The 228,902-nt window shown below is 71.2% G+C and carries 223 protein-coding genes and 2 pseudogenes (2 of these 225 cut by a window edge); 134 read left to right on the top strand and 91 right to left on the bottom strand.

Annotated elements, in window-relative coordinates; genetic code table 11:
• On the top strand, positions 1-777 hold the 3' portion of the coding sequence (locus tag OG737_RS19180) for a glycosyltransferase (RefSeq protein ID WP_405921788.1). The gene continues 405 nt to the left of window position 1, outside the view; the window shows 777 of its 1,182 coding nt (coding positions 406-1,182); the start codon falls outside the window, past its left edge; the stop codon is at positions 775-777.
• A gap of 23 nt (positions 778-800) precedes the next feature.
• Positions 801-3,218, top strand: coding sequence for a galactose oxidase-like domain-containing protein (locus OG737_RS19185; RefSeq protein ID WP_405921789.1), 2,418 nt, complete (start codon positions 801-803; stop codon positions 3,216-3,218).
• Here OG737_RS19185 and OG737_RS19190 read toward each other — a convergent pair.
• Entirely contained in the window at positions 3,215-3,721 is a 507-nt protein-coding gene (locus tag OG737_RS19190; protein WP_405921790.1) for a hypothetical protein, read from the bottom strand. The genes OG737_RS19185 and OG737_RS19190 overlap by 4 nt on opposite strands.
• Before the next feature lie 32 nt (positions 3,722-3,753).
• Positions 3,754-4,419 carry a hemolysin III family protein gene (locus OG737_RS19195; protein WP_405678792.1) on the bottom strand — a complete coding sequence of 222 codons (666 nt, stop codon included), beginning with the start codon at positions 4,417-4,419 and terminating at the stop codon, positions 3,754-3,756.
• Positions 4,420-4,639: 220 nt separating this feature from the next.
• On the opposite strand from OG737_RS19195, the gene OG737_RS19200 reads away from it, so the two are divergent.
• Positions 4,640-6,484 carry a phosphoenolpyruvate carboxykinase (GTP) gene (locus tag OG737_RS19200; protein WP_405678790.1) on the top strand — a complete coding sequence of 615 codons (1,845 nt, stop codon included), beginning with the start codon at positions 4,640-4,642 and terminating at the stop codon, positions 6,482-6,484.
• A 110-nt stretch (positions 6,485-6,594) separates the two neighbouring features.
• On the opposite strand, the gene OG737_RS19205 is transcribed toward OG737_RS19200, so the two are convergent.
• Genes OG737_RS19205 through OG737_RS19220 form a run of 4 tightly spaced genes read right to left on the bottom strand, consistent with a single transcriptional unit; the run spans position 6,595 to position 11,129 of the window.
• On the bottom strand, positions 6,595-7,239 hold the full coding sequence (locus OG737_RS19205; protein ID WP_328927352.1) for a hypothetical protein: 645 nt from the start codon (positions 7,237-7,239) through the stop codon (positions 6,595-6,597).
• Complete coding sequence (locus tag OG737_RS19210) at positions 7,226-8,845, bottom strand: substrate-binding and VWA domain-containing protein (RefSeq protein ID WP_328927353.1); 1,620 nt, start codon at positions 8,843-8,845, stop codon at positions 7,226-7,228. The genes OG737_RS19205 and OG737_RS19210 overlap by 14 nt, the downstream gene beginning before the upstream one ends.
• The gene (locus OG737_RS19215) at positions 8,842-10,029 is read right to left on the bottom strand and encodes a toxic anion resistance protein (RefSeq protein WP_328927354.1); all 1,188 of its coding nucleotides are present in this window, start codon (positions 10,027-10,029) and stop codon (positions 8,842-8,844) included. Before OG737_RS19215 ends, OG737_RS19210 begins: the two co-directional genes overlap by 4 nt.
• On the bottom strand, positions 10,026-11,129 hold the full coding sequence (locus tag OG737_RS19220) for a substrate-binding domain-containing protein (RefSeq protein WP_328927355.1): 1,104 nt from the start codon (positions 11,127-11,129) through the stop codon (positions 10,026-10,028). Before OG737_RS19220 ends, OG737_RS19215 begins: the two co-directional genes overlap by 4 nt.
• A 143-nt stretch (positions 11,130-11,272) precedes the next feature.
• Here OG737_RS19220 and OG737_RS19225 point away from each other — a divergent pair, with 143 nt between their 5' ends.
• Positions 11,273-11,680: a hypothetical protein gene (locus OG737_RS19225; protein ID WP_328927356.1), complete on the top strand. Its 408-nt coding sequence runs from the start codon at positions 11,273-11,275 to the stop codon at positions 11,678-11,680.
• A 140-nt stretch (positions 11,681-11,820) separates the two neighbouring features.
• Here OG737_RS19225 and OG737_RS19230 read toward each other — a convergent pair whose 3' ends face one another.
• Positions 11,821-12,219, bottom strand: a complete 399-nt coding sequence (locus OG737_RS19230) for a hypothetical protein (RefSeq protein WP_328927357.1) — start codon at positions 12,217-12,219, stop codon at positions 11,821-11,823.
• 88 nt (positions 12,220-12,307) lie between these two features.
• A complete protein-coding gene (locus OG737_RS19235) occupies positions 12,308-13,519 on the bottom strand; it encodes a pyridoxal phosphate-dependent aminotransferase (RefSeq protein WP_328927358.1) in 1,212 nt (403 codons plus the stop codon).
• A gap of 333 nt (positions 13,520-13,852) precedes the next feature.
• Here OG737_RS19235 and OG737_RS19240 point away from each other — a divergent pair, with 333 nt between their 5' ends.
• The 4 genes from OG737_RS19240 to OG737_RS19255 all read left to right on the top strand — a co-directional run bounded on the left by OG737_RS19240 (position 13,853) and on the right by OG737_RS19255 (position 15,661).
• A complete protein-coding gene (locus OG737_RS19240) occupies positions 13,853-14,002 on the top strand; it encodes a hypothetical protein (RefSeq protein WP_328927359.1) in 150 nt (49 codons plus the stop codon).
• A 13-nt stretch (positions 14,003-14,015) separates the two neighbouring features.
• On the top strand, positions 14,016-14,258 hold the full coding sequence (locus OG737_RS19245) for a hypothetical protein (RefSeq protein WP_328927360.1): 243 nt from the start codon (positions 14,016-14,018) through the stop codon (positions 14,256-14,258).
• Positions 14,259-14,501: 243 nt separating this feature from the next.
• Positions 14,502-14,978 (top strand): macro domain-containing protein, encoded by a 477-nt coding sequence (locus OG737_RS19250; RefSeq protein WP_405678786.1) that lies wholly within the window; start codon positions 14,502-14,504, stop codon positions 14,976-14,978.
• 131 nt (positions 14,979-15,109) lie between these two features.
• The gene (locus OG737_RS19255; RefSeq protein ID WP_328927362.1) at positions 15,110-15,661 is read left to right on the top strand and encodes a GNAT family N-acetyltransferase; all 552 of its coding nucleotides are present in this window, start codon (positions 15,110-15,112) and stop codon (positions 15,659-15,661) included.
• On the opposite strand, the gene OG737_RS19260 is transcribed toward OG737_RS19255, so the two are convergent.
• The 7 genes from OG737_RS19260 to OG737_RS19290 form a co-directional block, all read right to left on the bottom strand.
• Complete coding sequence (locus tag OG737_RS19260) at positions 15,610-16,002, bottom strand: DUF6083 domain-containing protein (protein WP_328927363.1); 393 nt, start codon at positions 16,000-16,002, stop codon at positions 15,610-15,612. The two genes, OG737_RS19255 and OG737_RS19260, sit on opposite strands and share 52 nt — an antisense overlap.
• A 122-nt stretch (positions 16,003-16,124) precedes the next feature.
• The gene (locus OG737_RS19265; protein ID WP_328927364.1) at positions 16,125-16,631 is read right to left on the bottom strand and encodes an FBP domain-containing protein; all 507 of its coding nucleotides are present in this window, start codon (positions 16,629-16,631) and stop codon (positions 16,125-16,127) included.
• Between the two features lie 68 nt (positions 16,632-16,699).
• Positions 16,700-17,152, bottom strand: coding sequence for a nitroreductase/quinone reductase family protein (locus OG737_RS19270; protein WP_328927365.1), 453 nt, complete (start codon positions 17,150-17,152; stop codon positions 16,700-16,702).
• A 202-nt stretch (positions 17,153-17,354) separates the two neighbouring features.
• Positions 17,355-17,540: a hypothetical protein gene (locus OG737_RS19275; protein ID WP_257554480.1), complete on the bottom strand. Its 186-nt coding sequence runs from the start codon at positions 17,538-17,540 to the stop codon at positions 17,355-17,357.
• A 94-nt stretch (positions 17,541-17,634) separates the two neighbouring features.
• Complete coding sequence (locus tag OG737_RS19280; protein WP_405678783.1) at positions 17,635-18,642, bottom strand: YdcF family protein; 1,008 nt, start codon at positions 18,640-18,642, stop codon at positions 17,635-17,637.
• Positions 18,643-18,659: 17 nt separating this feature from the next.
• Positions 18,660-20,252 (bottom strand): amidohydrolase family protein, encoded by a 1,593-nt coding sequence (locus OG737_RS19285; RefSeq protein WP_405678781.1) that lies wholly within the window; start codon positions 20,250-20,252, stop codon positions 18,660-18,662.
• A 9-nt stretch (positions 20,253-20,261) separates the two neighbouring features.
• Positions 20,262-21,548, bottom strand: a complete 1,287-nt coding sequence (locus OG737_RS19290; protein ID WP_405678779.1) for an alanine racemase — start codon at positions 21,546-21,548, stop codon at positions 20,262-20,264.
• Positions 21,549-21,709: 161 nt separating this feature from the next.
• On the opposite strand from OG737_RS19290, the gene OG737_RS19295 reads away from it, so the two are divergent.
• Complete coding sequence (locus tag OG737_RS19295; RefSeq protein WP_405921791.1) at positions 21,710-22,465, top strand: IclR family transcriptional regulator; 756 nt, start codon at positions 21,710-21,712, stop codon at positions 22,463-22,465.
• Positions 22,462-22,872 (top strand): RidA family protein, encoded by a 411-nt coding sequence (locus OG737_RS19300; RefSeq protein ID WP_328927370.1) that lies wholly within the window; start codon positions 22,462-22,464, stop codon positions 22,870-22,872. Before OG737_RS19295 ends, OG737_RS19300 begins: the two co-directional genes overlap by 4 nt.
• A 50-nt stretch (positions 22,873-22,922) precedes the next feature.
• Here the strand turns inward: OG737_RS19300 and OG737_RS19305 are convergent, their stop codons facing one another.
• Positions 22,923-24,257, bottom strand: a complete 1,335-nt coding sequence (locus OG737_RS19305; RefSeq protein ID WP_328927371.1) for a M14 family metallopeptidase — start codon at positions 24,255-24,257, stop codon at positions 22,923-22,925.
• A gap of 127 nt (positions 24,258-24,384) precedes the next feature.
• Positions 24,385-26,079 carry a chitinase gene (locus OG737_RS19310; protein ID WP_405921792.1) on the bottom strand — a complete coding sequence of 565 codons (1,695 nt, stop codon included), beginning with the start codon at positions 26,077-26,079 and terminating at the stop codon, positions 24,385-24,387.
• Between the two features lie 363 nt (positions 26,080-26,442).
• Between OG737_RS19310 and OG737_RS19315 the strand changes: the two genes are divergently transcribed.
• The 19 genes from OG737_RS19315 (at position 26,443) to OG737_RS19405 (ending at position 42,329) form a co-directional block, all read left to right on the top strand.
• Complete coding sequence (locus OG737_RS19315; protein ID WP_328927373.1) at positions 26,443-27,327, top strand: hypothetical protein; 885 nt, start codon at positions 26,443-26,445, stop codon at positions 27,325-27,327.
• A gap of 47 nt (positions 27,328-27,374) precedes the next feature.
• Positions 27,375-28,076 carry a Flp pilus assembly protein CpaB gene (gene cpaB / locus OG737_RS19320; RefSeq protein ID WP_328927374.1) on the top strand — a complete coding sequence of 234 codons (702 nt, stop codon included), beginning with the start codon at positions 27,375-27,377 and terminating at the stop codon, positions 28,074-28,076.
• Between the two features lie 7 nt (positions 28,077-28,083).
• Positions 28,084-29,361: a CpaE family protein gene (locus OG737_RS19325; protein ID WP_405921793.1), complete on the top strand. Its 1,278-nt coding sequence runs from the start codon at positions 28,084-28,086 to the stop codon at positions 29,359-29,361.
• 3 nt (positions 29,362-29,364) lie between these two features.
• A complete protein-coding gene (locus tag OG737_RS19330) occupies positions 29,365-29,730 on the top strand; it encodes a TadE/TadG family type IV pilus assembly protein (protein WP_328927376.1) in 366 nt (121 codons plus the stop codon).
• Between the two features lies 1 nt (position 29,731).
• Complete coding sequence (locus tag OG737_RS19335; RefSeq protein WP_328927377.1) at positions 29,732-30,097, top strand: TadE/TadG family type IV pilus assembly protein; 366 nt, start codon at positions 29,732-29,734, stop codon at positions 30,095-30,097.
• Between the two features lie 2 nt (positions 30,098-30,099).
• Positions 30,100-31,449 (top strand): CpaF family protein, encoded by a 1,350-nt coding sequence (locus OG737_RS19340; protein WP_405921794.1) that lies wholly within the window; start codon positions 30,100-30,102, stop codon positions 31,447-31,449.
• The gene (locus tag OG737_RS19345) at positions 31,446-32,384 is read left to right on the top strand and encodes a type II secretion system F family protein (protein WP_328927379.1); all 939 of its coding nucleotides are present in this window, start codon (positions 31,446-31,448) and stop codon (positions 32,382-32,384) included. The genes OG737_RS19340 and OG737_RS19345 overlap by 4 nt, the downstream gene beginning before the upstream one ends.
• Before the next feature lie 16 nt (positions 32,385-32,400).
• The gene (locus OG737_RS19350; RefSeq protein ID WP_328930399.1) at positions 32,401-33,291 is read left to right on the top strand and encodes a DUF5936 domain-containing protein; all 891 of its coding nucleotides are present in this window, start codon (positions 32,401-32,403) and stop codon (positions 33,289-33,291) included.
• Positions 33,292-33,294: 3 nt separating this feature from the next.
• Positions 33,295-33,987: a response regulator transcription factor gene (locus OG737_RS19355; RefSeq protein WP_328927380.1), complete on the top strand. Its 693-nt coding sequence runs from the start codon at positions 33,295-33,297 to the stop codon at positions 33,985-33,987.
• A gap of 110 nt (positions 33,988-34,097) precedes the next feature.
• Positions 34,098-34,298: a hypothetical protein gene (locus tag OG737_RS19360; protein ID WP_405921795.1), complete on the top strand. Its 201-nt coding sequence runs from the start codon at positions 34,098-34,100 to the stop codon at positions 34,296-34,298.
• 2 nt (positions 34,299-34,300) lie between these two features.
• A complete protein-coding gene (locus tag OG737_RS19365) occupies positions 34,301-34,921 on the top strand; it encodes a pilus assembly protein TadG-related protein (protein ID WP_405921796.1) in 621 nt (206 codons plus the stop codon).
• 249 nt (positions 34,922-35,170) lie between these two features.
• Positions 35,171-35,548, top strand: coding sequence for a hypothetical protein (locus OG737_RS19370; protein ID WP_405921797.1), 378 nt, complete (start codon positions 35,171-35,173; stop codon positions 35,546-35,548).
• A 4-nt stretch (positions 35,549-35,552) separates the two neighbouring features.
• A complete protein-coding gene (locus tag OG737_RS19375) occupies positions 35,553-36,191 on the top strand; it encodes an OmpA family protein (protein ID WP_405921798.1) in 639 nt (212 codons plus the stop codon).
• Between the two features lie 589 nt (positions 36,192-36,780).
• The gene (locus OG737_RS19380) at positions 36,781-37,113 is read left to right on the top strand and encodes a hypothetical protein (protein WP_328926890.1); all 333 of its coding nucleotides are present in this window, start codon (positions 36,781-36,783) and stop codon (positions 37,111-37,113) included.
• A gap of 27 nt (positions 37,114-37,140) precedes the next feature.
• Positions 37,141-37,452, top strand: coding sequence for a pore-forming ESAT-6 family protein (locus OG737_RS19385; protein ID WP_328926889.1), 312 nt, complete (start codon positions 37,141-37,143; stop codon positions 37,450-37,452).
• A 72-nt stretch (positions 37,453-37,524) separates the two neighbouring features.
• Positions 37,525-37,953, top strand: coding sequence for a DUF6507 family protein (locus OG737_RS19390; RefSeq protein WP_328926888.1), 429 nt, complete (start codon positions 37,525-37,527; stop codon positions 37,951-37,953).
• Positions 37,950-40,535, top strand: coding sequence for a hypothetical protein (locus OG737_RS19395; protein WP_405921799.1), 2,586 nt, complete (start codon positions 37,950-37,952; stop codon positions 40,533-40,535). Before OG737_RS19390 ends, OG737_RS19395 begins: the two co-directional genes overlap by 4 nt.
• 14 nt (positions 40,536-40,549) lie before the next feature.
• The gene (locus OG737_RS19400; RefSeq protein ID WP_328930400.1) at positions 40,550-41,194 is read left to right on the top strand and encodes a hypothetical protein; all 645 of its coding nucleotides are present in this window, start codon (positions 40,550-40,552) and stop codon (positions 41,192-41,194) included.
• Between the two features lie 403 nt (positions 41,195-41,597).
• Positions 41,598-42,329: a hypothetical protein gene (locus OG737_RS19405; protein WP_405678755.1), complete on the top strand. Its 732-nt coding sequence runs from the start codon at positions 41,598-41,600 to the stop codon at positions 42,327-42,329.
• Between the two features lie 36 nt (positions 42,330-42,365).
• Here the strand turns inward: OG737_RS19405 and OG737_RS19410 are convergent, their stop codons facing one another.
• Positions 42,366-42,647, bottom strand: coding sequence for a hypothetical protein (locus OG737_RS19410; protein WP_328927387.1), 282 nt, complete (start codon positions 42,645-42,647; stop codon positions 42,366-42,368).
• 126 nt (positions 42,648-42,773) lie between these two features.
• The gene (locus OG737_RS19415; RefSeq protein WP_328927388.1) at positions 42,774-43,319 is read right to left on the bottom strand and encodes a TetR/AcrR family transcriptional regulator; all 546 of its coding nucleotides are present in this window, start codon (positions 43,317-43,319) and stop codon (positions 42,774-42,776) included.
• 117 nt (positions 43,320-43,436) lie between these two features.
• On the opposite strand from OG737_RS19415, the gene OG737_RS19420 reads away from it, so the two are divergent.
• Entirely contained in the window at positions 43,437-43,859 is a 423-nt protein-coding gene (locus OG737_RS19420; RefSeq protein ID WP_405921800.1) for a nuclear transport factor 2 family protein, read from the top strand.
• A 69-nt stretch (positions 43,860-43,928) separates the two neighbouring features.
• On the opposite strand, the gene OG737_RS19425 is transcribed toward OG737_RS19420, so the two are convergent.
• From OG737_RS19425 to OG737_RS19435, 3 genes are all read right to left on the bottom strand, one after another.
• Positions 43,929-46,679, bottom strand: coding sequence for a VWA domain-containing protein (locus OG737_RS19425; protein WP_405921801.1), 2,751 nt, complete (start codon positions 46,677-46,679; stop codon positions 43,929-43,931).
• Between the two features lie 47 nt (positions 46,680-46,726).
• A complete protein-coding gene (locus tag OG737_RS19430; protein WP_328927391.1) occupies positions 46,727-47,497 on the bottom strand; it encodes a hypothetical protein in 771 nt (256 codons plus the stop codon).
• 96 nt (positions 47,498-47,593) lie between these two features.
• On the bottom strand, positions 47,594-48,187 hold the full coding sequence (locus tag OG737_RS19435; protein WP_328927392.1) for a helix-turn-helix domain-containing protein: 594 nt from the start codon (positions 48,185-48,187) through the stop codon (positions 47,594-47,596).
• A 145-nt stretch (positions 48,188-48,332) separates the two neighbouring features.
• Here OG737_RS19435 and OG737_RS19440 point away from each other — a divergent pair, with 145 nt between their 5' ends.
• The 5 genes from OG737_RS19440 to OG737_RS19460 all read left to right on the top strand — a co-directional run bounded on the left by OG737_RS19440 (position 48,333) and on the right by OG737_RS19460 (position 52,640).
• Positions 48,333-49,925: an MDR family MFS transporter gene (locus tag OG737_RS19440; protein WP_405921802.1), complete on the top strand. Its 1,593-nt coding sequence runs from the start codon at positions 48,333-48,335 to the stop codon at positions 49,923-49,925.
• Between the two features lie 270 nt (positions 49,926-50,195).
• Positions 50,196-51,026 (top strand): polysaccharide deacetylase family protein, encoded by an 831-nt coding sequence (locus OG737_RS19445; RefSeq protein WP_328927394.1) that lies wholly within the window; start codon positions 50,196-50,198, stop codon positions 51,024-51,026.
• Between the two features lie 156 nt (positions 51,027-51,182).
• Positions 51,183-51,509: a nuclear transport factor 2 family protein gene (locus OG737_RS19450; RefSeq protein ID WP_328927395.1), complete on the top strand. Its 327-nt coding sequence runs from the start codon at positions 51,183-51,185 to the stop codon at positions 51,507-51,509.
• A gap of 123 nt (positions 51,510-51,632) precedes the next feature.
• On the top strand, positions 51,633-51,896 hold the full coding sequence (locus OG737_RS19455) for a hypothetical protein (protein WP_405678745.1): 264 nt from the start codon (positions 51,633-51,635) through the stop codon (positions 51,894-51,896).
• A gap of 105 nt (positions 51,897-52,001) precedes the next feature.
• The gene (locus OG737_RS19460) at positions 52,002-52,640 is read left to right on the top strand and encodes a hypothetical protein (protein WP_405678743.1); all 639 of its coding nucleotides are present in this window, start codon (positions 52,002-52,004) and stop codon (positions 52,638-52,640) included.
• 227 nt (positions 52,641-52,867) lie between these two features.
• Here the strand turns inward: OG737_RS19460 and OG737_RS19465 are convergent, their stop codons facing one another.
• The 3 genes from OG737_RS19465 to OG737_RS19475 all read right to left on the bottom strand — a co-directional run bounded on the left by OG737_RS19465 (position 52,868) and on the right by OG737_RS19475 (position 55,481).
• Entirely contained in the window at positions 52,868-54,154 is a 1,287-nt protein-coding gene (locus OG737_RS19465; protein WP_328927398.1) for an extracellular solute-binding protein, read from the bottom strand.
• Positions 54,155-54,435: 281 nt separating this feature from the next.
• Positions 54,436-55,053 (bottom strand): SMI1/KNR4 family protein, encoded by a 618-nt coding sequence (locus OG737_RS19470; RefSeq protein ID WP_328927399.1) that lies wholly within the window; start codon positions 55,051-55,053, stop codon positions 54,436-54,438.
• A gap of 59 nt (positions 55,054-55,112) precedes the next feature.
• Entirely contained in the window at positions 55,113-55,481 is a 369-nt protein-coding gene (locus tag OG737_RS19475) for a DUF192 domain-containing protein (protein ID WP_328927400.1), read from the bottom strand.
• Between the two features lie 106 nt (positions 55,482-55,587).
• Here OG737_RS19475 and OG737_RS19480 point away from each other — a divergent pair, with 106 nt between their 5' ends.
• Entirely contained in the window at positions 55,588-56,313 is a 726-nt protein-coding gene (locus OG737_RS19480; protein WP_328927401.1) for an A24 family peptidase, read from the top strand.
• 133 nt (positions 56,314-56,446) lie between these two features.
• On the opposite strand, the gene mgrA is transcribed toward OG737_RS19480, so the two are convergent.
• Complete coding sequence (mgrA, locus tag OG737_RS19485) at positions 56,447-57,484, bottom strand: L-glyceraldehyde 3-phosphate reductase (RefSeq protein WP_328927402.1); 1,038 nt, start codon at positions 57,482-57,484, stop codon at positions 56,447-56,449.
• A gap of 127 nt (positions 57,485-57,611) precedes the next feature.
• Between mgrA and OG737_RS19490 the strand changes: the two genes are divergently transcribed.
• The 5 genes from OG737_RS19490 to OG737_RS19510 all read left to right on the top strand — a co-directional run bounded on the left by OG737_RS19490 (position 57,612) and on the right by OG737_RS19510 (position 63,304).
• The gene (locus OG737_RS19490) at positions 57,612-58,373 is read left to right on the top strand and encodes an isoprenyl transferase (protein ID WP_328927403.1); all 762 of its coding nucleotides are present in this window, start codon (positions 57,612-57,614) and stop codon (positions 58,371-58,373) included.
• Between the two features lie 336 nt (positions 58,374-58,709).
• Complete coding sequence (locus OG737_RS19495) at positions 58,710-60,026, top strand: PhoH family protein (RefSeq protein ID WP_328927404.1); 1,317 nt, start codon at positions 58,710-58,712, stop codon at positions 60,024-60,026.
• Between the two features lie 422 nt (positions 60,027-60,448).
• The gene (locus OG737_RS19500; protein ID WP_328927405.1) at positions 60,449-61,153 is read left to right on the top strand and encodes a transglycosylase SLT domain-containing protein; all 705 of its coding nucleotides are present in this window, start codon (positions 60,449-60,451) and stop codon (positions 61,151-61,153) included.
• A 142-nt stretch (positions 61,154-61,295) separates the two neighbouring features.
• Entirely contained in the window at positions 61,296-62,630 is a 1,335-nt protein-coding gene (locus tag OG737_RS19505) for an AI-2E family transporter (protein WP_328927406.1), read from the top strand.
• Positions 62,627-63,304, top strand: a complete 678-nt coding sequence (locus tag OG737_RS19510) for a hypothetical protein (RefSeq protein WP_405678739.1) — start codon at positions 62,627-62,629, stop codon at positions 63,302-63,304. The genes OG737_RS19505 and OG737_RS19510 overlap by 4 nt, the downstream gene beginning before the upstream one ends.
• A 60-nt stretch (positions 63,305-63,364) precedes the next feature.
• On the opposite strand, the gene OG737_RS19515 is transcribed toward OG737_RS19510, so the two are convergent.
• Both OG737_RS19515 and OG737_RS19520 read right to left on the bottom strand, forming a co-directional pair.
• Complete coding sequence (locus tag OG737_RS19515; protein ID WP_405678737.1) at positions 63,365-63,904, bottom strand: alkyl hydroperoxide reductase; 540 nt, start codon at positions 63,902-63,904, stop codon at positions 63,365-63,367.
• Between the two features lie 3 nt (positions 63,905-63,907).
• Complete coding sequence (locus OG737_RS19520) at positions 63,908-64,462, bottom strand: peroxiredoxin (protein ID WP_328927409.1); 555 nt, start codon at positions 64,460-64,462, stop codon at positions 63,908-63,910.
• A gap of 135 nt (positions 64,463-64,597) precedes the next feature.
• Between OG737_RS19520 and OG737_RS19525 the strand changes: the two genes are divergently transcribed.
• The gene (locus OG737_RS19525) at positions 64,598-65,545 is read left to right on the top strand and encodes a hydrogen peroxide-inducible genes activator (RefSeq protein ID WP_328927410.1); all 948 of its coding nucleotides are present in this window, start codon (positions 64,598-64,600) and stop codon (positions 65,543-65,545) included.
• 33 nt (positions 65,546-65,578) lie between these two features.
• Here OG737_RS19525 and OG737_RS19530 read toward each other — a convergent pair whose 3' ends face one another.
• The 4 genes from OG737_RS19530 to OG737_RS19545 all read right to left on the bottom strand — a co-directional run bounded on the left by OG737_RS19530 (position 65,579) and on the right by OG737_RS19545 (position 67,395).
• Positions 65,579-65,779: a hypothetical protein gene (locus OG737_RS19530; RefSeq protein ID WP_328930568.1), complete on the bottom strand. Its 201-nt coding sequence runs from the start codon at positions 65,777-65,779 to the stop codon at positions 65,579-65,581.
• Positions 65,776-66,060, bottom strand: coding sequence for a serine hydrolase (locus tag OG737_RS19535; protein WP_405678735.1), 285 nt, complete (start codon positions 66,058-66,060; stop codon positions 65,776-65,778). The genes OG737_RS19530 and OG737_RS19535 overlap by 4 nt, the downstream gene beginning before the upstream one ends.
• 184 nt (positions 66,061-66,244) lie before the next feature.
• Entirely contained in the window at positions 66,245-66,481 is a 237-nt protein-coding gene (locus tag OG737_RS19540; RefSeq protein ID WP_328927412.1) for a hypothetical protein, read from the bottom strand.
• Positions 66,478-67,395, bottom strand: coding sequence for an SPFH domain-containing protein (locus OG737_RS19545; protein WP_405921803.1), 918 nt, complete (start codon positions 67,393-67,395; stop codon positions 66,478-66,480). The genes OG737_RS19540 and OG737_RS19545 overlap by 4 nt, the downstream gene beginning before the upstream one ends.
• A gap of 243 nt (positions 67,396-67,638) precedes the next feature.
• Here OG737_RS19545 and OG737_RS19550 point away from each other — a divergent pair, with 243 nt between their 5' ends.
• A complete protein-coding gene (locus tag OG737_RS19550) occupies positions 67,639-69,927 on the top strand; it encodes a transglycosylase domain-containing protein (RefSeq protein WP_405921804.1) in 2,289 nt (762 codons plus the stop codon).
• Between the two features lie 106 nt (positions 69,928-70,033).
• Here OG737_RS19550 and OG737_RS19555 read toward each other — a convergent pair whose 3' ends face one another.
• From OG737_RS19555 to OG737_RS19565, 3 genes are all read right to left on the bottom strand, one after another.
• Positions 70,034-72,355 (bottom strand): SpoIIE family protein phosphatase, encoded by a 2,322-nt coding sequence (locus tag OG737_RS19555; RefSeq protein ID WP_328927415.1) that lies wholly within the window; start codon positions 72,353-72,355, stop codon positions 70,034-70,036.
• Positions 72,356-72,611: 256 nt separating this feature from the next.
• Positions 72,612-73,319: a DUF402 domain-containing protein gene (locus OG737_RS19560; protein ID WP_328927416.1), complete on the bottom strand. Its 708-nt coding sequence runs from the start codon at positions 73,317-73,319 to the stop codon at positions 72,612-72,614.
• A 140-nt stretch (positions 73,320-73,459) separates the two neighbouring features.
• Positions 73,460-74,863: a class II fumarate hydratase gene (locus tag OG737_RS19565; RefSeq protein ID WP_405921805.1), complete on the bottom strand. Its 1,404-nt coding sequence runs from the start codon at positions 74,861-74,863 to the stop codon at positions 73,460-73,462.
• Positions 74,864-74,971: 108 nt separating this feature from the next.
• Between OG737_RS19565 and OG737_RS19570 the strand changes: the two genes are divergently transcribed.
• Entirely contained in the window at positions 74,972-76,525 is a 1,554-nt protein-coding gene (locus tag OG737_RS19570) for a ricin-type beta-trefoil lectin domain protein (protein WP_405921806.1), read from the top strand.
• A gap of 83 nt (positions 76,526-76,608) precedes the next feature.
• Positions 76,609-77,088, top strand: coding sequence for a hypothetical protein (locus tag OG737_RS19575; RefSeq protein WP_405678725.1), 480 nt, complete (start codon positions 76,609-76,611; stop codon positions 77,086-77,088).
• On the opposite strand, the gene OG737_RS19580 is transcribed toward OG737_RS19575, so the two are convergent.
• Positions 77,042-77,815: a glycerophosphodiester phosphodiesterase gene (locus OG737_RS19580; protein WP_405921807.1), complete on the bottom strand. Its 774-nt coding sequence runs from the start codon at positions 77,813-77,815 to the stop codon at positions 77,042-77,044. The two genes, OG737_RS19575 and OG737_RS19580, sit on opposite strands and share 47 nt — an antisense overlap.
• A 99-nt stretch (positions 77,816-77,914) precedes the next feature.
• Here OG737_RS19580 and OG737_RS19585 point away from each other — a divergent pair, with 99 nt between their 5' ends.
• The gene (locus OG737_RS19585) at positions 77,915-78,310 is read left to right on the top strand and encodes a hypothetical protein (protein WP_328927421.1); all 396 of its coding nucleotides are present in this window, start codon (positions 77,915-77,917) and stop codon (positions 78,308-78,310) included.
• A 23-nt stretch (positions 78,311-78,333) separates the two neighbouring features.
• On the opposite strand, the gene OG737_RS19590 is transcribed toward OG737_RS19585, so the two are convergent.
• The 3 genes from OG737_RS19590 to OG737_RS19600 all read right to left on the bottom strand — a co-directional run bounded on the left by OG737_RS19590 (position 78,334) and on the right by OG737_RS19600 (position 80,507).
• A complete protein-coding gene (locus OG737_RS19590) occupies positions 78,334-78,966 on the bottom strand; it encodes a hypothetical protein (protein ID WP_405921808.1) in 633 nt (210 codons plus the stop codon).
• Positions 78,967-79,104: 138 nt separating this feature from the next.
• On the bottom strand, positions 79,105-80,184 hold the full coding sequence (locus tag OG737_RS19595; protein WP_405921809.1) for a methyltransferase domain-containing protein: 1,080 nt from the start codon (positions 80,182-80,184) through the stop codon (positions 79,105-79,107).
• Between the two features lie 176 nt (positions 80,185-80,360).
• A complete protein-coding gene (locus OG737_RS19600) occupies positions 80,361-80,507 on the bottom strand; it encodes a hypothetical protein (RefSeq protein WP_366079675.1) in 147 nt (48 codons plus the stop codon).
• Positions 80,508-81,298: 791 nt separating this feature from the next.
• Here OG737_RS19600 and OG737_RS19605 point away from each other — a divergent pair.
• Genes OG737_RS19605 through OG737_RS19615 form a run of 3 tightly spaced genes read left to right on the top strand, consistent with a single transcriptional unit; the run spans position 81,299 to position 82,903 of the window.
• Complete coding sequence (locus OG737_RS19605; RefSeq protein ID WP_405921810.1) at positions 81,299-81,553, top strand: hypothetical protein; 255 nt, start codon at positions 81,299-81,301, stop codon at positions 81,551-81,553.
• Positions 81,525-82,040, top strand: coding sequence for a DUF6879 family protein (locus OG737_RS19610; protein WP_405921811.1), 516 nt, complete (start codon positions 81,525-81,527; stop codon positions 82,038-82,040). Before OG737_RS19605 ends, OG737_RS19610 begins: the two co-directional genes overlap by 29 nt.
• Before the next feature lie 14 nt (positions 82,041-82,054).
• The gene (locus tag OG737_RS19615; RefSeq protein WP_405921812.1) at positions 82,055-82,903 is read left to right on the top strand and encodes a helix-turn-helix domain-containing protein; all 849 of its coding nucleotides are present in this window, start codon (positions 82,055-82,057) and stop codon (positions 82,901-82,903) included.
• A 92-nt stretch (positions 82,904-82,995) separates the two neighbouring features.
• Here the strand turns inward: OG737_RS19615 and OG737_RS19620 are convergent, their stop codons facing one another.
• Complete coding sequence (locus tag OG737_RS19620) at positions 82,996-84,675, bottom strand: fumarate hydratase (RefSeq protein WP_328927428.1); 1,680 nt, start codon at positions 84,673-84,675, stop codon at positions 82,996-82,998.
• A 148-nt stretch (positions 84,676-84,823) separates the two neighbouring features.
• On the opposite strand from OG737_RS19620, the gene OG737_RS19625 reads away from it, so the two are divergent.
• From OG737_RS19625 to OG737_RS19635, 3 genes are all read left to right on the top strand, one after another.
• A complete protein-coding gene (locus OG737_RS19625; protein WP_405678716.1) occupies positions 84,824-85,492 on the top strand; it encodes a DUF1707 domain-containing protein in 669 nt (222 codons plus the stop codon).
• A gap of 62 nt (positions 85,493-85,554) precedes the next feature.
• On the top strand, positions 85,555-86,154 hold the full coding sequence (locus tag OG737_RS19630) for a TIGR03086 family metal-binding protein (protein WP_405921813.1): 600 nt from the start codon (positions 85,555-85,557) through the stop codon (positions 86,152-86,154).
• Positions 86,155-86,286: 132 nt separating this feature from the next.
• Positions 86,287-86,685: a WhiB family transcriptional regulator gene (locus OG737_RS19635; RefSeq protein WP_388570232.1), complete on the top strand. Its 399-nt coding sequence runs from the start codon at positions 86,287-86,289 to the stop codon at positions 86,683-86,685.
• A gap of 127 nt (positions 86,686-86,812) precedes the next feature.
• On the opposite strand, the gene glpX is transcribed toward OG737_RS19635, so the two are convergent.
• Positions 86,813-87,844, bottom strand: a complete 1,032-nt coding sequence (gene glpX, locus OG737_RS19640) for a class II fructose-bisphosphatase (protein WP_328927431.1) — start codon at positions 87,842-87,844, stop codon at positions 86,813-86,815.
• 225 nt (positions 87,845-88,069) lie between these two features.
• Between glpX and OG737_RS19645 the strand changes: the two genes are divergently transcribed.
• Positions 88,070-88,606 (top strand): DUF4245 domain-containing protein, encoded by a 537-nt coding sequence (locus OG737_RS19645; RefSeq protein WP_405681369.1) that lies wholly within the window; start codon positions 88,070-88,072, stop codon positions 88,604-88,606.
• A gap of 100 nt (positions 88,607-88,706) precedes the next feature.
• Here OG737_RS19645 and OG737_RS19650 read toward each other — a convergent pair whose 3' ends face one another.
• The 4 genes from OG737_RS19650 to OG737_RS19665 form a co-directional block, all read right to left on the bottom strand.
• The gene (locus OG737_RS19650; protein WP_405678711.1) at positions 88,707-89,297 is read right to left on the bottom strand and encodes a malonic semialdehyde reductase; all 591 of its coding nucleotides are present in this window, start codon (positions 89,295-89,297) and stop codon (positions 88,707-88,709) included.
• A gap of 97 nt (positions 89,298-89,394) precedes the next feature.
• Positions 89,395-89,622, bottom strand: a complete 228-nt coding sequence (locus OG737_RS19655) for an exodeoxyribonuclease VII small subunit (RefSeq protein ID WP_328927433.1) — start codon at positions 89,620-89,622, stop codon at positions 89,395-89,397.
• 74 nt (positions 89,623-89,696) lie between these two features.
• Positions 89,697-90,911, bottom strand: a complete 1,215-nt coding sequence (gene xseA, locus OG737_RS19660) for an exodeoxyribonuclease VII large subunit (RefSeq protein ID WP_328927434.1) — start codon at positions 90,909-90,911, stop codon at positions 89,697-89,699.
• 119 nt (positions 90,912-91,030) lie between these two features.
• On the bottom strand, positions 91,031-92,428 hold the full coding sequence (locus OG737_RS19665) for an APC family permease (protein WP_405921814.1): 1,398 nt from the start codon (positions 92,426-92,428) through the stop codon (positions 91,031-91,033).
• A gap of 104 nt (positions 92,429-92,532) precedes the next feature.
• Here OG737_RS19665 and OG737_RS19670 point away from each other — a divergent pair, with 104 nt between their 5' ends.
• On the top strand, positions 92,533-93,528 hold the full coding sequence (locus tag OG737_RS19670) for a 4-hydroxy-3-methylbut-2-enyl diphosphate reductase (protein ID WP_405921815.1): 996 nt from the start codon (positions 92,533-92,535) through the stop codon (positions 93,526-93,528).
• A 21-nt stretch (positions 93,529-93,549) separates the two neighbouring features.
• On the top strand, positions 93,550-94,299 hold the full coding sequence (gene ppgK / locus OG737_RS19675) for a polyphosphate--glucose phosphotransferase (protein ID WP_405921816.1): 750 nt from the start codon (positions 93,550-93,552) through the stop codon (positions 94,297-94,299).
• Positions 94,300-94,316: 17 nt separating this feature from the next.
• On the opposite strand, the gene OG737_RS19680 is transcribed toward ppgK, so the two are convergent.
• On the bottom strand, positions 94,317-94,754 hold the full coding sequence (locus OG737_RS19680; protein ID WP_328927438.1) for a DUF6542 domain-containing protein: 438 nt from the start codon (positions 94,752-94,754) through the stop codon (positions 94,317-94,319).
• 213 nt (positions 94,755-94,967) lie between these two features.
• On the opposite strand from OG737_RS19680, the gene ychF reads away from it, so the two are divergent.
• Positions 94,968-96,056 carry a redox-regulated ATPase YchF gene (ychF, locus tag OG737_RS19685; RefSeq protein WP_328927439.1) on the top strand — a complete coding sequence of 363 codons (1,089 nt, stop codon included), beginning with the start codon at positions 94,968-94,970 and terminating at the stop codon, positions 96,054-96,056.
• Between the two features lie 84 nt (positions 96,057-96,140).
• Here the strand turns inward: ychF and OG737_RS19690 are convergent, their stop codons facing one another.
• Complete coding sequence (locus OG737_RS19690; RefSeq protein ID WP_405921817.1) at positions 96,141-96,404, bottom strand: type II toxin-antitoxin system RelE/ParE family toxin; 264 nt, start codon at positions 96,402-96,404, stop codon at positions 96,141-96,143.
• The gene (locus tag OG737_RS19695) at positions 96,397-96,666 is read right to left on the bottom strand and encodes a type II toxin-antitoxin system Phd/YefM family antitoxin (RefSeq protein WP_328927440.1); all 270 of its coding nucleotides are present in this window, start codon (positions 96,664-96,666) and stop codon (positions 96,397-96,399) included. Before OG737_RS19695 ends, OG737_RS19690 begins: the two co-directional genes overlap by 8 nt.
• Positions 96,667-96,720: 54 nt before the next feature.
• Between OG737_RS19695 and OG737_RS19700 the strand changes: the two are divergent.
• Positions 96,721-97,029: pseudogene (locus tag OG737_RS19700) on the top strand (hypothetical protein); the annotation flags it as partial.
• Positions 97,030-97,926: 897 nt separating this feature from the next.
• Here OG737_RS19700 and OG737_RS19705 read toward each other — a convergent pair.
• Positions 97,927-98,028, bottom strand: a pseudogene (locus OG737_RS19705) (type II toxin-antitoxin system RelE/ParE family toxin); the annotation flags it as partial.
• 220 nt (positions 98,029-98,248) lie between these two features.
• On the opposite strand from OG737_RS19705, the gene OG737_RS19710 reads away from it, so the two are divergent.
• Entirely contained in the window at positions 98,249-99,601 is a 1,353-nt protein-coding gene (locus OG737_RS19710; protein ID WP_405921818.1) for a PQQ-binding-like beta-propeller repeat protein, read from the top strand.
• Between the two features lie 255 nt (positions 99,602-99,856).
• On the opposite strand, the gene OG737_RS19715 is transcribed toward OG737_RS19710, so the two are convergent.
• Complete coding sequence (locus OG737_RS19715; protein WP_328927442.1) at positions 99,857-100,438, bottom strand: Uma2 family endonuclease; 582 nt, start codon at positions 100,436-100,438, stop codon at positions 99,857-99,859.
• 120 nt (positions 100,439-100,558) lie between these two features.
• Entirely contained in the window at positions 100,559-101,590 is a 1,032-nt protein-coding gene (locus tag OG737_RS19720) for an SMP-30/gluconolactonase/LRE family protein (protein ID WP_405921819.1), read from the bottom strand.
• Between the two features lie 79 nt (positions 101,591-101,669).
• Between OG737_RS19720 and OG737_RS19725 the strand changes: the two genes are divergently transcribed.
• The 4 genes from OG737_RS19725 (at position 101,670) to OG737_RS19740 (ending at position 105,445) form a co-directional block, all read left to right on the top strand.
• Positions 101,670-102,107 (top strand): MarR family winged helix-turn-helix transcriptional regulator, encoded by a 438-nt coding sequence (locus tag OG737_RS19725; RefSeq protein ID WP_405921820.1) that lies wholly within the window; start codon positions 101,670-101,672, stop codon positions 102,105-102,107.
• A 144-nt stretch (positions 102,108-102,251) separates the two neighbouring features.
• Positions 102,252-103,352: an alpha/beta hydrolase-fold protein gene (locus OG737_RS19730; protein WP_328927445.1), complete on the top strand. Its 1,101-nt coding sequence runs from the start codon at positions 102,252-102,254 to the stop codon at positions 103,350-103,352.
• A gap of 207 nt (positions 103,353-103,559) precedes the next feature.
• On the top strand, positions 103,560-104,657 hold the full coding sequence (locus OG737_RS19735; RefSeq protein ID WP_328927446.1) for an alpha/beta hydrolase-fold protein: 1,098 nt from the start codon (positions 103,560-103,562) through the stop codon (positions 104,655-104,657).
• Positions 104,658-104,662: 5 nt separating this feature from the next.
• Positions 104,663-105,445, top strand: a complete 783-nt coding sequence (locus OG737_RS19740) for a trypsin-like serine peptidase (protein ID WP_405921821.1) — start codon at positions 104,663-104,665, stop codon at positions 105,443-105,445.
• A 21-nt stretch (positions 105,446-105,466) separates the two neighbouring features.
• Here OG737_RS19740 and OG737_RS19745 read toward each other — a convergent pair whose 3' ends face one another.
• From OG737_RS19745 to OG737_RS19755, 3 genes are all read right to left on the bottom strand, one after another.
• Complete coding sequence (locus tag OG737_RS19745) at positions 105,467-106,402, bottom strand: EamA family transporter (RefSeq protein WP_328927448.1); 936 nt, start codon at positions 106,400-106,402, stop codon at positions 105,467-105,469.
• 35 nt (positions 106,403-106,437) lie between these two features.
• A complete protein-coding gene (locus OG737_RS19750) occupies positions 106,438-107,256 on the bottom strand; it encodes an isocitrate lyase/phosphoenolpyruvate mutase family protein (protein WP_405921822.1) in 819 nt (272 codons plus the stop codon).
• Between the two features lie 124 nt (positions 107,257-107,380).
• On the bottom strand, positions 107,381-108,478 hold the full coding sequence (locus OG737_RS19755; protein ID WP_328927450.1) for a pyridoxal-phosphate dependent enzyme: 1,098 nt from the start codon (positions 108,476-108,478) through the stop codon (positions 107,381-107,383).
• A gap of 229 nt (positions 108,479-108,707) precedes the next feature.
• On the opposite strand from OG737_RS19755, the gene OG737_RS19760 reads away from it, so the two are divergent.
• The 8 genes from OG737_RS19760 (at position 108,708) to OG737_RS19795 (ending at position 118,030) form a co-directional block, all read left to right on the top strand.
• Positions 108,708-110,279 (top strand): S8 family peptidase, encoded by a 1,572-nt coding sequence (locus OG737_RS19760; RefSeq protein WP_405678693.1) that lies wholly within the window; start codon positions 108,708-108,710, stop codon positions 110,277-110,279.
• 127 nt (positions 110,280-110,406) lie between these two features.
• Positions 110,407-111,579, top strand: coding sequence for a DUF4190 domain-containing protein (locus OG737_RS19765; RefSeq protein WP_405921823.1), 1,173 nt, complete (start codon positions 110,407-110,409; stop codon positions 111,577-111,579).
• Positions 111,580-111,716: 137 nt separating this feature from the next.
• Positions 111,717-112,469 (top strand): GntR family transcriptional regulator, encoded by a 753-nt coding sequence (locus OG737_RS19770; protein ID WP_328927453.1) that lies wholly within the window; start codon positions 111,717-111,719, stop codon positions 112,467-112,469.
• 315 nt (positions 112,470-112,784) lie between these two features.
• A complete protein-coding gene (locus OG737_RS19775) occupies positions 112,785-112,970 on the top strand; it encodes an SPOR domain-containing protein (RefSeq protein ID WP_328927454.1) in 186 nt (61 codons plus the stop codon).
• Positions 112,971-112,997: 27 nt separating this feature from the next.
• Positions 112,998-113,423 (top strand): (deoxy)nucleoside triphosphate pyrophosphohydrolase, encoded by a 426-nt coding sequence (locus OG737_RS19780; protein ID WP_328927455.1) that lies wholly within the window; start codon positions 112,998-113,000, stop codon positions 113,421-113,423.
• Positions 113,424-113,562: 139 nt separating this feature from the next.
• Positions 113,563-113,991, top strand: coding sequence for an ATP-binding protein (locus tag OG737_RS19785; RefSeq protein WP_328927456.1), 429 nt, complete (start codon positions 113,563-113,565; stop codon positions 113,989-113,991).
• 158 nt (positions 113,992-114,149) lie between these two features.
• Positions 114,150-116,762, top strand: coding sequence for a SpoIIE family protein phosphatase (locus tag OG737_RS19790; RefSeq protein WP_328930403.1), 2,613 nt, complete (start codon positions 114,150-114,152; stop codon positions 116,760-116,762).
• Positions 116,763-116,803: 41 nt separating this feature from the next.
• Positions 116,804-118,030 carry a hypothetical protein gene (locus tag OG737_RS19795; protein ID WP_405921824.1) on the top strand — a complete coding sequence of 409 codons (1,227 nt, stop codon included), beginning with the start codon at positions 116,804-116,806 and terminating at the stop codon, positions 118,028-118,030.
• Here the strand turns inward: OG737_RS19795 and OG737_RS19800 are convergent.
• The 6 genes from OG737_RS19800 to OG737_RS19825 form a co-directional block, all read right to left on the bottom strand.
• Entirely contained in the window at positions 118,027-118,740 is a 714-nt protein-coding gene (locus OG737_RS19800) for a PspA/IM30 family protein (RefSeq protein WP_328927458.1), read from the bottom strand. The genes OG737_RS19795 and OG737_RS19800 overlap by 4 nt on opposite strands.
• A gap of 48 nt (positions 118,741-118,788) precedes the next feature.
• Positions 118,789-120,837, bottom strand: coding sequence for a TPM domain-containing protein (locus OG737_RS19805; protein ID WP_405922435.1), 2,049 nt, complete (start codon positions 120,835-120,837; stop codon positions 118,789-118,791).
• A gap of 103 nt (positions 120,838-120,940) precedes the next feature.
• Positions 120,941-121,747, bottom strand: coding sequence for a succinate dehydrogenase/fumarate reductase iron-sulfur subunit (locus OG737_RS19810; protein WP_328927459.1), 807 nt, complete (start codon positions 121,745-121,747; stop codon positions 120,941-120,943).
• A gap of 2 nt (positions 121,748-121,749) precedes the next feature.
• A complete protein-coding gene (locus OG737_RS19815) occupies positions 121,750-123,669 on the bottom strand; it encodes a fumarate reductase/succinate dehydrogenase flavoprotein subunit (protein ID WP_328927460.1) in 1,920 nt (639 codons plus the stop codon).
• Position 123,670: 1 nt separating this feature from the next.
• On the bottom strand, positions 123,671-124,495 hold the full coding sequence (locus OG737_RS19820) for a hypothetical protein (RefSeq protein ID WP_328927461.1): 825 nt from the start codon (positions 124,493-124,495) through the stop codon (positions 123,671-123,673).
• Between the two features lie 124 nt (positions 124,496-124,619).
• Positions 124,620-124,841, bottom strand: coding sequence for a hypothetical protein (locus tag OG737_RS19825; RefSeq protein ID WP_405678687.1), 222 nt, complete (start codon positions 124,839-124,841; stop codon positions 124,620-124,622).
• A gap of 310 nt (positions 124,842-125,151) precedes the next feature.
• On the opposite strand from OG737_RS19825, the gene OG737_RS19830 reads away from it, so the two are divergent.
• The 20 genes from OG737_RS19830 (at position 125,152) to OG737_RS19925 (ending at position 149,688) form a co-directional block, all read left to right on the top strand.
• Positions 125,152-127,590 (top strand): ABC transporter family substrate-binding protein, encoded by a 2,439-nt coding sequence (locus tag OG737_RS19830; RefSeq protein ID WP_328930405.1) that lies wholly within the window; start codon positions 125,152-125,154, stop codon positions 127,588-127,590.
• A gap of 361 nt (positions 127,591-127,951) precedes the next feature.
• Positions 127,952-129,856 (top strand): translational GTPase TypA, encoded by a 1,905-nt coding sequence (gene typA / locus OG737_RS19835; protein ID WP_328927463.1) that lies wholly within the window; start codon positions 127,952-127,954, stop codon positions 129,854-129,856.
• Positions 129,857-130,309: 453 nt separating this feature from the next.
• The gene (locus OG737_RS19840; RefSeq protein WP_328927464.1) at positions 130,310-131,944 is read left to right on the top strand and encodes an ABC transporter substrate-binding protein; all 1,635 of its coding nucleotides are present in this window, start codon (positions 130,310-130,312) and stop codon (positions 131,942-131,944) included.
• Positions 131,945-132,118: 174 nt separating this feature from the next.
• Entirely contained in the window at positions 132,119-133,051 is a 933-nt protein-coding gene (locus tag OG737_RS19845; protein WP_328927465.1) for an ABC transporter permease, read from the top strand.
• Positions 133,044-133,988 carry an ABC transporter permease gene (locus tag OG737_RS19850; RefSeq protein WP_328927466.1) on the top strand — a complete coding sequence of 315 codons (945 nt, stop codon included), beginning with the start codon at positions 133,044-133,046 and terminating at the stop codon, positions 133,986-133,988. Before OG737_RS19845 ends, OG737_RS19850 begins: the two co-directional genes overlap by 8 nt.
• A 20-nt stretch (positions 133,989-134,008) precedes the next feature.
• A complete protein-coding gene (locus OG737_RS19855; RefSeq protein WP_405681365.1) occupies positions 134,009-135,055 on the top strand; it encodes an ABC transporter ATP-binding protein in 1,047 nt (348 codons plus the stop codon).
• Positions 135,048-136,100, top strand: coding sequence for a dipeptide ABC transporter ATP-binding protein (locus tag OG737_RS19860; protein WP_328927468.1), 1,053 nt, complete (start codon positions 135,048-135,050; stop codon positions 136,098-136,100). Before OG737_RS19855 ends, OG737_RS19860 begins: the two co-directional genes overlap by 8 nt.
• A 245-nt stretch (positions 136,101-136,345) precedes the next feature.
• Complete coding sequence (locus tag OG737_RS19865) at positions 136,346-137,980, top strand: ABC transporter substrate-binding protein (protein WP_328927469.1); 1,635 nt, start codon at positions 136,346-136,348, stop codon at positions 137,978-137,980.
• Between the two features lie 92 nt (positions 137,981-138,072).
• Positions 138,073-138,996, top strand: coding sequence for an ABC transporter permease (locus OG737_RS19870; RefSeq protein ID WP_328927470.1), 924 nt, complete (start codon positions 138,073-138,075; stop codon positions 138,994-138,996).
• Positions 138,989-140,014, top strand: a complete 1,026-nt coding sequence (locus tag OG737_RS19875; RefSeq protein WP_405678682.1) for an ABC transporter permease — start codon at positions 138,989-138,991, stop codon at positions 140,012-140,014. Before OG737_RS19870 ends, OG737_RS19875 begins: the two co-directional genes overlap by 8 nt.
• 12 nt (positions 140,015-140,026) lie before the next feature.
• Positions 140,027-141,010 carry an ABC transporter ATP-binding protein gene (locus OG737_RS19880; protein WP_405678680.1) on the top strand — a complete coding sequence of 328 codons (984 nt, stop codon included), beginning with the start codon at positions 140,027-140,029 and terminating at the stop codon, positions 141,008-141,010.
• Positions 141,003-142,055, top strand: a complete 1,053-nt coding sequence (locus tag OG737_RS19885) for a dipeptide ABC transporter ATP-binding protein (protein WP_328927473.1) — start codon at positions 141,003-141,005, stop codon at positions 142,053-142,055. Before OG737_RS19880 ends, OG737_RS19885 begins: the two co-directional genes overlap by 8 nt.
• A gap of 354 nt (positions 142,056-142,409) precedes the next feature.
• Positions 142,410-142,604 (top strand): hypothetical protein, encoded by a 195-nt coding sequence (locus tag OG737_RS19890; protein WP_053677094.1) that lies wholly within the window; start codon positions 142,410-142,412, stop codon positions 142,602-142,604.
• 24 nt (positions 142,605-142,628) lie between these two features.
• Positions 142,629-143,525 carry an N-acetyl-1-D-myo-inositol-2-amino-2-deoxy-alpha-D-glucopyranoside deacetylase gene (gene mshB, locus OG737_RS19895; protein WP_405678676.1) on the top strand — a complete coding sequence of 299 codons (897 nt, stop codon included), beginning with the start codon at positions 142,629-142,631 and terminating at the stop codon, positions 143,523-143,525.
• On the top strand, positions 143,522-143,905 hold the full coding sequence (locus tag OG737_RS19900) for a DUF6113 family protein (RefSeq protein ID WP_405678674.1): 384 nt from the start codon (positions 143,522-143,524) through the stop codon (positions 143,903-143,905). Before mshB ends, OG737_RS19900 begins: the two co-directional genes overlap by 4 nt.
• A 358-nt stretch (positions 143,906-144,263) precedes the next feature.
• A complete protein-coding gene (locus OG737_RS19905) occupies positions 144,264-146,099 on the top strand; it encodes a hypothetical protein (RefSeq protein ID WP_405678672.1) in 1,836 nt (611 codons plus the stop codon).
• Positions 146,100-146,230: 131 nt separating this feature from the next.
• Positions 146,231-147,166 (top strand): ABC transporter ATP-binding protein, encoded by a 936-nt coding sequence (locus OG737_RS19910; RefSeq protein WP_405921825.1) that lies wholly within the window; start codon positions 146,231-146,233, stop codon positions 147,164-147,166.
• Entirely contained in the window at positions 147,163-147,903 is a 741-nt protein-coding gene (locus OG737_RS19915; protein WP_328927478.1) for an ABC transporter permease, read from the top strand. Before OG737_RS19910 ends, OG737_RS19915 begins: the two co-directional genes overlap by 4 nt.
• Positions 147,904-147,907: 4 nt before the next feature.
• Positions 147,908-149,074, top strand: a complete 1,167-nt coding sequence (locus OG737_RS19920; RefSeq protein ID WP_328927479.1) for a histidine kinase — start codon at positions 147,908-147,910, stop codon at positions 149,072-149,074.
• The gene (locus tag OG737_RS19925; RefSeq protein WP_328927480.1) at positions 149,071-149,688 is read left to right on the top strand and encodes a response regulator transcription factor; all 618 of its coding nucleotides are present in this window, start codon (positions 149,071-149,073) and stop codon (positions 149,686-149,688) included. Before OG737_RS19920 ends, OG737_RS19925 begins: the two co-directional genes overlap by 4 nt.
• A gap of 125 nt (positions 149,689-149,813) precedes the next feature.
• Here the strand turns inward: OG737_RS19925 and OG737_RS19930 are convergent, their stop codons facing one another.
• Both OG737_RS19930 and OG737_RS19935 read right to left on the bottom strand, forming a co-directional pair.
• Positions 149,814-150,608 carry a tetratricopeptide repeat protein gene (locus OG737_RS19930; protein ID WP_405678667.1) on the bottom strand — a complete coding sequence of 265 codons (795 nt, stop codon included), beginning with the start codon at positions 150,606-150,608 and terminating at the stop codon, positions 149,814-149,816.
• Positions 150,605-151,591, bottom strand: a complete 987-nt coding sequence (locus tag OG737_RS19935; protein ID WP_405678665.1) for a GNAT family N-acetyltransferase — start codon at positions 151,589-151,591, stop codon at positions 150,605-150,607. The genes OG737_RS19930 and OG737_RS19935 overlap by 4 nt, the downstream gene beginning before the upstream one ends.
• A gap of 117 nt (positions 151,592-151,708) precedes the next feature.
• Here OG737_RS19935 and fdxA point away from each other — a divergent pair, with 117 nt between their 5' ends.
• Both fdxA and dapC read left to right on the top strand, forming a co-directional pair.
• Complete coding sequence (gene fdxA, locus OG737_RS19940) at positions 151,709-152,038, top strand: ferredoxin (RefSeq protein ID WP_030868357.1); 330 nt, start codon at positions 151,709-151,711, stop codon at positions 152,036-152,038.
• Between the two features lie 107 nt (positions 152,039-152,145).
• Positions 152,146-153,240: a succinyldiaminopimelate transaminase gene (gene dapC / locus OG737_RS19945; protein WP_328927483.1), complete on the top strand. Its 1,095-nt coding sequence runs from the start codon at positions 152,146-152,148 to the stop codon at positions 153,238-153,240.
• A gap of 70 nt (positions 153,241-153,310) precedes the next feature.
• Here dapC and OG737_RS19950 read toward each other — a convergent pair whose 3' ends face one another.
• Together OG737_RS19950 and OG737_RS19955 are read right to left on the bottom strand one after the other, a co-directional pair.
• Entirely contained in the window at positions 153,311-153,670 is a 360-nt protein-coding gene (locus OG737_RS19950; protein WP_328927484.1) for an ATP-binding protein, read from the bottom strand.
• Between the two features lie 225 nt (positions 153,671-153,895).
• Positions 153,896-154,843, bottom strand: a complete 948-nt coding sequence (locus tag OG737_RS19955) for a hypothetical protein (RefSeq protein WP_405678662.1) — start codon at positions 154,841-154,843, stop codon at positions 153,896-153,898.
• 86 nt (positions 154,844-154,929) lie between these two features.
• On the opposite strand from OG737_RS19955, the gene dapE reads away from it, so the two are divergent.
• Positions 154,930-156,009 (top strand): succinyl-diaminopimelate desuccinylase, encoded by a 1,080-nt coding sequence (dapE, locus tag OG737_RS19960; protein ID WP_328927485.1) that lies wholly within the window; start codon positions 154,930-154,932, stop codon positions 156,007-156,009.
• Positions 156,010-156,073: 64 nt separating this feature from the next.
• A complete protein-coding gene (locus OG737_RS19965; protein ID WP_405678658.1) occupies positions 156,074-156,841 on the top strand; it encodes a TIGR00730 family Rossman fold protein in 768 nt (255 codons plus the stop codon).
• A gap of 94 nt (positions 156,842-156,935) precedes the next feature.
• On the opposite strand, the gene folP is transcribed toward OG737_RS19965, so the two are convergent.
• Positions 156,936-157,796, bottom strand: a complete 861-nt coding sequence (gene folP, locus OG737_RS19970) for a dihydropteroate synthase (RefSeq protein WP_328927487.1) — start codon at positions 157,794-157,796, stop codon at positions 156,936-156,938.
• Between the two features lie 76 nt (positions 157,797-157,872).
• Between folP and OG737_RS19975 the strand changes: the two genes are divergently transcribed.
• Both OG737_RS19975 and OG737_RS19980 read left to right on the top strand, forming a co-directional pair.
• Entirely contained in the window at positions 157,873-158,226 is a 354-nt protein-coding gene (locus tag OG737_RS19975) for a DivIVA domain-containing protein (RefSeq protein ID WP_328927488.1), read from the top strand.
• Entirely contained in the window at positions 158,223-158,798 is a 576-nt protein-coding gene (locus OG737_RS19980) for a DNA-3-methyladenine glycosylase I (RefSeq protein ID WP_328927489.1), read from the top strand. The genes OG737_RS19975 and OG737_RS19980 overlap by 4 nt, the downstream gene beginning before the upstream one ends.
• A gap of 22 nt (positions 158,799-158,820) precedes the next feature.
• Here the strand turns inward: OG737_RS19980 and OG737_RS19985 are convergent, their stop codons facing one another.
• Entirely contained in the window at positions 158,821-159,624 is an 804-nt protein-coding gene (locus OG737_RS19985) for an enoyl-CoA hydratase-related protein (RefSeq protein ID WP_328927490.1), read from the bottom strand.
• Positions 159,625-159,957: 333 nt separating this feature from the next.
• On the opposite strand from OG737_RS19985, the gene OG737_RS19990 reads away from it, so the two are divergent.
• A complete protein-coding gene (locus OG737_RS19990) occupies positions 159,958-160,125 on the top strand; it encodes a DUF3117 domain-containing protein (protein ID WP_003966491.1) in 168 nt (55 codons plus the stop codon).
• A 113-nt stretch (positions 160,126-160,238) separates the two neighbouring features.
• Entirely contained in the window at positions 160,239-160,856 is a 618-nt protein-coding gene (locus tag OG737_RS19995; protein WP_328927491.1) for a hypothetical protein, read from the top strand.
• A gap of 45 nt (positions 160,857-160,901) precedes the next feature.
• On the opposite strand, the gene OG737_RS20000 is transcribed toward OG737_RS19995, so the two are convergent.
• Positions 160,902-161,564 carry a class I SAM-dependent methyltransferase gene (locus OG737_RS20000; protein WP_328927492.1) on the bottom strand — a complete coding sequence of 221 codons (663 nt, stop codon included), beginning with the start codon at positions 161,562-161,564 and terminating at the stop codon, positions 160,902-160,904.
• 179 nt (positions 161,565-161,743) lie between these two features.
• Between OG737_RS20000 and sigE the strand changes: the two genes are divergently transcribed.
• The 5 genes from sigE (at position 161,744) to OG737_RS20025 (ending at position 165,944) form a co-directional block, all read left to right on the top strand.
• On the top strand, positions 161,744-162,520 hold the full coding sequence (gene sigE / locus OG737_RS20005) for an RNA polymerase sigma factor SigE (RefSeq protein WP_328927493.1): 777 nt from the start codon (positions 161,744-161,746) through the stop codon (positions 162,518-162,520).
• Positions 162,517-163,221: a zf-HC2 domain-containing protein gene (locus tag OG737_RS20010; protein WP_405921826.1), complete on the top strand. Its 705-nt coding sequence runs from the start codon at positions 162,517-162,519 to the stop codon at positions 163,219-163,221. The genes sigE and OG737_RS20010 overlap by 4 nt, the downstream gene beginning before the upstream one ends.
• Positions 163,222-163,275: 54 nt before the next feature.
• On the top strand, positions 163,276-164,619 hold the full coding sequence (locus tag OG737_RS20015; protein ID WP_328927495.1) for a trypsin-like peptidase domain-containing protein: 1,344 nt from the start codon (positions 163,276-163,278) through the stop codon (positions 164,617-164,619).
• 57 nt (positions 164,620-164,676) lie between these two features.
• On the top strand, positions 164,677-165,111 hold the full coding sequence (locus OG737_RS20020; RefSeq protein ID WP_328927496.1) for a sec-independent translocase: 435 nt from the start codon (positions 164,677-164,679) through the stop codon (positions 165,109-165,111).
• Between the two features lie 113 nt (positions 165,112-165,224).
• On the top strand, positions 165,225-165,944 hold the full coding sequence (locus OG737_RS20025; protein WP_328927497.1) for a hypothetical protein: 720 nt from the start codon (positions 165,225-165,227) through the stop codon (positions 165,942-165,944).
• Positions 165,945-166,011: 67 nt separating this feature from the next.
• On the opposite strand, the gene OG737_RS20030 is transcribed toward OG737_RS20025, so the two are convergent.
• The 3 genes from OG737_RS20030 to OG737_RS20040 form a co-directional block, all read right to left on the bottom strand.
• On the bottom strand, positions 166,012-167,181 hold the full coding sequence (locus tag OG737_RS20030) for an Mrp/NBP35 family ATP-binding protein (protein ID WP_328927498.1): 1,170 nt from the start codon (positions 167,179-167,181) through the stop codon (positions 166,012-166,014).
• Positions 167,182-167,223: 42 nt separating this feature from the next.
• Positions 167,224-167,730, bottom strand: coding sequence for a DUF1003 domain-containing protein (locus OG737_RS20035; RefSeq protein WP_405681364.1), 507 nt, complete (start codon positions 167,728-167,730; stop codon positions 167,224-167,226).
• Between the two features lie 190 nt (positions 167,731-167,920).
• On the bottom strand, positions 167,921-169,192 hold the full coding sequence (locus OG737_RS20040; protein WP_328927499.1) for a magnesium transporter MgtE N-terminal domain-containing protein: 1,272 nt from the start codon (positions 169,190-169,192) through the stop codon (positions 167,921-167,923).
• A gap of 302 nt (positions 169,193-169,494) precedes the next feature.
• On the opposite strand from OG737_RS20040, the gene OG737_RS20045 reads away from it, so the two are divergent.
• Complete coding sequence (locus OG737_RS20045) at positions 169,495-170,283, top strand: hypothetical protein (protein ID WP_328927500.1); 789 nt, start codon at positions 169,495-169,497, stop codon at positions 170,281-170,283.
• 6 nt (positions 170,284-170,289) lie between these two features.
• On the opposite strand, the gene OG737_RS20050 is transcribed toward OG737_RS20045, so the two are convergent.
• Together OG737_RS20050 and OG737_RS20055 are read right to left on the bottom strand one after the other, a co-directional pair.
• Positions 170,290-170,799 carry a hypothetical protein gene (locus tag OG737_RS20050; RefSeq protein ID WP_328927501.1) on the bottom strand — a complete coding sequence of 170 codons (510 nt, stop codon included), beginning with the start codon at positions 170,797-170,799 and terminating at the stop codon, positions 170,290-170,292.
• Between the two features lie 31 nt (positions 170,800-170,830).
• Positions 170,831-171,946: a magnesium and cobalt transport protein CorA gene (locus OG737_RS20055; protein ID WP_328927502.1), complete on the bottom strand. Its 1,116-nt coding sequence runs from the start codon at positions 171,944-171,946 to the stop codon at positions 170,831-170,833.
• Between the two features lie 375 nt (positions 171,947-172,321).
• Between OG737_RS20055 and OG737_RS20060 the strand changes: the two genes are divergently transcribed.
• From OG737_RS20060 to OG737_RS20075, 4 genes are all read left to right on the top strand, one after another.
• Positions 172,322-172,906, top strand: a complete 585-nt coding sequence (locus tag OG737_RS20060; RefSeq protein WP_328927503.1) for a suppressor of fused domain protein — start codon at positions 172,322-172,324, stop codon at positions 172,904-172,906.
• 58 nt (positions 172,907-172,964) lie between these two features.
• Positions 172,965-173,609, top strand: a complete 645-nt coding sequence (locus tag OG737_RS20065) for a DUF6758 family protein (RefSeq protein WP_328927504.1) — start codon at positions 172,965-172,967, stop codon at positions 173,607-173,609.
• 121 nt (positions 173,610-173,730) lie between these two features.
• Positions 173,731-174,597 (top strand): PHP domain-containing protein, encoded by an 867-nt coding sequence (locus OG737_RS20070; RefSeq protein ID WP_405921827.1) that lies wholly within the window; start codon positions 173,731-173,733, stop codon positions 174,595-174,597.
• 55 nt (positions 174,598-174,652) lie between these two features.
• Positions 174,653-175,258 carry a MarC family protein gene (locus OG737_RS20075; protein WP_328927506.1) on the top strand — a complete coding sequence of 202 codons (606 nt, stop codon included), beginning with the start codon at positions 174,653-174,655 and terminating at the stop codon, positions 175,256-175,258.
• Between the two features lie 78 nt (positions 175,259-175,336).
• On the opposite strand, the gene OG737_RS20080 is transcribed toward OG737_RS20075, so the two are convergent.
• The 3 genes from OG737_RS20080 to OG737_RS20090 all read right to left on the bottom strand — a co-directional run bounded on the left by OG737_RS20080 (position 175,337) and on the right by OG737_RS20090 (position 178,505).
• Positions 175,337-175,489, bottom strand: coding sequence for a hypothetical protein (locus OG737_RS20080; protein WP_215149874.1), 153 nt, complete (start codon positions 175,487-175,489; stop codon positions 175,337-175,339).
• Between the two features lie 112 nt (positions 175,490-175,601).
• Positions 175,602-176,471, bottom strand: coding sequence for an alpha/beta fold hydrolase (locus OG737_RS20085; RefSeq protein WP_405921828.1), 870 nt, complete (start codon positions 176,469-176,471; stop codon positions 175,602-175,604).
• Positions 176,472-176,564: 93 nt separating this feature from the next.
• A complete protein-coding gene (locus OG737_RS20090) occupies positions 176,565-178,505 on the bottom strand; it encodes a DEAD/DEAH box helicase (protein ID WP_405921829.1) in 1,941 nt (646 codons plus the stop codon).
• Between the two features lie 475 nt (positions 178,506-178,980).
• Between OG737_RS20090 and OG737_RS20095 the strand changes: the two genes are divergently transcribed.
• Entirely contained in the window at positions 178,981-179,739 is a 759-nt protein-coding gene (locus OG737_RS20095) for a ferritin-like fold-containing protein (RefSeq protein WP_328927509.1), read from the top strand.
• Positions 179,740-179,970: 231 nt separating this feature from the next.
• Here OG737_RS20095 and OG737_RS20100 read toward each other — a convergent pair whose 3' ends face one another.
• From OG737_RS20100 to OG737_RS20120, 5 genes are all read right to left on the bottom strand, one after another.
• Positions 179,971-181,158, bottom strand: a complete 1,188-nt coding sequence (locus OG737_RS20100; protein WP_328926695.1) for an IS4 family transposase — start codon at positions 181,156-181,158, stop codon at positions 179,971-179,973.
• 171 nt (positions 181,159-181,329) lie between these two features.
• The gene (locus tag OG737_RS20105; protein ID WP_405678642.1) at positions 181,330-181,632 is read right to left on the bottom strand and encodes a hypothetical protein; all 303 of its coding nucleotides are present in this window, start codon (positions 181,630-181,632) and stop codon (positions 181,330-181,332) included.
• A 132-nt stretch (positions 181,633-181,764) separates the two neighbouring features.
• Positions 181,765-181,992, bottom strand: a complete 228-nt coding sequence (locus OG737_RS20110; protein ID WP_328927510.1) for a DUF3107 domain-containing protein — start codon at positions 181,990-181,992, stop codon at positions 181,765-181,767.
• A 117-nt stretch (positions 181,993-182,109) separates the two neighbouring features.
• Positions 182,110-182,748, bottom strand: a complete 639-nt coding sequence (locus OG737_RS20115) for a TetR/AcrR family transcriptional regulator (RefSeq protein WP_266784876.1) — start codon at positions 182,746-182,748, stop codon at positions 182,110-182,112.
• A 126-nt stretch (positions 182,749-182,874) separates the two neighbouring features.
• On the bottom strand, positions 182,875-183,093 hold the full coding sequence (locus OG737_RS20120; RefSeq protein WP_328927511.1) for a hypothetical protein: 219 nt from the start codon (positions 183,091-183,093) through the stop codon (positions 182,875-182,877).
• A 130-nt stretch (positions 183,094-183,223) separates the two neighbouring features.
• On the opposite strand from OG737_RS20120, the gene OG737_RS20125 reads away from it, so the two are divergent.
• The 7 genes from OG737_RS20125 (at position 183,224) to moeZ (ending at position 191,421) form a co-directional block, all read left to right on the top strand.
• Entirely contained in the window at positions 183,224-184,192 is a 969-nt protein-coding gene (locus OG737_RS20125; RefSeq protein WP_405678639.1) for an alpha/beta fold hydrolase, read from the top strand.
• 5 nt (positions 184,193-184,197) lie between these two features.
• A complete protein-coding gene (locus OG737_RS20130; RefSeq protein WP_405678637.1) occupies positions 184,198-185,595 on the top strand; it encodes a DUF3152 domain-containing protein in 1,398 nt (465 codons plus the stop codon).
• 258 nt (positions 185,596-185,853) lie between these two features.
• The gene (gene pelF, locus OG737_RS20135; protein WP_405678635.1) at positions 185,854-187,452 is read left to right on the top strand and encodes a GT4 family glycosyltransferase PelF; all 1,599 of its coding nucleotides are present in this window, start codon (positions 185,854-185,856) and stop codon (positions 187,450-187,452) included.
• Positions 187,449-188,429 carry a hypothetical protein gene (locus OG737_RS20140; RefSeq protein WP_405678632.1) on the top strand — a complete coding sequence of 327 codons (981 nt, stop codon included), beginning with the start codon at positions 187,449-187,451 and terminating at the stop codon, positions 188,427-188,429. Before pelF ends, OG737_RS20140 begins: the two co-directional genes overlap by 4 nt.
• Complete coding sequence (locus tag OG737_RS20145) at positions 188,426-189,436, top strand: NAD-dependent epimerase/dehydratase (RefSeq protein WP_328927516.1); 1,011 nt, start codon at positions 188,426-188,428, stop codon at positions 189,434-189,436. Before OG737_RS20140 ends, OG737_RS20145 begins: the two co-directional genes overlap by 4 nt.
• Positions 189,424-190,179, top strand: coding sequence for a spherulation-specific family 4 protein (locus OG737_RS20150; protein WP_328927517.1), 756 nt, complete (start codon positions 189,424-189,426; stop codon positions 190,177-190,179). The genes OG737_RS20145 and OG737_RS20150 overlap by 13 nt, the downstream gene beginning before the upstream one ends.
• A gap of 63 nt (positions 190,180-190,242) precedes the next feature.
• Complete coding sequence (gene moeZ, locus OG737_RS20155; RefSeq protein ID WP_328927518.1) at positions 190,243-191,421, top strand: adenylyltransferase/sulfurtransferase MoeZ; 1,179 nt, start codon at positions 190,243-190,245, stop codon at positions 191,419-191,421.
• A gap of 90 nt (positions 191,422-191,511) precedes the next feature.
• Here moeZ and OG737_RS20160 read toward each other — a convergent pair whose 3' ends face one another.
• The 6 genes from OG737_RS20160 to OG737_RS20185 form a co-directional block, all read right to left on the bottom strand.
• Complete coding sequence (locus OG737_RS20160; protein ID WP_328927519.1) at positions 191,512-193,119, bottom strand: alpha/beta hydrolase; 1,608 nt, start codon at positions 193,117-193,119, stop codon at positions 191,512-191,514.
• Between the two features lie 196 nt (positions 193,120-193,315).
• Positions 193,316-193,600, bottom strand: coding sequence for a DUF6881 domain-containing protein (locus OG737_RS20165; protein WP_405921830.1), 285 nt, complete (start codon positions 193,598-193,600; stop codon positions 193,316-193,318).
• Between the two features lie 3 nt (positions 193,601-193,603).
• On the bottom strand, positions 193,604-198,208 hold the full coding sequence (locus tag OG737_RS20170; RefSeq protein ID WP_405921831.1) for a putative T7SS-secreted protein: 4,605 nt from the start codon (positions 198,206-198,208) through the stop codon (positions 193,604-193,606).
• On the bottom strand, positions 198,208-198,843 hold the full coding sequence (locus tag OG737_RS20175; RefSeq protein WP_405921832.1) for a hypothetical protein: 636 nt from the start codon (positions 198,841-198,843) through the stop codon (positions 198,208-198,210). The genes OG737_RS20170 and OG737_RS20175 overlap by 1 nt, the downstream gene beginning before the upstream one ends.
• Positions 198,840-199,292 (bottom strand): SseB family protein, encoded by a 453-nt coding sequence (locus OG737_RS20180; protein ID WP_405921833.1) that lies wholly within the window; start codon positions 199,290-199,292, stop codon positions 198,840-198,842. Before OG737_RS20180 ends, OG737_RS20175 begins: the two co-directional genes overlap by 4 nt.
• A gap of 362 nt (positions 199,293-199,654) precedes the next feature.
• Positions 199,655-202,432, bottom strand: coding sequence for a YbhN family protein (locus tag OG737_RS20185; RefSeq protein ID WP_405921834.1), 2,778 nt, complete (start codon positions 202,430-202,432; stop codon positions 199,655-199,657).
• A 110-nt stretch (positions 202,433-202,542) separates the two neighbouring features.
• On the opposite strand from OG737_RS20185, the gene OG737_RS20190 reads away from it, so the two are divergent.
• From OG737_RS20190 to nudC, 5 genes are all read left to right on the top strand, one after another.
• Complete coding sequence (locus OG737_RS20190; protein ID WP_328927521.1) at positions 202,543-202,902, top strand: MGMT family protein; 360 nt, start codon at positions 202,543-202,545, stop codon at positions 202,900-202,902.
• 189 nt (positions 202,903-203,091) lie between these two features.
• Positions 203,092-206,571 (top strand): ATP-dependent helicase, encoded by a 3,480-nt coding sequence (locus OG737_RS20195; protein WP_405678628.1) that lies wholly within the window; start codon positions 203,092-203,094, stop codon positions 206,569-206,571.
• A 131-nt stretch (positions 206,572-206,702) separates the two neighbouring features.
• Complete coding sequence (locus OG737_RS20200; RefSeq protein ID WP_405921835.1) at positions 206,703-210,185, top strand: UvrD-helicase domain-containing protein; 3,483 nt, start codon at positions 206,703-206,705, stop codon at positions 210,183-210,185.
• Positions 210,186-210,194: 9 nt separating this feature from the next.
• A complete protein-coding gene (locus OG737_RS20205; protein ID WP_405678624.1) occupies positions 210,195-211,601 on the top strand; it encodes a dipeptidase in 1,407 nt (468 codons plus the stop codon).
• A 57-nt stretch (positions 211,602-211,658) separates the two neighbouring features.
• Entirely contained in the window at positions 211,659-212,606 is a 948-nt protein-coding gene (gene nudC, locus OG737_RS20210) for an NAD(+) diphosphatase (protein WP_328927525.1), read from the top strand.
• A gap of 83 nt (positions 212,607-212,689) precedes the next feature.
• Here the strand turns inward: nudC and OG737_RS20215 are convergent, their stop codons facing one another.
• A complete protein-coding gene (locus tag OG737_RS20215) occupies positions 212,690-212,950 on the bottom strand; it encodes a mycoredoxin (RefSeq protein ID WP_031151539.1) in 261 nt (86 codons plus the stop codon).
• A 189-nt stretch (positions 212,951-213,139) separates the two neighbouring features.
• Here OG737_RS20215 and OG737_RS20220 point away from each other — a divergent pair, with 189 nt between their 5' ends.
• The 5 genes from OG737_RS20220 (at position 213,140) to OG737_RS20240 (ending at position 217,006) form a co-directional block, all read left to right on the top strand.
• Complete coding sequence (locus OG737_RS20220; RefSeq protein ID WP_405921836.1) at positions 213,140-215,311, top strand: ATP-dependent DNA helicase UvrD2; 2,172 nt, start codon at positions 213,140-213,142, stop codon at positions 215,309-215,311.
• Between the two features lie 179 nt (positions 215,312-215,490).
• A complete protein-coding gene (locus tag OG737_RS20225) occupies positions 215,491-215,805 on the top strand; it encodes a hypothetical protein (protein WP_328930409.1) in 315 nt (104 codons plus the stop codon).
• Between the two features lie 172 nt (positions 215,806-215,977).
• Positions 215,978-216,349 (top strand): WhiB family transcriptional regulator, encoded by a 372-nt coding sequence (locus OG737_RS20230; RefSeq protein WP_328927527.1) that lies wholly within the window; start codon positions 215,978-215,980, stop codon positions 216,347-216,349.
• Positions 216,346-216,675, top strand: coding sequence for a hypothetical protein (locus tag OG737_RS20235; protein ID WP_328927528.1), 330 nt, complete (start codon positions 216,346-216,348; stop codon positions 216,673-216,675). The genes OG737_RS20230 and OG737_RS20235 overlap by 4 nt, the downstream gene beginning before the upstream one ends.
• Before the next feature lie 124 nt (positions 216,676-216,799).
• Complete coding sequence (locus tag OG737_RS20240; protein WP_328927529.1) at positions 216,800-217,006, top strand: hypothetical protein; 207 nt, start codon at positions 216,800-216,802, stop codon at positions 217,004-217,006.
• Positions 217,007-217,034: 28 nt separating this feature from the next.
• Here OG737_RS20240 and OG737_RS20245 read toward each other — a convergent pair whose 3' ends face one another.
• Together OG737_RS20245 and OG737_RS20250 are read right to left on the bottom strand one after the other, a co-directional pair.
• Positions 217,035-218,363, bottom strand: a complete 1,329-nt coding sequence (locus tag OG737_RS20245; protein ID WP_405921837.1) for an ABC1 kinase family protein — start codon at positions 218,361-218,363, stop codon at positions 217,035-217,037.
• Positions 218,364-218,436: 73 nt separating this feature from the next.
• The gene (locus OG737_RS20250) at positions 218,437-219,579 is read right to left on the bottom strand and encodes a ThiF family adenylyltransferase (RefSeq protein WP_405921838.1); all 1,143 of its coding nucleotides are present in this window, start codon (positions 219,577-219,579) and stop codon (positions 218,437-218,439) included.
• Between the two features lie 162 nt (positions 219,580-219,741).
• Between OG737_RS20250 and OG737_RS20255 the strand changes: the two genes are divergently transcribed.
• The 4 genes from OG737_RS20255 (at position 219,742) to OG737_RS20270 (ending at position 223,601) form a co-directional block, all read left to right on the top strand.
• On the top strand, positions 219,742-220,341 hold the full coding sequence (locus tag OG737_RS20255; RefSeq protein WP_405681363.1) for a M48 family metallopeptidase: 600 nt from the start codon (positions 219,742-219,744) through the stop codon (positions 220,339-220,341).
• A gap of 130 nt (positions 220,342-220,471) precedes the next feature.
• Entirely contained in the window at positions 220,472-222,127 is a 1,656-nt protein-coding gene (locus OG737_RS20260) for a TerD family protein (protein ID WP_405921839.1), read from the top strand.
• A gap of 20 nt (positions 222,128-222,147) precedes the next feature.
• On the top strand, positions 222,148-222,828 hold the full coding sequence (locus tag OG737_RS20265) for an AIM24 family protein (protein ID WP_214935289.1): 681 nt from the start codon (positions 222,148-222,150) through the stop codon (positions 222,826-222,828).
• A 17-nt stretch (positions 222,829-222,845) separates the two neighbouring features.
• Positions 222,846-223,601 carry an AIM24 family protein gene (locus tag OG737_RS20270; RefSeq protein WP_405921840.1) on the top strand — a complete coding sequence of 252 codons (756 nt, stop codon included), beginning with the start codon at positions 222,846-222,848 and terminating at the stop codon, positions 223,599-223,601.
• A 111-nt stretch (positions 223,602-223,712) separates the two neighbouring features.
• Here OG737_RS20270 and OG737_RS20275 read toward each other — a convergent pair whose 3' ends face one another.
• Both OG737_RS20275 and OG737_RS20280 read right to left on the bottom strand, forming a co-directional pair.
• Positions 223,713-224,243 (bottom strand): NUDIX hydrolase, encoded by a 531-nt coding sequence (locus tag OG737_RS20275; protein WP_328927535.1) that lies wholly within the window; start codon positions 224,241-224,243, stop codon positions 223,713-223,715.
• Positions 224,240-225,649 carry a zinc-dependent metalloprotease gene (locus tag OG737_RS20280; RefSeq protein WP_405921841.1) on the bottom strand — a complete coding sequence of 470 codons (1,410 nt, stop codon included), beginning with the start codon at positions 225,647-225,649 and terminating at the stop codon, positions 224,240-224,242. The genes OG737_RS20275 and OG737_RS20280 overlap by 4 nt, the downstream gene beginning before the upstream one ends.
• Before the next feature lie 258 nt (positions 225,650-225,907).
• Between OG737_RS20280 and OG737_RS20285 the strand changes: the two genes are divergently transcribed.
• From OG737_RS20285 to OG737_RS20300, 4 genes are all read left to right on the top strand, one after another.
• Positions 225,908-227,017 (top strand): SDR family oxidoreductase, encoded by a 1,110-nt coding sequence (locus OG737_RS20285; protein ID WP_405922436.1) that lies wholly within the window; start codon positions 225,908-225,910, stop codon positions 227,015-227,017.
• Positions 227,018-227,202: 185 nt separating this feature from the next.
• Positions 227,203-227,664, top strand: coding sequence for a molybdenum cofactor biosynthesis protein MoaE (locus OG737_RS20290; protein ID WP_328927537.1), 462 nt, complete (start codon positions 227,203-227,205; stop codon positions 227,662-227,664).
• A gap of 293 nt (positions 227,665-227,957) precedes the next feature.
• The gene (locus OG737_RS20295; RefSeq protein ID WP_328927538.1) at positions 227,958-228,155 is read left to right on the top strand and encodes a hypothetical protein; all 198 of its coding nucleotides are present in this window, start codon (positions 227,958-227,960) and stop codon (positions 228,153-228,155) included.
• 112 nt (positions 228,156-228,267) lie between these two features.
• Positions 228,268-228,902, top strand: partial view of a PDZ domain-containing protein gene (locus tag OG737_RS20300; RefSeq protein WP_328927539.1) — the 5' portion only. 457 nt of this gene lie beyond the right edge of the window; only the first 635 of its 1,092 coding nucleotides appear in the window; its start codon is at positions 228,268-228,270; the stop codon falls past the right edge of the window.

Raw genomic sequence — 228,902 nt, forward strand, 5'->3', positions numbered from 1 at the left:
GGCGCCGACCTCGTCGTCGCCTCCCGCTACATCAGCGGCGGCAGCCGGGCCGGACTCGCCGGCAGCTACCGCATCGCCGTCTCGCGCGGCGCGACCTGGCTCACCAAGGGGCTCTTCCCGCGCGCCCTGCGCGGGATCAGCGACCCGATGAGCGGCTTCTTCGCCATGCGCCGCTCGGTGGTCACCGCGGACGCCCTGAAGCCGCTGGGCTACAAGATCCTGCTGGAGCTGGCGGTGCGCTGCCGGCCGGCGAAGGTCGCCGAAGTGCCCTTCGTCTTCCAGGACCGCTTCTCGGGCGAGTCCAAGTCCACCGCCCGCGAGGGCATGCGCTTCCTCGCCCACCTCGCCTCGCTGCGCTCCGCGACCCCGCTGGCCCGGATGGTCGGCTTCGGCCTGATCGGGCTCTCCGGCTTCGTCCCGAACCTGGCCGCGCTCTGGCTGCTCACGCACGCCGGGATGCACTACCTCCCGGCGGAGATCGTCGCCAACCAGGCCGGGGTGCTGTGGAACTTCGTCCTCATCGAGGTCCTGCTCTTCCGGGACCGCCGCCACCGCCACTGGGCGGACCGGGTGGGCCGCTTCGCGCTGCTCGCCAATGCCGATCTGCTGCTGCGGATCCCGCTGATCGCGGTGTTCGTCGCCAGGCTCGGCATGTCGGTGCTGCCCGCCACCGCCCTCGCGCTGGTCACCACCTTCGTCCTTCGGTACGCGGCCACCGAGGCCCTTGTCTACCTGCCGCGCACCTCGCGCAAGGCGGGGCGCCACACCAGGAGTTGAGCCGCACAGAAGGGAAGCTTTCGATGCGTCTGAAGATCCGGCGGAGGGCGGGGCGGCGGGCCGCCCTGCTGGCCGTCGGGGCGACGACCGCAGGACTGCTGCTCACCGCACCGCAGCAGGCCACGGCCGGCCCGCCCAATCTGCTCACCAATCCAGGTTTCGAGACCGCCGGCGCGCCCGGCGCCGACATGCCGTCCTGCTGGTCCACATCGGGCTGGGGCGACAACGACTTCACCTTCGCCACCGTCGCCGACGCGCACACCGGCACCAAGGCGATGAAGGTCTCGCTCACCCGCCGCGTGAACGGCGACCGCAAGGCGCTGGTCACCGAGAACACCACCTGTGCCCCCACCGTCACGCCGGGCAAGCAGTACGACCTCTCCGCCTGGTACAAGTCGAACACCCCGGACGTCTCGGTGACGGTGTTCCGGCGGGAGGCCGCGACCGGGACCTGGCAGTACTGGACCGACCTGCAGAATCCGCCGGTCAGTGCCGGATGGGCGCGCACGCAGGTCCGTACGCCGGCCGTCCCGCCGGGCACCGACAAGATCGCGTGGGGGCTGTCGGTCTACGGGGTGGGCACGCTCACCACCGACGACTACGCCCTGGAGGAGGTGGGCGCCGTCCCCCCGCAGCCCACCTGTTCGGGCACGGCGGAGGAGTGCGCCAAGGGCAAGTGGGAGGTGATCCCGGCCAAGAACCCGGTGCGCTCGATGCACGCCGTCGTGCTGAAGAACGGCAAGGTGCTGCTGATCGCGGGTTCGGGCAACGACATCGCCCAGTTCAACGCGGGCACCTTCACCTCGGCCGTCTACGACCCGGCGAACGGGTCGTTCAAGACGGTCCCGACGCCGGTGGACATGTTCTGCTCGGGCCATGTGCAGCTGGCCGACGGCCGGGTGCTGGTGATGAGCGGCAACAAGGGCTATCCCTCCGCCGACGGCAAGATCGGCTACCAGGGGCTGAAGGACTCGTACGTCTTCGACCCGGCGACCGAGGCGTACACGAAGACCAACGACATGAACGGCGGGCACTGGTACCCGTCGGCGACGATCCTCGGCAACGGTGACGTGATCTCCTTCGGCGGCCTGAAGGAGGACTCCACGGGCAACGTGACCGCGGAGAAGTTCTCGGCGGCGCAGAACAAGTGGCTGCCGATGAACGAGGTCAACCAGACCTGGTCGTACTGGGGTCTGTACCCGTCGATGATCCTCATGCAGGACGGGCGGCTCTTCTACTCGGGCAGCCACACCTTCGGCAACAACACGTCCGGCAGCGGCTCCTCGGTCTACGACTACAACGCCAACACCGTCACCGACGTGCCCGGGCTGCGCAACAAGGACCAGCGCGACGAGTCGGCGAGCGTGCTGCTGCCCCCGGCGCAGGACCAGCGGGTCCTGACCATCGGCGGCGGCAACAACGAGACGAACCCGGCCGCGAACCGGATCACCGACATCATCGACCTGAAGAAGCCGAGCCCCGTCTACACGGCCGGCCCGGACCTCCCGCAGGGCCTGGTCGACACGGGCGCGGGCAAGCGGCCACAGACCGGCGCCGAGGGCAAGATGTACGTGTCGGCCGTGCTGCTGCCGGACGGCAAGGTGCTGGAGACCGGCGGTGGGCTGCACGACCGGGCCGACCCCGTCTTCGAGGCCTCGTTCTTCGACCCGGTGACCAACACCTACCAGGCGGGACTGGCCGCCGACCCGATCCCGCGGACCTACCACTCGGGGTCGTTCCTGATGCCGGACGGCCGGGTCATGTCGGTCGGCGACAACCCGGGCAACGGCACGTACAACCACAACGTGTCGATCTACACCCCGCCGTACCTCTTCAAGGGCCCGCGCCCGCAGATCACCTCGGTGATCGACACGCAGTGGGTGTACGGGGACACGCAGCGGATCACCGTCGACCGGCCGGTCGCCAAGGCGGAGCTGATCCGTCCGGCGGCGGTCACGCACTCGTCGGACCCGAACCAGCGGTTCGTGGACCTGCCGATGACGGTGAACGGGAACAACATCGATCTGGCCGTCACCAGCAACCCCAACCTGGCGCCGCCCGGCTGGTACATGCTCTTCGCGGTCGACGCGAACGGCGTCCCGTCGATCGCGACCTGGGTCCACCTGGGCGGGGCCCCGGCGCTGGCGGCCGCCGAGGAGCAGCCCGCCGCGCACGAGCACACCTTCGCCGACGAGCTGGGTCCCGCCAAGGACAACCCGGCCAAGCGGGAGTCCGTCCCGGTCGCGCCGAGCGTGGCCGGCTGCGACCGCCACTACGGCACGGTCAACCTGTGCGTACCGACCCGCTTCCCGGCGGAGGTGAAGGAGACGACGAAGGCCCGCTGCGACTGGCTGGCCGCCCACCAGTACCCGCAGCGCATGAAGGTCAACGGCAGCGACCCGCTGCGCCTGGACCCCGACCGCGACGGGTACGCCTGCTAAGCGGCAGTCCGCGCCTCGCCCCGCCGCAGTTCCCCGGCGGTGAGGGCGAGGCCCGCGGTGGCGGCCAGCAGGATCGCGGGGAGGACCAGGAACAGACGCCGCTCACCGGAGGCGACGGACTCGTACTGCTCGCGCGAGACCTCGACGCGCACGCGCGTCAGCGCGCTCGTGTCGAAGACGGAGTACCGGCCGTCCACGATCTGCGGATCCTGCATGTCCCCGGTACCGGACAGCCCGACGAGGACGGCACCGGCGAGGAGCAGCGCCGCGAGCGCCCCCTGCACCGCGCCCGGCAGACAACGGAAGGCGAGCCACTGCAGGCGCCTGGTCGCCCCGGCCCGCATCGAGCGCACCATGGCGGCGACGCCGAGGGAAAGGACGAGCAGGAGTCCGGCGGCCATGAGTCCGCGCGCCCCCGGCAGCGCCGGGGCCGCGGCGGCCAGCAGCAGTACCGCGCTCAGTGCCCCCGCGAGCACGCCGTGTAACTTGAAGGTCCACCCCATGCGGTCACCTTGGCAGGCCCGCGCGGGAACGGCTAGTGAGAATACGCGGCGAGCGAGATGCCGACGTAGTGCGCGACGAAGGCCGCGAGGGTCAGGGAGTGGAAGACCTCGTGGAACCCGAAGAAGCGGGGGGATGGGTTGGGTCGCTTCATTCCGTAGATGACCCCTCCCACGCTGTACAGCAGGCCGCCGACGATCACCAGGACCAGGACGGCGATGCCGCCGGTGTGCATGAAGTCGGGCAGGAAGAAGACCGCGGCCCAGCCCATGGCGATGTAGCACGGGGTGTACAGCCAGCGCGGCGCGCCCACCCAGAAGACGCGGAAGGCGATGCCCGCCGCGGCGGCGAGCCATACCGCCCACAGCAGGGTCCGTCCCGTGGAGGGCGGGAGCAGCAGGACGGTCAGCGGGGTGTAGGTCCCCGCGATGATGAGGAAGATGTTGGCGTGGTCGAGCCGCCGCAGGATGGCCTCGCCGCGCGGTCCCCAGGTGCCGCGGTGGTAGACGGCGCTGACGCCGAAGAGCAGGCAGGCGGTGAGGATGTAGACCCCGCAGGCCACGCGCGCCCGGGTCGAGTCGGTGAAGGCCATCAGCACCAGCCCCGCGACCACCACGGCGGGGAACATTCCAAGGTGCAGCCAGCCGCGCATCAGCGGCTTGGCCTCCGGCTCCGGTGCGGCGGCGGCGTCAGAAGTCATGAGCGACATGCTACCTACGGGTCCGTAGGTTTCCCTTAGTGCTCTTTACGGAAGATTGACGGACGTGGCGATGCTCACGTGAGAGGCCCTCTGGACATATGCGCACATGCACCGGATGATCAGATGAGTGCGGTCGACACCGGATGAGCGGAGCGCGAAGCGTCCGGGTCGCAGCCCCCACGGGGCCTACACCAAACAAACCCCTCAACAAGGAGCAATCGTGGCGCGCGACAACGCGGCTCCCACCAGTTCGACTCTTCCCACCAAGCATGCAGCGCTGATCTCCTGGGTGGACGAGATCGCAGCCCTCACCCAGCCGGACCGCGTCGTCTGGTGCGACGGCTCCGAGGGCGAGTACGAGCGCCTGTGCGAGGAGCTCGTCGCCAAGGGAACGTTCAAGAAGCTCGACGAGACGAAGCGCCCGAACTCCTACTACGCCGCCTCCGACCCCTCCGACGTCGCGCGCGTCGAGGACCGCACCTTCATCTGCTCCGAGAAGGAAGAGGACGCGGGCCCCACGAACCACTGGAAGGCTCCTTCCGAAATGAAGGAGATCTTTGCCGGGCAGGAAGGTATCTTCCGCGGCTCCATGAAGGGCCGGACGATGTACGTCGTCCCGTTCTGCATGGGCCCCCTCGGCTCCGAGCTCTCCGCGATCGGCGTCGAGATCACCGACTCCGCCTACGTCGCGGTCGCCATGCGCACCATGACCCGCATGGGCAAGCCCGTCCTGGACGAGCTCGGCACCGACGGCTTCTTCGTCAAGGCCGTCCACACCCTCGGCGCTCCGCTCGCCGAGGGCGAGGCCGACGTCCCGTGGCCGTGCAACACCACCAAGTACATCTCGCACTTCCCCGAGACCCGCGAGATCTGGTCCTACGGATCCGGCTACGGCGGCAACGCCCTGCTCGGCAAGAAGTGCTACGCCCTGCGCATCGCGTCCGTCATGGCGCGCGACGAGGGCTGGCTGGCCGAGCACATGCTGATCCTCAAGCTCACCCCGCCGCAGGGTGAGGGCGAGGCCGCATCTCCGACGTACCTTGCCGCCGCCTTCCCGTCGGCCTGTGGCAAGACCAACCTGGCCATGCTGGAGCCCACGATCTCCGGCTGGACGGTGGAGACCATCGGCGACGACATCGCCTGGATGCGCTTCGGCGAGGACGGCCGCCTCTACGCGATCAACCCCGAGGCCGGCTTCTTCGGCGTCGCCCCCGGCACCGGCGAGCACACCAACGCCAACGCCATGAAGACGATGTACGCGAACACCGTCTTCACCAACGTCGCGCTCACCGACGACGGCGACGTGTGGTGGGAGGGCATGACCGAAGAGGCGCCCAAGCACCTCATCGACTGGAAGGGCAACGACTGGACTCCGGACTCGGAGACCCCGGCCGCCCACCCCAACGCCCGCTTCGCCGTCCCGGCCTCCCAGTGCCCGACGATCGCCGCCGAGTGGGAGGACCCCAAGGGCGTCCCGATCTCCGCGATCCTCTTCGGCGGCCGCCGCGCCTCCGCCGTGCCGCTGGTCACCGAGTCCTTCGACTGGAACCACGGCGTCTTCATCGGCTCGAACATCGCCTCCGAGAAGACCGCCGCCGCCGAGGGCAAGGTCGGCGAGCTGCGCCGCGACCCCTTCGCCATGCTGCCGTTCTGCGGCTACAACATGGGCGACTACATGGCCCACTGGGTCAAGGTCGCCGCCGACAAGGACCAGGCGAAGCTCCCGAAGATCTACTACGTGAACTGGTTCCGCAAGAACGACGCGGGCAAGTTCGTGTGGCCCGGCTTCGGCGAGAACAGCCGCGTCCTGAAGTGGATCGTCGGCCGCCTCGACGGCACCGCCGAAGGCGTCGAGACCCCCATCGGCATCCTGCCGACCAAGGACTCCCTCGACCTCGACGGCCTGGACCTCCCGGCCGAGGACCTCGACTTCCTCCTCACGGTCGACAAGGAGGTCTGGCGCGAGGAGGCCGCCCTGGTCCCCGAGCACCTGAACACCTACGGCGACCACACCCCCAAGGAGCTGTGGGACCAGTACCACGCGCTCGTGGAGCGCCTGGGCTGAGCCAGGACGCGCCCTGAAGAAGGGCCAATGAACGTGGGAGCCCCCGACCAAGCGGCGCCCACCGCTGTGGGAGCCCCCGACCAAGCGGCGCCCACCGCAGCACCGGCCTGTCAGGAGCGTCCGCGCTCCTCCAGATAGGTCGTGTGCGTCTGCTGACGGCCGGCCTCCACCTCGTGGAGGCCGGCCGTCACGCGTTCCGCCTCGTCGTAGAGGACCGCCAGCTGCCGTTCCAGGTGCCGCTCCGGCGACTCGGCACCCGACGTCATCCGCGTCCACCAGCGCGTCCGGTTGTACGTGTCCACGCACTCCGGGACGTCCAGCCGGATCGCCCGAGACAGCGCGTGCACCCACTCCGGCTCGGCGGCCAGCGCATCGGCCACCCACCCCGGATCGAGCAGGGCCGCGTACAGCTCCATCAGCTCGGCCAGCTTCCCGCCCGCCGCCGGCGGCAGGTCCACCTCGGCCAGGTATTCGCGCAGCCTCCCGAAATCCTCCCGTACGACACCCAGCTGCTCGGCGACGTCCGGGTACTGCGGCGGATCCACCCGCTCCGGCGGGGCGATCAGCGCGCCCGCGCCGTACAGCCCGGCGACCACCACCGGCCAGAACGAGCCGCCCACCCCGGCGAAGCTCAGGCCCAGACCGGCCACCCCGCAGGCGGAGCCGGCCAGGTTCTTCTTCGACTCCAGGTAGTGGAGAAAACCCGTACCGAGCGCCCTGCCGACGGCCGCGCCGGCCGCTCTATTGGTAGCCACGGATCTCCTCGAAGGCTCCGTTCAGCGAACCGTTCCCGTCGGTGGCGTCGAACATCCGCCCGCCGGTCAGTTCGGTGATGTGGGTGAGCTCCTTGCGGTCCGAGTCCCCGAACAGCACCGCGAAGACCGGGGTGTGCTTCTGCCCCTCGGGCAGCGCGGCGTAGAAGGAGTCGAAGTGCCCGGCCCCCACGCCCTCGGTGTTCTCGCCGTCCGTCATGAGCACGATCGAGGTGAACGCGTCCGAACCGCCCTTGCCGAGCTGCTCGTACGCCGCCTCCAGGCTGCTGTAGACCGCCGTACCCCCCTCCGGCTGCAAGGACTTCACGTCGCCCCGGATCGCGTCCAGGGCCGGCCCCGGATTGCCGGGCTCGACCACGTGCGTCCGTACCTTCTTCACCTTGGACCCGAACGGCAGGAGCGTCACCTCCTCGCGGTCCCGGAACCGCTCCCCGGTCCCCGAACTCCCGCTGCCCGTCAGGTCCGTGAGCGCCGCCTTCAGCCGCCCGATGCGGTCGTCGTCGGCCATCGAACCCGAGGTGTCCAGGACGTACACCGTCCGCGAGGGCCGGCGCAGCTCGTTCTCGTACGAGGCCAGCAGCCCGTCGGCGACCGCGAGCGAGCCGGGGAACGGCAGCTCGCGCCGCATCGAAGCGCCCAGCCCGGGGGCCGGCGCCACCTCGGCCGCGACCGGCCGGCGGAAGGTCTTCCCGGTGATCTCCGCTTGCGCCTGTGCCCCGCGCAGGTACTCCGTCAGCGCCCGCCCCGACTCGCGGGCCCCGGCCGGGGCCGAGGTCAGCAGGGTCAGCGGGTAGTGCGCGGTGACCACGCCGTCACGCGGCCGGATCACCGTCAGCGGAGCCTTCGCGTCCCGGTTCATCGAGAGCAGCACCGACTCGTAGTTCACCAGCGCGTCCACGTCCGGGCGCTGGGCGTAGGCGGTGGCGAGCCAGCCGGAGGAGCCCGAGGTCAGCTTCTGCCCGCCGAAGAACTCCTTCAGCCGGGGCGCGGCCGCCTTCACGTCCGCGTCCGTCAGCGCCGCCTGCGCGCCCGACAGGCCCGAGGCCACCGAGACCAGCGCGGAGAAACCGGAGTTTGAGCGCACCGGGTCGGTCATCCCGTACGTCAGCCTGCCGCCCGCGACCGCCTCGTGCACCGCCGACCAGGTGACCTCCTCCGGCTTCCAGCCGAGCCGGGCCAACGATTCCGGCTTCACACCGAGGGCGACGGGCGAGGACATCACCGGGGTCTCGTTGGCGAGCTTCCCGGCGGCCTGCGGACGCAGCCGCAGATAGTCGTTCGAGGACAGCCAGATCGCGTCGTACTTTCCGTCGGCCTTCCCGGAGGCGACCTGCTCGGCGGCGTCGAGGGTCCCGGACCAGGTGAGGTTCACGGTGACCCCGGTGGCCTTCCTGGCCTGCTCCAGCACCGGCTGCATGTCGGCGAGCTCACTGGAGGCCAGCACCCGCAGGGTGCCCTCCTTGTAGGCGGTCGGCTTCGGGTCGCCGGGCCGGTCGGACCCCTCCGAGGTGCAGCCGCTCACCGCGACGAGCGAAGCGAGGGCCAGGCCCGCGACCAGCCGGCCCCGCCGGTACTCGCGCCCGCTCACTGGACACCGCCCTCGAGCACACTCGCGGTGCGCGTGCGCGCGAGATGCGCCGAGGCCGTCCGGAGTTCCCCGGTCAGGGACTCCACGGTCGCGGCCATGTTCTCCGTGGCCTGCACCTTGAAGGTGTCGATCGCGTCGAGCGTCTGGTAGATCTGCGCGAACGCCGTCCGAAGGGTCTCCGCGCCCACCGCCGGATCGGCCGCGATCCGCTGGATCTCGCCGCTCTGCGTGGACAGCATCTGCGCGTTGCCCCGGATCAGCTCCTCGGTGGTGCCGCGCAACGCGTTGACCTGCTCGGTCACCTTGCGCTGGTTGTCGAGGGCCGAGGCCAGCATCACGGCGATCCGCAGCGCGGACACCGTGGTGGTCGCGGCCCGGTCGACGCCCTTGATCAACTCCTCGTTGTTGCGCCGGACCACGTCCATCGCCAGGTAGCCCTGCGCGCACACCGCCAGCTGCGTCAGCAGGTCCTGGTGCTTCTGCCGGACGGGGAAGAGCACGTCCGCGCGCATCGCGTCGGCCTGCTGCGGGTCGGAGCGCTCGGCCTCGGCGATCCGCTGCTCGACGGCGATGTCCAGGGCCTCGGTCAGGACCGCGTACTCCTGGAGCTTGCCCATGGTCTCCCAGAGCCGCGAGCGCTCGGTGTGCAAGGCCGCGTTGTCGCGGCGCAGCTCGTCCTGGCCGCCGCGCAGCGCGCCCACGATCTTGTTGAGGGTGGCCTGCGAGGAGGCGTACTTGGCCACGTGGTCGCGGAACCTGTTGCCGCCCGGCAGCTTCGCGAGCAGCTTGCCGACCCCCTTGGCGGGCGTGTCCCGCGGGTCGAGGTCCTCGACGGTGCGCCGCAGTTCGACGAGGGAGCCGGCCACCCGGGCCTGCGCGTCGCCGCCCCCGTCGGAGCCGAGCGAGCGCACCGCCCGCTCCAGCATCCGGTTGGACTGCTGGGCGGCGGAGCGGATGTCGGCCGAGCCGAGCCCGGCGATCTCGCCGATGCGCTGCGCGAACTCGGGGGAGCGGGTGTCGATCCCGGCGAGCGTGCCGACGTACTCCCCGGCACGGCGGGCCATCTCGTCGCGGACGCCGTCCTGGAGCGGTACGAGGCCGGCCGCCTGCTCCTTGCGGACGGGCGCGACGGGCTCGGGAGCGCTGAGGACGAGCGGGCCGTCCTCGGGAGGTGTAAGTGTCACGGTGTGTCCCCCTGGCCCTTGGCGCGTGCGGCCAGCGCCATCAGGATCTTGACGGTGGGTGTGCCGACCTGGCGGATGCCGGTCAGCCCCGGGTTGAGGTACGCGGCGTGCGGCGCGGTGGCGGCGGTGAACTCGGGCACGCCGTCCTGCGGGCGGAACCCGTGGCGCAGGGCCAGCTCGCGCAGCTTCGGATCGGTCGCGAGGAGGGTGCCGAGCTCCTTGGCCTTGTCGCTGAGCGGCACGAAGGTGTGCGCCGTGTTGACCGTGGTGTCCGGGTAGAGGACCACCATGTCGTCGACGTTCCCGCCACCCTGCTTCTGCAGGAGCAAGGACGCCACCTGGGACTCGTAGACCAGGATGAGCGGTTCGCCGCTGCCGCTGATGAAGGCCCGGAAGGGGTCGTCGGTGCTCGGCTCCAGGGCTCCCTGGACGGAGATCAGCTTGCGCAGCAGCGGGGCGGTGCGGGCGATCCCGGCGTCGTCGGAGACCACGTTGTTGCCGTTCGCCACGTTGGAGGTGGCGGCGAGGAAGAGGGCGCCGGAGTTGGAGGTGGCCGGGTCGGTGGTCTTGATGAACACGGTGCCGGTCAGCTCGGCGTGGGCGGAGGAGCCGGGCAGCTGCTGCCAGGTGCGGTCCTCGGCGGCGGCCTTGAGGAAGGGGCCCATGAGGAGGGTCCCGGTGTTCTTGCCGGTCGTCTTCGCGAGGCCGTTGTCGGCGAGGACCTTGGCGGCGTTGGAACGGGCGATCACGACGAGCGGGGAGTAGAAGGGCTTGGTCTCCTGCGCGCCCTTGACCCCCGCTGCGGCTTCCACCTCCTTGGCGGGTTCACTGCTGCTGGGGAAGGCGAAGTCGAGCTTCTTGAGGTCGAGCTGGTCCATCGCCCAGGAGCCCGAGGTCTCCGTCTTCACTTCGTACTTCTTGGCTGCAAGAGCCTTGACGACGTCCGGGTCGTGGAAGAATTCCGACTTCTCCGAGCCGATGACGCCGTTCACCACGGTCTTCGTTGCCGTGGGGTCTGGGTCGTGCCCCTGGAAGAAGGCGATGAAGAGCACGCCTCCGAGGAGGAGCACACCCAGGACGATTCCTAGGATGCGTCTCACGGGTGCAGAGTGCTCGCGGAAACCCACATTCCGCGACGGGTTGAATGAACGTCAGGTGTCCAGGCGGTCCCACTTCGAAATGCTGTGTGAGCCCGAGGGTGCTGGTGGGAGGGGCGGCCGCCCGGGAGGATCTGGGCATGGGCGTGAGCGCATTGAAGTGGCAGGGCTGGCTGGTCGGCCTGGTGACACTGGCCGGGCTGCTGGTGTTCGCCCCGCTGGGGCTGTACGTGTGGGCGAGCGGCGAGCCGCCCCGCGAGGTGGTGGAGGACGTACGGGCCCGGGTGACCGGGTGTCGAATCGATCCGGCGAGCCGGCGCGTGGCGGCGACGGTGGAGGCGACGGGACAGGGCTCGTACGTGGTCACGGTGGAGTTCCGCGACCGGGAACACGCCGAGCCGGGCGCGCGGGTCGCGCAGGCCCTGGTGAAGATCCCGGGCGTGGCCCCCGGAACGCCGGAACGTGCCGAGGCGGTCGGCCCTGTCTGGCCGGTGGCGACGGTCCCGTGGTGCGGGGTCGCGGGCGTGGCGCTGACGGAGCAGCTGGAGCACTGAGCCAAGCCTGCCGGGCCGCGCAGCGGCACATCCGCATCCGCATCCGGAGGTGTCCCCGCACGGGCCGGGCTCCGTCCGCCGGGCTCCCCGCAGGGGTATGGCGCCCGGTCCGGAGCCTCCGCGGCCCCGGACCGGGGCCGTCAGTGGGCGCCGGCCAGGTCCAGGGACGTCAGGGCGGCGGCGTGGGCGTCCATGCGCTCGGCGGCGAGGATCGCGACGGTGGTGTCGGCGCGGGACGCGGCGACGAGGAGCGCGCGGGCGGCGAGGTCGTGCGCGCGCTGGTGCAGGGCAGCGCCGTCGCCGGCAGGCTCCTGCTGCGGCGCGCGGGCGGGCTGGGCCCCCCGCAGCCGCGCGACCTGTGCCGCGATCCTCGTGGCGTCCTCGGCGAGCCCGAGCTCGTCGGTGACGGCGAGCAGGGCGGCGAGATGCCCGGCGAGCTGGATGTCCAGCGCTTCGCCGCGGCTCCGGTGCGGATAGTCGGTCGTCGGGCTGCCGCCCACGCGGTGGACGACCGACTTGGTGCGGATCGGCTCGTACATGAGGTGGCCTCCTGCGTGGTCAGGAGACCATCCTACATTGGATCCGTTCTAAAGTTGAGCTCAATCCTATTGTCTGACTCGCGTGGCGCTAGGGCTGGCTGTAACCGTCGAGGAAGTTCCCGATCCGCGTCACGGCATCGGCCAGGTCCACGGCGTTCGGCAGGGTCACGATCCGGAAGTGGTCGGGCTCGGGCCAGTTGAAGCCCGTACCGTGCACGACCATGATCTTCTCGGCCCGCAGCAGGTCCAGGACCATCTGCCGGTCGTCCTTGATCTTGTAGACGGACGGGTCGAGCTTGGGGAAGGCGTACAGCGCGCCCTTCGGCTTCACGCAGGTGACACCGGGGATCTGGGTGAGCAGGTCGTACGCGACGTTGCGCTGCTCCAGGATCCGCCCGCCGGGCAGGACCAGGTCCTCGATCGACTGCCGGCCGCCGAGCGCGGTGGCCACGGCGTGCTGCGAGGGCATGTTCGCGCACAGGCGCATGTTCGCGAGGATCGTGAGGCCCTCGATGTACGAGGAGGCGTTCTGCTTCGGGCCGCAGACCGCCATCCAGCCGGCCCGGTAGCCGGCGACGCGGTAGTTCTTCGAGAGCCCGTTGAAGGTCAGCGTCAGCAGGTCCGGCGCGATGGCGGCGGTGTTGGTGTGGGTCACGCCGTCGTAGAGGATCCGGTCGTAGATCTCGTCCGAGCAGACGACCAGGTTGTGGCGGCGGGCGATGTCCGTGAGCCCGCGCAGCATCTCGTCGTCGTAGACGGCGCCGGTCGGGTTGTTCGGGTTGATGATCACGATCGCGCGGGTGCGGTCGGTGATCTTGCGCTCGATGTCGGCGAGGTCCGGCATCCAGTCGGACTGCTCGTCGCACCGGTAGTGCACGGCCGTGCCGCCCGCGAGGCTGACGCAGGCCGTCCACAGCGGGTAGTCCGGCGCGGGGACGAGGACCTCGTCGCCGTCGTCGAGCAGCGCCTGCATCGACATCTGGATCAGCTCGGAGGCGCCGTTGCCGAGGTAGATGTCCTCGACGTCCAGCTCGATGCCCTTGGTCTGGTAGTGCTGCATGACCGCGCGGCGCGCGGAGAGCAGCCCCTTCGCGTCCCCGTACCCGTGGGCGGTGCCCAGGTTGCGGAGCATGTCCTCAAGGATCTCCGGCGGGCACTCGAAGCCGAAGGCCGCGGGGTTGCCGGTGTTGAGCTTGAGGATGCGATGACCTGCTGCTTCGAGCCGCATCGCCTCTTCGAGGACGGGGCCGCGGATCTCGTAGCAGACATTGGCGAGTTTCGTTGACTGGATCACCTGCATAACGGGAGCTTACGGGGCTCCCCGTGAGCCCGCTGGGGCATTTCGGCCGAACATGAAGGTAGATATGTCCCATTTCGCGCGATGGGTGGGTGACGGCGCGCTCCGCCCTTGGAAACGGGGGCCGCGCCGCCGTTCCGGCCTGCGGAATGGGTGAGGCGTGAGCGGGGTCCGAGCGCCGGTGTTGCGCTCGTCACCCCTGGGGGTGATGCCCGGGGGTGAGCCCATGGGCTGAGTGGGTGGGGCTGAGCGGGTGGGGCTGAGTACGCGGGCTGAGTACGCGGGCTGAGTACGCGGGCTCATGCGTCGGGGGGCGGCCGTGGGGAGGCTGGGGGCATGAGTCAGGGCGAGTGGAAGCCGGCGGACCACCGCCTGGGCGCCGACCGGGTCGGCACGGTGATCGCGGCCGTGGCGGGCGGCCTCGTGATCGCGGGGGCGGTCTTCATGGCGTTCCTGCTGGTGCTGCTGGTCGGGTACAGCCGGTGAAGGGTGCGGGGCAGTGGATTTCGTAGTCGGTGACATGGCGATCACCACGGTCGGCACGGACGGTGACGACCGGGCGATCGAGTTCTCCGTGACGCGGCGCGGGGGCGATGCGCAGGAGGCGCACTTCGTGATCCACCGCGACCACGACCAGGGCTGGGAGACCGCCCGCCTCACCGTCGACCCGCGGGTGAGCGGCATCGGCGTCCCCGTGGCCGCGGTGGAGTGGGCGGTGGAGTTCGCCAGGGAGTACCTCTGAGGGGGCGGGGTGTCCGCTGGGCGGGATCAGGGATGCGGTCGGTGGCTTCGGGAGGGCTGCTGCCCTTGAGGGACCGGACCGGCCCGGAAGACGATGGGACGGACGGGAAACCTCCGGTCCTTCTCTGATCCGGTCCAGGGGCAGCAGCCCGCCGTGGTCCCGCCCCGCGTCCCTGATGCCGACCAGCGGACGTCCCGCCCCCCGAAGCCCCCCGTTGTCAGTGGGCTCGCCTACCGTTTCGATATGAGGCCGCTGAGGATCATTGCCGGGGATGCCACGAGTCCGCAGGCCAAGGGGCCCAAGGTCATTGCCCATGTCTGCAATGACCTCGGAGGGTGGGGGAAGGGCTTCGTGCTGGCCGTTTCGAAGCGGTGGCCCGAGCCGGAGGCCGCGTTCCGGGCCTGGCACCGGGGGCGCAGCGGGAACGACTTCGGGCTCGGGGCCGTGCAACTGGTGCGGGTGCAGCCCGACGTGTGGGTAGCCAACATGGTCGGCCAGCGCGGGATACGCACCGGGAGCGGGGGGCCGCCGATCCGGTACGACGCCGTGGAGCGCTGCCTCGCCGCGTTGGCCGACCAGGCCGTCGAGCTGGGGGCGTCCGTCCACATGCCGCGCATCGGCTGCGGGCTGGCCGGCGGGAAGTGGTCCCGTATCGAGCCGCTGATCACCGACGCGTTGTGCGCGCGCGACGTGGAGGTGACCGTCTACGACCACGCGTGACAGTGGTGGACGGACCGCGACCCGCAGAGCAACTCCGCCAGGAACGGCCGCCGCCGTGCCATGCTCGCCGGTGACCGCAAGGACGCCGGTCCGGGCGTTCGTCGCCACAACGACATCGGAGGAAGCGTGCCATGGAGTACCGGTACGCCACCGAGGCCGACGCGCCCGCCATGGCCGAACTCTTCGCCGCCAACCACCATGACGCCCTGACACCGGAGCAGCGCGCCCGGCAGGGCTTCGTGCAGGGCGCGTTCGACGTCGCCACGTTGGGCGCCATGGCCGCGGCCGGGGAGCTGCTCGTCGCGGACGACGAGGGCCGGGTCGCCGGGCTGCTGGCCCTGTCGGTGGCCGAGGACATGCCCGCCCCGCCGCCTGCGGTCGCGGGCCTGCTCCAGGCCCAGGACACGCTGGAGTGGGAGGGCCGCCCGCTGAGCGAGGTGAGCTGGCTGCTCTACGGGCCGGTCGTGGTCGACGCGGGCTACCGGGGTCACGGCGTGGCCCGGGCGCTGTTCACCATGGCCCTGGCGGCGGCATCGGGACGGGCCGACGTGGTGGTGGCCTTCATCGAAGCCGGGAACGCGCCTTCCTGGAAGGCGCACGTGGACGGCTTCGGCATGACCCCGCTCGGCGACTACGTCACCGGTGGGCGCACGTACAGCGCGGTCGCCGCGGCCGCCTCCTGACGGAATCCCGCGCACACGTCGAAGTGGCTGACCCGGCACGTGTCCGAAGGGAGGGAGGCGCCGAGGTTCACGGCCGTGCCGTCGCCCGCGATACGCCAGCGCTTGCCCGCCGGCACGAGGTGGCAGGGGGCCTCGCCGGGCTCGATGAGGATCCACTTGCCCCGGACGGTCCTGTGCCAGTACGCGGCTTCGCCGCAGTGACGGCAGGCGGCGGGGGTGCCCTCGCGGGGATCGGACGGACGTTGCCGGCCGATGGTGACGAGGGCGTCCGCCAGGACGTTCGCGAGGAGGAACGGCCCGGTGTCCCGGCTCCGGTCCTGCTCCTGGGTGTGTGCGTGCAACTGTTCCCCCCTTCCGCTCTGTTGGTAGCGGAAGGAGGGTGGGTCGGGCGACCGGTTCGGTGATCAGTGACCCGAACGGGTCGTGACGGTGTTCGGCGCCGCGCCCCGGGCGTCCCCGGGGCTCAGGCGGACGCCGTGACCCTGGCCGCGAAGGCGTCCAGGTTGTCGGACATGCGCGCGAGGCGCTCGTCCTGGGTGAGGGACTCCTCGTACCGGCCGGCGCGCAGCTTCGGCTGCCGCTTGCCGCGTACGTACAGGGGGCAGGCGAGGTCCGCGCAGACGTAGATGCCGACGGTGTTGCCGTCACGGCCCCGGGCGCCTGCCAGCGGGGCGGCGAGCAGGGTGACCCCGGAGGAGGCGTGGCCGGTCAGGCAGATCTGGCAGAGGCTGGACTTCACCGCGCTGGTGCGGTTCACGGCGGGCACCCGTAGCGAGATGCCCACCGGGCCCTCGGACGTCGGCCGTACGAGATGTGCCCGCAGCGGCGCCCCGGGATCCACCCAGCCGAGGAAGTCCAGGTCCTCCCAGGGTAGTTCGGCGAAGTCGAGGGGCAGCCGCAGCCGCGCCGCCTCACCCTTGGTGCAGTTCACGAAGGATGAGCGGATTTGTTTCTCGGTGAGTGGTTCCACGGGCGTCGACCCTACGTGTGCCCTGACCAGCCCGCACCCCAATAAGCCGGGCACGCAGGAACCATTCCTCAGCGCTGCAGGATGACCAGCGGGATCTCGCGCGGCCAGGCGGCCACCTGGTCGTCCTCGTACGGGGGCCACAGGCCCGTCATCATGTCCCAGTACGTGTCCCGCTCCGTCGGTGTCGCCGTGCGGGCGGTCGCCTTGAAGGCGGCGGCGCCGACCTGGACGCGGGTCTCCGGGTGGGCGGTGAGGTTCTCGTACCAGGCCGGGTGGTCCGCGGCGCCGTAGGCCGAGGCCAGGACGATGAGGCGGGCCGCGTCCCGGTCCTCGCCGTAGATCAGCGGGGTACGGACGGTGCGGCCGGTGGCGCGGTCGACCGTGGTGAGCAGCAGGGTGGGGACCCCGTGCCACAGATGGCCGTCGGCGCCCGCCGTGGTCACGTACGCGCGGACGTGGTCCAGCTGTGGGCCGGGTCTGGGGTCCGTGGGGCGGTCCCAGTCGATGTCGAGAGCGTGCATTCACCAGTCCTTAGGGTTGTGGCCCCCGGACGGCTAACGAGCATTCACCGGCTCTGGATGCGGTCCGGAGCCGCCGTACCCCGCCCCGTACCCCGCCCCGCCCCGGATGCGACCCCGCCCCGGATACGACCCCGCCCCCGGATACGACCCCGGCCCGGGGGGCGACCCCGGGCCGGGGTATCAGCAGCGTGCGTGCGGAGCGCTACGGCAGGTAGCGCTCGATGACCTGCGGGCCCTCCTTCTCGATCAGCTGGCGCGCCTTCTCGACCCGCTCCGGAGTCGGGTCGTGGCCGGTCGCCATCACGAGGTCCTCGGGGTCGTACGGCCGCTCCCCGCCCGTGAAGAGCCGGTCCGACCGTGTCGGCTGCTGGTCCGATTCACTGTCCATCGCGTACCTCCTCCGTACCCCCTGGCCCCCATCCTCCGGCGGCGGCCCCATGAACGCACGTCGGCCGGGACGGCCCGCCCGGAAGGTGCTCCGCTCAGCCGCCGACGGTCGCCAGTGCGCCGGCGGCGACCAGTACGCCGCAGATCCCCAGGTTCACGGCCTTGTGCTCCCAGAACACCGCGACGAACTCGCGGATCGTGGCGGTCGGCCAGAAGTACCGGGCCGTGGGCGAGCCCAGCACCTGCCCGTTGACCCCGGCCTTGCGGGCCATCATCGCGGCCCGGAAGGCGTGGAAGTTGTTGGTGACCACCACGCACCGGTAGCCCGGGTCGTCCGCCAGCATGAGTTCGCGGCTGAACCGCATGTTCTCCTCGGTCGTGCGGGACCGGTCCTCCAGCGTGACGTGCTCCGCCGGCACGCCCTGCGCGATCAGCCAGTCCGCCATCGCGCGGGCCTCGGAGACCTTCTCGTCCGAGCCCTTGCCGCCCGAGACGAGCAGCACCGGCGGGCGGCCGCCCCGGGCCAGCTGGGCCTCGTAGATCTCCTGTCCCTTGCGCAGCCGCGAGGCCAGCAGCGGCGGCACCCGCTCCCCGCCGATCAGGCCGGAGCCGAGCATGACCACGTGGTCGACGTCGCCGCGCACCTTGATCCGCCCGTAGAGGAAGGCGTAGCCGAGGAAGCACAGGAAGACGAAGGAGACGTAGGCGACGACCGCGACGAGGGTCGCCACGATGCCCGCGAGGACCACGGAGCGGGACAGGCCGACGACGAACAGCAGGGCGATCATCGCGAAGATCCCGAGGCCCGCGAGCAGCGACAGCAGGTTGGGCAGGCGGGTGCCTTCCTTGCGGACCATGGTCACGCCGTTGGCGACGAGGAAGACGCCGAGCGCCACCAGGCCGAGCGTGGGCACGGCGAGGACCACCAGCAGGACGGCGGCGGCCAGCCAGCCCGGCAGCGCCTTCACCTGGAGGAGCAGGCCGAAGGAGAGGAGGACGAGGGTCAGGCCGAGGAGTACGGCGTTGCGGAAGCGGCGGCGGTCGTTGCGGGCGCTGAGGCAGAAGGCGAGGAAGAGCAGGGCGGCAAGGACGAGGGGGACCATGCCTTTTATCGTAAATGTCACCCGGAATGCTGAACGGGGCTGCGACGCGCGGACCTTACGGACCGCCCCGCCAGGACCTCGGTGCGCCGCCCGTCCCGCATGACGAAGCGTCCGTCGATCAGGACGTGCGGGATGCCGGTGGGCAGGGCGCGCGGGTTCTCGTACGTGGACCCGGCCGCGACCGTGTCCGGGTCGAAGAGGACCAGGTCGGCGCGGTGACCGACGCGGACCAGGCCCCGGTCGGGCAGGCGCAGGCGGGCCGCGGGGCGGCCGGAGAGGTGTGCGACGCACTCCTCCAGGGAGAGCACGCCGAGTTCGCGGACGTAGTGGCCGAGGTAGTGGGGGAAGGTGCCGTAGGCGCGCGGGTGCGGCTTCGCGCCCTGGAGGATCCCGTCGGAGCCGCCGGTGTGGACGCGGTGGCGCATGATCGCCCGGACGTTCTCCTCGTGGCCGACGTGCTGGAGGATCGTCGGCGCGAGCCGGTCGCCGAGCAGCAGCCGCCGGGCGGTGTCCCAGCCGTCGACGCGCGTGCCGACGTACCGGCCGTACGCGGGATCGGCGACGCCCGAGATCTCGACCGTGGACCAGTCGACGGGCACGCCGTGGCAGCCGTCCGAGCCCTCGGCCTCCAGCGCGTGGCGGATCCGCTCGGCGGTGGCGTCGTCGCGCAGCCGGGCGAGGACGGCCTGCGGGCCGCCCTCGTTCGCCCAACTGGGCAGCAGGGCGACGAGGGTGGTGCAGCCGGGGGTGTACGGGTAGCTGTCCAGGGTGATGTCGCAGCCCTCGGCCAGGGCCGCGTCCAGCAGGGCCAGCAGCTCGGGGGCCCGGCCCCGGTTCTCGCCGAAGTTCATGGTGGCGTGCGCGAGGTGCAGGGCGCAGCCGGCCTCCCGGGCCAGCTCGACCATCTCGGCGTAGGCGGCGAGCGCGCCGTGGCCGTACGAGCGGTGGTGGGGGCAGTAGTAGCCGCCGTACCGCGCCACCACGCGGCACAGCTCGGTCAGTTCGGCGCCGGAGGCGTACATGCCGGGGGTGTAGGTCAGGCCGGAGGACATGCCGACGGCGCCCTGGGCGAGGCCCTCGGCGACCAGCTGCCGCATCCGGTCCAGCTCGGCTGCGGTCGCGGGCCGGTCGTCCCAGCCGAGGGCGTACGCGCGGACCGTGCCCTGGGGGACGAGGTAGGCGGCATTGACGGCGCAGCCCTGCCCGCCGTGGGCCCGGTCCAGGCGGTCGAGGTACTCGCCGACCGTGCGCCAGTCGAAGTCGACTTCGTCCCCGGCGCCGTTCCAGCCCGCGATGGCGGCCCGTACCCCGCCCAGGGTGCGCTCGTCGGCAGGCGCGTACGACAGGCCGTCCTGGCCGAGGACTTCGAGGGTCACTCCCTGGGCGGCCTTCGCGCTGTGGTCCGGGTCGCGGAGCAGCGCGAGGTCGCTGTGGGCGTGCATGTCGACGAAGCCGGGGGCGAGGACCAGCCCGTGCGCGTCGAGGGTCCTGCGGCCCCCGGGGAGCGAGCCGATCCCGGCGATCCGGCCCTCGTGCACGCCGACGTCGGCGGTGTACGAGGGCCCGCCCGTGCCGTCGACGACGCGGGCCCCGCGGATGACCAGGTCCACGGCCGGGGTCTAGAAGAACGTGCGGACGTAGTCGCCGACCGTGCCGTCCGACTCCACCACCGGGATCAGCGGCCACTTCTCGAAGATCGTGCAGGGGTGGGCCATGCCGAGGGAGACCCAGTCGCCGACCTCCAGCGCGGTGGCGTCGGCGTCCGTCTCGATCCAGGCGTGCTGGTCGGACAGCTTGGACACCCGGATGCCGGTCGCGGCGCGCTCGACGCCGTCGCGGGCGCTGCGCACGGTGAGCACTTCGGGCAGGCCCAGGTCGTAGGCGATGTCGCGCTTGCCGGCGTTGACGAAGGCCTGGCCGGGTGTGGGGCGGGAGACCACCTGGGTCCACAGCCGGAAGGCGGGGAGCAGGCCGCCCTCCTCGGGGACGCGGTTGAAGGGGGTCAGGCCCGAGTACCAGCCGTGGTCGTGGGAGACGTACGCGCCGGAGCGCAGCAGCGGCAGCACGGGCAGCGACAGCTCCGGGATCTCCGCGAAGACCTCGGCGACGGCGTCGAACCACTCGCTGCCGCCGGCGCTGACGATGACCTCGTCCAGGCCGGTGCCGGTGAAGTGGCCCCGCTTGTCGAGATCGGCGGCGAGCGCGGTGAGGCGGTGCAGCCAGGCGCGGACGCTGTCGGCGTCGGCGCCGGGCATGGTGGCCTCGTAGCCGGCCACACCGGCCAGGCGCAGGGTGGGGGCCGCGGCGACGGCGTCGGCGACGGCCTGGCATTCGGAGTCGGTACGCAGCCCCGTACGTCCCTCGGCCCCGGCGCCGAGTTCGAGGACGACGTCGACGGTGGCGCCGCGGCCGTGCAGGGCGGCGTCCATGAGCTCGACCCCGCGGACGGAGTCGACGTAGCAGACGAACCGGAAGCCGGGGTCGGCGGCGAGCTCGTCGGCGACCCAGCGCAGGGCGGGCGCGTCCACGAGCTCGTTGGCCAGGAAGATCCGCCGGATGCCGAAGGCCCGGCAGACGCGGGCCTGGTGGGGCATGGCGACGGTGATGCCCCACGCGCCGTGGTCCAGCTGGCGCTGGAAGAGCTGCGGGGCCATGCAGGTCTTGCCGTGCGGCGCGAAGGCGAGGGAGTGGCGGGCGGCGTACGTGCCGAGGGCGGTGAGGTTGTGCTCCAGCGCGTCCGCGTCGAGGGTCAGGACGGGGGTGGTGAAACCGCCGGTGTGCAGGGGGCGGCGCTCGGCGGCCAGTCGGCCGACGGTGAGGCCGGCGGTCTGGGCGTCCGGCGGGAGCCCCTTGAACCGGTGGTCGACCGGTTCGTCGGCGAGGTCCTTGACGGGGTCGCTGGCCATGCGGGTGCCTCCCGGGATTGCATTGCGTGCAACGGTCGTTGCGTATGCCGCTGCATGCTGTCTAACATCCCGGATGACGACGGGTCAACGTGCGCCGGTCCGGGCGGAGCCCGGGGCGCCGGCGGAGCCGGTGTCGCAGCGACCGTACGAGAGGACGAGGGATGAGCCAGTCCGTGGAACGGGCGCTCGCGATCCTGCCGCTGCTCGCCAAGGGTCCTGCCGGGCTCGGGGCGGTCGCCGACGAGCTCGGCGTGCACAAGAGCACCGCACTGCGCCTGCTGCGCACCCTGCACGAGCGCGGGTTCGTGTACCGGCAGCCCGACGGCCGCTACCGGCTCGGCGCACAGCTGTTCGCGCTCGCCGCCGAGGCCGTCGAGAACCTCGACGTCCGGGAGGTCGCGCACCCCCACCTCGTCGAGCTGAACAAGATCACCGGGCACACCGTCCACCTCGCCCTCCTCCAGGACGACGAGGTCGTGTACATCGACAAGGTCGACAGCCGCTACCCGGTCCGCATGTACTCCCGCATCGGCAAGCCCGTGCCCCTCACCGTCGCCGCCGTCGCCAAGCTGCTCCTCGCCGACCTCCCCGAGCCCGAGCGCAGGAGCCTCGCCGGGCGGATCGAGTACCCGCGGTACACCGCCCGCTCCACCCCGGACGCCGCCGCGTTCCTCCGCGAGCTGGACCTCGTACGGGACCAGGGCTGGGCCACCGACCTCGGGGGGCACGAGGAGTCCATCAACTGCCTCGGCGCGCCCGTGTACGGGCCCGCCGGGCGGGTCGCCGCCGCGCTGTCGGTGTCCGCGCCCAGCGTGGTGGTCAGCGCCGACGGACTGCTCGAACTGCTGCCGCTGGTACTCCGTACCACGGACGCCATCAGCCAGGACTACTCGGGAACCCAGGAGGCCACCCCGTGACCGTCAAGACCGCCATCACCCCCGGCACCCACACCACCCCGCCCGCGAAGTTCTCGCACGGCGTGCGCAAGGGGAACGTCCTGCAGGTCGCCGGCCAGGTCGGCTTCCTCCCGCACGTCGACGGGCAGCCGCCCACCCCCGCCGGGCCGACGCTGCGCGAGCAGACCCTCCAGACGCTGGAGAACGTCCGCTCCGTACTGGAGGCCGGCGGCGCGGGCTGGGACGACGTGATGATGATCCGCGTCTACCTGACGGACACCGGCCACTTCGGCGAGATGAACGAGATCTACGACGCCTACTTCGAGGAGCGGGGCCTGAAGGAGGCCCCCGCCGCCCGCACCACCGTGTACGTCGGGCTGCCGGCCGGGCTGCTCATCGAGATCGACGCGCTGGCTGTGCTCGGCTGACATGCCGCAGGGGCGCCCCCCTGGCGGTGGGGCGCCCCGTTCACAGAGGACTACGGGCAGTACTGGGCTTCCTTGCCGATCGAGCGGTACATGCAGTCCGCGTTCTCCAGCAGCTGGAGCACCGCGTCCTTGTTGCGCACCGTCTCGCGGTCGATCACCTCGTCGGGCGGGTAGAAGCCGCCGCCGCCGGAGCTCGCCGGGTACATCTCGAAGGTGTAGGAGAAGATCTTCTGGTTGCCCCACAGCCAGTCGTCGATGGTGCCGTCCGTGATGTACAGGTCGCTCGACTGCTCCGGGGTGTAGCCGTTGCTGGCCGCCATGCTGGTGCCGATCTTCTTGTACACGGCGAGGTCGTCCGCGGTCATGCCGGGCGCGGTGTCGTTGTAGGTCCAGCCGAACGGCCACAGGACCAGCTCGCTGTACGTGTGGAAGTCGATCGCGGCCGTGATCTGCTGCTTGCCGCCGACGACCCGGCTGCGGACGAAGTCCGAGACGACCTTCACCTCGGGGGCCGACTCGGCGGCCGCGCCGCGGTAGGTCTCGGAGCTCTTGCTGCCGCTGGAGCCGCCGCAGCAGCCCCACTTGTAGTTCCAGTTCCGGTTCTCGTCCGTACCGACGTACGAGGAGCCGGAGTTGGGCTGGCGGTTCTTGCGCCAGGAGCGGTAGGAGCCGGTGGCGATGTCGTACTCGCCGCCGTCCGGGTTGAGGTCCGGGATGATCCAGATCTCGCGGCCGTTGACCGCGTTGGTGATCCGGGAGTCGGTGCCGTACTTGGAGCCGAACTCCTTGAGCAGGTACAGGGCCATTTCCACGGTCAGGTGCTCGCGGGCGTGCTGGTGGTGGGTGAAGAGCACCTCGGGCTCGGCCTCGTCGGTGGCGACGTTGTCGCTGATCTTGATCGCGATGAGGTCGCGGCCCTGGTACGACTTCCCGATCACGCGCTTGCTCATGATCCCGGGGTACTGGGCGATGCGCTGGTCGATCTCCGCGTTCGCCTCGGCGTAGTTGTGGTACTTGGAGTCCGCCGAGGGGAAGTCCATGGTGCCCGCCGCGATCCCGGGCAGGGTGCGGTCCGGCGGCCCGGGCAGGGCGGTGAGCCGGTAGCCGAGCGCGCGCAGGTTCTTGGCCTGCATGGTGTCGGCGCTCACCACGACGGTGTGGTCGTCCACTTCGTCGATCGACACGCCCGTGCGGAGCAGCGCGGTGCGGTCGGCGGCCGTGGAGGGGCCGTGGATCCGGTACTGGACGATCGCCTCGTCCTGGGTGGCGGTGGACGGGGTGGGCGGTGGTGATGCCGTCGCGCTCATGCCGTAGGCGGGTGCGCCGAGCGCGAGCGCCAGCAGGGCCGCCGTGACGGCGGCCCTTCGGCGGGTCTGAAGCCGCATGCGTTCTCCTGGGTGGGGAGTGTGGGGGTGCCGTGCGGACGCGCACAGCGTGCTCTCGTGGCATGTTCCGGTCAAGGACCCGCTCTGTCCGCCGAACCGAAACCGGCCACCCCCACACACCTACCGCCTACGGGAGGCCGTGGACCTTCGGACCCACCGCGTTGGACCAAGCGCTACCCGCCTTGGCGTCCCAGTTCGTCGACCAGGTCATCGCGCCGCGCAGCCCCGGGTAGGTCTTCGACGGCTTGAAGGATCCGCAACCCGTGCCCCTGGTCAGGCAGTCCAGGGCGTTGTTCACGACGGTCGGGGAGACGTAGCCGCTGCCCGCCCCGCTCGGCGAGGCCGGGACCCCGATGCCCACCTGGGAGGGGTCGAGGCCGCCCTCCAGCTGGATGCAGGCCAGCGCGGTGAGGAAGTCCACCGAGCCCTGGGAGTAGACCTTGCCGTCGCAGCCGTTCATCGAGCCGCTGTTGTAGTACTGCATGTTGACGACGGTGAGGATGTCCTTGATGTTCAGCGCCGTCCTGAAGTAGCCGCCCTGCGTGGACTGCATGTCGATGGTCTGCGGGGCCATCGTGATGACGAGCGAGGAGCCCGCCTTCGCCGACAGCGCGCGCAGCGCCTGCGTCATGTAGGTCGGGTTCAGGCCGTTCTCCAGGTCGATGTCGATGCCGGAGAAGCCGTACTCCTGCATCAGCGCGTACGCCGAGTTCGCGAGGTTGTTCGCGGAGGCGGAGTCGCCCACGGAGATGGTGCCCCTCTCGCCGCCGATGGAGAGGATGACCGACGTGCCGGCCGCCTTCTTCGCGGCGATGTCCGACTTGAACTGGGCGACGGTGTAGCCGCCGAGGCCGGCCGAGTCGAGGTTGAAGGTGATGGCGCCGGGCGTGGTCGTGGCGTCGGCGAAGGAGACGGCGATGATGTCGTACTGGGCGGAGACGTCGGAGATCTTCTGGACCGTCGCTCCGTTGTTGAAGTTCTGCCAGTAGCCGGTCAGCGCGTGCTTGGGGACGGCCGGGTTCGGGTTCGGACCGCCGCCGCCGGTCGTGGTGCCGGTGACGCTCGCGGACCTGGGGCCCTCGCCCGCCGCGTTGTACGCGCTCACCTGGAACGAGTACGAGGTCGAGGCCGCGAGTCCGGTGATCTGGGCCGAGGTCCCGGACACGGTCCGGACGCGGGTGCCGTCCTGATACACGTAATAGCCGGTGGCCCCGCCGACCGCGTTCCACGAAAGGGTGAGCCCGCTCGCGCTCTGGCCGGAAACGGCGGTCCCGGCGGGAGCGCCGGGGATGCCCGGGCCGGGGTCGGTGCCGCCCCCTCCGTCCGGGCCGAAGACGCTGAACTCGTCCACGACGTACGCCGGCTGGCCGTACCAGCCGTGGGTGTAGACGGTGACCTGGGTGGTGCTGGGGCCGGTGGTGAAGGTGGTGGAGAGCTTCTGCCAGCCCGAGCCCGAGCCGGGGGTCCAGGTCGACACGTCCTGGGTGCCGGTGCCGGTCGCGCCGAGGTACACGTAACTGCCCTGGACCTGCGTGCTCAGCGTGTACGTCGAGTTCGGCTTGACCGTGACGGTCTGGCTGCAGCGGGCGTTGTCCTGGCCCGCCGGGGTGGCTTTGAGGGCGCCGGCTCCGGCGTAGACCGGCGAGGAGACGGAAGCGCCGCTTCCGCCGGAACAGGACCAGTTGGCGAGTCCGGACTCGAAGCCGCCGTTGCGGGCGACGTTGACGTCCGCGGCCTGCGCGGTACCGGTGGCGAGGGCCGTGAGGCCGCCCGCGGCGAGGGTGGCGGCGCCGAGGAGGGCGAGGGAGCGTATGCGGTTCACGTGGGCTCCGGTGGGGGGAGGAATGGGGATGAGGAGAAGGGGGGAGAAGGAGGGGCGCGTGGGGGCGCCCCGGAAAACGGTCCGGCGGAGCCAAGTTGGTCCAGACCAATCCCGGTGTCAAGAGTCTTTGCAATGTGGCTGGAAATGGCCGACGCTCCGATCCCTGTTGTCCGGGTTTCCCGCCACCTGTGACACAGGCTGTCAACACGGGAATTCCCAAGCCCCTGCCCTGCCAGCGGGGACGCGGATATGGTGCTGGGGCAAGGGGGGAAGAGCGTCGATCGTTTGCGGTCGCGCAGTGTGTGCGTGTGTGCGGCGGCTACGCGAACGGCCGTCGCGCACGGGGTGAACGGGGGGATTCGCGTGCCGACCGCCATCGCTGTCACCAGCGCCGATCTCGTACTGCCGGCCCCTGACCGGCACACGCCCGGGGCCGCCGTACTGCACCCGCCCGAGCGGCAGGACCTGGAGGGTGCGCTCGCCGAGACCGGCGCGCTGCTGGAGCGGCACGGCCATCTCGTGGCCGTCGTACCGCCCTGGCTCCCGCGCGCCACCGTCCAGCGGCTGCACACCGTACGGGCCATCCTCGAAACCGACCGGATCGCGCTCCTCGGGATCGATCTGCCGCCCCTGGGCACCGCCCTGTTGGTACGTCAGCTGCGCCAGCTCAGCGTCTGCGACTTCAGCCCCGGAGTCGTCGCCTCCGCGGCACGGCTGCTGTCCCACTACATCTACGCGGGCGCCCTGCTGGGCTCGGTCGCCAAACTCGACCGGGTCCCGGTCGGGCTCAAGGCGCACGCCAGGTCGTGGTCGCCGAGCGCGCAGTTCGCCGTACTCGCCCACCCGACTCCGCACCTGGCGAAGCTGGGGACCGCCGGGGCGCACGGCGGCGGAGGCGCCCTGCCGGCCGGGCCCGAGTTCGCCACCCACCTCACCTTCGCCCGCGGCCAGCTCACCTCCGACTGGGTGGCGGCCGAACTCGCCCCCGCCTGGCAGGTGCAGGGCGTCATGGAGAACCCGCTGCCGGCCGACTCACCCGGCTGGTGGGGCACCCCCAAGCTCGTCGAGTTCGCGGCCGGCATCCCGGACCTGTCCGTCCTCTACCAGCTCGTCGCCTCGGTCCGCCGCGAGGAGTGCCGCTGGTGCGGCCTCGAACTCATCGGCGACCGCTGCGGCTTCTGCGCCGCACCCCTGAGCGCACCGCCCCCGCAGGCCGCGCCCGCGAGCACCGCCCGATCCAGACCCTGACCGACCGACACATCGAACGAACGAAGAACGGCGAGGTACTTCGGCCCATGAACTCACGCCAGCGCCGCGGCGTCATTCTGCTGCTCCTGTCGGTCCTGTGCGCCCTGGGGGCCTTCGCCGGAGTCCTCGTGGTGATCGGCGACGTCAACTCCAAGGTCGGCGCCGAGGTCGCCGCGTACCGGGCCAAGGGCGACATAGCGCCGTACAGCCCGCTCACGGCCGGGCAGTTCGAGGAGGTCAGGATCCCCAAGCGGTGGCTGTCGGAGACCGCCGTCACCGACCTGGGCGCCCTCCGCGACAAGATCGCGCTGACCACCCTGAAGAAGGGCTCGCTGCTCCAGGCGGACATGTTCGTCGACCGGCCGCAGCTGCAGGCCGGCGAGCAGGAGATCGCCATCATGATCGACGCGGCGACGGGCGTGGCCGGCAAGATCACCTCCGGCGCGAAGGTCAACATCATCGCCACCTTCAAGGGCGCCAAGGACACAGACCCCTCGCGGTCGGTGATCATCGTCGCCAACGCCCGGGTCCTGGGCGTCGGCAAGCTCACCGCCCTGGACAAGGACAGCGACCGCAAGGGGCCGGCCGAGGCCGTCCCGATCACCTTCGCCCTGAACACCAAGGACACCCAGCGCGTCGCGTACGCCGAGTCCTTCGCGGAGCACGTACGCCTGGCCCTGGTCGCCCCCGGCACCGACTCGGCGCCCAGCCCGGGCGACCGTACGTACACCCTCGACGGGGACAAGTGAGGCGCGCATGACCACCCGAATCCTCCCCGCGGCCGGCGACCCCGACGCCGCGCGCGTCCTCGTGACCCTGCTCAGCCAGCTCCCGGCCTCGGAGCCGGCCGCACCGGTCCCCGATTCCACGTCCTTGCTGGACACCCTGGCCCGCCTCGCCGCGGAGTCGATCGACGAACTCCCCGAGGTCGTCCTCGTCCACGAGCGGATCGGCCCGGTGCCCGCCCTGGACCTCATCCGGGAGGTGGCCCTGCGCTTCCCGGCGGTCGGCGTCGTCCTGGTCTCCTCGGACGCCGGACCGGCCCTCTTCTCCGCCGCGATGGACTCGGGCGCGCGGGGCCTGATCGGGCTCCCGCTCTCCTACGACGAACTCGCCGCGCGCGTCCAGGCCGCGGCCCAGTGGTCCGTCGGCGTACGCCGCCACCTCGGGCGGGGCGCGGCCGAGGCCTTCCCGGCGGGGCCCGGCGGCCGGGTCGTCACGGTCACCGGGGCCAAGGGGGGCGTGGGCACCACCTTTACCGCCGTCCAGTTCGCGCTGGCCGCGGCCGCCTCGGGGCGGCGTACCGCACTGGTCGACATGGACCTTCAGGCGGGCGACGTCGGCTCGTACCTCGACGTGCAGTTCCGGCGCTCCATCGCCGACCTCGCCGGGATCCAGGACGTCTCGCCGCGGGTCCTCCAGGACGCCGTCTACGACGACCGCACCGGGCTGGCGCTGCTGCTGGCCCCGGCGGACGGCGAACGGGGCGAGGAGGTCGACGAGCGGGCCGCCCGGCACATCATCGGCGCCCTGCGCGGCCGCTACGAACTCGTCGTCATCGACTGCGGAACGCAAGTGACGGGCGCGAACGCCGCCGCGGTGGAGACGGCGGACGTGGCCGTACTGGTCACCACCCCGGACGTGGTCGCGGTGCGGGCCGCCAAGCGGATGGTCCGGATGTGGGAGCGGCTCCAGGTGCGCAAGGCGGAGGACACCGCGATGGTCGTCAACCGCTGGAGCAAGCACACCGAGATCCAGCCCGCCCTGATCGAGAAGATCACCAAGACCCGTGCCACCCGCACCCCGGTCCCGGCGGCCTTCAAGGAACTCCAGGCCGTGGTGGACGCCGGCCGGGTCCAGGACCTGGACAACCGCTCGACGGTGAAGCAGGCCCTGTGGACCCTGGCGGGCGAACTGGGCCTGCTGGCCGCCCCGGAGGCCGCCGCACCGACGGCCGCGCCCGCTCCGGGCGCCTCGCTCGCGGTCCGCGCCTCGGGCCCGGTGGCGCGGCTGCGCCGGGGCCGGGAGGGCTGACGCATGCCGCCGGGGAGACCGAGGGACGAGGGCCAGGTGGCGGTCGAGTTCGTCGGCACGGTGCCGCTGATCCTGCTGCTCGTGGCGGCGGTGTGGGAGTGCGTGCTGATCGGCTACGCGTTCTCCCTGGCGGGCAACGCGGCGGACGAGGCGGCGCGGGCGGGGGCGGTGACGGGGGACGCCGCGTGCGTGGCGGCGGCGGGGAAGCACATCTCGGCGGCGTGGGACATGGCTCCCCCCACATGTCAGAAGCAGGGCGACATCTACAAGGCGAAAGTCTCGCTGAAGATCCCCGTCCTCTTTCCGGGGCTCAACTTCGGCTGGATCGACGGCACGGGCGGCGCGGCGATGGAGAGGGAGACGGAGTGACATGAACGGGCGACGCATGCGCTCCGACCGGGGGCAAGTGGCCATCGAATACATCGGCTTCGTACCGATCCTGCTGTTCGTCGCGCTGTGCGGGATCCAGCTGGGCTGGGTCGCGTACGTCCATGAGCAGGCCGACAACGCGGCCCGTACGGCGGCGCGGGTCGAGGCCCAGCACCGCGGCAGGGGCGAGGCCGCAGGACGGGCCGCCATCCGTGAAGGGCTTGCCGCGGACGTCAAGGTGCCTTCCGGAGGCGACGCGGTGACCGCGACGGTGACCATCAAGATCAATGCCATCGTGCCCGGGCTCGACATCCCGGACGCCGTGGCAACCGCGGTCATGCCCAACGACGATCCGAAGGGCCCCTGACGATGAGCCTGCGTTCCCGGGTCAACACCCCCGACGACCGGCACAGCCCGCGCGAGGACGGCCGGCTGGTCTCCTCGTACCGCGCGAAGCTGCTGGAGGAGATCGACCTCGCCGAGATGTCCGCGCTCGCGCCCGCCGAGCGACGGGCGCGCCTGGAGCGCGTACTCGGCCACATCATCAGCCGCGAAGGGCCGGTGCTCTCCACCGCCGAGCGCGCGCAGCTGATCCGTCGCGTCGTCGACGAGGCCCTCGGGCTCGGTGTGCTCGAACCGCTCCTCGAAGACCCCTCGATCTCCGAGATCATGGTCAACGGCCCCGACCAGATCTTCGTGGAGCGGTCCGGCCGCGTCGAGCAGCTCCCGCTGCGCTTCGCCTCGCACGAACAGCTGATGCAGACCATCGAGCGCATCGTCTCCACCGTCAACCGCCGGGTGGACGAGGCCAATCCGATGGTCGACGCCCGGCTGCCCAGCGGCGAACGCGTCAACGTGATCATCCCGCCGCTCTCCCTGACCGGCGCCACCCTCACGATCCGCCGCTTCCCGCGCGCCTTCACCCTGCACGAGATGATCGCGCTCGGCTCGCTCGACGAGCAGATGCTCCTGCTGCTGTCCGGCCTCGTGGCGGCCAAGATGAACCTGATCGTCTCCGGGGCCACCGGCACCGGCAAGACGACCCTCCTCAACGCCCTCTCCGGCCTGATCCCGGAGGGCGAGCGCATCATCACCATCGAGGACTCGGCCGAACTCCAGCTCCAGCAGGCCCACGTCATCCGCCTGGAGTCCCGCCCGGCGAACGTCGAGGGCAAGGGCCAGATCACCATCCGCGACCTCGTGCGCAACTCCTTGCGCATGCGCCCCGACCGCATCATCGTCGGCGAGGTGCGCGGCGGGGAGACGCTCGACATGCTCCAGGCGATGTCCACCGGTCACGACGGCTCCCTCGCCACCGTGCACGCCAACAGCTCCTCGGACGCCCTGATGCGCCTGCAGACCCTCGCCTCCATGTCGGAGGTCGAGATCCCCTTCGAGGCGCTCCAGGACCAGATCAACAGCGCCGTCAACGTCATCGTGCAGCTCACCCGCTTCGGCGACGGCTCGCGCCGCATCACGGAGATCTCCATCCTCGAATCGCACGGCCGCGAGCCCTTCCGGATCACGACGGTCTGCCGGTTCGTGGCCCAGCCGATGGGCGCGGACGGGCGGGTGTACGGCTTCTTCGAGTACTACCCGCTGCCCCGGCCCATCGCGGACCGGCTCTACATGAACAACCAGCCGATCCCGCAGGCCTTCGGGGTCGCGCTGCCGGACGACCCGCTCACGACCCCGCACATCACACGGACCGCCCTGTGAACGTAAGTATCCTCCTCACCCTCGGCGCCACGCTGCTGGCCTGCGTACTCGTGATCTTCGGCGTGCACGCGTACATGGCGGGCCGCGCGCAGCGGGCCGCCCTCATCGAACGCCTCTCGGCCACCGGCGCACCGCCCCCGGCGGGCAGGCGGCGCCGCTTCCCCGGGGTCGACCGGCGACTGAGGAAGACGGGGCTCGGCCGCCGCATCGAGATCAAGCTGGCGACGACGGGCCTGGACCTGACGCCGGGCGAGTTCTTCGTCTACATGCTGCTGGCGGTCGCAGGCGTCTGGCTGGTCGCGGCCTCCTTCCTGGCGCCGTTCTTCGGCCCGGTGGCGGGCCTGATCGGGTTGTGGGCGGCGAACGCCTTCCTCAACTGGCAGCGGACCCGCCGTACGGAGCGGTTCATCAACCAGCTCCCCGAGCTCGCCCGGATCCTCGCCAACGCCACCCAGGCCGGGCTGGCCCTGCGTACGGCCATCGGCATCGCGGCCGAGGAGCTGGAGGCCCCGGCGGGCGAGGAACTGGCGCGCGTCGCCGACCGCCTCGCCGTCGGCCACTCCATCGAGGACTCCCTGGGCGAACTGACCGAGCGGCTGCCTTCGCGCGAACTGGTCGTGCTGGTCTCCACGCTCGTCCTGTCCGCCCGTGCGGGCGGCACGATCGTGGAGAGCCTGCGCAACCTCACCGTGACGCTGGAGCAGCGCAAGGAGACCCGCCGGGAGATCCGTACGCAGCTGTCCCAGGTGACGGTGACGGCGTACCTGGTCCCGGCCATCGGCCTCGGCTCGCTGCTGCTGGTGGACATGATGATGCCGGGCGCGCTGGACCGGATGACGGGGGCCTTCATCGGGCAGACCGCGGTCCTGGTCGCGCTCGGGCTCTTCACGCTCGGCTTCGTCCTCATCCGCCGCCTGTCCAAGATCGACGTGTGAGGGGGCTGCCGGCGTGATCGCTCTACTCCTGGCCGTGCTCGTGGCGGTGTCCGTCTTCGGCGTCTTCCACGGTGTCCGGCTCTACCGGGCCGACGTCAAACTGCCGACCGACCTCGCCCTCGCGCTGGAGGTCGGTGCCACCCGTACGACGGCGGTCGGTTCGCTCGTGGACCGGATGGGCATCCGCTGGGCGCCGCTGGTACTGCGCCTGATGGGCCCGAAACAGGTGGCCCGCAAGCGCCGCCAGATCGACATGGCGGGCAACCCGGCCGGCCTCACGATCGACCGTTACGCGGCCCGGCGCGCGGTGTACGGGCTGCTGGGCGCCCTCGGCGCCTTCTCGATGCTGATCAACGGGCAGCTCGTACCGGCCCTGCTGATGGTCGCCTTCGGCCTGTTCTGGATCGAGGTCGGGCTGTGGTCGGCGATCCGGGTCCGCCGCGACCACATCGAGCGGACCCTGCCGGACTTCCTGGACGTGCTCGCGGTGGTGGTGAGCGCCGGGCTCGGCTTCCGGCAGGCGCTGGACCGCGTGGCGCACAAGTACGAGGGCCCGTGGGCGGACGAGATCCGCATCACCCTGCAGCAGATGGACATGGGCGTGAGCCGCCGCCAGGCCTTCGACGAGCTGCGGCGGCGCAACGACAGCGAACAGGTCGCGCAGTTCGTGACGGCGTTGCAGCAGGGCGAGGAACTCGGCTCCCCGATCGTGGAGACCCTGATCGCGATCGCCGAGGACATGCGCCGCACGGACGCCCAGAACGCCCGCCGGCGCGCGGCCCGGGCCGTCCCGAAGGCGACGTTCGCGGTCACCATGTTCATGCTCCCGGGCACGCTCATCCTCCTGGTCTGCGGGTTCGTCTACGGGGCGAACGTCGACTTCGGCGCGATGCTGGGGGGTGGCTGAGCCGTGGCACCGGCACGACTGAGCGTGCTCATCGCGGATGACAACCCGGTGATCAGGGCGGGCCTGGCGGCCATCCTGTGCGAGGCCGAGGACATCGAGGTCATAGCGCAGGCGGCGGACGGCCGCGAGGCACTGAGCCTGACCCGCCGACATGCTCCGGACGTGATCCTGCTGGACGTCCGGATGCCGGGGGTGGACGGGATCTCCGCGCTGCCGCACCTGGTGCAGCTGGCTCCCGTACTGATGCTGACGTACAGCACGGAAGCCGAAATCGTCCGGGAGACCCTGCTGTTGGGGGCCGGCGGCTACCTGGTGCACGGCGAATTCACGGCCGACGTCCTGCTCAGCGCGATCCGCGACGCCCCCGAGGGCCGCCCCCACTTCACGCCGACGGCGGCGAGCGCACTGCTCGCCGAGCTGAGGTCCTCTTCGCAAGCGCAACGAACTGTGGCACCCTCTTCTGAGCGGATGAACAACTCTGTTGTCTTCGGGCTGAGTTCGCGGGAGGTGGAGGTCATGGAACTGATCGCATCCGGGATGAACAATCAGCAGATCGCCGCCACCTGCTTCATCAGCGAGAAGACGGTCAAGAACCACATCAACCGCATCTTCGCCAAGCTCCACAGCACCACCCGCAGCGAGGCCATAGCCCGCTGGCTGGGAACCGCCCGTCCAGGAGTGACCGGTCATGGGTAGACGGAGTGCGCAATGGGTCCGTATTTGGGCCCCGGGACCCTTGGTCACGAGAGGTAACTCACCGTACCGTCCGCAAATCGACACCGGTACCGGCCCGGGAGGGGACCCCCATGCTGCAGAACACCCTGGCAAGGATGCGGAAGCGCTACGCGGGCACAGGCACGAGGGATCGCGGCCAGACGGCGTTCGAATACCTGGGGATCATCCTGGTGGTGGTGGTCATCATCGGCGCGATGGTCGGTACGGGCATCGGCACGGCCATTGTGGGCCGCATTACGACGGCGATCGCGAACCTCACCGCTGGTCATTGAGCTTGGGCAAGTCGAATGACCAAGGCCAGGCTTTCCCGCTCTATGCGATGGTCGTGGTCGGGATGGTGTTCGCCGCACTCGCCCTCTTCGTGTTTGGCCAGGCCGCCGTCGTGCGCAGCGATGCTCAGGGAGCGGCCGACGCAGCAGCTTTGGCGGCGGCTCGGAAAGCCCGCGACAACCTGCTGCCGCGTCTGGACCTCACCACGCTCAAGCCCGAGGACTGGCAAGACATCTTGGATGGAAAGTCCTTCGACATGGAGGGTGCTTGCGGGGCGGCTGAGGATTTCGCGCTGCTGAACGACGCGAAGGGGACCTGCACACGGTCGCTGTTGCGCTTCACGGTTGAGGTGACCACCAACGGCGCAGTCGGAGATTCAGTCGTGCCCGGGACCAGGGACATGCATGGGACGGCCAAGGCAGTGGCAGAGGTCGTGCCTCGATGTGAGCTTGGTCCTGTTCCCGCACCTTCGGCTACTCCGGCCCCCGCCCCGACCGGTCCTCCGCCACAAGGCCCGGTCGTCATCAAGTGCAAGGGAGGGAAGACCATCAGGTTCGACCCTCTGAAACCGGATCGATGGAGCACGCTGGCGCGGAGCCTCTTCGACGTGCGACTGGCCAGCTGACAGTGAACTAGAGACAAGGAAGCGGCTCAGATGAGCGTTCGGTACACGGTAGAGGTCCGCAGGGGAGCGGCCGTTGTGGTTGCGGCGGCGTTGGCCCTTACCTTGGCCGGATGTGGGGACGACGGCCAAGGCAAGGCGCCTCAAGGCGCTACGACGACCAATAAGAGTTCAGGTGCTGACACGCAGTCGCAGCCGCAGGCATCGGCAAGTGGCAGTCAGTCCGCTGCTCCGCCTCAGGTTCTGGCCACGATGAACGGTGAAGCCGGTGTGGTCCTGAACATCAACTCGGTAGCGCGAGACGCCGGCGGATTCCTCACTGTCAGTGGGCAGATCAAGAACACGGGAGAGAAGGCCTTCGGTAACACTGCGGCCTGGCGTGGCAACGAACTCAATGCGAGCGGCGTCTCCGTTGCGGGAGTCAACTTGGTCGACAAGGTGGGCAAGAAGAGGTACTACGTGCTCCGGGATACAGAGGGACGGTGCCTGTGCACCACGGGAGTGGTGATCATCGAAGCCGGTCAGTCTGTTCCCTTCTTCGCTCAATTCCCAGCACCTCCGGCGAGCACCAGCGAGGTCGAGTTCAACTTCCCGACCTTCGCTTCGGCCAGTCTGAAGATCTCCGGGTGACCCCATGACAAAAAGCCACCGCACAGCCGCCGCCACCGCCGTCGCGGGTCTCGTCATCGCCGGGGCCCACCTCATCGGCGCGACCAGCGCCCACGCCGACGGCGTGAAGCCGTCCGTACCCCCTGGCACGGAACCCTCCGCCTCCGCACCCGTGCCCATCGACTCCAACTCGCCCGGGCTCAAGATCCCCCAGGGCGGGACCCTCGCGCCGATCAAGGTGCTCGACATCGCCGAGGTCGTCGAAGACCTCGGTGGGGAGCAGCGGCGGCAGGAGACCAATCAGACCGTCATGATGGCGCTGCAGTCCGAGGTGCTGTTCCCCGAGAACAGCGCCGTCTTCAACGCGCAGGCGGCGGCCCGCATCCAGGCCATCGCCGGCGAGATCAACACGCAGAAGGCGACCCGCGTCCGCGTCTTCGGGTTCACCGACGACCAGGGCAGCTACGAGCACGGCAAGGAGCTGTCCAAGCAGCGCGCCGACGCGGTGCAGGCCGAGCTGGCCAAGACCGTCACCAACCCCGGCGTCGTCTTCGACGTCCGCGGGTACAGCGAGGACTACCCGATCGCCGACAACAGCACCGAGGAAGGCCGCAAGAAGAACCGCCGCGTCGAGATCACCTTCCCCCGCAGCGCGGGCAGCTGAATCTCAGTCGGCCGGGAGATGGCCGACCCTGCCTGCCTTGACGTCCCTTTGTGCGGGCCCTGCCCGGGCACGAGAGACCCGTAGTAGTCGCCGTTCGTCGCTCACGTTGACGACCAGTGGCTCGCTCGGCGGGGAGTCGGCAGGCTGTTCGTTCCAGTTCACAATCGCCAGTCCGCGTCCGGACCGGGCGACCTCCAGTTCGGCCAGTTCGGCGGGCGGCAGACCGAGCGCGCCGTAGGCGGACTGCCTGTGACCGTCCAGCCGTCCGCCGTGGCGGCCGGATCCGCGAGCGGATACGGAGTCCCCTGTCGGGCCGGCCCCGAACCACCGGAGTACCCCATCGACGCGGTCAGGAGTCGGCCGCGGCGATGTCGTTGGCGGTCCGTGCACGACAGCGTGCGACGAGCGCCGCGTCGAGGGCATGAGTACTCGCCCTCGACCGAGGCCTCATTCTCCGGGCCAGCCGGAATCCCGTCCCCTGGCGGTTTGTCATAGGTGGGTCACAGGAGGCCCGTTGCTCGTTGCAGGAGCGATGTGAGTTGATAGAACTGGACATACTTACGATCGTTCGAGTGTGCGGGGGAGTGGGATGAAGTTCGACATGGGGACGCAGGTTCTGACGAGCCTGATGTCGGGGTCGCGGAATTCGAGTACGGACCTGGGAACGCTGATCAAGCTGCTGGTGGACGCGGCGCAGCCGCTGGAGGGCAAGTTCAACGGCCAGGGCAAGGTGGCGTTCGACTCGTTCAAGGCGCGTTCGGACGGCATCGCGAAGGAGCTCAACGCTTCGCTGGCCGCGATCCTGGGCGGTCAGTCGGGCATGGAGCGGGCCTTCGGTTCGGGTGACCAGGAGCAGGGCGAGAACGCGCGGCAGCAGCAGTCGGCGGCGAACTTCGACGCGGCCCGCTTCTCGGGTCGCTGATTCTTCTTCACGGGGAGTGTGGTTGTGATGGCTGGTGACAAGGACCGTCGTTCGTACGACGTGGGCGCCTCGACGGAGGCGCAGGGCAACATCAAGGTCGTGATCGGTCAGCTGGAGCAGGTGATCGCGGCGCGCGAGGCGCAGGTGGCGAAGGCGATGTCGGACTTCGCGGCGGATGGTGTGGCGGACGACTACCACGCCAAGGAGACGCGCTGGAAGAACGCCTCGCAGGAGGTCAAGAACATCATCCAGCTGCTGAATTCGACGCTGGAGAAGAACGACGGCACGGCGCAGCAGACGCTGCAGCGGGCGAAGGCCGCGGTCGACAACATCGGCTGAGCAGGATCGTTTTAGCGGGGCAGCGGGGCAGCGGGGCTGTATGGCAGCGGGCTACACGGGGGTGGGTCGTCGATGACGTCGTGGGACATCAAGCCGCAGGGTGTGCAGGGTCAGTTGAAGACCGTCGGCGGGAATGCCGGCGAGCTGGAGAAGGCCCTGAACTCCCTGATCACGAACATGTCGGAGGCGGCCCAGGCAGCGGGCACGGCCGTGCCCGGCTCGGCGGCCGAGACCAAGGTGCAGGGTCCGGTGGCGCCGGGCAAGCCTCCGCTGTCGCATAAGGCGATGGGCCCGGTCGCGGCCGCTCTGGGTACGTACCTGGAGGGCCGCAAGAAGGAGCTGGAGTCGATGGCGCACCGCATCGAGGCCTGCATCCTCGGCGCGGTCAAGGCGACGAACGAGTACCTCGAAGGCGACCTGGACCAGGCCAAGGCCGCTCAGGACGCGGCAAGGGCCATGAATCTGGACGTCCTGCGCGAACAGCCGGGGGGGAAGAAGTGAGCGGCAACGCACCCGTCGATCCGGCCGAGATACCCGTCTTCACCGGCGATCTGGCGGTGCTGGACGCGAAGGTGAAGGAGATCTCGTCGGGCGGGGCGACGGTCTCCACGAAGGCCAGTGACGTCCACACCAGTTTCGGCGGGCTGCAGGCGTTCTACCAGGCGCCGGAGGCGGACCAGCTGTTCGCGACGACCAAGCCGGTCGCCGACCTCGGGCTGAAGCTGAGTTCCGACATGTGCACCATCGCGGGGGCGCTGGGTACGTACAGTCGCGATGTCGAACCGCTGGTGAAGAAGCTGGAGCACCTGAAGAAGGAAGCGGAAGCGTTTCGTTCGAAGGTGGCCGACGACAAGAAGTGGCGCGAGGACGGCGATCTGATCGAGGAGAACCTCGATCGCCGCAATGACATCGCCGAAGTGTGGGCGCAGTTCCAGGAGGTGGAACGCGCTGCTCACGCGAAGATCGTCGCTCTGGTGGGCGGGCCCGCCCTGAAGAAGGACGACGGCTCGCACGGCGAGGGCATGTACGGCTACGACGCCGAGGCCCTGAAGCAGTCGAAGTCGCTGCCGTGGGGTGACGCGGTGGAGGAGTCGGTGCCGTGGTGGCAGGTGTGGGAGCACGCCTACGACTTCGGCAAGGGCGTGATCGTCGACGGTGTGTGGGGCACGATCGTCGGCCTGGGCACGCTCGTCGGCTTCCAGGGCTGGGACGCGGCGGGTCAGGCCTGGACGGGCCTGGCGAAGCTGGCGACGGGCCTTGCGATCTCCACCCTGCCGATCGTGGGTCCGGCGTATCTGGCGGCCCCCGACGACAAGCTTCCGTCGTGGCTGCGTGATTCGCGTACGGCGATGAAGGAGACGGGCAAGGCGCTGCTGGCGTGGGACCAGTGGGGCTCGAACCCGTCGCGTGCGGCGGGTGCGGTCACCTTCAACGTGGTGACGACCGTGTTCACCGGCGGTGCGGGCGGTGCGGCGTCGGGTGCGGGCAAGGCGGGCGCGGTGGCCAAGGCGCTGTCGTTCGCGGGCAAGGCCGGGCGGGCCATCGACCCGATGACGTACGTCTTCAAGGGCGCGGGCGCGGGCATCTCGAAGATCGGCGACGTGATGGCCGGGCTGAAGGGCCTGGGCAAGATCGAGGTCCCGAACATCAACGTGGACGGCGCGATCGCCCTCCCCGAGGGTGCGATCAAGCTGCCCGACGGCGCCATCCACATCCCCGAGGGCACCGCCATCCCGGACGGGGCGGTGAAGCTCCCGGACGGCAACATCAAGCTGCCCGAGGGCACGGTGCAGCTTCCCGAGGGCTCGGTGAAGCTCCCGGGCGACGGTCCGGCGCAGTTCATGGACCCCAAGGGCAACATCTACGACGACGCCGGCAAGACCATCCAGAAGGCGGACCAGTCCCCGACGGACATCGTGGACACCCCGAAGGCGGACGTCCCGAAGGCGGACACCCCGGCCCCGGTCAAGGTCCCGGAGATGGCGGGCGTCGGCGGCCGCGGCGGCGACGACGCGATCCGGCTCGGCTCCGACATCTCCGACCCGCTCCACGCGGGCGACCACGCCCCGACGGGCCACGTCCCGGACCACACCCCCGGCGGCCACGCCCCGGACAACATGCCCCGCAACAGCGTCGACACCCACGACCCGTCCGCCCCTGGCCCCCGCTCGGACCCCCCGACCACGGGCGGCGGCCACACGGACACCCCGTCGACCGCGGGCCACACGGACGGCCCCGGCACAGGCGGCCACGGCGACGGCCCCGGCCACGGCGACGGCCCGTCCACGAACGGTGGAAACCCGGAAGCCCCGGGCGGCACCGGGCACACGGACGGCCCGTCCGCGGGGGACGGCCCGGAGACGCCAGGTGGCGGAGGTGGGACCGGCGACGGTCCCGGGAACGGCCCCGGGATGCCTGAGCAGCAGCCTCCGGTCATTCTGGAAGGCCCCCGGATCGGCCAGCAGCCCAGTGGGCCCATGGCCCCTGAGCGGGAGGTCGCCGTGACGGAGGCTCTCAAGAACGCAAAAGTTCCGCCGGTGGACCAGGGCCGCATGCTCGTGCAGCTGAAGAAGTCGGAATACGGGGCAGCAGTTGCGGAATACATTGCGAGCGGCCGATTTGCGGACACCCCCGGGTTCAAGAACCCTGAGGGCCTTCTGTTCCAGGTCAAGCAGAACGGCATGATTCCCGCTGTGCACCAGGCGCTGGAGTACGCTGCGGATCTCCAGTCCAAGGGAATCAAGAACATCGAGTTCGAGCTGAAGCTTCCCGCCCAGAAGCTCGACCTGGACGTGCTGGTCCGCACCCCCGACGGGCGCATCGAATTCGGCGCCCAGCTCAAGGACGTGGACAGCGTCGCGGGCATCAAGTCGGCAGTCAAGAAGATCGCGGAGAAGCAGCTCGGCGGGCCCGGAGTCGACGTCAAGCACGCGCTTCTGGATATCAGGGGGCTCAGGGGCGAGCTCACAGAGCGTGAAATCCAAACCGTCCAAAGGGCCGCTGACCGGAGCAACGCCTCCTTCGAGCTACGATTCGACGACGGGTCCGTCACCATATTTCCCACCAATGCCACCAAGCCGTAAGGAAGTCGATGTCGATGCTGATGCGCGCGCCGAAGGAGTGCGGCTCGTGGTTCTGGGACCTGGACGACGTGGCGGAGCCCGGTCTGGAGTCCGCTCTCAGAACCGCGGCGCGCATGGGTGCGGTGCTTCAGAAGCACGCTTTGCTGGAGCCGGCCTCACTTGAGTGGAACTGGTTCCAGGTCGGCAAGGGCGGCCTCGGCATCCACAGCCGCCTGGACCTCGGCGGGCGTTCCCTCGGTGATCCGGCACTGCCCGGTGCCCTCCGCGCCTGTCAGCCGGGCGGCCATCTGCAGGCAGAGATGGGCGGCATCCTCGTGTTGGGATCCGGAGCCTGGTTCGACGCGAGCGGAACACGCCACAACGAGTACCGCCTGGTCGAACTCATGGTGTCACCCGACGAGATCGGCCCTTCGGCCGAACTGTCCGTGTACCACGACGTATGGGGTCAGTGTGATTTCCGGGGCGAGCCGCACCCGGCCACCCATGCCAACAACGCGCCGCGGCTCGCGTCAGCCTTGCAGGAGCTCGACCAGTTGCTCGGGGTCGAGGCGGAGCCCGGCGAGCCGACGTACTACGGTCGAGCCGACGGCTACGGGCTCGGGGCTCCCGACATCATCGACGGGCGTGGGCCGGACCTCACCGATACCGTATTCGGGTAGGCGGCGGTATCCGTTTCAACGGCAACTGGCGGTGCTGGACAAGCAGGTGAAGGAGTCGGGATCCCCGACCGGAACCGGTTCGGAAGCCCGCACGGGGCCGTGGAGAATGGCGGCGGCCCCCGGCCACCTGGCCGACAGCGAGGCTCGACGACGCCCGGCTGGTCGGTACCGAGTTCTACCACTCGGATCTGCAGGGGCCGACCTCGCCCGGGCGACCGCGGGGTAGACCTGCGTCTCATGGTCGGCGAGCACTCGGTGCCAGGCCGGTGTTGTGCCCCGGGCGACGTCGACACGAAGCCTCAATTGACCGGCTCCATGCCCGAGAGCCGATAGTTTCACGCCCATCCCGACAGAAGCGGAGGGGCCGGTGAAGCGGAGAGCCGCGTACGTGTGGTTCACGCCCGTGCTGCGCACGGTCACGGCTCTCCTGGGTGCGGCGTCATTCGGTGCAGGGGTGCTTGCGGTCTTCGCGACCCAGAACGGGACCGGCTCGGCGGCGCTGATCGTATTCGGGGGCGTCCTGCTTCTCCTCGCCCTGCTCGGCAGCCGCATCGAGAGCCTGGAGTTCGGCGGGGCCACGCTGAGGATGCGGGCCGACGCAGCGGAGAGGTTCGCATTGGCGGAGGAGTCCGAGCGCCAGGGAGACATCGCCACGGCCAACGAGCTGCGTGCAGAGGCGAGGACCCTGCTGGAGGCCGCGACACCCATTGCCGCCGACTACGGATCAGTACGCCGTTCGATGCGCCCCGGCGCCTCACGCACCCGGGCCATGGAAGAGGTGGTTGCCCGTGCGCGCCGCTTGGCGCAGGAGCGGTCCTTCGAGCCGGCCGAGGTCTTGCACTGGTTGCGGCACGGGACGGACGAGCAGCGCATCACCGCCTTGGCGATGATGCAGGCCCGCCCTGAACTGCGGAACTTCGAAGCCACCCTTGCCGCCATCACCGAGTCGCGCACTGCCTTCGAGCAGTACCACGCCCTACGGCTCGCGGCGCACATGGTCGACGTACTCGACCCGGAGCAGGCGAGGCGCCTGGCCGAAGAGGTGGAGGCGCAGCGCTTCGGGCCGGATGCGGATCGCAAGCTGCTCGGCGAGGAGATCTTGCGCAAGGTGCGCGGGCGCTCGCAGGAGCGGTGACAGCCCGGGTGTTCCGTATCGGCGTGTGCGGCCCGGCTACGGGATCAGGTGGTTGTAGATCTCGCTGACCTTCGTCTCGAACGGGGGTGTCCCGAGATCCTGCGCGGCGGGGATGAGCTTCTCCTCCGTGAAGCGCTGGAAGTCCGCCTCCGACTCCCACACGTCGATGACCTGCCAGCCGCCCCTCTCGCTGGGCGACGCGAAATGGGCGAGGAGTCCGGCGGGCGGGTTCGCGGGGTCCGGGAGCACGCGGTCGTGCATCGCCTGGTAGAGCTCCTGGGTCCAGTCCGCGCCCCGGTTGTAGACCAGAACGGCCATCTCGGTTCCTCGATTCCGTACGTCAAGGGGAGGGGGTCCTGCCTGCGACGCTACGTCCGGGAGCGGGCGTGAGCGAGCGGTGGCGGACCTCCCTGCGCCGTCTGCCCGTACGGCCGGCTGTTCGGCCTAGCGGGCGGACAGCAGCCGTCGTGCCATCTCGCCGGCCAGGTGGGCCGGTTCCGGGCCGGGGTCCAAGGCGGCGACCACGGTCGCACCCTCGACCAGGATCAGCAGTTGGTCCGCCAGGTCCGCGCGATCCGGGCCGGCCAGGTCGGCCAGCAGGGCCCGTAGCTCCGCCTTGTGGCGGCGTACGACGTCCAGTACCCCCGCGTGGGCGGCGCTGAGTTCCCCGAAGGCGTTCAGGAACGCGCAGCCCCGGAAGTCCGGCTCCGAGAACCAGTCCGCCAGCCAGCCGAAGACGGCCGCGACGGGATCAGCGGCTGCGGCCGGCGTCTTCACCGCTTCGCGCAAGCTCGTCATCCAGCGGCGGTCACGACGCTCCAGATATGCCGTGACGAGTGCTTCCTTCGCCGGGAAGATCCGGTAGAGCCGCTTGAGGGGGACCCCCGACCCGGCGCGGATGCGGTCCATGCCGACGGCCTGGATGCCCTCGGCGTAGAACAGCTCCTCCGCCGTGTCCAGGAGTCGGGTGCGGGCCTCTTCGTCGTCCATGGGGGCAGCGTAGTCCAGATCCGGTTGCACCGAGAACGATCGTTCTCTAAAGTGAGAACGATCGTTCTCTGATTCGAGAACGGTCGTTCTTCCCGTCTGATCGCGAGAGGGTCCGTCATGAACGAAAGCGCTGTCCGCCCGCCGCTGCCGCCCTTCACCGAGGAATCGGCCCGGGCCAAGGTGCAGGCCGCCGAAGACGCCTGGAACAGCCGTGACCCCGAGCGCGTCGCCCTCGCGTACACGGAGGACTCGCGGTGGCGCAACCGCGACCGCTTCCTCACCGGCCGCGCCGAGATCCGCGACTTCCTCGCCGCGAAGTGGGAGCGCGAGCTCGACTACCGGCTCCGCAAGGAGCTCTGGGCATACACCGGCAACCGCATCTCCGTCCGCTTCGAGTACGAGTGGCACGACACCGCCGGCCAGTGGTGGCGCAGCCACGGCAACGAGCAGTGGGAGTTCACCCCGGACGGCCTGATGAGCCGCCGCGAGGCCAGCATCAACGACGTCCCGATCGCCGCCGAGGACCGCCGACTCCGGTGATGCGGGCGCAGGGTCCTCCCGCCGCCGGGGCCCGTGTCCGGCCCCGGCGGCGATCGGGACGCGGGCCGGTCAGAAGGCGGCGAAGCCGGATCTGACCCGCGCGAAGCGGTTCATGCCCCGGATGCCCGGGGCGGAGGCGGGCACGGCGGAGTCCGAGAAGGCCGCGGTCGTGCCCAGCGTCCCTGCCAGGGCGAGCAGCTTCTCGATCGTCACCTGGTCGTCGACGAACTCGGGCGCGGGGACGGTCCGGTGGACCTGCTTGAGGACCTCGATGTGCTGCGTCAGACGCTGCCCGGCGGCATCGCGGTCGTTCTCGTACAGGTCGTCGAGCGCGTGGAAGGTGATCTCGCTCGTCCGCAGGCCCACCGCGTGTACCGTCACGGTCTCCTCCGCGAGCGTTGCCGCGTCCGACAGCACGATGTCCCGGCTGCGGTTCTCACGTGCCACGGTGTCCACGTACTGCACGGTCGCCGTACCGATCCCGCCCGCCGGTACGGAGCCTTCCGGCACCTGGATCTCCAGTACCACCCAGTACGTCTCGCCGAAGGCCAGGTCCGGGGTGAAGATCCGGATGCCCTTGTCTCCGGTGATCAGATCGGGCAGCACCTCCGTGCCGTACTCCTCCCGTGCGCGGCGGGCCGTGTCGCGGGACTCGCGGAACACCCGGGCCCGTACCCGCTGATCGGTGATCAGGTCGTGCCCGTACAGGTGCCACACCGTCACCGCCGGGTCGATGTCGATCCGGAGCTGAATGTCGATCGCGGCGAGGTGGTCACGCCGTTCCAGGTCCTCCAGCAGGCCGGAGCGGACCTGTTCCGGGCGGGTGACGAAGGTGCAGTGGCCGCGGGCGGTCCCGGCGAGCGCCGAGAGTTCGGCCATCCGCGCGTCCGTGCCGAAGCCGAAGCACGAGAGGGTCAGGTCACCGCGCAGCCGGGCCGCGACGTTCTTCCGGACGGTGGTCCAGTTCCGTTCGCCGGAGGTCGGGTCACCGTCCGAGAAGAGGTAGAGCCGGTTGACGGTACGGCCGGCGCTCGCGCGGCGGCTGATCTCCGCGATGCCGTACTGCACGCCGAGCTGGATGTCGGTCCCGCCGTAGGCGGTCATGCCGGCCACGGTCGAGGCGAACCTCTCGGGCGGCAGCTCCTCCTTGCGGGTCGCCTGCAGGAGGGTGGACACATCGGTGGCGAAGGTGATGATGCCGAGCGAGTCCGTCGGCCGCAGCCGTTCGTAGATCTCCTGCAGCGCGGACTTGACCGTGTCGAGCTTCTCGCCCGCCATGGAGCTGCTCGTGTCCACGACGAAGACGAAGTTCACCGGCAGGGGTTCCTTCGCGGGCACGCCCGGCTGCGCCTCCGCACCCGCCTTCAGCGCGATTTCGACGAAGTGGGTGGTGTCCTCGTGGGCTTTGGAGTCGCCGGGTACCAGGGCGAGCCCGTGGCTGACGGCGAGCGCCTCGCCCTCGGGCGGGCCGGGGACCTGGTCGGTGCGGGCGGCCACGAAGTCGTCGAAGCGGATGTGGTCCTGTTCGATCAGCACACCGCTGTCGATGAGTTCGGTGACACCGAGCACGGAGCGGGTCCCGTAGGCGCTGCGCCGACGGATGAACAGGCCGTCGTGGGGGAGGGGACGGCCGGGGGCGCGGGAGGGGAGCGGGGGAAGGTTGATGCCACGGACGAGACGGGCGGGGAAGGCGGGAGCCTGGGCTTGGCCGTAGGCCGGGGCGGGTTGCGGATCGCTCCTCGTCCATCGGTCCGCGCCACTGGCCGGGGCCGGTGACGCCGCGCGAGGGCTGGGACGCGAGGCGGCCCTCCTCCGATAGGCCTCGTGTTGGCCCTCCTCAAGCTCCTGGCGCTGCTGCTTGAGCCGCGCCACGAGCCGCCGGCGCTCGCGCATCTCCTCGTACAGCTCCTCGCGCCGTTCCTCGCTCAGCTCCTGCGCGTGGCGCAGCTCCCCCCCGAGGCGCAGCTCCTCGTCGCGCAGCTCCTCGTCGCGCAGCTCCTCGCCCTGGTGGGACTCGTGCGGGCGCTCCGCGGGCCGGCGCTCACTGCCAGGCACTTCCTCCGGAGCGGGGTCGGTCCATGGCCGGGGCTCGGCTGCCCGCGGGCGCGGCATGTCCTCGGTTGCACGCGAGCTGCGCAGCTGCAACGCGGAGTGGATTACGCGCCCCTGGAGGAGCCACCTGCCTGCCGCGCCGATCCGGCCGGGCCTCCCCTCGGCGTCCGGGGCGAGGGCGAGGGCGTCAGGGTGGATCACGATCGTGGGTACCGTCCCCCTCGCCGGCCGCGAGAGCTCCTTCGCAATGAAGTCGAGGTGCGCCTGCCGGCTGTCGATGACCGTGCCCACGCGAAGCCCGCACCGCTGCGCGTACTCCTCGCACTCACGTGCCCGGCGGCCCCCGTCCGCGCTGGGCAGGCCCGGGAAGGGGGCGACGGTGAGGAGTACGGCCGTGCCGTCCGACCAGCGGTCGACGGCAGGCGACGGTGTGCCCCGGACGTCGCAGAGCCTGAGCGTGGCGCCCAGCCCGAGGAGCCCCTCAAGGAGGGTGTCGGCACTCATGAGCGCCTTCCGCAGCTCGTCGTGGTCGGTGATGGCCGACTCGGCCACGACCACGCCGTCCGGTAAGTCTCTCAGTAGGTCGTCCGCCTCCTGCGGGGTGCGCGCGGTCCGGTCCAGCAGCGACAGTCCGCGCCGCGTCGCCCGGTGGCGGCACTCCCGCTCCTCCCGGCGGGAGGACAAGGACCAGAAGCGGCTCCTCCCCGCTCCGGCGAGGTACAGGACGGCGGGGGCGGGGGGCGTGGAGCCGCCGGGGTCTTGTGTCATGCGTGCTTTCTCCGATTCCTTCTCCGTGTCATCCGCCGGGCCGGGCGTCAGGCCGCGGCCTGGCCGTGGCGGGCGGGGAGCGGGCAGCGTTCGTCCAGCTCGGTGTTGGTCCGCACCCGCACGTCGAACATCCCTTCCGCGCGCAAGAGCCGCAGCCAGATGTCCAGTTCGCTGCTGATCCCCTCGCTGGCGGCGGCGATCCGCACCGCCTCGTCACGGTCCGCCGGGCTCCGGCCGACCAGCAGGATCCTGATCTTGAGGGCGATGCTGTGCCCGTTCCGAGGCTCGATCTTCAGGGCCTCGTCGACGTATCCCGCGGCCACCGTCGGGTTGGAGCGGGCGAGGGCGATCCTGGCCTTCCAGTACCAGAACTCCTCGGCCTCGCGGTCGATGCCCGCCGAGCCGAGCGCGCGTTGCGCCTGGTCGGGCTCGTTCGCCGCGATCAGCCGTGCCACCTTGGCCAGTGACCGCTCCTCCGCCGCCCCGGGCTCCGGCCCGTTCCGGCGCCCCCCGGTGAAGAGCCGACCCACGACCAGGAGGGAGGCCAGGAGGAACGCCAGCAGGATGCCGACCAGGATCATGAACTGCTGGGCTCCCTCGCCGTCGGCGAGGGTGGCGAAGATGCCCAGGATCGCTATGGCGAAGGCGAAGACGATCACAGCCCCGAACAGTCCGGTGGCCTGTCCCGCGGTCAAGGTGCGGAACATCCTGTGCTGAATGATGTTGCGGACGAGGTCCCGGTAAAGGAGGAACAGCACTCCGAGCGCCACGCCACCGAATCCGGCTATACCGCCGAGGACCTGAAATAGCTCCAACATGCCACGGACTGTAGGGCCTTGGGCATGCAGGTGTACGGGATACGGTCAGGAGCGTCCGGGGAGCGGATCCTCGTGCCCCCGGGAAGCGCCGGTCCCTCAGCTCGCGTCGTGGTGGTGGGCCTGGGTGATGAGGTCCGTCGCGACCTCCAGGGCCGCCTGGCGCGTCTCCTCCGGGTCGCCCTCCACGTGCTGGAGGAACATCATGCCGGCGTGCAGCGTGAACAGGGCGCTCACGCAGCGGACCTGGTCCGTCAGCGGGCCGTCCTCCGTGCGCAGCAGCTCCACCAGCCGGAAGAGGCGCTGCTTCACCGTCTCGCCGATGCTCAGCTCCCGCATCGTCGCCTGGTTCTCCTGCATGAACCGGTACAGCGAGGCGCCCGCCGCCATCGCCTCGCTGTAGCGGCGCAGCACCTCGCACTTGGTCTCCAGGGTGCGCGGCTGCCCCTCCGCCCACGTGATCAGCTCGTCGATCGGCCGCGTCAGGTCCTCGAAGAGGCTGATGATGATGTCTTCCTTGGTCTTGAAGTGGTAGTACAGCGCCGCCTTCGTGACCTCCAGCCGCTCCGCGATCTCGCGCAACGACGTCTTCTCGTAGCCCTGTTCGGCGAACAGCTCCAGCGCGACGTCCTGGATGCGCTGGCGCGTGTTGCCACGGCGCGGCTGCGGACCGCTGCTGGAGCTGGTCGTCATGATCGGTTCTCCCCAAAATTTACTTACTTGACGCCCGGCTAGTGACGGGTCTACCGTCCCCATTGTAGTGAACTAGCCGGTCGGCAAGTAAGAGCCGGCGCTCGAAGACCAGAAGTGCAGCAGTGGAAGTGCCAGGGGAGTGGACATGGGCGAGACAGTCAAAACGGCCGGAGCCTCGGAGGGGGTGAAGCCGCGCAGTGTGCGCGTCGTTCTCATGGCGCTCATGATCGCGATGCTGCTGGCCATGCTCGACAACATGATCATCGGTACCGCGATGCCCACCATCGTCGGCGAGCTCGGCGGCCTGGAGCACCTTTCCTGGGTGGTCACCGCCTACACGCTGGCCACCGCGGCCTCCACCCCCATCTGGGGCAAGATCGGCGACATGTACGGGCGGAAGGGCTCCTTCCTCACCTCGATCGTCATCTTCCTGATCGGCTCCGCGCTCAGCGGCATGGCCCAGGACATGGGCCAGCTGATCGGCTTCCGCGCGATCCAGGGCCTCGGTGCCGGCGGTCTGATGGTCGGCGTCATGGCGATCATCGGCGACCTGATCCCGCCCCGTGAGCGCGGCAAGTACCAGGGCATGATGGCCGGCGTGATGGCCCTCGCCATGATCGGCGGACCGCTGGTCGGCGGCACCATCACCGACCACATGGGCTGGCGCTGGTCCTTCTACATCAACCTGCCGCTCGGCGCGGTCGCGCTCGCCATGGTCACCGCCGTCCTGCACCTCCCCAAGAAGACGGGCGAGGGCGAGCGCCCGAAGATCGACTACCTGGGCGCGGCACTCCTCACCGTCGCCATCACCTCCACCGTGCTGGTCACGACGTGGGGCGGCACCGAGTACGCCTGGGGCTCCGGCCGGATCATCGGCCTGATCGTCGTCGGCCTGGTCTCGATCGCCGCGTTCCTCTACGCCGAGACCAAGGCCGCCGAGCCGGTCATGCCGCTGCACATCTTCCGCAGCCGCAACTTCACCCTCATGTCCGTGATCGGCTTCCTCGTCGGCTTCGCGATGTTCGGCGGCGTGCTCTACCTCCCGCTGTTCCAGCAGGCGGTCCAGGGCGCCTCCGCCACCAACTCGGGTCTGCTCCTGCTGCCCATGCTGCTCTCGATGATGGTCGTCTCGCTGATCGCGGGCCGCATCACCACCAGCAGCGGCAAGTACAAGATCTTCCCGATCGTCGGCGGCGCGCTCATGGTCGTCGGGCTCTTCCTGCTCGCGACGATGGACACCGGCACCTCGCGCCTCGTCTCCGGCCTGTACATGGCCGTCCTCGGCGCCGGGCTCGGCTTCCTGATGCAGATCACCATGCTGGTCGCGCAGAACAGCGTCGAGATGAAGGACATGGGTGTCGCGTCCTCGTCGGCGACCCTCTTCCGCACGCTCGGCGGCTCCTTCGGCGTGGCGCTGATGGGCTCGCTCTTCACCTCCCGGGTCACGGACACCATGTCCGACCGCCTGGGTCCCCAGGCCGCGGACGCCGCGGGCTCCGCCCAGCTGGACGCGGCGAGCCTGGCCAAGCTGCCGGAAGCCGTACGCGACGCCTACCAGCACGCGGTGGCCGCCGGTACGCACTCCGCGTTCCTGCTCGGCGCGGCCATCGCCGTACTGGGCTTCGCGGCTGCCTGGTTCGTCAAGGAGGTCCCGCTGCGGGGCGCGGGCCCGGCCCCGGCCGACGGCGCGGACGGCGGCAAGACGGCCCCGGCTCCGCAGGAGTCCGTCGCGCACTGACGCACGCGACGCGCGGCGTACGAAACGCACAACGGCCCGGCCCCGGTGGATGAACGGATCCACCGGGGCCGGGCCTTTTGCGTACACGCGTCAACCGCGCCGCCGGTTCGGCCAGTTCGGCAACTCCCGTAACTGCTGTAACTCCTGCAACTCCGGCAACTCGGGACCAAAGTCCTATTACATGGAATTCAACTGCTAATCGGCTGGAACCCCCCGGCGGCGGCGCACGTCCTGATCCACAGAACGCTCACATGCGGATGGGGAGTGGACATGGGTTTCTTGGCGCGCGTCAACGAGAAGGGCATCCGGGCCCGCGCAGCCGTCGCGGCGTCGGCCGTCGCCGTCGCGGCGACGATCTGGGGAGTGGCGACGCTGGTGGAGTCGGGACACGAGACCCCCGGCTCGAACGTGTCGCGCCAGCGCGACGCCGACGGCGCGGCGCGCGGGCCGCAGCAGCAACCGGAGCGGATACCCGAGGGCATAGCCCACGCGTCGGAGAGCGGCGGGAACGCGGTCAACATCACCATCGACGACGGCCCCGACCCCCGGTGGACCCCGAAGGTCCTCGACGTACTGGAGAAGTACGACGTGAAGGCCACCTTCTGCATGATCGGGCCGCAGGCCAGGGCCCACCCCGGCCTCGTCAAGAAGGTCGTCGCCGCCGGCCACCGGCTCTGCGACCACACCATGGACCACGACACGGCCATGGACAAGAAGCCCGTCGCCTACCAGGAACAGCAGATCCTCGACGCGAAGCGGCTGATCGAGGAAGCCGCGGGCGGCGGCGCGAAGGTCGAGTACTACCGCGCCCCCGGCGGCGCCTTCACCCCCGACAGCCGCCGCCTGGCCGCAGCGAACGGCATGCGCCCGCTCGGCTGGAACGTCGACACCAAGGACTTCGGCAAGCCGGGGACGGCCGCCGTCGTCGACGCCGTGAAGCGCGAGATCGGCAACGGCCCGACGGTCCTCTTCCACGACGGGGGCGGCAACCGCGCACAGACCGTCGAGGCGCTCGACCAGGTGCTGGCCTGGCTGAAGGAGCAGGGCCGGGCGACCGGCTTCCCGGTCCGCACCGCCCCCGAGACCACCGACCCGTCCTGACGGGGGCGGGCTGACACGCCGTCCGGCGGCGAACGGGTGAGGGTCGACGACCCGGAGCACCCCGGGGTGTTCCCTGGTCACGCGCGTACGAACGTACGCCCGACCAGTCCGAACCAGTCCGAACCAGTCCGAACCAGCCCCGACCAGGAGGCCCCCGTGACCATCAGCCCCGGAAAACTCTCCGACCCCGCCGTCGGCGCCTTCGTCACTGCCGTCAACGCGCACGACAAGGACGCCTTCCTCGCCCTGCTGACCCCCGACGCGACCATGTCCGACGACGGCTCGGACCGCGACCTCCGCGAGTGGATCGACCGGGAGATCTTCGACTCCGGCGGCCACATGGACGTCCAGAAGGAATCCGACGGCGGCCACGCCCTCATCGTCTCCTACCGCAACGACACCTGGGGCGAGATGCGCACCGCATGGCGCTTCGACGTCACCCCCGGCGGCAAGATCAGCCGCTTCGAAACCGGCCAGGCCTGAGTCACAGCCCCCGCGCCACCCCCAGCACCGCCGCCGTCAGGCGCTCGTTCTCCGGTGCCGCTCCGCCCGGGAAGGCGAAACGGCGGCGTGTGTACGCGTAGGCGATTGCCGTGACCGGGTCCCATGAAGCCCTGGGCGCCCGCCGCGCCGCTGTGCCCGAAGGCCTCCGGGCCCACGGCGGGCTGCCGCGTGAAGCCCAGCGCGAAGCGGTCCGCCTCCGCCGTCACCAGGTCCACGCCCGGGGTGTGCGGCTTCGCGCACTCCGCCAGGGTCTCCGGCTTCAGCAGCGGAGCCCGGCCGTCCACGCCGCCGATGGCCGCCGCGTACATTCCGGCGATGCCGCGTGCCGTGCCGATGCCGCCCGCCGAGGTTCACAACGGGAGTTGATCAGCCGGTATTCCGGCACCGGGGGCGGTACGGCCGGGCCTCCCGTACGGGTGAAAGCACGTCAGGCGTCGTTCCGGCCCACCGCGGGGGCCCGTTGGAGCGGGCATGAAGCGCACCCGCATCGCCGCCCTCGCCCTCGTGACCACCGCCGCGGCCCTCGCTCCCGCCCTCGGCCAGGCGGCCACCGCCGCGGAGGGTGCGGCGTACCTCCAGGACCCGGCAGGCGGCGAGAAGACCATGAAGTCGATGTGGACCAAGGACGAAATGCACAAGGTGGAGGGGCAGTTCCGCTTCCACCCCGGGATCATGTACCGGACGGTCACCCGCCCGGGCCCCTCCGCGGCCCCGGGCTACGAGCGGCAGGTACCGGACCTGAAGACGCTCGCGTGGCAGCCCTCGTACGAGTTCGCCTGGTCGGTGTCCGACTCGACGCTCGTGAAGAAGGCGATGACGACCAAGGAGGGCGCGCACCCGATCGTCGTGCACGCCGTGCTGCGCAGCGCCAAGGGCGCCAAGGCGGGGGAGGTGCGCCAGGAGCTGGCCGGGAAGCCGGCGACGGGGCGGGAGAAGATCGCGGGCGGCAAGCGGATCGCCTGCGACAGCGGGGAGTACACGGTGGAGTGGTCGGTGACGCGCTCCGGCTACGGGACGCTCACGGGCACGCTGCGCTGGGACTCCAGCTGCGAGCAGTACCGGACGGCGTTCTCCGAGGAGCAAGGGAAGCAAGGGCAGCAGGGGCGCTAGAGCCGGCCAGGGCGGGTGGGCAGCCAGGGCGGCGGGGCGGCGGGGGCACCGGAGGCGCCGGCGCGGAGTCGAGGCCGGCCGCCCCGCGCACCTTGTGGGTGCTCGGCGGGCGACTGGGCCGGCGGCCTTGGATCAAGAGCCGCAGTGGCCATGGTGCCGCATGGGGTGGGCTGCGGCACGGGGCGAAGGTCCCGTGTCGCGGGGGAACTTCGGTGTTCCGGTGTTCGTCAGTGCTTCTTGGAGGCCTCGTTCGCCTGGGCGGCGATGCCCTCCAGGACGCCCTTGGCGTCTCCGTTCGGTTCCACCGCGCGTCCGATGTTGCGCTTGATGGTGTCGCTGACCGTCACCCAGGACGGGTCGTTCACCGGGTAGAGCTGGGCACCGTAGAGCGCGGTCAGGAACTGCTGGTCGTTCTTGTCGAGGCCGCCGCCGGCCTGGGGGCGCGAGGCGGTGACGGTGGACGGCAGCAGGTGGTAGCGGTTGGCGAAGTCCGACAGGTTCTTGTCCTGGTAGAGGAACTCCAGGAACGTGCCGATCTCGGCACGGTGGCCGTTCTGCTTGAAGGCCATCATCCAGTCGGCCACGCCCACGGTCGGCGGGCTCTCCCCGGAGCCGAGGGTGTCCGAGACCGGCATGGTGACGGCGCCGACGCCGATGCCCTTGCCGCGCGCCTCGTGGAGGAGCGAGGGATAGCCGTTGAGCATGCCGACCTCGCCCTTCAGGAAGGCGGCGAAGGCATCGGCACGGTTGAGCTGGGAGGGCGGGGTGGGGCCGGTGAGCCCGGGGGCGACCAGCTGGCTCTTGACCCAGTTCCAGGTGTCGACGTTCTGGTCGGAGGCCAGGCTGTAGTTGCCGCTGCTGTCGGCGTAGCCGCCGCCGTTGCTCAGCTCCCAGATCATCGCCTCGGCGTGCGCCTCCTCCGGGCCCAGGGGCAGGGCGTACGGGAACTTCACGCCCTTGTCCTTGAGCTTGCCGGCCGCGGACTTGAGGTCGGACCAGGTCTTGGGCGGAGTACTGACGCCGGCCTGCTTGAACAGCGCCTCGTTGTAGAACAGGAGGCGGCTGCTCGCCACGAAGGGCAGGCCGTAGAGGGCGTTGCCGACGGTGCCGGCCTCGGCGAGCGGCTGGAGGAAGTTCGCCTCGGCGCTGACCGACAGCAGTTCGTCCGCGGAATAGAGCTTGCCCTGCGCCGCGAAGTCCGAGTACGCGCCCATGAGGGCCATGTCCGGTGCTTTCCCGGCCTTGACCATACGGGAGACCTCGCGGTCGATGTCGGCCCACGGAAGGAGCTTCACCTCGACCTTGATACCGGGGTGGGCGGAGGCGAAATCGTCCGTCACCTTGTCCCAGAAAGCCTTCGAGCTGGTGGCCGGAGTATCGCCGTATTCCGCGGCGATGAGGTGCAGCGTGCCGTCGCCACCTGCGCTGTCTCCGGAACCTCCGCATCCGGCCAGAGGTATCAGCAGACCGAGCACGACCGTGGTGGAGGCCGCGCCGAAAATTCTTCGTCGCACGGGTGTATTCCCCTGATTTTCTTTGGATCCCGTTATTACTTATGAGTTGCTCCGGGCGGGGTGTCCATCCATGGCCCGTTGGCCGGAATTCTCTCCTGGGGACGGGCGATTGATTCCATTGGGGCCGCACTTGTGGGCAATGCTCCAACTGCCGCTTTTCCGGCTGGTGTTTTCCGATATGTGATCGACAAAGCGGACGCGCGTAGACATGCCGAAAAGCCCGTTTCCGGTAGTGGAACGGGCTCGGCGGGTCTGACGGGTACCGGTCGGCTAGTCGTCGGCTAGTCGGCGAACTCGCCCGCGTACGGGTCGGGCTCGCCCGTCTCGGGGTTGCGGCCCTCCTGCCATCGGCGCTGGGCCTTGCGCCAGTGGACGAAGCTGAGGTGGCCGCCGTCCCAGAAGGTGATGCTGACCGGGCTCACGTCGAACTCGTCGGAGCAGAGCCGGTGGAGGAATTCGGCCATTCCGTACGGGTACACCGCGAACGCGTCGGCGGTGTGCCGTCCGCACACCAGAACCGGCCACCGGTCCGGGTCGGGATCGGAGGTGAGCCAGCAGAGGATGTCGGACCCGCCGGTCACGCCCCAGGCGATGATCGACTCCGGGTCCACGTCGAAGGCGGACCGGCCGCCCTCCGCCTCCCAGGCCTGGCGGGCGTTGTCGGTCTCCTCGGCCATCTCGGCCGGGTCCCACTGGAGGCCCGGCTTGGGGAGCGGCAGCAGGATGCTCGCCTCGCCATTGATGGATCCGGCGCCGAAGCGGCCCATGAAGGCCACGAAATCCGCCGGGAACCGGGTGCCCCAGGCCGCCTCGGCCGCCTGCCAGTCGATGTCCTCGTCGGCGCCGTGCGTCGCCGGCATGATCTGCTCCAGCGCCTTGATGTGCGCGTTCTCCGTCATGCCGCTCCCCTGACACCCCAGCTCAACCGCCCCAACCTACCGCCGGCGCGGGGCCCCGCCTACCCGCGCGTGAGACGCCCGGGTACGTCCAGGTTCACGGTGGTCCCGACCCGCAGTCCCCACCCGGCCATCGCCCCGGCCTCGGCCTCCAGGACGTGCCGCGACCGGAGCCGGGGCAGCCCGAGGCGTCCGGGGGCCATCGTGACGACGGCGAGCACGTCGAGGTCCCTGCCGAGGTACGCCACGTCGATGGCGAACCGCATCCGGAAGGTGTGCACGCTCGCCGCCGGGGTGAGCAGCATGGCCCCGTCGATCCCGTCCCGTCCGAGCAGCCCCCGCGTCCGGGCTCCGTACGAGGCGGCGACCTCCAGCGGAACCGTCACCGCCCCGACCCCGAGGAGGCCCTCGCCGTCCCGCCAGTTCGCCATGGCGGCAGCCTAAGGGCTGCCCCGGGCCCCGCCCAGGCCCCGCCGGCCCCCGCCCAGGTCGCGGCGGGGCTATGCCGCGACCGCCGGCCGGCCCTACCGTCGCCGGATGGGCGTCATCGTGATCGTTCTCGCCGCCGCGTACGGGACCGCCGCCGGGCTGCTGCTGCCGCGCGCCGCGTACCGGCTCTCCGTCGAGCCGGGGGAACCCTGGCGCGAGCGCTGCCCGCAGGGCCACGCGCTGCCCGGTTGGCTCGGCCCGGCCCGCTGCCGGTTCACCGCGCGCCACGCGTACGGCAGGCACGCCGCCCCCCTCGCCGCCCTCACCGGGGCGGTCTGCGCCGCCCTGGGAGCGGCCGTCGGGGCGCGCCCCGAGGCCGTGGCCTACATCGGCCTCGCCCCGGCGCTCGTGCTGCTCGCCCTCGTCGACCGCGCCGTGCACCGGCTCCCCGACGTACTGACGCTGCCGCTCGCCGCCGCGGTCGCCGCCGGGCTCGGGTCGGCAGCCCTCCTGCCCCGCGCCGGAGGCGACTGGCAGCGCGCGCTGCTCGGCGGGGGCCTGCTCGCCGCCGGGTACCTCGTGCTGTTCCTGATCAACCCCGGCGGTATGGGCTTCGGCGACGTCAAGCTGGCGCTCTCGCTGGGGGTCGCTCTTGGGTGGTACGGGTGGGGGGTATGGGTCGCGGGGGCCTTCCTGGGCCTTTTCTACGGGGCCCTGTACGGCCTGTCCCTTGTGCTGCGCGGCCCCGCGACCCGCAAGCAGAGTTTCGCCTTCGGCCCTTTCATGGCGGCCGGAGCACTCACCGGAGTGCTGCTGGGTGGTTTCGGAGCGTAATCGTGTCGCGCCAATGCACGCATAACGCTTTACGAAGGGTTATGGTGGAACCCCCCCCTCGGGCCGGTCCGTATCCCCCCCCCACGGACCGGCCCGTTTTTTGTTCTCCGCACCCTTCGGGCAAATGCGCAGGTCAGCCGCGCTGGGCCCAGAGGTTGGTGCCGGGGGTGGACACCGCGAAGGAGTCGATCTCCTTCAACTCGGCCTCGGAGAGCGGATCTCCGCCCAGCGCGGCCACGTTCTCCTCCAGCTGCTTCACGCTCGACGCGCCGATCAGGGCCGAGGTCATCCGGTCGTCGCGGAGCACCCACTTCAGCGCCAGCTGCGCCAGCGACTGACCGCGCCGCGCGGCGATGCCGTTCAGCCCGTTCAGCCGGCGGAGCACCTCGTCGGAGAGCATGCCCGGGTCGAGGGACTTGCCCTGCGTGGCCCGCGAGCCCGCCGGGATCTCCTTGAGGTACTTGCCCGTCAGCAGCCCCTGCGCCAGCGGCGCGAAGGAGATGCAGCCCATGCCGGCGTCCTCCAGGGTGTCCAGCAGCCCGTCCTCCTCCGTCCAGCGGTTGATCATGGAGTACGAGGGCTGGTGGATCAGCGGACGCACCCCCATCCCGCGCAGGATCCGCACCGCCTCGGCCGTCTGCTCCGCGGTGTACGAGGAGACGCCGACGTAGAGCGCCTTGCCCTGCTGGACGGCGGACGCCAGGGCGCCCATCGTCTCCTCCAGCGGGGTCTCCGGGTCGAAGCGGTGCGAGTAGAAGACGTCGACGTAGTCCACGCCCATCCGCTTCAGCGAGGCGTCCAGCGAGCTGAGGAGGTACTTCCGGCTGCCCCACTCGCCGTACGGCCCCGGGTGCATCAGGTAGCCGGCCTTGGTCGACAGGATCAGCTCGTCGCGGTAGGACGCGAAGTCCCGCGAAAAGATCTTGCCGAAGTTGATCTCGGCCGAGCCGGGCGGCGGGCCGTAGTTGTTCGCCAGGTCGAAGTGGGTGATGCCGAGGTCGAAGGCCCGGCGAAGGATCGCCCGCTGGGACTCCAGGGACTTGTCGTCGCCGAAGTTGTGCCAGAGGCCGAGCGAGACGGCGGGGAGCTTGAGGCCGCTGTGGCCGGTGCGCCGGTACTCCATGGAGTCGTAGCGCGAGGGCTCTGCCCGATAGGGATTGGTATCAGTCACGTTGTCCTCCCTATCACGGAGTTGTGACAGACCGAATTGGGTACCCCCTCTCACCGCGCAGTAATGTGGCCGCCTCGGGGGAGACCGCAATTCGCACGGGGGCATTGCACGGAGGGGCTGGAAGATCGTGAAGCTGCGCGACCTGGTGTACAGGCTCTACGCACGCCGGGTGGAAGGCCGCCTCGACCATGACGCGGCGCCCAAGCACATCGGCGTCATCCTGGACGGGAACCGGCGCTGGGCGAAGGCGTCCGGAGGTACGACGGAACAGGGCCACCAGGCCGGGGCCGACAAGATCTCCGAGATGCTGGGCTGGTGCACCGAGACCGACGTCGAGGTCGTCACCCTGTGGATGCTCTCCACGGACAACCTGGACCGGCCGGAGGTCGAGCTCCGCCCGCTGCTCAACATCATCGAGAACACCGTGCGGGGCCTCGCCGCGGACGGCCGCTGGCGTGTCCACCACGTCGGCAACCTCGACATCCTGCCCGCCCAGACGCAGACCGTGCTGAAGGAGGCCGAGCAGGCCACGCACGACATCGACGGGATACTCGTCAATGTCGCCGTCGGCTACGGCGGCCGCCAGGAGATCGCCGACGCGGTCCGCTCGCTGCTCCTGGAGCACGCGCAGAAGGGCACCTCCTTCGAGGAGCTCGCCGAGATCCTGGACATCGACCACATCGCCGAGCACCTCTACACGCGCGGCCAGCCCGACCCGGACCTCGTGATCCGCACCAGCGGCGAGCAGCGGCTGTCCGGATTCATGCTCTGGCAGAGCGCCCACTCCGAGTACTACTTCTGCGAGGTCTTCTGGCCGGCCTTCCGCAAGGTCGACTTCCTCCGGGCCCTGCGCGACTACGCCGCCCGCCACCGGCGCTACGGCACCTGATTCATCCTGATTCACCCGGGGTGTCCTCCGACGCCCCCTCGGTCACAGTCGTCCCCTCCTTCCCAAGCCTTCACCTGGGATTCACAGAGCGTCCGTCATATGCCATGGCATGGCCTGGCCTGATCTGGGAATACCCCTTTCAGGTCGACGTCCGATCCACGGGTGTCGAATCTCAGCGGACGGCATGGGGTCGTCCGCCCGGGAGGCCCTTTGCACCAGGACGCACGTGCGGTTCGCACGGACGAAGTGGGAGGGCCGGAAATCGGCCCCGGCATGGGTGCCGATGACCGGTCCGGTCTTCATGGCCCGACCTCTTCCGAGGGGGTACGTCCTTCCGTGGTGACCAGCACAAAGCGCCGCCTGCCCGACAGGCGGACCTACGTCCTCGACACCAGCGTCCTGCTGGCAGACCCCAACGCGATCACCCGCTTCGACGAGCACGAGGTCGTGCTCCCGATCGTGGTGATCACCGAGCTGGAGGCAAAGAGGCACCATCCCGAACTCGGCTACTTCGCGCGCCAGGCCCTGCGCCTGCTCGACGACTTCCGGGTCCGGAACGGACGCCTCGACGCCCCCATCCCGCTGGGCGATCTGGGCGGCACCCTGCGTGTCGAGCTCAACCACTCCGACCCGGGTGTCCTGCCCGCCGGCTTCCGACTGGGGGACAACGACTCGCGGATCCTCGCGGTCGCCCGCAATCTCCAGGCCGAGGGCTACGACGTCACGGTGGTCTCGAAGGATCTCCCGCTGCGCATCAAGGCCTCCTCCGTGGGCCTGCTGGCCGAGGAGTACCGGGCGGAGCTCGCCATCACGGACGCCGGCTGGACCGGCATGAGCGAACTCGCCCTCTCCGGGGAACAGGTGGACCTCCTCTACTCGGAGGAGCGGCTCTACGTCCCGGAGGCCGCCGAGCTGCCCGTGCACACCGGGCTGGTCCTGCAGTCCGAGCGTGGCAAGGCGCTCGGCCGGGTCACGGCCGACGGCAACGTGAGGCTCGTACGGGGCGACCGCGAGGCCTTCGGGCTGCACGGCCGCAGCGCCGAGCAGCGCATCGCCCTGGACCTCCTCCTCGACCCCGAGATCGGGATCATCTCGATGGGCGGCCGGGCCGGCACCGGAAAGTCGGCGCTGGCGCTCTGCGCGGGCCTGGAGGCCGTACTGGAGCGGCGCCAGCATCAGAAGGTGATGGTCTTCCGGCCGCTGTACGCGGTGGGCGGCCAGGACCTCGGCTACCTGCCCGGGGATGCAAACGAGAAGATGAGTCCCTGGGCGCAGGCGGTCTTCGACACCCTCTCGGCGGTCGCCGGGCGGGAGGTCATCGAGGAGGTGCTGAACCGCGGGATGCTGGAGGTCCTGCCGCTCACGCACATCCGCGGCCGCTCGTTGCACGACGCCTTCGTGATCGTGGACGAGGCCCAGTCGCTGGAGCGGAACGTCCTGCTGACCGTTCTGTCCCGAATCGGGGCGAATTCGCGGGTCGTTCTGACCCACGACGTGGCCCAGCGGGACAATCTGCGGGTCGGCCGGTACGACGGAGTCGTCGCCGTCGTTGAGAAGCTGAAGGGGCATCCGCTCTTCGCTCACGTCACGCTGAACCGCTCCGAGCGCTCCCCGATCGCCGCACTCGTCACCGAGATGCTCGAATCGCTGTAGCGCACACAGGGGGCAAAACCCCCATAGCGGGAAGGTGAGTTGGCGCCGCCCGGCAAAGGCCCGAGAGCCTAGCCGGGCGGCGTCGTGCTGCACAGCCCTTTCGCCAAAACAACAGGGGCATCCCAGGTGTGACCTTTCACACGCAGCACAGAATTGCCCTGCGGCGCCGAGGTCCGGCAGAGTCTGTTTTCCGTCAGGCCCCGCATACGGCACAGTTGTATCTCCGGTACCACCCGTGAGGTACGCGCAGCACCACAACTCCACAGCCGATCGCCGTATGCCGCCCGGAGTTTCACGTGCAGCCCCCGCGAGGGAGCTGCCACGGGCCCGCGTCTCCAGTGACCGCAGAACCACGGAGGCCAGTGTCGAGGGGCACTCTCGCGCCCGCGCGGTCACTGCGGACGTTGCTGGAAGGACATCATGTGAGCCGGATCTCGGTCCGGGGGTTCGCAGTGGCTTCGGCCACCGCGGTCACCACCGTCGGCGCAGTCGTTGGCGTTGCCACTGGCGACCCCACGAACGATCTCGAAACGACAGCGTCCGGCGCGACTCTCCTCACTGACATCCCGGTCGGCGACCAGGCTGAGGTCCAGAGCGGGTCCCTGACCCAGCAGGCCGACGCCATCGCCCACGCCGCCGACGCCGACGCCAAGCGCTCGGCCGAGGAGGCAGCCCGTGTCCAGGCCGCCGAGGACGCCAAGTCCAAGAAGGCGGAAGCGGAGAAGGCCAAGGCGGAGGCGGACGCCAAGGCCAAGCGGGAACGCGAGGAGAAGGACCAGATCGCCAGCCGGTCCGCCGCCCGCGACGCCGGCGACTTCGCGGTCCAGAGCTCCTACACGGTCGCGCAGGTCAAGGCCATCGCCCAGCAGATGGTGCCCTCCGGCCAGTTCCAGTGCTTCTCGAACATCATCAACGAGGAATCCACCTGGAACTACAAGGCCGTCAACTCGTCCTCGGGTGCCTACGGTCTGGTCCAGGCGCTCCCGGGCTCGAAGATGGCCTCGGCCGGTGCCGACTGGCGCACCAACCCCGCCACGCAGATCAAGTGGGGCCTGAACTACATGAACGACCGGTACGGCAGCGCGTGCAGCGCCTGGAGCTTCCACCAGGCCAACGGCTGGTACTAGCCACCGGGCGGCGGCCGCCGACCGGCAGTGCCCGCCGCACCCCCGCTCAACCTCGGAGAGCCCCGCACCGTCCTACGGCGCGGGGCTCCTCGCGTGTACGGTCTTTCGAGGTGTGACCAGTGGGCGGGGGGAAGGGAACGACATGTCGAAGAGGGCAGGCTGGCTCGGCCGGCTCGGGAGCAAGCTGAACCGGATGGAGGCGCGGCTCGACGAACGGCGGGCCGAGGTCGAGGCCGAGGCCAGGGGCGTTTCGCCGCTCCCCGTCGCGGCCGACCGGGCGCAGGCCGCCGCGGGGCCGGGATCCGCCGCTCCCGCCGCCGTCGTCCCGGCGGTACCCGAACGCCCCGACCCGGTGACCGTGGTCCCGTGGGGCATGCGGGTGGCCGCCGAGGTCAGCTGGCGGCTGCTGCTCCTGGCCGGAATGCTCTGGGTGCTGATGAAGGTGATCAGCGAAGTCCGCCTGGTCGTCCTCGCGTTCGCCGCCGCCATGCTGGTCACCGCGCTGCTCCAGCCCTTCGTGGTCCGGCTGCGCCGCCTCGGCCTGCCGCGCGGCCTCGCCACCGCCGTCACCGCGATCCTCGGCTTCGTGGTCATCGGGCTGGTCGGCTGGTTCGTGGTCTGGCAGGTCATGGAGAACCTCGACGACCTGTCCGACCGGGTCCGCGACGGAATCAACGAACTGAAACTCTGGGCACTGGACAGTCCGTTCCACGTGACCGAGAAGCAGATCACCGACATCGCGAAGAACCTCAGCGAGACCATCGGCACCAACACCGAGCAGATCACCTCCGCCGGCCTGCAAGGCGTGACGGTGCTCGTCGAGGTCCTGACCGGGATGCTGCTCGCGATGTTCTCGACGCTGTTCCTGCTCTACGACGGCAAGCGCATCTGGGAGTGGACGCTCGGTCTCGTCCCGGCCACCGCCCGGCCCGGAGTGGCGGGAGCCGGTCCGCGCGCCTGGCGCACGCTGACCGCGTACGTACGCGGCACCGTCCTCGTCGCGCTCATCGACGCCACCTTCATCGGCCTCGGTCTCTACTTCCTCAAGGTGCCGATGGCCGTGCCGCTGGCAGTCTTCATCTTCCTGTTCGCCTTCATCCCGCTCGTGGGCGCGGTGGTCTCGGGCGCACTCGCGGTGGTCGTGGCGCTCGTGACCCAGGGCGTGTTCACCGCGCTGATGGTGCTGCTCGTGGTGCTGGCCGTGCAGCAGATCGAGGGGCACGTGCTCCAGCCCTTCATCCTGGGCCGGGCGGTGCGGGTGCACCCGCTCGCGGTGGTGCTCGCCGTGGCGGCCGGCGGGATGATCGCGGGCATCGGCGGAGCGGTCGTCGCCGTACCGCTGGTCGCGGTCACCAACACGGTGGTGGGCTACCTGAGGGCGTACTCGCGCGAGCAACTCCTGCACGACGCCACCTCGGTCGGCCCCTCGCCGCACGGGGCGACCGCGCTGAGCCAGGCGGACCCGGGGCAGCGGTGATCGGCGAGCCCGAGCTCGACGGGGAGTGGGGGCCCGACGCCCTGCCCGCCGGGCAGGCGCAGCCGGACGCGCCGGGTGAGCCCGTACGACGGCCCGCGCGGCCGTGGCTGTGGGCACTGGGCGGGGCGCTGGTGGCCTCGGCGGTGTGGGCCGGGACGCTGGCCGTGTCGCAGGATCGATTCAGCGGCGCGCCGGAGGTCGCGTACCGGCACGCGGAGGACCTCTGCAAGGAGGCGTCGCTGAGCGCGGTCGCCAGGGCCACCACGAAGCTCAGCGGGGACGTCCCGCGCCACGGCGAGCACCCCGCGATGGACTGGTCGTACTGCATGTACAACACGTATCCCACCGAAGACAGCATGAGGTACGGGGCCGAGGCGCTGGTCCAGTTGCACAAGAAGACGGACCCGCGCGCGGAGTTCGGTGCCGCTCCCGAGTCCCTGTCGAACGTCTGGGACGAGACGGCGGGCACGGAGCAGGTGCCCGGGCTCGGCGAGCGGGCACTGATCAGCCGTTCGGTCAGGGGGAACCGGATCCAAGTGCTGGACGGCGGCGCGGTCTTCACGCTCACGATCAGCTGGTACGGGGAGCTGGACTCGCCCGCACCGGACGAGGACGCCGTCAAGGCGGCGATGATCGAGGACGTGCGCACGCTGATGGCCACGCTGAAGAGGTGAACGACAGGGGCCCCGCGGCCGTTCCCGGCCGCGGGGCCCCTGTTCGCCGTACGGCCGCTGCTACTCGGCGGCGAGGGCGGCCTCGGCGTCGAGCGTGACGGCCACGGCCTGGATCACCGAGGCGATTTTGAAGGCCTCCTGGACCGTCTCCCGGTCGACACCGGCCTTGCGCAGGACCTGCTCGTGCGAGTCCAGGCACTGGCCGCAGCCGTTGATCGCGGAGACCGCGAGCGACCACAGCTCGAAGTCGACCTTCTCCACGCCCGGGTTGCCGATGACGTTCATCCGCAGGCCGGCGCGCAGGGTGCCGTACTCCGGGTCGGACAGCAGGTGCCGGGTGCGGTAGAAGACGTTGTTCATCGCCATGACCGCGGCGGCGGACTTGGCGGCGGTGTACGCCTCCGGCGACAGGGCCGCCTTCGCCTCCGGCTCCAGCTCACGCAGGACGCGCGGGGAGCGGGCGGCGATCGCGCAGGACAGGACGGTGCCCCACAGCTGCTGCCGCGAGAGGGTGTCCTGGTTGCCGATGACCGAGCCGAGGTTCAGCTTCAGGTCCTTGGCGAAGTCCGGTATGGCGGCCTTCAGGGAGTCGAGGGACATCCGTCACTCACCGGCCAGCAGCGCACCGGCGTCGATGGTGCTGTCGCCCTTGTTCCAGTTGCAGGGGCACAGCTCGTCGGTCTGCAGGGCGTCGAGGACCCGCAGGACCTCCTTGGGGTTACGGCCCACGGAACCGGCGGTCACCATGGAGAACTGGATCTCGTTGTTCGGGTCCACGATGAAGACGGCGCGCATCGGGAGGCCGTCCTGGCCAAGGATGCCGAGGTCGGTGGAGAGCTCGCGCTTGATGTCGGACATCATCGGGAAGGGCAGGTCACGCAGGTCGGCGTGGTCCTTGCGCCAGGCGTGGTGGACGTACTCGGAGTCGAGCGAGAAGCCGAGGATCTGGGCGTCGCGGTCGGCGAACTCCTCGTTCAGCTTGCCGAAGGCGGCGATCTCCGTCGGGCACACGAAAGTGAAGTCGAGAGGCCAGGCGAAGACGACCTTCCACTTGCCCTCGTACGTCTTGTGGTCGATCTGCGCGAACTCGGATCCGGCTTCGAGCGAGACACAAGCGGTCAGGTCGTACGTGGGGAACTGGTCGCCGACAGTGAGCACGTGCTCTCCTTGCAGATAGGAAATTGCCCCTTTTGGGGGTTTTCCGAGAGGGTTGGACGGATCTCACATGCTGGCACAGCTGCATTGATTACGGAAATAGCTAGTCTTGTTTCAGGTGATCGGAGGTACCTATCAGTGGCTGTGGGTAATAGGGGAGCGAAGCAACCGACCCTCGCTCAGTTGCGGGCCTTCGCGGCCGTCGCCGAGCATCTGCACTTCCGGGACGCCGCCGCGGCCATCGGCATGAGCCAGCCCGCGCTGTCCGGAGCCGTGTCCGCACTGGAGGAGGCGCTCGGCGTGCAGCTGCTGGAGCGCACCACCCGCAAGGTGCTGCTGTCCCCGGCCGGGGAGCGGATAGCGGCGCGGGCGCGGGTGGTGCTCGACGCCATGGGCGGGCTGCTGGAGGAGGCCGAGGCGGTACGGGCCCCCTTCACCGGGACGCTGCGGCTCGGGGTGATCCCCACGGTGGCGCCGTACCTGCTGCCGACCGTGCTCGGGCTGTTCCACCGGCGCTATCCGCGGATGGACCTCCAGGTGCACGAGGAACAGACGGCCTCGCTGCTGGAGGGGCTGGCCGGCGGGCGGCTGGACCTGCTGCTGCTCGCGGTGCCGCTCGGTGTCCCCGGGGTCACCGAACTGCCCGTCTTCGACGAGGACTTCGTCCTGCTGGCGCCGCGGGAGCATCCGCTGGCCGGGCGCAAGGACATCCCGCGCGAGGAACTGCGCGGCCTCCAGCTGCTGTTGCTCGACGAGGGGCACTGCCTGCGCGACCAGGCCCTGGACATCTGCCGCGAGGCCGGGCGCACCGACGGGGCGGACGTCACCACGACCGCCGCCGGGCTGTCCACCCTCGTACAGCTGGTCGCCGGGGGCCTGGGCGTCACGCTGTTGCCGCGTACCGCGCTGCGGCTGGAGACCGCCCGCAACGAGTACCTGGCCACCGGGTACTTCGCCGAACCCGCGCCGTCCCGGCGGATCGCGCTGGCCATGCGTACGGGGACGGCCCGGCAGGAGGAGTTCCGGGCGATCGCCGGCGCACTGCGCGAAGCCGTACGCCCGCTCCCGGTGTGGCTCACCGACTAGCGGACGGGGCCGTGGGGAACGGGCGTACGGGGGCTACTCCGTGCGCAGGCCGTCCGGGCGCATCAGGCGCAGCAGCGGCGGCAGGCTGAGCAGGGTCACCAGGGCGACCACACCCGCGCCGATGCCGGTCATCGCCGCGACCGACATCCAGTCGACCCGTACCGGGACCGCGGCCATCCGCATCAGTACGGTGCCCAGCCCGACCCTGGTGTAGTTGTAGAGCCCGCTGCTCATCTTCGGCAGTCGGCGATGGTGATGTTCCCGCCGCCCGGCACCCCCGCGACGTACGCGGACACCGGATCGCTCAACCCGAGCTCGCCGTCCTGGGCGAGCAGGGTGATCAGCGCCGCCGTCATGGTCTTCGTGTCGGAGGCGATCCGGAAGCGGTCGCCGCTGTCCGGCGGCTCGGCCGTGCCCCGTTGCGTCGTGCCGGTGATCGCGCGGAAGGTCCCCTGCGGGGTGCGGAGCAGGACCACGGCTCCGGGCACCATGAGCTTCTTCGCCGCACGGTCCACGGCGGCCTGGAAGGCGGGATCGATCGACTTCAGGGCCGACGGCCGCGATCAGGAAGGCCTCATACGGCCATTCCGGGCAGAACGGCCCCGTTCGACAGGTCCGGGCGCACCTGGGCGGGCCCGCGGGCGGCGCGCACCGGCGCACACACCCGACAGGGGTTCGCCGGTCGGCCGGGAAGGCCGGTCAGGAGTCGGGCGAGGTGCGGGGGCGGCCGCGTGGCGGGATCGGGGCGGCCCCGCCCGGCAGGCGGCCCGTCTCGGACAGGGCCCGCCGCAGCAGGAACTCGATCTGCGCGTTCGCGCTGCGCAGCTCCTCGCCCGCCCAGCGGGCCAGCGCGTCGTACACCTGCGGGTCGAGCCGCAGCAGCACCTGTTTGCGCGGCTGCCGGCCCGCCCGGCCACCTTCCTCGGGGGAGGTCACTGGTAAAGGGTGCCCGTGTTGAGCACCGGCTGCGCGGCGCGGTCCCCGCAGAGGACCACCATCAGGTTCGAGACCATGGCGGCCTTGCGCTCCGGGTCCAGATCCACGATCTCCTCCTCCTGCAGGCGGGTCAGGGCCAGTTCGACCATGCCGACCGCGCCCTCCACTATCTGCTTGCGGGCCGCCACGACCGCGCCCGCCTGCTGGCGCTGGAGCATCGCGGAGGCGATCTCCGGAGCGTACGCGAGATGCGTGAAGCGGGACTCGATGATGTGCACGCCGGCCGCCTCGACCCGCGCGTGCAGTTCGACGGCCAGCTTCTCGGTGATCTCCTCGGCGTTCCCCCGGAGCGAGAGGCCGCCCTCCTCGTGCGCGTCGTACGGGTACTCGATCGCGATGTGCCGGACCGCCGCCTCGGTCTGGGTCTCGACGAACTCCGTGAAGTCCTCGACCTCGAAGGTGGCCCGCGCCGTGTCCTCGACCCGCCACACCACGACCGCCGCCAGCTCGATGGGGTTGCCGTAGGCGTCGTTGACCTTCAGGACGGCCGTCTCGTGGTTGCGTACCCGGGTGGAGATCTTCTCCCGCGAGGTCAGCGGGTTGACCCAACGCAGTCCGTCCGCGCGGATGGTCCCCCGGTAGCGGCCGAACAGCTGCACCACCCGGGCCTCGCCCGGCGCGATCGTGTTGAGCCCGCTCATCGCGATGAGGGAGGCGATGACCAGCAGGACGCCGGCGGCTATCAGCGAGGCCTTGGCGGCGACGGCCGTCAGCACCGCGCCGGTCGCGATCAGGCCCGCCCCCGCCGCGACGCCGGCCAGACCGAGCAGCAGCGCCAGGCCGCCGCCCACGCTGCGCGCGGTGAACTCCCGTACCCCGGCGGGTGCACCCTCAGCGGTCGTCGTATTGCTCATGATCTGTCCCCGTTCCTGTGGTCGCGGCCGGTCCAGCCGCCTAGCAAAGTGATATCACTTTTACTCTCGGATCGCACGGGACGGCAACCCTTCGGCCTTGATGTGCGTCGGTTCCAGTGGTGTGGGTGCTGATTCTCACGTCCGAATTGACCGGTATTGGCCATGGTTGGTCAACCTTTGTCACAGCCTGCGGTGTTAGTTTTCTGAGCTGACGTCGGGGGGATATCGAGCGGAGCGGGAGCGATGGGCCGAGCAGAGGCGCGTAAGGCACAGCAGCAGCGCGGTGCGCGACGTGCACCGGGCGGACGCGCGAAGGGCACCACGGACAAGGGGAGCGGCGGCAAACGCTCCGGCATACGTCGCTTCTTCACCTGGAAGAAGATCCTCGGGACGTTCCTCGGGCTGATCCTGCTCCTGATGGCCACCGCGATCATCCTGTACTTCTCGGTGGACGAACCCACCGACCCGAACGAGAGCGCCACGCTCCAGAGCAACACCTACCGGTACTCCGACGGCTCGATCATGGCCCGTACTGGTGCGATGAACCGCGAGATCCTGCCGATCGACAAGATCCCGGAGGACGTCCGCACCGCGTTCATCGCCATCGAGAACAAGTCCTTCTACGAGGACCGCGGCATCGACGTGATGGGCGTGGCCCGAGGCCTGTTCAACACGGTCAGGGGCAAGGGCACGGCCGGCGGTTCGACGATCACTCAGCAGTACGTCAAGAACTACTACCTGACGCAGGACCAGTCGCCGACGCGCAAGATCCGGGAGCTCATCATCTCCCTCAAGGTCGACCAGCGGATGAAGAAGCCGGAGATCCTCGCCGGCTACCTGAACACCAACTTCTACGGCCGCAACGCGTACGGCATCCAGGCCGCGGCCCAGGCCTACTACGGTGTCGACGCCGAGAAGCTGACGCTGGAGCAGGGCGCCTACCTCGCCGCCGTCATCCAGGCACCGAGCCAGTACGACTGGGCGACCGCCGGCCCGAACGGCAAGCGGCTGGTCATGATCCGCTTCAACGCCGTGCTCGACAACATGGTCGAGATGGGCAAGCTGGACGAGGCCAAGCGCAAGACCATGGCGTTCCAGGAGCCCATCAAGCCCAAGCCCCGTCCCGGCATGGACGGCCAGAAGGGCTACCTGGTCCAGGCCGCCAACGACGAGATGGACAAGCAGGGCATCAAGGACGACCAGATCCTGGCCGGCGGCTGGAACGTCACGCTCAACGTCGACAAGACGAAGCAGGCGGCGCTGGAGAAGGCGGTCCAGGACGAGCTGGAGTCCAAGCTCGACCGCAAGGACACCAAGGGCAAGCCCCAGGACCAGAGCGTCCAGGCCGGCGCGACCTCCGTGGACCCGAAGACCGGCGCGATCGTCGCGATGTACGGCGGCCAGGGCCTGGAGGAGAAGTCCGAGAGCAACGCGCTGCGCACCGACTACCAGCCGGGCTCGACCTTCAAGCCGATCGTGCTCGCCTCCGCCCTGGAGAACAACGCCACCACCCAGGACGGCAAGCCGATCACCCCGAACACCCTCTACGACGGCACGAGCAAGCGCCAGGTCGTCGGCAGCAAGATCCCGTTCAACCCGCAGAACCAGGACAACCGGAACTTCGGCGACCCGATGATCACGGTCCAGGGCGCGACCGACTTCTCGGTGAACTCCGTCTACGCGCAGATGATCGTGGACGTCAAGCCGCCCGCCGTGAAGAAGACGGCACTGGAACTCGGCATGAAGACCCGCGACGGCTGGCCCGAGGACAAGCCGGCCATGGCGCTGGGCACCATGAGCGCGAACACCGTGGAGATGGCGGGCGTCTACGCCACCCTCGACAACCACGGCAAGAAGGTCACGCCCACCATCATCAAGAAGGCAGAGCACAAGGACCGCGAGTTCAAGCCCGAGCCCGCCGTCGGCAGCCAGGCCATCAGCCGCAAGACCGCCGACACCGTCACCAAGGTGCTCACGGGAGTGGTCAACGACGAGGGCGGCTCCGGCAACAAGGTCCGCAGCAGCGCATACGAGGCGGCCGGCAAGACCGGCACCACCGAGTCCAACGTGGCGGGCTGGTTCACCGGCTACACCCCGGAACTGGTCACCGTCGTCGCGATGTTCGGCGAGGACCCCACCACCCACAACCAGGTCACCCTGACCGGCACCGCCGGCCTGGGGCGTGCGGGTGGTTCCAGCTTCCCGGCCTCGATCTGGAAGGCGTACACCCTCGCCGTGCTCAAGGACGAGGACACCGACAAGTTCGACCTGAAGGAGGCGGAGATGGGCGCCCCGCAGGCGCCGTCCCGCACCGCCTCCCCGTCGCCCTCCGCGAGCCAGTCCTCCAGCGCTCCGGCCGCCACCAGCAGCGCGCCGCAGTCCCCGGACCCGTCGAAGAGCACCACCAAGTCGCCGGACCCGAGCAACACCCCGACGAAGTCCGTCAGCCCGACGGCGACCCCGACGGCGACGGCGACCAAGACCGGCGTCCCGAAGCCGCCGGACCCGCTGTTCCCGCAGTCGGACCAGTGACGCACTGACGGACCGACGGACTGACCCACGGTCAGACGGACACCGCCGCCCCGCAACGTTCGCGTTGCGGGGCGGCGGTCTGTCGTGGGCGGACGGATCGCCCCGGTCAACGCCGGTCATGCGCCCCCGGCAACGCGAGTTCGAACCAGACCACCTTGCCGCTGCTCAGCCGGGTAGCACCCCAGCGGCGGGCCATCCGGTTGACCAGGAACAGCCCGCGGCCGCCCTCGTCCGTGTCCCGGGCCCGGCGCTGCCGGGGCAGCTGCGGGGAGTCGTCGCCGACCTCGCAGCGCAGTACGTCCGTACGCAGCAGGCGCAGGGTCACCGGCCGCTCCGCGTACCGGACGGCATTGGTGACCACCTCGCTGACCAGCAGCTCCAGGGAGTCCTGGAGTTCCTCCAGGCCCCACCGGGTCAGCGCGCGGCGGGCGAACCGGCGGGCCCGCCCCGGAGCGGTCTCCTCCGGGTCCAGGAACCAGTACGCGACGTCACTGGGCGCGATCCCGTCGAAGCGGGCCGCGAGCAGCGCGATGTCGTCGTCCCGGTCGCCCGGGCCGAGCATGTCCAGGACGTCGTCGCACAGGGCCTCCAGCGGCGGCGGGTGGTCCAGGCCGGTCAGCTGCGCGGTGTTCGCCAGGCGCTCGCGGAGCTGCTCGATGCCGGTCCACACGTCCCGCAGGCGCGACTCCACCAAGCCGTCGGTGTACAGCAGCAGGGTGGCTCCGGCGGGCGCGTCCAGCTCGACGGCCTCGAAGTCCACGCCGCCGACGCCGATCGGGGCGCCGGGGGGCACGCGGAGCACCTCGGCCCGGCCGCCCAGGTGCAGCAGCACCGGCGGCGGGTGGCCGGCGTTGGCGATGGTGATCCGGTGCGCGACGGGGTCGTAGACCGCGTACAGGCAGGTGGCCATGCGGTCGGAACCCAGGCGCTGCGCCTGCTCGTCCAGGTGGTGCAGGACCTCGGCGGGCGGCAGGTCCAGCTGGGCGAGGGTCTGCGCGGTGGTGCGCAGCTGGCCCATGATCGCGGCGGAGGTCATGGAGTGCCCCATGACGTCGCCGACGACGAGCGCGACACGGCTGCCGGGCAGCGGTATGGCGTCGTACCAGTCGCCGCCGACCCGAGCCGTCTCGGCGGCGGGCAGGTAGCGCGAGGCGAGGCGGACCCCGGTGGGCTGCGGCAGGCCGTCGGGCAGCATGGTGCGTTGGAGTTCGTCGGCGATGTACGCCTCGCGGCCGTACAGGACCGCCTTGTCGATGCCGAGCGCGGTGTGGGTGGCCAGCTGGGCGGCGACCAGGAGGTCGTTCTGTTCGAAGGCGGGCCGCTCGGGGCTGCGCAGGAACACGGCGGCGCCGATCACCCGTCGGCGGCCACGCAGCGGCGCGAGGACGGCCCGGTTGCCGCGCGGCAGCGGGTGGTCCACGCCCAGCAGCTCCGGCAGCGCGGCCCTGGCGGCGGCGGAGGACCCGAAGACGGGCCGTACACCGCGCAGTACCTCGGCGAGCGCACCGCCGGGCCGGATCTCGCACAGCTCGGCCGCGGGCAGGTCACCCTGCGGGCCGACCAGCGGCAGCTGGCTGAAGTCGAGCTCGCCGGAGGCCCCCGCGGCCCCGGCGAGGTCCATGCCCGCGCCGATGGTGCCGCTCAGCGCGGCGTCGGTGAGATCGTCGATCGGCCGGAGCCGGTCGGTGCGGCGGAGCCTTAAAACGACCGGGCCGACGGGGCGTTCGTCGCCGACCGGGAGCGGATCGCGCAGGTAGACGAGGATCGCGTCCGAGAAGGTGGGCACGGTGGCGCGGCACAGGCCGAGCACGATCTCGTCGAGGTCGATGCCGCGGGCGATCCGCCGGGTCGCGGCGCCGACGAAGCGCAGCCGGTCGCCCTCGCGGCGCGCCGGCTCGACTCCGGCCGGGTACGCGGCCCCCTGCCCGGGGATGTCCGGTACGCCGCGCGCGGCCCCGGTCGGGTCCGTGCCCGAGCCGACGGCCTCGCCGCCGCGCGGGGACCCGGCCCCGGCACCACGAGGCCCGCGGACCGGGCCGGCGGCCTCCTGGGCCCCGCCCGGACCCGCCGCGTTACGGGCGGCCTCGCCGTCCCGCGGACGGGCGCTGCCCTGGCCCTCGCCGGGGCCCGTGGCGGCGGTCGGCAGGTCGGCCGAGGCGGCTGCGGCGGCCGTGGCGGCGGCCTTTCCGCGGGGCCGGGGGAGCCCGGCGGCCCCGCCCGCGCCCGCCGCGGAGCGGGCCGCGCGCGCGTCGGAAGCCGCGGCGGCCGGTCCGCCCGGTTCCGCGGCGGAGCCGGCACCGGTGCCCGGCGCATGCGTGCGTACGGCCTCGGCGGCGGCGATGGGCGCCTTGCCGTGGCCGGCCTCGTCCGTACCTCCGCCGGAGGCGACGGGCTGCGGGCCCTCCTGAGAGGTGGGGTACTCCGTCACGCGTGGAATTCCGTCCGTTTGCGCTCGATGTGCGCTGCACTCAACTCGGTCAGTCGCGGTATACCCGCTCAGCGGCCGGGGCACCATCACTCCGGATTCCGCGTCCCCCTCGTTACCTCTGGCCCTGCGTCGACCTCCGGTCAAGTTCCGTGTACGGCACGACACTTGCAGGTGCACGGTACGACCGCACCGCCTGGCGAGTGCGACCTTCCGGAGGACGATCCTACGTTTGAACCCCGGGGGCGCATCAAGGGTCTCATGAGGTCATATGCGCCGGGGTGGCATCCCAGTCCTCCGGCAGGACCGGAACCGACCAGGCCGGATCCGGCCGCCAGTCCTGCCAGCCGCCGGAGAACGGGGTCCCCCACTCCTCGATCACCCGGACCGCCGCCCGCCCGGACTCCCGGACCCGTCGCGCCTGCTCACGGCCCATCAGGCCGGACCGCTGCGCCTGGGCGAACTCGTCCTCGTCCAGCAACTTCCAGCTGCGGTCGGGGTGGACGGCGATGTCGAGGAAGTGGTCCTCGGAGTCGACCCCGCGCGACCACCGCGACAGGGGCTCCTCCAGGTTCACGTACCAGTTCTTGAACCGCCAGCCGTGCCCCCAGAACAGCCACACCGACCACGGGTCGCCGGGCCTGGCCAGCTTCAGCACCCCGGCGCCGAACCAGCGCGACCGTACGGTGGTCCGCGGCGCGGTGTAGCGGGTGGCGAGCGGCTCCTCGTTGACGGGCGTGCCGTCGGCGAGGACCGGCTTGACGCACTCGGTGCCGGGGGCCATCCAGACGGCGAGCAGCTCCTCGGTGTCCTGGACGACGGTCACCGGGCGGCAGATGTGCACCTGGCCCTTCAGCCCCGGGGCGTGGTCGCGGTAGCGCCACAGGATCTGCTCCCCGGGCGCCCAGCGCGTGCCCTCGGCGCCGCGCCGCGCCGCGCCGTTCCCGGGCCGGAAGGTACCTGTCATGCGCAGATCTTAGGGCTGGGGCCCGCGCCCCCGCTGCGTTGCAGGTCACCTGGGGGTCCCCCCGGCCGAGCCAGGGGGAGGGTCGGGGCACGGGAACCGACCGGATCCGGCCCCCGGCCCGGGGCCGGATCCCGGGCCGCTCAGGGGTGGGTCATGCGCAGGACGTCCAGGGCCTCGTCCAGCTGCTCCAGCGTCAGGGCGCCCCGGTCGACGTAGCCGGACTCCAGGACCACCTCCCTGATCGTCTTCCGTTCGGCGAGCGCCTTCTTGGCGACCTTGGCGGCCTCCTCGTAGCCGATGTACCGGTTGAGCGGGGTGACGACGGAGGGCGAGGACTCGGCGTACTCCCTGGCCCGGGCGGTGTTGGCGGTGATCCCGTCGACGGTGCGGTCGGCCAGCAGGCGGCTCGCGCTCGCGAGCAGCCGGATCGATTCCAGGAGGTTCCGGGCCATCACCGGGAGCATCACGTTGAGTTCGAAGTTGCCGGCCGCGCCCGCCACCGCGACGGTCGTGTCGTTCCCCATCACCTGTGCGGCGACCATCAGTACGGCCTCCGGGACGACCGGATTGACCTTTCCCGGCATGATCGAGGACCCGGGCTGGAGGTCAGGGAGATTGATTTCGGCCAATCCGGCGCGCGGCCCGGAGCCCATCCAGCGCAGATCGTTGGAAATCTTGGTGAGTGAGACGGCGACCGTACGGAGCATGCCCGAGGTCTCCACCAGGGCGTCCCGCGCCCCCTGGGCCTCGAAGTGGTTGCGGGCTTCGGTGAGCGGCAGCTGCGTGTCCGCGGCGACCTCGGCGATCACGGCGGCGGAGAACCCGGGCGGGGTGTTGATCCCGGTGCCCACCGCGGTGCCGCCCAGCGGCAGTTCGGCGAGGCGGGGCAGGGCCGCGCGCAGCCGCTCGACGCCGTAGCCGATCTGGGCCGCGTACCCGCCGAACTCCTGGCCCAGGGTGACCGGGGTGGCGTCCATCAGGTGCGTCCGCCCGGCCTTGACCACCTGGGCGAACTCGGCGGACTTGCGCTCCATCGCGGCGGCGAGGTGCTCCAGGGCCGGGATCAGGTCGCGGGTGACGGCGGCGGTGGCGGCGATGTGGATGGAGGACGGGAAGACGTCGTTGGAGCTCTGCGACGCGTTGACGTGGTCGTTGGGGTGGACGTCACGGCTCAGCCGCTCGGTGGCCAGGGTGGCGATCACCTCGTTGGTGTTCATGTTGGACGAGGTGCCGGACCCGGTCTGGAAGACGTCGACGGGGAAGTGGTCGTCCCAGCGGCCGTCCGCGACCTCGGCGGCGGCGGACCGGATCGCGTCGGCGATGTCCTGGTCCACGACGCCGAGGCGGGCGTTGACCACGGCCGCCGCCGCCTTGACGCGGGCGAGCGCCTCGATGTGGGCGCGCTCCAGCCGCTGCCCGGAGATGGGGAAGTTCTCCACGGCGCGCTGCGTCTGGGCGCGCCATTTGGCGTGCGCGGGCACCCGTACGTCACCCATGGAGTCGTGCTCGGTCCGGAACGCTTCGGCCTGCTGATCGTCTGTCATGTTCGTGGCCTCCTCAAAAAGTTGAGCAATTGTCTTGTTCGAAGTGTTCCCAAGTCCCCTACCGGCCAGTAAATACCGTGGGTAACACCGGCATTCGGGGAGGCGTTCATGGCACGTGCACACACGAAATCCAGGTTCAGATGTACCTTCGCCGCCGTCGCGGCGGTCGCGGCCGCCCTCGGGGGCGTCACCGCCATCACCCCCATGGCCCAGGCTGCGACCCCCGCGGGCGGCTCGGGAGCCACTTCGGCGGGGGCCGCGACCCCCCTGTCGCCCGAGCTGGAGGCGATCCGTGCCGCGGAGGCCGTCAAGATCTACGGCGACGCGGCCGTCCGGCCGCTGAACGAGCGCAAGACCGGCCTGATCTCACTGGGCGACAGCGAGATTTCCGGCGAGGGCGTCGGCAACTACGACCCCGCGACCAACACGTCGTCCAACCAGTGCCACCGATCGCCGGACTCGGCGATCCACCGCACCGGCATCCCGGCGGACCTCACCTTCAACGTCGCCTGCTCCGGCGGGTACACCGGCAACATCAGGATCGGCGGCAGCAAGCAGTACGCCGACGAACTGGTGCAGAGCGACAACCTCGCCGTCAAGGCCCGCAACACGAAGATCAAGATGGTGCTGCTGGTCGCCGGAGCCAACGACGACCTCCAGTTCGGCCCGGTCATGACCGACTGCGTCACCCGCTGGGTGCTCAGCCAGGGCACCTGCGAGCCCAAGTACGGTCCCGGCTGGCAGGCGCGCGTCGACGGCCTGAAGCCCAAGGTGGAGGCGACGGTCGCCGACCTGAAGACGGTCATGCGCGACGCCGGATACGCCGACTCGGACTACAAGCTCGTCGTGATGGGCTACCCCAGCCCCATCGGCCCCGACTTCTACGACAATCCGAACTTCCCCGGCAAGCTCCCCGGGGGCTGCGCCGGCTACGACTCCGACGCCACCTGGGGCCGCAACTACGCGGTGCCCACCTTCGAGAAGGGCATGCGTGCCGCCGCCCTCGCCTCGGGCGCGACCTACCTGGACAACTCGCGGCTCTTCCACGGCCACGAGGTGTGCATGGAGGACACCTGGGCCCGCGGGCTCTACCTCGACCTCGGGGACCACTTCCCGTGGGACGAGAACACCGCCCGCCAGTCCTTCCACCCCAACTACAGGGGCCACGGCGCGTTCGCGTCCTGCCTGACCCAGCTCTACAACTCGGGCCTGCGCGAGGCATCCTGCGCCGACCCCGCGAGCACGGGCACCCCGGTGCTCCAGGCCGGAGGCTGGGACTCCCTCTACGCACCCCTGAAGAACGAGGCGACCGGCAACTGCCTCGACGCGAAGGGCGGCTCCAGCGCGAACGAGACGGCCGTCCTGGGCTGGGACTGCCACGGCGGCCGCAACCAGGACTGGTGGTACGACTCCGCGAAGAAGTCCGTCCACGTCGGCCTCACCCACGACCGCTGCCTCGACGCCCCCGGCGCCAACTACGGCGCCGGTACCGGCCTGATCCTGTGGAACTGCCACGGCGGAGCGAACCAGCAGTTCCTCCGCGACGGCGCCACCATCCGCCCCGCGGCCGCCCCGGGCATGTGCCTGACGGTCGCCGCCGCCCACGACGCGCTGCGCCTGCAGACCTGCAACGGTTCGGCGAACCAGCGCTTCGCGTCGTAACCGCCCCGCTCGACCGATAACCCCCCACACCCGGCCGGCGTACCCCGGCCGGGTGTTTCCCACTGCTGTGGCAGGCTTGCGCGATGATCATTGCCGCCATATCCGTACTGCTGGCCCTGCCCGCCGTGGCGTACCTCCTCGTCAAAGCCTTCCACCTGGCGGTGACGCGAAGACCTGGCATGAGCCGGACGGCCTCCGGCCAGTGGAGCGAGGGCGTGTGGGTGTGCCTGAGCCTCGCGGTCATCGCCTTCGCCCTGGGCACCTACAGCGGCTTGTCCTCGCGCCCCGTCCGCCCCTGCGTCGACGCGCTCACCGCGCAGCACGGGCCGCAGAGCTACCGGACCCCGGACGCGGACATCAAGGTCGACCGGTGGTACTTCCCGGTGTCCACGAAGTGCACCTTCTCCGGCGGCGTCCGTGTGCAGGTCGTCCCGATCTGGGTCAATCCGCTGCTCATCGGGTCGCTGGCCGGTGCTGGCGTCTGCGCGCGGAAGGCCAAACGGTCCCGCCGGCCGGTCAGCGCGACTCCAGGAGCTTTCGGACCTCCGCCGGCCGGTTGGTGATGATCGTGTCCACGCCGAGCCGCACGCACAGCTCCACGTCCTCGGGCTCGTCCACGGTCCACACGCGCACCCGCAGCCCCTTGGCCTTCAGCCGCCCCACCAGCCCCGGATCCCGCCTCACGAGGTCGATTCCCGGCCCCGCGTGAGTCGCGAACGGAGGACGCACCGGCCTGACCGCCCGCTCGATCAGGTAGACGGTCGGCAGCCCGGGCGCGAGGCGGTGCATCCTCGTCAACGCGTTCCGGGAGAAGCTCATCACCTCGACGCGCCCCGACGCCCCGTCCGCGAGCCCGTACTCGCGCAGCATCCGCGCGAGTTCGACCTCCAGCCGGCCGCCGGCCCGCGTCGGATGCTTGGTCTCGACGGCGAGCCCCACCGGCCGCTCCGCCGCCAGCGCCTCGCGCAGCAGGTCCTCGAAGAGCAGCACCCGCGCCCCGGCGTGCTCCTCGCCCTTCCACCGCCCGAAGTCGAGCGCGGCGAGCTCCGCGTACGTCATCTCGGAGACCACCCCCCGCCCGTCGGAGGTCCGCTCCACCCGCCGGTCGTGCACGCAGACCAGCTTGTGGTCGGCGGTGAGCCGTACGTCGCATTCGAGCGCGTCGGCTCCGTCGGCGATGGCCTGCCGGTAGGCGGCCATGGTGTGCTCGGGGTGCTCGTGGGAGGCCCCACGGTGGGCGACCACGCGGATGTCGAGGGTGGTGGGGAGGGGGGAGGTCGTCGCTGCCATGGGGGAATCCTTGCAAACAGGGGTGAACGAGCAGGCGCGGGGCCGTGTCCCCGACGTTAACCGGATGCGGTTCCCCGTTCGGGAGGGCAGGGTGACGCCATGCCGGAGCCGACGACAGCGACCCTGTACTGCGAGCCCTGCCCGCTCTGCGTCTTCCATGCCTGGCAGCGGATCGTCGACGGGCGGTTGCTCTGGGAGGCGGAGTGGAAGTGCGACGCCTGTGGGTTCGGGGCACCCGACGTGGGCCCCCCGCAGCACTGGTGGGGGCGGGCCCCCGAGGACGTCCGCGCGGCCGTCGTCGCCGCCGAGGGCACGGTCCTGCTCCGCGTGGACGGCTCCGGCGGCGCCGCCCTGAAGGTCTTGCGCGACTCACTCGGCATGACGGTTCCGGAGGTCCTGGCCGCCGTCCGCGAGGGCTACCGGGCCACCCCCGTGGAGGCCCGGTACCTGACGGAACGGCTGCGCGCCGCCGGGTTCTCCGCCCGGGTGGAGTAGGTCGGGCCCGGGCGAGCAGCCCGCTACGGCTTCGGGACGGGGGACAGCGGGGCCGGGGTGACCTTGAAGCCGCCCTTCGTGACCTCCGTGAAGGGGGCCGGGGCCATGCAGGTGCCCACCGTTCCCTGCGTCGCCGTGCCGTCCGGCTTCACGTCGAGGTTGGCGACGCCCCAGGAGAAGCCGACACGGTCCGGCTCGCCGTGCTGGCCGTCCTGGACGCTGATGCCGATCCGCTTGCCGTCCCAGCCGACGTTCGAGGTCTTGACCACGGCGGTCAGGGTGGCGGTCTTGCCGCCCGTGACCAGGCAGTCCACCTCCGCCTCGGCGGTGCCGGTGAAGCCGGACTCCTTGAAGTGGTGGGAGATGGTCACCCGGCCGCGCGCATCGGTCGGCAGGCCCTTCTCCGGGCCCGGGGCCGGGAACGGCCTGGTCCACGGGGCCGACTCGGCGTCGACCGTGAAGCGGATGTCGTCGTTGGCGGCGTAGGGGTAGAAGATCGTGCCGCCCCCGTGCACCGAGGCGAGCTTCGACGCGGCCGGTGCGGCCGGTGCGGCCGGTTCGGCCGGCGCCGCCGGGGCGGGGCCCGCCGCGACCAGGGTGGCCACAAGGGCGGCGGCGGTTCCGGCGAGGACGAGGGCGCGCTTGCGGTTCTTCATGGTGAACTCCCGTGTTCCAACGGCTGTTTGGTTACGGGTAAAGCCTCGCCCGCAGCCCGCCCGTGATCCATCTGCCGATGGGCGGAGATGCGTGAGGGCCTCTCCCCCGAATGGGGGAGGGGCCCTCAGGTCCTCGCGCTAAAGACCCGGACCGCGCACCGGGATGTGCGTGAACGTCGGCTCCGGGGCCGGGCTCTGGAAGAAGTCGTTCGGCTTGTTCCGTTCACGGGATAAGGGGTTGTTCGGGGAGTCGAGCCACGCCCGTTCGCCGTCGCTGTCTGCCGTCAGGCCGAACCGATCGAATCCGGGTCGCCCTTGCTCTTCCCACCAGCGGTAGGCGGCTTCTGTCTCGTCCCACAGCCTGCGGGGACCGGACTGGACGACCTCGTACTCCTGCCGCTCCGGCTCATAGTCGGCCGAGGCCCACGACTTCCTGTCGGTGCTGTACGTCCACAGCGTGTAGGCGCCACCGTCGTAGTGCTCTGCCGTCCAGAACGCCCCGGGCATGCGGAGCCCGATCACGAACTGTTCCAACCATCCGCCGACCTCGGCAGGCGAGAGCGCCGTCGTGCTCCTGTCGCCGTCTGCGGGCCATTCCTGGCCCTTGAGGTACACGTCATGCGGGGGCTTGTTCTGGCGCTGCTGTCGCAGGCGCATGAAGGCGCTGGAGCGGGTGAAGTGGCCGCTCGCCGTGCCGTCGTCGTTCACGGTCAGGCGGGCGATGGCTTCGCCCCCGTACCCCGTAGCCCAGGGGGCGACGATCACCCCGCCGACGACGGTCTGCTCGATCCATGCGGGGGGAACCTCGCCGATCGAGCACGTCGCAATGACGCGGTCGTACGGCGCACTTCCCGCGTAGCCCAGCCGGCCGTCTCCCACGATCACCAGGGGGGAGAGGCCAGCGGCCCGAAGGTTTCTGCCCGCCCCCTTGGCTACTTCGGGGTCGAACTCGATGGAGACCACGTTCGCGGGCCCGAGCCGGTGCGAGAGGAGACCTGCGTTCCAGCCCGTACCCGTACCGATCTCAAGGACCCGATGCCCATCCCTGACATCGAGATCGGCCAGCATCGAGAACACCATGTGTGGTTGGGAACTGGAACTGCTCGGGGTCGTGCCGAGGCCGTCACCCGCATGGTTGCCGTCGTCCCACTGCGTCGTGAGGGGGATGTCGGAGAACACCGCGCGGAACCAGGCATCGGGGTCCGCGGTGCGGTCCACCAAAGGGTTCTGTCGGGTGCCGTCAGGGATGCCCGGCCACATGCGGTCGGGCACGAACAGGTGCCGGGGGACTGCCTTGTACGTCGGCAGCCAATCGGAGTGCAGAGCGCCCGACTGGAGGAGCGCGGAGGCGAGCCCCTGGGGGCCCGCCTCTTCTGTGCGCGCGGTCATCCGACCTACTTCTTCGCGGGGCCGGAGCCGTCGGAGGAGTTTCCGCCGCTCGTCTCCGAGCCGCCGCCTCCGTGCCCGCGGCCGCTGCTGCCGTCGTCCTGTTGACTGCCGCCCTGGCCGCTGCCGGTACCTCCGCCGTGCTTTCCGCTCACTGGTTCCTCCTTGGTAGTCGGTTTGACGAACGTGCACCCGCCCCGTGAGGAGCGGGTCTGTGCTGGACTCTGCGCCGTCAGGCGCGTGCTCCTCGGGCGACCATCAGCGCCACGGTGAGGGTCCACGCGACCGCCCCGAGGGTGACCAGGCCGGCACGAAAGCGTGAGGGATGCGCAGAGCCGTCCTTCACTCGTCCACCCGCAGGACGAGTGCCACGTCCGTGAACTTCCGGGCGAATGTGTCGTGCCCGGTCAGTCCGGTGTGGGCCATGCACTGACGGTCGACGTCGGCCACATCGGAACTCTCGGACGACTGCCAGCAGCATTCGCGCTGCTGGCAGGACCCAGCTACGTTCACTTGGCCTTCGGGGTGCCTGATGATCCGGTGCTGCGCGTACCGGAGAACGCGTCTCACCGGCGGGCCCCCTCGGGCACGCAGCTGGTGTGCCAGTAGGCAACGGCGGGATTCCCGTCCGACCGTCCGAGCATCCCCCGTCGGGCAGGCCGATCGAGCCGGATGGGCCTCTTGCATGCGGGGCACGTCTCACGTTTCTCCGTGTAGGTCACGTACTCCCACGCCTGTTCCGCCGTCTGCCCGGTGCCCGCCATGGCGTCCTCCCGATCGCTCCCGAAGTCGATGGAACGAACCTAGGGAGCCGCTGGAATGAGACTCCACAAACTTGCATGACCTTGCACGCCAATTCGTATGGCTGGTAGCGCTATTGACGCCGTATCTGCTGTTTGGAGAGGCTCTGCAAGCCCGAGCAAGCACCTAGACCAGGGAGCCAGCCATGGCCGTACAGTTCGTCGGCATCGACCCGAACACGGACCGGGACCACTGCCCCACCGTGTGGGCGGACGCGGAAGCTCAGGAGATCTTGTTGCAGGGATGGAAGCCGAGCGTCGAGACTCAGGCGGAGTGCGAGGCGAACAGCCCCGCGAACGGGCCGGTCCCCGACAGCGAAGCCATCGTGAGGATTCCGGCCCGGATGATCCCGATGATCAGGGAGGCGTGTGATGCCGTCGAGCGTGCCCAGCTTCGCTGAGCTGCTTGGCCAGTGCGAGCGATCTGCTGTCCACCTGGAGCTGCGCGACTCCTACGCCCCGACTGATCGGTTCGAGGCGTGGAAGCGCGGTGAGCGGATCAACTGGGAGGACCGCGAGTCCTGGTGGCATCCCTACGATCAGTTGATCAAGGAGACTGTGGCCCGTGGCGTAACTGTCCGCCGAGCCCGGGTGGTCTCCGAGCCGGTATCGGATTACATCCGCTGGGAGCACTACGTCACCCACGCCAACGTCACGGCGGGTGAGGCAGTCCGGTGGCTGCCACGCCGCCGGGCAACGAGCATCCCCGTGCCGGGAAATGACTTCTGGCTGTTCGACGGCGCTCTCCTCCGTGTGCACCACTTCTCCGGCGACGGAGCAGTGGTCGAGGACGAGATCACGTCCGACCCGGAGACCGTAAAGCTGTGCTCCGCTGCCTTCGAAGCAGTCTGGGAGCGAGCGATTCCGCACCACCAGTACGAGATCTGACGAAAGCCAGCTCCATGCCCCCGCACCCGTCCTCAAGCGTGCAGAAGGCCCGCGAAGACCTCGCCGGCCGTCTGCGCGAGATCCGAAGGGATGCGGGCATCAGCGGGCGGGAGCTGGCCGTCAGGTGCGGCTGGTCAGAGTCGAAGTCGTCCCGGATCGAGAACGCCAAGACACCACCCTCGGACGCAGACATCAGGGCGTGGTGCCGAGCCTGCTCCGCCGACTGTCAGGTCCCCGACCTGATAGCGGCAAACAGGCAATCAGCCGATGCGCACGTTCAGTGGAGACGACTTCAGCGGAGCGGTCTCCGCCGCCTGCAAGAGTCTACGGGGGACCTGTACCAGCAGACCAAGGTGTTTCGGGTCTACGTCTCGGACGTGATCCCCGGATTCCTCCAGACACCTGGATACGCCGGTGCTCTGCTGTCGTCCATCGCGGGCTTCCGGGGGACCCCAGACGATGTGAGTGACGCCGTGGCGGCCCGCATACAACGAAACGCGGTGCTGAACAATGGCGCCCGACGGTTCTCCTTCGTGTTGGAGGAAGCCGTACTGCGGTACCGGATGTGCAGTCCGGAAACCATGGCAGCCCAACTTGGTCACCTGCTCGGGGTGATGGATCTCCAGAACGTCGCCGTGGGCGTCATCCCGTTCTCGGCGCAACGGACCGTATGGCCCATGCCAACCTTCACGATCTTCGATGACACCAGGGTGCACGCGGACACGCTGGACGCCGCTTCCACGCTCACTCAGCCGAGTCAGGTCGAGCTGTACGCCCGGGCCTTCGACCGGCTCTCACAAGGGGCTGTGCGGGGCGCTGCGGCACGTTCCCTCGTAGCGGGTGCGTTGGCAGCCCTGGACTGAGAGCGGTCGCATCCAGCCGGACGTGCGACCACAGATCAAGCAGAGAGCCCCCGGCGGATGCCAGGGGCTCTCAACGGATGTTGCTACCGGGATCAGCCGAGGCCCGGACCCCGGACGGGGATGCTGGTGAACGTCGGCTGCTCGGGTTCACGCGAAGTGAAGAAGTCGTTGCCCTTGTCGTCGACCACGATGAAGGCCGGGAAGTCCTCGACCTCGATCTTCCAGACGGCCTCCATGCCGAGCTCCTCGTACTCCAGGACCTCGACCTTCTTGATGCAGTCCTGGGCCAGCCGGGCCGCCGGGCCGCCGATCGAGCCCAGGTAGAAGCCGCCGTGCGTGCCGCACGCGTCCGTCACCTGCTGCGAGCGGTTGCCCTTGGCCAGCATGACCTTCGAGCCGCCCGCCGCCTGGAACTGCTCGACGTAGCTGTCCATGCGGCCGGCCGTGGTCGGGCCGAAGGAGCCCGAGGCGTAGCCCTCGGGGGTCTTCGCGGGGCCCGCGTAGTAGACCGGGTGGTCCTTCAGGTACTGCGGCATCTCCGCGCCCGAGTCCAGCAGCTCCTTGATCTTGGCGTGCGCGATGTCGCGCGCCACGACCAGCGGGCCGGTCAGCGACAGGCGGGTCTTGACCGGGTGCTTGGTCAGGGTCGCCAGGATGTCGTCCATCGGCTGGTTCAGGTCGACGGAGACCACGTCCGAGGACTCGTCCAGGTGGGAGTCCGTGGTGTCGGGCAGGAAGCGCGCCGGGTCCGTCTCCAGCTGCTCCAGGAAGACGCCCTCGGCGGTGATCTTCGCGGTGGCCTGGCGGTCCGCCGAGCAGGACACGGCGATCGCGACCGGCAGGGACGCGCCGTGGCGCGGCAGGCGCACGACGCGGACGTCGTGGCAGAAGTACTTGCCACCGAACTGCGCGCCGATGCCGATCTTCTGGGTCAGCTCGAAGACCTGCTGCTCCAGGGCCTCGTCACGGAAGCCGTGGCCCAGCGGGGAACCCTCGCGCGGCAGCTCGTCCAGGTAGTGCGCGGAGGCGTACTTCGCGGTCTTCAGCGCGTGCTCGGCCGAGGTGCCGCCGACCACGATCGCCAGGTGGTACGGCGGGCAGGCCGCCGTGCCGAGCGAACGGATCTTCTCCTCCAGGAACTTCATCATGGAGGCCTCGTTGAGGACCGCCTTGGTCTCCTGGTAGAGGAAGGACTTGTTCGCCGAGCCGCCGCCCTTGGCCATGAAGAGGAACTTGTACGCGCCGCCGTCGGTCGCGTACAGCTCGATCTGCGCGGGCAGGTTCGAGCCGGTGTTCTTCTCCTCCCACATGGTGATCGGCGCCATCTGCGAGTAGCGCAGGTTCAGGCGCGTGTAGGCGTCGTAGATGCCGCGCGAGAGGGCCGCCTCGTCGCCGCCCTCGGTCAGGACGTTCTGGCCGCGCTTGCCCATCACGATCGCCGTGCCCGTGTCCTGGCACATCGGCAGGACGCCGGCCGCGGCGATGTTCGCGTTCTTGAGGAGGTCGAGCGCGACGAACTTGTCGTTCGACGAGGCCTCGGGGTCGTCGATGATGCGGCGCAGCTGCGCGAGGTGCGCGGGGCGCAGGAAGTGCTGGATGTCGTGGATGGCCTCTTCGGCGAGCTTGCGCAGCGCCTCCGGCTCGACCTTGAGGAACGTACGGCCGTCCGCCTCGAAGGTGGACACGCCCTCGGCGGTCACCAGCCGGTAGGGGGTGGTGTCCTCGCCCAGGGGCAGCAGGTCGGTGTACGCGAACTCCGGCATTGGGGCCATTCCTCACTCGGCAGACAGCACTGACGACCAATTGGCAGCGCGGTTCACCAGCGTAGAACCTCCCGCCGTGCCCGTGGTTGTGAGGTAAGGCTCACTCGGCTCGACGTGGGCGTATCGCGATCTATCGTGTCTCGCTATGCTGGGTGCCGTGGACCTGGAAAAGCACCCCGCCGCCCCCGCGCCGGCTCCCGCCCCTGCGGCCGCCGAGCTGCGCGCCTCCGACGCAGACCGGGACCGGATCGCGCAGATCCTCGCGGACGCCATGGCCGAGGGCCGGCTGAGCTCCGAGGAGCACTCCGAGCGCCTGGACTCGCTGTATGCCGTCAAGACGGTGGGCGGGCTGGAAGAGCTCGTACGGGACCTCCCCGCGCCCGGCACCGGCCGCACCCCGCCCGCGTACGCCGCGGCTCCCGGACCCGGCGGGCCCGTGGAGACGGTCGTCGCCGTGTGCAGCAGCTCCGCCCGCAAGGGCCGCTGGCGGCCCGCGGCGCTCACCCGCGCGGTCTCGGTCATGGGCGACATCACCATCGACCTCACCGAGGCGGTCTTCGAGCAGCAGGTCACGGAGATCAACGTGACCTGCGTCCTCGGCAACGTCGAGGTCTTCGTCCCGGAGAACGTCACCCTGCGCGGCTACGGCAGCGGCGTCCTCGGCAACTTCGAGGTGCGCGGCGAGGGCCGGGGGGAGACCGACCCGCAGGCCCCGGTGGTGATCGTCCGCGGCTTCGCGCTGCTGGGCAACATCGAGGCGCGGCCCAAGCTCGGCGCCCGCCTGGTCGATCTGGCCAACAAGCTGCGCAAGCGGCTGGACGGCTGACCGCCGCGCCAATAGACCCTGATCCAGCGGTATTTGGCCGTAGGGCTTCTAGGATCCGGCCCATGACCGAATCCAAGTGGGACCTGCTCGACCACGCGCACGAAGCCCTGCGCATCGCCGTCATCGGGGTACCCGCCGACGCCTGGGAGCGCCCGACGCCGTGCGAGAAGTGGAACGTCACCCAGGTGTTCCAGCACGCGGCCGGCGACCAGCTCGCGTACGCCGCCCGCCTCACCGGCGGCCCCGGCCCGTCCGAGGACCCGTTCGAGCCCTCCGGTGCCCTGGCGGGGCCCCCGGCGCAGCTGCTGGAGCCGGCGCTCGCCGCCGCGGCCGAGGCCTTCGCCGGGATCGCGCCCGGGACCGCGGAGGTCGCCGTCCCGCTGCCCCCGTTCACCGTGTCCGCCGAGACGGCCGTCGGCGCCGCCGCCCTCGACGCGGCGGTGCACGCCTGGGACATCGCCGTCGCCACCGGCCAGGAGCCGCCGCTGACCCCCGCCCTCGCCGCCGCCCTGCGCCCGGCCGCCGACGCGCTCGCCGAGCCCCTGCGCGGCTTCGCCTACGGCCCCGCGCTGGCCGCCGGGTCCGGGGGCGACGCGGGCCCGGTCGCCTCGCTGCTGGCCTTCCTGGGCCGCGATCCCGGCTGGGCGCCGCCCGGGGAGTGACGGCCTGCCGGGCAGGGGCGCGTTTCGGACGAACCCCCGCCGCCCACTGGCACCCAGTGCATAGGGGCCCGCACAGCGGGTAGGGACAGGTGCATCGTCTCTCGCTCGCGTATCCGTCGTCAGGAGTAGACCGTGCCGCATCCGCCGCATCAGTCCCTGCAGGTTGCCGCCGTCCAGAGTCTTCAAGGGCGTGCGTCCGCCGTGCCGAAGCCGCGGGTGCCGACGAGGGAAGAGGACGGCCCATGGCACGCGGAGGCGGTGTGCCGCCGCGACGAGGCGGGGCTGTTCTTCGCCCCCTCCAAAGAGCCCACCGCGGCCCGGCTCTCCCGCGAGGAGGCCGCCAAGCGCGTCTGCGCCCGCTGCCCGGTCATGGTCGCCTGCCGGGAGCACGCCCTGCTCCAGCCCGAACCGTACGGGGTATGGGGCGGCCTCACCGCCGCCGAGCGCCGGGTGGTGCTGGCGCGGATGCGGCGCAGGACCGCGGAGCTGCACCAAGCCCCCGGGGGCGGTCCGATAGCCGCCGCGGGCTAGAGGCACCGCCCTGTCCGGGCCGCGTGCGCCGGGAGCGCGCAGCCCCGCAGCGAGGTACAGGACATGGCAGAGGGGCGGTCACCGCCGCACACGGTGACCGCCCCTCTCGCTGTGCCCGCCTTCGCGCCTACTGCGCGCGGTCGAAGTCGATCGCGCTGTACGCGCGCAGCTTCGACAGGCGGTGCGTCGAGTCGATCTGCCGGATCGTGCCCGACTTCGAGCGCATGACCAGCGAGGACGTGGTCGCGGTCTCCGAGCGGTAGTGGACGCCGCGCAGCAGCTCGCCGTCCGTGATGCCGGTGGCGACGAAGAAGACGTTCTCGCCGGACACCAGGTCGTCCGTGTGCAGCACGCGGTCCAGGTCGTGGCCCGCGTCGATGGCCTTCTGGCGCTCGGCCTCGTCCTTCGGCCACAGCTTGCCCTGGATCGTGCCGCCGAGGCACTTGATGGCGCAGGCCGAGATGATGCCCTCGGGGGTGCCGCCGATGCCCAGGAGCAGGTCCACGCCGGTGCCCTCGCGCACCGCCATGACCGAACCGGCGACGTCGCCGTCCGAGATGAACTTGATCCGGGCGCCGGTCTCGCGGATCTCCTTGACGATGCCCTCGTGGCGGGGGCGGTCCAGGATGACCACGGTGACGTCCTCGACGGCCATGTTCTTGGCCTTGGCGACGCGCCGGATGTTCACCGAGACGGGTGCGTTGATGTCGACGAAGTCGGCGGCCTCGGGGCCGGTGACGAGCTTCTCCATGTAGAAGACCGCGGACGGGTCGAACATGGTGCCGCGGTCGGCGGCGGCGAGCACGGCGATGGCGTTCGGCATGCCCTTGGCGTTCAGGGTGGTGCCGTCGATCGGGTCCACGGCGATGTCGACCTCGGCACCGGTGCCGTCGCCGACCCGCTCGCCGTTGAAGAGCATGGGCGCTTCGTCCTTCTCGCCCTCGCCGATGACGACGACGCCGTTCATCGAGACGGTGGAGATCAGGGTCCGCATCGCGTTGACCGCGGCGCCGTCGGCGCCGAGCTTGTCGCCGCGTCCGACCCACCGGCCCGCGGCCATGGCGGCGGCCTCGGTCACCCGGACGAGTTCCAGGGCGAGGTTGCGGTCGGGGGCCTCGGGGGAGACTTCGAGCTGGGGCGGCAGGTTGTGCTCGGTCATCGGAGCGCACCTTTCTGTACGACGACGGCCGGGATGTGAGGGTGACTGGAACTCTATCGGTACGTCGACATATTGAGCAGGCCGGGTCACGTATGAGCGGAATATCGGTCAGTCGTTTGGCCTGAGCGGACATCTTGCGCCCCTGCGGGCGCGCCCCGCCACCGCCCGGGCCCACCCCGGCGGAGATCGCTCCCGGCGATGCGGGACGATGGTGCCGTGGCAGGTATGAAAGGCAAGCAGACGATCTGGGACATGGTCCGGTCGCTGGCAGTGATCGGCGTCGTGGTCGCGGGGATCTATCTCTTCATCCCACATGACGAGAACGCCGATCCGACGCACACGGTCGACTACAGGGTGGAGACGCTCACGGCCCGGCGCGCCGCCCCGTACCCCGTGGCCGCCCCCGTGGGGCTCCCGGCGGAGTGGCGGGCGACCTCGGTGTCGTACCAGCGCAAGAACGCCAACGCCTGGCACCTGGGCTTCCTCGACCCGGGCAAGCAGTACGTGGCGGTGGAGCAGTCCACGGACACCTCCGGCAAGAACCTCGGCAAGATCACCCAGCAGGCGAAGTCCACCGGGCAGACCCAGCAGGTCGGCGGCGCGGCGTGGGAGCGCTGGGAGGGCGAGAAGTACGACGCCCTCGTGAAGCAGGAGCAGGGTCACGTCACGGTGGTCACCGGGACGGCCTCCTTCGACCAGCTCGGCGCCATGGCGGCGGCGCTGGAGTTCAAGCAGGGCCAGCAGGGCCAGCAGGGCCAGTAGGGCCGGCAGCCCCTTCGGCGGTACGCGAAACGGCCGCGCCCCCGGTGTCCGGGGGCGCGGCCGTTCGCTGTGCCGGGCCGGCTCGGCCGGCCCGGTCGGCTCAGACGGTGGTGACGACCTCGTCGAAGGCCAGGCGCGGGGAGCGCGGGAACCAGGCGTCCTCGCCCGGCTTGCCGATGTTGACGATCATCAGCGGGGCGTGGTCGGCGTCCAGGAACTCCTTCTGGATGCCGGAGAGGTCGGCGCCGGTCATCGGGCCCGCGGCCAGGCCGGCGGCGCGGACGCCGACGATGAAGTACGCGGCCTGCAGCGCGGCGTTGAGCAGGGCGGACTGCTCACGGACCGGGCGCTCGGCGAAGAACATGTCCTTGGCCTGCGGGAAGTGCGGCAGCAGCTGCGGGAGCTCCTCGTGGAACTCGTTGTCCGCGGAGAGGATCGCGACCAGCGGGGCGGCGGCGGTCTTGGCCTGGTTGCCCTCGGCCAGGTGCTTCACCAGGCGCTCGCGGGCCTCGGGGGAGCGGACCAGGGTGATGCGCAGCGGGGTCTGGTTGAAGGCGGTGGGGCCGTACTTCACCAGGTCGTATATCGCCTGGACCTGCTCCTCGGTGACCGGCTCGTCGGAGAACGAGTTGGCCGTGCGGGCCTCGCGGAACAGCAGGTCCTGCGCGGCGGAGTCAAGAACGAGAGACATCGGAAAGCCTTCTTCCATACGGGGGTGAAGCGATGTCCCCGACTCTACGGCGAAAGTAGGTGAACTTTCAACTAAATGCCCCGGCCGGTGACCGGGATCACTCCCTCTCGGCCGGATCGGCCGAGTCCCGGGCCGCGAGCGCCGAGTCCAGCCGCGCCCGCGCCCCCTCCAGCCAGTGCCGGCACACCTTCGCCAGCTCCTCGCCGCGCTCCCAGAGCGCGAGGGAGTCCTCCAGGGACGTCCCGCCCGCCTCCAGCTTGCGGACGACCTCGATGAGCTCGTCACGCGCCTGCTCGTACCCCAGCGCCGTCTCGGCCTCTGCCATTCCCTCATCCAACCTATGTGTGTGGTGCGACGTGTTGATTGCGGTGGTGTGTCGTGTTTGCGGCCTGCCGCGGGCTACTCGGACGCGACCACCCGTACCGAGAACTCGCCTTCCGTGACCCGCGCGCGCAGCACCTCGTCCGCCGAGACCTCCTCCGGCGAACGCACCACGTGCCCGTCCGCCCGCTGCAGGACGGCGTAGCCCCGCTCCAGGGTCGCGGCCGGGGACAGCGCCACCACCCGGGCCAGGGTGTGCGCGAGCTCCGAGTCGGCCCGGTCCAGCAGATGCCCGAGCGTCCGCCGGCCGCGCGCCAGCAGCGCCTCCAGCTCGTCCTCGCGGGTCTCCACCATCCGCTGCGGGTGGACGAAGACCGGCCGGGCGAGGGCGTGCGCGAGGCCGCGCTCCTCCCGGTCGAGCAGCCCGTTCACCGCGCGCAGCCCCCGGGCCTGCAGCTGGCGTACTCGCTCCAGCTCCTCGCCCACGTCCGGGACCACCTTCTTCGCGGCATCCGTGGGCGTGGAGGCCCGCAGGTCGGCGACCAGGTCCAGCAGCGGCGAGTCCGGCTCGTGGCCGATCGCCGAGACGACCGGGGTACGGGCCGCCGCGACCGCCCGTACGACCTCCTCGTCGGAGAAGGGCAGCAGGTCCTCCACGCTGCCGCCGCCGCGCGCCACGATGATCACGTCGACCTCGTCGAGGTCGTCGAGCTCCTTGACCGCCTGGATCACCTGGGGCACCGCGTGGACCCCCTGGACGGCGACGTTGCGCACCTCGAAGCGGACCGCCGGCCAGCGCCGCCGGGCGTTCTCCAGCACGTCGCGCTCGGCCGCCGAAGCCCGCCCGACCACCAGCCCGATCAGCTGCGGAAGGAAGGGCAGCGGCTTCTTGCGGTCCAGCGCGAACAGCCCCTCCGAGGCGAGGGACCGCTTGAGCCGCTCCAGCCGGGCCAGCAGCTCGCCGATGCCGACCGGCCGTATCTCCGTGGCCCGCAGGGACAGCTGCCCGCGCGGGGCGTACCACTCCGGCTTGGCCAGCAGTACGACCCGCGCGCCCTCCGAGACCACGTCCGCGACCTCGTCGAAGACCTGACGGAAGCAGGTCACGCTGACCGAGATGTCGTGCGAGGGGTCGCGCAGCGTCAGGAAGACCACCCCCGCTCCCGGCCGCCGCGAGAGCTGCGTGATCTGCCCCTCCACCCACACCTGGCCGAGCCGCTCGATCCAGCCCCCGATGAGCCGGGACACCTGCCCCACCGGCAGCGGCGCCTCGGCCGACGTATTGAGTCCCATGCACGCAGGCTAACGGGCGTCGCTGACAGCGTCTCAGGCTCCGCCGCGGGTGTCGGGATCCCGACGGTCGACGGTGGCGGCCGTCAGGGCGGTTGCCAGGGCGGTCGTCGGGCCGGTCGTCAGGCCGGTCGTCCGGGCCGGTCCGCGGGGGCGCCTTCGCCGCGCCGCCCGCGCCGCCCGCGCTGGGCGAAGAGCAGGCACAGCCCCGCCGCCAGCCACACCGCACCCACCAGCTGCGCCGTCCAGGAGGCCTCGACGATCACCGCAACGGTCACCGCCGCGCCCAGCACCGGGGCCACCAGGTGCTTCCACAGGTTCGGCGGGCCCTCCCGGCGCTGGACGACGAACCAGCCCACCACCGAGGCGTGCAGCAGGGTGAAGGCCGCCAGCGCCCCGACGTCGACGACGGACACCAGGTGGCCGAGCCCGTCGTCGCGCCGAGCCGCCCACACCGCCGCGACCAGGGTGATGGCGGCCGCCACCAGCAGGGCCGGCCGCGGAGTGCCGTCCGAGGTCCGCGCCAACGCGCGCGGCAGCCGCCGCTCCCGGGCCATCGCGAACAGCAGCCGCCCGGCCGCGGCCTGCCCGGCCAGCGCCGCGAAGGCCGCCCCGACCGCCTTGCTGACCGCCACCAGGTCGTGCAGCCAGAAGCCGACCGAGGACTCCACCGCGTTGTAGAAGGCCGGGCCCTGCTGCCCCGGATCGGCCGCCAGCTCCGCCGCGGTGACGGGATTGAGGAGCGCCACGAGGTAGGCCTGGACGAAGAACAGCGCCCCGGCCAGCGCCAGGCAGAACAGCACCGCCCGGGCCACTCGCTCCGAGCCCCCCGTCACCTCCTCCGCGAAGGAGACGATCGCGTCGAAGCCCAGGTACGAGAGCACGGCGACCGACACCGCGCCCAGTACGGCCGCCGCCGAGAAGCCGAGCGAGCCGTCGCCGGTCAGCGGGGAGAGCCAGCCGCGCCGCGCCCCGCCCCAGGCCAGGACCGTGACCGCGGCGACCACGAAGACCAGCAGCACCAGGATCTCCATGGCCAGCACGGCGAAGCCCACGCGCGCGGCCGCCCGTACCCCCCACAGGTTCAGCAGCGTGGTGACCACGACGGCCAGCGCCGTCCACACCCACCGGGAGACCTCGGGCACCAGCGCGTTCATCGCGATCCCCGAGAACAGGTACGCGACCGCCGGGATCAGCAGGTAGTCGAGCATCGCCATCCACCCGGCGATCAGGCCGGGGCCCTCGCCCAGGCCCTTGCGGGCGTAGGTGAAGACCGAACCGGCCTGCGGGGCGACCCGCACCATCTGGGCGTACGAGAACGCGGTGAAGGCCATGGCGACGGTCGCGACGAGGTAGACGAGGGCCACGGCGCCGTGCGACTTCGCGTCCAGGGTGCCGAAGATCCCGACCGGGGCCATGGGAGCGATGAAGAGCAGCCCGTAGACCACCAGGTCCCGGAAGCCGAGGCTCCGCCGCAGGGCGGTGGGTGCCGGCATACCGGAATCCGTAGCGGACGCCATCCGTCCTCCGGGCGATAGGCGGGACAATCGTTCGGATCCTCTGCGCAAGTGTGTGCCGTACGGCCGACGGCCGGCCTCCTGGAGACCCCCGTACGATGGAGCGTATGAGTGCTCCCGCCCCTGCTCCCGCTTCCCGCCGTGTCCTGCTCGCCGCGCCCCGCGGCTACTGCGCGGGCGTGGACCGAGCCGTGATCGCCGTCGAGAAAGCCCTTGAGCAGTACGGCGCGCCGGTCTATGTCCGGCACGAGATCGTGCACAACAAGTACGTCGTCCAGACGCTGGAGAAGAAGGGCGCCATCTTCGTCGAGCGGACGGAGGAGGTGCCCGAGGGCTCCATCGTGATGTTCTCCGCGCACGGCGTCGCGCCGGTGGTGCACGAGGAGGCGGCGCGCGGCAAGCTCGCGACGATCGACGCGACGTGCCCGCTGGTCACCAAGGTGCACAAGGAAGCCGTCCGGTACGCGAACGAGGACTTCGACATCCTCCTCATCGGCCACGAGGGCCACGAGGAGGTCATCGGCACCTCCGGCGAGGCTCCCGACCACATCACGATCGTGGACGGCCCGGACGACGTCGCGGCCGTCGAGGTGCGCGACGAGTCCAAGGTCGTGTGGCTGTCGCAGACGACGCTCTCGGTCGACGAGACGATGGAGACGGTCGACGCGCTGAAGACCAGGTTCCCGCTGCTGGTCTCGCCGCCGAGCGACGACATCTGCTACGCCACCTCGAACCGGCAGGCCGCGGTGAAGGTGATGGGCGCCGACTCCGACCTGGTCATCGTGGTCGGCTCGAAGAACTCCTCGAACTCGATCCGCCTGGTCGAGGTCGCGCTGGACGCGGGCGCGCGCGCCGCGTACCTGGTCGACTTCGCGAGCGAGATCGACGAGACCTGGCTGGAGGGCGTCACCACGGTCGGCCTGACCTCGGGGGCCTCGGTTCCGGAGGTCCTGGTCGAGGAGGTCCTGGAGTGGCTGGCGGCGCGCGGCTACGCGGACGTGGAGATCGTCAAGACCGCCGAGGAGTCGATCGTCTTCTCGCTGCCGAAGGAGCTGCGCCGCGACCTGCGCGCCGAAGCCGCGGAACTGGTCGCCGACAAGTAACTCCTTTCGTACGGTATGTCCATGCAGATCATGGGTGTGGACATCGGCGGTTCAGGGATCAAGGGCGCGCCCGTGGACCTGGAGCGCGGCGACCTGGCGCAGGAGCGCCACAAAGTACTGACACCGCAGCCGGCCACCCCCGAGGGGGTGGCCGGCTGCGTCGCGGAGGTGGTCCGCGCCTTCTCCTGGTCGGGCCCGGTCGGGGTCACCTTCCCGGGCGTGGTCACGAACGGGATCACCCGTTCGGCGGCCAACGTCGACAAGGGATGGGTCGGCGTGGACGCGGCGGCGCTGCTCACGCGCGAGCTGGGCGGGCTGCCGGTCACGGTCCTCAACGACGCGGACGCGGCGGGGGTCGCGGAGATGACGTACGGGGCAGGGCGCGGCCGCGGCGGCACGGTCATCATGCTCACCCTGGGCACGGGCATCGGGAGCGCCCTGTTCACGGACGGGCAGCTGGTGGCGAACACGGAGCTCGGGCACTTGGAGCTGAAGGGCCACGACGCGGAGACGCGGGCGTCGGTGAAGGCCAAGGAGGACGGGGACCTCACCTGGGAGCGCTGGGCGCGCCGGGTCTCGAAGTACCTCGCGCACGTGGAGATGCTGTTCTCCCCGGACCTCTTCATCGTCGGGGGCGGCGTCAGCCGCAAGCCGGAGAAGTTCCTGCCGCTGATCGAGGGCGTCCGGGCCGAGATCGTCCCGGCCGGGCTCCAGAACAACGCGGGGATCGTGGGAGCGGCGATGGCGGCCAAGGCCAAGGCCAAGGCCTAGGAGCCGGACCGGCGGTGTCAGGCCGTTCTCCGGGGCAGGCGCCGCCTGCCGATGAGGACGGCTTTGCGCACCACGGCGATCAGAGCGGCGGCCAGCGTCCCCGCGTACAGCCAGCCCGCGTGCAGCGACAGGGCGGACACCAGCCCCATCAGCTGCCCGCCGAAGCCGCCGGAGCCGCCCGAGACGGGCCACACCCCGGCGGCGAAGGCGATGGGGGCGGTGATCGGGGCGGTGATCAGGTCGGCGGGCCGCACCCACAGGGCGGTGGCGGCCGCGACGGGCACGAAGAGCAGCCCGTAGACGAAGAGCGAGGAGTCGAACAGCAGCCAGCAGATCCCGCCGGCCAGCATCATGGCGAGGCACGCGAACAGCCCGCCGCCGAGCCCGGTCAGCCGGGGCCGGGGCAGCCGGCGGGTCAGCGCGGGCAGGGGACGGCCGCCGCCCTGGGCGGGCACGGCCGCGGGCCGTGTCCCCTGCCGCTGGGCCGGGGGTCGCTGGGGGTGAGGGGCCGGTCGCGTCCTGTATTGCTCCACGCCACCACGCTAGGCGCGGGGAGCGCGGTATCCGTGTGGGGACACGCGTACATCGACCGCCGCTCATCGGAAAGTAAACTGTCCGGTGGCCCACCTCCGGGCCGCCGCCCCCTCCAGCTACGGGAAGTCGCCAACGTGTCGCTCACGATCGGAATCGTCGGTCTGCCGAATGTCGGCAAGTCGACCCTGTTCAACGCCCTGACCAAGAACGACGTGCTGGCGGCCAACTACCCGTTCGCCACGATCGAGCCGAACGTCGGCGTCGTCGGCGTCCCGGACGCGCGCCTCGCGGTCCTCGCGGGCATCTTCGGCTCCCAGAAGATCCTCCCGGCGACGGTCGACTTCGTCGACATCGCGGGCATCGTGCGCGGCGCCTCGGAGGGTGAGGGCCTGGGCAACAAGTTCCTGGCCAACATCCGCGAGTCGGACGCGATCTGCCAGGTCATCCGTGCCTTCAAGGACGAGAACGTCGTGCACGTCGACGGCAAGGTCTCGCCGAAGGACGACATCGAGACGATCAACACCGAGCTGATCCTCGCCGACCTCCAGTCCATCGAGAAGGCCGAGCCGCGCCTGACGAAGGAGTCCCGCCTCCAGAAGGAGAAGGTCGCGGTCCTCGCGGCCGTCGTCGAGGCCAAGAAGATCCTCGAAGCCGGCGACACCCTCTTCTCCAAGGGCATCACCAAGGGCACGGAGCAGGGCAACCTCCTCCACGAGCTGCACCTGCTGACCACGAAGCCGTTCCTCTACGTCTTCAACGTGGACGAGGACGAGCTGACGGACGAGGCCTTCAAGGACGAGCAGCGCGCCCTGGTCGCCCCGGCCGAGGCGATCTTCCTGAACGCCAAGCTGGAGCAGGAGCTCATCGAGCTGGAGGACGACGAGGCCCTCGAACTCCTCCAGTCGGTCGGCCAGGACGAGCCGGGCATGGCCACCCTCGGCCGCGTCGGCTTCGCGACGCTGGGCCTCCAGACGTACCTGACGGCCGGCCCGAAGGAAACCCGCGCCTGGACGATCAAGCAGGGCGCCACCGCCCCGGAGGCGGCCGGCGTGATCCACACCGACTTCCAGCGCGGCTTCATCAAGGCCGAGGTCATCTCCTTCGCGGACCTGGTCGAGTGCGGCTCGGTCACCGAGGCCCGCGCGAAGGGCAAGGCCCGCATGGAGGGCAAGGACTACGTCATGCAGGACGGCGACGTGGTGGAGTTCCGCTTCAACGTCTGATCGCATACCCACAGGCGGCCTGACCTGCGAGAACACGGGTCAGGCCGTTGTGCTGTCCGCAACAGTCCGCAGAGCCTGGAGCAGCTACGTGTCGTAGACCGTGGAGCGGTGTCCGACGTGTACGACCCACACCACCAGCTCTCCGTTGTCGATCGTGTAGACGACACGGTAGTCGCCGACCCGTAGGCGGCGGCGCTCAGGCTGGGATACGAGTGCGGTGGTGTTGAAGCCGAAGGGGTCGCTCTCCAGCTCTGTCAGTTTGGCCAGGATGCGGAGCGCCATGTCACGCGGGATCTTGCGCAGCTCGGCCTGGGCCTCGGGCCGGAACACCGTGCGGCACTCACTCACTGCGTGCCAGCGTCTCCCTCATCACGTCCTCGATCGGGATGCCGGCGGCCGGGCTCGCCATGCGCTCGTCGATGATGCGGTTGATCTCGCGCTCTTCCCACTCCTGGTACTTGCGCAGCACCTCGATCGAGACCACGGCGGCGACCTGCTTGCCGCGACGGGTGATGACAGTGGGCACGTCGTCGCGGTCGGCCCGTTCGACGACCTCGGCCAAGTGAGCGCGTACGTCGCGGATGGACTCTATGGGCAGCGGCTGAGTCATGCCTCAAGGGTACCGAGTGTGCCATGTGTACACAACAGCTTCGGGCCACGGTCGGCGCCGGGGGTGGGGCTCAACACGCAGGCCGCCTCCGTCGTGATCATCTGTGAGCCTCAGATCAAACCGACCCGCGGGGTGGACGAGCGGCTGTTGGAGATGCTCAAGAACAAGACCCGAGTGTTCGACGCGTACGCACGCCGCAGCGCGGTCGCCGAGTCGAAGCCGGACGCGGCCGACGTTTCGGACACGGCGATGGCCCGCCAGATGGCCAAGGCGATGATCGCGGCGGACGTCGACCCCACCACCTGGGACACTTCAAAGGGACTCGGCCCCAACGACGCCATCGTCCAGAAGGTGTACGCCTGACCCCTCCAACGGGAAGGTCTGATCGATGCCAGATCTGCCGGCACATGAAAGGGGTCAATTCAGGAGACCCCAAGCGCATCTCCGACGGGAACCAGGATCTCCTCGCGCGGGAGCAGAAGACCATCCTGCCCGCCCTGCTACTCGGAGATCTACCACCACGACGGACATCGCCCTGCCGTTGAACGAGTGCGCCAAGGAGTTCCGGCGCATCACGCTCAACGGCAAGGGCTGATCCAGGATGCCGTACCGCGCCCGGCCCCTCGTCATCACCTTTGCGGCCGTCTCGGCCGCACTGCTTCTTCTTGGTTACCTGTACATGGCCCGGGAGGAGCCCAGTTCCGTGAAATGGGACCTGAGTCACAGCCATACCAAATCGGACGTCAACTGGTCCGGCAAGAGCCGGAGTTCCTGGGAAATCTCCTCGGCCGAGTACGACATCACGTTCTCCGGCGGAATTCACCTCACCGGAAAGCGCATGCTCCGACTCGACGCGGACCCGGACACCGGCACTGTCGACTCGGTGCACATCATTTATCCGAAGATGAGCACCGATGACGCCTATCGGGCCGCGAAGGAGCTGGCCAAGGAGCTGTCGATGGACACCGTGAACGTGGACCGCTGGTACAAGCAGCGGACCGGCGGCAGCGAGGCCGGGCACGAGGACGTGATGTCCACCAGCGGCATGTCTCCCGCGAAGCACACGCCGGGAACGCCATACATCGACGCATCCCTCCTGTACTCCTTCGAGGATGAGAGGCCGACGTTCATCGACCTCTCCTTCTACTGGCCGAAGACGGAGAAGGGGTCGGCTCCTCAGGGGGGGGCGGCCCTTTCGTCAGCACCGTGCTGGATGGGTGCTGGATGTTTTGACGCAATGTCAGCAGCAATCGGGTCCCGCCCTACTCGGCAGGTGGTTCGAGCATCGGCCACGAGTGCGGTGGTGTTGAAGCCGAGGGGGTCGCTTTCCAACTCGGTCAGCTTGGCCAGGATGCGCAGCGATCGCGCCTTGCGATGGCGAACGGCGGGTAGGACGCGTGGCCCTGTCGGCCGGGGGTGACGATCGCGAGTTCGCGGCAGAGCTCCGCAGGCATAGGGGGCTTCGCCCGCATCGAGGAGCCTCCGCAGCCGTCCGGCCGCGCTCCCGGACCATGATCAAAGTAGGCTTCCCGTCGAAGGCGCGATCAAGCAAGAGGGAAGCCGGGTAGGAAAGTTGAATCGCATGCGTATGACGGCAGTGGTCGGCATGGCACTGTCGCTGGGGCTTGTCGCGGGATGCTCCGGGGGGTCGGGGCCGGATGCCAAGGCCGGCGGGGAGACGCCGAAGGCCGGGGAGTCCGCATCTTCTGCCCCGAAGGGCCCGGTCTACAAGGGCGCGCCGGTAGCCGGGCTGGCCAAGCAGCAGGCATGGAGTCTGCCGACTGACGCCGCGAGGACCTGTGCGGGCGACGCGTCCAAGGGGGATAAGTCGGAGCGCAGCATCTGCGCCCTGGGAGACGCCGTCATCGTCACCGGCGACCGCAGCGGGGACCCGGGCTCGAGCGGTTTCACCGCCCAGCTCCTCGATGCCAAGAGCGGCGAGCTGCGTAAGAAATTCGACTTCGAGAGCCCCGCGGAGGGGGCCAAGCAGTACTCGGCGGAGCGGCTCGTGCAGGTGAGCCAGTGGCGGGACGGGTCACCGGCACTGCTGATACGTACCCGCGTCGACACGCCGGCGACGGACCTGAAGAAAGCCTCCACCCAGACCGTACTGACCATGTACGCGCCGTCCGGCGACAAGCTGGGGAGCTCGACCTTCGACGGGGAGACCCACCTGACCACCCCGGTCCGGGGCGGCTACCTCGTGGACACCAGCGCGGCCGGCGGCAACGCCAAGTTCATCCCGATCGGCGACGGGGAGACCCTGACCCCCAACTTCACGTGGCTCGAAAGCAAGGGGAAGGTCGGCCCCGGCCTCGGCTACTCCTGGACGACGGACATCTCCTACCAGCCCGCAGCCAACTGGTTGATCGCCACGGACATCCGCTCGGGCAAGAAGGCGTGGAGCACGAAGGAGCTCGCGCCCCCGGCAGCCATCGCCAAACTGGTCACCGACAAGACGGCGACCACCGCGCGGCTGACGTCGCTGCACGGCGACGAGGCCGTCCTCGAATGGTCCGAGTACGGCAAGTCCGAAGCGGTCCTGACGTCGATCGACCTCAAGACCGGTCGCCGGATCGCCGAGGGCCCGGGCATCGACACCAACGGCACCATCGAAGACGACGGCTACGCCGTCTCCCCCGACGGCAAGACCGCCGTCGTCCAGTACGGCAAGGGCGCCGTCGCCTGGAACACGGAGACCGGCAAGGAGCTGTGGCACCAGGCGAAGGACGAGAAGAACATCACGCCGCAGGCCCTTCCGGGCAACGGCGTCCTCTACGCGTACCTGGAGGGCGGCAAGAAGGCTGCCTTCGACGTCCGGGACAAGAAGCTGCTGACCGCCGAGATCGAGGAATTGCCGCAGTTCACGGCGAACGGGTACGCCATCGTCCGCAGCGCTGACGGCTTCTTCGCCTTCGCCACCCAGCCCGTCTGACGGTCACCCCGTTCTGACGCTTCTGCTCGCGCCCCGCGTGCCACCGCCATTGGACGACGGGCAGGCCCCGTCGTCCAATGCCTGATGAGGGCGCTGCCTGCGGCTCCGCTGCACGTCAGGATCGGCCCCTGTGAGGCGACGTTTCCACAGGTCATGGCTCTGCATGGGACGGTCCGCTTCAACTGTAAGTGCGCAGGTCGGAAGGGGGCCGGACCCTGACGGGTCCGGCTCCTTCTGCATTCCCGTGCTGACTTTTCAGCTGCTTCGGGGCGGCGCGAGCTTGTCCAGATCGAGGTTGATCTCGAAGGGCACCGGACGCTGGAGGGAGCCGCGGAAGATGCCGGCGGGCGCGTAGGCGCCGGTCGGTTCGTCGAGCTCGTAGGCGTGGACGACGGGTGCGCCGTCCTCGTCGTCGATGCACCAGTAGTGCGGGATGCCGGCCTCCGCGTACTTCCGGAGTTTGACCGTGCGGTCACGGTGGGCGGATCCGGGGGAGACGACCTCGATGACGAGCGGGACGTCGTTCGGGGCGTACCAGGTGCGGTTGGCGTCGTAGGGGGCGGTGGTCAGGAGCAGGCCTGGCTCTGGACGGTTACGGGCGTCGAGGCGGATGGTCATCTCCCGCTCGACTTCGATGCCGTCGGGGGCTTGGGCCATGAGTGCCACCGTGAGATTCGTGACGAGGCGGCCGTGCCACGACCGTTGAGGCGACATCATGAAGACGAGGGCTCCGTCGATCAGCTCGGTGTGGCGCGGCGCTTGCGGGAGGCGGTCCAGGTCCTCCGCGAACCAGCCTTCCGCGCGCGGCGGGCGCATCCAGTCGGGCAGTTCCGTCATGAGCCAACCCTAGCGATCGCGGCCGTCGCGGAGGGGCGTTGCGCTGCTGATCCACACTCGGCGCACGGGTGTCGTCGGGATGCTTGGGGCCGCCTCGCCGCCCGGTGAACCGGACATCGGCTACAGGCCGTGGACCGAGGCGATCGTGAATGTGGTGGGGGTGTCCGGGCCCGGGGGCATCTTGTCGAACTGGGAGCGGACCACCAGGGTGCGGCCCGCGGTGTGGGCCAGTGTCGTGGGGATCTGCAGGGACGGGTCCGTGACCGTGTGGAGCAGGCGGGCGCGGGTGCCGTCCTGGCTGAGCCGCCAGCGGGTCAGGGTGTTGGTGGTGTTGTGCGCCACGCGCAGGGTGCCGTCGGGGGAGAGGTCGAGGCCGTCGGCGGCCTTCAGGTCGGCGCCGCCCAGGTCGACGCGGCGGACGGCGCCGGTGCGCAGGTCGACGCGGTAGAGGTCGCCCGCGGGCATGTCGACGGTGAGCAGGTAGCGGCCGGACCGGTCCGAGACGATGCCGTTCAGGCTGAACGGGCCTGCGGTCCGGGGACGCAGCGCGGGAGTGAGGTCGTACGCCTCGGTCAGGGTGCCGCTGCCGACGGTCAGCTGGGCCGGGGTCACGCGGTAGACCACCCCGCGGAGGCTGTCCGTCAGGTAGGCGGTGCCGTCCGGGGTGATGGTCAGGTCGTTGACGAAGCGGGGGGAGGTTCCGCCGACCTCGAAGTGGGCCAGGCGGGTCCCGGTCGCGGTGTCGTAGACGGAGACGCCGGTGGTGGAGTCCGTGACCCACAGACGGCCCCGGGCGTCCACGCGCAAGCCGTTCGCCGTGTGGCGGCCGTCGGCGCCGGAGGGCAGGAACACCTCGGCCTCGGGCCGGCCGGGACGGGCGCGGTAGACGGTGCCGTCCGCGTACGAGCCCACGTAGACCGTGTGGGTACGGGGGTCCGTGGCGATGCCCTCCGGGTAGACCTTCGCGCCGGGCAGCGTGAAGGCCGTGGATATGGATGTCGTGGATATGGATGCACGGACGTCAGTGGCGCGGGGCTGGGCCTGGGCCTGGGCGGGGACCGCTCCGTTCGCGAGCGCCCCAGCCGCCAGGGCTGCCGTCAGGGCCATCGCCGTGGCCGGGATCCGCTGCCGGCGCTTCGTCGAGTGCGTCATCGTGTGTGTCCTCTACTGAGTAGGTGAAGGCGAATGTAGATTAGAGCTCTAATGCATGCAAGGGCCGTAGGATGCGGGAATGACCTCGATGGCCCCCACGGAGCGCATCGGCGCGCACCTCAAGCGCGCCGAGCAGGCACTTCTCGCGGCGAAGAGCGCAGCGTGCAAGCCGGCCGCGGTGACGGTTCCGCAGTACGCCGCGCTGCTCTGGCTGGACGAGAAGCCCGGCATCTCCGCCGCCGCGCTCGCGCGGCTGTGCGGGGTGACCCCGCCGACCATGAACACCGTCCTGAAGAACCTCCAGGAGCGCGGGTTCATCGAGCGGACCCCGCACGAGTGGCACCGCAACGTGCTGGAGACCCGGCTCACCGACGAGGGGCGCGCGGCGCTGGAGCTGGCCGATTCCGGCGCGGTGCGGGTGGAGCGGGCGCTCGCGGCGGAGTTCACCGCGGAGGAGCGGGAGCAGCTCGTCCAGCTGCTCGGCCGGTGCGCGGAGGTGCTCGACGGCCAGCGTTGAGACGCCCCTCGTTCCGCCGAGCGCCCCGCAATGTTTTTGCTCGGATTTGGAACTGTCCGGGGGATTCGTGCATCCCACCCCCTAGGGATGCCCAGCCGTTCTGCCCCGCCCCCGGGGCAGCCATGATCGTTCGGAGCGAAGTTCGTGCACGAGTATCCGCAGCGCCCGCAGCCCAAGCGCTCCCGCCGTCGAATATGGATCAGCGCGGTGGTCGCCCTCGTGGTCCTGCTCGGCGGTGGCGGTGGCTTCGCCGCCTGGAAGCTGGACTGGTTCTCCGGCAACGGTGAGAAGGTGAGCTTCGGCAAGCCCGCGCCGGCCCCCGTCGCGGAACAGCAGGCCGCCTCCCCGAGCGGGTCCCCGTCGCCCAAGCCCTCCGGCGACCCGGACGTGCTCATGCCGACGGGCCCGAAGGCCGACTTCAAGCAGACCACCAAGCTCGACGACGGCACGATCATCGCCAAGACCCGCCTCGCGGGCGCGAAGTCCGGCTTCACGGGTGACGTGTGGGTGTGGGCGCCCAAGGAGTACGACGACCCGAAGTACGCCAAGAGCGGTTTCCCGGTGCTCATCGCGCTCCCCGGCGGCAACGGCTTCCCGGCCAACTACTGGTCCGACCGCAGCCTCGGCCTCCAGAAGGCCATCAGCGAGGGCGTGCAGGCCGGTACCAGCCTCCCCTTCGTCGTGGTCATGCCGGTGCTCAACCCGGACAACAAGTACTACTACGACGGCGCCGACATCCCCGGCCAGCCCAAGATGGGCACCTGGATCGCCGAGGACGTCCCGGACTTCGCCAAGGCCAACTTCCGTACGTACAAGTCCCGTGACGGCTGGGCCTTCATGGGTTCCTCCTCCGGCGCCTTCGTCGGGATGAAGACGGTCCTGCAGTACCCGGACCGGTTCAAGGCCGTGATCGCCAGCGGCGGCGAGATCGTCCCCGACTCCCCGCTCTGGAGGGGTCACCAGGCGGAGATGGACGCCAACAACCCGGAGAACCTCGCCAAGAAGCTGATCGAGGCCAACGGGCCCGAGGTCTACATCAACTTCCAGATCGGCACCAAGGAGACCGGGAAGGAGCGCATGGTGAAGTTCCAGCAGCAGTACGGCAAGGGCCCGGTCAAGATCACCATCCGCGACATCCAGAACGGCGAGCACAACGGCTGGCACTACGTGCGGGGCATGAAGGAAGGCTCCCTGGAGTCGATCAGCAAGGTGCTCAAGGCCCCCAAGCCCGACACCGCCGGCTGACGCCCGCACCGAGGCCCGTACCGAGGCGCGTACGGCCCCGTACCCCCGGCGCGCACGGCACGTGATGGGCGCCACGTGGTGCTCACCACGTCACCCCCGTCCCAGGCAACCCATCCCGTCGTTCATACCTCTGTAAAGGGTGTAAGGGGGACCGATCGGTCCGACCCGCGCTCCCAGTGAGCGCCGGAGAAGGAACGGGACAAATCCGTGCAGCATGACCAGCAAGGCGACGGCAGCCCCACGACCAAGGGCGGCCGTCGCCCCAAGCGCCTGCGCCTGATTCTGATCGGCGGTGGGCTCGCGCTCACCCTCGTGGCCGGTGGCGGCGCGGCCGCGTACAAGTACGGCCTCTTCTCGGACATAGGGGATCCGGTGTCCTTCGGGAAGGTCGATTCCGACGTCAAGCAGAAGGCCGCGAAGGCCTCCGACATCCGCCCGGGCGTACGCATGCCCACCGGCCCCAAGGCCGCGTTCATCCGTACCAGCCGGCTTCCGGACGGCACCCAGATCGCCCGGACCACGCTCACCGGGGCGAAGTCCGGCTTCACGGGTGACGTGTGGGTGTGGGTGCCGAAGGAGTACGACGACCCGAGGTACGCCAAGAGCGCCTTCCCTGTCCTGATCTCCCTGCCCGGTGGCCGCGGCTACCCCACGAACTACTGGGGTACGGGCCCCGGCCTCGGCCTCCAGAAGGCCGTGAGCGACGGGGCGAAGGCCGGCACCAGCTTGCCCTTCATCCTGATCATGCCGGTGCACAATGCCGACACCAAGCATCACTTCGACGCCTCGGACATCCCCGGAGAGCCCAAGATGGGCACCTGGATGGTCGAAGACATCCCTGATTTCACGAAGGCCAATTTCCGCACCTTCACCTCCCGCGACGGGTGGGCCTTCATGGGCTCGTCCGCCGGTGGATTCGGCGCCTTCAAGCACCTCCTGAAGTACCCCGACCGCTTCAAGGCGGCCATCGCGAGCGGCGTCGACATCGTCCCCGACTCCCCGCTGTGGAAGGGAAACACGCAGGCCATGGACGAGAACAACCCGGAGAAGCTCGCCGAGAAGCTGATCAAGAACGGCGGTCCGGACGTCTACGTCAACTTCCAGATCGGCACCGCCGAGAGCGGCCGGGAGAAGGCCGAGCAGTTCATGAAGGACTACGGCAAGGGCCCCGTGCACACCACGCTGCAGGTGATCCAGGATGGTGAGCACAACGGAAAGTCGTACGTACGCGGCATGAGGGACGGCGCACTGGCGTGGATCAGCAAGCAGATGCTGGCACCGACACCCGACCCCGGCGTGCGGTGAGCCAGGTGGTGAAGGGGGCATCGGCGGCCGCCGCCGCGGGGATCGCGATGGTGTTCGCCGTCGCGTACCTCAAGGCGCCCGGCGACCGCCCGGTGCACCCCTTCCCCACCGTCGGCGTACTCACGGCCAACGGCGAGCACTGGTGTACGGCGAGTGTCGTCGACAGCCCGAAGGGCAATGTCGTCGCCACCGCCGCGCATTGCGTGGCCCCGGCCGGCGAGGACGGCCGGCCGGGCGAGGTCGCCCACGACGGCCATGCCATCGGCGAGCTCGCCTTCGCCCCGGCCTTCTCCGGCGAGGGCTCCGGCAGCCACCCGCTGGGGGTGTGGAAGGTCAGCTCGATCCACGTGGACGAGCGCTGGACGAAGTGGGGCGAGGAAACCGCCGACTTCGCCTTCCTCACCATCGCCCCGGACGACGACGGGCGCAGCGTCCAGGAGGCCGTGGGCGGCCGCAACGAGGCCCCGACGCCCGAGTGGACCTCCGGCTACCAGCGCGAGGTGACGGTCGTCGGCTATCCGGAGTCCGAGCACAACCCGCAGAACAAGCCCGTCTCCTGCACGACGCAGACCCGCCACGACGAGGACGACCCCGACATGCTGTACATCAGCTGCGCCGGGTTCTGGACGGGGACCAGCGGCAGCCCCTGGATCGCCGACCGGGGCGGCCCGGTCCGGCCCGGTCGGCTCATCGGGGTGCTGAGCGGCGGGGACACGGACGTGGACTCCACGGCCGCGCTGTTCGACGAGCGCGCGAAGGCGCTGTACGAGCGGGCCGCGCGGGGCTGAGCGCCGGCTCCGGGTGCCGCCCTACTTCTTGCGCTCCGTACTGACGATCACGCCCACCGCCGCCACGACGATCGCGCCGCCGAGCAGGATCGGCCAGGTCAGGGCCTCGTCGAGGATCAGCGCGCCGAGCGCGACGGCCACCACCGGATTGACGTACGCGTACGTGGACACCAGCGACAGCGGCGCGGCCTGGAGCAGCCACACGTACGCCGTGAAGCCGACGAGCGAGCCGCAGACGACCAGGTAGCCGAGGGCCAGCCAGGAGGCGGTGGAGAAGGCCGCCGGGTCCAGGCCGCGGTGCTCGCCGCGCAGCAGGCCGACCAGTACCCCGGCCAGCCCGCCCGCCAGCATCTGGTACGCGCTGCCCGTGAAGGGATTGCCCGGCAGGCTCAGCTTCGACGCCGAGAACGAGCCCAGCGACCACAGCAGCGACGCGCCCACCACCATCAGTACCCCGGACAGCCGTACCGCTCCGCTCAGCCCCGGGCTGGTCAGCACCGCGAGCCCGGCCATGCCGACCAGGACCCCGCCCAGGGTGCGCAGCTGCGGCCGGTCCCCGGTGCTCGCCCGCAGCACCACCACCCACATCGGCACCGCCGCCACCAGCAGCGCGGCCAGCCCGGACGGCACGGAGGTCTCGGCGAGGACCACCAGGCCGTTGCCGCCGAGGATCAGCAGCAGGCCGACCAGGACCGCGGAGCCGAGCTGGGCGCGGGTGGCCCTGAGCGCGGCCGGTCCGTACCGCCAGGCGACGGCGGCGGTCAGGAGCAGGCCGGCGGTGATGAAGCGGGCTCCGGCGGAGAGGAAGGGCGGCATGGTCTCGACGACGATCCGGATGCCGAGGTAGGTCGAGCCCCAGACGACGTAGACGAGGAGGAGGGCCGTCCACACGGCGCCGGTGATCTTGCGGTGCCGGGTGGCCGTCGGCTCGGGCTCCACCGGGGTCGATATGCGCATGGACGGGATCCTCTCAGCCGTCGACCGGCCTTCGATCAGCTCGTGAGCAGGCTGTTCAGCTCGCCGTACGGGAGGGAGCCCGCGAGTGAACCGTACGTGCCGCCGGAGACTAGCTCCTCGGCGGCGCGGCGGGCCACGGCGTACGCGGCTTCGGCGACCCAGGATCCGAGGCTGACGCGGGCGACGCCGAGGGCGCCGAACTCCGCGACGGCCGGGGCGCCGGGGCCGGCGAGGACGTTGAGCGGGGCGTCGATGCCCTTGGCGAGCTCGGCGACGGTGGCCGGGTCGGTGACGCCGGGCACGAAGACGCCCGTGGCTCCGGCCCGGAGGTAGGCGGCGGCGCGGGCGAGGGTCTCGTCGAGGCGGGCGGCGGAGTCGCCGAGGCCCCTGAGGTACGTGTCGACGCGGGCGTTGATGTACAGCGGTACCCCGGCGGCCTCGGCCGCGGAGCGGGCGGCGGCCACGCGCTCCGCGTGCTCGGCGGGGGCACGGGTGCCGTCCTCGATGTTGACGCCGACCGCGCCGGCGGCCAGCACCCCGGCGACGGTCTCCGCGACGGCGGCGGGGTCGGCGCCGAAGCCGCTCTCGATGTCCGCGGTGACGGGGACGCAGACGGCGGCGGCCACGCGGGCGACCAGGTCGAGGGCGCGGTCGCGGGCCAGGGCGTCACCGTCGGGGGAGCCCAGGGACCAGGCGACTCCGGCGCTGGTGGTGGCGACGGCCGGCGCACCGGCCGCCTCGACGATGCGGGCGCTGGCGACGTCCCAGGCGTTGGCCAGGGCGAGAGGGGCGGCGGGGGTGTGCAGCGCCGCGAACGCGCGGGCCCGGGCGGCGAGGTCAGGGTTGCTGGTCATGCGCCCAGTTCAGCAGAGCGGCCCGGGCGGGGCGCGCGAGTTTCCGACATCAACGTCCGGCGGCGGCCCCGTACGAGACGGCCCCCGTACCCGATGGCTCCGCACGGGCCGCGGCGCCGGGGCCCTACTTGGAGCCCGCGCCGCACAGCGGGAGGACCGCCGTGCGGCCCTGGAGGGGGTCGTCCGGGGACAGCGGGCCGACCCCGGCCCAGCAGGCCGCCGCTGTCGGTTCCACGAAGAGCCCGCGCCGGGCCAGGTCCTGCTGGGCCGCGCGCAGGCGGTCCTCCGGGACCGTCAGGACCGTGCCGCCGGACTTGCGGACCGCGGCCAGGATCTGACGGGCCCGCGGCGGCGCCGGGATCGCGATGCCCTCGGCCAGGGTGGGCCGCTGCTCCACCGGGTCCGCTTCCTCCGCGCCCGCCTCGAAGGCCCGCGCCAGTGGGGCCACGGCCTCCGCCTGTACGGCGATCAGGGCCGGCGGCGTGACCCCGCGCCGGGCCAGTTCCTCCACGGCCAGCGCGGCGCCCAGCAGCAGGGTGCCGTTGCCCACCGGGACGACCAGGGCCTCCGGGAGCCGGCCGCCGAGCTCCTCCCACACCTCGTACACGTACGTCTTCGTACCGTGCAGGAAGTACGGGTTGAAGACGTGGCTCGCGTAGAAGACCCCCGCCTCGTCCGCGGCCGCCCGGGCCGCCGCCGCGGCGGCCTCGCGGCCGCCCGGGACCACCCGCACGGCCGCCCCGTGCGCCCGCATCCGGTCCGTCTTCTTCTCCGAAGTGCCCTCCGGCACGAAAACTTCACAACTCAGCCCGGCCCGGGCGCAGTACGCCGCCAGAGAGGCCCCCGCGTTGCCGCTGCTGTCCGCCACCACCCGCTGCGGGGCCAGCCTCCGGGCCAGCTCCGCGAGCATCACCGCGCCCCGGTCCTTGAAGGACAGCGTCGGCATCAGGAAGTCGAGCTTGGCGTGAACCCGGTCGCCCAGCGGCACCATCGGAGTGCGCCCCTCCGCCAGTGATACGGAGAACGCCCCCGGTAGCGGCAGTGCCGCCGCGTACCGCCACATCGAGTTCGGCCCGGCGGACGGTTCCAGCACGCCGGCCGGATCCGGCGTGAAATCGAGGTCCCAGGGGCTGCCGCAGACCGGGCAGCGCCACGGGGCGGTCCGGACGTCCGCGCGGGTGCCGTCCTCGGGACAGAGGTAACCGGGGAGTGCATGCGTCATGTGCGGGGAGCCTTTGCTCAATCATGGCCTGCGTATGGCACGGATGTTACGGCTTGGCCGTCCTCTTGTGGTCGTTGACGACGGTACGTCAACCTTTCGGAAGCGGCAGCCCGTTGAGCCGAATGGCTTGTCATGGGCATGGCAATCTCGTCATGCCCATGCGACCGTGCGGCGCGTACGGCACCGCCTCACCCCCCGCAGCGCACCACCTATGAGGAGGACCCCTCACATGTCCGTGATGCGTCACACCCGCCGGAAGATCGCCGGCATCAGCGCGACCGCCGTCGTGGCCCTCGCGCTCGGCGCGGCCGCCGCGTTACCCGCTTCCGCGGCCGACAGCGCCCCGCTGGGCGTGATCGAGAACGCCGGGGCCGCCGGGACCGTCTCCGGCAGCTACATCGTGACCCTGAACGACTCCGCCGCCCGCTCCACCGCGGACAGCGGCAAGGCCGTCGCCAAGCGGTACGGCGCGAAGATCGACCGGACCTACAGCGCGGCCCTCAACGGCTACTCCGTCGAGGTCTCCGAGGCGCAGGCCAGAAAGCTGGCCGCAGACCCCGCGGTCAAGTCGGTCGTCCAGAACCGCGTCTTCACCGTCGACGCCACCCAGCCCAACCCGCCGTCCTGGGGCCTGGACCGCATCGACCAGCGGGCGCTCCCGCTCGACCAGAGCTACACCTACCCGGACAAGGCCGGCGAGGGCGTCACGGCCTACATCATCGACACCGGCGTCCGTAAGACGCACCAGGACTTCGGCGGCCGCGCCTCCGACGGCTACGACGCCATCGACAACGACAACACGGCCCAGGACGGCCACGGCCACGGCACGCACGTCGCCGGCACCGTCGCGGGCGGTTCGTACGGCGTGGCGAAGAAGGCCAAGATCGTCGGCGTCCGCGTGCTCGACAACAACGGCTCCGGTACGACCGCCCAGGTCGTCGCGGGCATCGACTGGGTGACGCGCAACGCCGTCAAGCCCGCCGTGGCCAACATGTCGCTCGGCGGCGGCGCGGACTCCGCGCTCGACACCGCCGTACGCAACTCCATAGCCTCCGGCATCACCTACGGCGTCGCGGCGGGCAACGAGTCCACCGACGCCTCGACCAAGTCCCCGGCGCGCGTCGCCGAAGCCATCACGGTCGGCGCCACGACCAACACCGACGCGAAGGCCAGCTACTCCAACTACGGCTCGATCCTGGACATCTTCGCACCGGGCTCCTCCATCACCTCCTCGTGGGGCACGGGCGACACCGCCACCAACACCATCTCCGGTACGTCGATGGCCACGCCGCACGTCGTGGGCGCGGCGGCCCTGTACCTGTCGCAGAACCCGTCGAGCACCCCGGCCCAGGTCCGTGACGGCCTGGTCGCCGCGGCCACGCCGAACGTCGTGACCGGCCCCGGCACCGGTTCGCCGAACCGCCTGCTCAACGTCGGCGCCGGCGGCACCGTCCCGCCCGGCCCGCGCTTCGAGAACACCGCGGACTACGCGATCAGCGACAACTCGACCGTGGAATCCCCGGTCACCGTCAGCGGAGTCTCCGGCAACGCCCCGGCGGCCCTGAGCGTTTCGGTCGACATCAAGCACACCTACATCGGTGACCTCAAGGTCGACCTGATCGCCCCCGACGGCACCGCCTACACCCTGCACAACCGGGCCGGCGGCAGCACGGACAACATCAATCGGACCTACACGGTCAACGCCTCCTCCGAGGTGGCCAACGGCGTCTGGAAGCTGCGCGTGAACGACAACGCGAACATCGACACCGGCAAGATCGACTCGTGGGCGCTCCAGTTCTGAGCGCCTGAACCGGGCACATCCGCCGAGCCGCGATGAACAGGCGGGGGCGACCGACCGGGCGGTCGCCCCCGCTGCGTACTATGCGCGAATTCGTTTGCGCATCCCCTGTGATGGAGTCACTCACGCCGTGAGCACCCCGCCGAGCCCGCCTCCCGGACCTGGCCACTCCTGGCCCCCGCCCGCCTCCCAGTCCGTGTGGGCGCCGCCCCCCGGCTACGGGCAGTCGCCGTCGCCGTCGCAGCCGGAGCTCAACGGCTTCGCGCTCGCCTCGCTCCTGGTCGGGCTGCTGTGCCTGCCGCCGCTGGGCATCGTCTTCGGCGTCGTGGCCCTCGTACAGATCGCGAAGAAGCGGCAGCGGGGCAAGGCGCTGGCGATCGTGGGCCTGGTGGTGTCCGTGGTGATGACCGGTGTCCTGGCGGTCACGGTCGACCGGGTCGGCGCGGCGGTCCGCGACCGGATCGACGCGATGGGCGAGCTCGGTGACGTCGAGGGCGACCTGACCGACCTCGACGACCTGCGGGTGGGTGACTGCTTCAACGTCCCGCACGGGGACCTGATGGCCGAGCGGCCCCTGACGTACAAGGTCGACTGCGCGCAGGCGCACCACGGAGAGGTCACCGCGTCCAAGGCGGCGGACCTGGGGACCCTCCCCGAGTCGGCCGAGGCGGACCGCGCGTCCGAGGACGCGTGCTGGAAGGCGCAGGACGAGTACGCGATGGACACGTGGGCGCTGCCCGCCTACGCGGACATGTTCTACTTCGCCCCCTCGCGCCAGTCCTGGCGCCAGGGGGACCGGCGGCTGCTGTGCGTGATCGGCACGACCGAGGAGGAGCAGCGGGGCAGCCTGCGCCGGGACGGGGCCATGCTGAAGCCCGAGCAGTCGGCCTTCCTGCGTGCGGCGAACGCGGTCGAGTTCCTCGTCGGCCGGCCGCCCGAGGACGAGACCGAGGACGCCCTCCCGGAGCACCAGGCGTGGGCCCGCGAGGTGTACGCGGCACTGGGCGAGGAGGCGAAGGCACTGGAGGCCGACAAGGGGCGGCCGGGGCTGGGCAAGGCCGTCCAGGCACAGCTGGCGGAGATCGAGACGGCCCGCGCGGCATGGCAGCGGACCTCCCAGGCGAGGACGGCGGCGGACTTCGACAAGCTGTGGGGCCGGGCCGTGGGCGCGATGTCCCTGGAAACGGAAAAGGCGCTGCGCGGGGCGTACGGGCTGTCGACGGAGGTTCCGGAGTGGCTGGAGGAGTCCTCGGGGAGCCCGGGGGGCGGAGCCGGCCGGGGTCCCTCGGCCCAAGCCGCGTGACGTCGTCGAGGTAACGCGCGGTAACGGGTTTGGGTGACCTGGTTTCATCACATCGGGTGAAACTCTGGCCCTTGCTTGCGAGGTACAACCGTCGGTTGCCAGGGTGTTGCTGTCTGTCAACCTGATGGGAGTGGCCAGTGACTTTCGGTGAGCAGCCGGCCTATCTGCGCGTGGCCGGGGACCTTCGACAGAAGATCGTCGACGGTTCCCTTCCCCCGCACGCCCGGCTCCCTTCGCAGGCCCGCATCCGCGAGGAGTACGGGGTCTCCGACACCGTGGCGCTGGAGGCGCGCAAGGTACTCATGGCGGAGGGGCTGGTCGAGGGCCGGTCCGGGTCGGGGACGTACGTACGGGAGCAGCCGGTGCCGCGGCGGGTCGCGCGCTCCGGCTACCGCACGGGAGGCTCCTCGACGCCGTTCCGCCAGGAGCAGGCGGACTCCGGCGCGCGCGGCACCTGGGAGTCGAACAGTGAGCAGACGGCGGCCCCGGCGGAGATCGCCGAGAGGCTCGGCATCCAGCCGGGCGAGCGGGTGATGCGGACGCGGTACGTCTTCCGTGACGCGGGGGAGGCGATGATGCTGTCGACCTCGTGGGAGCCCCTGGCCGTGACCGGCCGGACCCCCGTGATGCTGCCGGAGGAAGGCCCGCTGGGCGGGTCCGGGGTGGTCGACCGGATGGCCGCGATCGACGTCGTCGTGGACAACGTGGTGGAGGAGGTCGGCGCCCGGCCCGGGCTGGCGGAGGAGATCTTCCTCCTGGGCGGGGTCCCGGGGCACGTGGTGCTGGTGATCGGGCGCACCTACTTCGCCTCCGGCCGCGCGGTGGAAACGGCCGACGTGGTGGTCCCGGCGGACCGCTACCGCCTGGCGTACCACATGCCGGTGCGGTGACCTGCTCGATCGGGAGTCAAGGCGCCGTGGCCGAGCGGCGGTTCGGGCAATGTGCCGGGCTCGCGCCGCCGCCTGCCGGGGTGTTGAAGGCCGATTCCGGCGCGGCCCGGATCGCCGCGGTGATCCTTCCGGTGCCCTCCGTACGCCGTTCGTGAGCCGGAGCGCACGGCTCGCTCGTACGCATGGCCGGATGCGTACGCCTGCCAGGTACCTCTTCGTGAAAAACCGTATCCGCTCCGTAAAGTCCGGGCGTAAGCTCGGGCATATGCGCAATGCGGTTTCCTGGGCAGGTACGCCGGCGGAGGGTGAAACGCGATGAACGACAGCGGTGCACTGCTCCCGTGGCACGTCATACGTCAGGACGACAACGGCAACCGCTACCGGGTGGGCCGCTACCCCACCCGGGCCGAGGCCCAGAAGGTCGTCGACAGCCTCGACGACCGGGGACACAAGCAGCTCTACTGGGTCGAGCGGATCGGTCAGACCGCCACGATGAATTGAGCGTCAGCACTGACATAGGCTCCGTCCATGACTGTACGAGTGGTCGTGGGCGGAGCCCTTTGTCATGAGGGGCGCCTGCTGGCCGCCCGTCGCAGCGCGCCCCCGGAGCTTGCCGGACGCTGGGAGCTGCCGGGCGGCAAGGCCGAACCCGGCGAGTCCGTACCCGACGCGCTGGTGCGCGAACTGCGCGAGGAGCTCGGCGTCGAGGCCGAGCCGCTGGAGCGGATCCCGGGGGAATGGCCGCTGAAACCCGGTCTCGTCCTGCACGTATGGACCGCCCGCCTGGTCTCCGGCGAGCCCGCGCCGCTGGAGGACCACGACGAGCTGCGCTGGCTGGGGCCGGAGGAACTGGAGTCGGTGGACTGGCTCGACCAGGACCGGCCCGCCGTCGCCGAGGCCGGGCGCCGACTGCGCGACGAGGGCGCAGGGGGGCGCGTGACGCTCGCGTTGTAGGCCGTCTGCGCCACAGTGCGCCGTGCGTGAGGGATCGGGTGGTACGGCGCCCCAAATATCGGGTATGTCGCTATTAATCCCTGTCTCGTCCTCCTTTCGTCCCCGACGAACCGGACTGGGGTCACTGCTGGCCCGGGAAGTGATCGGCGTGATCGACACAGACGGTGAACGTGCCGAGTGGGCCTTCCCCGCCGAGCCCGGTGCCGTCCGCACCGCCCGTAACGCCGTGCGTGGAACCCTCCGGGACTGGGGCCTGGACTCCGTCGGCGATGTGACCGTCCTGCTGGTCAGCGAGCTCGTCACCAACTCCCTGCGGTACGCGTCCGGCCCCATCGGCGTCCGTCTGGAACGGCGGAATCCGGCCGCCGACGGCTCGGGGAGCAGCCCCGCGCTGCTCGTGGAGGTTTCCGATCCGCTTCCGGATCCGCCCCGCGAGCGGGTCGCCAGACCCGAGGACGAGGGCGGCCGGGGACTGCATCTCGTCGCCGTCTCCTCGAAGCGCTGGGGGACCCGGCACGGGAAGTCGGGCAAGACTGTGTGGTTCGAGTTGGCTCTTCCTGGTGAGTAACAAGGTGAAGGGTGACCGACGATCACCGGATGTGGCTCGAAACTAACGGGACCGTTTTGTGATCGTGAACGCCGTGCCGTCCGGGGCCGTGGTGCTGAATACTGCGGTCATGGCCGGTCCGGTTGCGGTGAGCTGGAGGGGACGGTCGCGTGAGCGAGATACCTGCGCAGGCACATCAGACCAGGGTGCCCGGGGAGACATGGCACGACTCCTTGTGGCACAGCAGTCCGCCTGGCTCGATATATGACTACATAAAGGTTGCCTCTTTCTCGATCGGGCCCGACGGGCTCATCGATCAGTGGAGCCTGCGCGCCGAGGAACTCTTCGGGCTGACCGCCGTCCAAGCGGTGGGCCGCGATCCGGTCGACGCCTTCATGCCGCCCGAGCTGCGGGCCGGCGGACACCGCCGCGTCGCCGAGATCCTCGACGGCAAGGAGTGGACTGGCCTCGTCCCCTTCCGGATCCCGGGCGGGGACGGCGAACACGGCGTGGCCGAGATCTACGTGATGCCCACCCAGACCGAAGCCGCCGAGCGGGCCGCGCTGTGTGTCGTCGTCGACGTACGCGCGCTGCGGCGGATCGAATCCGATCTGGCGGCCTCACAGGCCATATTCGGCCAATCTCCCTTCGGCTTCCTGCTGTTCGGTACGGACCTCACCGTGCAGCGCGCCAACCGCCGCTTCGCCACCGTCTTCGGCGGCGCCGCCGAAGAGCACCGGGGCCGGACCGTGCACGACTACCTCCCGCTGCACGAGGCCGACCGGATGGCCGAGGCCCTGCGCCGGGTGCTGGAGACCGGGGACTCGGTGACCGATCTGCGGATCACCGGCGCCGCTCCAGGCAGCCGGGAGGACCGCCACTGGTCCATCAACCTCTACCGCGTACACGGCGGCACCGGCCGCCCCATCGGCGTCGCGGGCATCGGCACCGACGTCACCCGCCGCCACCTCGCCGCCCGCGAGGCCGCCGGGGTACGGCGCAACCTCGCCCTGCTCAACGAGGCCGGGCACCGCATCGGCAACTCCCTCGACCTGGAGACCACCGCCCGCGAACTCCTCGACGTCACCGTCCCCGGCTTCTGCGACCTGGCCGCCGTGGACCTCTACCAGGGGCTGCTGCTCGGAGACGACGACCGGCCCGCGCGACCGCAGGGCCCCGGAGTTCCCTCACTGCCGCCCGGGCTCGGCGCCGGGCGGGCCCCGTCCGCGCCGCTGCGGCGCGTCGCTTTCGCCTCGGCCGTCTCGGACGCCCCGCTGTCGGGCACGGGCGCACCCGTCTCCGTAGGCGAGATCCACCGCTATCCGGCGGCCTCGCCGGGCGCGCTCGCGCTGCGCACGGCGCGGCCGCGGCTGATCGAGGGCGGCGGACCGGAGGGCCTCGTCCAGTCCACGCTGGTCGTGCCGATGGTCGCCCACGACACGGTGGTCGGCCTCGCGCAGTTCTCCCGTACGAAGGGCAGCGAGCCCTTCGGCGAACGGGACCGGGCGGTCGCGGTGGAGCTGGCCGCGCGGGCCGCCGTGTGCATCGACAACGCGCGGCTCTACCGGCGCGAACACGAGCGGGCGCTGATACTGCAGCGCAGCCTGCTGCCGCCCGGCGACCCGGAGGCGGCCGGCCTGGACATCGCCTGCCGGTACCTGCCGGGCAACGCGGCCACCGAGGTCGGCGGGGACTGGTTCGACGTCATCGAACTGCCCGGCCACCGCACGGCCCTGGTCGTCGGCGACGTGATGGGCCGCGGGCTGCGGGCCGCCGTCGCGATGGGCGAACTGCGGACCGCCGTAAGGACGCTGGCGCTGCTCGACCTCGAACCGGCGGAGGTGCTGACCGCGCTGGACGAGATCGCCCGGGGCCTCGGGGCCCCCGGCGGATCCCAGCAGGCCTCGCGCGCCGCCCTGCACTCGCGCGACGCGGACCGCTCCGAGGTGTACCTCGCCACCTGCGTGTACGCCGTCTACGACCCGGTGACACGGCGCTGCACGATCGCCAACGCGGGCCACATGCCGCCCGTGCTGGTCGAGCCGCCCGACGAGGGCGGCGCGTCGCGGCCCGCGCTGCTGCTGGAGGTGCCTCCCGGGATGCCACTGGGCGTGGGCGGGGAACCGTTCGAGGAGGTCGAGGTGGATCTGCCGGAGGGGGCCCTGCTCGCGCTGTACACCGACGGTCTCGTCGAATCCCGCGACCACCCGCTGGAGGAGGGCCTGCGCGGGCTGCGCGAGGCCCTCGCGGATCCCGTCCGCCCGCTGGAGGACGTCTGCGACCACGTCCTGAACACCCTGGACACCCGGCACGGGGAGGACGACATCGCCCTGCTGATGGCACGGGTCCAGGGCCTGCCGGTCGACGCGGTGGGGGACTGGCAACTGCCCCGCGAGGCCCGGTCGGTGGGCCGCGCGCGGGAGCTGGCGCGGGCGAAGCTGCCCGCGTGGGGCCTGGAGGGCCTGCTGGACACCACGGAGCTGCTGGTCAGCGAGCTCGTCACCAATGCCCTGCGGTACGGGGAGGGCGAGATCCGGCTGCGGCTGCTGCTCGACCGGACGCTGGTCTGCGAGGTGTGGGACGCGAACCTCGTGCAGCCGCGGCGCCGGCGGGCCCGCGACACCGACGAGGGCGGCCGCGGCCTCCAGCTGGTGGGCCTGCTGTCGGCCGGCTGGGGCACGCGCCGCACCCACCGCGGCAAGACGGTCTGGTTCGAGCTCCCGCTCCCGGGCGCGGCCGCGGCGGCGGTCGCGGAGCTGTCGGCGGAGCAGCTGCTGGGCATGTACGGATAACGGGTGGCGGCCCCGTACCGCGACGGGCAGGGTACGGGGCGATGAGCGACGAGGACGAAACCCGCTACGCCCACCACGACTCGCTGCTGGGGCTGCTCCAGCGCGGCCGCGGCCTGGGCGCCGTACGCGCAAGGCAGGACCCGGCGGCGGCCGCCCCGCTGGTGTACGACGTGATCCGGCGGGACTGGCGCTGGGACGGGGTCGACGACCGGGGCCTCTTCCACGCGCGGCTGCTCCGGGACCTGGAACTGTCACCCGGGCCCGTGGTGGCGCAGCTGGCGGGCGACGAGGACGCGTGCATGCGGGCGATCGACGCGCTGGAGCTGCTCGCGCTCGGCGGATCCGACGAAGCCCGGGAGGGACTGCGCGCCCACGTCCGCGAGGGCGCGTACTGGATCCGCGTACTGGAGTCGGTCGCGGACCGCTGGCCCGTCGCCTGGTGGGAGGACCTGGAAGGGGCCGCGCGGTCCCGGATCGGCGAGGAGGCGGACGAGGAGGCGCTGCCGTGGCCCTGCGAGCCGTGGATCCGGTTCGGGATCAGGACGCGGGTCTTCCCGGCCCTGCCCGCCGAGGCGCTGGGCGACCGCAGCGGCGAGGAGCTCCTCGCCGTACTGGCCGACGCCCGCAGCGGCGACGGCCCGAAGACCGGCGTGCTCCGCGAGCTGGCCCGCCGGACACCGGACGAAGCGCTGATCCCGCTCGTGCCCTCGCTCGGCACCTCCGACGGCAGGCGCTCGCTGCCCGCCCTCCGGCGGGCGGTCGAGGGTCTCGGCGCCCTCGCCGTGCCGGCCGCGCGCCGGTGGGCGGCTGACGAGCGGGAGTGGCTGGCCCGGCTGGGGGCGGACGTACTGGCCGACCACCTCGGGCCGGAGCTGATCCCGGGGCTCGCCGCCGAACTGCGGGACCAGTGGCGGGAGCGCGCCTGGTGCGGCCCCGACCGCACCGCGAAGCGGCTCGCCCGGTTCGGGCCCGATGCGGCCGAGGCCGTGCCGGAGCTGCGCCGGTTCTGGCTGCACACCCCGCACTCCTGGGAGCGGCCCGCCTACCTGGAGGCACTCGCGGCCATCGACCAGGACGGCCTGGACTACGCGCACACCGAGTCCCTCTGGGACTGCGAGGAGCAGGCACGGCTGCTGGGCATCGCCCGCGCCCCCGACCTCCCCGAGGTACGCGAGCGGCTCGCCGCGCTGCGCGACGACCCGATGGAGGAAGCCGAGGTCCGGGCCGCCGCCGGGGCGCGGTTCGAGGAGGCCCGGTCACAGCTCTAAGCGGTGGCCTTCAGGGCGGCGAGGCGGGCCTCGATCTCCGAGGCCTTGCCGAGGTCCTCCAGCGACTCGAACTGCGCGTCCAGCGAGGAGGCGGCCAGTTCCTGCTTGCCCATCGCCATGGCCTCCTCGCGGCGGACCTTCTCCTCGAAGCGGTTCAGGTCGCTCGTCGGGTCCATCACGTCGATGTTCTTCACCGCGTCCAGCATCATGTTCTGCGCCTGCGCGGTCTTCGCACGGGCCACCAGTTCGTCGCGCTTCGCCTGAAGTTCCGTCAGCTTGTTCTTCATCGAGTCCAGGCCGGACCTGAGCTTGTCGACGACCTGCGTCTGTGCGGCGATCGCCGGCTCCGCCGTCTTCGCCTCCTTCTCCGACTGCATCTGCCGGCCCAGCGCCACCTTCGCCAGGTTGTCGAACTTGTCGGCCTCCGCCGCCGAGCCCGCCGCCCGCAACTCGTCCGCCTTCCGGCTCGCCGCGAGTGCCTTGCCGCCCCACTCGGCTGCCGCCTCCACGTCCTCCTTGTGGTCCGCCTCCATCATGCGGAGGTTGCCGATCGTCATCGCGACCGCCTGCTCCGCCTCCGAGATGTTGTTCGTGTAGTCGCGGATCAGCTGGTCCAGCATCTTCTGCGGGTCCTCGGCCTGGTCCAGCAGCGCGTTGATGTTGGCCTTGGCGAGCTGGGTGACGCGGCCGAGGATGGTCTGCTTGCTCATGAGGGGTCTCTCCCGGTGCTCCTGGTGAGGGATGGTGTGCCGTCGCGTTCAGAAGCGGCCGCCGCCGCCCATCCGGCCGCGGGTGCCGCCGCCGCCGAACGATCCGGGGCCGCCCCCGAAACCGCCCCCGAAGCCCCCGCCCCCGCCGCCGCCTCCGCCGAAGCCGCCCCCACCGCCCCGCAGGATCTCGCCGAGGATGATCCCGCCGAGTACCGCGCCGCCCTGGCCGCCGCCCGCGCGCCGGCCGCCGTACGGGTCCTGGTACGCCCGTACGTCCTGCTCCGCCAGCTGCTGTGCCTGCCGCGCCAGCGCATCCGCCTGCTGCGCGTCCGCCAGCGCGCCCGCCGGGTCCGCGGCCGCCAGGGACACCGCCCGCTCCAGGTGCCGCCCCGCCTCCGCCAGCCGGGTGCGGGCCTGGCTGCCGACCGCGCCCCGGCTGGTGGTGACGTAGTCCGTGGCCGCCCCGATGGCACTGCGCGCCGAGAGCATGGCCTGGTCCAGCAGGGCGGCCGCCCGCTGCCGGCCCGACTCCCGCTCCCGCGCCCCGGACAGGGACTCGTCCAGCGCCGCGTCGGCCTCCTCGACACGGCGCAGGGCGTCGATCGGGTCGTACCGGCCGGCCGCCATCTCCTGCCGCACGTCGGCCAGTACGGACTCGGCCCGGCCGATGCGGCCGCGCAGGTCCGCCGTCGAGGTGCCCTCCGCGGTACCGGTGAGCAGCCCGTGCGCGTCGGCGAGGTCGGTCTCCGTCTCGTTCAGTGCGCCCGGCAGCTTCCCGGCCGCCTCCGCCAGCTCCTGCGCCCGCCGCTCCACCGCGTCGACCAGGGTCGCGGCCTGGTCCACGGCGCCCTCGGCGGCCCGTACGCGCACGGCGGCCGAGCCGTTCTCGCCGGCGTCGAGGGCCGCGTGGGCCAGGCCCAGGTTGGTCGCCGCGAACAGCAGCCGGTCCTTGGCCTGTTCGGCATTGGAGGCGACGGGCGCGGAGGCGGAGTCCGCGTACCGCCGGGACAGCGCGGTCAGCGTCGCCTCGGCGGTGGTGGCGCGCCCGGTCAGGCCCAGGTAGTGCTCCTCCACGGTGGCCAGCGCCTGCGGGGCGTTCTTCTCCAGGTCCCGCAGCCGGTCGAAGTCGGCCGCCTCGGCGTCGAGCCGCCGGTCGGCCTCGGTGCACCGGGCGACGATCTCGTCCAGCATCCGGCGCCGGGTCGCGTCGTCCTCCGGGTAGGCGTCGTCGAGCTGCTGGCGCAGCCGGAAGGCGTGCGTCAGCTCGCCCTTGGCGTACTCCACGGCCGCGGTGAACGGGACGACCGCCTCCTCCCCGAACTGCGCGGAGGCGAAACCGAGTTCCTCCGTGCTGGTGCGGACGGAGTCGTCGGTCTCCACCAGCAGCGCCTTGGCCCTCGCGTCCAGTTCCGGCAGCGGGATCCGGTCCGGCGCTCCTTCGGGCCAGCCCGGGCCGGTCGTCGTACCGCGGCCGCCGGCGCCGAAGCCGGCGTCCTTGCGCTTGCGGCGGCGGTACGCGTACACCCCGAGCGCTCCGGCCGCGCCGACCGCGACCACCGGGAGGACGAAGTCCCCGGCCCCGCTCTCACCGCTCGGCTCACCGCCGGGGTCGGCCGGGCCGGGGGTGATGGTGGGCACGGGTACGGGCTGCCCGCCGAGCACGGCGTCGTAGCCGTTGGCCGCGCCGATGGCGGCGCCCGCCCAGTCGTTCTGCCTCAGAGCCGGTTCGATCGCGGTCCGCGCGACGGTGGACAGCTGCTGCTCGGTGAAACCGGAGTCGACGGCGGCGGAGTACGCGTACTGGCGGGCACCGGTCGCCACCGCCAGCAGGACGTCGTTCTGGCCCAGGCCGTTCTTCTCCGCGGTGGCGTCGGCCCAGCTCTGGGCCGAGCGCCCGGAGAAGTCGCGCACGTACGTCACGAAGAGCTGGATCTTCCGGTCGGCGTACAGCTCGTCGAGCGCCGCGGTGACCGCGGCCTCGCGGTCACCCAGTGCGTCGACCCGGTCGGTGATCTGGCCCTGCTGCGAAAGGGTGACGGGATCCTCCGCCCGCACGGGCGGCGCCCAGGCCACGCCCCAGCCGCCGAGCGCCAGCAGCGCGGCGGCGAGGGCGAGCCCGGCCCGTGCGAACGGCCTGCTGGGAGGCCTGCTTCTCGTCTCGCTTCTCGGCGGAATCACATGTCGGAGATTATGGGCGTATTCACCCCTCCGCACCCGGAGTCGCAGGCTGTGACCCGGTATCGGAACGCCGCCGGATCTTGTTCCCCAGCCACACCAGCGGGTCGTACTTGCGGTCCACCGCCCGCTCCTTCAGCGGGATCAGCGCGTTGTCGGTGATCTTGATGCCTTCGGGGCAGACCTCCGTACAACACTTGGTGATGTTGCAGTAGCCGAGCCCGTGCTCCTCCTGCGCGGTGCGCTTGCGGTCCAGGCCCGCCTCCGCCGCCGCGTCCAGGGGGTGCATGTCCAGCTCCGCCACCCGCATCAGGAAACGCGGACCGGCGAAGGCGGGCTTGTTCTCCTCGTGGTCGCGCACGACGTGGCAGGTGTCCTGACACAGGAAGCACTCGATGCACTTGCGGAACTCCTGCGAGCGCTCCACATCCATCTGCTGCATCCGGTACGCGCCCGGCGCCATCCCCTCCGGCGGCACGAAGGCCGGGACCTCCCGCGCCTTGGCGTAGTTGAAGGACACGTCCGTGACCAGGTCGCGGATGACCGGGAAGGCCCGCAGCGGGGTGACCGTGATCGTCTCCGACCGCTCGAAGGTCGACATCCGCGTCATGCACATCAGCCGCGGCCGCCCGTTGACCTCCGCGCTGCAGGAGCCGCACTTGCCGGCCTTGCAGTTCCAGCGCACCGCGAGGTCCGAGGCCTGGGTGGCCTGGAGCCGGTGGACGATGTCGAGCACCACCTCGCCGTCGTGCACCTCGACGGTGAAGTCCCTGAGCGATCCGCCTTCGGCGTCGCCCCGCCAGATCCGGAAGCTCGCGTCGTACGTACTCATTCCTAGAGCTCCTCTTCGGCGAGGTACTTGACCAGCTCTTCCTTCTCGAAGAGCGCGAGCAGGTCGGGACGGATGGGGTCGGTGGAGACCCTGGTGAGCTCGATCCGGTCGGCCGCCGGATCCTTGGGCACCGGGTCCACCGGGCGGCACAGCAGGTTCACCGGGCGCCAGCTCCGCTCCATCGCCGGGCAGTCCTCGCGGGTGTGCCCGCCCCGGCTCTCGGTGCGCTCCAGGGCCGCGCGGGCCACGCACTCGCTGACCAGCAGCATGTTCCGCAGGTCGAGCGCCAGGTGCCAGCCCGGGTTGAACTGGCGGTGGCCCTCGACACCGGCCCGGGAGGCCCGTTCGCGCAGGCCGGCCAGCTTCTCCAGGGCCTCGCCCATCTCGCCCGCCCGGCGGATGATGCCGACCAGGTCGTTCATGGTCGTCTGGAGTTCCTGGTGGAGGGTGTACGGGTTCTCCGCGCCCTCGGCGGCGTGGAACGGTGCCAGCGCCTCCGCGGCGGCCGCGTCGATCTGCGCCTGGGAGACGGCCGGGCGCGCGGCGGGGGAGGCGGCGTGCTCCGCAGCGTGCAGCCCGGCCCGCCGGCCGAAGACCAGCAGGTCGGAGAGGGAGTTCCCGCCGAGCCGGTTCGAGCCGTGCATCCCGCCCGCGACCTCGCCCGCCGCGAACAGCCCCGGCACCCCGACGGTGGCCGCGGTCTCGGAGTCGACCGCGATCCCGCCCATCACGTAGTGGCAGGTCGGGCCGACCTCCATCGGCTCCGCCGTGATGTCCACGTCCGCCAGCTCCTTGAACTGGTGGTACATCGACGGGAGCCGTCGCTTGATCTTCTCGGCCGGCATCCGGGTGGACACGTCCAGGAAGACCCCGCCGTGCGGGGAGCCGCGGCCCGCCTTCACCTCGGAGTTGATGGCCCGGGCCACCTCGTCGCGCGGCAGCAGCTCGGGCGGACGCCGGTTGTGGTCCGGGTCCTCGTACCAGCGGTCGCCCTCCTCCTCCGACTCGGCGTACTTCTCCTTGAAGACGTCGGGGACGTAGTCGAACATGAACCGTTTGCCCTCGGAGTTGCGCAGCACGCCGCCGTCGCCGCGGACCGACTCGGTGACGAGGATGCCCTTCACCGAAGGCGGCCAGACCATGCCCGTGGGGTGGAACTGGACGAACTCCATGTTCAGCAGCGGCGCACCCGCGAGCAGGGCCAGTGCGTGGCCGTCTCCCGTGTACTCCCAGGAGTTGGAGGTGGTCTTGAAGGACTTGCCGATCCCGCCCGTGGCCAGCACCACCGCCGGGGCCTCCAGGACGAAGAAGCGGCCGGACTCGCGCTCGTAGCAGAAGGTCCCCGAGACCCTCTGCTCCGCGACGGAGCCGCTATGGGACTCAGTCTTCAAGACCCGGGTGACCGTGCACTCCTGGAAGACCTTGAGCCGGGCCTCGTAGTCCCCGTACTCCTCGAAGTCCTCCTGCTGGAGGGCGACGATCTTCTGCTGGAGGGTGCGGATCAGCTCCAGGCCGGTGCGGTCGCCGACGTGCGCGAGACGCGGGTACTCGTGGCCGCCGAAGTTGCGCTGGGAGATCTTCCCGTCGGGGGTGCGGTCGAAGAGCGCACCCCAGGTCTCCAGCTCCCAGACCCGGTCGGGGGCCTCCTTCGCGTGGAGTTCCGCCATCCGCCACTGGTTCAGGAACTTGCCGCCGCGCATGGTGTCGCGGAAGTGCACCTGCCAGCTGTCGCCCTCGTTGACGTTGCCCATGGAGGCGGCGATCCCGCCCTCCGCCATCACCGTGTGGGCCTTGCCGAAGAGGGACTTGCAGATCACGGCCGTACGGGCGCCGCGCTCGCGGGCCTCGATCGCGGCCCGCAGCCCGGCGCCGCCCGCGCCGACCACCACCACGTCCCACTGCTGCCGTTCCACTTGAGCCATCTCAGAAGATCCTCGGGTCGGTGAACGCGCCGGTGGCCAGCAGGTACACGTAGAAGTCGCACAGGGCCACGCTGACCAGGGAGGCCCACGCCAGTTGCATGTGGCGGGAGTTGAGCCGGCTGATCCAGCCCCACAGCCGGTAGCGCACCGGGTGCTTCGAGAAGTGCTTGAGCCGGCCGCCCATGATGTGGCGGCAGGAGTGGCAGGACAGCGTGTACGCCCAGATCAGCGTGATGTTGACCAGGAACAGCAGCGTTCCGAGGCCCATGTGGCCCCACGCGTAGTGCTCGTCGCGGAAGGTCAGCACGGTGTCGTAGGTGAGGATGCCCGCGACCGGGACCGCCGCGTAGAAGAAGTACCGGTGCGCGTTCTGGAGGATCAGCGGGAAGCGGGTCTCGCCGGTGTACCTCGCGTGCGGTTCGGCGACGGCGCAGGCGGGCGGCGAGGCCCAGAAGCCCCGGTAGTAGGCCTTGCGGTAGTAGTAGCAGGTCAGCCGGAAGCCGAGCGGGAAGACCAGGATCAGCAGCGCGGGGGACAGGCCCCACCAGCTGCCGAAGAGGTCCCAGTTGGGGCCGCCGCGCATCTCCTGGCAGTTCTCCGCGAGACACGGGGAGTAGAAGGGGGAGACGTACGGGGCCGCGTAGTAGTCGGCGTTCGCGAAGGCCCGCCAGGTCGAGTAGACGATGAAGGCGAGCAGCCCGGCCGCGGTGACGGCGGGGGCCAGCCACCACCGGTCGGTACGCAGGTGCCGGGCAGTGATCGCGGCCCGGGAGGCGTCGTGGACGCCGCCGGGCCGCTGCTGGGGTGGTTGTGTGCCTGTGGCCAAAGGGGACTCCGGGAGGAGTGATGAGGGGTGGCCCAGGAGGCCCGGCCGCCTCGGGCGGCCGGGCCAGATGGGGGAGCGGGTCGTACGGCTGGAGCGGTGTACGGCTGGGGCGGGGCGCCCGGCGTCAGGGGGCGTGGCGGTCGCGCGCGCCCAGGCCCTCGTCGTCGGTGTCCGTCCACAGCGCGGTGTCGTACGGCGTGTCCGGGATGGTCACCATCCGGGACGGATCCGGCGCGCCCGACGACGTCGGCTTCTGCCGCTTCGCCTGCTGTTCCAGCTGCTCGACCTTGCGCGTCAGCTCGTCCAGGTTGCGCCGTACGGCACTCAGATCGTCTTGCAGGGACATGATTTGCCCTCACTTCCGCAGGTGCGGTGGCAACGCTCATGTGCGCCTGCGAGTGTCGCGCCTCACGTCCCCGGTTGTGAAGGGACGTGCAGCGATTGCGGGCGCGCAGGCGTGAACTGTGCGCCCCTCCCTGGACCCCATTGTCATCCCTCTTCCGAGGGAATGCCTGTTTGCCGCGCAAGCCGGATTGGTCCGCACGGGTGGGGTTCGCGGCGTGGCGCGAGGCGGCTGCGGGGGGTGCGGCGGGCGGTCGATTTCAGTGGGTTCCGGCAACCGGTGTGATCAGCTCCATATACCGCCGAACGTGATCATGCTTCCCCCACGCCCCGCCCCGGAGGTACCACCCATGTCCCAGAGAAGGCGCAGGTCCTTGGCGCTTCTGACCTCGGGAGTCCTCGCACTGCCGCTCCTCACGGGCTGCGGCGCGGGTGACGACGAGGGCGGTCCGGTCGCCGCCGGACAGGACATCGCCGCGACCGCCCGCGACAAGGTCGCCGACGGGGGTGTCCTGCGGTGGGCGGTGGACGCCCTCCCGCAGACGCTGAACACCTTCCAGGCCGACGCGGACGCCACCACCAACCGGATCGCCGCGGCCGTGCTGCCGCAGCTGTTCGTGATGGACGCCAAGGGGCGGCCGGTGGCCAATCCCGACTACCTGGAGAAGGCCGAGGTCGTCGAGCGGGAGCCCAAGCAGGTCGTCCTGTACAAGCTGAACCAGCAGGCGGTGTGGAGCGACGGCCGCGAGATCGGCGCCCCCGACTTCGTCGCGCAGTGGCGGGCCCTGAACGGCAAGGATTCGGCGTACTGGACCGCGCGCAACGCTGGCTACGAGCGGATCGAGAAGATCGAGCGGGGCAAGACCGACCTGGAGGTCAAGGTCACCTTCGCCAAGCCGTACGCGGACTGGCGCTCCCTCTTCAGCCCCCTCTACCCCAAGCAGGTCACCGGCGCCCCGGACGCCTTCAACGAGGGGGCCCGCGGCACCCTCAAGGTCACCGCCGGCCCCTTCGGCCTCGGGGCGATCGACAAGAAGACCGGCACCGTCGCCCTGAACCGCAATCCGCGCTGGTGGGGCCGGCCGGCCAAGCTGGACACCCTGGTCCTGACGGCGGTGCCCCGGGCGGAGCGCCCGGCCGCGCTGGCCGCCGGCAAGCTCGACATGGCGGAGATCGACCGTACCGGCGCCGACCGGATCGCACTCGCCCTCCGGGACGCGAAGAAGAAGCAGGGCGCGAGCGGCGCGGGAGCGGCCGACGCGGGCGCGGGCGGAGCCCCGGCCCACGGCCCCGGCGCCTCGATGACGGCCGCGCAGGCCACCCTGTCGTGGGCGATCGCCTTCGGCACGGACGAGGACAAGGCCCAGGCGGAGAGGGAGACCCGCCAGAAGCACGCCGAGGCGGTCAGCCGGTACGCCGACGAGCAGGAGGCCCTGCGGACCTTCACCGTCCGCAAGTCCCTGGAGCCGGCCTACACGCAGCTCGCGATGAACGGCTCCGGCGGCCCGCTGGCCGACGAGCGGGTCCGCCGGGCGGTGGCCCGGGTGCTGGACCGCAAGGAGCTGGCCGAGATCGTACTGAAGCCGCTGGGCCTGCCCGCGAAGCCGGTCGGCAGCCACGTGGCACTGGCCGGGCAGCGGGCGTACGCCGACAACAGCGAGGCCCTTGGCGGCCAGGACGCCAAGGCTGCCCAGGCCCTCCTCGCGGACGCGGGCTGGCGCCGGGGCGGCAAGCTCACCGAGCCGCCGGGCGCGAAGGCCGGCCCGGAGAGCGCGCCGCAGGACGACGGGAAGACCCCGTCGGGCCCCGGCACCGGCAACGACGGCCTCTACATCGTGGGCCAGGACGACGAGCGCAACGGCGACCACGGCGGCGCACATGGCAGCCGCCCCGAGGGGCACAGCGGCGACGGCGCCCTTCCCGAGGGCGCGGCCTACGGCCCCGACGGCGAGATCGCCGACGCCGACCGGTCCGCCCGGGACGCCGCGGAGGACGACCGGTTCTCCCCGGTGCTGGCCCCCGCGCCGTTCGCGGAAGGGCAGGAGGCGGCCCTGCGGGCCCAGGCCGCCGCCGCGGGAGCCGTCGAGGACGGCAAGCACAGCCCGGCCCGCGACGGCGCGGCGGGGGAGCCCGCCGAGCCCGCGAAGGGCTCCGCGCCCCCGGCCAAGCAGGCCGTACGGACCTCCGGCTCCATGCTGGCGAAGGACGGCAAGGCGCTCAGCCTGCGCTTCGTCCTGCCGACGGGCCCCGGATCGGAGTCCCTGCGGACGGTCGGCGAGCGGATCGCCGCGATGCTCAAGAAGATCGGCGTGAACACCGAGATCACCAAGGTCGCCGACGAGAGCTTCTTCAAGGACCACATTGCCTCGGGCCAGTACGACCTGGCCCTCTACTCCTGGCCGGCGACCGCCTACCCGGCCACCGACGCCCGGCCGATCTTCGCCAAGCCGGAGCCGGCCGCGGACGGCTCGCTCCTCGTCGAACAGAACTACACACGGGTCGGCACCGACCACATCGACCAGCTCTTCGACCAGGCGGCCGGCGAGCTGGACGAGGAGCAGTCCCGCGAGCTGATGCGCAAGGCGGACGCCCGGATCTGGGCGGCCGCGGGCTCCGTCCCGCTCTACCAGCGCCCGGAGCTGGTGGCCGTCAAGCCGGCCCTGGTCAACGCGGGGGCCTTCGGGCTCGGGGCTCCCCGCTTCCAGGACATCGGCTGGAAGAAGCCCCCGACCGCCAAGGACAAGAAGAAGTGACGCGAGGAGGAGCGGCGCGAGGAGGAGAGCAGGAGAAGATGTGGTGACAAAGGGGTGCCTGTCAGGTTGACCCCGGGATCCCAAGCTCAGATGTGACTCAAGTCGCTTGCCCGCCGGATCCCCCGGCGGGCAAGGTCATGGACACCCGTTGACCCGCATGAATACAGGCAGGACGGGCGGCCGGTGCACCCCACATCGCACCCGGCCTCCCTCATTCGTCCGGCCTCTTGACAGACCCCCGGCAGGCGGTTCCCGCCACGCGACGTACCATGGGGTAAGGCCGTGGCAGGTTTTCGCCCGGCCGAGGCGAGCGTGCCGGACCGTACGCGACGCCATCCACTATCCCGGGAGAAGCGCCGAAGTGCCCACGCGCCACGACATCCGTAACGTCGCCATCGTCGCCCACGTCGACCATGGCAAGACGACCATCGTCGATGCCATGCTCAAGCAGGCCGGTGCCTTCGCCGCCCACCAGCACCTCGACGACCGCATGATGGACTCGAACGACCTGGAGCGTGAGAAGGGCATCACGATCCTCGCCAAGAACACGGCGGTGAAGTATCACCCCAAGGACGGCGGGGCCCCGATCACGATCAACATCATCGACACCCCCGGCCACGCCGACTTCGGTGGTGAGGTCGAGCGCGGTCTGTCGATGGTGGACGCCGTCGTTCTGCTGGTGGACGCCTCCGAGGGTCCGCTGCCCCAGACCCGCTTCGTCCTGCGCAAGGCCCTGCAGGCGAACATGCCGGTCATCCTCTGCATCAACAAGACGGACCGGCCGGACTCCCGGATCGACGAGGTCGTCAACGACACGTACGACCTCTTCCTGGACCTGGACGCCACCGAGGACCAGATCGAGTTCCCGATCGTCTACGCCTGCGGCCGTGACGGCGTCGCCTCGCTGACCAAGCCGGAGGACGGCACCGTCCCCCCGGACAGCGACAGCCTGGAGCCGTTCTTCTCCACCATCCTGGAGCACGTCCCCGCCCCGGTGTACGACGAGGAGGCCCCCCTCCAGGCCCACGTCACCAACCTGGACGCCGACAACTTCCTCGGCCGCATCGCGCTGCTCCGCGTCGAGCAGGGCGAGCTGCGCAAGGGCCAGACCGTCGCGTGGATCAAGCGTGACGGCACCATGTCGAACGTCCGCATCACCGAGCTGATGATGACCGAGGCGCTCACCCGCAAGCCGGCCGAGGTGGCGGGTCCCGGTGACATCTGCGCCGTCGCCGGTATCCCCGACATCATGATCGGCGAGACCCTGGCCGACCCGGAGAACCCGATCGCGCTCCCGCTGATCTCGGTCGACGAGCCGGCGATCTCCATGACCATCGGTACGAACACCTCCCCGATGGTCGGCCGCGGCGGCAGCGGCAAGGGCGCGGACGCCAAGTCCGCGGTCAAGGACCGCAAGGTCACCGCCCGCCAGGTCAAGGACCGTCTGGACCGCGAGCTGGTCGGCAACGTCTCGCTGCGCGTGCTGGACACCGAGCGCCCGGACGCCTGGGAGGTCCAGGGCCGTGGTGAGCTCGCGCTCGCCATCCTGGTCGAGCAGATGCGCCGCGAGGGCTTCGAGCTGACCATCGGCAAGCCGCAGGTGGTCACGCAGGAGATCGACGGCAAGGTGCACGAGCCGGTCGAGCGCATGACGGTCGACGTCCCCGAGGAGCACATGGGCGCGGTCACGCAGCTCATGGGCGTCCGCAAGGGCCGCATGGACAACATGTCGAACCACGGCTCCGGCTGGGTCCGCATGGAGTTCGTCGTCCCGTCGCGCGGTCTCATCGGCTTCCGTACGGAGTTCCTGACGAACACCCGCGGTACCGGTATCGCCCACTCGATCCACGAGGGCCACGAGCCGTGGTTCGGCCAGCTGGTGACCCGTAACAACGGTTCGCTGGTCGCGGACCGCGCGGGTTCGGTCACGCCGTTCGCGATGATCAACCTGCAGGAGCGCGGCGTCCTGTTCACCGACCCCGGCACCGAGGTGTACGAGGGCATGATCGTCGGCGAGAACTCGCGCGCCGACGACATGGACGTGAACATCACCAAGGAGAAGAAGCTCACCAACATGCGTGCGGCTTCCGCGGACAACACCGAGAACGTGGTGCCGCCGCGCAAGCTCTCCCTGGAGCAGTCCCTGGAGTTCTGCCGCGACGACGAGTGCGTCGAGGTGACCCCCGAGGCCGTCCGCATCCGCAAGGTCGTCCTGGACCAGAAGGAGCGCTCGCGCACCGCGTCGCGCGCCAAGTCCGCCAAGTAGTACCCTGCCGAGCCCGGTCGCCGCTCGCGCGGTGACCTTCTCGGTCGCACAGCCGTAGTACGCAACAGCCCCTCCCGTCACGGAGTCCGTGACGGGAGGGGCTGTTCGCGTCTGTCAAGCGGATTTTTGTGTTCAGGTGTCCGCATACCGACCGTGACACTCCGGAAGGTGAGCTAACCGTCCGTTTCGCACGTGTCTGTCTCCTATCCGTTTGTCCGGATTTCGGGTTTTCGGCCTGGGGTGATGTTGTGAAAACGAGACCACTTAAGTGTGGTTTACGGTCTAAGAGTCCCTGAGGATGGCTCCATTGAGCTCGGGTCAATGGGTCACGCGCTGTGGGGAGCGCCGACTCACGAGCACACTCGGGACACCGTTCCTAATCGCCGTCAGGGGTGTCGGCGAAACGTATCGGTGTCCTTCACATCTGACAGTGGACTCATGAGGAGGAAACCCATGCGCGGTGCCAAGAGCGCCAAGTGGGTAGCGGGCGCGATTGTCGTCGCCCTGGCAGCAACTGCCTGTGGCGGCGGTGACGACAAGGCGGCCGGCAAGGGCGAGGTTGACCCGAACGGTATCTACTCGGTCGAGGTCGGCGAGCCCGAGAAGCTCCTGCAGCCGGCCGACACGATGGAGTCCAACGGCTCCATCGTCATGTCGGGCCTGTTCTCGCAGCTGGTCGACTACGACGCCGACGGCAAGCTGACCATGGTCAACGCCGAGTCGGTCGAGTCCAAGGACAGCAAGCTCTGGACCGTCAAGCTGAAGTCGGGCTGGACGTTCCACGACGGCACCAAGGTGACCGCCGACTCGTACGTCAAGGCCTGGAACTGGGCCGCGAACATCGACAACAAGCAGGGCAACGCGTCCTGGTTCGCGGACATCAAGGGCTTCGAGACCGTCCACCCCGAGGCCGAGGGCGCCAAGCCCACCGGCACCGCGATGGAGGGTCTGAAGGTCGTCGACGAGAACACCTTCACCATCGAACTCGCCACCGCCGTCCCGTACTTCGCGTACAAGCTCGGCTACGAGGTCTTCTCCCCGCTGCCCGAGTCCTTCTACAAGGACCCCGCGGCCGCCGGTGAGAAGCCGGTCGGCAACGGCCCGTACAAGTTCAAGTCCTGGGAGCACAAGAAGCAGATCGAGCTGGCCCGCTTCGACGACTACAAGGGCGCGAACAAGGCGAAGAACGGCGGTGTGATCCTCAAGAACTACTCCACCGTCGAGACCGCCTACGAGGACCTGAAGTCCGGCAACGTCGACGTCCTGCGCACCATCGGCCCGAAGGACCTCCCGGTCTACCGCGCCGACCTCGGTGACCGTGCCGTGGACCAGGCGTACTCCGCCGTCCAGACGCTGGCCATCGCGTTCTACGCCGACCAGTGGAAGACCCCGAAGCCGGTCGACCCGAAGGTCATCCAGGGCCTGTCGATGGCGATCGACCGCGACACCATCACCAAGACGGTGCTCCAGGGCACCCGCGAGCCCGCCACCGGCTGGGTCGCCAAGGGCGTCCTCGGCTACACGCCGAACGCCACCGGTGACGTCACCAAGTTCAACCCGGCCAAGGCCAAGGAGCTCATCACCGCGGGTGGTGGCGTTCCGAACAACGAGATCTCGATCCAGTTCAACTCGGACGGCGGCCACAAGGAATGGGTCGAGGCTGTCTGCAACAGCATCACCCAGGCCACCGGCGTGAAGTGCACCGGTGACGCCAAGCCCGACTTCCAGGCCGACCTCCAGGCCCGCAAGTCGAAGCAGGTCAAGTCGATCTACCGCTCCGGCTGGGTCCTCGACTACCCGGTGAACGCCAACTTCATCAGCGACCTGTTCCGTACGGGCGCCGGTGGTAACCAGGGCGGCTTCACCAACCCGGAGCTCGACGCCAAGATCGCCGCGGCTGACACCGCTGCGAGCCTGGACGAGTCCGTGAAGGCGTACCAGGCCATCGAGAAGGACCTGGTCAACTACATGCCTTCGATCCCGCTCTGGTACTACAAGGTCAACGCGGGCTACTCGGAGAAGGTCCAGAACGTCAAGTACGCCCAGGACGGCGACCCGATCATCGAAGATGTCGAGGTCAAGAAGTAAGTTCCGCCGCGTAATTTCGTTCGACGGATGTGGGCCGGCGGGGAGCCGGCCCGCATCCGGGCCTATACGCAGCGCCCGGGGGGCCCTTTCGCGACGCAGTGACGGAACCGTCACGCGCGTGCGTGGCGAAAGGGCCCGTCCGGCTGCGCCTGCCGCATCTTCTACGGAGGCACGATGGGGCGCTATGTCGCACGACGACTGCTCCAGATGATCCCGGTCTTCTTCGGGACGACCCTGCTCATCTTCTTGATGGTGTACAGCCTGCCCGGCGACCCCGTGGCCGGACTCTTCGGGGACAAGGGCACCGACCCCGCAACCCTGGCCAAGCTCCGCCACGAGCACGGCCTGGACCTGCCGATCCTGCAGCAGTACTGGAACTACATCTCCGGCATCCTGTTCCACTTCGACTTCGGGTCCCAGATCCGCAGCGGCCGTGAGATCACCGAGGTCATCGGCGGCGCCTTCCCGGTGACGCTGCGCCTGGCCCTGATGGCCTTCGCCATCGAGATCGTCCTCGGTCTCGGCCTCGGCATCGTGGCGGGCCTCAAGGCCGGCAAGCTCGCCGACAACCTGGTCCTGATCCTGACGCTGCTGATCATCTCGATGCCGGTCTTCGTGCTCGGCTTCATCGTCAAGTCGGTGTTCGCCTTCCAGCTCGGCTGGATCGACCCCAACGTCAGCAACGACGAGCTGTGGAGCGAACTGCTCGCCCCGGCCATCGTGCTGGGATCGCTTTCGCTCGCCTACGTGGCGCGCCTGACCCGCACCTCGATGGCCGAGAACCTGCGCGCCGACTACATGCGCACCGCGGTCGCCAAGGGTCTGCCCAAGAGCCGCGTCATCGGTGTGCACCTCATGCGCAACTCGATGATCCCCGTCGTGACCTTCCTGGGTACCGACATCGGCGCCCTCATGGGCGGCGCCGTCGTCACCGAGGGCATCTTCAACGTCAAGGGCGTCGGCGGTCTGATCTACGACTCGATCGTCCGCCGCGAGGGCCTGACCGTCGTCGGTGTCGTCACCGTCCTGGTCGTGGTCTACCTGATAGCCAGCCTGCTCGTCGACCTCCTCTACGCGGTCATGGACCCGAGGATCCGGTATGCCTGACATGACCAAGACCGACACCGCGACGGCCGTGAACCCGTCCGCGCAGGCCCCGGTGGAGCCGGCGAAGGCGGAGAAGGCGCGCAGCCTGTGGGGCGACGCCTGGGCCGACCTGCGTCGCAACCCGTACTTCGTCGTCTCCTCCGTGCTGATCCTCATCCTGCTGGTGATCGCCGCCTTCCCGGGCCTGTTCACCAGCGTGGACCCCACCAAGGGCGACCTGGTCCACCACTTCCTGACCAAGCCGGAGCTGGGCAGCGTCGGTTCGCCCGACTGGCTCGGTTACGACGGTCAGGGCCGCAGCGTCTACGCGCGCCTCATCTACGGCACCCGCGCCTCGATCATCGTCGCTGTCGCCGTGACCCTGATCGTCACGGTCGTCGGCGGCATCACGGGCATGATCGCGGGTTACTTCGGTGGTCTCACGGACGCGATCATGTCCCGCGTCACCGACGTCTTCTTCGGCATCCCCTTCCTGCTCGGCTCGATGGTCGTCCTCCAGGCCTTCACCAAGCGCACCGTGTGGACCGTCGTCTTCGCCCTGGCCTTCCTCGGCTGGACGCAGATCAACCGCGTGATGCGCGGTGCGGTCATCACCGTGAAGCAGGCGGACTACGTGCACGCCGCGAAGGCGCTGGGCGCGGGAACCACCCGCATCCTGATCCGGCACATCCTGCCGAACGCCATGGCACCGGTGATCGTGGTCTCCACGATCGCGCTGGGCGGCTACGTCGCCGCCGAGGCGACCCTGTCCTACCTGGGTCTCGGCCTCGCGTCCCCCACCATCTCGTGGGGTGTGGACATCTCCGCCGGTGCCGCGCAGATCCGGGTGGCGCAGCACATCCTGCTCTGGCCCTCGATCATGCTGAGCCTCACGGTCCTCGCGTTCATCATGCTCGGCGAAGCGGTTCGCAACGCCCTCGACCCGAAGCTGCGCTGAGGAGGGCGTAAGTGATCACCATGGACAACACCAGTGCAATTCCCTCCCCGCGTGACGGGGACAAGCAGGGCCCGCTCCTCGAAGTGCGCGACCTCCACGTGGAGTTCCACACCCGCGACGGCGTGGCCAAGGCAGTCAACGGCGTCAACTACAGCGTGAGCGCGGGAGAGACCCTCGCCGTGCTCGGCGAGTCGGGCTCCGGCAAGTCGGTGACCGCCCAGGCCATCATGGGCATCCTCGACATGCCGCCCGGCAAGATCCCGCAGGGCGAGATCCTCTTCCGCGGCGAAGACATGCTGAAGATGACCTTCGAGCAGCGGCGGAAGATCCGCGGCCGGAAGATCGCCATGATCTTCCAGGACGCGCTGTCCTCCCTGAACCCGGTGCTCACCGTCGGCTACCAGCTGGGCGAGATGTTCCGCGTCCACCAGGGCCTGTCGAAGAAGGAAGCCCGGCTCAAGGCCATCGAGCTGATGGACAAGGTGAAGATCCCGGCTGCGAAGCAGCGCGTGGACGATTACCCGCACCACTTCTCGGGCGGTATGCGCCAGCGCATCATGATCGCCATGGCGATCGCGCTGGAGCCGGACCTGATCATCGCCGACGAGCCGACCACGGCTCTCGACGTGACCGTCCAGGCCCAGGTCATGGACCTGCTGGCCGAGCTCCAGCGCGAGCTGAACATGGGTCTGATCCTGATCACCCACGACCTCGGCGTCGTCGCCGACGTCGCGGACAAGATCGCGGTCATGTACGCCGGCCGGATCGTCGAGACGGCCCCGGTGCACGAGATCTACAAGCGCCCGGCGCACCCGTACACCCGCGGTCTGCTGGACTCGATCCCGCGTCTCGACCAGAAGGGCCAGGAGCTCTTCGCGATCAAGGGCCTGCCGCCCAACCTTCTGCGTCTGCCCAGCGGCTGTTCCTTCAACCCGCGGTGCACCGCCGCGCAGGACATCTGCCACTCGGAGGTCCCCGCGCTCGCGGTGGTCAGCGAGCAGGACGGCACCGAGCTGCCGGGCCGCCGCAGCGCGTGCCACTTCTGGAAGGAGCAGCTCCATGGCTGAGCTCACCAAGGACACCACCGAGCGCGAGCCGATCCTCCAGGTCCGCAACCTGGTCAAGCACTTCCCGCTGACCCAGGGCATCCTGTTCAAGAAGCAGGTCGGCGCGGTCAAGGCCGTCGACGGGATCTCCTTCGACCTGTACCGGGGCGAGACCCTGGGCATCGTCGGCGAGTCCGGCTGTGGCAAGTCCACGGTCGCCAAGCTGCTGATGAACCTGGAGCGGGCGACGGCCGGCGAGGTCTTCTACAAGGGCCAGGACATCACCAAGCTGTCCGGGCGCGCCCTCAAGGCGGTCCGGCGCAACATCCAGATGGTGTTCCAGGACCCGTACACCTCGCTGAACCCGCGCATGACGGTCGGCGACATCATCGGCGAGACGTACGACATCCACCCCGAGGTGGCTCCCAAGGGCGACCGGCGCCGCAAGGTCCAGGAACTCCTGGACGTCGTGGGCCTGAACCCGGAGTACATCAACCGGTACCCGCACCAGTTCTCCGGCGGCCAGCGCCAGCGCATCGGCATCGCCCGCGGCCTCGCGCTCAACCCGGAGATCATCATCTGCGACGAGCCGGTCTCCGCGCTCGACGTGTCGGTGCAGGCCCAGGTCATCAACCTGATGGAGAAGCTGCAGGACGAGTTCAACCTGTCCTACGTCTTCATCGCGCACGACCTGTCGATCGTCCGGCACATCTCGGACCGCGTGGGCGTCATGTACCTCGGCAAGATGGCCGAGATCGGTACCGACGCGCAGATCTACGAGCACCCGACGCACCCCTACACCCAGGCGCTGCTGTCGGCCGTTCCGGTTCCGGACCCCGAGGCCCGCGAGGGCCGCGAGCGGATCATCCTCACCGGTGACGTCCCGTCCCCGGCCAACCCGCCGTCGGGCTGCCGCTTCCGCACCCGCTGCTGGAAGGTCCAGGACAAGTGCTCCGTCGAGGAGCCGCTGCTGGCGATCCCGGAGCGCTTCAAGGGGCAGGACACCTTCGCCGCGCACGAGTCTGCCTGCCACTTCGCGGAGGAGAAGGCCGTCCTGGCCGTCTGACCTCCCGCGGCTGCGGCCGTACGGCGTCCAGGGCGCCCGGACCGGATTCCTCCGGCCCGGGCGCCCTCGCCTTTTCCGCCCGGCACGGGCCCGCGCCACGCGGTGGGCACCGGACCTGCCTTTGCACCCGGAGGGGTGACAGGGGGCGCGAGCGGGGGTGCAATCGGTCCAACCGGGGGTGTGCCGGACGCTACATGGGGTGACATAGGGCCCAAGTGAGTCTTGGGATCCATAGGAGGCACTCCATGCGCGGAGCCACCCACGCCAAGTGGGCCGCATGTGCGGTGGCCGTCGCCCTCACGGCGACGGCCTGCGGGGGCGACAGCGACAGCAGCGGCGGCGGTGGCGAGGGTGCGGGCATCATCAGCTCTTCGTGGGGCGACCCGCAGAACCCGCTGGAGCCGGCCAACACCAATGAGGTGCAGGGCGGCAAGGTCCTCGACATGCTCTTCCGGGGTCTGAAGCGCTACGACGCGAAGACCGGCGCGGCCGAGAACATGCTCGCCGAGAAGTTCGAGACGACCGACAGCCAGAACTTCACGATCACGGTGAAGAGCGGCTGGAAGTTCAGCAACGACGAGCCGGTCACCGCCCAGTCCTTCGTGGACGCCTGGAACTACGGGGCGGACGTGCGCAACAAGCAGAACAACTCGCCGTTCTTCTCGGACATCGTCGGCTACCAGGACGTGCACCCCGCCACCGGCGAGCCCACCGCCAAGACCATGAAGGGGCTGGTCGTCACGGGCTCCAACACCTTCACCGTCGCCCTGAAGGAGAAGTTCTCCACCTGGCCGCAGACCCTCGGCTACCAGGCCTTCTCCCCGCTGCCCAAGGCCTTCTTCACCGATCACGCCGGCTGGCTCGCCAAGCCCGTCGGCAACGGCCCGTACATGGTGGACTCGTACACCAAGGGCACCGGGATGAAGATGCGCAAGTGGGACGCCTACCCCGGTACGGACAAGGCCCAGAACGGCGGGGTGGACCTCAAGGTCTACACCGACAACAACACCGCCTACACGGACCTGATCTCCGGAAACCTCGACCTCGTCGACGACGTCCCGGCGCAGCAGCTGAAGAACGTCAAGAACGACCTCGGCGACCGGTACATCAACCAGCCGGCCCTCATCATCCAGACCCTCACCTTCCCCCTGTACGACCCGCAGTGGAGCAAGCCGGGCACGGAGAAGGTCCGCCTGGGCATCTCGCGGGCGATCAACCGTGACGAGATCACCAAACAGATCTTCCAGGAGACCCGCACCTCCGCCAAGGACTGGACCTCCCCGGCCCTCGGGGAGAAGGGCGGCTTCTCCGCCACCATCTGCGGCGACGCCTGCGTGTACGACCCCGCCGAGGCCAAGAAGCTCATCCAGGAGGGCGGCGGGCTCCCCGGCGGCAAGGTCACGCTGACCTCCAACGTGGACACCGGATCGCACCGCGACTGGATGGACGCCGTCTGCAACAGCATCAACAACGCGCTCGGCGAGGGCCCGGTGTGCACGGTCAACCCCGTCGGCACCTTCGCCGACTTCCGCAACCAGCAGAGCAGCTACAAGCTGACGGGCCCCTTCCGCTCGGGCTGGCAGGCCGACTACCCGCTGATCCAGAACTTCCTGCAGCCGCTGTACTACACGGGCGCCTCCTCCAACTACGGGAAGTTCAGCAACCCGGAGTTCGACAAGCTCGTCGACCAGGCCAACCAGGAGAGCGACGCGGCGAAGGCGATCGCCACGTTCCAGGACGCCGAGAAGATCCTCGCCGAGCAGATGCCCTCCATCCCGCTCTGGTACCAGAACGGCAGCGCCGGGTACTCCGAGCGGCTCACGGACGTGGCGCTCAACCAGTTCAGCGTTCCGGTCTACGACGAGATCAAGGTCAGCTGACCGGCTGACGGATCACACGGATCCGGGCCTCCCGCCGTGCGGGGGGCCCGCCGAACACCGACACGTGCCCACCCACACACATGGAGCACTCCATGGGACGTTACGTGATCCGGCGGCTGCTCCAGATGATCCCGGTGTTCATCGGCAGCACGTTCCTGATCTTCTTCATGGTGTACGCGCTCGGTGACCCGGTCGCGGCCCTCTTCGGGGACAAGGCACCCGACCCCGCCACCGCCGCGCGCATCCGCAAGGACCTCTTCCTCGACCAGCCCCTGTGGAAGCAGTACCTCCACTACATGGGGCAGATCTTCCAGGGAAACTTCGGCACCGCCTTCAACGGGCAGCCGGTCACCGAGCTGATGGCCAGCGCCTTCCCCGTCACCCTGCGCCTGACCGTCGTCGCGATCGTCATCGAGATCGTCTTCGGCATCACCCTCGGCGTGATCAGCGGACTGCGCCGCGGCAAGGCCGCCGACACCTCCGTACTGGTGATGACCCTCGTCGTCATCTCGGTGCCCACCTTCGTGACGGGCTATCTGCTCCAGTACCTCTTCGGCGTCAAATGGGGCTGGGTCAAGCCCACCGTCTCCCCGGACGCCCCCTTCAGCGAGCTGATCCTGCCCGGCATCGTGCTCGCCCTCGTGTCCCTGGCGTACGTCACCCGGCTCTCCCGCACCTCGATCGCCGAGAACGCCAAGGCCGACTACGTCCGCACCGCCACCGCCAAGGGCCTGCCGCGCCGCAGGGTCGTCACCCGGCACCTGCTGCGCAACTCGCTCATCCCGGTGATCACCTTCATCGGCACCGACATCGGCGCCCTGATGGGCGGGGCCATCGTCACCGAGAGGATCTTCAACATCCACGGCGTCGGCTACCAGCTCTACCAGGGCATCCTGCGCAACAACTCGCCCACGGTGGTCGGCTTCGTGACCATCCTTGTCATCGTCTTCCTGCTGGCGAACCTGCTCGTCGACCTGCTCTACGCGGTCCTGGACCCGAGGATCCGTTATGCCTGACCCCGAGCGCCCCGCAGGCCCCGGCGGCTACGACCCCGTGGGGCCGCGCCCCCACGAGGCCGTGTCCCCCACCGGCCAGGGCGGTCCCATAGACCTGGCCATCGAAGAGGCCGAGAGCGTCGAGGGCATCGAGAAGGACGCGGAGCCCCGCGGTCCCGCCGGCCCCAAGGAGAAGGCCCGCTCGCTGTGGTCCGACGCCTGGCACGAGCTGCGCCGGAACCCGGTCTTCATCGTCTCCTCCCTGATGATCCTCTTCCTGATCGTCATCTCGATCTGGCCCCAGCTCATCGCGAGCGGTGACCCCCTCCAGTGCGACCTGTCCAAATCGCAGCAGGGCTCTGCCCCCGGCCACCCCTTCGGCTACGACACCCAGGGCTGCGACGTGTACACCCGTACCGTCTACGGCGCCCGCGCCTCCATCACCGTGGGCGTCTGCGCCACCCTCGGCGCGGCGCTGCTCGGCTCGGCGCTCGGGGGCCTCGCCGGCTTCTTCGGCGGCTGGGGGGACGCCCTGCTCTCCCGGGTCGCGGACGTCTTCTTCGGCATCCCGGTGGTCCTCGGCGGCCTGGTCTTCCTGTCCGTCGTCACCAGCACCACCGTCTGGCCCGTCGTCGGCTTCATCGTGCTGCTCGGCTGGCCGCAGGTCGCCCGCATCGCCCGCGGCTCGGTGATCACCGTCAGACAGAACGACTACGTCCAGGCCGCCCGGGCACTCGGCGCCGGAAACGGCCGGATGCTGCTCCGGCACGTGGCGCCCAACGCCGTCGCGCCCGTCATCGTGGTCGCCACCATCGCGCTCGGGACGTACATCGCGCTGGAAGCCACCCTGTCGTTCCTCGGCGTGGGCCTGCGCCCGCCGACCGTCTCCTGGGGCATCGACATCTCCAACGCGGCCTCGCAGATCCGCAACGCCCCGCACATGCTGCTCTACCCGGCGGCCGCACTCAGCCTGACCGTGCTCGCCTTCATCATGCTCGGCGACGCGGCGCGCGACGCCCTCGACCCCAAGCTGCGCTGAGGAGCCCCGCACATGCTGCTCGAAGTCCGCGACCTGCACGTGGAATTCAAGACGCGCGACGGAGTCGCGAAGGCGGTCAACGGCGTCGACTACTCGGTGGAGGAGGGCGAGACCCTCGCCGTGCTCGGCGAGTCCGGCTCCGGCAAGTCGGTGACCGCCCAGGCGATCATGGGCATCCTGGACATGCCCCCGGGCCGGATCGCGGGCGGCGAGATCCTCTTCAAGGGCCAGGACCTGCTGAAGATGAAGGAGGAGGACCGGCGGAAGATCCGCGGCGCCGACATGGCCATGATCTTCCAGGACGCCCTCTCCTCCCTGAATCCCGTGCTCAGCGTGGGCGCGCAGCTCGGCGAGATGTACGAGGTCCACCGCGGGATGTCCCGCAAGGACGCCAAGGGCAAGGCCGTCGAGCTGATGGACCGGGTGAAGATCCCGGCGGCGAAGCAGCGGGTGGGGGACTACCCGCACCAGTTCTCCGGCGGCATGCGCCAGCGCATCATGATCGCCATGGCGCTGGCCCTGGAGCCCTCGCTGATCATCGCCGACGAGCCGACCACGGCCCTCGACGTGACCGTCCAGGCGCAGGTCATGGACCTGCTGGCCGAGCTCCAGCGCGAGCTGAACATGGGGCTGATCCTGATCACCCACGACCTCGGCGTGGTCGCCGACGTCGCCGACAAGATCGCCGTCATGTACGCGGGCCGGATCGTCGAGGCGGCCCCGGTGCACGAGATCTACCGGGCGCCCGCGCACCCGTACACCCGCGGCCTGCTGGACTCCATCCCGCGCCTCGACCAGAAGGGCCAGGAGCTGTACGCGATCAAGGGCCTGCCCCCCAACCTGCTGGCCATCCCGCCCGGTTGCGCCTTCAACCCGCGCTGTCCGATGGCGCAGGCGGTGTGCCGGACCGACGTCCCGCCGCTGTACGCGGTGACCGGGTCACCGGTGCGGCGGAGCAGCGCCTGCCACTTCTGGAAGGAGTGCCTCCATGGCTGAGTCCCTTCTGGAAGTGAAGGACCTCGTCAAGCACTACCCGCTGACCCGGGGCATCGTCTTCCGCAAGCAGATCGGCGCGGTCAAGGCCGTGGACGGGGTCTCCTTCGACCTGCGCGCCGGCGAGACGCTGGGCATCGTCGGCGAGTCCGGCTGCGGGAAGTCGACCGTCGCCAAGATGCTGGTCAACCTGGAACGGCCTACGGCCGGCGCGATCTCGTACAAGGGCGAGGACATCACCAAGCTGTCCGGGCGCGCCCTCAAGGCGGTCCGGCGCAACATCCAGATGGTGTTCCAGGACCCGTACACCTCGCTGAACCCGCGCATGACGGTCGGCGACATCATCGGCGAGCCGTACGACATCCACCCGGAGGTCGCCCCGAAGGGCTCGCGCCGGCAGAAGGTCCAGGACCTGCTGGACGTGGTGGGCCTGAACCCGGAGTACATCAACCGGTACCCGCACCAGTTCTCCGGCGGCCAGCGCCAGCGCATCGGCATCGCCCGCGGCCTGGCCCTCCAGCCCGAGATCATCGTCGCCGACGAGCCGGTCTCCGCCCTGGACGTGTCCGTGCAGGCCCAGGTGATCAACCTGCTGGAGCGCCTCCAGGACGAGTTCAGGCTGAGTTACGTCTTCATCGCGCACGACCTGTCGATCGTCCGGCACATCTCGGACCGGGTCGGGGTCATGTACCTGGGCCGGATCGTGGAGATCGGAACCGACACCCAGATCTACGACCACCCGACCCACCCGTACACCCAGGCCCTGCTGTCGGCCGTACCCGTCCCCGACCCGGAGGCCCGCACCCACCGGGAGCGCATCATCCTCTCCGGCGACGTGCCGTCCCCGGCGGACCCGCCCTCGGGATGCCCCTTCCGCACCCGCTGCTGGAAGGCCCAGGAGCGGTGCGTGGTGGAGGTGCCGCTGCTCGCGGTCCCGGCGGCCTTCCCGTCCGGGCCGGCGGCCCACCCGTCGGCCTGTCACTTCGCGGCGGAGAAGCGGGTGGTCCCGCCGACGGCCTCCCCGCCGCCTCCGCTCACGAAGGAGTAGCTCACGCCGTCGATCATTTCCGGCCACCCGCGGGTATCCGGCGGGGAATCGACGGCTCCGCTGCTCAACGTCGTTTACACGGGGGCAACTTGACCGTTTCTGCCCCGAGATCTGGGGCATGCAGCCTGGATGCCGTGCGGCCGTGCGGGTGCCGACAGCCGGCCGGGGAGGCGTACAGCCCCTCCGGCCGGCCTCCCCGGTGACCCTGTCCATGCGCGGCGTGCGCCCCTTGTGCTGCCGGATTTCGATCGATGCGCTGGTACGGAAAGTTATGATCCGTAGCGCACGGTGGGTATGACTCTCGCCGAGCACGAATCGTGTACCGATGTCCGCTCGACGTGGAGGTGAAACGCCGTGGCACTCTCGATCTCGGCCGTGGTGCTGCTGGCGATCGTCGTATTCCTGCTGGTCCGAAGGTCGGGCCTGAAGGCGGGACACGCGGTGGTCTGTGTGCTCCTCGGTTTCTATCTGGCGAGTTCCACCATCGCCCCGACCCTCAGTCAGCTCACTTCGAACGTGGCCAGCATGATCAGTGGGCTCAAGTTCTAGGACCCGCCTCGTACGCTAGGCGCCATGAACGGTCTTCCCGCCCGTCGTCTGCTCCTCGTGCACGCGCACCCGGACGACGAGTCGATCAACAACGGCGTCACCATGGCCAAGTACGCGGCCGAGGGTGCCCACATCACCCTGGTGACCTGCACCCTCGGCGAGGAGGGGGAGGTCATCCCGCCCGCGCTCGCCCACCTGGCGGCCGACCGCGACGACAGCCTCGGTGCCCACCGCGTCGGCGAACTCGCCGCCGCCATGGCCGAGCTGGGCGTCGGCGACCACCGGTTCCTCGGCGGCCCCGGCCGCTTCCGGGACTCCGGAATGATGGGCGCCCCGCAGAACCACCGCCCGGAGGCCTTCTGGTCCGCCGACGTGGACGAGGCCGCCGCCTACCTCGTGGAGGTGATCCGGCAGGTGCGTCCGCAGGTGCTCGTCACCTATGACCCGGACGGCGGTTACGGGCATCCCGACCACATCCAGGCGCACCGGGTCGCCATGCGCGCGGCCGAACTCGCCGCGGAGGGCGCGTACCGGCGTGACCTCGGTGAGCCGCACGCCGTCGGGAAGATCTACTGGAACCGCGTCCCGCTCTCGGTGGTCGAGGAGGGCTTCGCCAGGCTGAGGGCGGCCGGCGACGCGGCGCCCTTCCCGGGGCTGGCCTCGCCGGAGGACGTGCCGGGGGTCGTCCCCGACGAGCGGATCACCGCGGAGATCGGCGCCGAGGAGCGGTTCGTGGCGGCGAAGGCGGCCGCCATGCGCGCCCACGCCACCCAGATCGCCGTGGACGGGCCCTTCTTCGCCCTCTCCAACGACCTCGCGCAGCCGCTGTTCGCCCGGGAGTACTACGAACTCGTGCAGGGCCGTCCGGGCGCACCGGCGGGCGAGCGCGAGCACGACCTCTTCGCGGGGGTGGACGCGTGACCGGGACGCTGACCCCGGCGCGGATCGCCGGCAGCCTGGGCCTGCTGGTGGTGGGCGCCCTGACCGGCACGGCCGGCTGGCTGGTGGTGGACCTGTGGTTCCCCGGCGGCCTGCTCCTCGCGCTGCTGGCGACCTTCGGACTGTTCCTCGGCGGGCGGATCGCGCTCGGGACCGGACTCGGGGTGGGCGGGGCCGCGGTCGGCTGGTTCCTCGCGTACGTGCTGCTCGGCGCCCCGCGCCCCGAGGGCGACTTCCTGCTCAGTTCGTCCGGAATCGGCCTGTACGCCTACCTTTTGGGGGGAACGGTGCTCGCTGTGATGTGTGCCACGATGCGCGGTCCGCTGGATCGGCCGGTTTCGGCCGCGCGGCCTGCCAAGTGACGTGGTGTCGGACTCCGTAGGGAGTCGGCGCGGCACGAGCGGACCGGGGCCCGAGGGCCGCTTCAGGGGGGTTTGGCGGGGCCTATGAGGAACCAGGGATTCCCTTGGGTCAGTTGCCCGGCGGCGACGGCCAGTATGGTGGACGGGCCGCCGAGCTGCCCGCGCACGGTATGACGGGCGGCGGAGCCAACCGGGAGAACCTGCCTTGAGTCGTGAAACTGACAGTTCGTCCTCCGGGCCCAACGGGCGCGGTGGAGCCGCATACCCCTCGGGTACGCCGCCGTATGGAACCGGCCAGTATCCGTCCACGACTGTGCCACCTGGGCCCGGCGCGTCGACCGCCCCGGAGGAGAACTCTGTGACCTCGAAGCCGTCCACGCCCGATTCCGACGGGCCCAAGACCGAGACCACCCTGACGACCCGGATCCGGATCAACATCCCGGGTTCGCGGCCGATCCCGCCGGTGGTCGTACGCAAGGCGATGGGCAGCGGCTCCGGAGAGGCCGGCGCCGCGCCGGACACCCGGCCGACGCCGCAGCAGGCGTCCGAGCCGGCGCCCGGGCGGGCGCCCGAGCCGCCGCTCGCGCAGCGGCCGAAGCCCGTGCCGACCCGGATCGAGGCCGAGCAGGAGCCGGCCGGCGCCCAGGGCGCGGGCGAAGCCGAGGAGCCGGCCAGCAACTGGTTCGCTCCCCGGAAGGCATCCGCCCCGGCCCCCGCGGCCCTCCCGCCGCTGCCCGTCCGGGAGCAGGCCGCGCCGCCCGTGGCCGGCCGGGCCCCGTCGCCCGCTCCGCGGGCCACCCCGCCGGCTCCGGCCGGGCCGGGCGCGGGCTTCCCGCCGCCCGCGCGCACCCAGGCCCCGCCGGTGGCCGACGCGGGCTTCGCCGCGCCGCGCACCCCGCCCCCGCCGGTCGCGGACTACGGTCCGGGCTTCTCCCCGGCCGCCCCCGCACCCGGCGGCCCCGGCGTCGGATCGACCCAGGGCTTCCCGGCGTACGGGAGCGGCCAGGCCGACGGCCCCGTCACCGAGGCGTTCCCCGTCTACGACAGCCAGGCCGACGGCTTCCCCGGCCCCACGGGCGGACCCGGCTTCGGCACCGGCCCCGTCGGCGGCTCCCCGGCCCAGGGGGCGCCGAGCTGGCCCGGACCCGAGGCGGACCGTGTGCCGACCCCGGTCCCGGCGCCCGCCCCGGCCGCCCCGCGCCCGGCGGCCCAGCAGGAGAAGGCCGCCCCCGCCAAGGCCGCCAAGCCCGCCAAGAAGGGCCGCTCCAAGCTGGTCCTCCTCGGCGGCGCCGCCGTGGTCCTCCTCGGCGTGGCCTACGGAGCCGGGCTGCTCCTGAACCACTCCGACGTCCCCAAGGGCACCACCGTCCTCGGTGTAGACATCAGCGGCAGCCGCGACGAGGCCGTGGCCAAGCTTCAGACGGCCTTCGGCGGCCGCGCCACCACCCCGCTCCAGGTCAGCGTCGGCGGCAAGCAGGTCGAGCTGAAGCCCGAGAAGGCCGGCCTGACCCTGGACAGCCAGACCACCGTCCGCAACGCGGCCGGCAGCGACTACAACCCGATCACCGTCATCGGCTCCCTCCTCGGCAACGAGCGCAAGGCCGACGCCGTTCTGCCGGTCGACGAGGAGAAGCTCCAGGTCGCGCTCCAGGAGCTCGCGGGCACCTCCGGTTCGGCCACCGAGGGCACCATCAAGTTCGACACCGGCAAGGCCGTGGCCGTCCCCGGCACCGCCGGCACCACCCTGGACGTGGACGCCTCCGTCCCGCAGGTGACCAAGGCCTTCCGCGACATGGTGGCCACGGGCAAGCCGACCGTGCCCGAGCTGCCGGTCACCACCAAGGCGCCCGTCATCGACCAGGCCGAACTCGACCGGGCCATGAAGGACTTCGCCGAACCCGCGATGTCCGCCAACGCCACGGTCAAGGCCGGCACCAAGTCCATCCCCTTCGGCAGCAAGTCCCTGCCCCGCATCCTCAGCATGCAGCCGGTCGACGGCCACCTCGTCGAGAAGTTCGACCTGGAAGCCCTCAAGCAGACCTACGGGAACGCCTTCGACGGCGTCCTGATCACCCGCGGCGACGGCTCCAAGACCGCCGTCACCCCGCAGGACGTCGCCGGCGCCCTCGTCAAGGCCCTGCGCGGCAAGACGACGGCCGAGCGGACCGCGGTCATCGACACCAACGCGAGCTAGGCAGCCCCACACCGGTGCCCCCGCCCCACCCGGGCGGGGGCACCGTCATGTCCGCCGCATGACATCCGTCATGCGGCACCCACGACGGTCGGCACTGCCGCGCGAGACCCCGTGCGGGCGAATCTTGAGCCATGACGACGACCGCGACACGCACCGCGAAGCCCGCCACCGACACCGTGGTGAGCTTCGAGAACGTGACCAAGAGCTACGGCACCGTCCGGGCCGTCGACGGCCTCTCCCTCTCCCTCCACCCGGGCGAGACCGTCGCACTCCTCGGCCCCAACGGCGCCGGAAAATCCTCCACCCTCGACCTCCTGCTCGGCCTGCGCCCCGCCGACTCCGGCTCCGTCCGGCTCTTCGGCACCACCCCGCGCGAGGCCGTCGCCGCCGGCCGCGTCGGCGCGATGCTCCAGAGCGGCGGCCTGATGGAGGAGGTGACCGTACGCGAAATCGTCGCCCTCGGCTGCTCCCTGCACCCCCGCCCGTACCCGGTGGACGAGGTGCTGGCCCGCGCCGGGGTCGACGGCATAGCCGGCCGGATGGTCAACAAGCTCTCCGGCGGCCAGGAGCAGCGCGTCCGCTTCGCCCTCGCCACCGCCGGACAGAGCGACCTGATCGTGCTGGACGAGCCGACCACCGGCATGGACGTGACCTCCCGCCAGGCCTTCTGGGCCACCATGCGGGAACAGGCCGCCCAGGGGCGCACCGTCCTGTTCGCCACGCACTACCTGGAAGAGGCGGACGCGATCGCCGACCGGGTGCTGGTGCTGAACAAGGGCCGGCTGCTGGCCGACGGCACCGCCGCCGAGATCAAGGCCAGGGCGGGCGCCCGGAAGATCTCCTTCGACCTGGACGCCCAGGACCCGGTGGACGAGCAGATGCTCCGCGCCCTGCCCGCCCTCACCGCCTACGAGCGGCACGGCGCGACCGTGCGGCTCCAGTCCCGCGACGCCGACGCGACCGTGCACGCCGTCTACGCGCTCGGGCTCTACCCCCGCAACCTGGAGGTCGCGGGCCTCGGCCTGGAACAGGCCTTCATCGCCCTCACCGAGGAGGCCTCGAAGTGAACGCCCTGATCAAGCTCGAAATCACCCGCGCCCTGCGCAACAAGAAGTACATCTTCTTCACCGTGCTCTACCCGGCCGCCCTCTTCCTGATGCTCGGCGGCACCCTCGACGGCACGACGAAGGTCATGGGCACCGAACTGACCATGCCCGCCTTCTACATGGTCGCCATGGCCTCCTTCGGCGCCCTGACCGCCGTCCTGATGGGCAACAGCGAGCGCATCGCCAAGGAGCGCGAGCAGGGCTGGGTCCGCCAGCTCCGGCTGACCGCCCTGCCCGGCCGCGGCTACGTCCTCGCCAAGACCGCCGGCGCGGGCGTGCTCTCGCTCCCGTCCATCGTGATCGTCTTCGCGGTGGCGGCCGCCGTGAAGGACGTACGGTTCGCCGCCTGGCAGTGGCTCGCCCTCACCGGTGCGATCTGGGCCGGCAGCCTCGTCTTCGCCGCGCTCGGCGTCGCCATCGGCTACCTGGCGAGCGGGGACACCGTCCGCCCCATCACGATGATCTTCTACTTCGGCCTGTCGATCCTCGGCGGCCTGTGGATGCCCACCACGAACTTCCCGCAGTGGCTCCAGACCATCGCGAGCTGGCTCCCCACCCACGCCTACGCGGGCCTCGGCCAGGCCATCGAGCTCGGCGGGGCGCCCCAGGCCAAGGACGTGGCGATCCTCGCGGTGTACTTCGTACTGTTCACCGGTGCCGCCGCCTGGCTGTACCGCAAGGACTCGATGAAGGCATGAACCAGTGGCCCTGACGCAGGAGGACGACGACCGCACGGGGATCGGCAAGCCGCCGGAGAACCACCGCGAGAAGCTGGTGAAGGCGCTCTGGATCAGCGTCTGGCTCTTCTACCTGAGCGCACCCGTCATCGACCTGATCCACGGCGGACACAGCCCCGGGGTCCGGCTGCTCGGCGGCCTGGGCCTCGCGGCCTTCGTCGCCTGGTACCTGGTGCTGGTCTTCCGCACCGCCCGGCAGATGGCGGTCCGCCGGGTCCTGGTCTCGCTCGCGGTGCTCTCCGCCCAGGCCACGGTCCTGTCGCTGACGCTGGGCCGCGAATGGCTCGTGCTCTTCGTCTACGTGTCCATCTCCTCCGGCGCCGCGCTGCCCGGGGAGATCTCCCGTTGGACGGTCCCGGGCGCGACCGCGCTGATGACGGCCACGGCCTTCGCGGTGCCGGGCGGGGAGGACTACCTGGCGGGCCTGCTGATCCCGGCCCTGATGGGCGGCTTCGCGATGGTCGGCATCCGGGCGATGATCCGGACCACCATCGAACTGCGCGAGGCCCGGGCCACGGTGGCGCAGCTCGCGGCCAACGAGGAGCGCCTGCGGCTGGCCCGCGACCTGCACGACCTGCTGGGCCACTCGCTGTCGCTGATCACGCTGAAGAGCGAGCTGGCGGGCCGGATGCTGCCCGGACAGCCCGACGCCGCCGCCCAGCAGGTGGCGGACATCGAGCGGGTCAGCAGGCAGGCGCTGGTCGACGTACGCGAAGCGGTGAGCGGGTACCGGCGGCCCACCCTGCCCGGCGAACTCGCGGGCGCCCGGACCGCGCTGGCCGCGGCGGGCGTGGTGGCGGACATCCCGAAGGAACCGGAGGGCGGTCTTCCGGAAGAGGCGGAGTCGGCGCTGGCGTGGTCGCTGCGCGAGGCGGTGACCAACGTGGTCCGCCACAGCGGGGCCACACGCTGCCGGGTCACGCTGGAGACCCGCCAGACGCTCGCGGGCCCGGTGGCCGAGCTGACGGTGTCGGACGACGGCACGGGCGGTCCGGGCCTGCCCGGCAACGGCCTGACGGGCCTGACCGAACGCCTGGAGGCGGTCGGCGGCACCCTGACGGCGGGCCCGGCCGGAAAGTCCGGCTTCGCCCTCACGGCCCGTGTCCCGCTGGACCTAGGATCAGGATCATGACCTCACGCCCCATCCGCATCCTCCTGGCGGAGGACCAGTCGATGGTCCGCGAGGCCCTCGCCGCCCTCCTCGGCCTGGAACCGGACATCGAGGTACTGGCCCAGGTCGCCCGCGGCGACGAGGTGGTGACGGCGGCGGGCGCGCACGACGTGAACGTCGCGCTGCTGGACATAGAGATGCCGGGCATGACGGGCATCGAGGCGGCCGCGGCCCTCCGCGCCGCCCACCCCGCGATCCGGATCGTCATCCTGACCACCTTCGGCCGCCCCGGCTACCTGCGGGGGGCGATGGAGGCCGGCGCCTCCGCGTTCCTGGTCAAGGACGCGCCGGCCGCGCAGCTGGCGGCCGCCGTACGCAAGGTCCTGGCGGGGGAGCGCGTCATCGACCCCACGCTGGCGGCAGCGGCCCTGGCGGAGGGCGCGAACCCGCTGACGGACCGGGAGCGGGAGGTCCTGCGGGCGGCGGAGTCGGGCGCGACGAACGCGGAACTGGCGGCCCGCCTCCACCTGTCCCAGGGCACGGTCCGCAACTACCTCTCGACGGCGATCCAGAAGCTCGCCGCCCGCAACCGCGCCGAAGCCGTCCGCACGGCCCGCGAAAAGGGCTGGCTCTGACCGGGGCTCCGCCCCAGGTCTTGGAGCTGCGGCTTTGCGGCGCGGGTCCGGGCGGAGCCCGGTTCCGGGAAGGGGCGGGGCGGGGGAGAGGCCCCGCGCAGCGGCAACCGCGCCCCGGGCCCGGGTCAGTTCAGCAGAGCGCGAGCGGAGACGGCCTCGGCGCGGATACGGGCCGCCGCATCGGCATCCACCGCCGCCACCACGTCGGCGTACGCCTCCAGCTCGGCCGCGCCCTCCTGGAAGGAACCCCGTTCCACCAGCAGCCGCGCCCGCTCGATCCGCAGCGACGCCGGATGCGACGGCAGCAGCAGCGACAGCTCCACCGCCCACAGCGCCACCCCCGACTGCTCCGGCCGGGCCGAGGCCCACGCCCGGATGTTGGTCAGGATCCGCAGCACGATGTCCAGCGTGCGGGCCGGCGTACGCGGCCCCTGCGCCAGCTCCGCCGGCCCCGCGCCCAAGGACGCGCCGCCCGCGAACGGGTCGACCACCACGCCCTCCTCCGGGTCCCCGAAGCCCACCACGAAGTGCCCCGGCAGCCCCAGCCCGTACACCGGCGCACCGGCCCGCCGGGCGACCTCCAGCCACACCACCGACAACAGGATCGGCAGCCCCCGCCGACGCCGCAGCACCTCGTGCAGCAGCGAGGACGACAGCCGGTCGTAGTCCGCCGGGGTGCCGTGGAAACCGAGGCGTCCGCCCAGCAGTTCCGTCACCGCCGAGGCCCACGCCCGCCCGCCGCGCAGCCCGTACGGCAGCATCCCGGCCAGCCGGTCCAGCTCGATCTGCGCCCAGTCCATGGCGCGTTCGTCCATCTCCGGGTCCGCCTCCGCGGCCAGCAGCAGGCACAGCAGCGCCAGGTCCGGCCGCTCCGACCGGGCTTCCGCCGCGAACTGCTCCCGCCGGTCCGCCGGACTCACGCCGACGCCCGGTAGTGGTGGTACGTGTGGTGCGGCGCGAAGCCCAGCCCGTCGTACAGGGCCAGCGCCTCCGGATTGTCCGTCTCCACCTGGAGCCACGCCGCCGACGCGCCCTCCTCCAGCGCCCGCCGCGCCAGCGCCGCCATCACCGCCGTCGCCAGACCCTCCCGCCGGTGCGCGGGGTCGACCGTCACCGCCGCGAAGCCGGCCCACCGGCCGTCCACCACGCACCGCCCGACGGCCCGGCCCCCGGGCAGCGCCGCGAACCACACCGACGGGCCCCGGGCCAGCACCTCCCGGGCCACGTCCGGGTCGGCGACCTTCCCGTAGCGCCCCAGCCACTCCTCGTCCGGGACGCGCGTCAGACGCACGTCCCCGGCGGCGGGGGCGTCCACGTCACCCACCGGCGCGAGGGCCCCGATCCGTACCTCCGCCGACACCTCGGCCGCCCAGCCGCGCCGTTCCAGCTCCGCGATCAGCAGCTCCTGGGTGCCGACCGCCCCCGTCGCGGCCTGCACGTACGCCGGAAGTCCTCGTTCCGCGTACCAGGAGGTCACCCGCGCGAGTGCATCGTCCAGCGGTATCCCGGGATCGCCGAGCGGCAGCACCGAATTGGCCCGCCGGGTGAATCCGGCGGCCGCCCGCAGCGTCCACTCGCCCAGCCGCTCGCTCTCCAGCGGCTGCCAGGACCGCGCCCCGACCCGCGAGAGCTCCTCGAAAGAGGCCGCCGGACCCCGTCGGCGGGCCGGCGCGGGCGGCACGACCTTGCCCGCGACCAGCGAGGATTCCGCGATGCGGACGGTCTGGCCGCTCTTTCGTGTGATCAGCAGCACACCCTGGTCCCAGGATGTGAGAACCCCTACCGCGTCCGCGTACTCGGGCACCCCGCTCCGGCCGCGCTCCACCCGTCGTACAGAGACTCGTTTACCCACGTCAGCTGGGGTAATACGGATTTCCAGCAGCCCACCGGCGGTGATTTCCACAGCTCTGTACGCCCCTCCTGTTCGGATCGTGCCCGGGAACGGAGATACTAGGTGCGGGCATCGACGACGCCGCGCTCCCGCGCGATATGGAAAGCCCTACCGAGGAGGAACGAGAGCGTGACCTACGTCATCGCGGAGCCTTGTGTCGACGTCAAGGACAAGGCATGCATCGAAGAGTGCCCGGTCGACTGCATCTACGAGGGCCAGCGGTCCTTGTACATCCACCCGGACGAGTGCGTCGACTGTGGTGCCTGTGAGCCGGTTTGCCCGGTCGAGGCCATCTTCTACGAGGACGACACTCCGGAGGAGTGGAAGGACTACTACAAGGCGAACGTCGAGTTCTTCGACGAGCTCGGTTCGCCCGGTGGTGCCTCCAAGCTCGGCCTGATCGAGCGCGACCACCCCTTCATCGCGGCGCTGCCCGCCGACATCAACCCGTCTCACTGAGGGTTCGCGGCACTAGCGCCACTCGGTCCCGTACGGCCTGCCCGCCGCACGGGACCGAGGTGTTTCCCGACCTTCGCGTCCAGCACCCAGAGAGAGCAGAGACCATCGTGGCCGCAGTATCCGACCGTCTTCCCGCCTTCCCCTGGGACAAGCTGGAGCCGTACAAGGCGACGGCGGCGGCCCACGCGGACGGCATCGTCGACCTGTCGGTCGGCACGCCCGTGGACCCGGTGCCGGAGCTGATCCAGCGCGCCCTGATCGGCGCCGCGGACTCCCCGGGCTACCCGACCGTGTGGGGGACGCCCGCCCTGCGCGACGCGATCACGGGCTGGGTGCGCGGGCGCCTCGGGGCGAGCGCCGCCGGGCACCGCAACATCCTGCCGGTCGTCGGCTCCAAGGAGCTGGTGGCCTGGCTGCCGACCCAGCTGGGCCTCGGAGCCGGGGACAAGGTCGCCTACCCCCGGCTCGCCTACCCGACGTACGAGGTCGGTGCGCGGCTGTGCGGCGCCGAGGCGGTCGTCTACGACGACCCGACCGAGCTCGACCCGGCCGGCGTGAAGCTGCTGTGGCTCAACTCCCCGTCCAACCCCACCGGGCAGGTCCTCTCCAAGGAGGAACTCATCCGGATCGTGGCCTGGGCGCGCGAGCACGGGATCCTGGTTTTCAGCGACGAGTGCTACCTGGAGCTGGGCTGGGAGGCCGAGCCCGTCTCCGTCCTCCACGACGACGTGTGCGGGGGCTCGTACGAGGGCCTCGTCGCCGTCCACTCGCTCTCCAAGCGGTCCAACCTGGCCGGCTACCGGGCGGCGTTCGTCGCCGGTGACGCGGACGTGCTCGGCGAGCTGCTGGAGATCCGCAAGCACGGCGGCATGATGACCCCCGCCCCGGTGCAGGCGGCCACCGTCGCGGCGCTCGGCGACGATGCGCACGTCGAGGAGCAGCGCGGCCGCTACGCCGCCCGCCGCGCGGCGCTGCGCGGCGCCCTGGAGGCGCACGGTTTCCGCGTCGAGCACAGCGAGGCGAGCCTCTACCTCTGGGTGACCCGGGACGAGCCCTGCTGGGAGACGGTCGCCTACCTCGCGGGCCTGGGCATCCTGGTCGCGCCGGGCGACTTCTACGGCGAGGCGGGCGCGCGGTTCGTGCGCGTGGCCTTCACCGCCACCGACGAGCGCGTCGAGGCCGCCGTCAAGCGCCTCGGCTGAGGACCTCCCCGCACAGCCCGAAGGGGCCGGGAGTTCGTGCTCCCGGCCCCTTCGGTGCGCCCGCGGCGGATCAGCCGCCCAGCGGCAGACCACCAGGCAGGCCGCCCGGCAGGCCACCGGGCAGCCCGCCGCCGGCCAGCGGCAGCTGCTGCGTGGTGGGCAGCCCGCCGAGCAGTCCGGTCGCCTTACCGGCCACGTCGGCGGCGGGGGCGGCGGCCGGCAGGGCCTCGGTCGCAGCACCCGCGGCGTCCGTGGCGGCACCGGTCACGGCCGAGGCGTCGGCGGCGTCCGGGGCGGTCAGTGCGCCCAGCTGCGGCACGGACTCCAGACCGGCGGCGCTGGCCGCGCCGGCGGCACCGACCACGGGCGCTGCCCCGGCTGCGACGAGCAGCGCGGCACGGGCGATCCGACGGGTCAGGGGGAGAGACATGTTGCTCCTAAGCGGTAGCGGCTGAGTACGCCATGTACAACCGCTCGTGGGGCGGGTGGAGTTGCGGCTCCGGTGGGTAAAGGATCTGTAACGCATCGTTTAATCGGCTTCCGCGACAAGCGCATTGGATGCGCGCCCACCAGGCCTTCTGTGCTTCCGGGACCCTCGCGGACGGGTCGTTCGGCCACCCCCGCACGAGTGATCACTCGTACGCCTGCCCGCGCCTCAGCGGGCGATGAAGATCCGTACCTCGTCGGCTGAGGAGCTCTCCGGACCGCCGCCGGACGTGCCGCGCCCGCCCTTCCGCTGCCACTCGCCCCGGTCCTGCCCGCCGGTCCAGCCCTTGCCCGCGTACGAGACCCGGGCGATGCCCAGCTCGTGCGACCGGGCCACCGCCCAGTGCGCCATCGCCCGGCCGCGGCGCGCTTCACCGGGCCCGCCGTCCTGCTTCAGCCGCAGGGTGATCTCGGGCTCCGCGGCCCCGCCCGGGGCCGTCCGGCCGGCAGGCGCACCGTTTCCGCCAGTTCCCAGGACCTCCTTGCCGAAGGCGCGGACCAGCTCGGCCTTCACCTTCTCCGGATCGCCGTGCTGCGGGACCGGGCCCGCGCAGGACAGCGTGCCGCTCTCGCCGAAGGTCGCCGTCAGCACCGTCGCGTCCGACTCGTGCTTCGCGTACGCCTGCGGGAAACCGCTGCGCTGCACCTTCTGCGCGGCCACCGTCAGCGGCATCCGCGAATACCCCGGAACGTCCGCGAGGTGGTCGTAGAAGATCCCGGCCGAGTACACGGGGTCCATGATCTGCTCCGGCGTGCCCCAGCCCATCGAGGGCCGCTGCTGGAACAGGCCCAGCGAGTCCCGGTCGCCGTGGTCGAGATTGCGCAGCGCCGACTCCTGCATCGCGGTCGCCAGCGCGATGGTCACCGCCCGGTCCGGCAGCCCCTTGGAGATGCCGACGGCGGCTATCGTCGCCGCGTTCGCCGCCTGTTCCGGGGTCATCTCGTACTCCTGCTCGCCGCCGGCGGACGCGGCGGCCGTGCAGTGCGGGGCGCCGACGCCGCCGTTGGAGTACCGCTGGACGGCGAAATAGCCGATCACCGCGAACAGGACGAGCAGACCCACGGCCGTACGGAGCGGCCTGCGGCGACGGGGGCGAGGATCACGGTTCTCGGGCACGCGGCCCACCGTACTTGAGCCATATGACGCGTCCAGCGGCCGGACGTCCGAGGCTCCGCCCGTGCCCGGGGCGTTAGGGTCGGTCCATGCCCGAATCCGAGCTGGACCTCACCCAGGACGCCGCCGAGCTGACCGCCCGGCTCGTCGACATTCCCTCCGTGAGCGGCGACGAGAAGGTACTCGCCGACCTCGTGGAACACGCGCTGCGGGCCCTGCCGCACCTCACCGTGGACCGCTTCGGCAACAACGTCGTCGCCCGCACGCACCTCGGCCGCGCCGAGCGCGTCGTACTCGCAGGCCACCTCGACACCGTTCCGATCGCCGACAACGTCCCCTCCCGCCTCGACGAGAACGACGTCCTGTGGGGCTGCGGCACGACCGACATGAAGTCCGGTGTCGCCGTACAGCTGCGCATCGCGGCGACCGTCCCCGAGCCGAACCGGGACCTCACCTTCGTCTTCTACGACCAGGAGGAGGTCGCCGCCGACCTCAACGGGCTCGGCAAGGTCGCCGAGGCCCATCCCGACTGGCTGACCGGCGACTTCGCGGTGCTGCTGGAGCCTTCCAACGCGGAGGTCGAGGGCGGCTGCCAGGGCACGCTGCGCGTCCTGCTGCGCACGGCCGGCGAGCGCGCCCACTCCGCGCGCAGCTGGATGGGGGCCAACGCCATCCACGCGGCGAGCCCGATCCTGGCCAGGCTGGCGGCGTACGAGCCCCGCAAGCCGGTCATCGACGGCCTGGAGTACCACGAGGGCCTCAACGCGGTCCGCATCGAAGGCGGTGTCGCCAACAACGTCATCCCCGACGCGTGCACGGTCACGGTCAACTTCCGCTACGCCCCCGACCGCAGCGAGGCCGATGCGCTGGCCCACGTACGGGAGGTCTTCGCGGACTGCGGCGTCGCCGAGTTCGTGGTCGACGACCACTCCGGCGGCGCGCTCCCCGGTCTCTCCCACCCGGCGGCGGCGGCCTTCATGGAGGCGGTCGGCGGCCGCGCCATGCCGAAGTTCGGCTGGACGGACGTCTCCCGCTTCAGCGCGCTGGGCGTCCCCGCGGTGAACTACGGGCCGGGCGACGCCCTGCTGGCCCACAAGGTCGACGAGCGCGTCGAGACGAAGGCGATCCTGCACTGCGAGGAACGACTCCGTGCCTGGCTGACCGACTGAATTCCGCTTCCCGTCACCTTCGTGCGCCTAATCTGATCCAACGATCAGCAGGAGGGAGCACGTCATGGGCAACCGCGGTAATCCTGATGGGGACGCTCAGCGCCGGCCCGAGGAGCAGCAGCTCGGGCCGGTGCTGAGGAGGCGGAGCCAGATCAAGGCGGGCAGCACGACGGACCAGCGGCTGCTGGATTCGGCCGGTCCCTCCGAGTGGGTGCACACCGATCCCTGGCGGGTCCTGCGCATCCAGTCGGAGTTCATCGAGGGCTTCGGCACGCTCGCCGAGCTGCCGCCCGCGATCAGCGTGTTCGGCTCGGCCCGTACGCCCGCCGGATCACCGGAGTACGACGCCGGGGTGCGGATCGGCAGCGCGCTCGTCGACGCGGGCTTCGCGGTGATCACCGGTGGCGGTCCGGGTGCGATGGAGGCGGCCAACAAGGGCGCCCGCGAGGCGAACGGCATCTCGGTCGGACTCGGCATCGAGCTCCCCTTCGAGCAGGGGCTCAACCAGCACGTCGACCTCGGGCTGAACTTCCGGTACTTCTTCGTGCGCAAGACGATGTTCGTGAAGTACAGCCAGGGCTTCGTGGTCCTGCCCGGCGGCCTCGGCACGCTGGACGAGCTGTTCGAGGCGCTGACCCTGGTCCAGACCCAGAAGATCACCCGCTTCCCGATCGTGCTGTTCGGCACCGAGTACTGGAGCGGCCTGATCGACTGGCTGAAGAACACGGTGATCGCGCAGGGCAAGGCCTCGGAGAGGGACCTGTACCTCTTCCACGTCACGGACGACGTGGACGAGGCGATCGCGCTGGTGACGAAGGAAGTCGGCAAGTAGGACCGAGCCGCGCGAGCCCCCGGCGGTCGTCCGCCGGGGGCTCGCGGGCTCGCCCCAGGTGCGGCCGCGGGTCACCGCCCGGCCCCGAGCGGACTCAGGCCAGCCCGCGGCGGGCGACGGCCGGGGGGCGGTGGCCCTGGATGGAGCGGACCATGTCCAGGATCTGCTTGGTCTCCGCGACCTCGTGGACGCGGTAGACCTGGGCGCCCAGCCAGGCCGAGACGGCCGTTGTGGCCAGGGTGCCCAGCAGGCGCTCCTTGACCGGCTTGTCGAGGGTCTCGCCGACGAAGTCCTTGTTGGACAGGGAGACCAGGACCGGCCAGCCGGTGTCGGTCATCTCCGACAGGCGGCGCGTGGCCTCCAGGGAATGGCGGGTGTTCTTCCCGAAGTCGTGGCCCGGGTCGATCATGATCGCGTCCCGGCGGACGCCCAGCGCGGCCGCCCGCTCCGCCAGGCCGACCGTGACGCGCAGGATGTCCTCCATCACATCCTCGTACTGGGTCCGGTGCGGCCGGGTCCGCGGCTCGACCCCGCCCGCGTGGGTGCACACCAGCCCGGCCCCGTGGCGCGCCGCGACCTCCGCCAGCCTGGGATCCACCCCGCCCCACGCGTCGTTCAGCACGTCCGCCCCGGCCTCGCACACGGCCTCGCCGACCTCGTGCCGCCAGGTGTCCACGCTGATCACCACGTCCGGGTGGCGGCGCCGGACCTCCGCCACGAAGCCGACCGTCCGCCGCGCCTCCTCGGCTGCGTCCACGTGCTCGCCCGGGCCGGCCTTGACGCCGCCGATGTCGATGATCGCGGCGCCCTCGGCGACCGCCTGTTCGACCCGGTCCAGCGCCGGCTCGTCGCGGAACGTCGCGCCCTGGTCGTAGAAGGAGTCCGGAGTCCGGTTCACGATGGCCATGATCACCGGCTCGTGGGTGTCGAACTCGCGCCTGCCCAGTCGCAGCATCCTGCTCTTTCCTCCTTCGGCGGCCCTCGCGCCTCGCCTGCGACCTTAACCTGGTGGCCGGAGTCTCTCAGGGGAGTTGATCGTGTTCTTCTTCTTGATGATCGCGCTGGTCGTGGTCGTGGCAGCGGTCACCCTGGCGGTGATCGGCGGTGGCTCGGAGGCCGTCCTGCCGGAAGCGGAGCCGGACCGGGTGGCCGACGGGCTGCCGGAGACCCGGCCCGTCGTACGGGAGGACATCGACGCGCTGCGGCTGCCGGTCGCGCCGCGCGGATACCGGATGGCCGAGGTGGACGACGTACTGGAGCGGCTGGCGGCCGAGCTGGCCGAGCGGGACGCGCGGATCGCGCAGCTGACGGCCGCGGCGGCCGCCCCGGCGGGCCCGTCGGACGCGGCCGGGACCGTCGACCTCACCAAGGGCGGTGAGCGGTGACTGGCACCGTGGCGGGCCCGGACGGGCTGCTGCGGTGCCCGTGGGCGCTGTCCACGGAGGATTACGTCGCCTACCACGACACCGAGTGGGGCCGCCCCGTGCACGGCGACGACGCGCTGTACGAGCGGCTGTGCCTGGAGGCCTTCCAGTCGGGGCTGTCCTGGCTGACGATCCTGCGGCGGCGGGAGGGGTTCCGCAAGGCCTTCTCCGACTTCTCGATCGCGGCGGTCGCGGAGTTCGACGACCGCGACGCGGAGCGGCTGCTGGCCGACGAGGGGATCATCCGCAACCGGGCCAAGATCGAGGCGACCCTGGCCAACGCGAAGGTCCTGGCCGGCTGGGAGCCGGGCGAGCTGGACGCACTGATCTGGTCCCACGCCCCCGGGAAGCCGGGCCCGGCCCCGCACACGGTCACCGAGGTGCCGGCGGTCACCCCGGAGTCCACCGCCCTGGCCAAGGCCCTGAAGAAGGCGGGCATCCGCTTCGTCGGCCCCACCACGGCCTATGCCCTCATGCAGGCCTGCGGCCTGGTCAACGACCACCTGATCGACTGCGCCTCCCGCGAGGCCTGAGCCTCGCGGGAGCAAAGGGGCCTCAGCGGCCGAGGTACTTCGGCGGCTGCTTCGCGAGGAAGGCCTGGACGGCGATGGCGTGGTCCTCGGAGGCTCCGGCGCGGGTCTGGACGACGTCCTCGCGCTCCAGCGCCTCGGTGAGGGAGTGGGTGGCCCCGTACGCCAGGGACTCCTTCAGGGCCGCGTAGGCGACCGTGGGGCCCGAGGCCAGCGCGCGGGCCACGGCCTCGGCCTCGGCGGGCAGGGAGTCCGAGGGGACCAGGCGGTTGACGATGCCGAGGTCGTACGCCTCCTGGGCCTTGACCGAGCGCGGGAAGAGCAGCAGGTCCGAGGCGCGGGAGGCGCCGATCAGGCGGGGCAGGGTCCACGAGACCCCGGAGTCGGCGGTCAGCGCCACCCCGGCGAACGAGGTGTTGAAGGACGCGGTGTCGGCGACGACCCGGAAGTCCGCCGCCAGCGCGAAACCGAAGCCCGCTCCGGCCGCGACCCCGTTCACGCCGGCCACCACGGGCTTCGGCATCTCCGTGATCGCCCGGACGATCGGGTTGTAGTGCTCGGAGACCGTGTTCATGGTGAGCGAGGTGCCGGTCTCGCGGTCCGACAGCAGGTTCCCGACGTGCTCCTTGAGGTCCTGGCCCACGCAGAAGGCCCGGTTGCCGGCCGCCGTGAGCAGGACGGCCCGTACCGCGGTGTCCGCGGCCGCCGCCTGGACCGCGTCGCGCAGCGCGACCTTGGCCTCGGTGTTCATGGCGTTCATCGCGTCCGGGCGGTTGATCGTGATGGTCGCGAGTCCGTCGTTCACTTCGTAGAGCACGCTGTCGGCCATGGCAGGGGCTACCCCTTCGTCGCGGGATGGTTACCGGCCGGTACCGGCCGGGTGCAAGGGCCAGCATGGCGGACCGGAGCGCACGCGCGCGTGTGATGTGCGTCAAAGAAAGCGGACGCGGTTCGCGCGGTGCGGCGGCGAAGTATCGCAGGCGGGTCCCCGAAATGAGTGGTTTTGGCCGAGCGCGTTGCCCAATCGTTCACGGGCGATGTTGGTCATCGGGTCCTGACATGCGGGATAATGGCTTGGAAGCAATGTGTTCGATGCCGGGTACTAGGCGCCTGAATGGGGCCGTCGGCTGACGATGAGCTGGTTTCAGGAAGGGGAACGAGCATGGCGGCCATGAAGCCGCGGACGGGCGACGGCCCGCTCGAGGTCACCAAGGAGGGGCGGGGCATCGTCATGCGCGTACCGCTCGAGGGCGGCGGTCGGCTTGTCGTCGAGCTGACGCCGGACGAGGCGGACGCCCTGGGTGACGCCCTGAAGAAGGTCGTCGGCTGAATCGTCGGCACCATCTGCGTTCTGCATTCTCTGCGCTGCCCCGACCGCGATCTGCGGCCGGGGCAGCGTTGTGTCGTCCTCCAGGCCGCCCCATCCCCTTCCGGAGCCACGCCGTGACGTTCTCCCCGCCCGCGCCGCCCGCCTTCGCCGACTGCACGCCGCGTCAGAAGGCGGCCCGGGTCCTCTCCGACGTCCTGGCGCCGGCGAACCTGGTGGTGGCCCTCCTCCTGCTGATCGGCTGGCACAGCACCACCTCGTGGTCCGGCCTCGGCTGGGGGCTGCTCGCCGCGCTGTTCTGCGGCGCCGTCCCGATCGGGATCATCGTGCTCGGGGTCCGCCGCGGGGCGCTGACCGACCAGCACATCCGCGTACGGCGCCAGCGCGTGGTCCCGATGGCCCTGAGCCTGGTCTCCGTCGGCGCCGGGATCACCCTGCTGTACGGGCTCGACGCCCCCGAGGACGTCTTCGCGCTCGTCGTGGCGATGCTCGTCGGCCTCGTGTCGTCCCTGCTGGTCACCGTCGGCTGGCAGATATCCATCCACATGTCGGTGGCCGGCGGCTCCGTGATGATCCTGGCGCTCGTCTTCGGTCCGTCCGTGCTCCCCGCGGCGCTGATCGCCGCCGCCGTCGGCTGGTCCCGGCTGGCCCTGCGGGCGCACACGGCTGCCCAACTGCTCGCCGGCGCCGCCCTGGGCGGTACGGCGGCGCTCACCTTCTCCCTGGTGCGCTGAGACGCACGTACGGGGCACGCGGGGGCGGGGGACGCGGCGCGGGGCTCAGCGCCGCACGGCGCACAGCAGCCCGTCGCCCACCGGGAGCAGGGCGGCCTCCAGCGCGGGGCTCTCCCGGACGGCGCGCAGCAGTTCGCGGACGCGCAGCACCTCCACCGGCTGGGCCGCGGAGTCGACCGTACGGCCTTCGGAGAAGACTCCCTCGAAGCACACCAGTCCGCCGGGGCGCAGCAGACGCAACGATTCAGCAAGGTAGTCGAGGGACTCGGCCGGGTCGCCGTCGCAGAAGACGAGGTCGTACCCGCCGTCGGCGAGGCGGGGGAGCACGTCGAGTGCGCGGCCGGGGATGAACCGCGCGCGGTTGCCCGCGAAGCCCGCGGCGCGGAAGGCCTGGCGGGCGAAGGCCTGCCGGTCCGCTTCGGGATCCACCGTGGTCAGCACCCCGTCGGGGCGCATTCCGTGGAGCAGGTGGATGCCGGAGACGCCGGTTCCGGTACCGATCTCGGCGACCGCCTTGGCGTCCGCGGTGGCTGCCAGCAGGCGCAGCGCGGCCCCGGTGCCGGGAGAGACGGAGCGCAGGCCCGCTTCCCTGGACCGGTCGCGGGCCCATCGCAGAGCGTCGTCCTCGGCGACAAACGCGTCGGCGAACGCCCAGCTCGTCTGCCGGTTGCCGGTAATGACCCTCTCCTGTCCCCATAGTTGGCGCAACGGTGACTGTATCCGTTGACGTCGGGAACCCGCAGATGGGACCGGGCGTTGTGAAGGGTGTGGGCGGGATAAGAAGGGACGGTGCCGGGCAGATCGGCAGTCCAGGACCGCTCCGCGGCTTAAGACTCGCGTAAAGATACTGCAAAAATGCTTATCCGGAGCTGACAGAGGGGGTGGCTATGGTAGGGACTCCACTGGACACCACCAGAGCCGACAGGGGAGGTGCGGCTGCGCCTGTGGATCGTGGGGGCGTGTTCAGACGCCTCTTCTGGTCGGCGGGTGAGCCGAAATCCGTGACCGACATTGCTGACAGCTTCCACACCGCCGCCGCAACCACCGCGACCTTTGCCGCCGATGCGGGCTCCCAGGCGTGGACCCCTCCCTCATGGGAGGAGATCGTCAGCACGCACAGTGCGCGGGTCTACCGCCTCGCCTACCGGCTGACGGGTAACCAGCACGATGCCGAGGACCTGACCCAAGAGGTCTTCGTCCGCGTCTTCCGCTCGCTGTCCACGTACACGCCCGGCACGTTCGAGGGCTGGCTGCACCGCATCACCACGAACCTGTTCCTGGACATGGTCCGCCGCAAGCAGCGGATCCGCTTCGACGCGCTCGCCGACGACGCCGCCGAGCGGCTGCCCAGCCGGGAGCCGTCCCCGCAGCAGGTCCTGCACGACACGCACTTCGACGCGGACGTCCAGCAGGCGCTGGACACCCTCGCGCCCGAGTTCCGCGCGGCCGTGGTGCTGTGCGACATCGAGGGCCTGTCCTACGAGGAGATCGCCGCCACGCTCGGCGTGAAGCTCGGTACCGTGCGCAGCCGTATCCACCGGGGCCGTTCGCACCTGCGCAAGGCGCTCAAGCACCGCTCTCCCGCGGCCCGCGCCGAGCAGCGCGCGCTGGCCGGAGCGGCCGTCGGTGCGCCGGGCGCCGGGAGAGAGGGCGGAGCCGAGTGAGCGGAGTCAGTCCGTCCCCCGCCGAACAGCACCTGGGTGACCGGCTTGCCGCCCTGGTGGACGGCGAGCTGACGCACGACGTGCGTGAGCGCGTCCTGGCCCACCTGGCCACCTGCGCCAAGTGCAAGGCCGAAGCCGATGCCCAGCGTCGCCTGAAGACCATGTTCGTGGAGAGCGCGCCGCCGCCGCTGTCCGCCGGCCTGCTGGCCCGGCTGCAGGGGCTGCCGGGTGGCGGCCTCGACGGGCCGTCGGGGCTGTCGGGACCGTCCGGCTCCGCGGATCCGCACGGCAGCTCCGGTTTCCCGGGTCGCTCCGGCAACGACCCGCTCGCCTCGTTCGCGTACGCGCTGCCGACGGCCGCCGGGCCGCGTCAGGACGGCTTCCGGATCCACGAGGTGGGCCGTCCGCGCCGCCGGTTCGCCTTCGTCGCCGCCGGGGCCGTGTCGCTGGCCGCGATCGCGCTGGGCGGCGCGATGCCCCTGGAAGGCGCGGACCCGAACGTGCGGGGTACGACGCACCCGGCCGGGCCCGCACCCGCGTCCAGGCCCGGCCCCGCCGTGTCCGTGGCCGACGCGTCCGTCCGCGACCGGCCGCCCACGCCGGCCGGGGTACCGCTCCTCCTGTCGACCGTCACGCCCCCGCTCCCGCCGCTCCACCCCTCCGTGCAGAGTTCGGCCCGCCCGGTCTCACTGCTGCGCTGACCGGGGACCTGATTGAATCTGCGGCACATGCGGATAGGTACGCGGGGAGCGCCCATGGCCGACAGGCAGCAGACCGATCCGGCTCCACAGTGGTGGAGCCGGCCCGACGGCACGGCGGACGCGCGCCGCGAAGGGGTCCCCTCCCCGCGGCCCGAAGGCGTGACCGACGGCGAAGCCCAGGACGAAGACCGGCCCGCGCCCCAGGACGAGGCCCGGGCCGACGCGCAGGCGGCGGTCCGTGCGGTGCGCTACGACCCCTGGGGCGACCAGCCGTTGCAGGCCGTGGACCGGGGCAGGCGTGGCCCCGGCTTCCGGCTGTGGCAGGTCGCGGCCCTCGCCGCGGGTACCGCCCTGCTGGCCGGCGGGATCGGCGGGTACCTCGGCGTGCTCGCCGAGCGGCAGAGCAGCACCCGCCTGGAACTGCCCCAGGCGGCCGTCGCCGACAAGGGCCGCGCGCCGGAGAGCGTCGCGGGCATCGCGGCCACGGCCCTCCCCGGCGTGGTCACCCTGCACGTGCGGGGCGCGTCGAGCAGCGGCACCGGCACCGGCTTCGTACTCGACCAGCAGGGCCACATCCTGACCAACAACCACGTGGTCGCCGACGCCAAGGAGATAACGGTCACCTTCAGCACCGGCGAGAGCGTCACCGCCGAGCTGGTGGGCCGCGACTCCGGGTACGACCTGGCCGTGGTCAAGGTCAGCGGGGTGCGGGGGCTCCAGCCGCTGAGCCTCGGCAACTCCGAGAACGTGAAGGTCGGCGACCCGGTGGTGGCCATCGGGGCCCCGTTCGACCTGTCCAACACCGTCACCGCCGGCATCATCAGCGCCACCGGTCGGCCGGTCACCGCGGGCGGCGACAAGGGCGACGGCAGCGACATCAGCTACGTGGACGCCCTCCAGACCGACGCCCCCATCAACCCCGGGAACTCCGGCGGCCCCCTCCTCGACGCAAAGGCCCACGTGGTCGGCATCAACAGCGCGATCCGGGGCGCCGACAAGGACGATCCCGCGCGGCAGGGCGGCTCCATCGGGCTCGGTTTCGCCATTCCGATCAACCAGGGCAAGCGCGTCGCCGAGGAGCTCATCCGCACCGGCCGCGCCACGCACCCCGTCATCGGGGTCACCCTGGACATGCAGTACACGGGTGACGGCGCCCGGGTCGGGGACAAGGGCGAGGACGGCAAGCCGGCCGTGACCGCCGGCGGCCCGGCCGCCCGCGCCGGAGTCAAGGCCGGCGACGTGATCACCAAGGTCGACGGCCAGCGCGTGCGCGGCGGTGACGAACTGATCATCAAGATCAGGGCCCACCGCCCGGGGGACCCGCTGACCCTCACCGTGCTCCGCGAGGGCCGCGAGCGGACACTCGAAGTGGTCCTCGGATCGGCAGACGGCTCTTAGGAGCACTGGGGTACCGTGTGTCCGGGCCCGCAGTGAAGAGAGCCGAGGAGCGGCAAGGTGTTCAACGACATAGGAGCACTCGAACTCGTCACGATCGTGGTGCTCGCCATTCTCGTCTTCGGCCCGGACAAACTGCCCAAGGTCATTCAGGACGTGACGGGCGTCATCCGGAAGATCCGTGCGTTCTCGGACAGTGCCAAGCAGGACATCCGCTCCGAACTCGGCCCGGAATTCAAGGACTTCGAGTTCGAGGACCTGAACCCGAAGACCTTCATCCGCAAGCAGCTGACCGAGAACGAGGACCTCAAGGAGCTCCGCAGCAGCTTCGATCTCCGCAAGGAGCTGAACGACGTCACCGACGCCGTCAACAGCAAGGAGACGGACCTCCCGTCGGCCGCCACGCCCGGCGACGGCACCGGTCCCGACCTGCTGAAGAAGCCCGCCGCGCCCGCCTCCGACCAGCGCGCCCGCTTCGACGCCGACGCCACCTGACGCGCGACCTGCCCGGCGATCGGGGGTGGGATGGCTATCCTCCATGAGTCCGGATCCAGGATGCCCGCGGGGGGCTGGCCGTTCCGGACCCCACGGAACGAGAGGCCGCTCAGATGGAGACGACGAGCAGTAGTCGGGTAGGGGCGCAGACCGCCGATACGCCCGCCCACGCCGCCGCACCCGCGCAAGAACCGCAGACCACCACGCAGCCGCAGGAGGCCGCCGCTCCCGTCCCGGCGGCCCGCCGGACGGCCGGGGGGTTCCTGGCGGCCGACTTCCCCTGGTACGGGCTGGACGGGGCCTTCACCGGCCCCCGCTGGCTCATGCAGGTCGGCACCGGCGCCGACGGCACCGTCGAGCACGGATCCACCGGCCACGGCGACGAGCCGTCCGCCCGCGGCGAGATCGCCACCGGTGAGAAGGAGCGCTTCGCGGTGGTCGTCACCGTCGCGAGCAACCCGGTCCGGCGCAGCGGCGACGGCACCGGCACCCTGGAGGCCACCTCGGTCTCCTCGGCGGCCTGGCTGGCCGGGTCGGGGCTGCTGGCCTACAGCTGGCCCGGGCAGATGGACCACTCCCTGCGCAGCGACTGGCTCGACCAGCAGACCGAGGCCGCGTGGGAACTCGCGGACGATCTCGCGGGGCCGGATTGGTCGACGCTGTCGCTGCCGGTGGACGGGGAGCCGACGCCGTTCCACTACCGCGAGTCGGAGTTCGGCTGGGTGCTCGCCGGGTCCACCAGCAGCGGGGTGCACCTCGGCGCCTACGGCCGGGGCATGAGCGCGTACGGCCTCGGCTTCTCGGTCATCGGCGACCTGGCGGCGTACGAGTAGGGGTCGCGCGGGCAACGCGAAGGGGCGCCGCTCGTCGAGCGGCGCCCCTTCGCGTGCGCGGCGGGAATCAGAACTTGTTGCGCGGGGTGATGCCGAGCGACATGCCCGACAGGCCGCGCGCGCGGCCGCCCAGCTTGCCAGCGATCGACCGCAGGGCAGCGCCCGCCGGGGAGTCGGGGTCGGACAGCACGACGGGCTTGCCCTCGTCGCCGCCCTCGCGCAGCCGGACGTCGATCGGGATGGAGCCCAGCACCGGCACCGTCGCGCCGACCGTCTTCGTCAGCCCGTCGGCGACCTTCTGGCCACCGCCCGAGCCGAAGACGTCCACCATCTCGTCACAGTGCGGGCACGGCAGGCCCGACATGTTCTCGACGACGCCGACGATCTTCTGGTGGGTCTGCACGGCGATCGAGCCGGCCCGCTCCGCGACCTCGGCGGCCGCCTGCTGCGGCGTGGTGACGACCAGGATCTCGGCATTCGGCACCAGCTGGGCCACCGAGATCGCGATGTCACCGGTGCCCGGCGGCAGGTCCAGCAGCAGCACGTCCAGGTCGCCCCAGAACACGTCCGCCAGGAACTGCTGGAGGGCGCGGTGCAGCATCGGCCCGCGCCACACCACCGGCGCGTTGCCCGGGGTGAACATGCCGATGGAGATGACCTTCACGCCGTGCGCCGACGGCGGCATGATCATGTTCTCGACCTGGGTGGGGCGGCCGTCCACACCGAGCATGCGCGGCACGCTGTGCCCGTAGATGTCCGCGTCGACCACGCCGACCTTCAGGCCGTCCGCCGCCATCGCCGCGGCCAGGTTGACCGTGACCGAGGACTTGCCGACGCCACCCTTGCCGGACGCGACCGCGTACACACGGGTCAGCGAGCCCGGCTTGGCGAACGGCACCTCGCGCTCGGCGGTCCCGCCGCGCAGGCTGTTCGCCAGCTCCTTGCGCTGCTCGTCGCTCATCACGTCGAGGGAGACCGCGACCGAGGTGACGCCCGCGACCCGCTCGACGGCCTCGGTGACGTTCTTGGTGATGGTCTCGCGCATGGGACAGCCCGACACCGTCAGGTAGACGGTGACGGCGACCGCGCCGCCGTCACCGATCTCCACCGATTTCACCATGCCGAGCTCGGTGATCGGCCGGTGGATCTCGGGGTCGTTCACCGTCGCCAGCGCATCGAGGATCGCGTCCTGCTCAGGCACTGCGGCGGCGTCGGCGGAGCTTGTGTCGGTAGCCATGCCCCGATGGTACGGCTCGGTAGCACGGCTCAGGAAAGCCCGTCAGCGGTCGCCTTCGTCACGTTCCTGCGGGAATAGCCGCCGCTCGTCCATCTCCTTGATCAGGTCCTGGAACTCGGACCTGATCCAGTCACGCGTGGCGACCTCGCCCAGACCCATCCGCAGGGCCGCGATCTCCCGCGTCAGGTACTCGGTGTCGGCGATGGAGCGCTCGTTCTGCTTGCGGTCCTGCTCCAGGTTGACCCGGTCCCGGTCGTCCTGCCGGTTCTGCGCGAGCAGGATCAGCGGAGCGGCGTACGAGGCCTGCAGCGACAGCATCAGCGTCAGGAAGATGAACGGGTACTCGTCCCAGCGCAGGCCCTCCGGCGCGAAGATGTTCCACAGCACCCAGATGATGATGACGACCGTCATCCAGACGATGAACCGGCCCGTGCCGAGGAACCGCGCCACCCGCTCCGACAGCCGCCCGAACGCCTCCGGGTCGTACTCCGGCAGCAGCCGCCGGCGCGCCGGGCGCGGCAGGTCCAGCCGGGCCCGCGAACGCGTCAGCGCGCTCGAACCGGTCGACGGCGCGAACTGACCGGCCTTCGCCCGCTCGCCGCGCTCGAAGGAGGAACGTTCCACCCGCTCCGCGGCGGCCTCCGCCTGCCCGTGCTCGCGCGCCTGCCGCCGCGCCTGCTCGCGCCGCTCCCTGATCTGCTCGCGCCGCCGCTCACGCGACTGGTCGCCGCGCCCCCGCTCAGTGGCCACCCACGGCCTCCTCCGAGTGGAAGTCCGTCTCGCGCCAGTCCTCGGGCAGCAAGTGGTCCAGTACGTCGTCCACCGTCACCGCGCCCAGCAGCGAACCGCTCTCGTCGACCACCGGCACGGCCACCATGTTGTACGCGGCCAGGTAGCTGGTCACCACGGGCAGCGAGGCGTCCGGCCGCAGCGGTGCCAGGCCCGTGTCCACGATCGAGCTGACCAGCGTGAACGGAGGATCGCGCAGCAGCCGCTGGAAGTGCACCGTGCCCAGGTACTTGCCCGTCGGCGTCTCGTCCGGCGGCCGGCACACGTACACCTGCGCCGCCAGCGCCGGCGACAGGTCCGACTGCCGTACGCGGGCCAGCGCGTCCGCGACCGTCGCGTCCGGCCGCAGCACGATCGGCTCGGTGGTCATCAGACCGCCGGCCGTCCGCTCCTCGTAGGACATCAGGCGCCGCACGTCGGCCGCGTCGTCCGGCCGCATCAGCGTGAGCAGCCGCTCCTTGTCGTCCTCCGGCAGCTCGGACAGCAGGTCGGCCGCGTCGTCCGGGTCCATCGCCTCCAGGACGTCGGCGGCGCGCTCCTCCTTCAGCTTGCCGAGGATCTCCACCTGCTCGTCCTCCGGCAGCTCCTCCATGACGTCCGCGAGCCGGTCGTCGTCGAGGGCGTTGGCCACCTCGGCGCGCCGCTTCGGCGACAGGTGGTGCAGTACGTTCGCCACGTCGGCCGGGCGCATCTGCTCGAAGGTCGCGACCAGGTTCTCGGCGCCCTGCCCGTGCTCCTCCAGCGAGAAGCCGGTGACGGCGGACCACTCCACGGTCAGGGTCTCGCCGCGGCGGCGCAGCGCGCCCCCCTTGCCCTTCCGTACGAAGATCTTGTCGATCTCCCAGTCCCGGCGGGCCGGCAGCTGCTGGATGGCCACGTCCAGGACGGTGACCTCCTCGCCGGTCGCGGTCAGCGTCACCCGGCGGTCCAGCAGCTCACCGAGGACCATCCGCTCGGTGGGGCGCTGCTCGAAGCGCCGCATGTTGACGACACCGGTGGTGATGACCTGCCCGGACTCCACGCCCGTGACCCGGGTCATCGGCAGGAAGATCCGGCGCCTGCTGACCACCTCGACCACCAGGCCCAGCAGCCGCGGCGGGCGTCCGCCGACGCGCAGCATCGCCACGAGGTCACGGACCCGGCCGACCTGGTCGCCGTTGGGGTCGAAGACGGGGACACCCGACAGATGCGAGACGAAAATCCGCGGGGCGCCTGCAGCCATCCGAGCGCCTCCTAGAGCGTCAATCAACAGTCCTGCCGCCCCTCAGGCTAGCCCGTGCCCGCGGCAAGCGTCCTGGTGGGGCGGTCCGCCCGGGGATCCCCACGGGGGCCGGTGGGCGTAAGCCTACGGGCGGGAACCGCCGGGACCGGAGCGGCCGGCTCGTGCTGCTCCCGGTCTCCCCGGACCGTTCGGGGAGACGACCGGCCGGTCCGGTGGGGAGTGATCCGGCCGACAGCGGCCGCCATCACGGGGAAAGGTACGCTGCCTGCTGCTCGAAGAGAACCGACGAGAGGCACCCGCACGTGACCGCCTACTTCCCTGCCGCGCGGCTGCGCCGGGCCGCCTTCATCGGTGTGTTGTGCGCGGGCCTCGCCGTCACAGGTACGGGCTGCGGGGACGATCCCGACAAGGGGACGAACGGGATCGGCAAGCTGCCCGCCGACAAGATCGAGGCGAAGGCGAAGGAGGCCGCGGGCGGAGCGGACTCGGTGCACCTGTCCGGCACGCTGGTGAGCGGCGGCAAATCGTTCACCCTCGACATGCGGCTGAAGTCGGACGGCGGCTCGGGCGAGGTGAAGTCCCAGGACGACACCTTCCAGGTGCTGCGGGTGGGGGAGCAGCTGTACCTGAAGGCGAGCGCGGCGTTCTGGGGCAAGTCCGACTCGGCGGGCAAGCTCGGCGACAAGTACGTGAAGGTGCCCGAGGGCGACCCCTCCTACAAGCAGTTCCGCGGCTTCACCGACATGCACGTGCTGCTGGACGGGCTGATGGGGCTTCAGGGCAAGCTCGCCAAGGGGTCCTACACCAAGGTCGGGCACACCCGCGCGGTCCAGGTGACGGCGGACGCGGGCAAGGGGGGCAAGCTCTCGGTGTCCCTGGAGGGGACCCCGTACCCGCTGATGATGGAGCGCGCCGGAGGCGCCGGCCGGGTGGAGCTCGCCGAGTGGGGCAAGCCCTTCCCGCTCGCCGCGCCCGCGCAGGACCAGACCGTCGACTACGGGTCCCAGCTGCCGACGACCAAGGACGGCGAGACGAAGGCCCCGGAGAGCACCAAGGGCTCCGGCCAGGGCTCCAACCCCACCAATCCGTAGCCGCGTCTAGCGAGCCGCCTTCTTCCGCTTCAGCAGCAGCTTCGGCAGGCCCGCCGGGATGGGCCTGCGCGTGATGGCCGGCGAGGCCAGCGGGGCCGCGGCCAGGGAGCCGCCCGGCAGCGTGGACACCGCTTCCGGCTCCAGGCGCAGCAGCCGGCACTCCCGCGCCCACCGCTCCGTCATCTCTTCCGAGTCGGGCGCGTTCAGCCGCTTGCCCTTGAGCTCGGCGACGGCCGCCTTCCACTCCTCGCCGCGCGGCGGGAGCTCCCGTACCGTCGCCGTCCAGGCCACCAGCCGGCCGCCCTTGTCCTTGCTCCGCACGGTCACCTCGGCGGCCGCGCCGTCGGCCAGCCCCGGGAACGGCTGCTCGCCGGGCCCGTCGCCCAGTACGTGGGCCGCGCCGTCGACCCAGGCGTGCCACAGGGCGCGGTCGTCCCCGGCGCCGCGGACCCAGATCAGGCCGGACTTCTTGGTGGCCTCCTCGACGAGGGCCAGGTCGAGCGTGCTGAGAGTCATGCGGACAGGGTAGGGGGTGCTTCCCGCGGTGCTACAGCCAGCCGTGGCGGCGCAGCGCGCGGTGGATGGTGAAGCAGATGCCGACGATCGAGGCCATCACCATCGGGTAGCCGTACTTCCACTGGAGTTCCGGCATGTGCTCGAAGTTCATCCCGTACACCCCGCAGATCATCGTGGGGACGGCGATGATCGCCGCCCAGGAGGTGATCTTGCGCATGTCCTCGTTCTGGGCGACCGTCGCCTGCGCGAGGTTCGCCTGGAGGATCGAGTTCAGCAGCTCGTCGAAGCCCACGACCTGCTCGTGCACCCGCGCCAGGTGGTCGGCGACGTCGCGGAAGTACTTCTGGATGTCGGGGTCCACCAGCCGCATCGGGCGCTCGCTCAGCAGCTCCATCGGACGCAGCAGCGGCGAGACCGCCCGCTTGAACTCCAGTACTTCGCGCTTGAGCTGGTAGATGCGGCCCGCGTCACCGCCGCGCGTACCGCCCTTCGCGGGCGCGGCGAAGACCTCGCTCTCCACCTCGTCGATGTCGTCCTGCACGGCCGCCGCGACCGCGATGTAACCGTCGACGACGTGGTCGGCGATGGAGTGCAGCACGGCCGAGGGACCCTTGGAGAGGAGGTCCGGGTCGTCCTGGAGGCGGTGGCGCAGCCCCTTGAGCGAGCCCTGGCCCCCGTGCCGGACGGTGATGACGAAGTCGGGGCCTGTGAAGCACATCACCTCGCCGGTCTCCACGACCTCGCTGGTGGAGGTCAGTTCGGCGTGCTCGACGTAGTGGATCGTCTTGAAGACGGTGAAGAGCGTGTCGTCGTAGCGCTCCAGCTTCGGCCGCTGGTGCGCGTGCACCGCGTCCTCCACGGCCAGCGGGTGCAGGCCGAACGTCGCCGCGATCCCCGCGAACTCCGCCTCCGTCGGCTCGTGCAGGCCGATCCAGGCGAAGCCGCCGTCCTCGCGGACCCGGCGGATCGCCTCACGGGGCGTCAGGCAGGCCGGCCCCAGCACGCGCCGGCCCTCGCGGTACACGGCGCAGTCGACCACGGCGCTGCTCGCGGACGGATCGCGGGTGGTGTCGTATCCGGGCTGGGCCGGGCTGGACTTGCGCAGTGCCGGGCGGACGGCGGCACGGATGTAGGGCAGCATCGACATGGCAGGCTCCTTCGCGCGCACGGCTGCGGACCGTACGGGTGGGAGGCCTTCCGTGGGCGCGGGCGGGCAGGCCCGGCGGACGGAAGGAAACAGGACGGGAGGACAAAGTTCTGCCGTCGCTCTTCTACTGATCAGAAGATCAATGGGCGCGGGAGGCGCCCGTCACAGAAGTGGAAGAGCGATTGGTACTGCACGATCGACTTCGATCCACCGCAGCCCCACCTCCTCCGGCCGGTCCCCCGTGAGAGACGTCCTGTCGTCCAGGCCTTGAAACAACGCGTCTGCGTGCGGCCCGAACCAGCTGTCAACACTATCAGCCGACGGATGGTCAAGACCCGCCCTTTACCCGGCTGATACGAGTTCTATGCTCACTTCATGGCAGAAATTCTGGCCCTCGTTGAGGCTCGGCTCCGCACCGCGTTCGGCGTACCCGACGCACGCGCCGCCGTCACCTTCCTGGGCACCGACCGCATCGAGGTACTCCGCTTCACCGAGGGCGACCTGGTGCGGTACGCGACCCTCGGGATGTCCGCGCACCCGATGACCGACCCGACCGCCGTGGTCGCGGACCCCGTACGCGGGCCGCGCGCCGAGCTGGTCCTGACCGTACGGGGCGGACTCGCGCCCACCGACAAACTGCTCAGGCCGCTCGCGGTACTGGCCGCCTCCCCGCAGGTGGAGGGGCTGATCGTGGCCCCCGGGGCCTCGCTGGACGTGGGCGAACCGCTCTGGGACGGGGCCGCCTTCAGCTCCGTCCTGGTCGCGGAGCCGGGGGGTCTGGTGGAGGACCTGGAGCTGGACGAGCCCATGGACCCGGTGCGGTTCCTGCCGCTCCTGCCCATGACGGCGAACGAGGCCGCCTGGAAGAGGGTGCACGGCGCGGCCGCCCTCCAGGAACGCTGGCTCGCGCGCGGCACGGATCTGCGGGATCCTCTGCGTACCGCAGTCGCACTGGACTGAGCCCGGACGGGTGATCGCGTCTTGACGGCGCGCCGGGCGGGGAGGAGCGTGGCTTCTTATGAGGGGCGAACCAAGTTGCCCGAAGTGCGGTGGCCGGGTCAGGGCGCCCGGTCTCTTCTCCGACACCTGGCAGTGCTCCGTGCACGGCACTGTCCATCCCCTGCAACCCGTGATCCCGCCCAGCGTCGAGGGCTTGAGCGTGGTCGTCCACCGGACGCAGGTACCGGTGTGGATGCCGTGGCCCCTCCCGGTGGGGTGGCTGTTCACCGGGGTGGCGTCCGCCGGGGACGACCGCAGCGGGGGACGGGCGACGGCGGTGGCCTGTTCGGGTCCCGGTCCGCTGGGCGGCATCGGTGAGCTGCTGTTGGTCGCCGAGGAGCTGGGCGTGGGGCTCGGCGCGCGGTTCGCGGGCATCGACGGGCCGGACCCCGGCACCTACATCGACGTATCGGCGCCGCCGCACGCCAAGGTGGTCGCGGCCGGCCGGCCGACACCGCTGTGGCACGTCAAGGGAAGCCCCGACGACCGGGCCGTCTTCGCGGGCGAGGCGCGGGGCCTGTGGCTCTGGGCGATCGTCTGGCCGGAGCAGTCCGGCCTCCTGATGTACGACGAGCTCGTCCTCACCGACCTCCGCGACGCGGGAGCGGAGGTCGAGCTCCTTCCGTGCGGGGCCCTGAGCCCGCGCATCCTGGGCCCGACCTAAGCGGCCTCGGGGACGTGCCCCACTTCCCCGAGGCCGCTTAGACACCGCTGATCAGGGGGGACCTTCGGCCCGGTTATCCTGGAGTGCCCCCCATCCGTACGCAGACCCATGGAGCCCGGCTGTGCGCATCGACCTGCACGCCCACTCCACGGCCTCCGACGGTACGGACACCCCCGCCGAGCTGGTCCGCAATGCCGCCGCCGCGGGGCTGGACGTGGTCGCGCTGACCGACCACGACACCGTGGGCGGATACGCCGAGGCCCTTGCCGCGCTTCCCGCCGGGCTGACGCTGGTGACCGGGGCCGAGCTGTCCTGCCGGCTGGACGGGGTCGGGCTGCACATGCTCGCGTACCTCTTCGACCCCGAGGAGCCCGAGCTCGCCCGTGAGCGGGAGCTCGTACGGGACGACCGCACGCCCCGCGCCCAGACCATGGTCGGCAAGCTGCGGGCGCTCGGCGTGGACGTCACCTGGGAACAGGTGGCCCGGATCGCCGGCGAGGGTTCCGTGGGGCGGCCGCACATAGCGACCGCGCTCGTCGAGCTGGGTGTCGTACCCACCGTCTCCGACGCGTTCACGCCCGACTGGCTCGCCGACGGCGGCCGCGCGTACGCCGAGAAGCACGAACTCGACCCCTTCGACGCCATCCGCCTGGTCAGGGCGGCCGGAGGCGTCACCGTCTTCGCCCACCCCGCGGCCGTCAAGCGCGGCGAGTGCGTGCCCGAGTCCGCGATAGCCGAGCTGGCGGCGGCGGGCCTGGACGGCATCGAGGTGGACCACATGGACCACGACACCGCCACCCGGGCGCGTCTGCGCGGCCTGGCGGCGGACCTCGGACTGCTGACCACCGGATCCAGCGACTACCACGGCAGCCGCAAGACCTGTCGCCTCGGGGACTACACCACCGATCCCGAGATCTACGGCGAGATCACGCGCCGCGCGACCGGGGCCTTCCCCGTGCCCGGCGCCGGCGGAGGCGTCCGCGCGTAAGCGCCGCTCCGCCCTTCCCGCTTTTCTTCACACCCCTTATCTGCAAGGCATCACTGTGTTCGACTTCGCCATCTTCGGATCCCTTTTTCTCACCCTTTTTGTGATTATGGACCCGCCGGGGATCACGCCGATCTTCCTCGGCCTGACCTCCGGCCGCCCCGTCAAGGTGCAGCGCCGGATGGCCTGGCAGGCGGTCTGCGTGGCCTTCGGCGTCATCGCCGTCTTCGGGGTCTGCGGCCAGCAGATCCTGGACTACCTGCACGTCTCCGTCCCGGCCCTGATGATCGCCGGTGGTCTGCTGCTGCTGCTCATCGCCCTCGACCTGCTCACCGGCAAGAACGACGAGCCGAAGCAGACCAAGGACGTGAACGTCGCCCTCGTCCCGCTGGGCATGCCGCTGCTGGCCGGGCCCGGCGCGATCGTGTCCGTGATCCTGGCCGTGCAGAAGGCGGACGGGATCAGCGGGCAGGTCTCCGTCTGGTCCGCGATCATCGCCATGCACGTCGTCCTGTGGATCACGATGCGCTACTCGCTCGTGATCATCCGGGTCATCAAGGACGGCGGCGTGGTCCTCGTGACGCGGCTCGCCGGCATGATGCTGTCCGCGATCGCCGTCCAGCAGATCATCAACGGCGTGCTCCAGGTCGTCCAGGGCAGCTGACCGCAGGCGCAGGACGCGCGAACGCCCCCGCACCGGTATCGGTGCGGGGGCGTCGACGTGTGTGCGGTGCGTGCGGCGTCAGCAGGACGCCGTCTCGGCCGGTCGGATCAGGATGCGCTGGCCGACTGCGGCCGCCTGCTGCACGATCCGGTTGACGGAGGCCGCGTCCACGACGGTGCTGTCCACGGCGGATCCGTCGACGTCGTCCAGGCGCAGAATCTCGAAGCGCACGGGGCTTCTCCCTTCGTCGGTGTCTCTCCTTGCAGAGGGTTCAACGAAGTGTAAGAGGCAAACATTCCCTACGCTAAGGAAATTTTTTCACACGCTAACGACTGTCGTGGGGCTACCGGGCGCGGGAGTCCCAGAAAGCGGCCAGCGCATCGGCTGTGACCTGCGGACTCTCCGCATTGGGGGAGTGCTCGGCCCCCTCGACGACCACACGCGACGCGCCCAAGCGGTCCGCCATGTCATCCATCAGCGGCACCGGCCACGCGTAGTCCACCGCTCCGGACAGCACCAGCTTGGGGAGCGGGACGGCCGCCAGTTCGGCGACCCGGTCCGGCTCCGAGAGCAGCACCCGGCCCGTCGTGATCAACTGCTCGGGCACGGTGGCCAGCCACCGCCCGCGCAGGAAGGCCGCCAGTTCGGGGGAGTCGGGGACGGCATCCTCCGGGTCCTGCGCGCGCATGGCCGCCCACACCGCCGGCATGCTTTCGGCGGGCGGCATCTCGCGCAGTGACTCCAGCGCGGCCACCAGCAGCTTCGTGCGCGCCTGCTGCTCTTCCGAGATCGCGGCGGGCCCGCTGCTCATCAAGGTCAGCGAGGCGAAGGGCGCCGGATCGCGCAGCACGGCCGCGCGCGAGATCAGCCCGCCGAGCGAGTGGCCGACCAGGTGCAGGGGGCCCTCGCCCAGGGCGTGGGCCTGCGCGAGGACGTCCAGCGCCAGCTCCTCCAGGGTGTACGCCGACTCCTCGCGCGGCCCCGGGGTCTCGTACTGGCCGCGCCCGTCCACCGCGACCACCCGGTACCCGGCGGCGGCCAGCGGCTCCAGGAGGGCGATGAAGTCCTCCTTGCTCCCCGTGAAACCGGGGACCAGCAGAGCGGTGCCACGGGCGCCCCCGCCCGCCTCGTGCACGGCGAAGTCGCCACGGGCGGTCGGGAGGCGGCGGGCGCGGGCGGCGGACGGCAGGGTGAGGCGCGGCGGCTTGCTCATGGCCCGAGGTTACCGGCCCGTACGAAGCGCTCCGGCGGGGGTACGCCGATGGCCCGGCCCCCTCGGACAGGGGGCCGGGCCATCGGGCCGTGCTTACGCCTCGGGCGCGGCCGCGGCCTTGCGGGTGCGGGTGCGCTTCGGCTTGGCCGGAGCGTCCTCGGCCACCGCGGCGGCGGCCGGAGCCTCCGGGGCGACTTCCGCGACCTTGCGGGTGCGGGTGGTGCGGCGGGCCTTGACCGGCTCCACGGGCGGAGCCATCTGGAAGTCAGGCTCCGGGTCGGCTGCGACGACCTTGCGCGGGCGCACAGCGCGGCGGGGCTTCTCCGGGGCTTCCTCGACCGGGGCGACCGGGGTCACCGGGGCGGCCTCCGCGACCTTGCGGGTCCGGGTGCGCTTCGGCGTCGCCGGAGCCTCCTCGGCCACCGCGGCCGGGGCCGGGGCCTCGACCACGGCCGCCTCGGCGACAGCGGCGACGGCCTTGCGGGTGCGGGTGCGCTTCGGCTTGACCGGAGCCTCCACAGCGGCCTCGGCGACCGCGACGGCCACCGGGGCCTCGACCACGGCGACCGGAGTCACCACGGCGGCCTCGTCCACCGCGGCGGCGGGCGCCGGGACGACCGCGGCACCGGCGGCCACGCGGGTCCGGCGACGGCGCGGCCTGCGCGGCTCGTCGGCGGCCGGAGCCTCGGCCACGGGCGTGACGGCGGCGGACTCGGCGCCGAGCTCGGACCCGCCCCGCGTACGGCGGCGCTGACGCGGCGTACGGGTACGGGCCGGACGCTCCTCGGCCACCACGGCGGCCGCGGCCGGGCCGGAGCGGCCACCGCGGCCACCGCGGCCACCGGTCTCGCCCAGGTCCTCAAGGTCCTCGGCCTTCAGGCCGGCCCGCGTGCGCTCGGCGCGCGGCAGGACGCCCTTGGTGCCGGCCGGGATGTTCATCTCCTCGAACAGGTGCGGGGACGTGGAGTACGTCTCGACCGGGTCGTGGAAGTCCAGCTCCAGCGCCTTGTTGATCAGCTGCCAGCGCGGGATGTCGTCCCAGTCGACCAGGGTGACGGCGATGCCCTTGTTGCCCGCGCGGCCGGTGCGGCCCACGCGGTGCAGGAAGGTCTTCTCGTCCTCCGGCGTCTGGTAGTTGATGACGTGGGTGACACCCTCCACATCGATGCCGCGCGCGGCGACGTCGGTGCACACCAGCACGTCGACCTTGCCGTTGCGGAACGCGCGCAGCGCCTGCTCACGCGCGCCCTGGCCCAGGTCGCCGTGGACGGCGCCGGACGCGAAACCGCGCTTCTCCAGCTGCTCGGCGATGTCCGCCGCCGTGCGCTTGGTGCGGCAGAAGATCATGGCCAGGCCACGGCCCTCGGCCTGCAGGATGCGGGAGACCAGCTCCGGCTTGTCCATGTTGTGCGCACGGAAGACGTGCTGCTTGATGTTGGCGACGGTCACGCCCTCGCCCTCGGGCGAGGTGGCGCGGATGTGCGTCGGCTGCGTCATGTACCGGCGGGCCAGGCCGATGACCGCGCCCGGCATGGTCGCCGAGAACAGCATGGTCTGACGCTTCGGCGGCAGGTAGTTGATGATCTTCTCGACGTCGGGCAGGAAGCCCAGGTCGAGCATCTCGTCGGCCTCGTCCAGGACCAGGGCCCGGACGTGCGACAGGTCGAGCTTCTTCTGGCCGGCCAGGTCGAGCAGGCGGCCCGGGGTGCCGACGATGATGTCGACGCCCTTCTTGAGCGCCTCGACCTGGGGCTCGTACGCGCGGCCGCCGTATATGGCGAGCACGCGGACGTTGCGGACCTTGCCGGCGGTCAGGAGGTCGTTGGTGACCTGGGTGCACAGCTCGCGGGTGGGAACCACCACGAGGGCCTGCGGGGCGTCGGTCAGCTGCTCGGGCTTGGCCCGGCCCGCCTCGACGTCCGCGGGGACGGTGACCCGCTCCAGCAGCGGAAGGCCGAAACCGAGCGTCTTGCCGGTTCCGGTCTTGGCCTGGCCGATGACGTCCGTGCCGGAAAGGGCGACGGGGAGGGTCATCTCCTGGATCGGGAAGGGGGACACAATGCCGACGGCCTCAAGGGCTTCGGCCGTCTCGGGAAAGATCCCGAGGTCTCGGAACGTAGTCAGGGTGCTGCCTCTTCTGTGAGACGCGGCGCGAGGCGGCGAGGGGGGTCGTACCGTGCCGGGCTTGCAGTACTACGACGTACATACGAAGCTGCGCGGGACCACTAAGCCTTCGCTCAAGCGCTTGTGCCGCTGAGGGGGCCCCTCAAGGGTGGCGGCACATGAACGCACGCACCACGCAGAGGGCGGGTCGGTTGGAGCCGATCGGGCCACCGACCGGGCATCCTCATTCGGATGGCCCGCCGAGTTTCCGGCAGGCGCATTACCACTGTACCCCGGAATCGCGCAGCTGTGTCGGGCGAATTCACCGGCCCGGCCCGTTTACGTGGACGGACCGTGTGGATGTGTGGTGGCGTGGAGCGTCTGCCGGACGGCTATTGTGCGGAGCATGTCGACCGTTGAAAACGCCTCGCCCGCCGACGACGGCGCCCCCGCCGAAGCCTCGGGCATCGCCGCCCAGGACTGGGCGACCGCCTCTGCCTCGCCGCAGTACCGGGCCGCCGTCGTGGACCTGCTCGGCGCGCTCGCGTACGGCGAGCTCGCGGCCTTCGAGCGCCTCGCGGAGGACGCGAAGCTCGCGCCCACCCTCGACGACAAGGCCGAGCTCGCCGCCATGGCCTCCGCCGAGTTCCACCACTTCGAGCAGCTGCGCGACCGGCTCGCGGCGATCGACGCCGAGCCCACCGCCGCCATGCAGCCCTTCGCCAAGGGCGTGGACGACTTCCACCGCCAGACCGCGCCGTCGGACTGGCTGGAAGGCCTGGTCAAGGCGTACGTGGGCGACTCGATCGCCAGCGACTTCTACCGCGAGGTGGCCAGCCACCTGGACACCGACACCCGCGCCCTCGTGCTCGGCGTGCTCGACGACACCGGCCACGGCAACTTCGCCGTGGAGAAGGTGCGCGCGGCCATCGAGGCGGACCCGCGCTGCGGCGGCCGCCTCGCGCTGTGGGCACGCCGGCTGATGGGCGAGGCCCTCTCGCAGGCCCAGCGCGTGGTCGCCGAGCGCGACGCGCTGTCCACCATGCTGGTCGGCGGCGTCGACGGCATGGCCGCGGGCTTCGACCTCGCCGCCGTCGGCGAGATGTTCACCCGGATCACCAAGGCGCACACCAAGCGGATGGCGGCCCTCGGCCTCGCCGCTTAGGCGTCGCCTAGGCGACGCCTAAGCGCAATGCCGTTGCTTTATGGCGGTTGGATCACGATGGCGTCGTGTGAGGGCCGGGTTGGCTGGGGCCAGTCGCGGTGGCGACTGGCCTTGGCCTTGTAGTTCGACATCTTGCGTTTGACGACCCGGGGCTGGCTGCGCAGTCGCCTCGGGGGCAGGAGCCGCTCGGTGACCTCGGCGCGGAAATGCCGCCAGGCCCTGTGCAGGTGGTCAGGGGGAAAAAGAGCCGGGCAGGATGGTCACGGTGCGGCGGGCCGCCCGCAGGGCGGTGGTGAAGGAGAGCCGGTCGCAGTCGACCGGCTCGGGACTACCGGCCGCCGCTTCGGCCATCAGTGCGCGCAGGGCGTGGTGCACCAGCAGGTGGGCATAGATCTCCTGGCGGACGCCGGTGGGGGTCTTGCTGGCCAGGACAACGGTCTTGGCGCCGCGCTGATGGGTCTTGATCTCGTCCAGGACGCTCTCGCACTCCCAGCGTTGCGGGTAGAGCGCGGCCAGGTCGGCGGCCGGGGCCCGGACCGGGTCCAGGACCGAGGTCAGCAGCACGTACTGGTCCTCGCCGGGTCGTCCCGGGTCGTCCAGGCGGTAGCGGATCACGCGGACCGCCACCGGCTCGCGGCCGGCCTTCTTGTCGTCTCCGGCCTGGATCACGGTGAGCCAGGACCCGTCGGGCAGTGTTTGCAGGACGGGCAGGCGGCGGTTGGTCTTGGCGCGGAAGCACAGGTCAGCGCCGCTGCTGGTCAGGGCTCGCCATAACCGGGTCGAGGGCAGGTTGCGGTCGCCCAGGACGAGCATGTCCTCGGTCAGTGAGCGTTCCAGGTCCTCGGCGAGGCGGACCTCGCCGTCATGCCAGCCGCCGAGCACCGCATCGACGACGGCGTGGGTGCCGCATTCGACCAGAGCGACGACCTGGACCTGCGGATATCCGCCGGTGCCTTCCCCGCGGCCGGTCCCAGGGCGGCCGAACTCAGCGGCGTTCGCCGCACTGTCGGCGACATCGAAACGGGTGCCGTCGATGGCCATCAGCCGCCAGCCCCTCCAGAACACCCCGGGCATCGCGGGCGTGCCCAGCGGTCGGGCGCATCTGTCGAACAGCGCGGCCATCGGTTCGACCCCGAGCCGTCCACGCGCCCGGAAGATGGCAGCCTTGCTCGGTGGATGCCACGACCCCCACAGCCCCGCCCACCGCAGGCCCTCAGCAAGGTGCCGCATGACCTCCAGATACGGCGCGGGCGAGAACAATGCCATCGCCAGCAGGAAGTACACCACCAGCCGGGCCGGCAACAGCCGCCGACGCTTCTCCGTCCGGTCGCACTGGGCCACGACCTCGTCCACCAGCCACGGCGGATACATCCGGGTCAGCACACCCACCCCGGCCAGATCCGGCAGAGACGACGCCATGCCACCACCCCCGATGACGTCGTCTCACCGATCCAGATCAATGTCAACGGCATTGCGCCTAAGCGCCCGTCCTTCCCTGCACACGTACGTCGGCCCCGGCGCGGAATCCTCCGCGCCGGGGCCGACGTACGTGAACGATCAGGAGCCCGGATCCGGGGCCGGGATCACGGGTCAGCCCCGCGACGGGAGCGAAAACGGAGTCCTGTGCGAGGGCCTGCGGGGCCCGGCGGCCGGCCGGAGGAGCAGGGACAGGACCACGGCCGACACCAGCACGGCCCCGACGAAGGTCGCGGTCAGCGTGTTGTGTCCGGGGCCGAGCGCGAAGTGCGTCAGATAGGCCCCGAAGAGCGCCCCGAGCACTCCGCTGACCAGCACCACCCTCCGGTCGGGCAGCCGGCTGGCGAGCACCCGGGCGGCCGTAGCAGACAGGGCCAGCCCCAGCAGGGCCGAGCCGAACGTCTCCATCAGCAGCATGGGGTCCCTCCCATACGTCGGGGCATACCGAATCACTGCGGTCCTACCCGAAGCGGAGGAAAGGGAAACGGCCTGGTGGATTCAACCACCAGGCCGTTTCACACAGTTCTCGGCACGTCACGTGCCGCCGCGTCAGAGCGCGCCGAAACCGACCTTGCGCGCGCTGGGCTCGCCCAGGTCGACGTACGACAGGCGGTCGGACGGCACCAGGACCTTGCGGCCCTTGGTGTCGGTGAGGCTGAGCAGCGGCGCCTTGCCGGACAGCGCGGCGGCGACGATGGACTCCAGCTCCTCGGCGCTCAGGTCGCTCTCCAGCACGATCTCCCGGGGTGCGTGCTGCACGCCGATCTTGACCTCCACGGCTTTGTCCCTCCGACGATCCGGTTCGCGCGATCAGCCGCGCCATACGCGGTCCACATTAGCCCGGAGAGGGGACGCGGACCGCGCGGAGCGGACATGCTCGCAGCGAACAGCTGCTCAGCCCTCGGTGCCGTGCAGCGGGAATCCGGCGATACCGCGCCACGCGAGCGAGGTCAGCAGGCCGACCGCCGTGTCCCGGGCGACCGGGCTCTCGCTCGACAGCCAGTACCGGGCCACCACCTGCGAGACCCCGCCCAGGCCCACGGCCAGCAGCATCGACTCGTCCTTCGACAGGCCCGTGTCCTCGGCGATGACGTCGGAGATGGCTTCCGCGCACTGGAGCGAGACCCGGTCGACGCGCTCGCGCACCGCCGGCTCGTTCGTCAGGTCGGACTCGAAGACGAGCCGGAAGGCGCCGCCCTCGTCCTCCACGTACGCGAAGTACGCGTCCATCGTGGCGGCCACGCGCAGCTTGTTGTCGGTCGTCGACGCGAGCGCGGTGCGCACGGCGAGCAGCAGGGCCTCGCAGTGCTGGTCCAGCAGCGCCAGGTAGAGGTCGAGCTTGCCGGGGAAGTGCTGGTACAGCACCGGCTTGCTCACTCCGGCCCGCTCGGCGATGTCGTCCATGGCCGCAGCGTGGTAACCCTGCGCGACGAAAACCTCCTGCGCCGCGCCCAGGAGCTGATTGCGCCGGGCTCGGCGCGGCAGTCGCGTGCCCCGCGGACGCGCTGCCTCGGTCTGCTCGATGGCTGTCACGCCGCCTCCCACTTTCTCTAAGAACACAGTGCCCCATGCGCCGCGCCGCCATCGTACTTTTCGGTAACCGAATCTGGTGGGTTCAAGCCGACTTTTCTCGCGGTACGGACCGGTCGGATGCGCTGGTCAGCGGTAGTCGTCGTCGTCCAGTGGCACCACCCGCGCCTGCTCGACCGCGTCGCCGTCGGTGGCCTCGCCGCGCTCCACACCGGTGACCCGGTCGTCGTCCTCCGACGGCCCCACCTCGGTCAGCTGCTCCGCGAGGTCCGCCTCCGGGGCCTCGGCGTCGATGGATTCGGGAAACGGCTCCCGGAAGGTATCCGGCTCCGCAGGGTCGACAGTCATACCACTCCCCTCGCTTCCTTCTTCACCTATGAGCCTAGGAGGATCGCGGATACCCCGCTATGCGGATCCGCATGCGTCTGTGACGGCGAACACAAGAAGTGGAGTGTGATCGTCTCGTAACATTGCCCGCATGTCTTCGACCGAGCTGCCCGGCGTACGGTCCACCGCCGAGCCGGCCTCCCTGGCGGGAGCCGTCCGAGTGGCCGACGGAGAGCAGCTGCGCACCGTCGCGCTGCCCGGGCTGGAACTGGCCGTCCGGGTGCGCCCGCCCGTGCGCACGGATCTGCCGCCCGCGCTGTTCGTCCACGGACTCGGCGGTTCCTCGCAGAACTGGTCGGATCTCATGACGCGGCTGGCGGACACCGTCGACGGCGAGGCCCTCGACCTGCCCGGCTTCGGCTGGTCCCCGCCGCCCGCCGACCGGGACTACTCCGTCACCGCGTTCGCCCGCGTGGTCATCCGGCACCTCGACGCCGCCGGGCGCGGACCGGTCCACCTGATCGGGAACTCCCTCGGCGGCGCCGTCTCCACCCGGGTCGCGGCCGTGCGGCCCGACCTCGTGCGCACGCTGACCCTGGTCTCGCCCGCCCTGCCCGAGCTGCGGGTGCAGCGGGCCGCCGTGCCGACCGCACTGCTCGCCGTACCCGGGATGGGCGCGATGCTGGGGCGGCTGGCGCAGGGGCTGACCGCCGAACAGCGCACCCGAGGAGTGACGGAGCTCTGCTACGGGGACCCCGCACGGGTGACACCGGAGGGCTTCCGTGACGCCGTGGAGGAGATGGAGCGGCGGATGGCCCTGCCGTACTTCTGGGAGTCCCTGAGCCGTTCCTCGCGCGGAATCGTCGACGCCTACACCCTCGGCGGGCAGCACGGGCTGTGGCGGCAGGCGCAGCGGGTGCTCGCGCCGACGCTGCTCGTCTACGGCGGCAGGGACCAGCTGGTCTCGTACCGTATGGCGCACAAGGCCGCCGCCGCCTTCCGGGGTTCGCGGCTGCTGTGTCTGCCCGAGGCCGGGCACGTGGCGATGATGGAATACCCGGAGGTGGTGGCCGCCGCCTTCCGCGAGCTGCTCCTGGACACCGAAGACGGCAGAGGCTGAGAACCGTGGGACGACATAGTCGTAAGGACCCCGCCCCTGCTCCCGCCCCTGCCCTGGCCAGACCGGCGCCGGTGTACGAGGAACCGGTGGCGTACGAGCAGCCGTTCCCGTACGAGGACCACTTCCCGTACGAGAACCCCTCGCCGTACGAGGGCACGGGCACCGTCCCGTACGAGGAACCGCACGCCCGGCGGTGGCCCCAGCCCACCGTCACCCACCAGGGGTACGTGCCCCAGGAGCGGCCCGTTCCCGGCGGCCACCCCGAGCAGCACGAGCCCGGCGGCGCCTGGGGCGCCTCGTCCGGCTCCGTGTACGGGGACTGGCGCGGTGTCCCGCGGGCCCGGAGCGCGACCGCCCTGCTCGACACCGGCACCCCGGCGTACGGCACCCCCGCCGCGGGCTTCCCGCAGGTCGACCTGACGGAGCCCGCGCCGATGCCCGTGCCGACACCGATGCCCGCGTCGGCGCCCGAACCCGCCCCGGACCCCTTCACCTCCACCGGCTCGCACCGCCGCGTGCCCGGACCGCGCAAGCCGGCCGACGCCCCGGCGGAGCAGCCCGGTTCCGGCCCCGGCCCCGGCCGCAGCCGCAAGGTCCGCGCCTACACCGGCGCGGCCGCCGTGGCCGTCACCGCCGTCGTGGCCGTCGTCGTCGCGGGCCAGGTGCTGCAGCACGGCGAGACCGCCCAGCACGGCAAGCTCACCGCCGGCGGCGAGAGCCGGGCCGACGCCCCGACCTCCCGTTCCGACGGCCGCCCGACGCCGGACGCCCCCGCGGCCGCGCCCGCGCCCGCGGTGGAGCTGACGTTCGAGCAGAAGATGGCCCAGCAGCTGTCGATCGACGAGAAGCTCGCCGGTCCCGGCACCTTCGACACCGTGCCCGGTGTGGCCAAGGCCCCCGGCAAGGGCAAAGTCGTGCGCTACCGGGTCGACGTGGAGCAGGGCCTGGGCCTGGACCCGCAGCTGTTCGCCGAGGCCGTCCACCGCACCCTCAACGACGACCGGAGCTGGGGCCACGGCGGCGCGAAGACCTTCGAGCGGGTGCCGGGCGGTGAGGCCGACTTCGTGATCACCCTGGCCAGTCCCGGGACCACCGGGACGTGGTGCGCCAAATCCGGGCTGGACACCACCGTCGACAACGTCTCCTGCGACTCGGCGTCCACCGACCGGGTGATGATCAACGCGTTCCGCTGGGCCCAGGGCTCGGCCACGTACGGCCCGGACCAGATGTTCGCCTACCGCCAGATGCTCATCAACCACGAGGTCGGCCACCGGCTCGGACACGGCCACGTGAGCTGCCGGACTCCGGGCGCGCTCGCGCCGATCATGCAGCAGCAGACCAAGTCCCTCGACATCGACGGGATCCAGTGCAAGCCCAATCCCTGGGTTTTTCCTGGGAGTTGACCGGGCTCCGGCCGAACGCGCCGGACTTCGGACCTTCCGCCGACCGCCGTACGCCGCGGCGGGGGATCTTGATGTAGGGCACCCCCTTCCTAGCGTGCTCGAACGCGAACCGTACGGGAAAGTTACGACTCTTCACCCCTTCCGGTGGCGCGACGGACAACCGTCCGCCGCGCCTTCGGTATATCCGCTTGAGTTCTTCCGCGGCGGGTCGCCGGACCGACGACGACCGCCTGGAACGGGAGATCGGGGGTGCCACTCGTGCGGATCGGACTGCTCACGGAAGGTGGTTATCCGTATGCCACGGGAGAGGCGAGGCTGTGGTGCGACCGGCTCGTGCGCGGGCTCCCGCAGCACGAGTTCGAGCTCTACGCACTGAGCCGCAGCGCCGAGCAGGAACGCACCAGGGTCCCTCTGCCCGAGCACGTCACGCGCGTCCGGACCGCCCCGCTGTGGGCCCCGGCCGACGACGGGCGGACGTACAGCCGGCGTGAGCGCCGGCGCTTCGCGGACTGCTTCCGCGATCTGGTCCACGGGATCTGCGCCGGCGAGGCACCGGCCTTCGAGGCCGGGCTCTACGGGCTCGCCGGGCTCGCCCGCGAGCAGGGCGGCCTGTACGCGGCGCTGCGCTCCGAGTCCGCGGTGCGGGCCGTGGAGTCCGCCTGCCGGGCACCGGGCGCGGGGCGCACCGTACAGGCGGCGCAGGTGCCGGACCTGCTGGAGTTCGTGGACGAACTGGAGCGCGTGCTCCGGCCGTTGTCCCTCGACTGGTACGAGGAGCCGGGCCATCTCGGCGCGGTCGACATCTGCCACGCGGCCGCGGGCGGCGTGGCGGCCCTCCCCGGGCTGCTGGCCAAACGCTTCTTCGGGGTCCCCCTGCTGGTCACCGAGTACGGCGTCCAGCTGCGGGCCCACTACCTCGACCAGAGCCAGGAGGCCCGGCCCGCCGTACGGGCCCTGCTCGCGGCCTTCCACATCCGGCTGGCCGGGGAGATCTACGCCCAGGCCGACCTCCTGACCCCCGGGAACGCGCACGCCCGGCGCTGGCAGGAGCGGTGCGGGGCGCCGCGGGACCGGCTGCGGACGGTCTATCCCGGGATGGAGGCGGACCGATTCGCCACCGTCGGGGAGGCCGTGGACTGCGGGGACCCGGAGACCCTGGTGTGGGTCGGCCGGATAGAGCCCGCCAAGGACCTCATCGCCCTGCTGCACGCCTTCGCGGAGGTCCGCAAGGCCGCGCCGCGGACCCGGCTGCGGATCTTCGCCACGGCCGTGGCTCCCGGCTACCTGGCCGACTGCCGGTCCCTGGCCGCGCAGTTGTTCCCCGACGAGGCGGCCGACGCCGTCACCGTCGGGGAGAACCCCGTCAGCTTCGAGGAGATCGGCGGACCCGAGGCGCCCTCCCCGGCCGAGGCCTACGGCGCCGGGCGCGTGGTCGTCCTGTCCTCGGTGATCGAGGGCTTCCCTATCACCCTGGCCGAGGCGATGTTCTGCGGCCGGGCCACCGTCTCCACCGACGTCGGCGCGGTCCGCGAGGTCATCGGCGGCACCGGGCTCGTCGTACCGCCGCGCAATCCGCGGGCCCTCGCCGACGCCTGCCTCTCGCTGCTCCGGGATCCCGAACGGGCGCAGCGGCTCGGGGCGGCCGCCCGGGCGCGGGCCCTGGAACTCTTCACCGTCGAGCAGAACGTGGCCGCCTTCCAGGAGATCTACCTGCGGCTGCTCGCCCGGGGATCCGCCCGGCCGGACGGGGAGATCCCCTTCGCCCGGCCCCCGGAGGCGCGCGTACCGGGGCACTGGACCAGCCCGACGTGGGCCGCGGCCCCGGCCGAAACCCAGACCTCGGAGGCCGCCGTATGACCACCGTCGACCCGCACGCCGTGGCGGGACACAGCGAGGGTGCGGCGCCGGCCGAAACCGCCGGGCGGCGAGGTGGCGGGGATCCCGTCAAGGCGCTCCTGCACCGCCACCGCGACCTGTGCGAACGGGCCGTGGACCCGCTGGAGATCGCCGCCGGGCTGGAAGCCCACGGCATCACCGACCGGACCGCCGCGCGCTTCCGCCACCGGGACGTGTTCTCGCTCGCCGAGGAGCTGTACGCCCGGACCCCGCACGCCGAGGCACCCGCCGCCGCGCTCACCCCCGCCCCGGCCGGGCCGTCGGCGCTCCGGGGTTTCGGCCTCGCGCTGCTGCCCGGGGCCGTCGCGTTCGGCGCAGCCGCCGCCGCGCCCGCCTGGGCCGGGCCGGCCTCCGTGGCCGCGGCCGTCGCCGCCCTGGTGTGGCCCGGGCGGGCCGCCGGGGGCCGCTTCCCGTACGCCGCGCACCTGCTCGCCGCCCTCGCCGTCGGCTGGGGCGCGTACCGGCACGGCGCCGCCCTCGCCGTGGGCCTCGCCCTGGCCGTCGCCCCCGCCCACCTCGCCGCCGCGGCGTTCGACGCCGCGGCCAGGGCCCGGCTCGCCGGGAGCCGCGCCCTGGAGGACTTCGCCGACCGGGCCCGGCCGCTGCTCCTCGCGGCCGTCGCCCTGTTCGCCGGGGCCGCCGCCGGAGCCGCCGCGCTCGCCGGAACACCGCTCACGTCGGCCGTGCCGCTCGCCGTACTGCTGTTCCTGACCAGGCTCCTGCTCCGGCACGGAGCCCACCGCGGACCCGTGGCCGCCGCCCTGGCGCTCACCCTGGTCCCGGTCCCCGCGGCCGCCTCCGCCGCCGCGGCGGGTCTCCTCGTACACGCCGTCCTCGCGCTGTCCCGCGCATCCGCCCATGCGCGGCCCCATCCACCCACTCGCAAGGAGAAACAGAAGATGACCGGCCAGCCAACCGAACAAGGGGCCACGCGATGAGGGTGCTGCTGATCGGAGCCAACGGATACCTCGGCCGCTACGTCGCCGACCGACTGCTCGCCGACCCCGCCGTCCAGCTCACCGCGCTCGGCCGCGGCGACGACGCCGACGTCCGTTTCGACCTCGCCACCGGCAGCCCCGGCGCGCTCACCCGCTTCCTCGACGCCGTCCACCCCGGCGTCGTCATCAACTGCGCCGGCGCCACCCGCGGCGGAGCCCGGGAGCTGACCCGGCACAACACTGTCGCCGTGGCCACCATCTGCGAGTCGCTGCGCCGCAGCGGCTGCGGGGCCCGCCTGGTCCAGCTGGGCTGCGCCGCCGAGTACGGGCCCAGCCAGCCCGGATCGTCCACTGCCGAGGACGCCGTGCCGAGACCCGGCGGACCGTACGGAGTCAGCAAACTGGCCGCCACCGAGCTGGTGCTGGGCTCCGGACTGGACGCCGTCGTGTTGCGGGTCTTCTCGCCCGTCGGCCCCGGCACCCCCGCCGGATCCCCCCTCGGCCGCCTCGCGGAGGCCATGCGCCGCGCGATGCAGTCCGGGGACGGCGAGCTCAAGCTCAGCGGGCTCGGCGTGCAGCGCGACTTCGTGGACGTACGGGACGTGGCGCGGGCCGTGCACGCCGCCTCCCTCTCGGCCGCGCAGGGCGTCGTCAACATCGGCACCGGCCGCGCGGTCCGGCTGCGCGACGCGGCCGCCGTCCTGGCCCGGGTCGCCGGTTACGGGGGCGCCCTGCACGAGCTGGACGTACCGCACGGCGGGCCGCAGCAGTCGCACGGGCACCCCGGGCGGCCGGCCGGGCTCGCCGCCATCGGGTCCCCCCGGTCCGAGGCGACGGCCGATCAGCTCGCGGCGGCGGCCCCGCCGCCGTACCCGTACCCCGACGGCTGCGGGGCCTGGCAGCAGGCCGACGTCCGTACCGCCCGCGACCGGCTCGGCTGGCGGCCCCGGATCAACCTGGAGGAATCCCTCGCGGACATCTGGATGGAGGCGGCGTGCCGTATCTGACCACCCCGCCCGGCGCCCCCGCGGCCGCCGCTACCGAGGCCGGCCGGCTCGGCCTCGGCATCCCCGGCTACGCGCACCCGCTGCTCGCGCCCGTCGAGTGGGCCGAGCTGACCCGCCCCGGCACCCCGCTCCACTGGGCCGTTCTCAATGTCACCGACGGCCCGGGCGGGCGGCCCGACCCGCACTGCACGGAGGCGGCCGCGAAGCTGCGCGGCGCGGGCGGCATGATCCTCGGTCATCTCGCGATGCGGGACGGCGAACGGTCCTTCGGCGAGCTCGTCTCCGACGCCCACCGCTTCCGCGACTGGTACGGCGTCGGCGGTTTCTACCTCGCGCAGGCCCCGGCGGGCAAGGCGGAACTCGACTCGGTGCGCCGGGTCGCGGACACCCTGCGCGGACTCGGCGAGGACGTGCGGATCGTCCTCGGGCACGGCACGCACCCGTACGAGGGCTACGTGGAGGCCGCCGACCAGCTGGTGACCTTCTCCGGAACCTGGTCGGACTACCGCTGGTCGCAGGTGGCGGAGTGGACCGCGGACCACCCGGCGGAGCGGTTCTGCCACCTCGTCCACGGGGTGCCGCGCACGCACCTGGAGGAGGCGATGCGGATCGCCCGCTGGCAGGGCGCGGGCACGATCTGGTTCACGGACCGGCGCGGTGCGCGGGACCGTGATCCGTGGGCCTCGATGCCCGCGTACTGGGACGAAATCGTCTCGCGGATCGGGACGGGTGTCTTGGAATGAAGACGGGCGTGGCAGTGTTACGGAGAGAACCACCGTTAAGACGTAACCATCTACGGAGTCCCCGTGTCGCTGCCACCCCTGGTAGAGCCAGCTGCTGAGCTCACCGTTGACGAGGTCCGTCGGTACTCCCGCCACCTGATCATCCCGGATGTCGGGATGGACGGCCAGAAGCGCCTCAAGAACGCCAAGGTGCTGGCCGTGGGCGCGGGCGGCCTCGGCTCGCCCGCACTCATGTACCTGGCCGCGGCCGGTGTCGGCACGCTCGGCATCGTGGAGTTCGACGAGGTCGACGAGTCGAACCTGCAGCGCCAGATCATCCACAGCCAGGCGGACATCGGCCGTTCCAAGGCCGAGTCGGCCCGCGACAGCGTGCTGGGCATCAACCCGTACGTGAACGTGGTCCTTCACGAAGAGCGGCTCGAAGCCGAGAACGTGATGGAGATCTTCAGCCAGTACGACCTCATCGTCGACGGCACGGACAACTTCGCGACGCGTTACCTGGTCAACGACGCCTGCGTGCTGCTGAACAAGCCGTACGTGTGGGGTTCGATCTACCGCTTCGACGGCCAGGCCTCGGTCTTCTGGTCCGAGCACGGCCCGTGCTACCGCTGCCTCTACCCGGAGCCCCCGCCGCCGGGCATGGTCCCGAGCTGCGCCGAGGGCGGCGTGCTGGGCGTGCTCTGCGCGTCCATCGGATCGATCCAGGTCACCGAGGCCATCAAGGTCCTCACGGGCGTGGGCGAGCCGCTGGTCGGCCGCCTGATGATCTACGACGCCCTGGAGATGCAGTACCGCCAGGTCAAGGTCCGCAAGGACCCCGACTGCGCGGTCTGCGGTCCGAACGCGACCGTCACCGAACTCATCGACTACGAGGCCTTCTGCGGCGTCGTGTCGGAGGAGGCCCAGGAGGCGGCCGCCGGCTCGACGATCACTCCGACGCAGCTCAAGGAGTGGATCGACGCGGACGAGAAGATCGAGATCATCGACGTCCGTGAGAAGAACGAGTACGAGATCGTCTCGATCCCCGGCGCGAAGCTGATCCCCAAGGGTGAGTTCCTGATGGGCACCGCCCTCCAGGACCTGCCGCAGGACAAGCGCATCGTCTTGCACTGCAAGACGGGTGTCCGCAGTGCGGAAGTCCTCGCGGTCCTGAAGTCCGCCGGTTTCTCGGACGCGGTCCACGTCGGCGGCGGCGTGATCGGCTGGGTCCACCAGATCGAGCCCGACAAGCCGGTCTACTAGTCACGTAGCCACGCCCCGAAGGGGCCGCACCCGCGAGGTCCGGGGTGCGGCCCCTTCGGCGTGACCGGGGTACGGGCGGCGGCCGACGGGTCAGACGGGGGCGGCCCCGGTCGGCGGCGGGGTGGGCGGGACGGCCGGGGTCGCGCTCGGGGTCGCGCCCGCGGTGCAGACGGTGCCGGCCGCGGGGGTCTTGCCCTCCAGCAGGTACGCGTTCACCGCGTCCTGCACGCACATGTCGCCGCTGTTGTACGCGCCGTGCCCCTGGCCCTTGTAGGTGAGCTCCACCCCGACGCCGGGGCCGAGCCGCTCGGCCATCTTGCGGGCGCCCTCGTACGGCGTGGCCGGGTCGCCGGTGTTGCCGATCACCAGGATCGGGGCGGCTCCCGGGGCGGAGACGTCCGGGGTCTCCCAGGCGCCCGCGACCGGCCAGTCGGTGCAGCCCATCATCGCCCAGCCGAGGAAGTTCCCGAAGACGGGCGAGGCCGAACGGAACGCCGCCAGCTTCGACTTGGTCTCTTCCAGGGTGTAACGGTCCTTGGAGTCGGCGCAGTTGATCGCGGTGTTGGCCGCGCCGATGTTGCTGTAGTGCCCTTGCTGGTCACGGCCGTTGAGCGCGTCGGACAGGGCCATGAGCAGCTGCCCCTGCCCGCCGTCCGCCTCGTCGAGCCCCTGCTCCAGCAGCGGCCACAGCTCCTTGGAGTACAGGGCCTGCGCGATGCCGTTGGTCGCCGCGCTCTCGGTCAGCATCCGGTCGCCGATGCCCGGGATGGGCTGCGCGGCGAGGTCCTTCTGGAGCTTGATGACGCCGTCCTCGATCTCCTTGGCCGTGCTGCCCGGGAGCCTGCACTCGTCGCCGCGGTCCACGCAGTCCTGCGCGAAGTTGTCGAGGGCGAGCTGGAATCCCTTCGCCTGGGCCAGCGCCCCCTCCTCGGAGTTCTTGGTCGGGTCCACGACCGCGTCGAAGACGGCCCGGCCGACGTTCTTCGGGAAGAGGTGGGCGTAGACCCCGCCGAGCTCGGTCCCGTAGGAGATCCCGAAGTAGTGCAGCTTGTCGTCGCCGAGGGCCTGGCGGATCCGGTCCATGTCGCGGGCGGCGTCGGACGTGCTGACATGGGGCAGGATCTTGGCGGAGTTCTTCTCGCAGGCCTGCTGGTATCCGCGGATGTTGTCGACGAAGGCCTTCTCCTCCTGCGGGGTGTCGGGGGAGGAGTCCTGCGCGTAGTACTCGTCCAGCTGCTGGTCGTCCTCACAGCGGACGGGGACGCTGCGGCCCACCCCGCGGGGGTCGAAACTGACCAGGTCGTAGCGGGAGCGCAGGGCCTCGTACTCCTTGGCGGCGCCGGGCAGGGTGGTGATGCCGGAGCCGCCGGGGCCGCCGAAGTTGAAGAGGAGCGACCCGATGCGGTTCTTCTGGTCGCGGGCCTTGGCGCGGATCAGGGCGATGGGGATGGTCTCGCCCTCGGGCTTCGCATAGTCGAGGGGCACATCGAGGGTGGCGCACTGCCAGTCCTTGGGCGGGACCTGGCCGCCGCCCTCCAACGGCGTGGGGGCCGGACAGTCGCCCCACTTGAGGGGCTTGGCCTGCTTGGTGCCGTCGGCCTTCGGCTCCTTCTCCTCGCTGTCGGAACAGCCGCCGGCCCCGGCCAGCACAACGGCGAGTGCGGCGGCCCCGGTAACCCGCAGAACGTTTCTCGACATGCCCCCATCCTCTGCGCCCTCCGCCACCCCCGCCCCCGCGCTGACCCATTCGGGTCGGCGCAGGCGCGGTCACGGCGCGCTGCGTCTGAACCCATTGGGGGTGGTCACGCCGACGTCGGGAGGCAGGGCGCCCACACGATCCCCAGCCATGCCGAAGGCGACCCACGTGACCTCGGAATCAATCATCTAGAGCAAGCTACCGAGATGGCCAGGTTGCCGCCGCCCAGATCTCTTGAAACTCGGCCAGGGGCACGCGGATGGCTGAGAAATCTGGCTGCGATGTGACGTCTTCAATGGTTCCGACCGGAACTTCGCTCAATCCGATCTCGGTGGATTCATGCCATTCGTCACTCTTCAGTAGGCGGCCGTCGCCATATAGATGCACCTTTCGAACCTCGTAGCCATCGTCGCCGATCTCGCTATAAATGAGGGACGGATCCTCTTCTGATTCGTGGAACCATTCCACTTTCCAATGTTCCATGAGTTAATTCTTTCCTTGGCCGACGATGCGGCCAGCAATGTTCAGTGGGCCATCATTCAATATTACGTAGACGTCTGGCCGCTCAACTGAGCGCATCACGATCAAATCGCTGACGTCTACCTCAATGTAGTGCGTAAACCTCTGCCCGCCCCACGGGACGCGGATAAATGCAGCGGAAAGCTGTGAGAGTGTTTTCGTGCCCGGGGCGATGTTGGAGAGGTATTGGCCATCTCCGAATCTGGCATCCTTGGAATTTTGAGCCTTCATTGATGCGCGAAGTTCTTCGCTTTCGAGGATTCCGCTATATCCAGCTTCGTTGGTGTAGTGGTACAGGGTGGTGACTTCTCCTTCCGGAACCCGCTCCACTCGATATTTGCATTCGTCGGCAGGCGTCAACCCGAGCGAGTCCGACCACGTGTGAGGGTTATGGACGTAGGTGGCCGGGTTGGGGGCGGGGGTGAGGCCCAGGGGGTCCGGGGAGAGGTAGCGGGCGGTTTCGGGGTCGTAGGTGCGGAAGAAGTTGTGGTGGAGGCCGGATTCGGGGTCGTAGTACTGGCCCGGGAAGCGGAGTGGGGTATAGGCGGTGGCGTCGCGGTTCCAGGTGGTGGTGCCCCAGAGGGTGGTACGGGTGCGCCACGCCGTCGTGCCGTCTTCGGCGAGGAGGTGGGTGGGGGTCCCGATCAGGTCGGTGACGATGGCGAAGAAGCGGTCGTCGACCTCGTCCTGGTCGATGCGTTCTGTCTGGGTGAGGGGGTGGAGGCCGTCGTGGGTCCAGGTCAGGGTGACGTGGCCGGTGGTCTGTTCGCAGAGGGTGGTGCCGTCCCACGTGAGGACGATTTCTTCCACTACTGTGCCGTCTTCCGACAGGCGCTGCTTGGCGGTGCGGCGGCCCAGCGGGTCGTACGTGTAGGCCCAACGGGTTCCGTCCGGGGTGGTGACCGCCGTCAGCTGGTCTTCCGCGTTCCATTCGTAGCGCCAGGTGTCCGGCTTGCGGGAGAGCCGGCTCTTCTGGCGGAGGATGACACGGCCCAGGGCGTCGTGCTCGTAGCGGATCGAGCCCGCGCGGGCGATGCGGGTTCCGGTGTATGAACGGTCACCACGGGCTTCCGAGCCGGGGTGGCGGTCCGGCCAGGAGGCGGACGTTTGATTGCCGGCGTCGTCGTAGGCGTAGCGCTCCGACCACGACGAAGCTTCCACGGCCGTGACGCGGGCGGCTACGTCGAGGGTGAAGGTGCGGGGGCCGGTGAGCGAGTCGTCGATGCCGGTCACGTAGCCGTCCGCGCGGTAACTGTAGCCCCGGCGTTGGAGGGTGCGGCCGTCCTCGCCGACCACCGACTGGGCGGTGCGTCGGCGCATGTCGTCGTACTCGTGGGTGAGGGAGAGGGACGGGCCCAGCGTGCGGGTCAGCTCTTGGCCTGCCGCGTCGCGCTCGAACGTCAGCGTGCGGCCCGCCGTGGTGAGGGCGGTGCGCCGTCCTGCCGCGTCGTACGTCCACGACGACTCCGCGCCCGTGGGGGTGGTGCGGCTGGTGCGGCGGCCGAGCGTGTCGTACCCGTAGGTGACGGTGCGGCCGTCGACCGTTTCTGAGAGCAGTCGGGCTGCCTTGTCGCGGAGCCACGTGATCCGCCCGTCTGGTGACGCCGCCGTCGCGAGGGCGTCGAAGGCGTCGTACTCGTACGTCGTCACGAGGCCGGCGGCGTCCTTGCGAAGGAGTTGACCGAGCGCGTTGTGCTCGTACGTCGTGGTTTCGCCCGCCGCGTTGGTGCGTGAGCTGAGGCGGCCGGCACGGTCGTAGCCGTAGGTCAGCGTGCGGTCGTCGAAGTCCGTCTCGGCGGCGAGGCGGCCGGCCGGGTCGTAGGTGTAGGTCCAGGTCAGACCCTGGGGGTTGGTGACTTCGGTGAGGCGCAGCTCGGTGTCGTGGTCGAAGGAGTAGCGGACGCCGTCCGGCCCGGTGCGGGCGGTGAGGAGGTCGAAGTCTCCGTACTCGGAGACCGTGGTGGCGCCGAGGGCGTCGGTGTGGGTGGTGCAGTTGCCCTCGCCGTCGTACGTCCAGGACTCCGTGGTGCCGTCCGGATTTTCCCGCCGGAGGAGGCGGCCTTCGACGCTCCAGGTCAGGCGGGTGGTGTGCCCGAGGGGGTCGGTGACGCCGGTCGGGCGGCCGAAGGCGTCGCGGGTGTACCGGGTCGTCGCGCCCAGCGGGTCGGTCACTTCGAGGAGCAGGCCCGCCGGGTCGCAGCGGACGGTCGTCACCGCGCCCAGCGCGTCCGTGACCGAGGTGAGGTGGCCACGGGAGTCGTAGGCGAAGCGGTTCGTGGTACCGGCCGGGGACGTCGCGGAGGTGCGGTTGCCACGGGTGTCGTACGTCGTGCGGGTCACCCGGCCGTCTGGCTGGATCACCTTCAGAGGCAGGCCCAGCGCGTCGTACTCCGCGAGTACCTCGCGGCCGTCGGGGCGGACGATGGTGGTGAGCCGGCCCTGCTCGTCGTAGGTGAAGCGGGTGGTGTGGCCGAGCGGGTCGGTGCGGGTGAGCAGGCGGTTGTAGGCGTCGTGCGTGAACTGGGTGGTGGCGCCCGTGGGGTCGATCTCCGCGGTGATCTGGGCGCGGTCGTTGACCAGGAACTGGGTGTGGTGGCCCAGGGAGTCGATGAGGGTGGTGCGGCCCGGTTCGTAGGTGAAGCGGACGTTGAGGTGGCCGTTGGTGCCGGACTGGGAGATGCAGCGGTGCTGGTCGTCGTAGACGTAGTCGAAGTGGCGGTCGTTGGTGTCGGTCCAGGAGGTGATCCGGCCCAGTTCGTCGTAGCCGAAACGGAGCGGCAGGCCGGAGGAGTTGGTGACGTGGGTGAGGTGGCCGTCCGTGTAGCCGTAGCGCAGGATCTGCGTGCCGTCGGTGAGGGAGAGGCCGGTTATTCGGCCGTCCGACGAGGTGAGGCGGAGCTCGTAGCCGCCGCTGTGGGACAGGGCCGTCGGGGTGCCGGACTCGTCGTACGTGAAGGCGATCCAGGCGCCGTTGCGGTCGTCGAGCTGGGTGAGGAGGCCCTCGTCCGAGAAGTGGCGGACGTGGCCGGACTCGGGGTCGGTGACCGTGTAGCCGCCGTCGGCGTCGAGGATGAGCGGCCAGCGTTGCCCGTGGGTCGGGAGTGCGGGGCGCCCGGGCTCGGCGGGGTGTGGGTAGGCGAGCAGGCTGCCGTCCTCGCGGACGAGGATGACGCCTTCCTCGTCGATCTCCAGGCGCTGGTCGACCGTGGACGCCCAGGTGGGGCCGAACCAGCGGCCGGAGCGGTACGAGGACTCGAACGTACGGCTGAACATCAGCGGCAATGAGCCGGGGAGTACGAGGTCCGTCTGCGGGAGGATCATCCGGCCCGTCGCCATGTCGACCGGGTCTTCAAGGCAGGTCAGGTCGTTCTTCTTGTTCCGCGCCGCGGCTTCCTGTTCAGCCTTCTGAGCCGCCCGTGTCGCCTCCTTCCGGGCTGCGCTTTGTGCCGCGTCCTCTGTCAGCCGTGCGCCCGCCCGGGTGCCTCCCAGGCCCTTGGTACCGAACAGGAGGTCAGGGAGGAGCCGACCTCCGAATTCGCTGCCGTCCTCCTTGAAAGCGTCGATCATCGGGCCGGGTATCCGCTCCGGGTGGGAGGCGGTGGAGACGAGACCGGCCAGGGTCATGTTGAGGTGCTGCTCGTACTCGGCCGGGTGCGTCAGGTTGTACGGGTCGTTGGGGTGGAGGCCGCGGGCGAAGCTCAGGATGCCCGCGGTGCCCTTGACCGCGCCGCCCATGACATGGGTGAGCTCGACCGCCTGTGATTGCTGGTAGTCGAGGATTCCGGCCTTCGCCCGGTCCGCCGCGGACGGTTCGGCCGGGGCGTGGGCCAGCCCGGCCTCAAGGGCCTTCTGGACGGCTGCGGCGGTCTCGTCGCGCTGTCTGCGCGCCTCGTTCAGGATCTCGTGGGCCCTGCTGCGGGCCGCCTCACCCGGGTCGGCGCCCTGCACCGGCTTCGGCCCCGGATCCTTGCCGGCCCTCACCGCCGCGTCGTGCGCGCCGGCCTGCTCGGCGTAAGCCTTTCGGGCGTCGTCCGAGGCCTTGACCGCCGCCTTGTACAGGTCGATGGCCTGCTGCGCCTGCTTCTGCGCCCACTCCACGGTCTCCGCGTACCGTTCGAGTACCACGCCCGCGGCCTCACAGGCGTCCGCGGCGTGCAGCCAGTCGGTCGGGTGCATCGCGAACTTCTCGCGGAACGCGTCGGCGGCTTGGCCCTTCCAGTGGCCGGAGTCCAGTGCCTTCATGCCCTGGCCGACCCGGTCGAAGGCGGCGTGGAAGTCCGTGAAGTGCTTGGCCGACTCTCGGATCGCGGACGGCGAGCCGTGGACGAGTTCGTTGGCCTGCTCACTCTGCCCGAGCTGCTGCTCGGCGACCGAAGCACCGCGGTCGGATGCGTAGTTGTCGCCCCAGTCCTCGACCTTGTCGGCCAGGTCGTGCGCACCGGCGTAGTCCAGGCCCGCCCCGATCCCGTCGGTGAACCTGTCGACGCCGTGACCGATGGCCTTCCCGGCCGAATCGACGGCGTCATCGATCTTCCCGAGGCCCTTGCCGAGCGCCTCGCCCCAGCCCGCCATCAGTGCTCAGCCCCCGGCTGCTGCTTCTCGGGCGCGGGGCCGACCATGTCGTCCACGGCCCCGTCCATCTCGTCCCGCAGACCGGTGGCGTCGATGAGCTGGTTGCCCAGCAGGATGTCCGAGCTGTTTACGTCCCGCACCGCACTCTTCCAGGCTTCCTTGCTGTTCTGTGAGGCCCGGTCGTGGGACTCCTGGCTGTAGTCCGCGTCCCTGAACTGCGTATACGGGTTGTCGGAGAACACCTCGCCCCAGTCCTTGGCGATGACGTCCTTCTCCGACGCGTACGGGTTGCCCATTCCCGCGTTCGTCAGGACCTTGAAACTGCCCTGGACGTACTGGTCCTGCTCGTGCATCACACCGGCCGAAAGGCCCACGTTCGACGCGAACGTGTTCGCCTGCTGCACCAGGGTGCGCACCCCCCACCCCCAGCGCTCGCAGAACTTCCCCAGCGTGGACGTCAGGCCCTCGTGCCCGGTCTCCATCCCCGACAGCCCGAGGCCGGTGAAGCCTCCACCAACGGCGGCCGAGCCCACCGACCCGAGTTCTTTCAACTCGGCCAGGCTGTCCGTGATGCCCTTTGCGATCTGCCCCAATGCCTGCTTGGAGACATCGAGGTCCGCCCCGTCGCCGCTCACGCCGCCGCCACCTCACCGTCGAGCGCCGCCCCATCGGGCACGAACCCCCGCAACGGCGGAAACACGATCCCCTCCGGCCCCGCCGCGTCCAGCGCGATCCCGCACGGGAAGTCCAGCGCCGGCACCAACTCGTCCAGCAACCGCGCCCCGGCCACCAGCCGGTACTCCCACTCCCGCGCCGCCTCACCCCGCGCCTCGGCGAACCGGGCCAGAGCCTCCTCGCCGGAGAACGCACAGATCCAGTCCAGGCCGCCGAGTCGGGTAGTCCACAGGCCGCCCCGCTCGTCCAGCGGCACCAGCACCAGTCGGCCACGGAAGTCCGCCAGCCGCTCCCGTACCGCCTCGCGAGTCAACGCGACTGGATCGGGGACGGGTTCGTACACCCGTCCCGCGGCCTCGTCCCGTAGCGCTCGCCACTCCTCGTCGAACACCACTCCGACACCCCCCACACCGTTTGCAATTGAACGCAATTGTGTGAGGTGTTCGAGTAGGGGCCAACTTTGCACCTTGTCTCGCGCATAGATTGAGACAGGCGTACGGATCGGTAGCCCGACTACGGCTGGGTCAGGGACGGCCCTGCCGCCAGGCCGCGGTTTCATCGGGGCACGCGCGTCGCGAGGGCTCACCCGTCGCGCCGACCGCGCGGTGGAGTTCGATGAGTCCGGCGCCGACGGGTCCAGTCACGTCCACTTGTTGGAGACGCCGGAGCGACCGACCTCCGCCTCCCGCGCCCCGAGCAGGTGTGTGGGGGCGGCCGGGCAGCCGGGCGGGCGCAGCAGGCTTCCGGAGATGCCCCTGAGCCGGGCGGAGGCTAGATGGCTTCCTTGCGGGTCAGGAAGTTGAACGAGATCCAGCCCGGCAGCACCGGGAGCCAGAACGTCATCAGGCGGAACAGCAGCACCGCCGAGATGGCGACCTCCTTCTCCAGCCCCGCCGCGATCAGACCCAGCGTCAGCGTGGTCTCCACCGCGCCGATGCCGCCCGGCGTCGGCGCCGCCGATCCCAGCGCGTTGCCCGCCAGGAACACCACCGCGATGCTCGCGTAGCTGATGGCCTGGCCGCCGCCGAACGCGCGGATCGACGCGTCCAGGCACATCACGAAGCAGCCCGTCAGCAGCAGCATCCCGCCGATGCCCGTCATCAGCTTCTGCGGCCGCTGGAGCACGTCCAGCATGCGCGGCACGACGCCCGCGAACAGCGCCCGTACCCGCGTCGCCACGAACTTCCGCATGAACGGGACCGCCGTCACCACCAGCACCAGCACCGCCACCGTCAGCAGACCCGCGATGACCGTCCGGGACGGGGTCATCTCCGGAGTCTTCTCGGTCCCGGTCAGGTAGCCGAACGACAGCAGCAGCAGGATGTGGCTGGCCAGCCCGAACAACTGCGAGGCGCCCACGCTCGCGACCGCGAGCCCCGGCCGGATCCCCGCTCGTTGGAGGAACCGCGTGTTCAGCGCGACACCGCCCACCGCCGCCGGAGCCACCAGCTTCACGAAGGACCCGGCCACCTGCGCGAGCACGGTCCGCAGGAACGGCACCCGCTCGGGCACGAAGCCCAGCAGGCTCATCGCCGCCGCGAAGTAGCTCAGCGCCGAGAACGCCAGCGCCGCCCCGACCCAGCCCCACTGCGCCTGGCCGACGATGGTCGCGAAGTCCACGTGCGCGAGCTGGGTCAGCAGGAAGTACGCGCCGAACGCGCCCGCGATGAACGACACCAGCGTGCGCGGCCGGATCCGCTCCAGCCGGGCCGGCTCAACCGGCGCCTGCGGGCGGATCAGCAGCACCTGCTGGCGGATCTGGCTGAGCAGGTCCTCCTCGCGGGCCCCGTCCAGGGCATCGTCCAGCGCCTTCTTCTCCGCCTTCCGGTCGGCGGCCGGGCTGCTCTCGGCGCCCGCCTCGCGCGCCGCCTTCGCCGCCCGCGAGGACTCCAGTACGGCCTCGCGCTGCCGCTGCGCCCGCTCCCGGGCCAGCCTGCGCAGCGTCGCCCGCGTCGAACGGCTCAGCGCGATCGGCTGGAGCAGCGGCAGGCAGTCCGCCACCGCGTCCGGGCCGAGCACCGACACCGCCGAGGACACCGCCCGCTCCGCGCCGACCCGCAGGCCGAGCGTGGTCAGCAGCTGCGCGATGTCCATCCGGAGCACCAGATCGCCCGCGGCGATCTCGCCGCCCCGCAGGTCGGTGAGGATGACACTGCCGGAACGATCCACCACGAGGGCGTCCCCGGTCAGCCGCCGGTGCGCGATCCGCCGCGACTGCAGGGCCCGTACCTGCTCCCACGCGTTGAGGCACAGCTCGTCGGTGATCTCCTCGTCGGAGAGGGAGTCCAGGCTCCGGCCGCCCAGGTGCTCGTACACGAGCATCACGGCGTCCGGCCCGAGTTCGGAGGTGGCGATCAGCTTCGGCGCGTTCGCTCCGGCCGCGATGGCGGCGTACGCGAGGAGCGCCTCCTGCTCCAGTGCCTGGCGCAGCGACTGGAGGCTGCGCCCGGTGGTGATGCCGCGCAGCGTGAGCCTGCGCCAGACCCGGTAGAAGAACCCGTGGGCCTGCTGCTCCCGGTCCACCACGGTGACGTCGAGCGGCGGGCCGTCCTCCAGGGTGACGTGGTAGCGCCGCCCCCGGTCGTTCACCTCGGGGGCCTCGGGGCCGTCGGGCGTCTCCGCGCGCATCGCGCTGACCGGCTGGAAACCGACCCGGCGCAGTCCGGCGAGGAGGTGCTGCCCGGTGGGGCGCACGTTGGGCGAGCCGACGGCGTACAGGGTCCCGTACGCGACGCTCCAGCCGATCAGCACGGTCAGGATGATCGAGAAGGGTGTGGTGTAGCCGCTGACCAGCATCGTGAACGCGTCGAGCAGCAGGACCACCCACAGCGCGACGCGCCAGTGCGGCCGCCGGGTCATCCCCACGGCCGTCATGTACGCGATCACGGGCGCGAGGTAGCCGTGCACCGGATCGGTGAGCGCCCCGTCGGCGCCGGCGGGGCGGGTGAGGGCTTCCTGGATGGTGCCGGGGGCGGCCTGGGACACCCACAGGTCGGTGGCGAGGGTGACCCCGTGCGCGAGGACGGCGGCGAGCACGCCGTCGGCGATGCGCAGCCCGTCGCGCTTGATGAGCCGCTCGATGGCGAAGGCGACGGGCAGCAGGAGCACGGCGATGCTGGACACCAGCGCGGCGACCTTGACCAGCAGGTCCGGTGCCTGGCCGGTGCCCTTGTTGATGTCCTCCTCCAGGCCGACGGTGGTGCCGTGGGCGAAGGCGGCGATGGCGAGGACGACGGCGATGCCGAGGATGCCGACGAGGAGGCGTACGAGGTCGGACGGGCGGTGCACGCGGGCGGCGAGCAGCGGTTCGTCGACCTCGACCCGGTCGGCGGCCGTGGGGGTGTGCCCGTGCGGGCCCTCGGTTCCGGCCGCGCCGGTGCCGGTGCCGTCGGTGCCGTCGGTGCCGTTGCCGTCGTCGCCGGCACCGCCGCTCGGGGTCCCGGGGCTCCGGTGGTCCGGGCGCGCGTCGTCGTCCGGCGCCGCGCTGTCCGGAGGGCTCACACCCTGCTCCTTCGTCGTCACATCCGTCTCTTCTTGATCACGTATCACCAGTCACCGCCCGGAAGATGGTGGCACGGACCGACGTGCGAGCGGGGCAGCAGGGTGCGCGCCGGTGCGGAAGCACACCTTCCGTCGCCGGACGCCCGACGTGCTGCACCATGGGCCGGATGAGCGACGAACTGCCCGTGTACGCGGAGCGCGTGCTGGAGCTGGCCGAGCGTATTCCGCCCGGCCGGGTGATGACGTACGGGGACGTGGCCGAGTGGCTCGACGAGGGAGGGCCGCGCCAGGTCGGGCGCGTCATGGCCCTGTACGGAGGTGCCGTGCCCTGGTGGCGCGTGGTGCGGGCGGACGGCGTACCGCTCCCCGGCAGTGAGCGGCGCGCCCTGGAGCACTACCGGGCCGAGGCCACGCCGCTGCGCCTGACGGCGGCCGGCGATCCGCGGCTGGACATGCGACGGGCGCGCTGGGACGGAGACGGCGGCGGGGACGGGGACCGCGACGAGGCTCACACCTGACAGCTTCGGCCATGCGCGGCCCGCGCGGGCGGTCGGGCGTCCGCCCGAAGGCCCGTCCGGGGGACGGAGACGAACTGCGCGGCGTCCGCCGGTTGCCGTAGCGTTGCCTCTTCGGCTCCGGCCGATGCCGTCCCGGCGGCACCCGAAAACCGCGCACCACCCGAAGACCCACCAGGACCGGCAGCTCACGTGATCACCTCCTCCTCCGACCGCACCGAACGGCGGCGTACGCGGACCCCTGACGCGTACCGCCTGGTGCGCACCGGGCCGGAACGGGTGGATCCCCCTGTCCTGGACGCAGCGCAGCACGCGGTGGTTGACCATACGGCCGGACCACTGCTGGTCCTCGCCGGGCCGGGCACCGGGAAGACGACCACGCTGGTCGAGGCCGTCGCCGCCCGGGTCGAGGCGGGCACGGATCCCGCCCGCATCCTCATTCTCACCTTCAGCCGCAAGGCGGCCGTGGAACTGCGCGACCGGGCCGCCTTGCGGCTGGGCGGCGCGCGCGCTCCGCAGGCGACCACCTTCCACTCCTTCTGCTACGGCCTCGTCCGTGCCCACCAGGACACCGACCTCTTCGCCGACCCGCTGCGCCTGCTGTCGGGCCCGGAGCAGGACGTGATGGTCCGCACCCTGCTGGAGGGCCAGCGCCGGATCCGCTCCATCCGCTGGCCGGACGACCTGCGGGCCGCGCTGACCACGCGCGGGTTCGCGGACGAGGTCCGCGCGGTCCTGGCCCGCGCCCGCGAACTGGGCCTGGGGCCGGAGGCGCTGTCCGATTTCGCCGGGCGGATCGGCCGCCCGGACTGGAAGGCGGCCGCGGCCTTCCTCTCCGAGTACCTGGACGTCCTGGACATGCAGGGCACCCTGGACTACGCGGAACTCCTCCACCGTGCCGTCCTCCTGGCGGAGCGCACCCCGTCCCTCTCTTCCGCCTACGACGTGATCTACGTGGACGAGTACCAGGACACGGACGCCTCGCAGCTGCGGCTGCTGCGGGCGCTGACCGGAACCGGCGGCACGCTGATCGCCTTCGGCGACCCGGACCAGTCGATCTACGCCTTCCGCGGCGCCGACATCAACAACATCCTCGACTTCGAGTCGTCCTTCCCCGGCGCGCGGGTGCGGGCCCTGACCGTCGCCCGCCGCTCGGGCGCGGGCCTCCTGGCGGCGACCCGGCTCCTCACCACCCGCATGCCGCTGCCCCGCCTGCCCGCGGCCGCGGTCCGCGCACACCGCGAACTCGCGGCCGCGCGGGAGGGCGGCGGGGCGGAGGTGTACACGTACCCCACGGCCGGGGCCGAGCTCGACAACATCGCCGACATCCTGCGCCGGGCCCACCTGGAGGACGGCGTGCCCTGGCAGGACATGGCCGTCCTGGTCCGCGCGGGCGGCCGTACGCTCCCGGCGATGCGCCGCGCCCTGATCACGGCGGGAGTCCCGGTCGAGACGGACGGCGCGGACACCCCCCTGCGCCACGAACCGGCCGTCTCCCCCCTCCTCACGGCCCTGCGCGCCACGGCCACCTTCGCGGCGGGCCTCCCCGCCGGCTCCGCGCCGGCGGACGCGTCGGACCCGGACCCGGCGGCGCCCGCCCCGGTGGACCCGCAGGCGGGGCCCGCGGCCGACCCGGCGGCGCCGGAGTCCGGCGCACCCGTGGCCCCGGCCGACGGCCTTGCGCCCGCGGCTCCCGCCGCGTCGGCCGCCGACTCCGCCCCGGCGGACGACCAGGCGGACGACCCGGCCGCCCCGGCGGTCGCGGGCGCCGACGGGCCCGACGCGGGATGGATCGGCGTAGAGGCCGCCCTCGCCCTGCTCGCCTCCCCGCTCGGCGGGATGGACGCCGCCGACCTGCGCCGCCTCGGCCGCGCCCTGCGCGACGAGGAGCGCGCCGCCGGCGTCAAGGTGCCCGCGCCCTCCGACGTCCTGCTCGCCCGCGCCCTCGCCGAGCCGGAACGGCTCACCGCCCACGACCCGGCCTACGCCCGCGGCGCGCAGCGCCTCGGCCCGCTCCTGCGCAAGGCCCGCGAACTCCTCCAGGGCGGCGGCACCGCCGAAGAGGCCCTGTGGACCCTCTGGGACGGCACCCCCTGGCCCCAGCGCCTGGAGCGCTCCGCCCGCCGCGGCGGCATGGCCGGCCGCAACGCCGACCGCGACCTCGACGCCGTCTGCGCCCTCTTCGACACCGCCGCCCGCGCCGAGGACCGCACCGGCGGCCGCGGAGCCCTCAACTTCCTCGAACAGCTGGAGGCGGAGGACATCGCCGCCGACACGTTGACGACCCGCGCCACCCGGCCCGACGCGGTCCGCCTCATGACCGCCCACCGCTCCAAGGGCCTGGAGTGGTCCCTCGTCGTCGTCGCGGGCGTCCAGGAGGGCCTGTGGCCCGACCTGCGCCGCCGCGGCTCCCTCCTGGAGGCCGACCGGATCGGCCGCGACGGCCTCGCCGAGCCCCTCACCCCCGGCGCACTCCTGGCCGAGGAGCGGCGGCTCTTCTACGTCGCCGCCACCCGCGCCCGCGACCGCCTCGTCGTCACCGCCGTCAAGGCCCCCGCCGACGACGGCGACCAGCCCTCCCGTTTCCTCACCGAGCTCGGCGTCACCCCGAAGGACGTCACCGGCCGCCCCCGCCGCCCCCTCGCCGTCCCGGCCCTGGTCGCCGAGCTGCGCGCCACCACCGTCGACCCGGACGCCTCGCCCGCCCTGCGCGACGCGGCCGCCCGCCGCCTCGCCCGCCTCGCCGCGCTCACCGACGACGAGGACCGCCCGCTGGTCCCCGCCGCGCACCCGCAGCGCTGGTGGGGCCTGTACGAGCCCACCCGCAGCAGCGTCCCGCTGCGCGACCGGGACCGGCCCGTGGCCCTCTCCGGCAGCGCCCTGGACCAGCTCGCCAACACCTGCTCGCTCCAGTGGTTCCTCGGCCGCGAGGTCAAGGCCGACGCCCCCTCCACGGCCGCCCAGGGCTTCGGCAACGTCGTCCACGTCCTCGCCGACGAGGTCGCCTCCGGCCGCACCCCCGCCGACCTGGCCGTCCTCATGGAACGCCTCGACTCCGTCTGGGACGCCCTCGCCTTCGACGCGCCCTGGAAATCGGCCCAGGAGAAGGAGAACGCCCGAGCCGCCCTGGAACGCTTCCTGCGCTGGCACACCACCGACCGCGGGGGCCGGGCGGCGGTGGCCACCGAGCACGAATTCGACGTCACGCTCGAAGCGGGCGAGTACGCCGTCCGGATCCGCGGCTCCATGGACCGGGTCGAAGCGGACCCGCAGGGGCGCGCCTACGTCGTCGACTTCAAGACCGGCAAGTCGGCGCCCACCAAGGCCGAGGTCGAGCGCCACCCCCAGCTCGCCGTCTACCAGCTCGCGGTGCGCGAAGGCGCCGTCGACGAGGTCTTCGACGGCCTGCGCCCCGCACAGGGCGGCGCCGAGCTCGTCCAGCTGCGCCAGCCCGCGCCCAAGAAGGAGGGCGGCGACGCGGTCCCGAAGATCCAGGCCCAGCAGCCCCTGCCGGGCGGCTCCTCCGGCGAGTGGGTCGGCGACCTGCTCGCCACCGCCGCGGGCCGGGTCCTGGACGAACGCTTCGCGCCCGCCGTCGGCAAGCACTGCGACCACTGCTCCTTCCGCAGCTCGTGCAGCGCCCGGCCCGAGGGCCGCCAGACCGTGGAGTGACCGAGTGACCGAGTGACCGAGTGACCGAGTGGCCGAGTGACCCGGGCGACCGCGCAGAGCGTCCGAGCGCACCGGCCGGGCGGACGGAGCGCGCGTCGGGGAGTGTCGGTGCGGGCGGCTAGCCTTTTTACGTGTCCGCGCGTGCGCCCGTCCTCTCCGACCCCGAGCAGCTCAAAGAGCTCCTCGGGATCCCTTTCACGCCCGAACAGCTGGCCTGCGCCACCGCCCCGCCCGCCCCGCAGGTCATCGTCGCCGGAGCCGGCTCCGGCAAGACCACCGTCATGGCCGCCCGCGTGGTCTGGCTGGTGGGGACGGGCGCGGTCGCGCCCGAGCAGGTCCTCGGCCTGACCTTCACCAACAAGGCCGCCGGCGAGCTGTCCGAGCGCGTACGCAAGGCCCTCGCGCGGGCCGGCATCACCGACCCCGATCCTTCCCCGGCCGAGGCCGACGCGGCCGGGGGCGAGCCGCGCATCTCCACGTACCACGCCTTCGCCGGCCAGCTCCTCAAGGACCACGGCCTGCGCATCGGTCTGGAGCCCAGCTCCCGCCTCCTCGCCGACGCCACCCGCTTCCAGCTCGCCGCCAAGGTGCTGCGCGAGGCCCCCGGCCCCTACCCCTCGCTCACCAAGTCCCTCCCCGACCTGGTCGGCGACCTCCTCGCGCTGGACGGGGAGCTCTCCGAGCACCTCGTCGAGCCGGAGCGGCTGCGCGCCCACGACACCGGGCTGCTCGGCGAGCTGGCCGACGCCAACCTCACCAACGAGGACCTGCGCAAGGTCCCCGAGGCCGTGCGCGGCCGCCTCGAACTGCTGGAGCTCGTCAGCCGCTACCGCGCCGCCAAGCGTTCCCGCGACCTCTTCGACTTCAGCGACCAGATAGCCCTCTCCGCACAGCTCGCCACGACCCGGCCCGAGGTGGGGGCGCTGCTGCGCGAGGAGTTCCGGGTGGTCCTGCTCGACGAGTACCAGGACACCTCCGTCGCACAGCGGCTGCTGCTGTCCGGCCTCTTCGGCGCGGGCAGCGGCCACGCGGTGACCGCCGTCGGCGACCCCTGCCAGGCCATCTACGGCTGGCGGGGCGCCTCCGTCGCCAACCTCGACGACTTCCCCGAGCACTTCCCGCACGCCGACGGGACACCCGCCACCCGTCTCTCGCTCAGCGAGAACCGGCGCAGCGGCGGCCGCCTGCTCGACCTGGCCAACGGGCTCGCCGCCCCGCTGCGCGCCATGCACGAAGGCGTCGAGGCGCTCCGCCCGGCGCCCGGCGCGGAGGGCGCCGGCTTCGTCCGGTGCGCCCTGCTCGATACGCACGCCGAGGAACTGGAGTGGCTCGCGGACTCCGTCGCGCACCTGGTCCGCACCGGGACGGAGCCGCGCGAGATCGCCGTGCTGTGCCGGTCCGCCGGCGACTTCGCGCGGATCCAGGCCGTCCTGGTGGCCCGGGACGTGCCGGTCGAGGTCGTCGGCCTCTCCGGGCTCCTGCACCTGCCGGAGGTCGCGGACCTCGTCGCCGTCTGCGAAGTCCTCCAGGACCCGGGAGCCAACGCCTCCCTCGTCCGGCTGCTCATCGGCCCGCGCTGGCGGATCGGCGCGCGCGACCTGGCTCTGCTGGGGCGCCGCGCCCGGCTGCTGGTGGGCCGCGAGGCCCCCGCCGGGGCGGACCCGGACGAGCGGCTCGCGGCGGCCGTGGAGGGCGTGGACCCGGCGGAGATCGTGTCGCTGGCCGACGCCCTGGAGACCTTCCTCGACGGCGCCGGCCAGGCCCCCGACGACCTGCCGTTCTCCGCCGACGCCCGGGTCCGCTTCGCGCACCTCGCGCAGGAGCTGCGCGACCTGCGGCGCTCGCTCGCGGACCCGCTGATGGACGTACTGCACCGGGTCCTGTCGGCGACCGGCCTGGAAGTGGAGCTGTCCGCGTCCCCGCACGCGCTGGCGGCCCGCCGCCGCGAGACCCTGTCGAACTTCATGGACGTCGCCGCGGGCTTCGCCGCGCTGGACGGCGAGGCGACCCTCCTCGCGTTCCTGGCCTTCCTGCGCACGGCCGCCCAGTACGAGAAGGGCCTGGACCACGCCCTGCCCGGCGGGGAGAACACGGTCAAGGTCCTGACGGCCCACAAGTCCAAGGGCCTGGAGTGGGACGTGGTCGTCGTCCCGGACCTGTGCGCGGGGTCCTTCCCGAAGGAGAAGGCGCCGGAGGCCTGGACCTCGTACGCGAAGGTGCTCCCGTACGCCCTGCGCGGCGACGCCCCCACCCTGCCGGGGGACCCGGCCTGGACCTCGGCCGGCATGAAGTCCTTCAAGACGGCCCTGAAGGACCACAAGTCGGTGGAGGAGCTCCGCCTGGGCTACGTCACCTTCACCCGCCCCCGCTCCCTCCTGCTGGCCTCGGGCCACTGGTGGGGCCCGACGCAGAAGAAGCGCCGCGGCCCGTCCGCGTTCCTGTCCGCCCTGTACGAGCACTGCGCTGCCGGGTTCGGCGAGATCGAGGCCTGGGCGCCCGAACCCGACCCGGCCGCCGAGAATCCGTCCCTCGCCGACGACTCCACCCCGGACCACTCCTGGCCCCTCCCGCTGGACCCGGCCTCCCTGCACCTGCGCCGCGCGGCGGCAGCCCTGGTGGAGTCCTACCTGGCCGACCCGCAGCCCCCGGCTCCGGAGGAGGACGAGTCCTACCTCTGGCCCCCCTCCTGCGAGGACCCGTCCTACGAGGACGAACCCTGGCCGGACGACGACCTCTGGCCGCAGGACCCGGCCGAGCCGCGTACCGGTGGTCCCGCGGACCCGCACGCCGACCTCTGGCCGGAGGCGGACCTCTGGCCGGAGGCGGACCGGGCCGTGCCACGCCTCCGCGCCACCGGCACCGCGCCCGCCCCCGCCGCAGGCACCGGCCCCCTGACGCCCGACGACGCGCGGGCCGTGGCCTCCTGGGACCGGGACCTCGACGCCCTGGAGGGCGAGCTCCGCCGCGCCCGCGCCGCCGTCCGCGACGTCGAGCTCCCCGCCGCGCTCTCCGCCAGCCAGTTGCTCCGGCTCGCCGCCGACGAGCAGGGCTTCGTCCGCGACCTCGCCCGCCCCATGCCGAGGCCCCCGCAGCCTGCGGCACGCCAGGGCACGCGCTTCCACGCCTGGGTCGAGTCCCGCTTCGACGAACTCCCGCTCCCGCTCCTCGACGTCCTCGACCCCGTCACCGAGCTGCCCGGCTCCGACCAGGAGGTCGCCGACGAGGCCGATCTCGCCTCCCTCAAGGCCGCCTTCGAGCGCAGCCCGTACGCCGACCGGCCGCCCCACCGCATGGAGGCCCCGGTCCAGCTGACCCTCGCGGGCCGCGTCATCCGCGGCCGGATCGACGCCGTGTACAAGAATCCCGACGGCTCGTACGAGATCGTCGACTGGAAGACCGGCCGCACCACCGAGGCCGACCCCCTCCAGCTCGCCGTCTACCGCCTGGCCTGGGCGGAAGCCACGGGTACGCCGCTGCGCCGGGTCACCGCCGCCTTCCTGCACGTCCGCAGCGGCCGCGTGATCCGCCCCCGCGACCTGCCCGACCGGGCCCGTCTTGAGCGGATCCTCCAAGGCAAATCGGGCACCGGCGATGACCATCAGGCGGACGGCTAGGCTCGGGGCATGAGCGACAGCCCGCCGGACAGCGCCGTCCGCACGTACATCGAGACCCACCGCGCCGCCTTCCTCGACGACCTCGCCGAGTGGCTGCGCATACCCTCCGTCTCGGCGCAGCCCGAGCACGCGGGCGACGTACGCCGCAGCGCCGAATGGCTCGCGGCGAAGCTCAAGGAGACCGGTTTCCCGGTCGCCGAGGTCTGGGAGACGCCGGGCGCCCCGGCCGTGTTCGCGCACTGGCCGAGCGAGGACCCGGACGCGCCCACCGTCCTGGTCTACGGGCACCACGACGTGCAGCCCGCCGCCGTGGCGGACGGCTGGCACACCGACCCGTTCGAACCGGTCGTCAAGGACGGCCGGATGTACGGGCGCGGCGCCGCCGACGACAAGGGCCAGGTGTTCTTCCACACCCTGGGCGTACGCGCGCACCTGGCGGCCACCGGCGCCGCCGCCCCCGCCGTGAACCTGAAGCTCGTCGTGGAGGGCGAGGAGGAGTCCGGATCCCCGCACTTCCGCGCCCTCGTCGAGGCCCGCGCCGCCGAGCTCGCCGCCGACGTCGTGATCGTCTCCGACACCGGCATGTGGTCCGAGACCACCCCCACCGTCTGCACCGGCATGCGCGGCGTCGCCGACTGCGAGATCGACTTCCACGGCCCGGACCAGGACATCCACTCCGGCGCCTTCGGCGGGGCCGTGCCCAACCCGGCCACCGTCGCCGCCCGCCTGGTCGCGGCCCTCCACGACGCCGACGGACGGGTCACGGTCCCCGGTTTCTACGACGGCATCGCCGAACTCACCGACGCCGAGCGCGCGCTCATCGCCGAGCTGCCCTTCGACGAGTCCGAGTGGCTCCGTACGGCCAAGTCCCACGCGGCCGCCGGCGAGGCCGGCTACTCCACCCTGGAACGCGTCTGGGCCCGCCCGACGGCCGAGGTCAACGGCATCGGCGGCGGCTACCAGGGCCCTGGCGGCAAGACCATCGTGCCCGCCTCCGCCCACCTGAAGCTGTCGTTCCGCCTGGTGTCCGGACAGGACCCGTACGAGGTCGAGGCCGCCGTTACGGACTGGGTCGCGGCCCGCGTCCCGGCCGGGATCCGTCACTCCATCACCTTCGGCGCCCCGACCCGCCCGTGCCTGACCCCGCTGGACCACCCCGCGCTGCAGTCGGTCGTCCGGGCCATGGGCCGCGCCTTCGGCCAGAAGATCCGCTTCACCCGCGAGGGCGGCTCCGGACCCGCGGCAGACCTCCAGGACGTCCTGGACGCGCCCGTCCTCTTCCTCGGCATCTCCGTCCCGTCCGACGGCTGGCACTCGCCGAACGAGAAGGTCGAGCTGGACCTCCTCCTCAAGGGCGTCGAGACGACCGCGTACCTCTGGGGCGACCTTGCCGAGTCCCACCGCACACCTGCCTGACGCCCGACACACACGCCGCCTGAGTCACTGAGCCTGCCTGTCCCACCACCGGGGGAGTTGGAAGTACCTGTGAGCATCCATACCGAGCGCCCGATCTCGCTCACCGCGCCCAGCGGAATCGACCGCGCCGCGCACCACCGCCTCGACGAGGCGTGGCTCGCCGCCGCCTGGAGCCACCCGACGACCCGTGTGTTCGTCGTCTCCGGCGGCCAGGTCCTGATCGACGACACCCCCGACGGGGGCACCGGCATCGTGATGACCCCGGCCTTCGAGGCCCCGGTCACCGAGACCCACCGCTACTTCCTGGGGACCGACGAGGACGGCGTACGGTACTTCGCGCTCCAGAAGGACGCGCTGCCGGGCCGCATGGACCAGTCGGCCCGCCCGGCCGGCCTGCGCGAGGCCGGACTGCTGCTGAACGCGCGCGACGCCGGGCTGATGGTGCACGCCGTGGCGCTGGAGAACTGGCAGCGGATGCACCGCTTCTGCTCCCGCTGCGGCGAGCGCACCGTGGTCGCGGCCGCCGGGCACATCCGCCGCTGCCCGGGCTGCGGCGCCGAGCACTACCCGCGCACCGATCCGGCCGTGATCATGCTGGTCACGGACGACCAGGACCGGGCGCTGCTGGGCCGCCAGGTGCACTGGCCGGAGGGCCGCTTCTCGACCCTCGCCGGGTTCGTGGAGCCGGGCGAGTCGATCGAACAGTCCGTCGTCCGCGAGGTGTGGGAGGAGGCGGGCGTCAAGGTCGGCGAGGTCGAGTACGTGGCCAGCCAGCCGTGGCCGTTCCCGTACAGCCTGATGCTGGGCTTCACGGCCCGCGCCACCAGCTCCGAGATCACGGTGGACGGCGAGGAGATCGAGGAGGCCCGCTGGTTCTCCCGCGACGAGCTGGCTGCGGCGATCGAGGCGGGCGAGGTGCTGCCCCCGGCGGGCGGCATCTCCATCGCCGCCCGCCTGGTCGAGCTCTGGTACGGCCGGCCGCTGCCGAAGCCCCCGGCCGTCTGACGGCTCCGCGGGCCGGCAGCGGCCCGGCCCGCGCACGCAGAAGGCCCCCGCCGGGGCGGGGGCCGCTCTGGGTGCGCGGGGGGTCAGACGGCGAGGGCCTGCTTGACCTGGGCCAGGCTCGGGTTCGTCATGACGGACTCGTTGCCGGCGGAGGACTTCACGAGAACGGTGGGAACCGTCTGGTTGCCGCCGTTCGCCTTCTCCACGAACGCCGCGGACTCGGGGTCGAGCTCGATGTTGATCTCGTTGTACGCGATGCCTTCCCGGTCCAGCTGGGTCTTCAGCCGGCGGCAGTAGCCGCACCAGGTCGTGCTGTACATCGTGACGGTGCCCGTGTCCTGCATGCTGCGGTCTCCTTCGTGGGGTCTCGGTGGTCCGAGTACTGGAACGTACGCGACCGCGCGGCCATTCCCGCGCGGCCGGTGCGACAGGGGGCCGGTGCGACACGGCGGCTGGTGTGACAAGTACTACGGATACGGGTGACCTGTGGACAAGTTTCCCGCCCGCCCCTCCAGACCTGGCAGCATGGCGGGGTGACAGCAGCAACGCACTCCCCATCCTTCTCTGCCGCCGAGGCCGCCGACTCGGCCGACGCGGTGCTCCTGGGCCTGGACCCGGAGCAGCGCGAGGTCGCGACGACCCTGCGCGGGCCGGTGTGCGTGCTGGCGGGCGCCGGCACCGGCAAGACCCGTGCGATCACCCACCGCATCGCCTACGGAGTCCAGTCCGGCCAGCTCATGCCGGCCAGTGTGCTTGCCGTCACCTTCACCAACCGCGCCGCCGGGGAGATGCGCGGCCGTCTGCGCGGCCTCGGCGCCGGCGGGGTCCAGGCCCGTACCTTCCACTCCGCCGCCCTGCGCCAGCTCCAGTACTTCTGGCCCAAGGCGGTCGGCGGAGACGTCCCCCGGCTCCTGGAGCGCAAGATCCAGTTCGTCGCCGAGGCGGGCGCGCGCTGCCGCATCCGCCTCGACCGCAACGAGCTGCGCGATGTCACCGGTGAGATCGAGTGGGCCAAGGTCACCCAGACCGTGCCCGCCGACTATCCGGTGGCCGCCCTCAAGTCGGGCCGCGAAGCCCCCCGCGACCTGGCCGAGATCGCCCAGATCTACGGGACGTACGAGCAGCTCAAGCGCGACCGCGGCATGATCGACTTCGAGGACGTGCTGCTCCTCACCGTCGGCATCCTCCAGGACCGCCACGACATCGCCGAACAGATCCGCGCCCAGTACCAGCACTTCGTCGTGGACGAGTACCAGGACGTCAGCCCCCTCCAGCAGCGGCTGCTCGACCTGTGGCTCGGCGAGCGCGACAGCCTCTGCGTCGTCGGCGACGCCAGCCAGACGATCTACTCCTTCACCGGCGCCACCCCCGACCACCTGCTGAACTTCCGTACCCGCTACCCGCAGGCCACCGTGGTCAAGCTGGTCCGCGACTACCGCTCCACCCCCCAGGTCGTCCATCTCGCCAACGGCCTCCTCAAGCAGGCCAAGGGCCGGGCCGCCGAGCACCGCCTGGAGCTGGTCTCGCAGCGCGAAACCGGACCCGACCCGGTCTACGCCGAGTACCCGGACGAGCCCGCCGAGGCCGAGGGCGTCGCCGCGCGGGTCCGGGACCTGATCGCGGCGGGCGTGCCCGCGGGCGAGATCGCCGTCCTGTACCGCATCAACGCCCAGTCCGAGGTGTACGAGCAGGCCCTCGCCGACGCCGGGGTGCCCTACCAGCTGCGCGGAGCCGAGCGCTTCTTCGAGCGGAGCGAGGTCCAGAAGGCGATCCTCGCGCTCCGCGGAGCCGCCCGGTCCGGCGGGAACGACCCGCTGCTCGACGATGTCGTCGAGCTCGGCTCCCAGGTCCGGGCCGTGCTCAGCTCCACCGGCTGGACCGCCGAGCCGCCGGCCGGCTCCGGCGCGGTGCGCGACCAGTGGGAGTCGCTGGCCGCCCTGGTCCGCCTCGCCGAGGACTTCGCCCGGACCCGGCCCGGGGTCACCCTGGCGGACCTCACCATCGAGCTCGACGAGCGCAAGGCCGCCCAGCACGCCCCGACCGTGCAGGGCGTGACCCTGGCCTCGCTGCACGCGGCCAAGGGCCTGGAGTGGGACGCCGTGTTCCTCGTCGGCCTCACCGACGGCATGGTGCCGATCACCTACGCCAAGACCGACGAGCAGGTCGAGGAGGAGCGCCGACTGCTCTATGTCGGCGTCACCCGGGCGCGGTTGCACCTGACGCTCTCCTGGGCGCTCTCGCGGGCGCCGGGCGGCCGGGCCTCCCGACGCCCCAGCCGCTTCCTGAACGGCCTGCGGCCGGGCTCCGCGGCCCCGGGAACGGGCCCGGGCGGCGCGGCCGAGCGGGTCGCCCGCAAGCACGGCCGCCGCGGGCCGGTGCTCTGCAGGGTCTGCGGCAAGACCCTGACCGACGCCGGCGAGCTGAAACTGATGCGCTGCGAGGACTGCCCGTCCGACATGGACGAGGGGCTCTACGAGCGGCTGCGGGAGTGGCGCCGGACCCAGGCGAAGGACCAGGGCCTGCCCCCCTACTGCGTCTTCACGGACAAGACGCTGATGGCGATCGCGGAGGCCGCGCCCTCCGAGGAGGGCGAGCTCTCGATGATCTCCGGCGTGGGTGTACGGAAGCTCGACCGGTACGGAGCCGACGTCCTGGCCATCTGCGCAGGTCAGGACCCCGGGTCCGAGGATTCTGACGACGCGTAGAAACTCGTCGGAAAAATAGTTTGCACATGCCCAGCGAATCCCCATAGGTTCTTAGCAACGGAAACGGTGGCTTCTCCGAAGCCCTGGATCCGTGCTGTACTTATCCGAATACGCATGGGACAGGCCCCCGGGCCCCGTCCCCGAGACGCCGAGAGGAGGCGAGACCAGTGACCAGCTTCATGACCTTCACCAAAATGACCGATCGCTCGGTCGACGCTTCCTGCCTGCTCGGTTCCGTCTCCCTCCTGGGTACCGGTGTGTCCGCGATTTCTGCCGACAGCCCCGCCCTGCTGGCGATCCGTCCGGTCAGCGAGCGCAATGAGCGACCGACCCAGGCACCGGTGGCAGTACTGGCAGCGGAAGCTCAGGCGCATGGCGCCTATGGCTTCGCCGCCGCAGCCGGTGCCGGATCCCAGAACAAGCAGACGACGAAGCAGCAGCACCACCTGATGTGGGCCTTCCGTGGGCTCGAACCCTGGAGTGATCCAGCCTGATCGCATGATCAGGCCGGCGCCTTCAGGGCCGCGGAACCCAACCGGGATCCGCGGCCCTTCTGTTTGTCCCCGAACGGGACGACGGACAGGCGCCTCGGGACTGGCAGAACCCCAGCCGAATCCGGCCGACCGGCCGGAACGACTAGCCGAACAAGACGAGGAAGAAGACACCGTGCAACTCGAAGCGCACGCCCCGTCCGTACCGCAGACCCAAACGATCTCCCCGCCCGCAGTCCCGGAGGACCACACCTTGACCCCGCTCACCGCGCTGACCGCGCTCGACGACGCCATCGAGAACCTCGGCGTACCCGTCCCGTGCCGCACCTTCGACCCCGAGGTCTTCTTCGCCGAGTCCCCGGCGGACGTCGAGTACGCCAAGTCCCTCTGCCGCACCTGCCCGCTGGTCGAGGCCTGCCTCGCCGGGGCGACCGAGCGCCGCGAGCCCTGGGGTGTCTGGGGTGGCGAGCTCTTCGTCCAGGGTGTCGTCGTCGCCCGCAAGCGGCCGCGTGGCCGTCCGCGCAAGAACCCGGTTGTCGCGGCATGACCGCCCACGGAACCATCGACCGCCCCCTCACGCACGACCCCCTGAAGCAGGCCCTCATGACCGCCCACTCCACGAGCGAGCAGCCGCACGGCTCCGCCACCGCAGACTTCATCACCGCAGGCGCGATCACCTCGCGTCAGAACAGGACCCGCGAAATGCAACTCATCCCAGAAGCCCTGGCTCGCGCCCATATGGACGACCGCATGCGTGAGGTGGACGCCGAGCGTCACGCCGTGCGCCTGGTCACCGCCCGCCGCATGCAGCGGCGAGCCGAGCGAGTCTCGCTGCGCGCCCGGCGCGCGCTCGCCATGGCCGTCATGCACTAAGAGCTCCACAGTGCTGAGGCTCTGAAATCACAGACAAGACGTCCCGGGGGGACCGGTCCGAACGGACCGGTCCCCCCGGTGCGTTGCGGGGCCTGTCCACCCCGTACGGGGATATCGTCTGGAGGTGGACCAGCCGACTCCCCACCCCGCCAAGCCGGGATCCGAGGCCCAGCCCGTCGTCTGCGCGCGCTGTGGTGCCCGGTCTCCGGACGGCGCCCCGATCACCTGGACCTGCTCCATGGAAAACGGCAGCAGGCACTACTTCTGCCACGACTGCGCCCGGGCCAACATCCGGGCGATCGAGGGCAGGCTCGACTCCTCCTGGTGGTGACCCGGAGCCGGCCTGCCCGCCCCCTACGTCACTCCGCGGACGCGAACCCCGGTAGCCAGGAGTCCAGTTCGTCCCGCAGCCGCACCGTCGAGCCCAGCTGACACAGCACCCCGATGGTGCTCAGCGTGACCCGGTGGATCAGCAGGTACGAGGGTGGCAGGTTGATCTGCCGTCCCAACTGGTGTGCGGGGGACCGGGGATCGGCGATCCGCGCCGCCTGGCCGCGCAGCCACGCCCGTGTGAAGGTGAACTCCTCGGCCTCGGCGGGCTCGATGATCGGCTTGAGATAGTCCAGTACCGCGTCGGGGTCCAGTTCGATGGACTCCTTCACGAACCCCTCGGCGCACAGGTGCCCGTAGACCCCTTCGGCATCCCCGTCCAGCGTCATCCGCAGTGACTTGCCGATGGGCTTGGGCCAGCCGCCCGGCAGCCGGTCGACCGTGCCGAAGTCCAGGACGCCCAGCCGCATCCGGCCCTCCGGCCCCGATATCAGCCGGAAGTTGCCCGGGTGCGGGTCCGCGTGCAGCAGCCCGGTGCGGGCGGGACCGGAGAAGAGGAACCGGGCCAGCAACTGCCCGGCGCGGTCGCGCTCCTCCTGAGTGCCGTCGGCTATCACCTCCGACAGCGGGGTCCCCTCCATCCACTCGGTCACCAGCACCCCGTCGCCCTGGTGCACGACATCCGGCACCACGACGTCGGGGTCGCCCTCGAACGCGTCCGCGTGCGTCCGCTGCGCCTCGGCCTCCAGCTCGTAGTCGAGCTCCTCCGCGACCCGGTCGCGCAACTCCTTGATGAGCGGCTTGATCTCCATGCCCGGTATCAGCGGCCCCAGCAGACCCGCGAACCGGCCCAGCTGCTTCAGGTCCGACAGCAGAGCCTCGCCGGCCCCCGGGTACTGGACCTTGACGGCCACCTGCCGGCCGTCGTGCCACACCGCCCGGTGCACCTGCCCGATCGAGGCGGCCGCGGCCGGCTTGTCCTCGAACTCCTCGAACAGATCCCGCCAGTCCGCGCCCAGTCGGTCCGCCAGCACCTGGTGCACCGTGGCCGTGGGCAGCGGCGGGGCCGCTTCCTGAAGCTTGGTCAGCGCAGCCCGGTAGGGCCCGGCGACCTCCTCGGGCAGGGCAGACTCGAAGACCGACAGGGCCTGCCCGAACTTCATGGCACCGCCCTTCAGCTCCCCGAGCGTCCGGAACAGCTGCTCGGCGGTGCGCTGCTGAAGCTCGCGCGCCACTATCTCCGCCGACTTGCCGCCGATCCGCTTGCCCAGCCCCCAGGTTGCCCGACCCGCGATGCCGAGCGGCAGCGCGGCCAGCTTGACGGTACGGGTGACCGCCTTCCGGGGAAGATCAGACATACGCCCCTCCATTTCCCAGACAGCTGCGCCGCAAGCGGCGGTTCGGGAAGACCCCTCCGACCCACGCATCCTGTCATGGCCCCTCCGGAGGATCCCCTCCTGATCCTCCTCCCAGTCGCTGGAGCAGAGCTGGACGACCTGCGTTCGCTCCGCACGGGCAGTCGGGGTGCGGGACGACCGGGCTGCGCTGCCAGTGCAGGGCCGGGAGCGCGGCCTCCCAGCGGGAGGCGGTGGAGGCGGGCAGTTCGCCGTCGAGGAAGGACAGCGCGTGGGCCGCGGCCAGACCGGCCACCGCAGTGGACAGGCCCAGGTCGCACGCGCCGCCCGCCCGGCGCCGGTGCGCCGACCGCCACTGCACCAGCATCCTCGGCCAGGCCGGATCAAGGTCCACCCGCTCGCGCTCCATGCACCCCGCGCACGCCGTCGAACCCGGCAGCACCAGCGGTCCCACCAGTCCGGTGCCCTCCAGCACCCCCGCGTACAGGTGCGGGATGCCCGTCGCCACCCAGTCGGCCGCGGTGTCCGGATCCGGGGCCCAGGCCTGCAGCCCGTCGCGGGGCGCGACCACCACCAGGGCGAGCCCGGGCTCCGGGCCCTCGCTCTCCCCGGCCCGCGGCGCGCGCCCCGGAGCCGACTGGCGCACCAGCCTGCCCGCGGCCTCGGCCCGCAGGCGGCCCACGCTCTGCGACCCGAACCCGCCCGGCGCCACGTCCCCGGGTTCCACCCGGCCACCGTCGAGCACCTCGACCCCGCCCACACCGGCTCCCGACAGGACCGCGGCGATCAACGCGCCCACCCGGCCGCTCCCGCGCACCTGCACCCGTATCGCCCGGCGCGCGGCGATCCCCCGCAAGTCCCCGCCCGGCTCACGGTGGACCAAGGACAGCGAGCCCAGATCGGGCCCCAGCCGCTCCAGGGCCTCCGGCCGCTTGCGCACGGCCTGGGCGAGCGGGCCGCCCGCCGTGGCGTCGTCGAGCAGTCCGGCCGCCGCCAGCCGCCGGACCAGTTCGTCGGCCTGGCCGTCCGGCAGTCCCATCCCCGAGGCCTCGGCCCGTAACAGCTCCATCCGCCGCGTCCCGTCGATGCGGTCGATGAGCGCGCCCGTCGCCGTGTCGACGGGGCCCAGCACCACCGCGTGGGCGGGTGTCACCCCGAACTGAACCGTCTGCAGATCCCTCCAGGCCCGTGCCAGCGCCGGCTTCACCTTCGGATACACGGCCGCCCCCTCGATTTCGCGTGCGCACCCGCGCCGCCTCTTTTCCGCTCTCCCGCAACATTGCCCGTCCGCCGCATTCCGTGCGGGAATTTGTCCACAGGCGAGGTGTATTAGGCATATGAGATGGAGAAATGGGGTGTTCCGGATGCCGACTGTGAATCGATCGCGTTCGACTGCCGGACGGGCGGGACTTCCGCCACGGCTAGCGGGTACCGTCGTCGCGTGTCCGCCGACCCACCGCAGCGCGCCGTAGAAGTCCGCCGGAGCGCGCGCCGCCGCAGGACCGTATCCGCCTATCGCGAGGGTGACCGTACGGTCGTCCTCATCCCTGCCCGGATGTCCGAGGCCGAGGAGCGGCGCTGGGTGGGCGTCATGCTCGACAAGCTGGCCGCCCAGGAGAGCAAGCGCACCCTCGGCGACGCGGAACTCACCGAGCGCGCCGAGCGTTTGTCCGAGCAGTACTTCACCGGCCGCGCCCGCCCCCGCTCGGTCCGCTGGGTCACCAACCAGAACACCCGCTGGGGCTCCTGCACCCCGGCCGAAGGCAGCATCCGGCTCTCCCACCGCCTCCAGGGGATGCCGGAGTACGTCATCGACTACGTCCTCCTGCACGAGCTGGCCCACCTCCTCGTGCCCGGCCACGGCCCCCGCTTCTGGGAGCTGCTGGAGGCGTATCCCCGGACCGAGCGGGCCCGCGGATACCTGGAGGGAATCGTCGCCGCCGAGCGCCTCCCGAAGGTCCCCGCCGCCCGCGACGAATAGCGCTGCGCCCGTCCGCACTGTCACGGACGGTGATATGTACCGGGTCGGTACCGACTTGGCCGGATGTCGGCAGTTGCCGTTAGCCTGAGCGGCACGCATTCACAGTCGGGATGGGGGACGGTCGTTACGTATGGCCAGGGAATTCCAACGGGGCCACAAGGCCAAGATCAGTGATCTGACGCCGGGCACGGATCTTTACGTGGGCGTCCAGATCGCCGGACCCGGACTCACCTTCGACATCAGCTGTTTCGGCCTCGATGCGAACGAGCAGCTGTCCGACGACCGCTACTTCGTCTTCTTCAACCAGCCGAAGTCGCCCGAGGAGTCCATCCAGCAGCTCGGTGCGCAGGCCGGAGACACCGAATCCTTCCGGGTGACCCTGGACCGCGTGCCGGCCTCCATCCACAAGCTGTCCTTCACCGCCACCATCGACGGCGCCGGCCAGATGTCGCAGATCGGCCCCGGCTACCTCCGGATCGTCGCGGGCGGCGAGGAAGTCGTCCGGTACTCGTTCACGGGTGCGGAGTTCACCACCGAGCGGGCCGTGATGCTCGGCGACTTCTACCTCAAGGACGTATGGCGCTTCGCAGCCGTCGGCCAGGGCTTCGACGGCGGACTCGCCGCGCTGCTCAAGAACTTCGGCGGCGAGGTCGCCGAGGAGGAGGAGCCGCAGCAGCAGGCCCCGGCCCAGACCGGCGCCGCGCCCGGATTCGCCCCGCCGCCGCAGGCCCCGGCACCGTCCTTCGGCGCCCCCGCCCAGGCCCCGGCACCCCAGGCCGCGCCGCAGCAGGCCCCGGCCCCCGCGCCCTCGTTCGGCGCGCCACCCGCTCCGGCCCCCGCCCCGCAGCCGCAGGCGTACCCGCAGCACAGCGCGCCCACCATGGCCGCGCCGCTCGCTCCGCCCGCCCCCGCGCCGTACGGCCAGCCGCCGCAGCAGCCCTCGTACGGCCAGGTTCCCCCGCCCGCTCCGGCCCCCGCCCCCTACGGGCAGCAGCCGGGCTACGGCCAGGTGCCGGGGCAGGTACCGGGCCAGATGCCCGGGCAGTTCCCCGGCCAGGCCCCCGGCCAGTACCCCCCTGGCGGTCAGCAGCCCGGCTACGGGCAGCAGGCCCCCGCCCCCGCCGCGGCCGGTCTCACCGCCGCGCTCCAGCCGTACAAGGAAGCCCCCACGGGCGCCCGCTGGACCGCGCAGAACCCGCAGCTCATGCGCGTCGACCTGTCGATGGGCGGCCAGCCCGTCCTCGCCCGCCAGGGCAGCATGGTCCTGTACCAGGGCAAGGTCGACTTCAGCTACAAGGGCGCGGGCTTCGCGGGCCGCATCGTGGGCAACGCCACCGGCCAGGAGATGCAGCTGATGCGCTGCACCGGCCGCGGCCAGGTCTTCCTCGCGGAGAACGGCGCCCACCTGCACGCCATCGAGCTCCAGGGTGACGCGATCTGCGTCTCCGCCGAGAACGTGCTCGCCTTCGACGAGTCGCTCCAGCACGAGGTCCGCCGCATCGAGGGCCACGGCATCCCCGGCGGCGCCCTGTTCACCATGCAGTTCCAGGGCGCCGGCACCGTGATCGTCAAGACGCACGGCGTCCCGGTCGTCCTGCCCGTCACCCCGACCACCTTCGCGGACAGCAACGCCATCGTGGCGTGGTCGGCCGCCTCACAGGTGATCATCTCCAGCCAGGTCCGGCTCCGGCGCAACGCCTACCCCGGCCACAGCGGGGAGACCGTGAACCTCCAGTTCCGCGGCGCTCCCGGCAACTTCATCGTCGTCCAGCCGTACGAGGTCTGAGGGAGCCCGTCATGAACGCAATGAACCAGCAGCTCGCGGGCTACGCCCCGACGCCCGTCACGGCCCGCATGGAGAACCACGGACGGGCCATGCTCAAGGTCGCCATGCAGAGCGGCCAGGACCTCTTCGCCCGTACCGGCTCGATGGTCGCGTACGAGGGCTTCGTGCAGTACGAGCCCAACCCGCCGGCCGTGCGCCAGATGGCCTCGCAGTGGCTCACCGGCGAGGGCGCCCCGCTGATGAAGTGCACCGGCGACGGCCTGCTCTACCTCGCCGACTACGGCGCGGACGTCGTCGTCGTCAACCTCAACAACGACGCCCTCTCCGTGAACGGGACCAACCTGCTCGCCTTCGACGCCCACCTCCAGTGGGGCGTCGAGCGGGTCAAGGGCATGGCGAAGTTCGCCGGCCAGGGCCTGTTCAACGTGCAGGTCGCCGGTACCGGGTGGGTCGCGATCACCTCCCGCGGCACCCCGATCGTGGTCGACTGCGGTCGCGGCGAGGACGAGACGTACGTCGACCCGGACGCGCTCGTCGCCTGGTCGCCGAATCTCAAGGTCAAGGGGAAGCGCAGCTTCAAGGCCTCGTCGATGATCGGCCGGGGCAGCGGGGAGGCCTACCAGATGGCCTTCTCCGGCCAGGGCATCGTCGTCGTACAGCCGAGCGAGGACAGCACCGACCGGCTCCGGGCCCGGGGCTGAGGGGGAGCGGACACATCATGCAGAGCGCACTTTTCGCCCACGCCGAGGCGCAGTCCCAGGAGCGGTACGCCGTCCAGAACCCGCAGCTGCTGCGGGTCTCGCTGACAGGCCACGACGACGTACTCGCCCGCAAGGGCGCGATGGTCGCCTACCAGGGGATCATCGACTTCGACGGCGAGTACCAGAGCACCAACCAGCGCACCGCCCGCGCCCGCACGGGCGAGGGCCTCGACCTCATGCGCTGCTCCGGGCAGGGCACGGTCTACCTGGCCAACCTGGCCCAGTACGTGCACGTCGTGGACGTGGACCAGGACGGCCTCACCGTCGACAGCAGCTACGTGCTGGCCATGGACTCCACCCTGCACACCGAGGCCATCGCGGTGGACAGCCAGTACGGGATCTCCGGCTCCGGCAAGTACCAGCTCAACGTCACCGGCCGCGGCAAGGTCGCGCTGATGACCTCCGGGCAGCCGCTGATGATGCAGGTCACGCCCGACAAGTACGTCAACGCGGACGCGGACGCCATCGTCGCCTGGTCCACCTCGCTGCGGGTGCAGATGCAGGCCCAGACGCACTCCACCGGAGTGTGGCGCCGGCGCGGCAACACCGGCGAGGGCTGGGAGCTGAGCTTCCTCGGCACCGGTTTCGCCCTCGTGCAGCCCAGCGAGGTGCTGCCGCCGCAGAACGCCCAGCTCGGCCAGGGCGCCGCGGCGCAGTTCGGCATGGGCCAGCACGGCTCGCACGCGCAGAACCAGAACAACGCCTGGAACTAGCCGCACGGCGAAGGCACGGGCAAGGCAGCTGCCGGGCACGAGCCAGATACGCGGAAGGGGCGGCCCCGGGCATCCGGGGCCGCCCCTTCCTCACGTCACGGCGTCACGGCGTCACGCGCCGAGCCGTGCCAGGGCCGCCTCCAGCAGCCGCACGACCGAGGTGTCGGCCACCGCCGCCACCTCCTCGTACGGGAACCAGCGCAGGTCCAGGGACTCCTCGCTGATCTCCGCCACCGCACCGGCCGGCGCCAGCGCCGCGTACTGCACGTCAAGGTGCCAGTGGCAGGGCGCCGGGATCGGATGCCGGTCGAGGCGCACCGGCCCGCCGGGCAGCAGGCTCAGCCCGGACTCGATGCCGGACTCCTCGCGGGCCTCGCGCAGCGCCGCCTCGGCGAGGGTGGCGTCGCCGGGCTCGCAGTGGCCGCCCATCTGCAGCCACATGCCCAGCTTCTTGTGCAGGGTCAGCAGGACGCGCCCCCGCTCCGGGTCGATCACCAGGGCGCTGCCGGTGATGTGCCCGGCCTCGCACGGCTTGTAGACCCCGTCCGGATGGGCGGCCAGGTGCTCCAGGTAGACGTCGCGCAGCTCGGGCTGGTCCTCGTAGCGCTTGAGCACGAGGACCGCGTCGTCGTACAGGCTCACTTCTCCTCGCCGCCGTCCTCGTCGCGCTTCCGGGCGGCCTCGCCGAGCATCTTGTCGAGCTCGGAGAAGTCCAGCTGCTCGCGGTGCACGAAGCCGTCCGGGTCGTCCAGGTCCGAGGCCGTCGGCAGCATGTCCGGGTGCTCCCACAACCCGTCGCGGCCGTCCACACCCCGCGCGTCGGTGAGCGAGGCCCACAGCCGCGAGGCGTCCCGCAGCCGGCGCGGCCGCAGCTCCAGCCCGATCAGCGTCGCGAAGGTCTGCTCCGCCGGGCCGCCCGAGGCGCGCCGCCGGCGCATGGTCTCGCGCATCGCGTCCGCCGAGGTCAGACGCGGCTTCGCCGCCTCGTGCACGACCGCGTCCACCCAGCCCTCGACCAGTGCGAGCGCCGTCTCCAGGCGGGCCAGCGCGGCCTTCTGCTCGGGGGTGTCCTGCGGCTGGAACATGCCGCCCTGCAGCGCTTCCTGCAGCTGCTCCGGGTTCGACGGGTCCAGCTGGCCGACCACGTCCTCCAGCTTCGAGGTGTCGACCTTGATGCCGCGGGCGTAACCCTCGACCGCGCCGAACAGGTGCGAGCGCAGCCACGGCACGTGTGCGAAGAGCCGGGCGTGGGCCGCCTCGCGCAAGGCCAGGTACAGCCGCACCTCGTCCGCCGGGACGCCCAGGTCCTTGCCGAAGCTCTCGATGTTCAGCGGCAGCAGCGCGGCCTTGCCGGCCGGGCCCAGCGGCAGCCCGATGTCGGTCGAGCCGACGACCTCGCCCGCGAGCACGCCCACGGCCTGGCCGATCTGCTGTCCGAACATGGCACCGCCCATGGAGCGCATCATTCCGAGCAGCGGGCCCGCCATGGCCTGCATCTCCTCGGGCAGCACGCTGCCCATGGCCGCGCCGACCCGCTCGGCGACCGGGTCCACGAGTTCCTTCCACACCGGGAGGGTCGCCTCGACCCACTCGGCGCGGCTCCACGCGACGGCAGTGGCGGCGCCCGAGGGCAGCGAGGTCACACCGTCCAGCCAGTGGTCGGCGAGGCGCACGGCCTCCTCGACCGCGGACTTCTCGGCGACGCCGACGCTCGCGTCCTTCACGCCGTCCGCCGTGCCCTGGGCAACCGTCTGGCGGGCGATGTCCTTGGCCATGTCCCAGTTCACGGGACCGCCCTCGTAGCTGAGCATCTGGCCCAGCTGCTGGAAGGCCGCGCCCAGGTCGTTCGGGTTCATCGAGCCGAACATCGCCGCGAACGGATTGTCCGCGCCGCCGGGACCCCCCGCGCCGCCCGGCAGGCCCGTGCCGGTGAACCCGAACGGATTCGCCGGGCCGCCCTGGCCGCCCTGATTGCCCTTCTTCTTGCCCTCGTCGCCGTCCTCCGGCTCCTCCGGCGGAAGGCCGAATCCGAATGGGGTGTCGCTCACGGGTTTCCTCGGCTCGTAGGGCCGTCGGCGGGTGCCGACGGGCAATGGTCCGACAACACCACCCAGCGTAGACACCGGAGCCGCTTCCGGGCTCGGTGCTCCGCCGGGTCCTGGGCTGCGGCAGGATGGACATCACCTGGTGGGTACGCGTCACGGCGCGTCCCTACTGAAGACAACCGCTGGAGACGCCCGGTGAGTTCCCCAGATCCGCACGCTTTGGACAAGCACGGCTCGGACAAGCACAGGCCCGACGCCGAAATCCGCCCTGAGCGGAGCGACAGCGCCCACGATGTTCGCCAGCCGCGAAACCCGGCCGTGCGAGGCCCCGTGATCGCCGTGACCGGCGCCGCGTCGGGCGTCGGCGCGGCCCTGGTGAGCCGCCTGGCGGCCTCCGACGAGGTCAAGCAGGTCGTGGCCATCGACGAGCGGCGCGGGGACTGCGCGGCCGCGCAGTGGCACGTCCTGGACGTACGGGACCCGGCGATCGCCGAGAAGCTGCGCGGCGCCGACGTCGTGGTGCACCTCGCGCTGGACCTGGACCTGGAGACCGACCCGGCGGCCCGTACCGCGTACAACGTGCGCGGGACCCAGACCGTGCTGACGGCCGCCGCGGCGGCCGGGGTGCACCGGGTCGTGCTGTGCACCTCCGCGATGCTCTACGGAGCCCTGCCCGACAACGACATCCCCCTCTCCGAGGACTCCGAGCTGCGGGCCACCGCCGAGGCGACCGGCGTCGGCGACCTGCTGGAGATCGAGCGCCTCGGCCGCCGGGCCCCCCGCGCCCACCCCGGCCTGAACGTCACCGTGATCCGCCCGGCGGTCCTGGTCGGCGGCACGGACACCGCCCTGACCCGGTACTTCGAGTCCCCGCGCCTGCTCGTGGTCGCCGGATCCCGCCCCACCTGGCAGTTCTGCCACGTCGAGGACCTGGTCAGCGCGCTGGAGTACGCGGCGCTGGAGAAGGTCGAGGGCGAGCTCGCGGTGGGCTGCGAGGGCTGGCTGGAGCAGGAGGAGGTCGAGGAGCTGAGCGGGATCCGCCGCATGGAGCTCCCCTCGGCGGTCGCCCTGGGAGCCGCGGCCCGGCTGCACCGGATCGGCCTGACGCCCTCTCCGGCCGGGGACCTCGCGTACACCATGCACCCGTGGGTGGTCAGCGTCAGCGGTCTGCACGCGGCGGGCTGGCGGCCGCGCTGGACCAACGAGGAGGTGCTGGCCGAGCTCCTCCAGGAGGTCGCGGGCCGGCACACGGTCGCGGGCCGCCGACTGGGCCGCAAGGACGCCACCGCCGCGGGCGCGGCGGGCGCGACGGTCGCGCTGCTCGGTGCCGCCGCCGTGGTCCGGGCGGCCCGCAGGCGCCGCGGGATCTGATCCGGCCGCTGCCGGGGCCCGCGACGCCGTCGCGCAAGCGGCCCCGGGCCGCGCCCCGGACCCCGCGCCCCGATCGCCGGCGGGGCCCGGGAGCCGGGGTTTCTGTAGGAGGCTCCCAAGCAGCCGGGCGCGGCCCGGGCGAATCAGCTATTTCGCCTTGTCAGCGCCTAGGGCACGATGAAGACATGGCTCCGCACTTCGATCACCCCGGCGAGCAGGCCGCGCAGGACCCGATCCGGCTGCTCGCGATCCGTGACACCCCGCTCTCGATCGACGAGGTCTTCCAGGCCGTCGGCGACGACGCGACGGGCGGCACGACACTCTTCGTCGGCACGGTGCGCAACCACGACAGCGGGGCGGACGTCGACTCGCTCGGCTACTCCTGCCACCCCACGGCAGAGGCCGAGATGCGCCGGGTCGCCGAGCGCGTCGTGGCGAAGTACCCGGTCCGCGCCCTGGCCGCCGTGCACCGCGTGGGCGACCTGGCCGTCGGTGACCTGGCCGTCGTCGTCGCCGTGTCCTGCCCGCACCGCGGCGAGGCCTTCGAGGCCTGCCGGATGCTGATCGACGACCTCAAGCACGAGGTCCCGATCTGGAAGCACCAGACGTTCGCCGACGGCACCGAGGAGTGGGTCGGCGCCTGCTGAGCCGTGCGACCGCGTGGTCGGTGACGGCGGACGGAGTCCGGCGCAGCCGGCAGAAGCCTGTGAGGCGCCCCTGCGCCGAGCGGTGCGAGGTCGGCGGAGAGAAGCGGCCGTTCGCCGACGGCACCGAGGAGTGGGTGGCGCCTGCTGAACCCCCGGTCGTGGGGCCGCCCCCGGAAGGGGGTAGCCTCGCACCCGTTCGGCCGCGCAACACGCCCTCGATTTGCGTAACCCCTTCCCGGGCAGCAGCGTTGAAGCCACCAACGACACGTACTTCGGGGTAGGGAGGCACGCCCATGGCGTCACTGGCGTGGTTGCTGATTCCGCTGTTCGCCGCGATCGGAGCGGCGATATGGGGCAGCTGGGCGGCACGCGACCGCACGCAAGGCGACATATCCGAGCTCGCCGGCTACGCGCGATTCCGCGAAGCCATGGGAAAGGCCGAACAGGCCCGGCACAAGGCAGAGGCCCACTCCGGTTCCGACGCCGTCTGACGCGTCCCGGAAAGTGCCCCGAGATCACCGAGAGCCCGACGGCTCCGCGCAGGGCCTCGTACGGACCGGCCCCACGGGCCGCCCGCCAGAGCCGTCCCGTACTGTCGGATCCATGCCACGCCGCACTGCGACGATGCTCGCTTCCACCCTCATGCTGTTCGCGCTGCTCTGCGCAGGGGTGTTCATCAAGGTCCCGTACTCCGAGATGAGCCCCGGGCCGACCGTGAACACGCTCGGGGACTCGCACGGCGAGCCCGTCCTCAACATCTCGGGGCGCAAGACCTACCCGACGAGCGGCCACCTCAACATGACGACGGTCCGCGTCACCGGCGCGGACTACGACATGAACCTGGTGGAAGCGGTGTACGGGTGGCTCGCCGGCGACAACATCGTCGTGCCGCACGAGAACCTCTACCCGAACGGCAAGACGGACGCGGAGTCCACCCAGGAGAACGCCGAGGAGTTCAGCCAGTCGCAGCAGAGCGCCAAGGTGGCCGCTCTCAAGCAGCTCGGCGTCCCGGTCTCCGCCCGCGTCATCGTTTCCTCCGTGGTCAAGGCCAGCCCCGCCGACGGCACGCTGCACGCCGGTGACGTCGTCAAGGCCGTGGACGGCGCCCCCGTCAACGCCCCCGAGGACGTGGCCAAGCTCGTCACCAAGCACAAGCCCGGCGAGCCGGTCGAGTTCACCATCATCCCCGCCGCGGAAGCGGCCGAGGCGGTGAAGGCGAACCGCGAACCCGCCGGCCC

It is taken from the genome of Streptomyces sp. NBC_00122 (assembly GCF_045160845.1).
GTDB lineage: Bacteria > Actinomycetota > Actinomycetes > Streptomycetales > Streptomycetaceae > Streptomyces.

Bases quoted from the DNA above. Each gene is read 5' to 3' on its own strand.
- OG737_RS19185 (WP_405921789.1), top strand. From the start codon at position 801: ATGCGTCTGAAGATCCGGCGGAGGGCGGGGCGGCGGGCCGCCCTGCTG.
- OG737_RS19190 (WP_405921790.1), bottom strand. From the start codon at position 3,721: ATGGGGTGGACCTTCAAGTTACACGGCGTGCTCGCGGGGGCACTGAGC.
- OG737_RS19195 (WP_405678792.1), bottom strand. From the start codon at position 4,419: ATGACTTCTGACGCCGCCGCCGCACCGGAGCCGGAGGCCAAGCCGCTG.
- OG737_RS19230 (WP_328927357.1), bottom strand. From the start codon at position 12,219: ATGTACGAGCCGATCCGCACCAAGTCGGTCGTCCACCGCGTGGGCGGC.
- OG737_RS19235 (WP_328927358.1), bottom strand. From the start codon at position 13,519: ATGCAGGTGATCCAGTCAACGAAACTCGCCAATGTCTGCTACGAGATC.
- OG737_RS19240 (WP_328927359.1), top strand. From the start codon at position 13,853: ATGAGTCAGGGCGAGTGGAAGCCGGCGGACCACCGCCTGGGCGCCGAC.
- OG737_RS19250 (WP_405678786.1), top strand. From the start codon at position 14,502: ATGAGGCCGCTGAGGATCATTGCCGGGGATGCCACGAGTCCGCAGGCC.
- OG737_RS19255 (WP_328927362.1), top strand. From the start codon at position 15,110: ATGGAGTACCGGTACGCCACCGAGGCCGACGCGCCCGCCATGGCCGAA.
- OG737_RS19270 (WP_328927365.1), bottom strand. From the start codon at position 17,152: ATGCACGCTCTCGACATCGACTGGGACCGCCCCACGGACCCCAGACCC.
- OG737_RS19275 (WP_257554480.1), bottom strand. From the start codon at position 17,540: ATGGACAGTGAATCGGACCAGCAGCCGACACGGTCGGACCGGCTCTTC.
- OG737_RS19280 (WP_405678783.1), bottom strand. From the start codon at position 18,642: ATGGTCCCCCTCGTCCTTGCCGCCCTGCTCTTCCTCGCCTTCTGCCTC.
- OG737_RS19290 (WP_405678779.1), bottom strand. From the start codon at position 21,548: ATGGCCAGCGACCCCGTCAAGGACCTCGCCGACGAACCGGTCGACCAC.
- OG737_RS19295 (WP_405921791.1), top strand. From the start codon at position 21,710: ATGAGCCAGTCCGTGGAACGGGCGCTCGCGATCCTGCCGCTGCTCGCC.
- OG737_RS19305 (WP_328927371.1), bottom strand. From the start codon at position 24,257: ATGCGGCTTCAGACCCGCCGAAGGGCCGCCGTCACGGCGGCCCTGCTG.
- cpaB (WP_328927374.1), top strand. From the start codon at position 27,375: ATGAACTCACGCCAGCGCCGCGGCGTCATTCTGCTGCTCCTGTCGGTC.
- OG737_RS19325 (WP_405921793.1), top strand. From the start codon at position 28,084: ATGACCACCCGAATCCTCCCCGCGGCCGGCGACCCCGACGCCGCGCGC.
- OG737_RS19330 (WP_328927376.1), top strand. From the start codon at position 29,365: ATGCCGCCGGGGAGACCGAGGGACGAGGGCCAGGTGGCGGTCGAGTTC.
- OG737_RS19335 (WP_328927377.1), top strand. From the start codon at position 29,732: ATGAACGGGCGACGCATGCGCTCCGACCGGGGGCAAGTGGCCATCGAA.
- OG737_RS19340 (WP_405921794.1), top strand. From the start codon at position 30,100: ATGAGCCTGCGTTCCCGGGTCAACACCCCCGACGACCGGCACAGCCCG.
- OG737_RS19360 (WP_405921795.1), top strand. From the start codon at position 34,098: ATGCTGCAGAACACCCTGGCAAGGATGCGGAAGCGCTACGCGGGCACA.
- OG737_RS19370 (WP_405921797.1), top strand. From the start codon at position 35,171: ATGAACGGTGAAGCCGGTGTGGTCCTGAACATCAACTCGGTAGCGCGA.
- OG737_RS19375 (WP_405921798.1), top strand. From the start codon at position 35,553: ATGACAAAAAGCCACCGCACAGCCGCCGCCACCGCCGTCGCGGGTCTC.
- OG737_RS19380 (WP_328926890.1), top strand. From the start codon at position 36,781: ATGAAGTTCGACATGGGGACGCAGGTTCTGACGAGCCTGATGTCGGGG.
- OG737_RS19385 (WP_328926889.1), top strand. From the start codon at position 37,141: ATGGCTGGTGACAAGGACCGTCGTTCGTACGACGTGGGCGCCTCGACG.
- OG737_RS19390 (WP_328926888.1), top strand. From the start codon at position 37,525: ATGACGTCGTGGGACATCAAGCCGCAGGGTGTGCAGGGTCAGTTGAAG.
- OG737_RS19400 (WP_328930400.1), top strand. From the start codon at position 40,550: ATGCTGATGCGCGCGCCGAAGGAGTGCGGCTCGTGGTTCTGGGACCTG.
- OG737_RS19410 (WP_328927387.1), bottom strand. From the start codon at position 42,647: ATGGCCGTTCTGGTCTACAACCGGGGCGCGGACTGGACCCAGGAGCTC.
- OG737_RS19415 (WP_328927388.1), bottom strand. From the start codon at position 43,319: ATGGACGACGAAGAGGCCCGCACCCGACTCCTGGACACGGCGGAGGAG.
- OG737_RS19420 (WP_405921800.1), top strand. From the start codon at position 43,437: ATGAACGAAAGCGCTGTCCGCCCGCCGCTGCCGCCCTTCACCGAGGAA.
- OG737_RS19425 (WP_405921801.1), bottom strand. From the start codon at position 46,679: ATGACACAAGACCCCGGCGGCTCCACGCCCCCCGCCCCCGCCGTCCTG.
- OG737_RS19430 (WP_328927391.1), bottom strand. From the start codon at position 47,497: ATGTTGGAGCTATTTCAGGTCCTCGGCGGTATAGCCGGATTCGGTGGC.
- OG737_RS19435 (WP_328927392.1), bottom strand. From the start codon at position 48,187: ATGACGACCAGCTCCAGCAGCGGTCCGCAGCCGCGCCGTGGCAACACG.
- OG737_RS19440 (WP_405921802.1), top strand. From the start codon at position 48,333: ATGGGCGAGACAGTCAAAACGGCCGGAGCCTCGGAGGGGGTGAAGCCG.
- OG737_RS19445 (WP_328927394.1), top strand. From the start codon at position 50,196: ATGGGTTTCTTGGCGCGCGTCAACGAGAAGGGCATCCGGGCCCGCGCA.
- OG737_RS19455 (WP_405678745.1), top strand. From the start codon at position 51,633: ATGAAGCCCTGGGCGCCCGCCGCGCCGCTGTGCCCGAAGGCCTCCGGG.
- OG737_RS19460 (WP_405678743.1), top strand. From the start codon at position 52,002: ATGAAGCGCACCCGCATCGCCGCCCTCGCCCTCGTGACCACCGCCGCG.
- OG737_RS19470 (WP_328927399.1), bottom strand. From the start codon at position 55,053: ATGACGGAGAACGCGCACATCAAGGCGCTGGAGCAGATCATGCCGGCG.
- OG737_RS19475 (WP_328927400.1), bottom strand. From the start codon at position 55,481: ATGGCGAACTGGCGGGACGGCGAGGGCCTCCTCGGGGTCGGGGCGGTG.
- OG737_RS19480 (WP_328927401.1), top strand. From the start codon at position 55,588: ATGGGCGTCATCGTGATCGTTCTCGCCGCCGCGTACGGGACCGCCGCC.
- OG737_RS19505 (WP_328927406.1), top strand. From the start codon at position 61,296: ATGTCGAAGAGGGCAGGCTGGCTCGGCCGGCTCGGGAGCAAGCTGAAC.
- OG737_RS19515 (WP_405678737.1), bottom strand. From the start codon at position 63,904: ATGTCCCTCGACTCCCTGAAGGCCGCCATACCGGACTTCGCCAAGGAC.
- OG737_RS19530 (WP_328930568.1), bottom strand. From the start codon at position 65,779: ATGAGCAGCGGGCTCTACAACTACACCAGGGTCGGGCTGGGCACCGTA.
- OG737_RS19545 (WP_405921803.1), bottom strand. From the start codon at position 67,395: ATGAGCAATACGACGACCGCTGAGGGTGCACCCGCCGGGGTACGGGAG.
- OG737_RS19550 (WP_405921804.1), top strand. From the start codon at position 67,639: ATGGGCCGAGCAGAGGCGCGTAAGGCACAGCAGCAGCGCGGTGCGCGA.
- OG737_RS19560 (WP_328927416.1), bottom strand. From the start codon at position 73,319: ATGACAGGTACCTTCCGGCCCGGGAACGGCGCGGCGCGGCGCGGCGCC.
- OG737_RS19565 (WP_405921805.1), bottom strand. From the start codon at position 74,863: ATGACAGACGATCAGCAGGCCGAAGCGTTCCGGACCGAGCACGACTCC.
- OG737_RS19570 (WP_405921806.1), top strand. From the start codon at position 74,972: ATGGCACGTGCACACACGAAATCCAGGTTCAGATGTACCTTCGCCGCC.
- OG737_RS19575 (WP_405678725.1), top strand. From the start codon at position 76,609: ATGATCATTGCCGCCATATCCGTACTGCTGGCCCTGCCCGCCGTGGCG.
- OG737_RS19580 (WP_405921807.1), bottom strand. From the start codon at position 77,815: ATGGCAGCGACGACCTCCCCCCTCCCCACCACCCTCGACATCCGCGTG.
- OG737_RS19585 (WP_328927421.1), top strand. From the start codon at position 77,915: ATGCCGGAGCCGACGACAGCGACCCTGTACTGCGAGCCCTGCCCGCTC.
- OG737_RS19590 (WP_405921808.1), bottom strand. From the start codon at position 78,966: ATGAAGAACCGCAAGCGCGCCCTCGTCCTCGCCGGAACCGCCGCCGCC.
- OG737_RS19605 (WP_405921810.1), top strand. From the start codon at position 81,299: ATGGCCGTACAGTTCGTCGGCATCGACCCGAACACGGACCGGGACCAC.
- OG737_RS19610 (WP_405921811.1), top strand. From the start codon at position 81,525: ATGCCGTCGAGCGTGCCCAGCTTCGCTGAGCTGCTTGGCCAGTGCGAG.
- OG737_RS19615 (WP_405921812.1), top strand. From the start codon at position 82,055: ATGCCCCCGCACCCGTCCTCAAGCGTGCAGAAGGCCCGCGAAGACCTC.
- OG737_RS19620 (WP_328927428.1), bottom strand. From the start codon at position 84,675: ATGGCCCCAATGCCGGAGTTCGCGTACACCGACCTGCTGCCCCTGGGC.
- OG737_RS19630 (WP_405921813.1), top strand. From the start codon at position 85,555: ATGACCGAATCCAAGTGGGACCTGCTCGACCACGCGCACGAAGCCCTG.
- glpX (WP_328927431.1), bottom strand. From the start codon at position 87,844: ATGACCGAGCACAACCTGCCGCCCCAGCTCGAAGTCTCCCCCGAGGCC.
- OG737_RS19645 (WP_405681369.1), top strand. From the start codon at position 88,070: ATGAAAGGCAAGCAGACGATCTGGGACATGGTCCGGTCGCTGGCAGTG.
- OG737_RS19650 (WP_405678711.1), bottom strand. From the start codon at position 89,297: ATGTCTCTCGTTCTTGACTCCGCCGCGCAGGACCTGCTGTTCCGCGAG.
- OG737_RS19655 (WP_328927433.1), bottom strand. From the start codon at position 89,622: ATGGCAGAGGCCGAGACGGCGCTGGGGTACGAGCAGGCGCGTGACGAG.
- xseA (WP_328927434.1), bottom strand. From the start codon at position 90,911: ATGGGACTCAATACGTCGGCCGAGGCGCCGCTGCCGGTGGGGCAGGTG.
- OG737_RS19665 (WP_405921814.1), bottom strand. From the start codon at position 92,428: ATGGCGTCCGCTACGGATTCCGGTATGCCGGCACCCACCGCCCTGCGG.
- OG737_RS19670 (WP_405921815.1), top strand. From the start codon at position 92,533: ATGAGTGCTCCCGCCCCTGCTCCCGCTTCCCGCCGTGTCCTGCTCGCC.
- ppgK (WP_405921816.1), top strand. From the start codon at position 93,550: ATGCAGATCATGGGTGTGGACATCGGCGGTTCAGGGATCAAGGGCGCG.
- OG737_RS19695 (WP_328927440.1), bottom strand. From the start codon at position 96,666: ATGACTCAGCCGCTGCCCATAGAGTCCATCCGCGACGTACGCGCTCAC.
- OG737_RS19710 (WP_405921818.1), top strand. From the start codon at position 98,249: ATGCGTATGACGGCAGTGGTCGGCATGGCACTGTCGCTGGGGCTTGTC.
- OG737_RS19715 (WP_328927442.1), bottom strand. From the start codon at position 100,438: ATGACGGAACTGCCCGACTGGATGCGCCCGCCGCGCGCGGAAGGCTGG.
- OG737_RS19720 (WP_405921819.1), bottom strand. From the start codon at position 101,590: ATGACGCACTCGACGAAGCGCCGGCAGCGGATCCCGGCCACGGCGATG.
- OG737_RS19725 (WP_405921820.1), top strand. From the start codon at position 101,670: ATGACCTCGATGGCCCCCACGGAGCGCATCGGCGCGCACCTCAAGCGC.
- OG737_RS19745 (WP_328927448.1), bottom strand. From the start codon at position 106,402: ATGCGCATATCGACCCCGGTGGAGCCCGAGCCGACGGCCACCCGGCAC.
- OG737_RS19750 (WP_405921822.1), bottom strand. From the start codon at position 107,256: ATGACCAGCAACCCTGACCTCGCCGCCCGGGCCCGCGCGTTCGCGGCG.
- OG737_RS19755 (WP_328927450.1), bottom strand. From the start codon at position 108,478: ATGACGCATGCACTCCCCGGTTACCTCTGTCCCGAGGACGGCACCCGC.
- OG737_RS19760 (WP_405678693.1), top strand. From the start codon at position 108,708: ATGTCCGTGATGCGTCACACCCGCCGGAAGATCGCCGGCATCAGCGCG.
- OG737_RS19775 (WP_328927454.1), top strand. From the start codon at position 112,785: ATGAACGACAGCGGTGCACTGCTCCCGTGGCACGTCATACGTCAGGAC.
- OG737_RS19780 (WP_328927455.1), top strand. From the start codon at position 112,998: ATGACTGTACGAGTGGTCGTGGGCGGAGCCCTTTGTCATGAGGGGCGC.
- OG737_RS19795 (WP_405921824.1), top strand. From the start codon at position 116,804: ATGAGCGACGAGGACGAAACCCGCTACGCCCACCACGACTCGCTGCTG.
- OG737_RS19800 (WP_328927458.1), bottom strand. From the start codon at position 118,740: ATGAGCAAGCAGACCATCCTCGGCCGCGTCACCCAGCTCGCCAAGGCC.
- OG737_RS19810 (WP_328927459.1), bottom strand. From the start codon at position 121,747: ATGAGTACGTACGACGCGAGCTTCCGGATCTGGCGGGGCGACGCCGAA.
- OG737_RS19815 (WP_328927460.1), bottom strand. From the start codon at position 123,669: ATGGCTCAAGTGGAACGGCAGCAGTGGGACGTGGTGGTGGTCGGCGCG.
- OG737_RS19825 (WP_405678687.1), bottom strand. From the start codon at position 124,841: ATGTCCCTGCAAGACGATCTGAGTGCCGTACGGCGCAACCTGGACGAG.
- OG737_RS19830 (WP_328930405.1), top strand. From the start codon at position 125,152: ATGCTTCCCCCACGCCCCGCCCCGGAGGTACCACCCATGTCCCAGAGA.
- OG737_RS19840 (WP_328927464.1), top strand. From the start codon at position 130,310: ATGCGCGGTGCCAAGAGCGCCAAGTGGGTAGCGGGCGCGATTGTCGTC.
- OG737_RS19845 (WP_328927465.1), top strand. From the start codon at position 132,119: ATGGGGCGCTATGTCGCACGACGACTGCTCCAGATGATCCCGGTCTTC.
- OG737_RS19850 (WP_328927466.1), top strand. From the start codon at position 133,044: ATGCCTGACATGACCAAGACCGACACCGCGACGGCCGTGAACCCGTCC.
- OG737_RS19855 (WP_405681365.1), top strand. From the start codon at position 134,009: ATGGACAACACCAGTGCAATTCCCTCCCCGCGTGACGGGGACAAGCAG.
- OG737_RS19860 (WP_328927468.1), top strand. From the start codon at position 135,048: ATGGCTGAGCTCACCAAGGACACCACCGAGCGCGAGCCGATCCTCCAG.
- OG737_RS19865 (WP_328927469.1), top strand. From the start codon at position 136,346: ATGCGCGGAGCCACCCACGCCAAGTGGGCCGCATGTGCGGTGGCCGTC.
- OG737_RS19870 (WP_328927470.1), top strand. From the start codon at position 138,073: ATGGGACGTTACGTGATCCGGCGGCTGCTCCAGATGATCCCGGTGTTC.
- OG737_RS19875 (WP_405678682.1), top strand. From the start codon at position 138,989: ATGCCTGACCCCGAGCGCCCCGCAGGCCCCGGCGGCTACGACCCCGTG.
- OG737_RS19880 (WP_405678680.1), top strand. From the start codon at position 140,027: ATGCTGCTCGAAGTCCGCGACCTGCACGTGGAATTCAAGACGCGCGAC.
- OG737_RS19885 (WP_328927473.1), top strand. From the start codon at position 141,003: ATGGCTGAGTCCCTTCTGGAAGTGAAGGACCTCGTCAAGCACTACCCG.
- mshB (WP_405678676.1), top strand. From the start codon at position 142,629: ATGAACGGTCTTCCCGCCCGTCGTCTGCTCCTCGTGCACGCGCACCCG.
- OG737_RS19910 (WP_405921825.1), top strand. From the start codon at position 146,231: ATGACGACGACCGCGACACGCACCGCGAAGCCCGCCACCGACACCGTG.
- OG737_RS19925 (WP_328927480.1), top strand. From the start codon at position 149,071: ATGACCTCACGCCCCATCCGCATCCTCCTGGCGGAGGACCAGTCGATG.
- OG737_RS19950 (WP_328927484.1), bottom strand. From the start codon at position 153,670: ATGTCTCTCCCCCTGACCCGTCGGATCGCCCGTGCCGCGCTGCTCGTC.
- dapE (WP_328927485.1), top strand. From the start codon at position 154,930: ATGCCCGAATCCGAGCTGGACCTCACCCAGGACGCCGCCGAGCTGACC.
- OG737_RS19965 (WP_405678658.1), top strand. From the start codon at position 156,074: ATGGGCAACCGCGGTAATCCTGATGGGGACGCTCAGCGCCGGCCCGAG.
- folP (WP_328927487.1), bottom strand. From the start codon at position 157,796: ATGCTGCGACTGGGCAGGCGCGAGTTCGACACCCACGAGCCGGTGATC.
- OG737_RS19985 (WP_328927490.1), bottom strand. From the start codon at position 159,624: ATGGCCGACAGCGTGCTCTACGAAGTGAACGACGGACTCGCGACCATC.
- OG737_RS19990 (WP_003966491.1), top strand. From the start codon at position 159,958: ATGGCGGCCATGAAGCCGCGGACGGGCGACGGCCCGCTCGAGGTCACC.
- sigE (WP_328927493.1), top strand. From the start codon at position 161,744: ATGGTAGGGACTCCACTGGACACCACCAGAGCCGACAGGGGAGGTGCG.
- OG737_RS20015 (WP_328927495.1), top strand. From the start codon at position 163,276: ATGGCCGACAGGCAGCAGACCGATCCGGCTCCACAGTGGTGGAGCCGG.
- OG737_RS20025 (WP_328927497.1), top strand. From the start codon at position 165,225: ATGGAGACGACGAGCAGTAGTCGGGTAGGGGCGCAGACCGCCGATACG.
- OG737_RS20030 (WP_328927498.1), bottom strand. From the start codon at position 167,181: ATGGCTACCGACACAAGCTCCGCCGACGCCGCCGCAGTGCCTGAGCAG.
- OG737_RS20040 (WP_328927499.1), bottom strand. From the start codon at position 169,192: ATGGCTGCAGGCGCCCCGCGGATTTTCGTCTCGCATCTGTCGGGTGTC.
- OG737_RS20050 (WP_328927501.1), bottom strand. From the start codon at position 170,799: ATGACTCTCAGCACGCTCGACCTGGCCCTCGTCGAGGAGGCCACCAAG.
- OG737_RS20055 (WP_328927502.1), bottom strand. From the start codon at position 171,946: ATGTCGATGCTGCCCTACATCCGTGCCGCCGTCCGCCCGGCACTGCGC.
- OG737_RS20060 (WP_328927503.1), top strand. From the start codon at position 172,322: ATGGCAGAAATTCTGGCCCTCGTTGAGGCTCGGCTCCGCACCGCGTTC.
- OG737_RS20065 (WP_328927504.1), top strand. From the start codon at position 172,965: ATGAGGGGCGAACCAAGTTGCCCGAAGTGCGGTGGCCGGGTCAGGGCG.
- OG737_RS20085 (WP_405921828.1), bottom strand. From the start codon at position 176,471: ATGAGCAAGCCGCCGCGCCTCACCCTGCCGTCCGCCGCCCGCGCCCGC.
- OG737_RS20090 (WP_405921829.1), bottom strand. From the start codon at position 178,505: ATGACCCTCCCCGTCGCCCTTTCCGGCACGGACGTCATCGGCCAGGCC.
- OG737_RS20095 (WP_328927509.1), top strand. From the start codon at position 178,981: ATGTCGACCGTTGAAAACGCCTCGCCCGCCGACGACGGCGCCCCCGCC.
- OG737_RS20100 (WP_328926695.1), bottom strand. From the start codon at position 181,158: ATGGCGTCGTCTCTGCCGGATCTGGCCGGGGTGGGTGTGCTGACCCGG.
- OG737_RS20105 (WP_405678642.1), bottom strand. From the start codon at position 181,632: ATGCTGCTGATGGAGACGTTCGGCTCGGCCCTGCTGGGGCTGGCCCTG.
- OG737_RS20120 (WP_328927511.1), bottom strand. From the start codon at position 183,093: ATGACTGTCGACCCTGCGGAGCCGGATACCTTCCGGGAGCCGTTTCCC.
- OG737_RS20125 (WP_405678639.1), top strand. From the start codon at position 183,224: ATGTCTTCGACCGAGCTGCCCGGCGTACGGTCCACCGCCGAGCCGGCC.
- OG737_RS20140 (WP_405678632.1), top strand. From the start codon at position 187,449: ATGACCACCGTCGACCCGCACGCCGTGGCGGGACACAGCGAGGGTGCG.
- OG737_RS20145 (WP_328927516.1), top strand. From the start codon at position 188,426: ATGAGGGTGCTGCTGATCGGAGCCAACGGATACCTCGGCCGCTACGTC.
- OG737_RS20160 (WP_328927519.1), bottom strand. From the start codon at position 193,119: ATGTCGAGAAACGTTCTGCGGGTTACCGGGGCCGCCGCACTCGCCGTT.
- OG737_RS20165 (WP_405921830.1), bottom strand. From the start codon at position 193,600: ATGGAACATTGGAAAGTGGAATGGTTCCACGAATCAGAAGAGGATCCG.
- OG737_RS20170 (WP_405921831.1), bottom strand. From the start codon at position 198,208: ATGGCGGGCTGGGGCGAGGCGCTCGGCAAGGGCCTCGGGAAGATCGAT.
- OG737_RS20190 (WP_328927521.1), top strand. From the start codon at position 202,543: ATGGGCCGGATGAGCGACGAACTGCCCGTGTACGCGGAGCGCGTGCTG.
- OG737_RS20205 (WP_405678624.1), top strand. From the start codon at position 210,195: ATGAGCGACAGCCCGCCGGACAGCGCCGTCCGCACGTACATCGAGACC.
- OG737_RS20215 (WP_031151539.1), bottom strand. From the start codon at position 212,950: ATGCAGGACACGGGCACCGTCACGATGTACAGCACGACCTGGTGCGGC.
- OG737_RS20225 (WP_328930409.1), top strand. From the start codon at position 215,491: ATGACCTTCACCAAAATGACCGATCGCTCGGTCGACGCTTCCTGCCTG.
- OG737_RS20235 (WP_328927528.1), top strand. From the start codon at position 216,346: ATGACCGCCCACGGAACCATCGACCGCCCCCTCACGCACGACCCCCTG.
- OG737_RS20245 (WP_405921837.1), bottom strand. From the start codon at position 218,363: ATGTCTGATCTTCCCCGGAAGGCGGTCACCCGTACCGTCAAGCTGGCC.
- OG737_RS20260 (WP_405921839.1), top strand. From the start codon at position 220,472: ATGGCCAGGGAATTCCAACGGGGCCACAAGGCCAAGATCAGTGATCTG.
- OG737_RS20265 (WP_214935289.1), top strand. From the start codon at position 222,148: ATGAACCAGCAGCTCGCGGGCTACGCCCCGACGCCCGTCACGGCCCGC.
- OG737_RS20270 (WP_405921840.1), top strand. From the start codon at position 222,846: ATGCAGAGCGCACTTTTCGCCCACGCCGAGGCGCAGTCCCAGGAGCGG.
- OG737_RS20290 (WP_328927537.1), top strand. From the start codon at position 227,203: ATGGCTCCGCACTTCGATCACCCCGGCGAGCAGGCCGCGCAGGACCCG.
- OG737_RS20295 (WP_328927538.1), top strand. From the start codon at position 227,958: ATGGCGTCACTGGCGTGGTTGCTGATTCCGCTGTTCGCCGCGATCGGA.